The 228,673-nt window shown below is 60.2% G+C and carries 215 protein-coding genes, 3 tRNA genes, 1 other RNA gene, 10 pseudogenes and 1 other annotated feature (1 of these 230 only partly in view); of the genes and pseudogenes, 108 read left to right on the plus strand and 121 right to left on the minus strand.

Going from position 1 to position 228,673, the window contains the following annotated elements:
• Positions 1-52 precede the first annotated feature (52 nt).
• Positions 53-949, plus strand: a complete 897-nt coding sequence (locus GF111_RS00565; protein WP_060442334.1) for a PhzF family phenazine biosynthesis protein — start codon at positions 53-55, stop codon at positions 947-949.
• Between the two features lie 535 nt (positions 950-1,484).
• Here GF111_RS00565 and GF111_RS00570 read toward each other — a convergent pair.
• The 11 genes and pseudogenes from GF111_RS00570 to GF111_RS00620 form a co-directional block, all read right to left on the minus strand.
• Positions 1,485-1,790 carry a hypothetical protein gene (locus GF111_RS00570; protein WP_047727602.1) on the minus strand — a complete coding sequence of 102 codons (306 nt, stop codon included), beginning with the start codon at positions 1,788-1,790 and terminating at the stop codon, positions 1,485-1,487.
• Between the two features lie 107 nt (positions 1,791-1,897).
• The gene (locus GF111_RS00575) at positions 1,898-2,356 is read right to left on the minus strand and encodes a hypothetical protein (protein WP_047730727.1); all 459 of its coding nucleotides are present in this window, start codon (positions 2,354-2,356) and stop codon (positions 1,898-1,900) included.
• 141 nt (positions 2,357-2,497) lie between these two features.
• Positions 2,498-2,884, minus strand: coding sequence for a hypothetical protein (locus GF111_RS00580; RefSeq protein WP_047727603.1), 387 nt, complete (start codon positions 2,882-2,884; stop codon positions 2,498-2,500).
• Between the two features lie 198 nt (positions 2,885-3,082).
• Positions 3,083-3,412 (minus strand): hypothetical protein, encoded by a 330-nt coding sequence (locus GF111_RS00585; protein ID WP_224217802.1) that lies wholly within the window; start codon positions 3,410-3,412, stop codon positions 3,083-3,085.
• Positions 3,405-4,643 (minus strand): annotated as a pseudogene (locus GF111_RS00590) (RHS repeat domain-containing protein); the annotation flags it as partial. The gene GF111_RS00585 and the pseudogene GF111_RS00590, both read right to left, overlap by 8 nt.
• 212 nt (positions 4,644-4,855) lie before the next feature.
• A complete protein-coding gene (locus tag GF111_RS00595) occupies positions 4,856-5,326 on the minus strand; it encodes an immunity 26/phosphotriesterase HocA family protein (protein WP_047730728.1) in 471 nt (156 codons plus the stop codon).
• A gap of 397 nt (positions 5,327-5,723) precedes the next feature.
• On the minus strand, positions 5,724-6,077 hold the full coding sequence (locus GF111_RS00600) for a hypothetical protein (protein ID WP_224217803.1): 354 nt from the start codon (positions 6,075-6,077) through the stop codon (positions 5,724-5,726).
• Position 6,078: 1 nt separating this feature from the next.
• Positions 6,079-6,972 (minus strand): annotated as a pseudogene (locus GF111_RS26720) (RHS repeat-associated core domain-containing protein); the annotation flags it as partial.
• Between the two features lie 310 nt (positions 6,973-7,282).
• Positions 7,283-7,633, minus strand: coding sequence for a hypothetical protein (locus GF111_RS00610; protein ID WP_038874581.1), 351 nt, complete (start codon positions 7,631-7,633; stop codon positions 7,283-7,285).
• A pseudogene (locus GF111_RS00615) lies at positions 7,633-11,929 on the minus strand (RHS repeat-associated core domain-containing protein). Before GF111_RS00615 ends, GF111_RS00610 begins: the two are co-directional and overlap by 1 nt.
• A gap of 31 nt (positions 11,930-11,960) precedes the next feature.
• Entirely contained in the window at positions 11,961-12,392 is a 432-nt protein-coding gene (locus GF111_RS00620) for a DcrB-related protein (protein WP_047727608.1), read from the minus strand.
• 232 nt (positions 12,393-12,624) lie between these two features.
• On the opposite strand from GF111_RS00620, the gene GF111_RS00625 reads away from it, so the two are divergent.
• Both GF111_RS00625 and GF111_RS00630 read left to right on the plus strand, forming a co-directional pair.
• Positions 12,625-13,626, plus strand: a complete 1,002-nt coding sequence (locus tag GF111_RS00625) for an alpha/beta fold hydrolase (protein WP_147191491.1) — start codon at positions 12,625-12,627, stop codon at positions 13,624-13,626.
• Positions 13,627-13,695: 69 nt separating this feature from the next.
• Entirely contained in the window at positions 13,696-14,346 is a 651-nt protein-coding gene (locus GF111_RS00630; protein WP_047727610.1) for a dihydrofolate reductase family protein, read from the plus strand.
• A 43-nt stretch (positions 14,347-14,389) separates the two neighbouring features.
• Here the strand turns inward: GF111_RS00630 and GF111_RS26730 are convergent.
• Positions 14,390-15,607, minus strand: a pseudogene (locus tag GF111_RS26730) (M10 family metallopeptidase C-terminal domain-containing protein).
• Between the two features lie 411 nt (positions 15,608-16,018).
• Here GF111_RS26730 and GF111_RS00645 point away from each other — a divergent pair.
• Entirely contained in the window at positions 16,019-16,372 is a 354-nt protein-coding gene (locus tag GF111_RS00645; protein ID WP_038880671.1) for a protease inhibitor Inh/omp19 family protein, read from the plus strand.
• Between the two features lie 4 nt (positions 16,373-16,376).
• Here GF111_RS00645 and GF111_RS00650 read toward each other — a convergent pair whose 3' ends face one another.
• Together GF111_RS00650 and GF111_RS00655 are read right to left on the minus strand one after the other, a co-directional pair.
• Positions 16,377-16,898, minus strand: coding sequence for a chromate transporter (locus GF111_RS00650; protein WP_049278468.1), 522 nt, complete (start codon positions 16,896-16,898; stop codon positions 16,377-16,379).
• On the minus strand, positions 16,895-17,461 hold the full coding sequence (locus tag GF111_RS00655; RefSeq protein ID WP_060442328.1) for a chromate transporter: 567 nt from the start codon (positions 17,459-17,461) through the stop codon (positions 16,895-16,897). Before GF111_RS00655 ends, GF111_RS00650 begins: the two co-directional genes overlap by 4 nt.
• A 103-nt stretch (positions 17,462-17,564) precedes the next feature.
• Between GF111_RS00655 and GF111_RS00660 the strand changes: the two genes are divergently transcribed.
• Positions 17,565-18,476, plus strand: a complete 912-nt coding sequence (locus GF111_RS00660; protein ID WP_147191489.1) for a LysR family transcriptional regulator — start codon at positions 17,565-17,567, stop codon at positions 18,474-18,476.
• Between the two features lie 289 nt (positions 18,477-18,765).
• Complete coding sequence (locus GF111_RS00665; RefSeq protein WP_148940401.1) at positions 18,766-19,935, plus strand: cupin domain-containing protein; 1,170 nt, start codon at positions 18,766-18,768, stop codon at positions 19,933-19,935.
• A gap of 43 nt (positions 19,936-19,978) precedes the next feature.
• Here the strand turns inward: GF111_RS00665 and GF111_RS00670 are convergent, their stop codons facing one another.
• A complete protein-coding gene (locus GF111_RS00670; RefSeq protein WP_047727615.1) occupies positions 19,979-20,899 on the minus strand; it encodes an alpha/beta hydrolase in 921 nt (306 codons plus the stop codon).
• 151 nt (positions 20,900-21,050) lie between these two features.
• Between GF111_RS00670 and GF111_RS00675 the strand changes: the two genes are divergently transcribed.
• Positions 21,051-21,962 (plus strand): LysR family transcriptional regulator, encoded by a 912-nt coding sequence (locus GF111_RS00675; RefSeq protein ID WP_147191351.1) that lies wholly within the window; start codon positions 21,051-21,053, stop codon positions 21,960-21,962.
• A gap of 23 nt (positions 21,963-21,985) precedes the next feature.
• On the opposite strand, the gene GF111_RS00680 is transcribed toward GF111_RS00675, so the two are convergent.
• The 5 genes from GF111_RS00680 to GF111_RS00700 all read right to left on the minus strand — a co-directional run bounded on the left by GF111_RS00680 (position 21,986) and on the right by GF111_RS00700 (position 28,083).
• Positions 21,986-23,290: a cytochrome c gene (locus tag GF111_RS00680; protein ID WP_038880661.1), complete on the minus strand. Its 1,305-nt coding sequence runs from the start codon at positions 23,288-23,290 to the stop codon at positions 21,986-21,988.
• 11 nt (positions 23,291-23,301) lie between these two features.
• A complete protein-coding gene (locus GF111_RS00685; RefSeq protein ID WP_038880659.1) occupies positions 23,302-23,760 on the minus strand; it encodes a (2Fe-2S)-binding protein in 459 nt (152 codons plus the stop codon).
• Positions 23,760-25,982 (minus strand): molybdopterin cofactor-binding domain-containing protein, encoded by a 2,223-nt coding sequence (locus GF111_RS00690; protein ID WP_057523674.1) that lies wholly within the window; start codon positions 25,980-25,982, stop codon positions 23,760-23,762. The genes GF111_RS00685 and GF111_RS00690 overlap by 1 nt, the downstream gene beginning before the upstream one ends.
• Positions 25,983-26,183: 201 nt before the next feature.
• Positions 26,184-27,008, minus strand: coding sequence for a M55 family metallopeptidase (locus GF111_RS00695; protein ID WP_055315583.1), 825 nt, complete (start codon positions 27,006-27,008; stop codon positions 26,184-26,186).
• Positions 27,009-27,024: 16 nt separating this feature from the next.
• Positions 27,025-28,083 carry a P1 family peptidase gene (locus GF111_RS00700; RefSeq protein ID WP_038880653.1) on the minus strand — a complete coding sequence of 353 codons (1,059 nt, stop codon included), beginning with the start codon at positions 28,081-28,083 and terminating at the stop codon, positions 27,025-27,027.
• A 182-nt stretch (positions 28,084-28,265) separates the two neighbouring features.
• Between GF111_RS00700 and GF111_RS00705 the strand changes: the two genes are divergently transcribed.
• A complete protein-coding gene (locus tag GF111_RS00705; protein WP_162420034.1) occupies positions 28,266-28,409 on the plus strand; it encodes a hypothetical protein in 144 nt (47 codons plus the stop codon).
• Positions 28,410-28,554: 145 nt separating this feature from the next.
• On the opposite strand, the gene GF111_RS00710 is transcribed toward GF111_RS00705, so the two are convergent.
• From GF111_RS00710 to GF111_RS00735, 6 genes are all read right to left on the minus strand, one after another.
• Complete coding sequence (locus GF111_RS00710) at positions 28,555-30,654, minus strand: peptidase domain-containing ABC transporter (protein ID WP_147191353.1); 2,100 nt, start codon at positions 30,652-30,654, stop codon at positions 28,555-28,557.
• Positions 30,647-31,921: an HlyD family secretion protein gene (locus tag GF111_RS00715; RefSeq protein WP_038880647.1), complete on the minus strand. Its 1,275-nt coding sequence runs from the start codon at positions 31,919-31,921 to the stop codon at positions 30,647-30,649. The genes GF111_RS00710 and GF111_RS00715 overlap by 8 nt, the downstream gene beginning before the upstream one ends.
• Before the next feature lie 93 nt (positions 31,922-32,014).
• Positions 32,015-33,292, minus strand: a complete 1,278-nt coding sequence (locus tag GF111_RS00720) for a TcdA/TcdB catalytic glycosyltransferase domain-containing protein (protein WP_162420035.1) — start codon at positions 33,290-33,292, stop codon at positions 32,015-32,017.
• Positions 33,293-33,351: 59 nt separating this feature from the next.
• Positions 33,352-33,618, minus strand: a complete 267-nt coding sequence (locus tag GF111_RS00725; protein WP_038880676.1) for a hypothetical protein — start codon at positions 33,616-33,618, stop codon at positions 33,352-33,354.
• Between the two features lie 56 nt (positions 33,619-33,674).
• Positions 33,675-33,959 carry a hypothetical protein gene (locus GF111_RS00730; RefSeq protein WP_154235506.1) on the minus strand — a complete coding sequence of 95 codons (285 nt, stop codon included), beginning with the start codon at positions 33,957-33,959 and terminating at the stop codon, positions 33,675-33,677.
• A gap of 208 nt (positions 33,960-34,167) precedes the next feature.
• Positions 34,168-34,914 carry a sulfite exporter TauE/SafE family protein gene (locus GF111_RS00735; protein ID WP_038880641.1) on the minus strand — a complete coding sequence of 249 codons (747 nt, stop codon included), beginning with the start codon at positions 34,912-34,914 and terminating at the stop codon, positions 34,168-34,170.
• A 105-nt stretch (positions 34,915-35,019) separates the two neighbouring features.
• Here GF111_RS00735 and GF111_RS00740 point away from each other — a divergent pair, with 105 nt between their 5' ends.
• Positions 35,020-35,925 (plus strand): LysR family transcriptional regulator, encoded by a 906-nt coding sequence (locus GF111_RS00740; protein ID WP_038880638.1) that lies wholly within the window; start codon positions 35,020-35,022, stop codon positions 35,923-35,925.
• Here the strand turns inward: GF111_RS00740 and GF111_RS00745 are convergent.
• The 5 genes from GF111_RS00745 to GF111_RS00765 form a co-directional block, all read right to left on the minus strand.
• Positions 35,909-36,769, minus strand: coding sequence for an alpha/beta hydrolase (locus GF111_RS00745; RefSeq protein ID WP_047727621.1), 861 nt, complete (start codon positions 36,767-36,769; stop codon positions 35,909-35,911). The genes GF111_RS00740 and GF111_RS00745 overlap by 17 nt on opposite strands.
• A gap of 99 nt (positions 36,770-36,868) precedes the next feature.
• Positions 36,869-40,441 (minus strand): molybdopterin cofactor-binding domain-containing protein, encoded by a 3,573-nt coding sequence (locus tag GF111_RS00750; protein ID WP_110597367.1) that lies wholly within the window; start codon positions 40,439-40,441, stop codon positions 36,869-36,871.
• Complete coding sequence (locus GF111_RS00755) at positions 40,434-40,976, minus strand: (2Fe-2S)-binding protein (RefSeq protein WP_038873997.1); 543 nt, start codon at positions 40,974-40,976, stop codon at positions 40,434-40,436. Before GF111_RS00755 ends, GF111_RS00750 begins: the two co-directional genes overlap by 8 nt.
• Before the next feature lie 85 nt (positions 40,977-41,061).
• Positions 41,062-41,535, minus strand: coding sequence for a MarR family winged helix-turn-helix transcriptional regulator (locus GF111_RS00760; protein WP_033634451.1), 474 nt, complete (start codon positions 41,533-41,535; stop codon positions 41,062-41,064).
• A 66-nt stretch (positions 41,536-41,601) separates the two neighbouring features.
• Complete coding sequence (locus GF111_RS00765; RefSeq protein ID WP_110593038.1) at positions 41,602-42,660, minus strand: 2,5-dihydroxypyridine 5,6-dioxygenase; 1,059 nt, start codon at positions 42,658-42,660, stop codon at positions 41,602-41,604.
• 327 nt (positions 42,661-42,987) lie between these two features.
• Here GF111_RS00765 and GF111_RS00770 point away from each other — a divergent pair, with 327 nt between their 5' ends.
• The 5 genes from GF111_RS00770 (at position 42,988) to GF111_RS00790 (ending at position 47,790) form a co-directional block, all read left to right on the plus strand.
• The gene (locus GF111_RS00770; protein ID WP_033645813.1) at positions 42,988-44,139 is read left to right on the plus strand and encodes an FAD-dependent monooxygenase; all 1,152 of its coding nucleotides are present in this window, start codon (positions 42,988-42,990) and stop codon (positions 44,137-44,139) included.
• Positions 44,136-44,930 (plus strand): alpha/beta fold hydrolase, encoded by a 795-nt coding sequence (locus GF111_RS00775; RefSeq protein ID WP_038873990.1) that lies wholly within the window; start codon positions 44,136-44,138, stop codon positions 44,928-44,930. The genes GF111_RS00770 and GF111_RS00775 overlap by 4 nt, the downstream gene beginning before the upstream one ends.
• Positions 44,931-44,996: 66 nt before the next feature.
• Positions 44,997-45,698, plus strand: a complete 702-nt coding sequence (locus GF111_RS00780; protein ID WP_224217872.1) for an Asp/Glu racemase — start codon at positions 44,997-44,999, stop codon at positions 45,696-45,698.
• 9 nt (positions 45,699-45,707) lie between these two features.
• Entirely contained in the window at positions 45,708-46,337 is a 630-nt protein-coding gene (locus GF111_RS00785; RefSeq protein ID WP_110593039.1) for an N-carbamoylsarcosine amidohydrolase, read from the plus strand.
• A 142-nt stretch (positions 46,338-46,479) separates the two neighbouring features.
• Positions 46,480-47,790, plus strand: coding sequence for an MFS transporter (locus GF111_RS00790; protein WP_038873983.1), 1,311 nt, complete (start codon positions 46,480-46,482; stop codon positions 47,788-47,790).
• Positions 47,791-47,861: 71 nt separating this feature from the next.
• Here the strand turns inward: GF111_RS00790 and dcp are convergent, their stop codons facing one another.
• Positions 47,862-50,063 (minus strand): peptidyl-dipeptidase Dcp, encoded by a 2,202-nt coding sequence (gene dcp, locus GF111_RS00795; RefSeq protein WP_147191200.1) that lies wholly within the window; start codon positions 50,061-50,063, stop codon positions 47,862-47,864.
• A 106-nt stretch (positions 50,064-50,169) separates the two neighbouring features.
• Positions 50,170-51,082: pseudogene (locus GF111_RS00800) on the minus strand (LysR family transcriptional regulator).
• Positions 51,083-51,185: 103 nt separating this feature from the next.
• Here GF111_RS00800 and GF111_RS00805 point away from each other — a divergent pair.
• The gene (locus GF111_RS00805; RefSeq protein WP_147191198.1) at positions 51,186-52,349 is read left to right on the plus strand and encodes an MFS transporter; all 1,164 of its coding nucleotides are present in this window, start codon (positions 51,186-51,188) and stop codon (positions 52,347-52,349) included.
• Here GF111_RS00805 and guaD read toward each other — a convergent pair.
• Entirely contained in the window at positions 52,334-53,650 is a 1,317-nt protein-coding gene (gene guaD, locus GF111_RS00810) for a guanine deaminase (RefSeq protein WP_038873969.1), read from the minus strand. The two genes, GF111_RS00805 and guaD, sit on opposite strands and share 16 nt — an antisense overlap.
• A 427-nt stretch (positions 53,651-54,077) precedes the next feature.
• On the opposite strand from guaD, the gene fecI reads away from it, so the two are divergent.
• From fecI to ydfG, 5 genes are all read left to right on the plus strand, one after another.
• The gene (fecI, locus tag GF111_RS00815) at positions 54,078-54,602 is read left to right on the plus strand and encodes a ferric citrate uptake sigma factor FecI (protein WP_055312381.1); all 525 of its coding nucleotides are present in this window, start codon (positions 54,078-54,080) and stop codon (positions 54,600-54,602) included.
• Entirely contained in the window at positions 54,599-55,555 is a 957-nt protein-coding gene (gene fecR, locus GF111_RS00820; protein ID WP_147191152.1) for a ferric citrate uptake sigma factor regulator FecR, read from the plus strand. The genes fecI and fecR overlap by 4 nt, the downstream gene beginning before the upstream one ends.
• 115 nt (positions 55,556-55,670) lie before the next feature.
• Entirely contained in the window at positions 55,671-58,022 is a 2,352-nt protein-coding gene (fecA, locus tag GF111_RS00825; protein ID WP_147191154.1) for a TonB-dependent Fe(3+) dicitrate receptor FecA, read from the plus strand.
• 200 nt (positions 58,023-58,222) lie between these two features.
• Entirely contained in the window at positions 58,223-58,744 is a 522-nt protein-coding gene (locus tag GF111_RS00830) for a GNAT family N-acetyltransferase (protein ID WP_038873961.1), read from the plus strand.
• A 124-nt stretch (positions 58,745-58,868) separates the two neighbouring features.
• Positions 58,869-59,618, plus strand: a complete 750-nt coding sequence (gene ydfG / locus GF111_RS00835; protein WP_025302722.1) for a bifunctional NADP-dependent 3-hydroxy acid dehydrogenase/3-hydroxypropionate dehydrogenase YdfG — start codon at positions 58,869-58,871, stop codon at positions 59,616-59,618.
• 36 nt (positions 59,619-59,654) lie between these two features.
• On the opposite strand, the gene GF111_RS00840 is transcribed toward ydfG, so the two are convergent.
• Positions 59,655-59,981, minus strand: a complete 327-nt coding sequence (locus tag GF111_RS00840) for a YnfA family protein (protein ID WP_025302721.1) — start codon at positions 59,979-59,981, stop codon at positions 59,655-59,657.
• 148 nt (positions 59,982-60,129) lie between these two features.
• Between GF111_RS00840 and GF111_RS00845 the strand changes: the two genes are divergently transcribed.
• Together GF111_RS00845 and GF111_RS00850 are read left to right on the plus strand one after the other, a co-directional pair.
• A complete protein-coding gene (locus tag GF111_RS00845) occupies positions 60,130-60,498 on the plus strand; it encodes a DUF1283 family protein (RefSeq protein ID WP_038873959.1) in 369 nt (122 codons plus the stop codon).
• An 89-nt stretch (positions 60,499-60,587) separates the two neighbouring features.
• Positions 60,588-60,887 (plus strand): DUF1161 domain-containing protein, encoded by a 300-nt coding sequence (locus GF111_RS00850; RefSeq protein WP_038873956.1) that lies wholly within the window; start codon positions 60,588-60,590, stop codon positions 60,885-60,887.
• A 49-nt stretch (positions 60,888-60,936) separates the two neighbouring features.
• On the opposite strand, the gene GF111_RS00855 is transcribed toward GF111_RS00850, so the two are convergent.
• Positions 60,937-62,424: an MDR family MFS transporter gene (locus GF111_RS00855; RefSeq protein ID WP_055312384.1), complete on the minus strand. Its 1,488-nt coding sequence runs from the start codon at positions 62,422-62,424 to the stop codon at positions 60,937-60,939.
• 215 nt (positions 62,425-62,639) lie between these two features.
• Here GF111_RS00855 and GF111_RS00860 point away from each other — a divergent pair.
• The 3 genes and pseudogenes from GF111_RS00860 to clcB all read left to right on the plus strand — a co-directional run.
• Positions 62,640-62,741 (plus strand): annotated as a pseudogene (locus tag GF111_RS00860) (choline ABC transporter permease); the annotation flags it as partial.
• Positions 62,738-63,877: an osmoprotectant ABC transporter ATP-binding protein OsmV gene (gene osmV, locus GF111_RS00865; protein ID WP_038873951.1), complete on the plus strand. Its 1,140-nt coding sequence runs from the start codon at positions 62,738-62,740 to the stop codon at positions 63,875-63,877. The pseudogene GF111_RS00860 and the gene osmV, both read left to right, overlap by 4 nt.
• A gap of 125 nt (positions 63,878-64,002) precedes the next feature.
• Positions 64,003-65,304, plus strand: coding sequence for a voltage-gated ClC-type chloride channel ClcB (gene clcB / locus GF111_RS00870; RefSeq protein ID WP_147191158.1), 1,302 nt, complete (start codon positions 64,003-64,005; stop codon positions 65,302-65,304).
• On the opposite strand, the gene GF111_RS00875 is transcribed toward clcB, so the two are convergent.
• On the minus strand, positions 65,301-65,693 hold the full coding sequence (locus GF111_RS00875) for a helix-turn-helix domain-containing protein (protein ID WP_048233642.1): 393 nt from the start codon (positions 65,691-65,693) through the stop codon (positions 65,301-65,303). The genes clcB and GF111_RS00875 overlap by 4 nt on opposite strands.
• A 69-nt stretch (positions 65,694-65,762) precedes the next feature.
• On the opposite strand from GF111_RS00875, the gene GF111_RS00880 reads away from it, so the two are divergent.
• Positions 65,763-66,257 carry a DUF2938 family protein gene (locus tag GF111_RS00880; RefSeq protein ID WP_055312387.1) on the plus strand — a complete coding sequence of 165 codons (495 nt, stop codon included), beginning with the start codon at positions 65,763-65,765 and terminating at the stop codon, positions 66,255-66,257.
• 7 nt (positions 66,258-66,264) lie between these two features.
• On the opposite strand, the gene bioD is transcribed toward GF111_RS00880, so the two are convergent.
• The 3 genes from bioD to GF111_RS00895 all read right to left on the minus strand — a co-directional run bounded on the left by bioD (position 66,265) and on the right by GF111_RS00895 (position 69,342).
• Positions 66,265-66,930, minus strand: coding sequence for a dethiobiotin synthase (gene bioD / locus GF111_RS00885; protein WP_038873941.1), 666 nt, complete (start codon positions 66,928-66,930; stop codon positions 66,265-66,267).
• Positions 66,931-67,074: 144 nt separating this feature from the next.
• Entirely contained in the window at positions 67,075-68,292 is a 1,218-nt protein-coding gene (locus tag GF111_RS00890) for an ROK family transcriptional regulator (protein ID WP_004938526.1), read from the minus strand.
• 159 nt (positions 68,293-68,451) lie between these two features.
• Positions 68,452-69,342 carry a LysR substrate-binding domain-containing protein gene (locus GF111_RS00895; protein WP_048233639.1) on the minus strand — a complete coding sequence of 297 codons (891 nt, stop codon included), beginning with the start codon at positions 69,340-69,342 and terminating at the stop codon, positions 68,452-68,454.
• Between the two features lie 147 nt (positions 69,343-69,489).
• On the opposite strand from GF111_RS00895, the gene GF111_RS00900 reads away from it, so the two are divergent.
• On the plus strand, positions 69,490-70,758 hold the full coding sequence (locus GF111_RS00900) for an MFS transporter (RefSeq protein ID WP_186766897.1): 1,269 nt from the start codon (positions 69,490-69,492) through the stop codon (positions 70,756-70,758).
• Positions 70,759-70,809: 51 nt separating this feature from the next.
• On the opposite strand, the gene GF111_RS00905 is transcribed toward GF111_RS00900, so the two are convergent.
• Both GF111_RS00905 and GF111_RS00910 read right to left on the minus strand, forming a co-directional pair.
• The gene (locus tag GF111_RS00905; RefSeq protein WP_369916751.1) at positions 70,810-72,057 is read right to left on the minus strand and encodes a glycoside hydrolase family 10 protein; all 1,248 of its coding nucleotides are present in this window, start codon (positions 72,055-72,057) and stop codon (positions 70,810-70,812) included.
• Positions 72,058-72,225: 168 nt separating this feature from the next.
• Positions 72,226-74,022 carry a glycoside hydrolase family 3 protein gene (locus tag GF111_RS00910; RefSeq protein ID WP_147191093.1) on the minus strand — a complete coding sequence of 599 codons (1,797 nt, stop codon included), beginning with the start codon at positions 74,020-74,022 and terminating at the stop codon, positions 72,226-72,228.
• A 330-nt stretch (positions 74,023-74,352) separates the two neighbouring features.
• On the opposite strand from GF111_RS00910, the gene tus reads away from it, so the two are divergent.
• Positions 74,353-75,291 (plus strand): DNA replication terminus site-binding protein, encoded by a 939-nt coding sequence (tus, locus tag GF111_RS00915; RefSeq protein WP_147191095.1) that lies wholly within the window; start codon positions 74,353-74,355, stop codon positions 75,289-75,291.
• On the opposite strand, the gene GF111_RS00920 is transcribed toward tus, so the two are convergent.
• From GF111_RS00920 to GF111_RS00930, 3 genes are all read right to left on the minus strand, one after another.
• Positions 75,281-75,649, minus strand: a complete 369-nt coding sequence (locus GF111_RS00920) for a VOC family protein (protein ID WP_028128189.1) — start codon at positions 75,647-75,649, stop codon at positions 75,281-75,283. The genes tus and GF111_RS00920 overlap by 11 nt on opposite strands.
• A 90-nt stretch (positions 75,650-75,739) precedes the next feature.
• Entirely contained in the window at positions 75,740-76,429 is a 690-nt protein-coding gene (locus GF111_RS00925) for a YafY family protein (protein WP_055312389.1), read from the minus strand.
• Position 76,430: 1 nt separating this feature from the next.
• A complete protein-coding gene (locus GF111_RS00930) occupies positions 76,431-77,321 on the minus strand; it encodes a LysR family transcriptional regulator (protein WP_147191097.1) in 891 nt (296 codons plus the stop codon).
• A gap of 102 nt (positions 77,322-77,423) precedes the next feature.
• On the opposite strand from GF111_RS00930, the gene GF111_RS00935 reads away from it, so the two are divergent.
• On the plus strand, positions 77,424-78,089 hold the full coding sequence (locus tag GF111_RS00935) for a peroxiredoxin-like family protein (RefSeq protein ID WP_080490871.1): 666 nt from the start codon (positions 77,424-77,426) through the stop codon (positions 78,087-78,089).
• A 41-nt stretch (positions 78,090-78,130) separates the two neighbouring features.
• Here GF111_RS00935 and fumC read toward each other — a convergent pair whose 3' ends face one another.
• The 3 genes from fumC to GF111_RS00950 form a co-directional block, all read right to left on the minus strand.
• A complete protein-coding gene (gene fumC, locus GF111_RS00940; RefSeq protein WP_038873919.1) occupies positions 78,131-79,528 on the minus strand; it encodes a class II fumarate hydratase in 1,398 nt (465 codons plus the stop codon).
• Positions 79,529-79,757: 229 nt separating this feature from the next.
• Entirely contained in the window at positions 79,758-80,090 is a 333-nt protein-coding gene (locus GF111_RS00945) for a hypothetical protein (RefSeq protein ID WP_048233630.1), read from the minus strand.
• A 144-nt stretch (positions 80,091-80,234) separates the two neighbouring features.
• Positions 80,235-80,450, minus strand: coding sequence for a hypothetical protein (locus GF111_RS00950; RefSeq protein WP_038873918.1), 216 nt, complete (start codon positions 80,448-80,450; stop codon positions 80,235-80,237).
• Between the two features lie 117 nt (positions 80,451-80,567).
• Between GF111_RS00950 and manA the strand changes: the two genes are divergently transcribed.
• Positions 80,568-81,746 carry a mannose-6-phosphate isomerase gene (manA, locus tag GF111_RS00955; RefSeq protein WP_147191099.1) on the plus strand — a complete coding sequence of 393 codons (1,179 nt, stop codon included), beginning with the start codon at positions 80,568-80,570 and terminating at the stop codon, positions 81,744-81,746.
• Between the two features lie 140 nt (positions 81,747-81,886).
• Positions 81,887-83,419, plus strand: a complete 1,533-nt coding sequence (locus GF111_RS00960; protein ID WP_147191101.1) for a YdgA family protein — start codon at positions 81,887-81,889, stop codon at positions 83,417-83,419.
• 45 nt (positions 83,420-83,464) lie between these two features.
• On the opposite strand, the gene GF111_RS00965 is transcribed toward GF111_RS00960, so the two are convergent.
• On the minus strand, positions 83,465-84,619 hold the full coding sequence (locus GF111_RS00965; RefSeq protein WP_147191103.1) for a serine hydrolase: 1,155 nt from the start codon (positions 84,617-84,619) through the stop codon (positions 83,465-83,467).
• A gap of 102 nt (positions 84,620-84,721) precedes the next feature.
• Here GF111_RS00965 and GF111_RS00970 point away from each other — a divergent pair, with 102 nt between their 5' ends.
• Entirely contained in the window at positions 84,722-85,630 is a 909-nt protein-coding gene (locus GF111_RS00970; protein WP_038873910.1) for a LysR family transcriptional regulator, read from the plus strand.
• 26 nt (positions 85,631-85,656) lie between these two features.
• Here the strand turns inward: GF111_RS00970 and blaSRT are convergent, their stop codons facing one another.
• A complete protein-coding gene (blaSRT, locus tag GF111_RS00975) occupies positions 85,657-86,793 on the minus strand; it encodes an SRT/SST family class C beta-lactamase (protein ID WP_038873908.1) in 1,137 nt (378 codons plus the stop codon).
• Positions 86,794-87,027: 234 nt separating this feature from the next.
• Between blaSRT and GF111_RS00980 the strand changes: the two are divergent.
• Positions 87,028-87,883, plus strand: a pseudogene (locus GF111_RS00980) (LysR substrate-binding domain-containing protein).
• On the opposite strand, the gene GF111_RS00985 reads toward GF111_RS00980, so the two are convergent.
• Complete coding sequence (locus tag GF111_RS00985; protein ID WP_047727638.1) at positions 87,880-88,911, minus strand: Mal regulon transcriptional regulator MalI; 1,032 nt, start codon at positions 88,909-88,911, stop codon at positions 87,880-87,882. The pseudogene GF111_RS00980 and the gene GF111_RS00985 sit on opposite strands and share 4 nt — an antisense overlap.
• A 221-nt stretch (positions 88,912-89,132) precedes the next feature.
• Here GF111_RS00985 and malX point away from each other — a divergent pair, with 221 nt between their 5' ends.
• A complete protein-coding gene (gene malX, locus GF111_RS00990) occupies positions 89,133-90,752 on the plus strand; it encodes a maltose/glucose-specific PTS transporter subunit IIBC (protein WP_057523718.1) in 1,620 nt (539 codons plus the stop codon).
• On the plus strand, positions 90,745-91,926 hold the full coding sequence (locus tag GF111_RS00995; RefSeq protein ID WP_147191412.1) for a MalY/PatB family protein: 1,182 nt from the start codon (positions 90,745-90,747) through the stop codon (positions 91,924-91,926). Before malX ends, GF111_RS00995 begins: the two co-directional genes overlap by 8 nt.
• Positions 91,927-91,958: 32 nt before the next feature.
• Here GF111_RS00995 and GF111_RS01000 read toward each other — a convergent pair whose 3' ends face one another.
• Positions 91,959-92,327: a hypothetical protein gene (locus GF111_RS01000; RefSeq protein WP_038873897.1), complete on the minus strand. Its 369-nt coding sequence runs from the start codon at positions 92,325-92,327 to the stop codon at positions 91,959-91,961.
• Complete coding sequence (locus GF111_RS01005) at positions 92,324-92,920, minus strand: NUDIX domain-containing protein (RefSeq protein ID WP_038873894.1); 597 nt, start codon at positions 92,918-92,920, stop codon at positions 92,324-92,326. The genes GF111_RS01000 and GF111_RS01005 overlap by 4 nt, the downstream gene beginning before the upstream one ends.
• 97 nt (positions 92,921-93,017) lie before the next feature.
• Here GF111_RS01005 and GF111_RS01010 point away from each other — a divergent pair, with 97 nt between their 5' ends.
• Both GF111_RS01010 and add read left to right on the plus strand, forming a co-directional pair.
• A complete protein-coding gene (locus GF111_RS01010; protein WP_038873891.1) occupies positions 93,018-93,773 on the plus strand; it encodes a DeoR/GlpR family DNA-binding transcription regulator in 756 nt (251 codons plus the stop codon).
• 136 nt (positions 93,774-93,909) lie between these two features.
• Entirely contained in the window at positions 93,910-94,908 is a 999-nt protein-coding gene (add, locus tag GF111_RS01015) for an adenosine deaminase (RefSeq protein WP_019455941.1), read from the plus strand.
• Between the two features lie 35 nt (positions 94,909-94,943).
• Here the strand turns inward: add and GF111_RS01020 are convergent, their stop codons facing one another.
• Positions 94,944-95,948 carry a bile acid:sodium symporter family protein gene (locus GF111_RS01020; RefSeq protein WP_038873888.1) on the minus strand — a complete coding sequence of 335 codons (1,005 nt, stop codon included), beginning with the start codon at positions 95,946-95,948 and terminating at the stop codon, positions 94,944-94,946.
• A 74-nt stretch (positions 95,949-96,022) separates the two neighbouring features.
• Positions 96,023-97,063 (minus strand): oxidoreductase, encoded by a 1,041-nt coding sequence (locus GF111_RS01025; protein WP_038873884.1) that lies wholly within the window; start codon positions 97,061-97,063, stop codon positions 96,023-96,025.
• 232 nt (positions 97,064-97,295) lie between these two features.
• On the opposite strand from GF111_RS01025, the gene GF111_RS01030 reads away from it, so the two are divergent.
• The 4 genes from GF111_RS01030 (at position 97,296) to rsxC (ending at position 101,558) form a co-directional block, all read left to right on the plus strand.
• Positions 97,296-97,736 (plus strand): DUF2569 domain-containing protein, encoded by a 441-nt coding sequence (locus tag GF111_RS01030; RefSeq protein WP_038873882.1) that lies wholly within the window; start codon positions 97,296-97,298, stop codon positions 97,734-97,736.
• Positions 97,737-97,871: 135 nt separating this feature from the next.
• Positions 97,872-98,453 carry an electron transport complex subunit RsxA gene (gene rsxA, locus GF111_RS01035; RefSeq protein ID WP_004938443.1) on the plus strand — a complete coding sequence of 194 codons (582 nt, stop codon included), beginning with the start codon at positions 97,872-97,874 and terminating at the stop codon, positions 98,451-98,453.
• Positions 98,453-99,025, plus strand: coding sequence for an electron transport complex subunit RsxB (rsxB, locus tag GF111_RS01040; RefSeq protein ID WP_004938428.1), 573 nt, complete (start codon positions 98,453-98,455; stop codon positions 99,023-99,025). Before rsxA ends, rsxB begins: the two co-directional genes overlap by 1 nt.
• On the plus strand, positions 99,018-101,558 hold the full coding sequence (gene rsxC / locus GF111_RS01045) for an electron transport complex subunit RsxC (RefSeq protein ID WP_224217805.1): 2,541 nt from the start codon (positions 99,018-99,020) through the stop codon (positions 101,556-101,558). The genes rsxB and rsxC overlap by 8 nt, the downstream gene beginning before the upstream one ends.
• Before the next feature lie 34 nt (positions 101,559-101,592).
• Here rsxC and GF111_RS01050 read toward each other — a convergent pair whose 3' ends face one another.
• Positions 101,593-102,486: a helix-turn-helix domain-containing protein gene (locus tag GF111_RS01050; protein ID WP_038873091.1), complete on the minus strand. Its 894-nt coding sequence runs from the start codon at positions 102,484-102,486 to the stop codon at positions 101,593-101,595.
• Positions 102,487-102,849: 363 nt separating this feature from the next.
• Here GF111_RS01050 and rsxD point away from each other — a divergent pair, with 363 nt between their 5' ends.
• The 5 genes from rsxD (at position 102,850) to dtpA (ending at position 108,029) form a co-directional block, all read left to right on the plus strand.
• Positions 102,850-103,935: an electron transport complex subunit RsxD gene (gene rsxD, locus GF111_RS01055; protein WP_048233608.1), complete on the plus strand. Its 1,086-nt coding sequence runs from the start codon at positions 102,850-102,852 to the stop codon at positions 103,933-103,935.
• A gap of 9 nt (positions 103,936-103,944) precedes the next feature.
• Positions 103,945-104,574 (plus strand): electron transport complex subunit RsxG, encoded by a 630-nt coding sequence (gene rsxG, locus GF111_RS01060; protein WP_038873085.1) that lies wholly within the window; start codon positions 103,945-103,947, stop codon positions 104,572-104,574.
• On the plus strand, positions 104,571-105,269 hold the full coding sequence (locus tag GF111_RS01065; protein WP_038873082.1) for an electron transport complex subunit E: 699 nt from the start codon (positions 104,571-104,573) through the stop codon (positions 105,267-105,269). The genes rsxG and GF111_RS01065 overlap by 4 nt, the downstream gene beginning before the upstream one ends.
• Positions 105,269-105,910, plus strand: coding sequence for an endonuclease III (gene nth / locus GF111_RS01070; protein WP_019455952.1), 642 nt, complete (start codon positions 105,269-105,271; stop codon positions 105,908-105,910). Before GF111_RS01065 ends, nth begins: the two co-directional genes overlap by 1 nt.
• A 604-nt stretch (positions 105,911-106,514) precedes the next feature.
• Entirely contained in the window at positions 106,515-108,029 is a 1,515-nt protein-coding gene (gene dtpA, locus GF111_RS01075; protein WP_038873079.1) for a dipeptide/tripeptide permease DtpA, read from the plus strand.
• Between the two features lie 77 nt (positions 108,030-108,106).
• On the opposite strand, the gene GF111_RS01080 is transcribed toward dtpA, so the two are convergent.
• Together GF111_RS01080 and GF111_RS01085 are read right to left on the minus strand one after the other, a co-directional pair.
• Positions 108,107-110,200, minus strand: a complete 2,094-nt coding sequence (locus tag GF111_RS01080) for a prolyl oligopeptidase family protein (protein WP_038874868.1) — start codon at positions 110,198-110,200, stop codon at positions 108,107-108,109.
• Between the two features lie 194 nt (positions 110,201-110,394).
• Positions 110,395-110,958: a helix-turn-helix domain-containing protein gene (locus GF111_RS01085; RefSeq protein ID WP_038874865.1), complete on the minus strand. Its 564-nt coding sequence runs from the start codon at positions 110,956-110,958 to the stop codon at positions 110,395-110,397.
• Between the two features lie 115 nt (positions 110,959-111,073).
• On the opposite strand from GF111_RS01085, the gene GF111_RS01090 reads away from it, so the two are divergent.
• The 3 genes from GF111_RS01090 to GF111_RS01100 all read left to right on the plus strand — a co-directional run bounded on the left by GF111_RS01090 (position 111,074) and on the right by GF111_RS01100 (position 113,541).
• The gene (locus tag GF111_RS01090; RefSeq protein ID WP_055312399.1) at positions 111,074-112,261 is read left to right on the plus strand and encodes a benzoate/H(+) symporter BenE family transporter; all 1,188 of its coding nucleotides are present in this window, start codon (positions 111,074-111,076) and stop codon (positions 112,259-112,261) included.
• A gap of 86 nt (positions 112,262-112,347) precedes the next feature.
• Positions 112,348-113,013: an O-methyltransferase gene (locus GF111_RS01095; RefSeq protein ID WP_147191111.1), complete on the plus strand. Its 666-nt coding sequence runs from the start codon at positions 112,348-112,350 to the stop codon at positions 113,011-113,013.
• A 24-nt stretch (positions 113,014-113,037) separates the two neighbouring features.
• Positions 113,038-113,541 (plus strand): cupin domain-containing protein, encoded by a 504-nt coding sequence (locus GF111_RS01100; RefSeq protein WP_038874856.1) that lies wholly within the window; start codon positions 113,038-113,040, stop codon positions 113,539-113,541.
• Here the strand turns inward: GF111_RS01100 and GF111_RS01105 are convergent.
• Positions 113,506-114,360 (minus strand): aminoglycoside phosphotransferase family protein, encoded by an 855-nt coding sequence (locus GF111_RS01105; protein WP_038874853.1) that lies wholly within the window; start codon positions 114,358-114,360, stop codon positions 113,506-113,508. The two genes, GF111_RS01100 and GF111_RS01105, sit on opposite strands and share 36 nt — an antisense overlap.
• A gap of 182 nt (positions 114,361-114,542) precedes the next feature.
• On the opposite strand from GF111_RS01105, the gene GF111_RS01110 reads away from it, so the two are divergent.
• Positions 114,543-114,923 carry a RidA family protein gene (locus GF111_RS01110; RefSeq protein ID WP_038874872.1) on the plus strand — a complete coding sequence of 127 codons (381 nt, stop codon included), beginning with the start codon at positions 114,543-114,545 and terminating at the stop codon, positions 114,921-114,923.
• A gap of 7 nt (positions 114,924-114,930) precedes the next feature.
• On the opposite strand, the gene GF111_RS01115 is transcribed toward GF111_RS01110, so the two are convergent.
• On the minus strand, positions 114,931-115,311 hold the full coding sequence (locus tag GF111_RS01115) for a nuclear transport factor 2 family protein (protein ID WP_038874851.1): 381 nt from the start codon (positions 115,309-115,311) through the stop codon (positions 114,931-114,933).
• 276 nt (positions 115,312-115,587) lie between these two features.
• Between GF111_RS01115 and GF111_RS01120 the strand changes: the two genes are divergently transcribed.
• Positions 115,588-115,857, plus strand: a complete 270-nt coding sequence (locus GF111_RS01120; protein ID WP_038874848.1) for a hypothetical protein — start codon at positions 115,588-115,590, stop codon at positions 115,855-115,857.
• Here the strand turns inward: GF111_RS01120 and GF111_RS01125 are convergent.
• Positions 115,854-116,246, minus strand: coding sequence for a nuclear transport factor 2 family protein (locus tag GF111_RS01125; protein ID WP_004938379.1), 393 nt, complete (start codon positions 116,244-116,246; stop codon positions 115,854-115,856). The genes GF111_RS01120 and GF111_RS01125 overlap by 4 nt on opposite strands.
• A gap of 201 nt (positions 116,247-116,447) precedes the next feature.
• On the opposite strand from GF111_RS01125, the gene GF111_RS01130 reads away from it, so the two are divergent.
• The 4 genes from GF111_RS01130 to gstA all read left to right on the plus strand — a co-directional run bounded on the left by GF111_RS01130 (position 116,448) and on the right by gstA (position 119,446).
• On the plus strand, positions 116,448-117,143 hold the full coding sequence (locus GF111_RS01130; protein ID WP_147191109.1) for an HD domain-containing protein: 696 nt from the start codon (positions 116,448-116,450) through the stop codon (positions 117,141-117,143).
• A gap of 95 nt (positions 117,144-117,238) precedes the next feature.
• The gene (locus tag GF111_RS01135) at positions 117,239-117,502 is read left to right on the plus strand and encodes a DUF3811 domain-containing protein (RefSeq protein WP_033638398.1); all 264 of its coding nucleotides are present in this window, start codon (positions 117,239-117,241) and stop codon (positions 117,500-117,502) included.
• 361 nt (positions 117,503-117,863) lie between these two features.
• Entirely contained in the window at positions 117,864-118,748 is an 885-nt protein-coding gene (gene dapA / locus GF111_RS01140; RefSeq protein WP_147191107.1) for a 4-hydroxy-tetrahydrodipicolinate synthase, read from the plus strand.
• A 92-nt stretch (positions 118,749-118,840) separates the two neighbouring features.
• Positions 118,841-119,446, plus strand: coding sequence for a glutathione transferase GstA (gene gstA, locus GF111_RS01145; RefSeq protein WP_147191105.1), 606 nt, complete (start codon positions 118,841-118,843; stop codon positions 119,444-119,446).
• Positions 119,447-119,486: 40 nt separating this feature from the next.
• On the opposite strand, the gene pdxY is transcribed toward gstA, so the two are convergent.
• The 5 genes from pdxY to anmK all read right to left on the minus strand — a co-directional run bounded on the left by pdxY (position 119,487) and on the right by anmK (position 124,056).
• Entirely contained in the window at positions 119,487-120,347 is an 861-nt protein-coding gene (gene pdxY / locus GF111_RS01150) for a pyridoxal kinase PdxY (RefSeq protein WP_038874839.1), read from the minus strand.
• A gap of 83 nt (positions 120,348-120,430) precedes the next feature.
• Complete coding sequence (gene tyrS, locus GF111_RS01155) at positions 120,431-121,705, minus strand: tyrosine--tRNA ligase (protein WP_055312403.1); 1,275 nt, start codon at positions 121,703-121,705, stop codon at positions 120,431-120,433.
• A 139-nt stretch (positions 121,706-121,844) separates the two neighbouring features.
• The gene (gene pdxH / locus GF111_RS01160) at positions 121,845-122,498 is read right to left on the minus strand and encodes a pyridoxamine 5'-phosphate oxidase (protein WP_038874836.1); all 654 of its coding nucleotides are present in this window, start codon (positions 122,496-122,498) and stop codon (positions 121,845-121,847) included.
• Positions 122,499-122,586: 88 nt separating this feature from the next.
• A complete protein-coding gene (locus GF111_RS01165; protein ID WP_004931294.1) occupies positions 122,587-122,889 on the minus strand; it encodes an MliC family protein in 303 nt (100 codons plus the stop codon).
• 45 nt (positions 122,890-122,934) lie between these two features.
• Positions 122,935-124,056 (minus strand): anhydro-N-acetylmuramic acid kinase, encoded by a 1,122-nt coding sequence (anmK, locus tag GF111_RS01170; protein WP_038874833.1) that lies wholly within the window; start codon positions 124,054-124,056, stop codon positions 122,935-122,937.
• Between the two features lie 73 nt (positions 124,057-124,129).
• On the opposite strand from anmK, the gene GF111_RS01175 reads away from it, so the two are divergent.
• Positions 124,130-124,423, plus strand: coding sequence for a hypothetical protein (locus GF111_RS01175; protein ID WP_134266929.1), 294 nt, complete (start codon positions 124,130-124,132; stop codon positions 124,421-124,423).
• On the plus strand, positions 124,420-124,884 hold the full coding sequence (locus tag GF111_RS01180) for a glycine zipper 2TM domain-containing protein (RefSeq protein ID WP_025159710.1): 465 nt from the start codon (positions 124,420-124,422) through the stop codon (positions 124,882-124,884). The genes GF111_RS01175 and GF111_RS01180 overlap by 4 nt, the downstream gene beginning before the upstream one ends.
• Before the next feature lie 92 nt (positions 124,885-124,976).
• On the opposite strand, the gene slyA is transcribed toward GF111_RS01180, so the two are convergent.
• Entirely contained in the window at positions 124,977-125,408 is a 432-nt protein-coding gene (slyA, locus tag GF111_RS01185; RefSeq protein WP_038874827.1) for a transcriptional regulator SlyA, read from the minus strand.
• Between the two features lie 180 nt (positions 125,409-125,588).
• Here slyA and GF111_RS01190 point away from each other — a divergent pair, with 180 nt between their 5' ends.
• The 3 genes from GF111_RS01190 to GF111_RS01200 are packed head-to-tail and all read left to right on the plus strand — an operon-like array spanning position 125,589 to position 128,726.
• Positions 125,589-125,825, plus strand: coding sequence for a DUF1656 domain-containing protein (locus GF111_RS01190; RefSeq protein WP_048233582.1), 237 nt, complete (start codon positions 125,589-125,591; stop codon positions 125,823-125,825).
• Between the two features lie 3 nt (positions 125,826-125,828).
• Positions 125,829-126,692, plus strand: a complete 864-nt coding sequence (locus GF111_RS01195; RefSeq protein WP_038874824.1) for an HlyD family secretion protein — start codon at positions 125,829-125,831, stop codon at positions 126,690-126,692.
• Positions 126,693-126,695: 3 nt separating this feature from the next.
• Positions 126,696-128,726 carry an FUSC family protein gene (locus tag GF111_RS01200; RefSeq protein ID WP_047727647.1) on the plus strand — a complete coding sequence of 677 codons (2,031 nt, stop codon included), beginning with the start codon at positions 126,696-126,698 and terminating at the stop codon, positions 128,724-128,726.
• On the opposite strand, the gene sodC is transcribed toward GF111_RS01200, so the two are convergent.
• Positions 128,727-129,248, minus strand: a complete 522-nt coding sequence (gene sodC, locus GF111_RS01205) for a superoxide dismutase family protein (protein ID WP_038874818.1) — start codon at positions 129,246-129,248, stop codon at positions 128,727-128,729.
• A gap of 239 nt (positions 129,249-129,487) precedes the next feature.
• Between sodC and GF111_RS01210 the strand changes: the two genes are divergently transcribed.
• Positions 129,488-131,332, plus strand: coding sequence for a polyurethanase (locus GF111_RS01210; protein ID WP_038874815.1), 1,845 nt, complete (start codon positions 129,488-129,490; stop codon positions 131,330-131,332).
• A 62-nt stretch (positions 131,333-131,394) separates the two neighbouring features.
• On the opposite strand, the gene GF111_RS01215 is transcribed toward GF111_RS01210, so the two are convergent.
• The 3 genes from GF111_RS01215 to GF111_RS01225 all read right to left on the minus strand — a co-directional run bounded on the left by GF111_RS01215 (position 131,395) and on the right by GF111_RS01225 (position 133,581).
• Positions 131,395-132,291, minus strand: coding sequence for an aldo/keto reductase family oxidoreductase (locus tag GF111_RS01215; RefSeq protein WP_038874812.1), 897 nt, complete (start codon positions 132,289-132,291; stop codon positions 131,395-131,397).
• Between the two features lie 99 nt (positions 132,292-132,390).
• Positions 132,391-132,630 carry a DUF1289 domain-containing protein gene (locus GF111_RS01220; RefSeq protein ID WP_019455980.1) on the minus strand — a complete coding sequence of 80 codons (240 nt, stop codon included), beginning with the start codon at positions 132,628-132,630 and terminating at the stop codon, positions 132,391-132,393.
• 21 nt (positions 132,631-132,651) lie between these two features.
• Positions 132,652-133,581, minus strand: a complete 930-nt coding sequence (locus GF111_RS01225) for a LysR substrate-binding domain-containing protein (RefSeq protein WP_187135399.1) — start codon at positions 133,579-133,581, stop codon at positions 132,652-132,654.
• Positions 133,582-133,720: 139 nt separating this feature from the next.
• On the opposite strand from GF111_RS01225, the gene GF111_RS01230 reads away from it, so the two are divergent.
• The 6 genes from GF111_RS01230 (at position 133,721) to rnt (ending at position 139,564) form a co-directional block, all read left to right on the plus strand.
• A complete protein-coding gene (locus GF111_RS01230) occupies positions 133,721-134,362 on the plus strand; it encodes an NAD(P)-dependent oxidoreductase (RefSeq protein ID WP_047727649.1) in 642 nt (213 codons plus the stop codon).
• Positions 134,363-134,500: 138 nt separating this feature from the next.
• On the plus strand, positions 134,501-136,138 hold the full coding sequence (eptA, locus tag GF111_RS01235; RefSeq protein WP_147191266.1) for a phosphoethanolamine transferase EptA: 1,638 nt from the start codon (positions 134,501-134,503) through the stop codon (positions 136,136-136,138).
• 103 nt (positions 136,139-136,241) lie between these two features.
• Entirely contained in the window at positions 136,242-136,862 is a 621-nt protein-coding gene (locus GF111_RS01240) for a TetR/AcrR family transcriptional regulator (RefSeq protein WP_047727651.1), read from the plus strand.
• Positions 136,863-136,952: 90 nt separating this feature from the next.
• On the plus strand, positions 136,953-138,056 hold the full coding sequence (locus GF111_RS01245; RefSeq protein WP_047727652.1) for an alkene reductase: 1,104 nt from the start codon (positions 136,953-136,955) through the stop codon (positions 138,054-138,056).
• 338 nt (positions 138,057-138,394) lie between these two features.
• Positions 138,395-138,802 (plus strand): lactoylglutathione lyase, encoded by a 408-nt coding sequence (gene gloA / locus GF111_RS01250; RefSeq protein ID WP_004931325.1) that lies wholly within the window; start codon positions 138,395-138,397, stop codon positions 138,800-138,802.
• Between the two features lie 78 nt (positions 138,803-138,880).
• On the plus strand, positions 138,881-139,564 hold the full coding sequence (rnt, locus tag GF111_RS01255) for a ribonuclease T (RefSeq protein WP_038874795.1): 684 nt from the start codon (positions 138,881-138,883) through the stop codon (positions 139,562-139,564).
• Positions 139,565-139,632: 68 nt separating this feature from the next.
• On the opposite strand, the gene GF111_RS01260 is transcribed toward rnt, so the two are convergent.
• Positions 139,633-139,980 carry a Grx4 family monothiol glutaredoxin gene (locus GF111_RS01260; RefSeq protein ID WP_004931329.1) on the minus strand — a complete coding sequence of 116 codons (348 nt, stop codon included), beginning with the start codon at positions 139,978-139,980 and terminating at the stop codon, positions 139,633-139,635.
• Positions 139,981-140,395: 415 nt separating this feature from the next.
• Here GF111_RS01260 and GF111_RS01265 point away from each other — a divergent pair, with 415 nt between their 5' ends.
• A complete protein-coding gene (locus GF111_RS01265; RefSeq protein ID WP_038874793.1) occupies positions 140,396-141,214 on the plus strand; it encodes a C40 family peptidase in 819 nt (272 codons plus the stop codon).
• Positions 141,215-141,413: 199 nt separating this feature from the next.
• Positions 141,414-141,992 (plus strand): superoxide dismutase [Fe], encoded by a 579-nt coding sequence (gene sodB / locus GF111_RS01270; protein ID WP_004931333.1) that lies wholly within the window; start codon positions 141,414-141,416, stop codon positions 141,990-141,992.
• A 61-nt stretch (positions 141,993-142,053) separates the two neighbouring features.
• Here the strand turns inward: sodB and GF111_RS01275 are convergent, their stop codons facing one another.
• The gene (locus tag GF111_RS01275; protein ID WP_019455989.1) at positions 142,054-142,143 is read right to left on the minus strand and encodes a YnhF family membrane protein; all 90 of its coding nucleotides are present in this window, start codon (positions 142,141-142,143) and stop codon (positions 142,054-142,056) included.
• A 324-nt stretch (positions 142,144-142,467) separates the two neighbouring features.
• Here GF111_RS01275 and purR point away from each other — a divergent pair, with 324 nt between their 5' ends.
• Complete coding sequence (gene purR, locus GF111_RS01280; protein ID WP_033638375.1) at positions 142,468-143,493, plus strand: HTH-type transcriptional repressor PurR; 1,026 nt, start codon at positions 142,468-142,470, stop codon at positions 143,491-143,493.
• Here the strand turns inward: purR and punR are convergent.
• Positions 143,490-144,434: a DNA-binding transcriptional activator PunR gene (gene punR / locus GF111_RS01285; RefSeq protein WP_055313111.1), complete on the minus strand. Its 945-nt coding sequence runs from the start codon at positions 144,432-144,434 to the stop codon at positions 143,490-143,492. The two genes, purR and punR, sit on opposite strands and share 4 nt — an antisense overlap.
• A 123-nt stretch (positions 144,435-144,557) precedes the next feature.
• Here punR and punC point away from each other — a divergent pair, with 123 nt between their 5' ends.
• Both punC and cfa read left to right on the plus strand, forming a co-directional pair.
• The gene (gene punC, locus GF111_RS01290; RefSeq protein ID WP_055317077.1) at positions 144,558-145,769 is read left to right on the plus strand and encodes a purine nucleoside transporter PunC; all 1,212 of its coding nucleotides are present in this window, start codon (positions 144,558-144,560) and stop codon (positions 145,767-145,769) included.
• A gap of 344 nt (positions 145,770-146,113) precedes the next feature.
• A complete protein-coding gene (gene cfa, locus GF111_RS01295; RefSeq protein ID WP_047727654.1) occupies positions 146,114-147,265 on the plus strand; it encodes a cyclopropane fatty acyl phospholipid synthase in 1,152 nt (383 codons plus the stop codon).
• 63 nt (positions 147,266-147,328) lie between these two features.
• On the opposite strand, the gene GF111_RS01300 is transcribed toward cfa, so the two are convergent.
• Positions 147,329-147,622, minus strand: coding sequence for an I78 family peptidase inhibitor (locus tag GF111_RS01300; RefSeq protein ID WP_038874785.1), 294 nt, complete (start codon positions 147,620-147,622; stop codon positions 147,329-147,331).
• 54 nt (positions 147,623-147,676) lie between these two features.
• A complete protein-coding gene (locus GF111_RS01305; RefSeq protein ID WP_016927930.1) occupies positions 147,677-148,327 on the minus strand; it encodes a riboflavin synthase in 651 nt (216 codons plus the stop codon).
• Between the two features lie 233 nt (positions 148,328-148,560).
• Here GF111_RS01305 and GF111_RS01310 point away from each other — a divergent pair, with 233 nt between their 5' ends.
• From GF111_RS01310 to GF111_RS01340, 7 genes are all read left to right on the plus strand, one after another.
• A complete protein-coding gene (locus GF111_RS01310; RefSeq protein WP_038874783.1) occupies positions 148,561-149,937 on the plus strand; it encodes an MATE family efflux transporter in 1,377 nt (458 codons plus the stop codon).
• Positions 149,938-150,118: 181 nt separating this feature from the next.
• Positions 150,119-150,195: transfer RNA gene (locus GF111_RS01315), tRNA-Val, on the plus strand.
• Between the two features lie 20 nt (positions 150,196-150,215).
• Positions 150,216-150,292 (plus strand) — tRNA-Val (locus GF111_RS01320).
• A gap of 20 nt (positions 150,293-150,312) precedes the next feature.
• Positions 150,313-150,389 (plus strand) — tRNA-Val (locus GF111_RS01325).
• Positions 150,390-150,508: 119 nt separating this feature from the next.
• Complete coding sequence (locus GF111_RS01330) at positions 150,509-150,814, plus strand: cupin (RefSeq protein ID WP_047727656.1); 306 nt, start codon at positions 150,509-150,511, stop codon at positions 150,812-150,814.
• A 394-nt stretch (positions 150,815-151,208) separates the two neighbouring features.
• Positions 151,209-152,621, plus strand: a complete 1,413-nt coding sequence (pykF, locus tag GF111_RS01335) for a pyruvate kinase PykF (RefSeq protein WP_038870996.1) — start codon at positions 151,209-151,211, stop codon at positions 152,619-152,621.
• 308 nt (positions 152,622-152,929) lie between these two features.
• Positions 152,930-153,166 carry a major outer membrane lipoprotein gene (locus tag GF111_RS01340; protein WP_004931354.1) on the plus strand — a complete coding sequence of 79 codons (237 nt, stop codon included), beginning with the start codon at positions 152,930-152,932 and terminating at the stop codon, positions 153,164-153,166.
• 140 nt (positions 153,167-153,306) lie between these two features.
• Here the strand turns inward: GF111_RS01340 and GF111_RS01345 are convergent, their stop codons facing one another.
• The 7 genes from GF111_RS01345 to sufA all read right to left on the minus strand — a co-directional run bounded on the left by GF111_RS01345 (position 153,307) and on the right by sufA (position 160,226).
• Positions 153,307-154,320, minus strand: a complete 1,014-nt coding sequence (locus GF111_RS01345; RefSeq protein ID WP_038871000.1) for a L,D-transpeptidase family protein — start codon at positions 154,318-154,320, stop codon at positions 153,307-153,309.
• A gap of 296 nt (positions 154,321-154,616) precedes the next feature.
• Positions 154,617-155,033: a cysteine desulfuration protein SufE gene (gene sufE / locus GF111_RS01350; protein WP_038871003.1), complete on the minus strand. Its 417-nt coding sequence runs from the start codon at positions 155,031-155,033 to the stop codon at positions 154,617-154,619.
• A 36-nt stretch (positions 155,034-155,069) separates the two neighbouring features.
• A complete protein-coding gene (gene sufS, locus GF111_RS01355; RefSeq protein WP_048233564.1) occupies positions 155,070-156,296 on the minus strand; it encodes a cysteine desulfurase SufS in 1,227 nt (408 codons plus the stop codon).
• Positions 156,293-157,579, minus strand: coding sequence for a Fe-S cluster assembly protein SufD (sufD, locus tag GF111_RS01360; protein WP_055317084.1), 1,287 nt, complete (start codon positions 157,577-157,579; stop codon positions 156,293-156,295). Before sufD ends, sufS begins: the two co-directional genes overlap by 4 nt.
• Positions 157,554-158,300 carry a Fe-S cluster assembly ATPase SufC gene (gene sufC, locus GF111_RS01365; RefSeq protein ID WP_004931365.1) on the minus strand — a complete coding sequence of 249 codons (747 nt, stop codon included), beginning with the start codon at positions 158,298-158,300 and terminating at the stop codon, positions 157,554-157,556. Before sufC ends, sufD begins: the two co-directional genes overlap by 26 nt.
• Before the next feature lie 43 nt (positions 158,301-158,343).
• Positions 158,344-159,840 carry a Fe-S cluster assembly protein SufB gene (gene sufB, locus GF111_RS01370; protein ID WP_038871010.1) on the minus strand — a complete coding sequence of 499 codons (1,497 nt, stop codon included), beginning with the start codon at positions 159,838-159,840 and terminating at the stop codon, positions 158,344-158,346.
• A 14-nt stretch (positions 159,841-159,854) separates the two neighbouring features.
• Positions 159,855-160,226, minus strand: coding sequence for a Fe-S cluster assembly scaffold SufA (gene sufA, locus GF111_RS01375; protein ID WP_004931368.1), 372 nt, complete (start codon positions 160,224-160,226; stop codon positions 159,855-159,857).
• 527 nt (positions 160,227-160,753) lie between these two features.
• Here sufA and GF111_RS01380 point away from each other — a divergent pair.
• Positions 160,754-161,158 (plus strand): hypothetical protein, encoded by a 405-nt coding sequence (locus GF111_RS01380; RefSeq protein WP_047727659.1) that lies wholly within the window; start codon positions 160,754-160,756, stop codon positions 161,156-161,158.
• Positions 161,159-161,203: 45 nt separating this feature from the next.
• Here the strand turns inward: GF111_RS01380 and menI are convergent, their stop codons facing one another.
• Together menI and GF111_RS01390 are read right to left on the minus strand one after the other, a co-directional pair.
• Positions 161,204-161,620 carry a 1,4-dihydroxy-2-naphthoyl-CoA hydrolase gene (gene menI, locus GF111_RS01385; RefSeq protein WP_047727660.1) on the minus strand — a complete coding sequence of 139 codons (417 nt, stop codon included), beginning with the start codon at positions 161,618-161,620 and terminating at the stop codon, positions 161,204-161,206.
• Positions 161,617-164,673, minus strand: a complete 3,057-nt coding sequence (locus GF111_RS01390; RefSeq protein WP_147191008.1) for an FAD-binding and (Fe-S)-binding domain-containing protein — start codon at positions 164,671-164,673, stop codon at positions 161,617-161,619. The genes menI and GF111_RS01390 overlap by 4 nt, the downstream gene beginning before the upstream one ends.
• 244 nt (positions 164,674-164,917) lie before the next feature.
• Here GF111_RS01390 and ydiK point away from each other — a divergent pair, with 244 nt between their 5' ends.
• Together ydiK and rprA are read left to right on the plus strand one after the other, a co-directional pair.
• Complete coding sequence (ydiK, locus tag GF111_RS01395; RefSeq protein ID WP_147191006.1) at positions 164,918-166,018, plus strand: AI-2E family transporter YdiK; 1,101 nt, start codon at positions 164,918-164,920, stop codon at positions 166,016-166,018.
• Positions 166,019-166,274: 256 nt separating this feature from the next.
• Positions 166,275-166,384, plus strand: an RNA gene (gene rprA / locus GF111_RS01400) — antisense sRNA RprA.
• 109 nt (positions 166,385-166,493) lie between these two features.
• On the opposite strand, the gene ppsA is transcribed toward rprA, so the two are convergent.
• The gene (gene ppsA, locus GF111_RS01405) at positions 166,494-168,872 is read right to left on the minus strand and encodes a phosphoenolpyruvate synthase (RefSeq protein WP_048233560.1); all 2,379 of its coding nucleotides are present in this window, start codon (positions 168,870-168,872) and stop codon (positions 166,494-166,496) included.
• Between the two features lie 459 nt (positions 168,873-169,331).
• On the opposite strand from ppsA, the gene GF111_RS01410 reads away from it, so the two are divergent.
• The 9 genes from GF111_RS01410 to GF111_RS01450 all read left to right on the plus strand — a co-directional run bounded on the left by GF111_RS01410 (position 169,332) and on the right by GF111_RS01450 (position 178,270).
• Positions 169,332-170,192, plus strand: coding sequence for a pyruvate, water dikinase regulatory protein (locus GF111_RS01410; protein ID WP_162215433.1), 861 nt, complete (start codon positions 169,332-169,334; stop codon positions 170,190-170,192).
• A gap of 197 nt (positions 170,193-170,389) precedes the next feature.
• Complete coding sequence (locus GF111_RS01415; RefSeq protein ID WP_038871025.1) at positions 170,390-171,436, plus strand: 3-deoxy-7-phosphoheptulonate synthase; 1,047 nt, start codon at positions 170,390-170,392, stop codon at positions 171,434-171,436.
• A gap of 105 nt (positions 171,437-171,541) precedes the next feature.
• Positions 171,542-172,027, plus strand: coding sequence for a glutathione peroxidase (locus GF111_RS01420; RefSeq protein WP_038871031.1), 486 nt, complete (start codon positions 171,542-171,544; stop codon positions 172,025-172,027).
• A 171-nt stretch (positions 172,028-172,198) separates the two neighbouring features.
• Positions 172,199-172,381, plus strand: coding sequence for a hemin uptake protein HemP (gene hemP / locus GF111_RS01425; protein ID WP_016927944.1), 183 nt, complete (start codon positions 172,199-172,201; stop codon positions 172,379-172,381).
• A gap of 94 nt (positions 172,382-172,475) precedes the next feature.
• Complete coding sequence (locus GF111_RS01430; protein ID WP_147191004.1) at positions 172,476-174,557, plus strand: TonB-dependent hemoglobin/transferrin/lactoferrin family receptor; 2,082 nt, start codon at positions 172,476-172,478, stop codon at positions 174,555-174,557.
• A gap of 66 nt (positions 174,558-174,623) precedes the next feature.
• Positions 174,624-175,661 carry a hemin-degrading factor gene (locus GF111_RS01435; RefSeq protein ID WP_047727665.1) on the plus strand — a complete coding sequence of 346 codons (1,038 nt, stop codon included), beginning with the start codon at positions 174,624-174,626 and terminating at the stop codon, positions 175,659-175,661.
• A complete protein-coding gene (locus tag GF111_RS01440; protein ID WP_038871039.1) occupies positions 175,658-176,488 on the plus strand; it encodes a hemin ABC transporter substrate-binding protein in 831 nt (276 codons plus the stop codon). The genes GF111_RS01435 and GF111_RS01440 overlap by 4 nt, the downstream gene beginning before the upstream one ends.
• Complete coding sequence (locus GF111_RS01445) at positions 176,488-177,492, plus strand: iron ABC transporter permease (protein WP_048233553.1); 1,005 nt, start codon at positions 176,488-176,490, stop codon at positions 177,490-177,492. The genes GF111_RS01440 and GF111_RS01445 overlap by 1 nt, the downstream gene beginning before the upstream one ends.
• A complete protein-coding gene (locus GF111_RS01450) occupies positions 177,485-178,270 on the plus strand; it encodes a heme ABC transporter ATP-binding protein (RefSeq protein WP_162420046.1) in 786 nt (261 codons plus the stop codon). Before GF111_RS01445 ends, GF111_RS01450 begins: the two co-directional genes overlap by 8 nt.
• A 33-nt stretch (positions 178,271-178,303) precedes the next feature.
• Here GF111_RS01450 and GF111_RS01455 read toward each other — a convergent pair whose 3' ends face one another.
• From GF111_RS01455 to GF111_RS01525, 15 genes are all read right to left on the minus strand, one after another.
• Positions 178,304-179,746, minus strand: a complete 1,443-nt coding sequence (locus GF111_RS01455; RefSeq protein WP_147191002.1) for a YdiU family protein — start codon at positions 179,744-179,746, stop codon at positions 178,304-178,306.
• Between the two features lie 260 nt (positions 179,747-180,006).
• Positions 180,007-180,738 (minus strand): EAL domain-containing protein, encoded by a 732-nt coding sequence (locus tag GF111_RS01460; RefSeq protein WP_038871047.1) that lies wholly within the window; start codon positions 180,736-180,738, stop codon positions 180,007-180,009.
• Positions 180,739-181,250: 512 nt separating this feature from the next.
• Positions 181,251-182,264 carry a lipoate--protein ligase A gene (locus tag GF111_RS01465; RefSeq protein ID WP_162420048.1) on the minus strand — a complete coding sequence of 338 codons (1,014 nt, stop codon included), beginning with the start codon at positions 182,262-182,264 and terminating at the stop codon, positions 181,251-181,253.
• 59 nt (positions 182,265-182,323) lie between these two features.
• Positions 182,324-182,788, minus strand: a complete 465-nt coding sequence (locus GF111_RS01470) for an NlpC/P60 family protein (RefSeq protein ID WP_016927954.1) — start codon at positions 182,786-182,788, stop codon at positions 182,324-182,326.
• A gap of 174 nt (positions 182,789-182,962) precedes the next feature.
• A complete protein-coding gene (gene arnF / locus GF111_RS01475) occupies positions 182,963-183,355 on the minus strand; it encodes a 4-amino-4-deoxy-L-arabinose-phosphoundecaprenol flippase subunit ArnF (RefSeq protein WP_038871054.1) in 393 nt (130 codons plus the stop codon).
• Positions 183,352-183,696 carry a 4-amino-4-deoxy-L-arabinose-phosphoundecaprenol flippase subunit ArnE gene (arnE, locus tag GF111_RS01480; protein ID WP_033642887.1) on the minus strand — a complete coding sequence of 115 codons (345 nt, stop codon included), beginning with the start codon at positions 183,694-183,696 and terminating at the stop codon, positions 183,352-183,354. Before arnE ends, arnF begins: the two co-directional genes overlap by 4 nt.
• On the minus strand, positions 183,693-185,357 hold the full coding sequence (arnT, locus tag GF111_RS01485; RefSeq protein WP_060435074.1) for a lipid IV(A) 4-amino-4-deoxy-L-arabinosyltransferase: 1,665 nt from the start codon (positions 185,355-185,357) through the stop codon (positions 183,693-183,695). The genes arnE and arnT overlap by 4 nt, the downstream gene beginning before the upstream one ends.
• Entirely contained in the window at positions 185,354-186,259 is a 906-nt protein-coding gene (arnD, locus tag GF111_RS01490) for a 4-deoxy-4-formamido-L-arabinose-phosphoundecaprenol deformylase (protein WP_047727670.1), read from the minus strand. Before arnD ends, arnT begins: the two co-directional genes overlap by 4 nt.
• The gene (gene arnA / locus GF111_RS01495) at positions 186,256-188,238 is read right to left on the minus strand and encodes a bifunctional UDP-4-amino-4-deoxy-L-arabinose formyltransferase/UDP-glucuronic acid oxidase ArnA (RefSeq protein WP_047730733.1); all 1,983 of its coding nucleotides are present in this window, start codon (positions 188,236-188,238) and stop codon (positions 186,256-186,258) included. The genes arnD and arnA overlap by 4 nt, the downstream gene beginning before the upstream one ends.
• A complete protein-coding gene (arnC, locus tag GF111_RS01500) occupies positions 188,238-189,218 on the minus strand; it encodes an undecaprenyl-phosphate 4-deoxy-4-formamido-L-arabinose transferase (protein WP_047727671.1) in 981 nt (326 codons plus the stop codon). The genes arnA and arnC overlap by 1 nt, the downstream gene beginning before the upstream one ends.
• Positions 189,205-190,359, minus strand: coding sequence for a UDP-4-amino-4-deoxy-L-arabinose aminotransferase (gene arnB / locus GF111_RS01505; RefSeq protein ID WP_038871067.1), 1,155 nt, complete (start codon positions 190,357-190,359; stop codon positions 189,205-189,207). The genes arnC and arnB overlap by 14 nt, the downstream gene beginning before the upstream one ends.
• 401 nt (positions 190,360-190,760) lie before the next feature.
• Positions 190,761-191,516, minus strand: coding sequence for a vitamin B12 ABC transporter ATP-binding protein BtuD (btuD, locus tag GF111_RS01510; RefSeq protein ID WP_038871070.1), 756 nt, complete (start codon positions 191,514-191,516; stop codon positions 190,761-190,763).
• 5 nt (positions 191,517-191,521) lie between these two features.
• Positions 191,522-192,073 (minus strand): glutathione peroxidase, encoded by a 552-nt coding sequence (locus GF111_RS01515; RefSeq protein WP_038871073.1) that lies wholly within the window; start codon positions 192,071-192,073, stop codon positions 191,522-191,524.
• 50 nt (positions 192,074-192,123) lie between these two features.
• Positions 192,124-193,125, minus strand: a complete 1,002-nt coding sequence (gene btuC / locus GF111_RS01520) for a vitamin B12 ABC transporter permease BtuC (RefSeq protein WP_147191364.1) — start codon at positions 193,123-193,125, stop codon at positions 192,124-192,126.
• A 179-nt stretch (positions 193,126-193,304) separates the two neighbouring features.
• A complete protein-coding gene (locus GF111_RS01525) occupies positions 193,305-193,715 on the minus strand; it encodes a DUF2502 domain-containing protein (protein ID WP_038871079.1) in 411 nt (136 codons plus the stop codon).
• A gap of 232 nt (positions 193,716-193,947) precedes the next feature.
• On the opposite strand from GF111_RS01525, the gene GF111_RS26680 reads away from it, so the two are divergent.
• A complete protein-coding gene (locus GF111_RS26680; protein ID WP_038871082.1) occupies positions 193,948-194,079 on the plus strand; it encodes a hypothetical protein in 132 nt (43 codons plus the stop codon).
• Between the two features lie 188 nt (positions 194,080-194,267).
• Here GF111_RS26680 and ihfA read toward each other — a convergent pair whose 3' ends face one another.
• The 8 genes from ihfA to thrS all read right to left on the minus strand — a co-directional run bounded on the left by ihfA (position 194,268) and on the right by thrS (position 201,557).
• Positions 194,268-194,564: an integration host factor subunit alpha gene (gene ihfA, locus GF111_RS01530; protein WP_004931414.1), complete on the minus strand. Its 297-nt coding sequence runs from the start codon at positions 194,562-194,564 to the stop codon at positions 194,268-194,270.
• 4 nt (positions 194,565-194,568) lie between these two features.
• Positions 194,569-196,956, minus strand: a complete 2,388-nt coding sequence (pheT, locus tag GF111_RS01535) for a phenylalanine--tRNA ligase subunit beta (RefSeq protein WP_038871085.1) — start codon at positions 196,954-196,956, stop codon at positions 194,569-194,571.
• Positions 196,957-196,970: 14 nt separating this feature from the next.
• Positions 196,971-197,954: a phenylalanine--tRNA ligase subunit alpha gene (pheS, locus tag GF111_RS01540; RefSeq protein WP_004931416.1), complete on the minus strand. Its 984-nt coding sequence runs from the start codon at positions 197,952-197,954 to the stop codon at positions 196,971-196,973.
• Between the two features lie 187 nt (positions 197,955-198,141).
• Positions 198,142-198,264, minus strand: a sequence feature (Phe leader region).
• Entirely contained in the window at positions 198,216-198,260 is a 45-nt protein-coding gene (gene pheM / locus GF111_RS01545; RefSeq protein ID WP_121626058.1) for a pheST operon leader peptide PheM, read from the minus strand. Its footprint overlaps the feature before it by 45 nt.
• 113 nt (positions 198,265-198,377) lie before the next feature.
• A complete protein-coding gene (gene rplT, locus GF111_RS01550; RefSeq protein ID WP_004931417.1) occupies positions 198,378-198,734 on the minus strand; it encodes a 50S ribosomal protein L20 in 357 nt (118 codons plus the stop codon).
• Between the two features lie 43 nt (positions 198,735-198,777).
• On the minus strand, positions 198,778-198,975 hold the full coding sequence (rpmI, locus tag GF111_RS01555) for a 50S ribosomal protein L35 (protein WP_004931418.1): 198 nt from the start codon (positions 198,973-198,975) through the stop codon (positions 198,778-198,780).
• A gap of 98 nt (positions 198,976-199,073) precedes the next feature.
• Entirely contained in the window at positions 199,074-199,625 is a 552-nt protein-coding gene (gene infC, locus GF111_RS01560; RefSeq protein ID WP_048233542.1) for a translation initiation factor IF-3, read from the minus strand.
• 3 nt (positions 199,626-199,628) lie between these two features.
• Complete coding sequence (thrS, locus tag GF111_RS01565) at positions 199,629-201,557, minus strand: threonine--tRNA ligase (RefSeq protein ID WP_025159696.1); 1,929 nt, start codon at positions 201,555-201,557, stop codon at positions 199,629-199,631.
• Positions 201,558-201,932: 375 nt separating this feature from the next.
• Between thrS and GF111_RS01570 the strand changes: the two are divergent.
• Positions 201,933-203,041, plus strand: a pseudogene (locus GF111_RS01570) (IS3 family transposase).
• 8 nt (positions 203,042-203,049) lie between these two features.
• Here the strand turns inward: GF111_RS01570 and GF111_RS01575 are convergent.
• From GF111_RS01575 to GF111_RS01585, 3 genes and pseudogenes are all read right to left on the minus strand, one after another.
• Positions 203,050-203,217, minus strand: a pseudogene (locus tag GF111_RS01575) (lysozyme); the annotation flags it as partial.
• A pseudogene (locus GF111_RS01580) lies at positions 203,204-203,521 on the minus strand (phage holin family protein). The pseudogenes GF111_RS01575 and GF111_RS01580, both read right to left, overlap by 14 nt.
• A 706-nt stretch (positions 203,522-204,227) precedes the next feature.
• Positions 204,228-204,851 carry a hypothetical protein gene (locus tag GF111_RS01585; protein ID WP_055312561.1) on the minus strand — a complete coding sequence of 208 codons (624 nt, stop codon included), beginning with the start codon at positions 204,849-204,851 and terminating at the stop codon, positions 204,228-204,230.
• A gap of 257 nt (positions 204,852-205,108) precedes the next feature.
• On the opposite strand from GF111_RS01585, the gene GF111_RS01590 reads away from it, so the two are divergent.
• Both GF111_RS01590 and GF111_RS01595 read left to right on the plus strand, forming a co-directional pair.
• Entirely contained in the window at positions 205,109-205,297 is a 189-nt protein-coding gene (locus tag GF111_RS01590) for a hypothetical protein (RefSeq protein WP_047727675.1), read from the plus strand.
• Between the two features lie 102 nt (positions 205,298-205,399).
• Positions 205,400-206,086: a MarC family NAAT transporter gene (locus GF111_RS01595; RefSeq protein WP_038877591.1), complete on the plus strand. Its 687-nt coding sequence runs from the start codon at positions 205,400-205,402 to the stop codon at positions 206,084-206,086.
• 37 nt (positions 206,087-206,123) lie between these two features.
• Here the strand turns inward: GF111_RS01595 and GF111_RS01600 are convergent, their stop codons facing one another.
• The 6 genes from GF111_RS01600 to GF111_RS01625 form a co-directional block, all read right to left on the minus strand.
• A complete protein-coding gene (locus tag GF111_RS01600) occupies positions 206,124-207,257 on the minus strand; it encodes an ABC transporter substrate-binding protein (protein WP_048233540.1) in 1,134 nt (377 codons plus the stop codon).
• A 151-nt stretch (positions 207,258-207,408) separates the two neighbouring features.
• Entirely contained in the window at positions 207,409-208,692 is a 1,284-nt protein-coding gene (locus tag GF111_RS01605) for a serine/threonine protein kinase (RefSeq protein WP_033638320.1), read from the minus strand.
• Between the two features lie 257 nt (positions 208,693-208,949).
• Complete coding sequence (locus GF111_RS01610; RefSeq protein ID WP_102779897.1) at positions 208,950-210,287, minus strand: cytochrome c; 1,338 nt, start codon at positions 210,285-210,287, stop codon at positions 208,950-208,952.
• Between the two features lie 12 nt (positions 210,288-210,299).
• Positions 210,300-212,081: a GMC family oxidoreductase gene (locus GF111_RS01615; protein WP_025302609.1), complete on the minus strand. Its 1,782-nt coding sequence runs from the start codon at positions 212,079-212,081 to the stop codon at positions 210,300-210,302.
• Between the two features lie 2 nt (positions 212,082-212,083).
• Positions 212,084-212,809 carry a gluconate 2-dehydrogenase subunit 3 family protein gene (locus GF111_RS01620; RefSeq protein WP_038877597.1) on the minus strand — a complete coding sequence of 242 codons (726 nt, stop codon included), beginning with the start codon at positions 212,807-212,809 and terminating at the stop codon, positions 212,084-212,086.
• Positions 212,810-213,116: 307 nt separating this feature from the next.
• Positions 213,117-213,782, minus strand: coding sequence for a transglycosylase SLT domain-containing protein (locus GF111_RS01625; protein WP_025159924.1), 666 nt, complete (start codon positions 213,780-213,782; stop codon positions 213,117-213,119).
• Positions 213,783-213,891: 109 nt separating this feature from the next.
• Between GF111_RS01625 and ghoS the strand changes: the two genes are divergently transcribed.
• The 6 genes from ghoS (at position 213,892) to GF111_RS01655 (ending at position 218,975) form a co-directional block, all read left to right on the plus strand.
• Positions 213,892-214,191, plus strand: a complete 300-nt coding sequence (gene ghoS, locus GF111_RS01630; RefSeq protein ID WP_038877599.1) for a type V toxin-antitoxin system endoribonuclease antitoxin GhoS — start codon at positions 213,892-213,894, stop codon at positions 214,189-214,191.
• A 131-nt stretch (positions 214,192-214,322) separates the two neighbouring features.
• Positions 214,323-215,267: a metal ABC transporter substrate-binding protein gene (locus GF111_RS01635; RefSeq protein ID WP_147190476.1), complete on the plus strand. Its 945-nt coding sequence runs from the start codon at positions 214,323-214,325 to the stop codon at positions 215,265-215,267.
• Complete coding sequence (locus tag GF111_RS01640) at positions 215,264-216,154, plus strand: manganese/iron ABC transporter ATP-binding protein (RefSeq protein ID WP_047727680.1); 891 nt, start codon at positions 215,264-215,266, stop codon at positions 216,152-216,154. The genes GF111_RS01635 and GF111_RS01640 overlap by 4 nt, the downstream gene beginning before the upstream one ends.
• Entirely contained in the window at positions 216,154-217,014 is an 861-nt protein-coding gene (gene yfeC / locus GF111_RS01645) for an iron/manganese ABC transporter permease subunit YfeC (RefSeq protein WP_038877606.1), read from the plus strand. Before GF111_RS01640 ends, yfeC begins: the two co-directional genes overlap by 1 nt.
• The gene (locus tag GF111_RS01650; RefSeq protein WP_055312557.1) at positions 217,014-217,868 is read left to right on the plus strand and encodes a metal ABC transporter permease; all 855 of its coding nucleotides are present in this window, start codon (positions 217,014-217,016) and stop codon (positions 217,866-217,868) included. The genes yfeC and GF111_RS01650 overlap by 1 nt, the downstream gene beginning before the upstream one ends.
• Positions 217,869-218,105: 237 nt before the next feature.
• Complete coding sequence (locus GF111_RS01655; RefSeq protein ID WP_004931452.1) at positions 218,106-218,975, plus strand: fructosamine kinase family protein; 870 nt, start codon at positions 218,106-218,108, stop codon at positions 218,973-218,975.
• 35 nt (positions 218,976-219,010) lie between these two features.
• On the opposite strand, the gene GF111_RS01660 is transcribed toward GF111_RS01655, so the two are convergent.
• Entirely contained in the window at positions 219,011-219,571 is a 561-nt protein-coding gene (locus tag GF111_RS01660) for a YniB family protein (RefSeq protein ID WP_038877612.1), read from the minus strand.
• Positions 219,572-219,756: 185 nt separating this feature from the next.
• On the opposite strand from GF111_RS01660, the gene GF111_RS01665 reads away from it, so the two are divergent.
• The 4 genes from GF111_RS01665 (at position 219,757) to GF111_RS01680 (ending at position 224,313) form a co-directional block, all read left to right on the plus strand.
• Positions 219,757-221,037, plus strand: coding sequence for an HdeD family acid-resistance protein (locus GF111_RS01665; RefSeq protein WP_038877614.1), 1,281 nt, complete (start codon positions 219,757-219,759; stop codon positions 221,035-221,037).
• Between the two features lie 64 nt (positions 221,038-221,101).
• On the plus strand, positions 221,102-221,767 hold the full coding sequence (gene hxpB / locus GF111_RS01670) for a hexitol phosphatase HxpB (RefSeq protein ID WP_038877616.1): 666 nt from the start codon (positions 221,102-221,104) through the stop codon (positions 221,765-221,767).
• A 424-nt stretch (positions 221,768-222,191) separates the two neighbouring features.
• On the plus strand, positions 222,192-222,740 hold the full coding sequence (locus GF111_RS01675) for a metal-dependent hydrolase (RefSeq protein ID WP_048233530.1): 549 nt from the start codon (positions 222,192-222,194) through the stop codon (positions 222,738-222,740).
• A 181-nt stretch (positions 222,741-222,921) separates the two neighbouring features.
• The gene (locus GF111_RS01680; protein ID WP_047727684.1) at positions 222,922-224,313 is read left to right on the plus strand and encodes an L-cystine transporter; all 1,392 of its coding nucleotides are present in this window, start codon (positions 222,922-222,924) and stop codon (positions 224,311-224,313) included.
• A 65-nt stretch (positions 224,314-224,378) separates the two neighbouring features.
• On the opposite strand, the gene phnX is transcribed toward GF111_RS01680, so the two are convergent.
• Positions 224,379-225,188, minus strand: coding sequence for a phosphonoacetaldehyde hydrolase (gene phnX, locus GF111_RS01685; RefSeq protein WP_102779895.1), 810 nt, complete (start codon positions 225,186-225,188; stop codon positions 224,379-224,381).
• 9 nt (positions 225,189-225,197) lie between these two features.
• Positions 225,198-226,301 (minus strand): 2-aminoethylphosphonate--pyruvate transaminase, encoded by a 1,104-nt coding sequence (gene phnW / locus GF111_RS01690; protein ID WP_080490806.1) that lies wholly within the window; start codon positions 226,299-226,301, stop codon positions 225,198-225,200.
• A gap of 155 nt (positions 226,302-226,456) precedes the next feature.
• Here phnW and phnR point away from each other — a divergent pair, with 155 nt between their 5' ends.
• From phnR to phnT, 3 genes are all read left to right on the plus strand, one after another.
• Positions 226,457-227,176: a phosphonate utilization transcriptional regulator PhnR gene (gene phnR, locus GF111_RS01695; RefSeq protein WP_038877627.1), complete on the plus strand. Its 720-nt coding sequence runs from the start codon at positions 226,457-226,459 to the stop codon at positions 227,174-227,176.
• 174 nt (positions 227,177-227,350) lie between these two features.
• Complete coding sequence (locus GF111_RS01700) at positions 227,351-228,361, plus strand: 2-aminoethylphosphonate ABC transporter substrate-binding protein (RefSeq protein ID WP_047727686.1); 1,011 nt, start codon at positions 227,351-227,353, stop codon at positions 228,359-228,361.
• Positions 228,362-228,363: 2 nt separating this feature from the next.
• On the plus strand, positions 228,364-228,673 hold the 5' portion of the coding sequence (gene phnT / locus GF111_RS01705; protein ID WP_038877824.1) for a 2-aminoethylphosphonate ABC transport system ATP-binding subunit PhnT. Its footprint extends 821 nt past the window's final position; only the first 310 of its 1,131 coding nucleotides appear in the window; it begins with the start codon at positions 228,364-228,366; its stop codon lies off the right edge, out of view.

The following is a 228,673-nucleotide window of genomic DNA, read 5'->3' on the forward strand; positions in this document are numbered from 1 at the left end:
TCATTGGCGAATATCGTTATCATCAGGGTTTGTTGATAACGGATGATGGCCAATGCTCAGAAGCGATGATGTGACACCCCGCGCCTACAAACAGGTGGACGTTTTCACCGCCACGCCGCTGCTCGGCAATCCCGTGGCGGTGGTGCTGGAAGCCGAAGGGCTGAACGACGCGCAGATGCTGGCATTGGCCCGTTGGACCAACCTTTCGGAAACCACCTTTGTGCTTAAGCCGACGCACCCGGCGGCGGATTATAAGGTGCGCATTTTCACCACCGAAAAAGAGCTGCCCTTCGCCGGCCACCCGACGCTGGGCACCGCCCACGCCCTGCTGGAAGCCGGATTGGCGCCTAAACACCCCGGAACGGTGATGCAGGAATGCGGCGTCGGCCTGGTGGCGGTCAATATCCAGCCGGAAGGCACATTGGCGTTCGCCGCGCCCGAAGTTGAGTTCCGCCCAATGGCGGCTGAGGAAACAGAACGGTTGATGGCCGCTTTACAGCCGGCGGTGATTGAAGCCGATACCCCGCCGGTGATTGCCGAGATGGGCATCCGCTGGCTGATGGTGCGCCTGCCTGATGCACAATCCTGCCTGGCAGTGACGCCGGATCAGGCCACGATTAAACGGCTGCAAACGGCTTGCGATGTGGATGGCGTGGTGATCTATGGCACCTGTTCCGCGGCCGAACCGGCCGATTACGAAATGCGCGCGTTTATGGTGGAATGCGGCGCCTTGATTGAAGATCCGGTGACCGGCAGCGCCAACGCCTGCCTGGCGCGCTTATTGAAGGCCAATCGCTTTCCCGACGGCGGCCAGACCGCACAGGGCTACCAGGTGCGCCAGGGCACCCAACTGAATCGAGATGGCCGCGTGAGCGTGCGCTTTATTGACGGCGAACCCTGGATCGGCGGGCAGTGCTGCACCCTGATTAATGGGACATTGGGTATTTAGTTTGGGGGAATGTAGGATAAGGAGGGAGTTGGACATTTGGAAGGATGTTAGACCCTATCGAGTCGCGATTCATGAATTGCTAAAAACAAAGCTTTCCTCTGCTAAGTTATGTTCTTTCCTGTATTGCACATCCCAGTCAAAGTAGCCATCAGGCTGTTTGGATTCTACGCCTTTCAGCCAATACTGTTCACCATAAGCTATCAGCATTGCCCAATGATATTCAATTTCATGGCTCCTGAGACAGACAGCCATATAACTTCTAAATAATAGTCATTTTCATCATTATGGGATGTAAAACACTGATCAACACCATTGAAAACCCATGATAGCAAATTTAAAACATCCTTATCACATTCGTTTTCTTTTAAAAACGCCTCAGAATTATTTATTAAGTCACTTAATAGCTTTTCATCAAAGAACGACCTCTCAAAAAGCGAGTGGCAAAAAGTCCCTTCAATCAAGTCATTTTGTTATTCATAACATCAAGCTTTAATTCCTTGCTCACATTGAACTCCTAATCATTTCATGGTTTTTTCTATGAAATCAAAAAGCCAAAAAAACTCTTTGGCTCTAAATACAGTGAATTTTCATTGTCACCATCTTTATACCTGACGATGAACACTGAGAACGGTTCTTCACTATAATTCACTGCAATTATTTTAACTTCCCGTTCAGTTTTAAAAGCTTGTGAATAGATTGACATCATGGAAAATTGATCATCCACATCTACTTCAAACCACGGAGCGATGTTTTCAACCAAATGTAAATTAACAACCCCATCATCATCAATGTAAAATTTAAATATAGCCTCATCTGATATAAAGTAAACTCTGTCATACATCGGGTGAAAAATCGGTGGTGTATCCGAATCTATGTAGCCAGTAACAATTATATCACCACCCCATATTTAATTATATTCTCACTAAATTCACTGATATGTTCCATAAGCTAACGCCAGAATGAAAAATCAGATACGAAAATTTCGTTTATTATCACCCCACCAGGAATATCGTTTATCGAATCGGCAATCTCATCATATGGGCATGGGAGGATAAACGAAATACCAAAATCATCATTAATAACTATTGAACCATTGTATATTTTCTGTGATATCGTCAGCTTGATTATATCTGTTATTTCCATTCCGGGGAATATGATTCCATTGTAGCCCCCTTGATAATGAGCATTACATCCAAGTGACAAAATGATACCGTCTTTATCAGTTATGACGGATAAGGTATTATCGGCTGTATATGACTTTCGCTCACTCCCGTCAGGTAGGGAGTGGTTTTTAATCTTAACGCTAAATCTGGATTGCATCTCATTAATATATAATGAAATATTTTCATTTAGAACGACATTCCCTATAGAAACACCAGACACAATCCTAGCGTTAAAATCAATCATGTTAGACACCATAATATTAAGTGACTTATCAATGTGTACGGATGGATATTTAAAAACCATCAAGTCTGCTCTTTTAGATACGTTTCATTCTAAACATTTAGAACCGACTTAGAATTGCAGACTCTAACAATATCACTTGTTTTAATCATTAAAAACTAGCGTGTTTCTCTCAAGCTTGTGATCTTTTATATAACTATCCTCCCATTCAAAATAATCATTCGGTGCTGTACGAGGAAAACCCTTCTCAAAATATCTATCACCATGTGACATTACCATACCCCAATAATATTCATCCTCATGACCTAACATACAGGCCTCCATGAAATTCTTGGGTGGTGTTGTAAACATAGGTGTATTGTTAATTATATAACTTGCTTCCTCTTCACTTTTTCTTCTATAAAAAACAATCACCCCATAAATAATATGGACCCAAGAATAAAAATTCATAATGACACTTTCATTTTTATTAGATTCATTCAAAAATACCAGCTTGTCAATTAATCTATTATTTTCAAACATATTAATCATTACCCACCTAGATTATACACCGTGTCACTTACTTCCAATAACGCACTAATCCGATCAATGTAACACCAGAAAATATCCGCCAAACAGTCGCCGTTGTCACATCACTCCTGCGACAACCGACGGTGCTGCCACAGGAGGCTTATAAACCCTTCGAACTATGTGGTTAGTAAGAGAGTATTGCCCTCCTATTAAGATACTTTATCTTGGTTTAAATGGATGAAGACATTGTTTAAAGACTTCCCTCATAGTCTCGTCACTCATTTTATTTAAAGAATCATGTTGATATTTATTAATTTTGTTCATTACTGCAATCTCATTGTCCGGGTTTTGTATGTCATAAAATTTTCGCTCAAACTCTCCAAGATAATCAATAGCAATCAACTTATCAAAGAAGCTATTGATTGCATAACTACCAGCATACTCTAATGACTCAACATCATCACAAGAAAACTTAACATACATTATAAGCTTCTTCAGCGCACTAATTTCAGCCTGAGTAACAATCATTTTCTTTTTATTTTCATCCACCACAGTTCCCCCTTGCCTTAATCTGATTAAAGGTTAATTTACTTCTCGTTTCATAATTCATTTTAGATACTATGGAATAAGGGTTCCCCCCAGAGTAAAGGACATCTTTTAATTTCAGCCTTCCATTATGAATGTATTCAAGGGCGGATGACTGTTTTATGTTACTCATTTGCACAGGATCTGCTTTAAAGATAATAGCATAATCACCTCTTCCTACATGCTTAGGATCATTAATAAGAATGTCCCGCATGACATCGTTAGGTGACATAAGTATATCTGTTATATAAACCTTCCCCTTGGCGTTAGCCTCGAGAACTCCTGTTTTCATTATACTCTCAAAACCGCTTTTATCCGTATAATGTATAAAGACACTTTCGCCACTCAACCCAAACGGATCCACCCACATCAGCGGGTTCGGCGCATACTGATAAAGGTTCAACCCGCCGCGCAGCCCTATCGGATCCTGCGTGGTGAAACGCCCCACCTCGGGTTCGTAGTAGCGGAACAGGTTGTAGAGCAGGCCGCTTTCGTCGTCCTGGTATTGTCCGGCGTAGCGCAGCGGCTGCTGATACTGCACGCCCTGCCGCTTCGCCGCGCCGGCCACCGTCTGGCCCTGCAGCTTGCCGAAGGTGTCGTATTGCCCGGACCAGCACAGGTTGCCCGCCGCGTCGGTCACCTCCAGCGGCGCGCTGTTCAGATCGGTGTGATACCAGTAGATATCCGCCGAGCGGCTGTCGCCCGCCTGCTCCAGCGCCGCCAACGGGCTCCACGGGCTGGCCGGATCGTAGCTCCAGCTGCGGCGGCTGCCGTCGTCGCGCTGCTCCTGCAGCAACCGGTAACCCTGCCACAGGAAACGGGTCGTCTGTTCGGTTTTGCCCTTGTAGCGCACCGCCTTGCGGCTGCGGCGGCCCAGCGCGTCGTAATGGTACTGCGCCTCGAATTCGCCCTGCGGGCCGCGGCCGTGCGCCTGCACCAGCCGGTTGTCGGCGTCGTAGCGGTAATGCTGTTCGTACAGGCCGTTGCGCCGGCCGATCAGGTTGCCCCAGGCGTCGTAACGGTAAAACAGTTTTTGCCAGTGCGTCAGCCGGTTATCGGCGAGCGGCGCCAGCGGCAGGTGCGCGTCGATGTCGCTCTGCGGGCTGCGCTCGCCCAGCAGGTTATCCGCCAGATCGTACACCAGCCGCGCGCCCGGTTTGCCCTGATTGGGTTCGCGGTGTTGAAGCAGGCGGCCTGCCATATAATTTTAACTATTTGATTTTTTAATAATTTTTAAAGAGCTTAATATTACCTTTTCACGATTTATTTCACCGAAAATCAGCTGAGAATGGACCGATGTGAATTTCGCTGACACATCATCCAAATATTCCGTCACCCCATTCGAGCCACCCTTATACTTAGATGGCTCTCAATTGAATAATCTATTAGAACATCATCATTCGAAAATTAAATGGCTAGCAATTTTCTTACATGCATGTCATTGCTAGGCATATATGGTGGATAATGCTCCGAGTCTTTATCAGAAACATTTTCACTATTCCCATACATATCTACTTTCTTTCTATTCCCTAAAGCTCCATACACAAAATAGGTGTTTTCGAATTTTTTAACCTGCCCTTCCTGATGTCCTATAATTCTCCACTCACCAGAGATTTTTTTATCAAATAGACTATATGCATCCAAAATTATTGGGTGTGCCCCCACTTGGGCATTAGAGAAAAAATCATCTGGCACCTTCGGCTCTTTAGAGAATGCATCAAATATTTCTGCCGAGTGACCAATGCTAACCTTAGATATAATCCGCCCAAAACCATACTTTTCATCTGTTAGCTTAAAGCAGAATACATCACCCGGCTTAATAAATCTGAGCATTGTCCTTGATTTCTTTTCCCAACCCCAAAGCTCGGGTTTACTCATCAACATTCACCTCCTAACCTTTTCTTATTTACACAAGCATCTTTAAATGCTACTGCGCTAGGTTCTGTACGGCCATGAATGAATTGTATTTATTTCCTCTATTCACCGGAGATATTCCCTCACCTATAACACCAGTGCTTGTTTTATATTTTTCTATATAATACTGTTCATAACCACGGGCTTGGCCATACTTCACGGATTCGTAGTTTTAGCACGCTACCGCCCACGCCGTTATTGGTTTAACAGCTGATAGGTTACAGGTACCTACTCGATGGTGTTGAGACATCGAGTAGTCCTGCTTCGTGTGTTCTATCAATCCAAAGGTGTCGCGCAGCGACTGTTGTTGTTACTATGCCTCCTACCACTTCGATCTTTTTCTGCGACTCAAAACGCCCCGTTATTCATACAATATTTTAAAATTACCTGTAACATCGAAAACATGATCATAAGTACTTAACGCAACTCTTTTTTTTCCTGAACTGTATTCTTCCAGCAAATCAAAGCTTGACTCTGAATACCTCTCATAAGGGTAGTTATCAACTTTATAAATAGACATCCTTTCTATTTCACTAAAAAAGAACTCTATTTTCACATCTGCCTCATTCAAAACCTCTGGCTCGCATGCCGATAACGAAAGCAACGCTTTAACTTTAAATGTAAAAGGAGAAAAACTCATTTCATGTTCAGAAATGATCAAGGCATCTCGTCCTAGTATGATTCCATACTTAGTCTTTATTGGTTGTACATTCATTTTAAGCACATCCTCTAGTTCTAATTGACCTGCCTGAATTCTTAGTTGAAAAACGCCTATTAAGATTAATTTTCGACAATTCTTCCTGTGTTGCCCACCTAGAAGGGATTTTGGCTACACCAGCCTCTTTAGCTGCATAAAGACGCCGGTTATCAAGACTAAAGACAGAATCCTTATGTGCACCTTGGGAAATTAACCTTTCTTGTACATTTTCTGGTAAATTACGCATTCTTACTTTTCTAATAGGTTCTACTTGATTGATATATGACGGATCGTTTTTCAATCTATGAATTAACTCATTAACATTCCTGCCATCATCGAAGACAGGATTAATACTGTCTTGTGAGAAAAGAACAGTTTTTGGGCTTACTGGAGATAGCCCAAACGGATCCACCCACATCAGCGGGTTCGGCGCATACTGATAAAGGTTCAACCCGCCGCGCAGCCCTATCGGATCCTGCGTGGTGAAACGCCCCACCTCGGGTTCGTAGTAGCGGAACAGGTTGTAGTGCAGGCCGCTTTCGTCGTCCTGGTATTGCCCGGCGTAGCGCAGCGGCTGCTGATATTGCGCGCCCTGCCGCTTCGCCGCGCCGGCCACCGTCTGGCCCTGCAGCTTGCCGAAGGTGTCGTATTGCCCGGACCAGCACAGGTTGCCCGCCGCGTCGGTCACTTCCAGCGGCGCGCTGTTCAGATCGGTGTGATACCAGTAAATATCCGCCGAGCGGCTGTCGCCCGCCTGCTCCAGCGCCGCCAGCGGGCTCCACGGGCTGGCCGGATCGTAGCTCCAACTGCGGCGGCTGCCGTCGTCGCGCTGCTCCTGCAGCAACCGGTAGCCCTGCCACAGGAAACGGGTCGTCTGTGCGGTTTTGCCCTTGTAGCGCACCGCCTTGCGGCTTTCTGATATACCTCAGGATGTGAAATAGCAACGTCAAAATCACTAGATCCCAGAACTTATTGCTCTTTTTAACATGCTACCGCCCACTCCGTTACTGGCCTCACGGTATCACCCTTGGTTACAGTGGCCCAGTCGGCGGAACTGAGACATTAAGTGGTACAACTATCAATTAGCCATCGAGGCTATTGGACCTATCAACGTATTGGTTTTCATGGTGTGCACTCCTGCGTGGATAGAATCCACGCAGGAGTGCTATAGGACATTCAGAAATGCAGCAAAAATCTTTACTGGAGAGCGAAGGTTATTACACCTAGGAAAACGTGATGAAAGCATCATTCTCCAAGTAATAATTCAATGCTGATATAAGCTCATCCACAGTTGCACTTGGCTTTTGATTCAGTGCACTTCTGAGCACATCCATGAATTGATCTCCATAAAAGAATAGCTCCAACTCATTTTGTTCAACATAGTCAGGATAAACTTCTTCATCATCATCACTAACCTCTGGATAACGTTCGAGATAGCATGTCAGCTCAAGTGTCGCAATTGCCTCGTACTCTTTGGTATAAAGGCAGAAATTATCCTTTATATAGCCCTCTTGAACGATTTTAATAATTAGATCTTCTAGCCTGTAAGGCGTCATATACTCTAGTTCTTTCATTAGCATCCCCCTTTTGATCTTCTCCTGGCTCCGCTTGGCTTAGGATTACCCGTGGCGCCATCCAGCTTACCTCGTCTCCCTGGCTCTCCTCCACCCCACATTTCTCGTCCTCCTTTACCCGTAGGATGATAAAGAGCGTGATTGTCTGCATGATCTACACGATCAACCAACACCAAGCGACCAACATCTTCATGATGATGCCATGTTAATACTGGCGGGCTCGAAGCTTTATTCGGGTTTTTCATCCATTCTCCCAATTCCGGGTATCGGCCCAACATATCTCGCCGGAAAGAAGGATCGGCGTCCATCCGAGCAATAAACTCTGTGTTTGCACGATTAAATTGAACTGCATCACTGGAGTAAATATTCCCTGGAGCAATAGTATTCTCTTGGAATATATGGTATTTACCGTTATTTGGTCGGTTGGAAAGCCCCAGCGGGTCCACCCACATCAACGGGTTCGGCGCATACTGATACAGGTTCAGCCCGCCGCGCAGCCCTATCGGATCCTGCGTGGTGAAACGCCCCACCTCGGGTTCGTAGTAGCGGAACAGGTTGTAGTGCAGGCCGCTTTCGTCGTCCTGATATTGCCCGGCGTAGCGCAGCGGCTGCTGATACTGCGCGCCCTGCCGCTTCGCCGCGCCGGCCACCGTCTGGCCCTGCAGCTTGCCGAAGGTGTCGTATTGCCCGGACCAGCACAGGCTGCCCGCCGCGTCGGTCACCTCCAGCGGCGCGCTGTTCAGATCGGTGTGATACCAGTAAATATCCGCCGAGCGGCTGTCGCCCGCCTGCTCCAGCGCCGCCAGTGGGCTCCACGGGCTGGCCGGATCGTAGCTCCAGCTGCGGCGGCTGCCGTCGTCGCGCTGCTCCTGCAGCAACCGGTAGCCCTGCCACAGGAAACGGGTCGTCTGTTCGGTTTTGCCCTTATAGCGCACCGCCTTGCGGCTGCGGCGGCCCAGCGCATCGTAATGGTACTGTGCTTCGAATTCGCCCTGCGGGCCGCGGCCGTGCGCCTGCACCAGCCGGTTGTCGGCGTCGTAGCGGTAGTGCTGTTCGTACAGGCCGTTGCGCCGGCCGATCAGGTTGCCCCAGGCGTCGTAACGGTAAAACAGTTTTTGCCAGTGCGTCAGCCGGTTATCAGGCGATCGGCGCCAGCGGCAGGTGCGCGTCGATGTCGCTCTGCGGGCTGCGTTCGCCCAGCAGGTTATCCGCCAGATCGTACACCAGCCGCGCGCCCGGTTTGCCTTGGTTGGGTTCGCGGTGTTGCAGCAGGCGGCCTTCGGCGTCGTAACCGTAGTGCACTTCGCCGCGCAGCGCGTCGCTCACTCCGGCCAGCTCGCCGCGGCCGGTGTAGCGATAAGCGCGCCACAGCACGCCGTCTTCCGGCCGGGTCAATTTGTCGTGGCCGAAGGCGCAGCTCTGCCAGCTGCGGCGGCCCATGGCGTCGTAACGCCGCTGCTGCTGCAGCGCCCCCTGGCTGCGGGCGGTTTCCCGGTGCAGGCGATCGCGGGTGAATTCGCTCACCACCTGCTGGTTGAATTTAATGGCGCTGGCGTGGCCGGAGCCGTAATACAGCCACTGCAGGCGATCGCCCTGCGGCAGCGTCAGCGCCTGCAGGTTGGCCAACGCATCCCACTGGTATTGCAGCTCGCCGTTCACGCCCTGCTCGCCGAGCAGCCGCCCGGCGGCGTCATAGCGCATCTGTACGCTGTCCGGCTCGATGCCCAGCGCCGCGCCGCTCGCCGTCGGCAGGCGGTTCAGCTCGCGCAGCCGCCCCATGGCGTCGAAGCGGTAATGCCATTCCGCGCTGGCATTGCCGCGCCAGACCAGCTGCCCGGCCTCGTCGAAGCGGAAGCGCTGTTCGCGCTGCGTCAGCTCACCCGCGCTGCCCGGCAGGCCGACCTCGCGGTGCTCCTCCAGCAGCCCGGCCGCGCCGTAGCGATAATAGTGGCGGGTGTCGTCCGGGCGCTCTTCGGCCAGCACGCGGCCCACCGCATCGTAGCTGAAGCGGTATTCGCCGCCGTTGCCGTTCTCCAGCCGCGTCAGCCAGCCCTGCGGGCTGTAGTGATAGCGCCGGGTGCGGTTGATGCGGTCGGTGATGCTGACAGGCAACCCCAGGGCGTTGTACTGCCAGCGGGTCAGGCTGCCCAGCGCGTCCTGATGTTCGGCCAGCTGGCCGTGTGCATTCCAGTTAAAGCGCTCTTCGCTGCCGTCCGAGTGGATCAGGGTATGCAGGCGCCCGCCGTTATCCCATAGGTAGCGCGTCTGGTGGCCTTCAGCATCGGTCTGCGCCGTCAGTTGCCCCAGCGCATCGTAGGTATAAGCCGTGACGCTGCCGGAACAGTCGGTGTAGCGCGTCAGCTGGCCGCGGGCGTCCCACTCCAGCTTCACTTCCCCGCCCAGCGCGTCGATCACGCCGGCCGGCAGGCTCTCTTCGTCATCCGGATAGCGATACAGCGTGGCGTGGCCCAGCGCATCGACATAGCGCGTCGGGCGCCCCAGCGTGTCCCAGTGCTGCGCTTCGCTGCTGCCGTCCGGGTACGCGACGGCGAACAGTCGGCCGCTGTTGCGCGAATATTGATAACGCGTCACGCGGCCGAGCGGATCGGTCTCCGACAGCAGGCGGCCGTAAGGATCCCATTCGCTCTGGCGCTGCGCGCCGCCGGGCAGCAGCACGCTGCACAGCTCGCCGCGTTGGTAGATAAAACCGTAGCGGCGCTGGTCGAAATCGGTGTACTGCGCCACGTTGTCGTCGTCATCCAGCCGCCACTCCGCCCGCTTGCCGTCGCCACGCACCGCGCTGCGGCGCCCGCCGGCGAAGTCATAGCCGAACTCCAGCGACTCTCCGGCGCTGTTGCGGTAGGCCGTCACGCGCGGCAGGCCGTCGATCTCTTGCCATTGGTATTCGTTCAGCAGCCCGGCGGCGTCCTGGTGGCTGATCATCAGGCCGTCGCGCCAGCCGAAGCGGCGCGTTACCTCACCGGCGCGGTTGCTCACCGTCGTCAGTTGGCCCTGCTCATCGTAGCCGTAGCGCGCCAGCGTCCGTTCGCCTTCGGCGGTTTGCAGCGCCACTTCGCGCAGGCGGCCCTGCGCATAGCGGCACATCAGGCGCTGCCCGGCGCTGTCCACCAGTTCGCTCAGCAACCCCTCGTCGTCGTAAAACAGCGAGGTGGCGTTGCCGATGGCGTCGGTGATCATGCTGAGCCGGCTCGGCTGGTCGCCCGCCAGCGGCGGGTAGTGGAAAATCTGTTCGCCGACGTCAAACAGCTGCCAGCTGCCGTCGTCGTTGTGCATCAGCCAGCATTTTTCGGCTTCGCAGTAGGTTTTGTGGCCGCGCGGCACCATAGGGAAAGCGACGAAGTCGCCGGAAGGCGCGCGCCACACCAGGCCGTCCTGATACGGCTGCAGGCTGCTCTCCCAGAACAGGTTCCAGCCGCGGCCCAGCACGCCGTCGCCGGGGTTGCCGCTGCGCCAATAGCGCTGCCAGGCGACCGGCAGGCGCGATGGCAGCACGAAATCGAGATCGTCTTCGCCGTCGAGGAATTTCTGGCCGCTGACGATATCCACCGGCCGGGCGATAATGCCGACGGCGGCGGTGGCGGTCATCAGGGTGCCGGCGCGGCAGGCGATGCGCGCCAGCTTGTTGATGCCGGGCAGCTTGCCCAGCAGTTTGCCGAGCGCCCCCAGCTTGCCGGCGGCGCCCCCCACGCCGCCCACCAGGCCGGCGAACAGCAGCGTCAGGTCAGAGACCTTGTACAGCCAATCCGGCACTTCGGGCTTGATCGGCAAGGTGGTGACGGTGCCGCCGCCGATAAACACGTTGGGCGAGCCTTCCATCACCTGCGCGTCGCAGTTGGTTTTGTCCCCCACGCGCGAGGCGGGCTGACCGTTGATGCTGACCTTGTCGGAGCCCTGCGCCATCTGCATGCTCGGGCCGTCGTCGCTGCAGGCCACCTGGCTGTTGGTGGCGAGCGCGGCGGGTTTGCCGTTGATGAAGACGTTGGGGGAGCCGGTGACGATATTGCCTTTGGGGGTCAGGCTTCCGGCACCGGCGTCGGCAATGCCGTCGCGCGCCGCGGTGGCCGCCTCCCCGGTGAGATACCCCACCGCCAGGCTGGCGCCGATCAGCAACACGCCAACGCCGATACAGGAAGCCGCCAGGCCGGCGACGAACAGTGCACCCGCCGCCACCGCGCCTGCGGCGGCGATCAGGCCGCCGACAAGGGTGCCGGCAATCATGCCGGCCAGGGCATGGGAGTGCCCGATGGTATCGCCGACGCGGGCCGCTTCGGTCATCGTAAGTTCCTTTTACGTGAAGAGTTCATCGTTATGCCGCCCGGTAGCTGCTCAGCACCTGCAACAGCAGCGCGTCGTCCTGCGGCGTCAGCTTGCGCGCCATCGCCAGGGTGAACACCAGCACCCGGCCCTCCGCCAGCGCGAACACCGCCTGGTTTTGCCAGATGCGTTTGCCGTCGCGCAGGTAGCTGGCGCGCACCCATTCACCGGCGGTTAATCCATCGCCCAGCCTCGCCGGCTCGCGGCTTTTGAGCGCCCAGCCTTTCAGCCCCTGCGCCAGCGCATCGAGCTGGCGGGTGACGTAGCCTTCCAGGTTCTCCGCCGGCTGCAGCGCATCGCGGGAAATATTGATTGAGGGGGAAACATCATCGCCGGCCAACAGCACGTTGACGGTGCGATCGGCGTAGCCTTCCGGCAAAGCGACGCTGCCTTCGCTGAAAGCGCAGCGGGATAAAGCGGACATGCGAGGATCCTTTTGCATAAATAATGCTTAAGCATCGCATAACTTAGCCTTGAAATAAAACCATCAGGCACCGCCAATGTTGCGCGGCGTGACCGCGTTCACTGTGTATAAGGCCGTGGCCGGAACCTTGCCCGGGATCGGGCCGTAACATTACAGAATTATCTGAAACCGCCGGCGCGCCGACGCGCCGATTATGGCTATACTCGGCTATCGCCCTTTTCAGGAGATCAGGATGCTAAGATTCACCCGCAGCGCACTGCTGTGCGCCACGCTGGCCGCGTTCCCCGCCGCCGCCGAAACGCCGAAGTTCGGCCCGGAGCTGCAGGGTTTTCACTACCCTTACCCGTTGCAGCAGTTCAGCTTCACCTCGCAGGGGCAGATGTTAAAGATGGGGTATATGGACGTGCCGCCGGAAGGCGCCGCCAACGGCCGCACCGCGCTGCTGCTGCACGGTAAAAACTTCTGCGCCGCCACCTGGCAGGACACCATCAAGGCGCTGAGCAAAGCCGGCTACCGCGTGATCGCGCCCGACCAAGTCGGCTTTTGCTCCTCCACCAAGCCGGCGCATTACCAGTACAGCTTCCAGCAGCTGGCGCAAAATACCCACGGCCTGCTGCAGAACCTGAAAATCAGCCGGGCCATCGTCATCGGCCACTCCACCGGCGGCATGCTGGCCACGCGCTACAGCCTGATGTATCCGCAGGCGGTGGAGCAATTGGTCATGGTCAACCCGATCGGCCTCGAGGACTGGAAGGCGAAAGGCGTGCCGTGGCGCAGCGTCGATCAATGGTTCGAGCGCGAGCTGAACACCTCCGCTGACGGCATCCGCAACTATGAGCAGCGCACCTACTACGGCGGCCGCTGGAAGACGGAGTACGATCGCTGGGTGGATATGCTGGCCGGGCTGAACAACGGGCCGGGCCATCGCCTGGTGGCGTGGAACTCGGCGCTGATCTACGACATGATCTTCACCCAGCCGGTGTACTACGAGTTCAAGGATCTGCAACCCCCCTCCACGCTGATGATCGGCACCGCCGACACCACCGCCATCGGCAGCGATATCGCCCCGTCGGCGGTCAAGGCCAGGATCGGTCACTACGCGGAACTGGGCAAACAGGCGGCGAAGCTGATCCCGCACGCCACGCTGATCGAGTTCGCCGGGCTGGGCCATGCGCCGCAAATGGAGGAGCCGGAGCGTTTCCATCAGGCACTGCTCAAGGCTCTGCAGCCCTGAGCGGCCGGTTGGCGTAGCCGCCGCGCGGCGGCTAAACTTTCAGCTGGCACTCAACGGCAGGAGACAGCCATGCGACAGATTATTGCCAGCGCCTTCGTCAGCCTCGACGGCGTGATGCAGGCGCCGGGCGGGCAGGACGAAGATCGCAGCGGCGGCTTTCGCTTCGGCGGCTGGACCGCCCCCTACTGGGATGACGCCATTGCGGAAACGATGGGCGATCTTTTCTCGGCGCCGTTCGATCTGCTGCTGGGGCGGCGCACTTACGACATTTTCGCCGGCTACTGGCCGCAGATCACCGACGAGGCCGATCCGTTTTCCGCCGATATCGCCCGCGTATTCAATCAGGCCACCAAGTACGTCGCCACCCACCACGGCGAGACGCTGGCGTGGCAGAACAGCCAGTGGCTGGGGCGGGACATCATCGCCCGGCTGCGCGAGCTGAAGCGCACCCAGGGGCCGGTGCTGCTGGTGCAGGGCAGCAGCACGCTGATGCAACAGCTGCTGGCCAACGATCTGCTGGACGAACTGCGCCTGCTCACCTACCCGGTGCTGCTCGGCGGCGGCAAGCGGCTGTTTGATGACAACGCGGCGCCGGCGGCCTTCACGCTGGCCCAATCGGTGGTCTCGCCCGGCGGCGTGATCGTGGCCCACTACCGCCGCAGCGGCGCGGTGACGACCGGCTCCTTCGTGGCGGAAGGCGCGGCGGCGGCCCAGCCGTAAAAAAAGGGCCGTTCGGCCCTTTTCTCTTTCCCCTTCATCACCCTCAGGCAAACAGAATATCGCTCTGCTCCACCTGCCCGACCACGTGGATCTTGAAGTCGGCGGCGTAGCTGTTGCTTTGGGTGTTCATCAGCAGATCGGTGGTGCCGTTGAAGGCGTCGAAGTTGAGCTGGATCTCGCCCTTCTGGCCGCTGAAGGCGCTGCCGCTGTCGATAAAGCGCAGCTCGCTCAGGCTGTTGTTGAAGCGCAGGCCGGAGAGATCGATCTTATCGATACCATGCCCGAAGTCTTCAATCACGTCGAACGCCGCCACCGTGGACTGCGTGCCGCCGCCGACGCTGGAGAACGCGCCGTCGTTCAGGTTGATCATCTGCTGCTGGCTGTAGCCGGAGAAGTCCAGCGTGTCGTTGCCGCCGGCGTCCCACACCGCGAAGTTGACCGGTTTGCCGTTGTCCGCCGTGGCGGTCAGGAAATCGCGCCCGGTGTTGGAGTTGAAGCCGTAGACCGTGTCGCCGGTGCGGGTGCTCATATTGGCACCGTACAATTTTTGGATCGCGGCGATGTCATCCACCATCGGGCCATAGCCATACACCCCTTTGGTGTCGGCGCCGCTATAACCGGCGTTGAAATAGCTCATGATCGAGTATTGCAACGAATCCTGATAGTAAGCGGCATCGTTCTGATAGCTCGGGTTGCCCAACGACGCGTCATAAGATCCCGAGTGCGCCAGCCCCAGGGCATGCCCCAGCTCGTGGGTGAAGGTCTGGCTGCTGAAGTCGCCGCTAACCGGCGCCTGATGGGTGGCGAAGTTTTTGTTGAGTCACGTTCGCCACGTCGGCCCGCGCCTGCATCGATTTCAGCGCCTGAGCCTGCGCCGCCTGAGTCAGCGGCTGCAGCCCCTTGTCGCCGTCACCGGTCTGGCCGATGCAGTTCAGCGCGCTCTGCGTCAGGAAGGAATAGGTCAGCGCCACCGGCTGGTGATACACCTGGTCGCCGTTGTGCGTCAGGCCCGGCCGCGTCAGCTGATCGGCGGCGCGGTCGAAGCTGAAGTTATCGCGGATTTTACCCAAATTATTAATCGCCGCCCCGCCGCGCTGGTTGCTGTACAGGTTGGCGTTGTCCAGCGTAAACAGCGCGCCGTAGCCCAGGGCTGCCGGGCTGGTGATAGTAAAACTGATAGTTATGATCGTTGGGGGGATGTGGCAGACAGGCTGGTGAACTCATCGTCATCTTGCAAAATGTCGTTGTGGCGACTGCTCATTGCATTCTCCTTTTACACACTAGGAATCCACTCGATTTGTAAGACTATTCATCAGTCGTTCTAATCTAAGCCAAGGCTTCGGATTGACCAGTATAGTAATTAACCCCGACGGCGCGAGCCCACGCCGCCGCGCGTCTTCGCGCCGGGCGTTAAGACGGAAATAATCATAACGATTTGTATTAGCGCAGTATTAATGAGAGTGATAAGCGTATCGGTGGGCTAATGACTCGTCTTTTTGGGCACGTTATCGCCGGTTAGATCAGAATTATCGAGGATTAAAAAACCTAACCCTTCCCTCACCATCAGGATGGGTACATGCTAAAGTGTGAACGGACAGCCGAAAGGAGTGACCCGATGCCAGCCCATTACCTTACGCGCGCCTTGCGCCGCGCCAGCCTGACAGGAGTTGTTATGAGCGTATTGTGCAGCAGTGCCTTGGGCAGTTCACTGCCGTTGCTGGAACCCGCCGCGCTGAAGGGCGAGTGGCAGCTCGCCGCCATCGGCGACGGTAAAGCCGTCTGCAAGGTGCAACTGAGCGACGAAGCGGTAGCCAACACCAACGCCTTCCGCTTCAGCGCCTCCGCCGAGTGCCTGCAGCCGCTGGCGCTGCAAACGTTGCCGGTCGCCTGGCGGCCGACGCCGGACGGCATGACGCTGACCGACGCCGAAGGGAGCATGGTGGCGTTTCTGGCCCTGACCGCGCCGAAGCGCTATGAGTTGATCGATCGCGGCGGCCCTTCGCGCTTTGTGCTGATCCCGCGTTAATCTCTCAGGCGAACAGCAACCCGAGCAGCGCGCCGCCCGCCAGCACCCACAGCGGATGGAGGCGCTTGCTCATGCTCAATCCCGTCGCCAGCGCCACGATCGCCGCCAGCCGCCAATTGGGCGCGGAAGCCTCGGCGATCAAGATACCGCTGGCCGCCACCAGCCCCACGGTCAGCGGCACCAGCCCGGCCTGCACGATGCGGCGCCACGGGCGATCCTTAAAGCGCCGCCAGGCGCCCATCACCAGCAGCGTGACAATGGAAGACGGCCCGAACTTGGCGACCGAAGAAACCAGCAGCCCCGCCCAGCCGGCCACGTGCCAGCCGACCAGCGGCACGATCATCATGTTCGGCCCCGGCGCGGCCTGCGCCATGGCGAACAGCGCGCTGAACTCCTGGGCGCTCATCCATTGATGCACCTCCACCACCTGCCGCTGCATTTCCGGCAGAATGGTCATACCGCCACCAAACGCCAGCAGAGAGAGCTCGGTGAAGATCAGCGCCAGCGCAATCAGAACCCCGCTCATGACGGCCACCGCCACATCAGCAGAATGCTCAGCGGCGCCAGCACCAGCATGGTCGGCAACAGCGGCAGGCGCAGCCAGGCGATGGCGATCAATGCCAGCGCCACGATCGCCAGCGCCGGCCATTTACCGCGCAGCGGCAGCAGCATCTTGATCCCGGTCGAGAGCAGCAGCCCGGCGGCGGCGGCGGCCAGCCCGGCGAACACATGCTGCACGTGGGGATCGTTTTGGAAGCGGGCGTAGACCACGCCCAGCCCCACCACGATCGCCGTCGGCGCGCTAATGAGGCCCAGCAAGGCGCACAGTGCGCCGCGCAGCCCGCGAAACTCCATCCCTACCGCCACCGATAGGTTGATCACATTGCCGCCGGGCAGGAACTGGCACAGCCCGAGCAGCTCGGTGAACTGTTCACCGCTCAGCCAGCGCCGGCGCTCCACCAGCATGCTGCGCGCCAGCGGCAGCACGCCGCCGAAGCCGATCAGCCCCAACCACAGAAAGCCCACAAACAGCGCCGCGTTGCCCGGCGCTGCCGCCGGGTGCGGTTTTAGCGTCTTGATATCTGACATGACATTGCCATTCCACATCGCTTGTTTTGATATCTGGTATCATGCGCGCCGCCGTGCCATGATATCTAATGCATTCCGGAGCAACTAAAAATACCTTTGAGGTATGGCTATGATCGAACTGCGTCGCCTGCGGGCGTTCGTCACCGTGGTGGAAGAAGGCAACATCACCCGCGCCGCCGAGCGGCTGTTTATCCAGCAGCCGCCGCTCACCCGCCTGCTGCAGGGGCTGGAAGATGAACTGGGCGTCACCTTGTTGCAGCGCCTGCCGCGCGGCGTGCGCGTCACCGAAGCCGGCGGCGTGCTGTTCGAAGAGGCCCGCGCCCTGCTGGCGCGCGCCGAACGGCTGCGCGAAGCGGTGCAGCGCGCCGCTCGCGGCGAGCAGGGGCACATCGCCATCGGCTTCACCAGCTCCGCCGCGCTGCACCCGTTCGTGCCCAACCTGCTGCGCCGCTACCGCGACATCCTGCCGGGCATCACTACCCAGCTGGAAGAAGCCGGCAGCGGCGAACTGATGGAGGCGTTGCTGGAACAGCGCCTCGACGCCGCCTTCGTGCGCTCGCCGGCCAGCGGCATTCCCGGCCTGAGCGTGGAGCCGGTGCTCAGCGAACCGATGATCGTCGCCCTGCCGCTGGGCCACCGACTGGCGCAACAAACGCAGCAGCCGCTGCCGCTGGCCGAACTGGCGCACGAGGCGTTTATTCTCTATCGCCGCCCGGCCGGCCAGGGGCTGTACGACGCCATCCTGGCCGCCTGCCACCGCGCCGGCTTCAGCCCGCGCATCGTACAGGAAGCGCCGCGCCTGCCGGCCACCCTCAGCCTGGTCGGCGCCGGGCTGGGGTTGTCAGTGGTGCCCGGCTCGATGCGGCGGCTGGGCGGCGACGGCATCGTCTATCGCACCCTCACCGAAGAGGCACAGCTCAGCGCCCCGCTTTATCTGGCGCTGCGCCGCAGCCCGGCTTCGCCGATCGTCGAGCGGTTTCGTCAGCTGGTGCTGGAGACCGTGGGGGCGTCATAAAAAGCCCAAACGGCCAATAAAAAATGCCGTTCGTTTATTATTTATTTAAACCGGGCGGCGACTAAAATTAATTCCAATTAATGACTATTCAACTTCCGGGGAATTAATCAAACCCGCTCTCACTTAGTAACAAACGCAAACAAATAAGCGCCTACCCAATACATTCCAGCCACTAGGATTTAAGGGTCACAGCCTGTTCCCGCCGATGACAAAAATCATTTCAATGGCGCTCGCGCCTTCCCTGTCGCCTGCCTCTGCGGACGCACGGTTTTATGTTGGAGAAAACGCTATGCTATCGCGTCGTGATATATTGAAAGTCTCCGCCGTCAGCGCGGCCGCCGCCGGCATGATCGGCGGCATCGCTAAAAATGCCGCTGCCGACGACCATCGCAATATCGTGCCCCCCAGCAGCTATCAGCCGCCTGCTAATGCGCAGCATCTCTATAAGTACAAATTCACCGACAGCAAAAAACGCAGCCTGCCCAGCGGCTGGGCGCGCGAGGCCACCGTCGAGCAATTCCCGATCTCCGAAGGCGTAGCGGGCGTCGACATGACGCTGGAGCCGGGCGGCGTGCGTGAGCTGCACTGGCACGCCATCGCCGCCGAATGGGCGTTTATGCTGGAAGGCCATGCGCGCATCACCATCCTCGATCCCGAGGGCAAATGCGAAGTGGCGGATTTCGGGCCCGGCGACGTGTGGTATTTCCCAAAAGGCTACGGCCATTCCATTCAGGCGCTGGCGGACGGCGCGCATTTTATTCTGGCGTTCGATAACGGCCATTTCTCCGAATTCGGCACCTTCAGCATCACCGATTGGGTGGCGCATATGCCGAAAGAGGTATTGGAAAAAAGCGTCGACATGCCGGCGGCGGTATTTTCCAAGGCCAAACAGGGTGAAGCCTATATTGTTGGCGGCGCCGTTCCGCCCGCCTTACCATTGCCGAAAAACGACGGCGGATTAAATAACGCCCCGCTGACCCACCGCTATGAATTAATGAAGCAAAAGCCGTTCTTTGAAAATGACGCCGGCAGCGTACATTTGGTGTCATCGAAAGAATTTCCCATTTCCACCACCATGACCGGCATCATCGAGATCGTGAAACCCGGCGCGATCCGGGAATTGCACTGGCACCCCAATGCCAACGAATGGCAATACTATATTGCCGGTAAGGGCCGCATGACGGTGTTCAGCTCGCACGGCCACGCGCAGACGGAAGAGTACGCCCCTTCAGACGTCGGTTACGTGCCGCAGGGCTTCGGCCATTACATCGAGAACATCGGCGATGAGGATTTGAAGGTGCTGATCGTGATGGACAACGGCATTTATCAGGATATTTCGTTGTCCGACTGGCTGGCGAAAACCTCGGCCTACCTGCTGGCGGATAACTTCAACAATCAGGTTGAGGACTGGCGGGATCGGCCGAAAGACAAGCGGGTGATGTCGCGGCGCAGCCGCTGACGCCACGGCGAGGGAGAGACTCCCTCGCCCTCCGGCCTGCCGATTACAGCGTGGCTTTGAAGAACGGCACCAGCTTCTCCAGCGCCTGGGCTACCGGCTCCGGCTTGTCGTAGAGATCGTAATGCGACCAGCCATCCACCACCACCAGCTCTTTGTGCTGCGATTTGGCGCGACGCACGATCTCATAGCCGTCGCGCAACGCGCCGAACAGGCCGGGTTTGCTGCCGACGATCACCAGCAGCGGCTGGGTCAGCAGCACTTCCGCCAGGTGGAACGCGTCCCACCCCACGGCCACCGCGTTATGGGAATACAGCGTCTTGTTTACGCCGTTCGGCTTCTCGCCGCGCGCCGTCCGGTAGTATTCCGTCGCCTCACGCAGATCGATATCGGCGCCGTCTTGTTGCGCCGCCTCAACGCTCGGGTACAGGCCTACGTCCACGCGCAACGCCGCGCCGCGCGCTTCTGCGGTGCGCTGCCGGGCAATATCCTCCAGAAAAACCACAGGATCGCCATTGGCCAACACGCCCTCGCGCATCACCCGGCCATAGTTGGCGCCGGTGATGGTCGCCACCGCTTTGATGCGCCGCTCCGTCATCGAAGCGTTGATGGCGTAACCGCCGCCGCCGCAGATGCCGAGCACGCCGATACGCTGGTCATCAACGTAATCCAGCGTCACCAGATAATCGGTCACGACGCGAAAATCTTCCACGCGCTGAGCGGGATCTTCGATAAAACGCGGTTCGCCACCGCTCTCGCCCTGGAAGCTGGCGTCGAACGCGATGACCACAAAGCCGGCTTTCGCCAGCGCCGCGCCATAGACGTTGCCCGAGGTCTGCTCTTTGCAGCTGCCGATCGGGTGGGCGCTGATGATCGCCGGGTACTTTTTCCGCTCGTCGAAATCCGGTGGGAAATGGATATCCGCCGCGATGTCCCAATACTGACGCTTGATTTTGACCGTTTTCATCATGAGTTCCTCACAGGGTTGCTGGCTCGGGAAACGCGCTCGGCATCGCTTCCGCTGGGATAACGCTTACTTTAGATGCCGTATTGTTCTTTGAGAAGCACAGGGAATGGACTACAGTGTTAAGCTGTGGTTTACAATGCGGAGCATATCGATGGACCCTTCCCTGCTTCCCTCACTGGCGTGGTTCGCGCATATCGCGCAGCACCGCAGCTTTACCAAAGCGGCGGCTCACATGGGCGTTTCCCGCGCCGCGCTGTCGCAAAACCTGAAGGCGCTGGAAAAACAGCTGAACGTCAAGCTGCTCTACCGCACCACCCGCGATATGTCGCTCACGGAGGAAGGGCAACGCCTGCTCGAGGCCCTGGCCCCAGCCCTCAACGCGATCGAACACGCCGTCGGCTCGCTGGAAGAGAGTCGCCACGAGCCGGCGGGGCTGCTGCGGATAAATGCCTCGCGCACGGCCGCCAAGCACTTTATCGAACCGCATGTCGGCGAATTTCTGGCGCGTTATCCCAGGCTTAAACTTGAGCTGGTGATGGACGACGGCATGGCCAGCATCATTTCCGAAGGCTACGATGCCGGCGTGCGGCTGGGTGAAAGCCTCGCCGAGCATATGGTGGCGATCCCCATCACCCCGCAGGTGGAACTGGTGGCGGTGGCCACGCCGCAATACCTCAGCCGTTACGGCACGCCCGCCACGCCGGCGGATCTGGTCAACCACAACTGCATCGCTTTTCGCCACGCAACCAGCGGCGCCATTTATCAATGGGAGTTTTCCACTATCGAGCGGCACGCGCGCCATACCTTTTCCGTCGAGCCGCAAGGCAGCATGATCACCAACGACGACGACGGCATGATCCGCGCCGCGTTGCAGCATGTCGGCATTATTCAGCACTTTGATTTCGCCGTGAAGGCGCTGGTGGAACGCGGTGAACTGGTGCGGATCCTGCAGCCCTGGTCGCAGCCGTTTCCCGGCTTCTACCTGTATATCCCCTCCCGTGAGCACATGTCTTCCAAGGTCAGGGCGCTGCTGGACTTTCTGGTCGAGAAGCGCGCAGGCTAAGCCGGCCCGCGCGCCGTATCACGCTACTGCTTACGCTGCTCCGCCACCTGTTTGGCGGTGACTTTGCCCTGCTTATCGCCGAAGTGGCCGACCACAAAGTTGGCGACCGCCGCTACTTCCTCATCGGAATAGGCGCTGCCGAACGCCGGCATCATTTCATGCCGATCGCCGATGCTGATACTCGTCCCCTTCAGAATGGCCTGCACCACGCTGCGCCCCTGCGGATCGTTCACCGCCGTGCTGCCCACCAGCGACGCATACTCGCTCTGGCGGCCCGGCCCGTTCCACTGGTGGCAGCCGCTGCAGTCGTTAGCGAACACCCGCCGACCGAGCGAACTGTCTTGCCCACCCGGCAGGATCGGCGTGGAGGCCCCCGCGCCCTTCGGCTGCAGGTTCACCGCCGCCGCGCCGTCGCCGGCGATCGGTTCGATATCGCGCAGGTATTTCACCAGCGCCAGATTGTCTTCCGGCGTCAGGAACTGCAGGCTGTTTTCCACCGCTTCCGCCATCGGGCCGGCGGCGCTGCTGCGCCCCGGCGCATGGCCGGTGGCCAGATATTGCGACAGCTGTTGGTCGCTCCAGCCGCCAATGCCGGTCTGCTTATCCGGCGTGATGTTGGCGGCGAACCAGCCCTGCACCACTTCACCGCTCAGGTGCTTGCTCTGGTTGAGGCCGAACCCCAGATTGCGCGGCGTGTGGCACTCGCCGCAGTGGCCCAGCGCCGTCGCCAGATAGGCGCCGCGGTTCCACTGCTCGTCTTTGTTGAGATCCGGCGCAAAGCGCTGCTCATGGAAGAACGCCAGGTTCCAGAATTTCATGCCCCAACGCTGGTTGAACGGGAACGACAGATCGTTTTGCGGGTTGGCCTGCTTCACCGGTGGCAGGCTGAACAGATAATCTTTGATCGCCAGCACGTCGTCGCGGCTCAGTTCGGTATACGAGGTGTACGGCATCGCCGGATACAGGTTGCCCTGCGGGCCAATGCCCTCACGCACCGCGCGCACGAACTGATCGTCGCTCCAGTTGCCGATGCCGGTCTCCTTGTCGGCGGTGATGTTGGTGCCGTAAATGGTGCCGAACGGCAGTTTGAAGGCGAAGCCGCCCGCATACGGCGTGCCGCCCGGCGCGGTGTGGCACGCCACGCAGTCGGCGGCGCGCGCCAGGTACTCGCCGCGCGCCAGTTTATCGGTGATGCCGGCCGGCGCCCCGGCGATCGGCGCCGCAGGCTCCGCGCCGGTGGGCCGCAGCAGCGTGTACAGCGCGTATCCTCCCGCCAACACCACCACGGCGATAATCAGCCATAACAGCCCTTTCAAGGCGTTGCTCATCGCATCTCTCCCTAACCCAACGCCTTGGCGGCCTGGTGGATGGCGGCGCGAATGCGCACATAGGTGGCGCAGCGGCAGACGTTGCCGCCCATCGCCGCGTCGATGTCCGCATCGCTCGGATCCTTGCTTTGCGCCAGCAGCGCGCTGGCGCTCATGATCTGGCCGGACTGGCAGTAGCCGCACTGCACCACATCCAGATCAAGCCAGGCTTCCTGCACCGCCTTGCCTTCCGGCGTGGCGCCCACGGCTTCGATGGTGGTGATTTTTTTGCCGACGGCGGCGGAGACAGGCGTCATGCACGATCGCACCGGCACACCGTCCAGATGCACGGTACAGGCGCCGCACATGGCGATGCCGCAGCCGAACTTGGTGCCGGTCAGGCCGGCTTCGTCACGCAAAAACCACAACAGCGGCATGTGCGGATCGCCCTCGAAGGTCAGCGGCTGCTCGTTTACGGTTAATTGAATCATCAGGTTCTCTCCTTGTCAGACGCCGGGTTCGCGGTAGGATTATGCAGCGGCAGGCTCAGCGAGGTGCGCGGCCGCCCGAGCAGCGCCAGCGCGTTGCCGACCGCCGGGGCGATGGTCGGCACCCCCAGCTCGCCCACGCCGGTCGGTTTCTCGCTCGAGGGCACGATGATCACCTCGATCTCCGGCATCTCATCGATGCGCAGCGGCCGGAAGTTATTGAAGTTGGACTGTTCGACCACGCCGTCTTTCAGCGTGATATTGCCGTACAGCGCCATGCTCAGGCCGTAGCCGATGCCGCCCTCGATCTGCGCGCGGATCACGTCGGGGTTCACCGCCACGCCGCAGTCCACCGCGCACCACACCTTGTGCACTTTCGGGATGCCGCCTTCGCCGATCGAGACCTCGGCCACCTGCGCCACATAGGTATCGAACGCCTTGGCGACGCCCACGCCGCGCGCGCGTCCGCCCACCACTTTCGCGCCCTGCCAGTCAGCGGCTTTCGCTACCGCGCGCAGCACGCCCGCCGCACGCGGCGCATCGCCCATCAGCGCCAGCCGCCCTTCGACCGGATCCTGCCCGGTTTCCTGCAACAGCTGATCGATAAAGCTCTCCACCGCGTGGCCGGTGTGGGTGCTGGCCACCGACCGCAGCGAGGTGGTCGGCACCTTGCCCGGCACGATGTGCGCATCGCAGCGGAAGGCTTCGAAGGTGTATGACACCTCGCTGGCGCCCTCGACCATCATCTGATCGAGGCCGTTGACCACCAGCGCATCCATCGCGCTGTGGCGCGTCCAGGAGTGGCCGACCACGGTATCGGTCCAGCCCACCACCTTGCCGCCGCGGATGGCGCCGCGCAGGCGGTGCAGGATCATCGGGCGATACCAGCCGTTGCGGATGTCGTCCTCACGCGTCCATACCACCTTCACGCCGTGGCCGGGGCCGATGCCCTTGGCCGCCGCCGCCATGTCTGCCGCCAGATCCGGCCCCAGCGTCGGGTTGCCTAAATCGATGCGCCGGCCGAAGCTGCCGCCCGCCAGAATGGTTTCAATCTGCACCTTGTCCGGCGGCAACTCGAACAGATCGCACAGCTGCTTGTGATCGAGCGTTTGGATTTGGCAGCCGTAGCGCGCCTTGACGCTCTCGCCGTCCCAGAACAGATAGCCGTCCAGCGGCTCCATCGGCGCGTGGGCGACATAGGGGAAGGTGTATTCGGCCTCGATCACCTTGTCGGCCTTGTCGAACACCTCGTCCGGCTTACCGAGACTCTTCGCCACCACGCCGGTTTTCTGCGCCACCTGACGGAATTCGGCGTAGATCTCCTCGGTGTTGCGCCGTTCGGCCTGCGCGTCGTCCCACGTCACCTTCAGCCGCTCCCGCCCCTGGATCGCCGCCCAGGTGTTTTTGGCGTAAACCGCCACGCCGGTGGCGATTTGCTTCACCGCCACCACCCCCGGCACCGCCAGCGCCCGTTCGGCATCGAAGGTCGCCACCTTGCCGCCGAAGCGCGGCGGCTTCTTGATGGTGACGGTCAACATGTCCGGTTCGTGGATATCCTGCGAGAACTGCGCGCTGCCGTTGGTTTTCGCCAGCGAATCGACGCGGTGCAGGCCGCGCGTTTTGCCGATCAGGGTGAAATTGGCCGGATCCTTCAGCGTCAGGCTGGCGGGATCGGGCGGCGGCAGCGTGGCGGCCAGCGCGGCGAACTCGCCGAAGCCCGCCTCGCGCCCGCTGGCGGCATGGCGGATCTTGCCTGCCTGCACGGTAATTTCCTGCGCCGAGGTTTTCCAACTCTGTGCGGCGGCCTGCACCAGCAGCGCGCGCGCCATGGCGCCCATGCGCCGCATCTGCTCATAAGCATTGGCCACCGAGCTGGAACCGCCGGTGCCCTGGAATCCGAAGGTCAGGTTTTTGTAGATATTGGTGTCCACCGGCGCGGCGACGACCCGTACCTGCGCCCAGTCGGCATCGAGCTCTTCGGCGACCAGCGTCGCCATGCCGGTATAGACCCCCTGGCCCACTTCGGTGTGTTTACTGATCACGGTGACGACGCCGTCGGCGCCGATCTGAACGAAGGCGTTGGCGTCAAACGCCGCCGCGCCGGAGGCGGCCGGGGCAGCCGAACGCGCCAGCGCGCCGGTGGACGGCAGATAGGCGCCGATCACCAACGCCCCGGCGCCGACGATAAACCGCCGCCGCGAAAGCGGAACTTGGGATATGCTCATTGCTCATGACTCCAAAAAAGCCGAAGGCGTCACTGCCTTCGGCGAAACAAATCTTGTTATGGGAATGGCTTGGCGCGCCCGTCAGGTGATATAGCGCAACAGAGCAATAATTAGCGTAGCCTATTATCCAGTAGGCTTAATGTTGAAGAGGGATTTTCTATTGGAAAAACGTGCGATGCGGGCAGGAAACCCGCACCGGAGTCAGTTCTGCGTCGTCGCCAGATAGGAGAAGACGCTGAGCAGGTTGATTTGCGCCGCCATGTTGTCGCTGTCGAAGGCCACGGTCAGCGCGTCCTGGCGCTGCACGCCGGGCACCAGGCTGAACAGATCCGCCAGCACCGGTTTGGCCGCCATCAGCGTCAGCCGATAAGGCGGCATGAAGCGGCGTTCCACCGGCAGCTTCCCGCCCAGGCGCACCTGTTGCATCGCCCGTTCACGGATCTCGGCGCGCGCCCGCTGCGGGCTGAGCGATTCGGCGGCGGTTTGCGAGATGGCGCGCTTCACGCACACATAGCCAGACTGAGGATAACGTTCAGCAATCCAGCGTTGCAGCTCGTCGTCACCGCTCACCAGCCACAGCGGCACGTTCAATTCGGCCGCCGCAGCTGCATACAGATCGCTTTCGCCCACCGCTTCGCCGTTCAGGCTGACGCGGTAAAAGGCCCGGCCGTTGATGGTGTGCGCCAGCACGCCATGTTCACCGGCAGCGCTGTGGTAGCCGATAAACATCAGGCCGTCGTAGCGTTGGTGTTGCAGCCCTTCCACCATCGACAGCCCGCGCGGTTTGCCCTGCACCAGCCGCGCGCGCCCATCGATGCGATCGGCGCGCAGGTTCTGCATCATGGCGTGGCTGTCGGCCACCGTCACCTCGGTGGCCCCGCCGGCGAAAGCGCCGTCGATGGCGGCGTTGACCTCCTGTTCCATCAGTTCACGCGCCGCCGCATAGTCGGCGTGGGCCGGGTTGCACTGCTCCGGCCGCATCACGCCGGCAATACCTTCGATATCCGCAGAGATAAAGACCTTCACATCACACTCCCGTTATTTAATTTGCCGCCGCCAGCCGATCGAGCAGCGGGCCCAGCGCTGCACGCGCATGCTGCTGGAAGCCGCTGACGCCTTCGGCGCTCAGCAACGCATCCAGCACCGCGTATTCGGTGGCGTCCGCCGCCGCCGCAAAAAGCGGCTCCAGCCTTTCGTCCGGTAGCGTGGCTCCCAGCAACCGGGTGGAAAACGCCAGCGCGATATCGCCGGAGCCATGCCCCCAATGGCTACCCACCCGCCCCAGGCCCGCGCCCGCTCTGCGGGCGATGCGGTTCAGCTGGCGACTGTCCAGCGCCCGATCGCAGGCGATGATGATAATGACCGAGCCGGCGTCCACCTGCGGCGGCGGATCCGCCAACAGCTTGCCCAGCGCCGGGCCAACGCGCACGCCGCTCAGCGTCAGCGAGTCGAGGGTACCGAAGTTGGCCAGCACCAGCACGCCGAGCATGGTGCCTAATCCCGGGCAATAGCGCGAGGCGGTGCCAATGCCGCCCTTCAGGCCGAAGCTGCTCATGCCGCGCCCGGCGCCGACGCTGCCGCGCGCAAAGCGGGTGGAATGGTTATCCAGCGCGCTGAAGACGTGCTCCTCACGCACCGCCATCGCCTGAATATCGTTGAGGTAGCCGTCGTTGCACTCCAGTACCAACGGGTTGATGGTGGCGCTGCCGCGGCCGATCTGCGGGTAGCGCAGGCAGCTGCGCCGCACCATGGCGTTGAACAGCGTGCCGACGGCGAAGGTGTTGCTCAGCAGAATAGGCGTCTGCAACTCCCCCAGCTCATTCAATTGCACCAATCCCAGCGGCTTGGCGAAGCCGTTGAGCACCGCGCTGCCGCACGGCAGCGGCTGGTTGAACAGATCGCCCGGCGGCACGATGGCGGTGACGCCGGTCTGGCATTCGCCGTCGGCCAAAGTGTGGTGCCCGACGCTGACGCCCGGCACGTCGCACAGGCTGTCGGTCGGCCCGGCCGGATAGCGCGCGCCCGGCAGGCGGCGATGGCGCCGCCAATAGCTCAGCAGATTGTCGAGGCTTTGTTGTTCAAACACCTGGCTGTCTGTCATGGTTCCCTCATCTGCCGTTAGCCCATCAGAAAACCAGAATATCGCGCAATGCGCCGCGCCGTAAATTGAAAACCAAAGCGGGCAGAAAAAATAGCCTGGCCCCATCACCGTTCATTGCCTGCACGACTTTTTTGCCGCCTCTACGGCCAGGGCGACGCCGCTATCGAGTGAAACAACGGGGGTTGAAAACGTGCAAGCGCTGCGAACTCACGCACGGCAAAGGCAGGGGCATCGCCCACGGCGGGTATGAAGAACGGGAGAGCAAAATCGGCGAAGGCATCCTCTCCAACATACAGGAGACCATTTGGGTTGGCTCGCTGGCCTGAGCCTTATTGGGGGTTTAGCAGGCAGTCGTAACCGAAACGGTGTTAGCAGCCAGTGCCGCCGGTGATATCACGTCCCCTCATTGGGTTATCATATTTATAACCTGGCGAGGGCGCTGATTATCGCCACTCGTCATGTGCCTTATTTTTAATCAAAATAAATTACCCGATCTGCCGACGCAATGGTCGTTTCACGGTGGGCAATGATCACCTTCGTGATATTGAGCCTCTTGATTGCCTGATTCACGACCGCTTCGCTCTCCTTATCCAGCGCGCTGGTGGCCTCATCCAGGAACAAAATAGCCGGTTTTTTGTAGATTGCCCGGGCGATGAACAGGCGTTGCTTTTGCCCCCCGGACAATCCTTCCCCCAGTTCGCCGATCAAGGTTTCGTACCCCATCGGCATACGTATGAGTACGTCATGCAGATAGCAGGCCCGTGCGCACGCCTCCATCCAAGCATCGTCCACTTCGTGCGAAAAACCGCAGATATTATCCCGGATCGAGCCGGAGAACAGCTTGTCGTCCTGCATCACGCAGGCGATCATCTTGTGGTAGTTGTTGATACCAAGCTGCCGGATATCGACGCCGTTCACCTCAACCCGCCCTGAGTCCGGGGGAAACAGCCCGCACAACACTTTCATCAACGTGGTCTTGCCGGCGCCGGACGGGCCTACGATGGCCACGCTCTCGCCCGGCGCCACAGTGATGTCCAGGCCATCAAAGATGGCCGGTGACTGGCTGTCGTAACGATAACTCAGGGCATGGGTCGTCAATCCAACAGGTTGCAGGCCCGCCGTGTAAGGATGGTCGGGTTTACGCGCCTCCCGCGGATGCAGGGCGATATCGGCAATGCGCTCGTTATGCAGGCTCATCATGCGCAGCTGCAGCAAAAACTCTGTCAGCGACCCGATGCGGTCGGAAAACTGCCCGCGAAAGGCGCCGAACGCGACGAACATGCCAAGGGTCATCTGATTATCGATCACCAGACTGGCTCCCAGCCAAAGAATAACGACCTGATCGCAGGCGGCAATGAAGGTGTTGATCCCGCCAAACAGCATGTCCATTCTGGTGATCCGGATACCGGTATTGATGGTGTCAATTTCAAGGTTGAGCCAGTGAGCTATGCGACGTTCCGCCATGCCCTGCATCTTGACGGTGGCAATGCCGTACAGCGTTTCCATAAAATACGAGCCGGCCCGGGCCTCCCTGACCAGTGCTTCTTCGGAAAGCTGGCGGTAATGCCCATAGGTCAGCAGACGCATCAGCACGTAGAGTGCGGTGAACACGAGCACCACCCAAGTCAGCCAGCCGCCATAAAGCATCATCATCACCAGTACGCCAATCACCATGATGCCGTCCATGATGGCTCCAACGATACTGGTAGTGAAGGTGCTGCGCAGCGTATCCAGTGAGCCGAAACGCGACTGAATGTCACCCAGCTTACGTCGTTCAAAGTAGCCCAGCGGCAGGCGCAACAAGTGGGTAAACAATCCGGACTGCCACTGTACGTTGATGAGCGTCGACATGACCAGTCCGGACCATGCCCGCACCATGCCGATGGCAGCCCTCAATAAGATAAAGAGCATCAATCCGGCGCAGATAAGCGTCAGTAACCCGCGATCCCCGGCGGGAATAGCGTGATCCATCACTAATTGTGTGCCGACCGGCATCACCAGGTTGATGGTTTCGAACACCAGAGACAGGCAAAAGATCTTGCAGAGCGCCCCCTTGAGACCGTGCACGCTGCCGATCAGCGTACGAAGGCGAATTTGGTGGCGGATGCTGTCAGCAGTGAATTCGCTGCCGGGCCAGGCCTCGAGCGCCACCCCGGTGAAACTGTGCGACAACTCTGTCAGGCTGACGCTCCGGCGTCCGCGCGCCGGATCATGCAGCACTGCGTGGTTGCGTTTAACACTGACCAGCACCACGAAGTGGTTGAATTCCCAGTGCAGCAGACAGGGCATTTTCAGGGCGCTGAGTTCGTTTAGATCCAGCGATAAAGCGCGAGTGGCCAGCCCCAGTTGTTCGGCGATGCCGGTCAGTCCAACCAGCGTGACACCGCGTGTCGACAGGTTAAATTGCCGACGCAGCGCGATAAGGTCAATGTTTTTGCCGTAGTGGCCGCAAATCATCGCCAGGCAGGCCAGCCCGCACTCCGATGACTCGGCCTGGTGCACCATCGGGACCCGATGGCGCAGCCGAAAATCCAGCTGTCTAACCCGCTGTTTGAACGTGGGCTTACTCATCGACCGGCCCCGTCGCGCTGTGCTTCATGTCGTAGAACGGTGACAGCATCCACTGATAAATCGTCCTTTTTTCCAGAAACAAAGTACTTTGCGCTGTCATGCCGTTTTCCAGGCTCAGACGTTTACCGTCGTAGGCAATGGCCTGTTTCTCCGGCATGACAATCACCTTGTAGTACGGCACGGCGGCGGTCAGTGCCGCTTTTGGGGCCCCCTGATAGGTCCGCATTTCCTGCGGTGAGGCCGGGGCTTTGGAGATGACGGACACGGTGCCGGCGAACTGGCCAAATTTTTCCGCCGGAAAGGCGTCATAGCGCACATTGACCTTATCTCCGGCGGTAATGTAAGGGATGGCGTCGTTGGGCACCCAAAGCACCAGAGCATAGTGTTCGATATCTTGGGGGAGTAGCTGCAGCAGGCTGTCGCCAATGTTGACCATCTGACCGACCGTGACGCTCAGAGAGTCGACTCGACCGTCGGCCAGTGCGCGGATGACGATCGCCCCGCCGGCATCGATGTTCAGTAGCTCTTTTTGCAACTCGTAGCGCTGCAACTCCATCTGGTAAATTTGGTTGTCGAATTCGGCGGCCTGGGTTTGAATCCGGCTTTCCAGCGCGGTGATCTGCAGCGCATTCTGTTCGTTCTGGCCAGACAGACTCAGCAGATTGTTGTGTTGTTGGTAATACAATGCCACCTGGTTGGTGAGCTGATCCTTGTTGATCAGCCCCTTGGTCTGATAGTGCCGGTAGTTCTCCATGTTTTCCTTTGCGATACGTATCCCTTCCTGGGCGCGTTCGAGGATGACGGTGGAGCGGGAGAACGCGGCGGTATATTGCGCCTTTTGTTTTTCCAGCATGGTGAGCGTGGCCTGCTTGCTGCTTTCCAGTCGGCTGATAATTTGTGCAATGCGCGCCTGTTGGCTATTGATGTCCCGACGTTGGTTGTCGCTGACGACACCGCTATGAGTACTCTTGCTGACGTCGATCTGGTAAATGGGCGCGCCGGCGGTGATCACCTGCCCTTCGGTGACAAACTGTTTGACCACCACCCCCTGGACGGCGGAATAGACATTAGCGGCGCGCGGATAGGTGCTGATCTCTCCGGTCACGTTGACCCGTCGGGTATAGGTACCGGCGATCGCGAAAGTGAGAAAGGCAATGAAAAAAAACAGGCAGAGCCCTGCAGCGAGCCAAAAGGGAATGCCGGGCAACAGCAATGCCCGCCCACGCCATTTCATTTTCTGACTATCGATCGCTTCCTGGCGAAACATACTCAGCGTCCCTTAGTAAAGTATCATGAAAAAATTCACACGCGAGTAGATTGGCAATAACCCATCGAAACTTAAATCACCTTACATCCAAAGCTATTTTCGCCATGTGGAATAGGCGCCATCAGGTGTATCTATGTTGTGTTGGAATAATGCAATGCCAAAATCAGAATTTTGCATGTACTCTGCTATAATATGTGGCTCAACTGAACAGTCAATATTGAATACTTTATAAGCCAACCCCAATAAAACCTCGACAATTAATCCCGGACCGGTTAAGACCGGAGTCACACAATAGTCCCTTGTTATTAACTCGGTCCGCCATGTTAAAAGCCTGGTCAGGTAACACGTGGTCTTATCATCAACGTAATAATCAAATATGCAATTATTTTTTTCCAAAAAGCGATACCTTTTCTTCATAGTTCTAAGGATGATCCTTATCGCTTTTGATTTTTGATGAGAAGATATGAAATTATTAAAATAAACACCTTTAAATCTTCTGAGCGATCCTAGCGCCAACAAATTTTTATAAACGTATGTTTCCCCCAATGGCAATATCATATCCAGAGAAAAATCAGAGAGATCCTGTTCGATAAGCCGTTTTATTTTTTCAAATCCAACAGCATCTACTCCTAACTCATTTTCATCACAGCCAATCACTGCTTCAGACCATAGCTCTTCTGAATTTATCTTTTTTAAAAAACACAGGGTCTTAAATAACAGAAACGAGTCACTCTCGACAATGCCCTCTTCTTCTATATGCTTATTTACCGCATGATATATATTGTCAGTGTATGGGAGTGTGTCAACATCGACATAAGTTCCACCATATTGGTAGATAATTAAAAGCCTGATGATGTCGCTTGCACTGGCAAGATTACACCTTAATATAATCTCATAATAATAATACTTAATGAAATCGTCAGAAACGTTGTAAAAAAGTTCTGTTATACTCTTTTTTACAAAGCCCCTGCAATCAAACCATGCGTCTTCTATAGCCATTGGCTGCCTTTGATAAGGGATCTCATTTTTTATCAAAAAATCAATAACTAGCTCATCAAAAGAAAAGCCCTCGTTTATTCTTTGGTATATATAATTAAAAGCTGAGTTTTTTATTTTTAACTCAGCCCTTACTTTATCCCTGATTTTTTTCGCGTTGACAAAATCTTGTATGGCATTGTTTAGTAAATGACACAGTGAAGAGTCTTTGTCATACCAAAAGAATATCTGCTTATCTTTATTCGTTTTTCTCCATATGTCGATATAATGAGTATTTACTTCATTTAAGTCACCGATCCATACAAAATGCAGGATATTTGGAACGGATAACCTTTCTATCTTTGGCAAATCGACACCCAATACGCCATGATTCATTTAAATCACCATACAAAATATAGTATAAATAACTTGAATGACTCAATACTGATTATGGCTCAGCTAAATAAATAAACCATGACCATAACAATGACGCAAATAGAACAGAGCAATAAATCACCGGAAAAATTTTTCAGTGAATCTAAATAGTCATTGCTGTTCTTATTTAGTTTGTTAATGGCATCGTTCTCGTTCTCAGCGTCTACTTCAACATGATGCTTTCTGAACCCCTTCTGCTTCATATCTTTAATTATTGCTCGTGTCACCACTTCCTTTCTCAGCACCCTTGATTCATCGCTCTTTATAAAAACAACATATTTATTCATCATATACCCCATAAAAGCACAGAATTTCACTTCTGTGCTGGGATTGCAACTGTTAATTAACGTTTGGTTCCGGATTCTCTGGTCTCTCTCGGTCCAGTGCCATTGCCGCCATACCCATTTCCTGTAGAACTGCCATTCCCCCAGAAACCACTGGCGCCGGAACCGCTGCCATAAGGGCTGTTTTTTGACAAGAATGACTGAAGCCCGCGGTCACCGCCGTTATTTCCACCACGAGCTGAAGAACCAGAGCCTCCGTTATCAGACGATCTTTTTCCACTGCCATCGCGATCCTGCCATCCCCCCGACACCGCATCAAATTGGCTACTTAAAATTTCCTTCATAAATATTCTCCTATGGGTTTACTGGTTTTACAGTCATTGAAAATAGCTTTAGTGGCAAAAGTAAAACACACTAATAACAATCCATAACCATCCTGTATTTCAGGATTAAAAACAATAAGCCAAGTGCGTTCTAAATATTGCAACCCATCATATTAGAATAAAATGCAGAATAATATACCTGACCTAATTACACATAAATGCTATCGATTTAATTAATTGAACGCCAAACAATCTCAATTCCCAAGATTAATAACCCGATAAAGAAAAGGCGGCGAAAAATCAGCGGGCTGCTGTGACGACGCACGATCCCGCCCAGCCACATGCCGCCCAGCGCCGGCAGCAGCGCCAGCAGCGAACCGCCGAGCAGCGCGCCGGGCAGCGCCTGATGCCAGGCTAATCCGGCGGCCAGCGCCAGCGTCGAGACGGTGAACGACAGCCCCAGCGCCTGCACCAGATCGTCACGCGCCAGGCCCAATGCGTTCAGATAGGGCACCGCCGGTATGACGAATACGCCGGTGGCGCCGGTCAGCGCACCGGTCACCAGGCCGCACAGCGGCCCCAGCCAAGGCTCCGCCGTGGCGGAAACGCGCCAATCGAAACGGGTGAATCCCAACAGCGCATAGCCGATCAGACAAGCGCCCAGCGCCAGCGGCGCCAGGCGGCCGTCGGTAGCGGTGAGCGCGCCGGCGCTCAGCAACGTGCCCAGCGTGACGCACAGCATCATCGGCCAGAGCCGGCGGCACAGCGCCCCCAGCCGCGGCCCGCACAGCAACTGCCACAGATTGGTGATCAACGAGGGCAACAGCAGCAGCGCAGCGGCCTGCCCCGGTGGCATCATCAGGCTGAGCAGCCCCATCGACACCGTCGGCAATCCCAGGCCGATCGCCCCCTTGACCGTGCCGGCCAGCGTAAAAATGCCCGTCAGGGCGATAATCTCGAGTAACGTCAGCGGCATACGTCTATCCTTATGGCAATCAACGGCCCGATTGTGGCCGACGGCACGGCGCGGCACAATGCGGCAATGGCAGAGCCTGCCAGCGGCAAAAACAGAGGAAGACGCATGCATTTTGACTTTATCGATCTGCGACTGTTGGCGGCGGTGCTCGAGACCGGCAGCATCACCGCCGGCGCCGAGCGCGTCGGGCTATCGCTGGCCGCCGCCAGCGCACGCATGCGCGGGCTGGAGCAACAGGCCGGCGTGGCGTTGCTGACCCGCAATCCGCGCGGCGTCCAGGCGACGCCCGCCGGTGAACGCCTGTTGCAACACGCGCGCGTGCTGCTGCAACAGCGCGACCGGCTGCGGGGTGACATGGCCGAGTTCGCGCCAGGCCAGCGCAGCCAGCTGCGCATCGTCGCCAATACCGTCGCCGCCGACGCTTTTCTGCCGGAGCTGCTGGCGGATTTTCTGGTGCTGCACCCACACACCGACATCGCGCTGGAGGAGCTGCCCAGCCCGGTCATCGCGCAGGCGATCGCCGAACAGGCGGCGGATATCGGCATCGTGGCGGATCACGCCGATCTGCGCGGGCTGACAAGCTACCCTTTCCGGCAGGATCGTCTGGTGCTGGCGCTGCCGCCGGGGCATGCGCTCAGCGGCCGCCGCACGGTCAGCTTCGCGGACACCCTGTCTTTTGAGTTTATCGGCCTGCCGGAAGAAAGCGCGCTGCAACAGCATTTGGAGCAGCTGGCGATACGCAGCGGCGGCCCGATGCGGCTACGGGCGCGCGCCGCTAATTTCGACGCCATCTGCCGCATGGTGCGGCGCGGCGCCGGGCTGGCGGTGGTGCCGGAAGAGAGCGCCCAACGCCATCCGCAGATCCGACACGGCGCCCTGCCGCTGACGGACGATTGGGCGACCCGGCGCCTGTCGCTGGTGGTGCGCGAATGGGCGCAGCTGCCGCTGCCGACGCAGCGGCTCGTGGCGTTCCTGCGCCAGGGGGAAGGCGGAATTACAGGTGATCGTTGAACCAGGCGATCTGACGGCCGATGATGCCGGCGAAATGCGGGCCGGCGTACATGTCATAGTGCTTCGCATTCTGCTCGACATGCAGCGCCTTCTTCGCGCTGCCTACCGCCTCATACAGTGCGATGCCCTGCTCCGGCGGATTCACGGTATCGCCGCCCGCCACCACCACCAGTACCGGACATGTGACTCGCGCCGCATTGTCACGCGGCTGATAGCGCAGCGTTTCGCGCACGGTCAGGAACGGGATCTTGATGTCCATCGCCGGGTAACGCACCTTGTTCTCCTCGAAGAACGCCTTCGACTCGTCATCGCTCAACACCCGGGTGACGGCGACAAACATCTCTTTGCCGGTGGCCTGCTGCTTCTCCGCCATTTTGTCCAGCGTGGCGATGAACGTCTGTTTTTCGTCGGCGGCCATTTTCCCCGTCACGATGGTTTCCCCGTCGGCGAAGGCCAGCTGGCTAACGACGCATTTGATGGCCGGCTCGGCCGCGGCAGCGCCGAACACGTGGCAGCCGCCAAACGACGTGCCCCACAGGCCGATGCGCTCGCTGTCGATCTGCGGGTGCGTTTGCACCCACCGGCTCACCGCCAGGATATCCTCAATCTGCAGCGCCGGTACCAGCCGCCCGCGTTCACCCTCGCTGGCGCCGAAGCCGCGATAGTCAAACGTCACCGCCGCAAAACCGGCGTTGACGAAGGCCTCGGCAAAGGCCGGCAGCAACAGCTCCTGAATGCCGCAGAAGCCGTGGCACAGAATAATCGCCGGAACCTTGGCCGGGTTATCAGGTAAACGAACTGTTACGGCCAGGCCGTTTTCCATTTTATGCGTGGTTAATGCCATGTTAACTTACTGTTTTTTATAGGTAAGGTAAAAATCAGGCTAACATTAATCCCCGAATGAACGCCGCCAGTCAATAACCCAATGTAACAATTTACAATGTTAATGATTCCCCGGCTCCGCACGCAGCCGCGCCACCTGCGCCTCCACGTCGCGCCAGGCCGGTTTGTCGCCGGCATAGCGTTGGCGCAGATAATTCACCAGCGCCGTCACCTGCCGATCGGAAAAGCTGTCCTTAAAGCCCGGCATAAATCCCAATTCGGCGGTGGCCGGCTTGGGGATCCCTTGCAGGATCACCTTGATCAGGTTATCGGGGCGATCGCTGAAGATATTGGTGTTATTGGCCAGATCCGGGCTGACGCCGAACAGCTGCGGCCCGCCGGCGGCGGCACTGTGGCAGGCCTGGCAGGCGCCCTGAAACAACCGCTCGCCGGCCAGCTGCCCCGCCGCCGGCAAAGCACGGGCCGCCAACTGCGCCTGCGGTTCCACATTCAGCGTCGCCTTGGTGCTCAGCGACATCACATAGTTGGCCATCGCCCGCAGATCGCTCTGCGGCAACGTCGCCATTTCGCTGACCACCGACCCCATCGGCCCGGCCGCCACGCCGTGCTCGGCAGAATGCCCGCTGCGGAAGTACTGAAACAGCTGCTCCTCGGTCCAGGGCTTGTCCGCATTGGCCAATTGATTCAGCGCCGGCGCTTCCCATCCGTCCACCATCCCCCCCGCCAGGAAAGCCGCGCCGCCCTTTTCTGCCCCCAGCAGATTGCGCGGCGAATGGCAGGCGGCGCAGTGGCCGAGCCCGTTGACCAGATAGGCGCCGCGATTCCACTGCGCGCTTTGTTGCGGATCGGGTTGAAATTCCCCCTGGCGCAGGAACAGCGCGTTCCAGCCGGCCATCAGCGGCCGCAGGTTAAACGGGAAGCGCATCTGATTGGCCGGATTGCTCTGGCGCACCGCCGGTTGCGACATCAGATAAGCGTACAGCGCCTGCATGTCGCCGTCGGTCATTTTACTGAATGCGGTGTAAGGAAATGCCGGATACAGATGGCGGCCGTCGCGGGCGATGCCCTGGCGCATCGCCCGATCGAACGCGGTAAACGACCAGTTGCCGATGCCGGTTGCCACGTCCGGGGTAATGTTGGTGCTGTAAAGCGTGCCGAACGGCGTCGCCATCGCCAGCCCGCCGGCGTTGGTCGCCCCTTCCGATGCGGTATGGCAAACCGCGCAGTCTCCGGCGGCGGCCAACTGGCGGCCGCGCTCCAGCGTGGCGGCCGACCAGGTGCCGGCGCCGGGCGTCGCCACCGGCGCGATCTCCGCCCGCCACGGCAAGGCGCTGCCCGCGATGCCCAGCACCGCGCCGAACAGCCCCGCCGCACCGCCGAACCACCATTTGCCGCGCTTCTTTTTCTTGGGTGGGGCAGCCTGCCGCTCGGCGTCCGGCCCGTTCAGCGCCTCTCGCAGCTTATCCGAGGTGATCGGCAGCTCGCGAAAACGAATGCCGGTGGCGTCGAACACCGCGTTGGCGATGGCCGCCGCGCTGGGCACCGACGCCGACTCCCCGGCGCCCAGCGGCGGATCGTAAGGGCGCGGCATCATCACCACGTCCACCTCCGGCACCTCCGGGAAGGTCAGGATCGGGTAAGCCCCCCATTCTTTGGCGGAGACCGTCGATTCCTCAAAGGTCACACGTTCTTTCAACACCCGGCTGGTCGATTGCAACACGTTGCCGTGAATTTGGTGGCGCACGCCGTCCGGGTTGACCATCATGCCCGCATCGTGGCCGACCACGATGCGCGTCACCGCCACTTCGCCGCTGGCTTTGTCGATAGCCACGTCGGCCACCCAGGCGGCCCAGGCCGCGCCAAAGCCGGGAAACTTGCTGTGGATGTAACGGGCGTAGGCAAAGCCGCGCCCGCGCAGCACGCCGTCTTCCGCCGGGGTCTGCATCGGTTCGGTATGCGGCGTCCAGCCGGCGCGCTCTGCGGTGCTGCGCATCAGCTCACTGGCGCGTTCGTCATGGATATAGCGCAGCCGGTATTCCAGCGGATCGACGCCGGCGGCGTGGGCCAGCTCATCGATATAAGATTCGTGAGCGAAGGTGTTCGGCAAGGCGGAAACGCCGCGCATCCAGGAGGCGCGCACGATCGGCGCCATGTCCTCGATGCTGACGCGCAGCGCCGGATACTCATAAGGCGGCACCGAGGTACGGTCGCCCATTTCATAGGCCACCGGCAGCGGTTCGACCCGGCCGGTCAGCAGCAGCGCCAGCGTCGGCGCGCCGTTGGAAGGATAATAGGTGCGAAAGTCGTAGGCGACCGGGTGCCCGGCGGCGTCCAGCCCGCCGTCCACTTCCATCAGCTGCGCCGTGCCCTTCGGTTCCCACACATGTTCTTGTTCGCGGGTCAGCTGCACCCGCACCGGCCTGCCCACCGCGCGCGACAGCAGCGCCGCGTCGGCGCAGACGTCATCGGCGCAATTGCGGCCATAGCAACCGGCCGCCTCCATGCGAACGATCTCGATCTGCGCTTCCGGGTATTCCAGCAGCCAGGCCAGATCGGCGCGCAGCAGGTGTGGGTTCTGGCTGCCTGACCAGACCTGCAGGCGCTCCGGCCGGTAGTCCGCCAGCGCGCAGGAAGGGCCAATCGAGGCATGCAGCTGATACGGCCACAGGTAGCTGCGGGTGAAACGCCTGTCGGCCGCCGCCAGCGCCGCGTCCACATCGCCGGTATCGTGCACCACCCGGGTCGAATGCGGGTTGTCGCGCAGCGCCTGCGCCACGTCGGTCATCTGCGGCAAATTGCGCCGCCAGTCTTTCCAGCTGACCTGCAGCGCCTGCGCCGCCTTGAGCGCCTGCTCTTCGCGCTCGGCGACAATGCCGATGAAATCGCCGATCACCACCAGTTTGACGATGCCGGGAATATGCGCGATCGAGGTTTCGTCCACCGCCAGCAGGCTGGTGCCGACAAACTCGCCGCTGTCGTACCCGGCATAGGGCGGCCGCACCACCCGGCCGTGCAGCATGTTCGGCAGGCGCATATCGTGTACGTAGGTGGTTTCACCGGTCGCCTTGGCCGGAATATCGACGCGCGCGGCGCTGGTGCCCACCAGGCGATACTCCGCCTGCGGTTTCAGCGGCGCGTCGCCGGAAATCGACAGCTCGACATGACCGCCGGCCACCAGCTCGGCGTAGCTGAGCGCCTGCCCCTGCGGGCTGCGGATCACGCCCTCCTCCAGCGTCAGCTGTTCCACCGGCGCATCGAAGCGCTGCGCCGCCTGGCGCAACAGCCAACGGCGCGCTTCGGCGGCGGCGTTGCGCAGCGGCACGGCGGAGATCTGCAGCGTGGCGCTGGCGATGGTGGCGCCCTGATTCGGCGCGCGTTCGGTGTCGCCCAACACCATTCGCACCTGATCCATGCGCAGGTACAGCTCTTCGGCGACGATCTGCCCGAGCGCGGTGCGCACGCCGGTGCCGAGATCGACATGGCCGTTAAAGGCATAGATTTCGCCGCTGCCGCACAGGGCGATAAACAGCCCTTGCTCCTTGGGCTTCAGCACCGGCGTTTGCCCTTTGGGCACCGGCCCCGACGGCGGTTGCACGCTGTCGACGATCAGCAGCACGCCGTCGCGCTGCAGCAATTCGGCCTGGCTCGGCGATGAGGGACGGGAATCAGTCATGGGCGTGGGCGTCCTCATCGCGGCAGAGAATGATGGCGCGCTGAACCGCACGCAGGATTTCGAGATGGGTACCGCAGCGGCACAGGTTGCCGGACAGCGCCTGACGGATCTCCGCCTCGCTCGGGGCGGGATTGCGATCCAACAGGGCTTTGGTGGTCATGATCATGCCGTTGAGGCAGTAGCCGCATTGCGCCGCCTGCTCTTCGATAAAGGCACGCTGCACCGGGTGCGGGCGCTGGCGATCGCCAAGGCCTTCCAGGGTCACGATCGCCCGGCCGGACACGCCGAGCGCCGGGATCACGCAGGAGCGCGCCGCCACGCCGTCGATCAACACGGTACAGGCGCCGCATTCGCCCAGGCCGCAGCCGTATTTCGGGCCGTTGAGCGCCAGATCGTTGCGCAGTACCAGCAAGAGCGGCGTATCCGCCATCACCTGCGCATGCAGCTGTTCGCCGTTTACCGACAGCATCAGCGGATGCTCCGTCAGCGTGGTTTTCGCGCCTTCCCTGGGCGACTGCACTTCAGATATCGCCATTGTTCGCGTCTCCGCCTGCACTTGATGGTCTTATGGGCTGGCCTCTCGCCACCGACCACCAGGCAACCGACGTTGCGCGGGCGAATCAGCCGGTGGGCGGATCTTCCAGCATTTTATTCAGCAGGAATATCAGCGCTATCCGTTCGGCCGGGTTGAGCGTGCCGAACGTCAGCTCTGTAATTTTCGCCGCCTGCGGCACCGTTTCCGTCAGCAGCACGGCGCCGGCGTCGGTCAGGCCGACCACCACCTTGCGCCGATCCACCGGATCCGGCGTCACCGTGATCAGATCGCGCGCCTTCAGCCGCTCGACGATGCCGCGTATGGTGGCCTGATCCACCGCCGTCACCTGCACCAGCTCGGTCAGCGAGCTCGGCCCCATATCGCGCACCGCGCACAGGGTGATGAACTGCACCGCCGTCAGCTGCGAATCGCCGACGTTTTGCTGGAAAATCGCCAGGTGGCGCTGATAAACCTTGCGCAGCAGGTGCCCGACTTGCTCGGTAAAATGATAATTTTCGGGTTGGCCGCTCACGGCTGACGGGTATTCGGGGGGCGTCATTGCGTTACTCTCACCATCTATGGAATCCACGAGAATAGTACAAACCCCCGCCGTTGGCAGCAACGATTACGCCCGGCGCATGCGCGAGGCCTCCGGCGCCACCACTTCCCCGTCCGCCACCACCGTTTGCCCGTCGAGGCGGATGTCGCAGCGGCGCAGCGCGATGTCCATATGGCAAGGCGTTTTGCGCGTGCCGCCCACTTCGGTATTCGGCCCGGTGGAGAACAGGAAGTTACCGTAAAACGCGCGCGCGTCCATGCACATGCCGTCGTTCTTGTCGTGCAGGCCCATCGCCGTCCACTGGGCGCGCGGCTGCAGGCCCCAGCCGATGTGCGAGATGCCGTACACCTCCGGATCGTCAAAGTATTTCATGTATTCGCGCAGGTATTCCGCCTCGAAACCGCCGTGAATGCGGGTAACGAACCCTTGTTCGATCTCCAGCGTGATGCGTTCGCGCGCGTAGCTTTTAAACGGCAGCAAGATATCGCCGACCTCCAGCACCAGCACCCCTTCCGCCTGCTCCTCATTCGGCCAGGTGAACAGGAAGCCGCTCGGCCAGTGATCCCAGCGCCCCGGTTCATCGGCATAGCCGTACTCGGTCACCGTCGGGTATTGCCCGAGCGGCGCGCGGAAATCGCTGCCGGCGGCGGAGGTCACCTGCATCAGCTTCGCCTGCTCCAGCACGGCGGCGGCGGCCAGCACCCGCGCCTTGTCCTCCGCGTTGGGCAACAGGCGCGCCAGCACCTCCGGCGGCTCCACCGCCAGCAGGATGCGGGTGCCGGTTTTCAGGATTTGCTCCTGCTCCGGCGAATGCAGCAGCATCATGGTATCGACGATCAGGTCGGCGGCCTCCAGCGCACGCTGCGCCGCCAGGTTGCCGGTCAGCGCGGTATCGCCGCAATAGGCGGTCATGTCGTTGCCCATCGCCCGCGGATGGTTGAACGCCGGCAGCTCGACGGCATACACCCTGGCGCCCAGCCGCAGCGCCGCGTCGGTCGCGGCGCGCACCGTGCGCGCATCGGAATAATGGCTTTTCAAGATCGCCACGCTCTGCGAAGCATCGACCTTCGACAGCGTAAGCACCTGCTCGAACAGCTGTACCAACTGGGTTTCATTGACCGCCATGGCCTGTCTCCTGTCTCGTCAAGGGTGTCCGACGCCCGCAAGGCGGCGGTGATTTTTCAAACAATTTAAAGTGAACACACTCATTTTTATCTAAGTCAAAAAAGCAAAGGAAAGCAAGCTGCGACTATCCATCATAAGAAAGTCCTATTTCATCCCTCTACAATCCTGTGGTTAACATGAGTTTAACAGTAATGCGCCGTCAATTAGCGTGAGCAAGATCTGATTTAACACTTTTGCAACTTTGCGTTATCTAGCGCATACACTATAAATCGATCGTCCAGCCACGCGTTGGGCCTACGCTGAAAAAAGCCAACAGACAGGGGAAACATGATGAGCAAACAACCACGCATCGCCGTCGTCGGCGCCGGGCTGGGGGGCGCCGCCGCCGCCGGGCTGCTGCAAAAAGCCGGCTTTACCGTCGATCTGTATGAACAGAGCCCGGCGTTCTCGCGCCTCGGCGCCGGCATTCACATGGGGCCGAACGTCCTGAAGATTTTCCGCCGGCTCGGCATTGAGCAGCGGCTGGAGCAGATGGCGTCTCATCCCGATTTCTGGTTCAGCCGCGACGCCGAGAGCGGCGACTATTTGTCGCGCATCGAACTGGGCGCCTTCGCCCGCCGGGAGTACGGCGCTGCCTATGTGACAGTGCATCGCGGCGATTTGCAGGCGTTGCAGCTTTCCGCGTTGCAGCCCGGCACCCTGCACTTCGGCAAATGCCTGAGCAAGATTGAAGATCGCGGGGACGAGGTGGTGCTGAACTTCGTCGACGGCACCTCGGCCCATGCCGACATCGTGATCGGTGCCGACGGCATCAATTCGCGCATCCGCGAACATCTACTGGGGGCGGAAGCGCCGACCTACAGCGGCTGGGTAGCCCACCGCGCGCTGATCCGCGGCGAGAAGCTGGCGAAATACAACCTGACGTTCGAAGACTGCGTGAAGTGGTGGTCGGCGGATCGCCATCTGATGGTCTACTACACCACCCAACGGCGCGACGAGTATTACTACGTGAGCGGCGTGCCGCACCCGGCCTGGGATTTCCAGGGCAGCTTCATCGACAGCAGCCGCGAAGAGATGTTCGAGACCTTCGCCGGCTACCACCCGATCGTGCAGGCGCTGATCGAATCCAGCGAGCAGGTCACCAAATGGCCATTGCTGAACCGCAAACCGCTGCCGCTGTGGAGCGAAGGCCGCCTGGTGCTGCTCGGCGACGCCTGCCACCCGATGAAACCGCACATGGCGCAGGGCGCGGCGATGGCGATCGAAGACGCCGCCATGCTGACCCGCTGCCTGCAGGAAACCGGCCTCGGCGACTACCGCACCGCCTTCCAGCTGTATGAAGCCAACCGCAAGGAGCGCGCATCCAGGGTGCAGGCGGTGTCCAACGCCAACACCTTCCTGCGCACTCAGGAAGATCCGGCCTGGGTCTACGGCTATGACCTGTACGCGCAAGCGCTGAAATCGGAGAACGCCGCATGAGCACCTTCCTCTACGGCGCCCACGTTCACGCCAACGGCATTCGCCAACATTACCTGCGCTACGGCGGCCACGGCCCGGCGCTGATCCTGATCCCCGGTATCACCAGCCCGGCGATCACCTGGGGCTTCGTCGCCGAGCGGCTGGGAGAAAAATACGACGTCTACGTACTCGACGTGCGCGGCCGCGGTTTGTCGTCCAGCGGCCCGGAACTGGCTTATGACGCAGAGACCTGCGCGCAGGACGTCAACGCCTTCGCCGCCGCGCTGAACCTGGCCAGTTACGCCCTGCTCGGCCATTCGATGGGCGCCCGCTTCGCCCTGCGCGCCGCCGTTTTGCAGCCCGCCGGCGTGCGGCGGCTGGTGCTGGTCGATCCGCCGGTTTCCGGCCCCGGCCGCCGCGCCTATCCCGGCCAATGGCCGTGGTACGCCGACTCGATCCGGCAGTCGCTGCCGGGCATGAGCGCCGAGCAGATGCGCGCCTTCTGCCCGACCTGGAGCGAAGAGCAGCGCCGGCTGCGCGCCGAGTGGCTGCATACCTGCTACGAGCCGGCGATCCAACGCGCCTACGACGATTTTCATCAGGTGGACAGCCACCGTGACTACCCGCTGCTGACCCTGCCGACGCTGCTGATCGCCGCGGGCAAAGGCGGCGTCATTCAGCCCGAAGACCGGGCGGAGATCCGCGCGCTGCAGCCGGAGATCGCCATCGTCGAGGTCGAGAACGCCGGACACATGATCCCGTGGGACGATTTCGACGGCTTCTTCCGCGCCCTGGGCGATTTTCTGGATTAACTGAGGAACACCGACATGAGCAACCACTACCGCATCGGCCAGATCGTGCCCAGCTCCAACACCACGATGGAAACCGAGATCCCGGCGATGCTGGGCGCGCGCCAGCTGATACGCCCGGAGCGTTTCACCTTTCACTCCAGCCGCATGCGCATGAAACACGTCAATAAAGAAGAGCTGGCGGCGATGGACGCCGAGTCCGATCGCTGCGCGCTGGAGCTCTCCGACGCGCGGGTCGACGTGCTCGGCTACGCCTGCCTGGTGGCCATCATGGCAATGGGGCTGGGCTACCACCGCGAATCGCAGGCCCGGCTGGCGCAGGTGACGAAAGACAATCAGGCCGCCGCGCCGGTTATCAGCAGCGCCGGCGCGCTGGTCAACGGCCTGAAGGTGATCGGCGCCAAACGCATCGCGCTGGTGGCGCCCTATATGAAACCGCTGACCCAGCTGGTGGTGGACTACATCCAGCACGAAGGCATTGAGGTCAAGGGATGGCGCGCGCTGGAGATCCCGGACAACCTCGACGTCGGCCGGCACGATCCGGCCAGGTTGCCGGGGATCGTCGCCGAGATGGATTTACGCGAGGTCGATGCTATCGTGCTGTCCGCCTGCGTACAGATGCCTTCGCTGCCGGCCGTTCCGACGGTGGAAGCCCAAACCGGCAAACCGGTGATCACCGCCGCCATCGCCACCACTTACGCGATGCTGACCGCGCTGGAGCTGGAACCGATCGTCCCCGGCGCCGGCGCCCTGCTGTCCGGCGCCTATTGAGGAGGCAGAATGAACGACACCCTCAGCGACAACTATCGCGGCGTCTGGGGCCTGCGCCTCGGCTTCGGCCGGCGCCCGGCGCTGCTGGCGATCGACTTTATGCAGGCCTACACCACCGAAGGCGCGCCGCTGTTCGCGCCGGGCGTGGTGAGCGCGGTCGAGGAAAGCCGCGAGCTGCTGGCCTGTGCGCGCCGCACGGGAATTCCTGTGATCCACACCCACATCCGCTATCATGCAGGCCATTTTGCCGATGGCGGCCTGTGGGTCAAAAAAGCGCCGGTGATGAAGGACATGGTGGCGGGCAACCCGCTGGCGGCGTTCTGCCCGCCGGTGGCGCCGCTGGCCGATGAGGTGGTGCTGAGCAAGCAATACGCCAGCGCCTTCTTCGGTACCGCACTGGCGCCGCTGCTGGTGGCGCAAGGGATCGATACGCTGCTGATGATCGGCTGCTCCACCAGCGGCTGCATCCGCGCCAGCGCGGTGGACGCGGTGCAACACGGCTTTCGCGCCATGGTGGTGCGCGAGTGCGTCGGCGATCGTCACCCCGGCCCGCACGAAGCCAACCTGTTCGACATCGACAGCAAATACGGCGACGTGGTGCACAAACGGGAGGCGCTCGACTACCTGAACCGGTTATGAGTCAACGATTCACCTGCAACGACAATAACGAAGGCGCAGACAGCGCTTCACGCGACCGCCCGAAACAGGGCGGCGCCCATGCAACGCAAACACAACAGGCGCCTCCTGCGGAGGCCAACACGCACCACCTGGAGACAACATCATGGCCATTGTCGACACCCCGCTGGCGGGGAAAGCGGACGCAGAATCGCTGCTGCTGTACCGCAAAATCACCTGGAAACTGATCCCGTTTCTTTGCCTGTGTTACCTGGCGGCCTACCTCGATCGCATCAACGTCGGGCTGGCCAAGCTGCAGATGGCCGACGCGCTGCAGCTGAGCGAAGCGGCCTTCGGCCTGGGCGCCGGGCTGTTCTTCGTCGGCTATATTCTGTTCGAGGTGCCGAGCAACCTGATCCTGCAGCGCGTCGGCGCCAAAATGTGGATCGCCCGCATCATGATCACCTGGGGGCTGTTGTCCACCGCCACCATGTTCGTCACCACGCCGACCCAGTTCTACGTCATTCGCTTTCTGCTCGGCGTGGCGGAGGCCGGTTTTCTGCCCGGCGTGCTCTTTTACCTGACGCTGTGGTTCCCGACCTATCGCCGCGGCCGCATCATCGCGCTGTTCATGATCGGCCTGCCGCTGTCCAGCGTAATAGGCGGGCCGCTCTCCGGCTGGATCATGGGCCATTTCGACATGCGCCACGGGCTGCACGGCTGGCAGTGGCTGTTTTTGCTGGAGGGCATTCCCAGCGTGCTGTTGGGCGTGCTGACCTTCTGGCTGTTGCCTAACACTTATCAGCAGGCCAATTGGCTGACGCCCGAGGAGAAACAGCGCATCGCCGACGATTTGGCGCGTGACGACGCCGAGGCCGATCACGGCAAGCACAGCTTCCGCGACGGCTTCTTCAACCTGAAAGTGTGGATGCTCGGCGGCATCGACTTCGCCATTCTGCTCAGCGCCTACGCCATGGGCTTTTGGATGCCGACCTTCATCAAAACCGCCGGCGTCACCGACATCACCACCATCGGCTACCTGACGGCGATCCCCAGCGTCGCCGCCCTGCTCGGCATGCTGCTGATCGGCAGCAGTTCCGACCGACTGCGCGAACGGCGCTGGCATATCATCGTGCCGTTTATCGTCGGCGCGCTGGCAATGGCCGGCAGCACCTTCTTCACCCACAATGCGCTGGCCACGGTGCTGCTGTTCTCCATCGCCCAGGCGGCGATCATCGGTGCGGTGCCGGTATTCTTCAGCCTGCCGGCCACCTTCCTGCGCGGCACGGCGGCGGCGACCGGCTTCGCGCTGGCCTGTTCGCTGGCCAACATCGCCGGGCTGGTGAGCAATTCGCTGATGGGGCTGGCGCTGGATCTGACCGGCAAGAGCGGCGGCGCGCTTTGGGCCTTCGCCGGCTGCCTGCTGCTCAGCTCGCTGCTGGTGGTGGCCCTGCCGGCCAAGGTGGTGAACCGCTGAATGTCGGCCACGCCAAAAAGACGAAGGGCGCATAACGCGCCCTTTTGTTTGCTTACCGGGAATGGCCGAACTTACTCGTCCTTCAGCCCGCGGTTGATCAGCATCGGTTCGATGCTCGGCTCTTTGCCGCGCCAGTCGATGTACAGCTTCTCCAGATCCTGGCTGTTGCCGCGCGACAGGATCATGTCGCGGAAGCGCTGGCCGTTTTCGGCGGTCAAGCCACCGTGTTCGGTGAACCACTGGAAGGCGTCGTCCGCCAGCATTTCCGTCCACAGATAGGCGTAGTAGCCCGCGGCGTAGCCGTTACCCCAGATGTGCTGGAAATAGCTGGAACGGTAGCGCGGCGGCACGTAGCTGAGATCGACCTTGTCTTTTTGCAGCGATTCGGCCTCGAACTTGTCCACGTCCTGCTGCGGTTGGTCGGCGGTCAGCATGTGCCAGTGCATGTCCAACAGCGCGGCGGACAGCAGCTCGGTCATGCTGTAGCCCTTGTTGAACTTGTCGGCCTTCTTGATCTTGTCGACCAGTTCCTGCGGCATCGCCTCGCCGCTCTGGTAGTGCTTGGCGAAGTGGCTGAACACTTTCGGATCGCTGACCCAGTGCTCGTTGAACTGCGACGGGAACTCGACGAAGTCGCGCGCGGTGTTGGTGCCCGACAGGCTCGGGTATTCCTGATCGGCGAACATGCCGTGCAGCGCATGGCCGAACTCGTGGAACATCGTGATCACGTCGTCATACGACAGCAGCGCCGGCTGCCCCGGCGCCGGTTTGGTGAAGTTGGCGACGTTGTAGATCACCGGCTTGGTGCCGTTGAGCTTCGACTGATCGACGAAGTTGCTCATCCAGGCGCCGCCGCCCTTGTTGTCGCGCTTGAAGTAGTCGGTGTAGAACAGCGCCAGCGATTTGCCGTCCTTGTCGAACACTTCATACACCTTGACGTCCGGCTGGTAGACCGGGATGTCCTTGCGCTCTTTGAAGCTGATGCCGTACAGCAGGTTGGCGGCGTAGAACACGCCGTTGTTCAGCACGTTGTTCAGCTCGAAGTAAGGCTTGATCTGCGACTCGTCCAGATCGTACCTGGCCTTGCGCACCTGTTCGGCGTAGAACTGCCAGTCCCAGGCCTGCACCTTGAAATCGCCTTTCTGCTGGTCGATCACCGCCTGAATGTCTTTGGCTTCACGCTCGGCGCGCGCGGTGGCCGCCGGTACGATGTTGCGCATAAAGCTCAGCGCGGCATCCGGTGTCTTGGCCATCTGGTTTTGCAGTTTCCAGGCGGCGTAGTTCGGGTAGCCCAGCAGCTTGGCCTGTTCGGCGCGCACCTTGGCCAGACGGGAAATGGTCTGACGGGTATCGTTGCCGTCGCCCTTCTCCGCACGCGTCCAGGAGGCGTCGAACAGCGTTTGGCGGGTATCGCGATCTTTCAGGCTCTGCAGCAACGGCTGTTGCGTGGTGTTTTGCAGCACCAGCAGCCACTGTTTCTCCAGCTTGCGTTCGGCGGCCGCCTGGGCCGCCGCAGCCAGCTCGCCTTCCGACAGGCCGTCCAGCTTCGCCGGGTCGGTTATCGCCAGCGCGCCGTTTTTGCTCGCCGCCAGCAGTTTGTTGGTGAACTGGGTGCTCAACGTCGCCGCTTCCTGGTTCAGCGCCTTCAGCTTGGCCTTGTCGGCGTCCGACAGGTTGGCGCCCGCCAGCTCGAAGTTCTTGTAGGTCACTTCCACCAGCCGGCGCGATTCCGGATCCAGCTTCAGCGCATCGCGATCCTGATAGATGGCCTTGATGCGAGCGAACAGCTTGCCGTTGAGCATGATGTCGTCGTTCAATGCCGCCAGCTTCGGCGAGGTTTCTTCATCCAGTTTCTGCAGCGCGTCGCTGGTGTTGGCCGAGGTCATGGCGCCGAACACGTTCATCACCCGCGTCAGCAGCGAACCGGCCCGTTCCAGCGCCACGAAGGTATTCTTGAAATTAGGCTTGGCCGGGTTGTTGGCGATCTTCTCCACCTCTTCCCGCTTTTGCTTGATGCCCGCCTCGATCGCCGGCGCGTAGTCGCTCTCCTTGATCAGGTTGAACGGCGGCGCCTGGAACGGCAGACGGCTTTGATAGAAGAACGGATTCTGAGTCTTTTGCTTGTCGTGCTGATTGGCTTCACCGGTCACGGTAGCCTCCTTCGCCTGGCCGCTGGGCAGCGCGCTATGGTCGGCGTGAGGTTGGGTTTCTGCTGCCTGTGCCTGCGCGCCCAGCGCCATGCCGATCGCCAGCACCAATGTGGATAAACGCATCAAATCGAAACTCCTCCATGTTCACGGAATAAGGTCTCGGGGAATCACTCCCTCTGAGTCACCTCCTAGCTTAGGTGCAGTTGGCAGTTTGAGCAAAAACAAGTGATTAGAAGTTAGCCGCCGCGCCAACCTGCTGTATCAGGAACGTCAGCAACGCGCGCGTTTTGGCCGGCAGATAGCGGCGGCCGGGGTAAACGGCATACAGCTGCAACGGCGCCGGCGGCAGTGCCAGCGGCACCTCAACCAAACGGCCGTCGGCCAGAAACGGCCGGCAGCCGAGCTCGGAAAGCATGGCGAACCCCACGCCGGCCAAGGCCGCCCAGCGCCATCTCCCCGCTGTTGACGCGATAGCGCGTATTGACCGGGACGGTAACGAAGGTACCGTCCGGGCAGACGAACTGCCACGGCATCCCCTTCAGCGCATCCACCGTACTGATGCAGGGCAATTGCGTGAATTGTTCAATCGCCGACGACGGCGGCCACTGCGCCAGCAACGCCGGAGCGGCCACCACGATGCAGGGGAAAGACGCCAGCGGCTGCGCGACATAGTCGCTGTCGTCCAACATGCCCCGGCTGATCATCACCGCCAGGTCAACATCATCGAGCAGCGACGTCATACCCGCCAGGTTGGTCACGCAGCTGATTTCGATCTGCGGATGCTGCAGGGCGAACGCCGCCAGCGGTTCGCCCAACAGGTATGGCCCCACTTCATTGGGCACGCACAGGCGCAGCGGCCCGCGCAGCTGTTGCTGCCGCTCGCTGAGGGTTTGCGCGGTGTGTTCCAGCGACGCCAGCAGCGGCTGAGTGCGTTCATGCAACAGCAGGCCGTTCGGCGTCAACCGCATCGAACGGGTGCTACGTTCGAGCAATCGCTGCTCGAGCTGACGCTCCAGCTGAGAGATGTAGCGGCTGACGTTGGAAGTCGGCATCGCCAGCGCTCGCGCCGCCCCGACGAAGCTCCCCTGTTCCACCACCGCCACGAAAATGCGTAACAGATTTAAATCCAATTTGGCGCGCATGATTATCCCTAATTTGATAACAAACTATGCCATTTCTACCATCTAATCCCGACCAACGCCAAACGCTACACTGCCGGCCTGATTCTGCAACCGATGGATGCTTATGACACCCGCGAGAAAGCTGACGGCGATAGCGCTGGTCATCGCCTTTATTCAGTTCACCAATGCCCTGGAATACATGGTATTCAACCCAATATTCCTCTACATGGCCGCCGATTTTTCCGTGCCCGTCAGCTTCGCCGGCTATGTCAGCGCGGCCTATACGCTGGCTGCGGTGATTTCCGGCATCGGCGCATTTTTCTGGATCGGCGGCGTTGAGAAGCGGCGCTTTCTGCTGCTCAACGTCACGCTGCTGGGCGTGACCACCTTATTGATCGCTGCAACCCAGCAGTTTTACTGGCTGCTGGCACTGCGGCTGTTGGCCGGGCTGTTGGGCGGCACCACGATGGGCGTCGGGATCGGTCTGCTGCTCAACGCCGCACCGGCCGCGCTGCACGGCAGAATGTTGGCGACGGTGATCGCGTCCTTTTCGTTAGTGAGCATTGTCGGCATGCCGGGCATGCTGTACCTGTGCGAAGTGGCAAGCTGGCGCGCCGCGCTGGTGACTATCGGCGGGCTGTGTCTGCTGGCGGCCGTCTTGGTCGCGCTGTTCGTTCCCAGGGATGCGCCGCAGCCACGGGCTACCGCGCCCGTCGCGCTCGATCGCCGGTTGCTGCTGTTCGCCGCCGCCGCCGGCCTGACGCAGTTCAGCCCGATGCTGCTGATCCCGGTGCTGGCGCCGCTGCTCACCCAGCGGCTACAGGTGGCAGACGCGCATTTGCCCTGGCTGTTTCTCATCGGCGGCGTGGCCGGCTATCTGGCGACCGTTCTGGCGGGCCGCTGGCTGCAACGCTTTGGCGTCGTGACGCTGACGATGGGCGCCACGCTGTTGCTGCTGGGCAGCCTGTGGCTGGCGGCGCGCGGTGGCGATCGCGGCGAGCTGTTCATGGTCGCGTTTCTCGCGGCGGCCTATGCGCGACTGGTGGCGATCTCCTCCCTGAGCATGCGCTGGCCGGACGCTCGGCAGCGCGCCGCCTTTGGCGTACTGCAAACCGCCCTGATACACCTGAGCGCCACGGCGGCCTTCCTGCTCTCCTCCGCGTTGCTGAGCAGCGGCCTCACCCCGCTTAGCCTGCAACGCCTGTTATGGCTGTGCGCGCTGAGCGCGGTCGCCGTCGCGCCGCTCAGCGTTTGGCTGCAGGCGCGGCTGCGTCAGCGCGGCGCCTGATAAACCACCTTGCCGTCCACATAGGTGCGATAAATGTTGCGATCGTCCCCCAGCGTCATCAGCACGAACCCTTGTTCCGCCGACGTGGCGCTGTTGGCGTAGCGCAACTGCTGCAGCGGCGTGACCGCCGGATCGAGCACCACGAAATCCGCCTCTTTGCCGACGTTGAAGTTGCCGATTTTGTCGTCCAGCGCCAGCGCGCGGGCGCCGCCCAGGGTGGCGTGATAGAACGCTTCTACGGCGGAGAGCCGGTAATGCTGCAGCTGGCCGACTTTGTACGCCTCGCCCAGCGTACGCAGCATATTGAAGGTGGTGCCGGCCCCCACGTCGGTACCGATGCCGAGCTTCACCCGCTTGCGCCAGGCCTGCTGCAGATCGAACAGCCCGCTGCCGAGGAACAGGTTGGAGGTGGGGCAAAACGCGATTGCCGAGCGGGTCTCGCACAGGCAGTCCCACTCCTGCTCCTCCAGGTGCAGGCAGTGGGCGAACACGCTTTTGCCGCCGGTCATGCCATAGCGGTGGTAAACGTCCAGATAGCTTTGGCTCTGCGGGAACAGTGATTTTACCCAGGCCACTTCCTGCGGATTCTCGCTCAGGTGCGTCTGCAGCCAAACGTCGGGGAATTCTTCGCGCAGCCGCTGCACCTGCGCCAGCAGCGCCGGGGTACTGGTGGGCGCAAAGCGCGGCGTAATGGCGTAACCGAGGCGGCCTTTGCCGTGCCAGCGCTCGATCAGCGCACGCGTCTGGCGATAACTTTGCTCCGGCGTTTCCAGCAGCGCCTCCGGCGCATGGCGATCCATCATCACCTTACCGGCGATCAGGCGCATGTTCAGCGTTTGCGCCTGGGTGAACAGCGCATCGACCGACTGCGGATGCACGCTGCCGAACACCAGCGCGGTGGTGGTGCCGTTGCTCAGCAACTCCCGCAGAAAGAAGGCCGACATCTCGTCGGCGTGCTGCTCGCAACCGTAACGGCTTTCGGTCGGGAAGGTGTAATTGTTTAACCAGCCCAGCAGCTGGTCGCCATAGGCGCCAATCATTTCGGTTTGCGGGTAGTGGATGTGGGTATCGATAAACCCCGGCACGATCGGTTTATCGCGATACTCCGTGACCGCGAAACCCGGCGGCAACAGCGCCTCACCCTGCTGCCAGCTGCCGAACCAGACGATGGTGCCCTCGTTAAGCAGCAACAAACCGTCGGGAATGTGCCGCAGGCGTTCGTCAAGCTGTTGCGGTTCCTCCACGCAGGCGGTGATATCAAAAAAATTGCCACGAATAGCCGTAGTGAATTGCAGTGCCATTATTTTCTTCCTTGTGACGACCGGCCAGGCTCACCCGCGTAATAATCTTCGCTGATGAAACAATGCCTTTTATTATCCAAACTCAAAGACCGGGTTAAGCATAGCAAGCCGTGTGCCAATAGGCGGCCATAAATATATTTCCATTTAAAAACAGAGGTATATTAATTTAATCAAAGAAAACCAACCGATGAAAAAGAATAAAACGCGCGGCGGCCTTCAGCGGCAGACCAATAGCAACCGTTTGCTTGCCGGAATAACACCGTGCCGCTGCACCTTTACGGGGCAAGCGGATAATTTGCGGCCGTTGCGGTTATTTTAACGCGATACAAAGCGGTCAGACCCATTCCGCAGGCCACCCGACAAACTTGAAACGATAACCATTCTCAATTATCATCCGCGCATCTTTTTGACCAGCAATGCGAAAACCATGTCCGCCACCGCTTCCGCACCGCACACCGCGCTGTCGCGCCTTTACGCCACCCACCATGCCTGGTTGCAGGGATGGCTGCGCAGGCGGCTGGGCTGCGCTTTCGACGCGGACGACGTGGCGCAGGACACCTTCATGCGCCTGCTGAAAAGCGACGCCGCGGCGACCCTGCGCGAGCCGAAAGATTTTCTGGTCACCGTCGCCAAACGGGTGATGGTCGATCTGTTTCGCCGCAGAACGCTGGAGCGCGCCTATCTGGAGATGCTGGCGCTGATCCCGGATGGCTATGCCCCGTCGCCGGAGCAGCGCCAGAGCCTGCTGGAAAGCCTGCAGCAGATAGACGCCATGCTCGACGGCCTGGGGCCGAAGGTGAAACAGGCCTTCCTGCTGTCGCAGCTCGAAGGCCTGGGCTATGCGGACATCGCCGTGCGCCTCGGCGTGTCGATCAGCTCGGTTAAAAAATACATGGCCAAGGCCACCGAGCATTGCCTGCTGTTCAGCCTGGAAAACGACGTTTTCTCATGAGCAACGCCATCACCCCAGAGCAGCGCCAGGCGCTGAAGATGGCCGCACACTGGTATGCCCTGCTGTGCGATGAGCACGTCACCGACCGCCAGCGCCAACAGTGGCAAGCCTGGCATCAGCAGCATGACGATCACCGCTGGGCCTGGCAGCGCGTCGAAGCGTTGCAGAGCCAGCTGCAGGGCGTGCCGGGCAAGTTCAGCTACCGCGCGCTCGATCGCGCCGGCCGCCAATCGGCGATCGATCGCCGCACCCTGCTGAAGAGCCTGCTGCTGTTGCTCGGCGTGGGTGGCAGCGGCTTCCTTTACCAGTCGCCGCTCGGCCGGGAGCTGCGCGCCGACTACCGCACCGCCACCGGCGAGATCAAACCCATTGTGTTAAGCGACGGCACCCAGCTGGTGCTGAACACCGCCAGCGCGGTGGACGTGCATTACGACGATCGCCAACGGCTGATCCGCCTGCACGCCGGGGAAATCAGCCTGGTTACCGGACGCGACCCCCGGCCGCTGTGGGTGCAAAGCCCGCAGGGAGCGATGCGCGCGCTCGGCACCCGCTTTTTGGTGCGTGAGAGTGGCGGCGAGACTCGGCTGACGGTGCTGGAGCATGCGGTCGAAGCGCAGCTGGAGCAGGACGCGCGGCAAACGCGCCGGGTGGAGGCCGGAGAACAGATCGGCTTCAGCGCCACGGCCTTCAGCGAAAAGCAACCGGCTGCGGCGGAGGACGGCTGGCTGCGCGGCGTGCTGAGCGTCAGCCAGTGGCGGCTGGACCGGGTGATCGCCGAACTGGCGCGCTACCGACGCGGCCACCTGAGCTGCGATCCGGCCGTCGCCGGCCTGCGCGTCAGCGGCAGTTTCCCGCTCAGCGATACCGATCGCGCCCTCGCCCTGCTCCGCCAGACCCTGCCGGTGCGCCTGCAGAGCTTTACCCGCTATTGGCTGCAAATCGTCCCCGCCTGAATCCCTTTAAATGAAAATGATAAAAAATCGCATTCTTGATTATCCCTTTTGCTTTGCTCATCCGACTCCCAGGAAAACACTGCAGCAATAAATAAAAAATGATTCAGGAGAAGGTATGAACAACGCTTGGGGAAAGGGAGCGCCGGCTTCGCTTTGGGGAAAACGGGCCACGCCGCTGGCCGTGGCCATGGGTCTGGCCTTCGCCGCACCGCTGACGGCGAGCGCCGCCAGCGCCGCTGCAACCTACCACATTCCGGCCGGTGAGCTGGACGGCGCGCTGAACGCGTTCGCCGCGCGCGCCGGCATCGCGCTCTCGGTGGACGGCACGCTGACCGCCGGTAAACGTTCGCCGGGCCTGAGCGGCAGCTACGGCGTCGATGACGGCCTGAACGCCCTGCTGGCCGGCAGCGGCCTGCAGGCTAAGGCGCTCGGCAACCACGGTTACACGCTGGCCAAACTGCCGCAGCCGCAGAAAGAAGAAGACATCACCGTGGTCGGTGACTGGCTGGCGGAAGGCCGTCAGGTAGACGTGTTCGAACATCCCGGCGCGCGCGACGTAGTGCGCCGCGAAGAATTCGCCAAAACCGGCACCACCACCGTGCGCGAAGCGTTGAACCGTGTGCCGGGCGTGGTGGCGCCGGAGAACAACGGCACCGGCAGCCATGACATGGCGCTGAACTTCGGCATTCGCGGCCTCAACCCGCGCCTCGCCAGCCGCTCCACCGTGTTGATGGACGGCATCCCGGTGCCCTTCGCCCCTTACGGCCAGCCGCAGCTGTCGCTGGCGCCGGTCTCGCTCGGCAATATGGATGCAATTGACGTGGTGCGCGGCGGCGGCGCGGTGCGTTACGGGCCACAGAGCGTCGGCGGCGTCGTCAACTTCGTCACCCGTGCCATCCCGAAAACCTTCGGCATGGAGGCCGGTATGCAGGGGCAGCTCAGCTCGACCTCGCGCCAGGATCACCCGAAAGGCACCGGCAACCTGATGATCGGCGGCACCGCCGACAACGGCCTCGGCGCGGCGCTGCTCTACTCCGGCACCCGCGGCAGCGACTGGCGCGAACACAGCGCGACCAAGATCGACGACGTGATGCTGAAAAGCCGTTACGCTCCGAACGAGGTGCACACCTTCAACAGCCTGCTGCAATACTACGAAGGCGAAGCGGACATGCCGGGCGGCCTGAGCCGGGCGGACTACAACGCCAACCCGTTCCAGTCGACGCGACCGTACGACAAGTTCTGGGGCCGGCGCCAGCTGGCGAACTTCGGCTATCAGTATCAGCCGGATCAGCAGCACAAGTTCGACGTGCAGAGCTTCTACACCTACACCCTGCGCAGCGGCTATTTGGATCAGGGCAAAAACCTGACGCTGTCGCCGCGCGAATACTGGGTGCGCGGCGTGGAACCGCGCTACAGCCAGAGCTTCCGCTGGGGCGATTCGGCCCATGAGGTCGGCGTCGGCTACCGCTACGTCAGCGAATCCACCCACGAACTGCGCTACACCAGCAAGGCCGGCACCGGCCGGCTGCCGTCCACCGCCAGCCCGTACGATCGCGACACCCAGTCCGGCACCGAGGCGCACGCCTTCTATATCGACGATCGCATCGACATCGGCGACTGGACCATTACGCCGGGCATGCGCTACGAGTACATCAAGTCGTATCAGAACAACTACATCAAGAACAACCGCCTCGACGTCAGCTATAACGCGCCGCTGCCGGCGTTGAACGTGATGTATCACCTGAACGAATACTGGAACCTGTACGCCAACACCGAAGGCTCCTTCGGCACCGTACAGTACAGCCAGATGGGTAAAGCGGTCGACAGCGGCAAGATTGAACCCGAGAAGGCGCGCACCTGGGAGCTGGGCACCCGCTACGCCGGCGATGCGCTGACCGGTGAGATCGGGCTGTTCCTGATCAACTTCAACAACCAGTACGACTCCAACCAGGTGACCGACAGCGTGACCGCGCGCGGCAAAACCCGCCACGCCGGGCTGGAAGGCAGCCTGCGTTACGATCTGTCGCAGCTGACGCCGAAACTGGACGACCTGACCGCCTACGCCAGCTACGCCTACGTCAACGCCACCATCCGTGAAGACGGCGGCTACAAGGGCAATCAGGTGCCGTTCTCGCCGAAGCATAAAGGCACGCTGGGGCTGGACTACACGCCGGGCAACTGGGCGTTTAACCTTAACGGCGAGTTCCAATCCAGCCAGTTCGCCGACAACGCCAACACCGTGGCGGAAAGCGCCGACGGCAGCACCGGCCGCATTCCCGGCTATATGCTGTGGGGCGTGCGCGCCGCCTATGATTTCGGCCCGGAAATGGCCGGTCTGAATCTGGGCGTCGGCGTGAAAAACCTGTTCAACCACGAGTATTTCACCCGCGCCTATGACGACAATAACAAGGGTCTGTACATCGGCCAGCCGCGCACGATCTATCTGCAAGGCTCGGTGAAGTTCTGACACTCAGCGGCGGGCGCACCTCATCGCGCTCGCCGCCTCACTTATAGCGTGACATTGTCACCAAGCCCATTCTTTCCATCTTGCCCAAGCGACGAAAAATAAGTCGCTTCTGCCGCCAATGCGCGTAATATCGACGATCCGCCCTAATTTATAGGCGCGGATTTTTTGCCGTTCTGGCCTGAAAAGCGAGGGAAAATAAGATGAATCATAATGACCTTTCTCAGTGCCGCGTGGACACCGACCGTTTGTTGATTGCCCCCTTTACCGCAGCAGACGCCGACGATGTTTACCAGGCGATCACCCCCACTCTGACGCGCTTTATGACCTTTGAGCCGGAGGCGTCGCCGGAAGATTTCGCCAACGTCTGGCAAGGCTGGCTGCCGCTGATGCGCGAAGGTGAAGAAGTGATCTTCGTCGCCCGCCGGCGTGAAGACCGGCAGTTCGTCGGCGTCGGCGGCGCGCATAACCTGCGCAGCCACACCCCGGAGCTGGGCATCTGGGTGAAAGAGGGCCTGCACGGCCAGGGCTACGGCCGCGAAATCGTGCAGCGTATCGCGCGCTGGGCCACCGAGCGCTTTCAGCCGCCGCACCTTGTCTACCCGGTGGCCGAACAGAATACCGCCAGCCGCCGCCTGGCCGAGTCGCTGGGCGGCGTGCTGGCCGGCCGCTGCGAACGCGTCAAGTATGACGCCGTGGTCTACCACCTGCCGCCTCAACATTGATCCGCACCGTGCCACGGCCCGGCTTGGCCTTTTTTTCTCTGCGCCGCGATAACCGCTGCCACTGCCTGCGGGTTTGTGCTAATGATAGAGGCATGTAGGGTAAAAACAGTTGAGGAACAGCAACATGATTATTTTTGTTACCGGCGCCACCTCCGGTTTCGGCGAGGCCATTGCGCGCCGTTTTATCCGTGAGGGCCATCAGGTGATCGCCGCCGGGCGCCGCCTTGAGCGTCTCGAAGAGCTGCAGGACGAACTCGGGCAAGCGCTGCACATCGTGCGGCTCGACGTGCGCAACCGCGCCGCCATTCAACAGGCGATCGAAGCACTGCCGGCCGAGCTGCGCCAGATCGACGTGCTGGTGAACAACGCCGGGCTGGCGCTGGGGCTGGAGCCGGCGCACAAGGCCAACGCCGATGACTGGGAAACCATGATCGACACCAACGCCAAAGGGCTGGTGAACATGACACGTGCTCTGCTGCCGGCCATGGTCGAGCGCAACGTCGGCCATGTGATCAACATCGGCTCCACCGCCGCCAACTGGCCTTACGCCGGCGGCAACGTGTACGGCGCCACCAAGGCGTTCGTCAAACAGTTCAGCCTGGGCCTGCGCGCCGATCTGCACGGCACGCGCATCCGCGTGACCGATATCGAGCCGGGCCTGGTGGGCGGCACCGAATTCTCCAACGTGCGCTTCAAGGGCGATGACGGCAAGGTCAACAAAACCTACGAAGGCGCCGATGCGCTGACGCCGGAAGACATCGCCGAGTCGGTGTTCTGGGTCGCGACGCTGCCGGCGCGCGTCAACATCAACACGCTGGAAATGATGCCGGTCAGCCAGTCCTTCGCCGGGCTGAACATCCACCGCGGCGCCTGATCTCCAACGGCGGGAGGCGACTCCCGCCCTGTTTCCTCAGGCCGCACGCCAGCCGGAAACGATGATCAGCATGCCCACCAGCGCCACCCCGGCGCCCACCCAGTCCAGCGCGGACAGCTTCACCCCGTCCACCACCCGCAGCCACAGCAGCGCCGTCGCCACATACACGCCGCCATAGGCCGCGTAGACCCGCCCGCTGGCCGCCGGATGCAGCGTCAACAGCCAGACAAACAGCATCAGGCTCAATGCCGCCGGCAGCAATAGCCAGGCGCTGCCCTGCTTCTTGAGCCAGAGATAAGGCAGGAAACAGCCGATAATTTCGGCGAGCGCAGTGGCGAAAAACAACAGCGTGGTTTTTAACATCGGTCGCAGTTTTCTCTCGGTAAATTAAACGAATCGGCGCTTGGCTGGTGAATTCCAGGAACGCAGTGGTATATTTGTCACCACGCCTGCGGGCGAGGTAACGCCAGTGTCGCCATCATCAGGCGCACTCACTCATAAGGATGAAACGATGAAAACATTTTCGACCCAACGACTGCTACGCGGGATGCTGCCGGTCGCCATGCTGGCCGTCATGGGCGCCTGGCAGGCGCCGGCGCTGGCCGCCACCTGCACTCAGGGCAGCACCTGCGTCACCGTCGATGGCAAAGGCAGCGGCGCGATGAGCACCGAAGAAGCGCGCCAGAGCAAAGAGCAGTGGAATGATACCAAAACCCTGCGCCACAAGGTTAACACTCGCGTCGAGAAAGAGTTCGACAAGGCCGATCGCGCGGCGGATGACGAAGACCGCTGCAACGACAGCAACAACGTCAACGCGTACTGGGAGCCGGACACCCGTAAATGCCTGGATCGCCAGACCGGGCGTCGGATTATTCCTTAATCCGCCTGCGGCGGGCGGGCAAGCGTGAAACCCGGCCGCCGTTACTGCTATCCTGTTACAGGAAGTCCATTGTCTAAAAGGATGACGTGATGAAAAAAACGCTGATATTAACCGCTGTATTGCTGGCCGGCGCGCCGTTGGCAGCCCTGGCCTCCTGCGAAAGCGTGAAAGCGGACATTTCGCAAAAAATCATCAATAACGGCGTTCCGGAGTCCGGCTTCAAACTGGAGATCGTGCCTAACGATCAGGCCGATCAGGCCGGCGGCCAAGTGGTCGGCCACTGCGAAAACGACACCCAGAAGATCGTCTATACCCGCCTGAACAACGGCGACGATCGCGGTGACGCGGCGCAGACCGGCACCAGCCAGGACACCTCCAACGCGCAGTAAGCCGCTTCGGCTACCCAGGGCGCGCAACATCGCGCCCTTTCCTTTTCCCTTAAGCCTGCTCCGCCTCTTCCTCTTCGCCCTGCGGTCGACAACGCGCCGGGATCAGCATCGCCGCCGCCAGCGCCAGCAACGACACCAACGCCGACACCAGGAACACCCAATGCAGCGAAGCCGCCACCTGCTGGATAAGCTGCGCCAGCGCTTCGCTCCCCATGCTCTGCCGCACCGCCGGCTCCATCAGCCGCTGCACCGGATCGTCGATTTCCGGCAAACGCCACTGCAGGTTGAGGTTCAGCGTGGCGCCCAGAATGGCGGTGCCGATGGCCGAACCCACCATGCGGGTAAATACCGTACAGGCGGTGGCGATGCCGCGAATGCTGTAATGCGCCGCGTTCTGCACCGACACTAAAAACGTGGTGTTGCACAGCCCCATGCCGGCGCCGACCATAAACGCCGCCACCCGGCCCCACAGCAGGCCGCCGTTCGGCTGCAGCATCAGCAGGATCAGGCCGCCGGCCACCAACAGCAGCGCCCCCAGCAGCGCCGTCGCGCGATACGAAGTCATCAGCATCAAACGGCCGCTCAGCGTGCTGGCCAGCGGCCAACCGATCGACATCAGCGCCAGCGTGGTGCCCGCCTCCAGCGGCGAGCCGCCCATCACGCCCTGAATGAAGGTGGGCAGGAAGGCGCTGATGCCCATCATCGCCGCGCCGATCACCAGCCCGCCGATGTTACCGGCGACGATCACCCGGCTTTGCCACAGCGCCAGCGGGAACAGCGGTTCGACCGCGCGCCGCTCCTGGCGGACAAGCAGCGCCAGCGACGCCGCCGCCAGCGCGAGCAACGGCGCCACCCACCATCCCAGGCTTTCCATCTGCAACAGCGCCAGCAGCAGCGCCGAAACGAACAGCGTCAGCCAGGCGGTGCCCGCCAGATCCAGCGCGTGCCGCCGCAGCTGCTGATGCGCAGGCAGATAGCGCCAGAGGAAGAACATCGCCAGCAGGCCGATCGGCAGGTTGACCCAGAACACCAGCGCCCACGGCAGATGCTGGACGATAAACGCGCCCAGCAGCGGGCCGATGATCGCCGACACGCCCCACACGCTCGACAGGTAGCCCATCACCTTCGGCCGCTCGGTGGCGCTGTAGATGTCGCCGATGATGGTGGAGGCGATCGGCATGATGGCGCCGGCGCCCAACCCTTGCAGCAGACGGAAGCCGATCAGCCAATACATGTCGGGGGCGAAGCCGCACAGCACCGATCCCAGCAGGAACAGCGTAGCGCCGAAGAAGAACACCCGCTTGCGGCCGTAGAGATCCGCCAAGCGGCCGTAGATGGGGATGGTGATCGCCTGCGCCAGCAAATAGACCGCGAACACCCACCCCAGCAGCGAGAAGCCGCCGAGATCGCCGATGATGGTCGGCATGGCGGTGGCGACGATGGTGGCTTCGATCGCCGACATGAACATCGCCAGCATGCAGGCGATCAGAATCAACGGGCGGTGGGCGATGGGTGCGGGTGAAACGTTATTTGTCATGGCGTTATGCAGGTTTCCTGGCGTTTTTATTTTCCCTGAGTATATCAGCAAGCGCCTGCGCCAAGTCTATCCGCCCTCACATCCTGCCTTTGCCGGCGGCGAATCGCACCATTTGGACTGATTGTTACAGCGTAACGTTTTGCTGCGGTTTTTTTTCACTTTCCCCGCATCCCAGCGCTGACGCGGGCTGAGGCGCCGATCCGCGTAATCTCAATTTGATTACCGGCGCCGTGATGATCAGCCTGCTGGCGATCGTTCTCGATTGGTTATTGCACCGCTTGCAAATTGCGCTAACGCCCAAGGGGATCCGCTCATGATTAAATTGGAAAATCTGACCAAACAGTTCATGCAGAAGAACGGCACGCCGTTCAACGCCGTCGACAACATCAATCTGGACGTGCCGGAAGGCGAAATCTGCGTGCTGCTCGGCCCTTCCGGCTGCGGCAAAACCACCACGCTCAAGATGATCAACCGCCTGATCGAACCCACCGGCGGCACCATTCTGATCAACGGTGAAGACACCAGCGCGCTGGATACCGTCAGCCTGCGCCGCAAAATCGGCTACGTCATCCAGCAGATCGGTCTGTTCCCCAACATGACCATCGAGGAAAACATCACCGTGGTGCCGCGCATGCTGGGCTGGGACAAAAAACGCTGCCACGATCGCGCCGAGGAGCTGATGAGCATGGTGGCGCTGGATCCCAAGCGCTTTTTGCACCGCTACCCGAAAGAGATGTCCGGCGGGCAGCAGCAGCGCATCGGCGTGATCCGCGCACTGGCGGCCGATCCGCCGGTGCTGCTGATGGATGAACCCTTCGGCGCGGTGGATCCGATCAACCGCGAAACCATCCAGAACGAGTTTCTCGACATGCAGCGCCAGCTGAAAAAGACCGTGATGCTGGTGAGCCACGACATCGATGAAGCGCTGAAGCTCGGCGATCGCATCGCGGTGTTCCGCCAGGGTAAAATCGTACAGAACGCCAGCGCCGATGAGCTGCTGGCGCGGCCGGCGAACGAGTTCGTCGCCTCCTTTGTCGGCCAGGACCGCACGCTGAAGCGCCTGCTGCTGGTGCAGGCCGGCGACGTGGCCGATCAGCAACAAACGGTGACGGTGCGGCGGGAAACGCCGCTAGTGGAAGCGTTCGGGCTGATGGACGATATCGACGCTCGCTCGGTGACGGTGGTGGACGCCGACGGCAAGCCGCTGGGGTACGTCAAGCGCCGCGAGGCGCGCGGCGCGCCGGGCGTCTGCGCCGACAGTCTGCACCGTTTCCGCGTCACCGCCCGTGCGGAGGAGAACCTGCGCGTGGTGCTGTCGAAGCTGTACGAGCACAACACCTCCTGGATGCCGATCGTCGATGAAGACGGCCGCTACAGCGGCGAAATCTCGCAGGATTACATCGCCGACTACCTCAGCTCCGGCCGCACGCGCCGGGTGCTGACGCCGCAATAACTCACTCAGGGGCGCTCACCGCCCCGCCCACGCCGCAGTTTGCTAAAGATTCACTGGTCATCGGCCGGAGCGCCAAGCACAATGCGCTGATGACCCTTTGATTTTTCTCACGACGCCGCCCACGCATGAAAAGATTGGTCCACCTGCACCACTATCGCGCCCTGTTGCGCAGCCTGTTTATCGCCGTGTTCATCGGCGTCGCCGCCGCTCTGGCGGTGTGGCTGTTCCACCGTTCGATGATTGGCCTCGAGTGGCTGCTGCTCGGCAATGCCGACGGCAGCCTGGTGGCCGCCGCCGCCGCGCTGCCCGGCTGGCGGCGCGCCCTCACTCCGGCGCTGGGCGGCCTGGCGGCGGGCCTGCTGCTGTATATTCACCAGCGCTACCGCCACCAGCGCCCGGCGGCGCCCACCGACTATATGGAAGCGATCGAGACCGGCAACGGCAAGCTGGACACCGGTGCCAGCCTGGTGAAGTGCCTGGCCTCGCTGCTGGTGGTGTCGAGCGGCAGCGCCATCGGCCGTGAAGGTGCGATGATCCTGCTGGCGGCGCTGGTGGGCTCGCTGTTCGCTCAGCGCTTTACGCACGAGAAAGAGTGGAAACTGTGGGTGGCCTGCGCCGCCGCCGCCGGGATGGCCAGCGCCTATCATGCGCCGCTGGCGGGCAGCCTGTTTATCGCCGAGATCCTGTTCGGCACCCTGATGCTGGCCTCGCTCGGCCCGGTGGTGATCGCCGCGGTCAGCGCCCTGCTGATGACCAACCTGCTCAACGGCGGCCAGGCGCCGCTCTATCTGGTGACGCCGCTCGCCGCCCCCTTGCCGACGCAATACCTGCTGATGGCGCTGGTCGGCGTGGTGGCCGGCGCCGGCGGGCCGCTGTTTTTATGGCTGATGACCGCCACCGGCCATGCCTTCCGCTCGCTGCGGTTGAAGCCGCCGTTGCAGCTGGCGCTGGGCGGCCTGATCGTCGGGCTGCTTTCGCTGCTGTTCCCGCAGGTATGGGGCAACGGTTACAGCGTGGTGCAGGCGCTGCTGAGCGCGCCGCCGGGGGTGCTGCTGCTGGGGGCGATTCTGGTGTGCAAACTGTTGGCGATCCTGGCCAGCAGCGGGTCGGGCGCACCGGGCGGGGTCTTCACCCCGACGCTGTTCGTCGGCGCCGCGCTCGGTTCGATGATCGGTCAGCTGTTTGGCCTGTGGCCGGGCATGGATACGGCGGTGCCGCTGCTGCTGGCGCTGACCGGCATGGCTACCCTGCTGGCCGCCACCACCCATGCGCCGATCATGGCGGCGCTGATGGTGTTTGAAATGACCGGCGAGTACGCCCTGCTGCCCGGCATTCTGCTCTCGTGCGTGATCGCCACCACCGTGTCGCGCGGCCTGCGGCCGGTGTCGGTGTATCACTCGGCGCCGCCGCCCAAACGCGAGGCTTAGAACTCGCCCTGCTGCAGGATTTTCCTGAACTGCGGGCACTGCAGGTGCTCGGGTTCAGGGCAATCAACCAGGTGGTGCAGCCCGTCGCGTACCTGAATCAGGCGCTGGATATGGCGATCCAGCTCATCCGCCCGCGCCGCCAGCAGCCCGCGATCGAGCGCTATCTTGCCCCGTTCGTCAAACAAGGCGCTCATCTCGTCCAGCGTAAAGCCGGCCAGGCGCGCCAGCGCGATCAGCCGCAGTTGGTCAAGCACGCCGGCGGCGTATTGGCGACGCAAACCGTGGCGGCCCGTCGACGCGATCAGCCCTTTCTTCTCGTAATGCCGCAGCGCGGAAGGCGCGATCCCGCTCAGGCGCGCCACCGCGCCGATATCCAGTTCTTTTGCCATTGACTTGAAGCCGACTTTAAGTTGCACACTGTGCGCACATTATCACGTCACTGAGCCAAGGACACCCCTATGACCCCCGATCTGTTAGTGCGCATCCTGTTAACCGGCGCCGGCGCCACCCTCTGCATGGATCTGTGGGCGCTGCTGCTGAAGCGGCGCTTCGGCATCCCTTCTCTCGATTATGCGCTGGTGGGCCGCTGGTTTCTCGGCATGTTCGACGGCCGCTGGTTTCACGCCACCATCGTTACGGCGCCGCCGCGCCGGGGGGAGAGAACAATCGGCTGGATATTGCATTACGCCGTCGGCATCGCGTTTGCCTTTATCCCGATCGGTTTGGCGGGCATCGGGTGGTATACGGCACCGGAGCCGCTCATCGCGCTGTTGAGCGGCTGGCTGAGCCTGGCGGCGCCGTTTCTGGTGATGCAGCCCGCGCTGGGCTTTGGCGTGGCGGCGGCGAAAACCGCCTACCCACGAAAAGCGCGGCTCCTCAGCCTGCTCACCCACACGGTGTATGGGCTGGGCCTGCTGATCGCCGCCCGGCTGTTGGCGGCGCTGTGCGCCTAGAGCGGGCTTACAGCAGCGTGGAAATATCGAGGTAGTGCGCCAGCTCGCGCTGCTCCGCGCGTGGCAAATAGGGAATTTCACCCAGCAGCGGCGCGGGAATGCGCTGCTGCAGCGCCGCGATGGTTTCGGCATAGTGCGCCAACCCCGGGTTGATGCGGTTGGCCACCCAGCCCAGCAGCGGCAGGCCGTCGTTGATGATCGACTGCGCGGTCAGCAGCGCGTGGCTGACGCAGCCCAGCTTGATGCCCACCACCAGCACCACCGGCAGCTGTTCCTGCACCACCCACTCGGCGTAAGGCCGCAGATCGTTCATCAGCACCCGCCAACCGCCGCTGCCTTCCACCACCACCGTGTCGGCTTTGACGGAAAGATCCCGCAGACCGCTGCTCATCACGCCATAGTTGATGTCCTCGGTCGCATGCGCGTGAAACACCTCATCCAGGCAGGTGATGGGATTGATCTCCTCGTAGGACAGCGGCAGGGTTGAAGATGCCTGCAACACCAAAGCGTCTTTATTGCGGATACCCTCGCTGGTTTCCTGGCAGCGTGCGGCGATCGGCTTGTAGCCGGCCACCGAACGGCCCTCGGCGGCCAGCGCCTGCATCAACCCGCGGGAAACCACGGTTTTACCGACGTCGGTATCCGTGCCTGTCACAAATAAACGCTTCAACATGAATAAAATGCCCCAGAATGCCCCGTTAACAATGTGTCGCCGCACCGGCGGCGAAGAAGTCTTTCGGAAAAATTCTAGGGGATGCTGCCACGTAGGGGCTTGAGGTAGCTCAATCTTTTGCGGGATTATTAAGAAGTTCTGATGTTAGCCCTGCAGCAGCTGTACCAGCAATGAACCGTTGTACAGCGCCTCTTTCACCAGCGCCGCACCGGGCATGGTGCCCTGATTGAAGAACTGCGTGGATTCGACCTTGACCTGCTCGCTGTAGGCCGGCAGCGCCTGTTGGCGAATGCAGGAGGCGATGGCCGGGTGCAGGATCTCCGCCGCGCGGTTGAGCGGCGAGCCCACCAGGATCTTCTCCGGATTGAACAGGTTGACCATGATTGCCAGAATGCGCCCCACGCTGTGCCCAACGCCGAGAATGATGTCCCGCGCCAGCTGATCGCCCGCCAGCGCGGCGTCGCACAGTGATTCGACGGTCAGCGGCGCGCCGTGCAGGCTGGAGCTCATCGAGCCGCTCAGCCGCTGCTGGGCGATCTCCAGCATGTTCTCAATGCTGGCCACGGTTTCGAGACAGCCGTGGTTGCCGCAGTAACAGCGTTTGCCGTAGGGATCGACCTGGGTGTGGCCGATCTCCACCACGCTGTGGCTGCCGGCGTGCAGCACATGGCCGCCGGTGATCACCCCGGCGCCGACGTTGTGGTCGATCACCACCTGAATGACGTTCTGGCTGCCGCGCGAGGCGCCGTACAGCGCCTCGGCCATGGTCCAGGCGCTGATATCGTGCTGCAGGTAAACCGGCAGACCGGTGCGGGTTTCCAATGCCGGGCCGAGCGGCATCTCCAGCACGTCGTAAAACGGCATGCGGTGCACCACGCCGGACTGCACGTCGATCATGCCCGGCAGCGTGATGGCGATCGCCGTCAGCCGCTCCAGCTTGCTTTGGTGGCGGATAAAGAATTGGTCGACTTCGGTCAGGATGCGTTTCAGCAGCGGTTCGGGGTGTTCGGCCGCCAGCGGCAGCTGCTCCTCAACCACCAGTTTGCTGCTGAGATCGCGCAGCGCCAGCGTGATGCTGCCGCGGCTGATGCGGGCGGACAGGTAGTGCCAGGCCTCGGTGTCCAGCACCAGCCCCACCGCCGGGCGGCCCCGGCTGCCGATTTCCTGGTACTCGGTTTCCTTGACCAGATGGGCTTCCAGCAGTTCGCGCACGATCTTGGTGATGCTGGCGGGCGCCAGCTGTGCGCGTTTTGACAGTTCGATGCGCGAAATCGGGCCCAGTTGATCGATTAGCCGATAAACCGCCCCCGCATTGGTCTGCTTGATTTGATCGATATGCCCAGGCTGCCCAACCGCAATCACAAACCTGCTCCTACTATTTTTCGCGCTTCTAAATAAAGACTAGGGGTTATGGTGGGGCTTTTGTCATACAGCGTCAACTATTTGATTCGTTATGTGATTTGCTGCACAAATTCCTCGCAATTTCAGCGTGAATTGATTTTTATTTGCCCAAGCTCAACGTCATTTCAGCATCAACGCCATCAGCGCCTGCGCGGCGGCGGTCAGCGGCCGCCGGCGGTGATGCACCAGCCACACTTCGGTGGTGGCGTCGGGCTCCGCCAGCGGCAAATAGCGCACGCCGTCCACCCGCACCCGGGCAAATGAGGCCGGCAGAATCGACACCCCTAACCCGGCGGAGACCAGCCCGATGATGGTCATCGCTTCCCCCACTTCCTGGGTGATATACGGGGTAATGCCTGCCTTGCCGAGTAACAGCAGTATTTCGTCGTACAACGCGGTGCCCACTTCGCGCGAGAAGAACACGAACGGCTCCTGCGCCAGATGTTGGAAACGCAGCGCGCCGCCGGGCGTTTCCGCCAGCGGATGCCCTTCCGGCACCACCGCCACCAGCGGTTCCCGCAGCAGCAGCTGATAGTGCAGCACCTCCGGCAGCCGCGTATTGCGCATTACCCCCAGATCCAGCTCACCGTTCAACAACGGCTCGATCTGCTGTTTAGTGTTGATTTCGCGCATTTTGATATGCACCTGCGGGGAGTGCTGACGAAAGGCGCGCAGGCTGCGCGACACCACGCCGATAAAGGGCGCGGAAGAAGTAAAGCCGATGGTCATTTCCCCCAGCTCGCCGCGATCCAGACGCGCCGCCTTTTCCGCCGCGCGCCCGACCTGATCGAGCACCTGATAGGCTTCTTTGAGGAACATCTCCCCGGCCTGGGTCAAACTGACGTTGCGGTTGTTGCGCGCCAGCAGCCGCGCGCCGACCATCTCTTCCAACGCCTGGATTTGCTGGCTGAGCGGCGGCTGGGAGATCCGCAGCCGTTCGGCGGCGCGGCCAAAATGCAGCTCCTCCGCCACGGCGATAAAGTAACGCAGATGTCTCAATTCGATATTCATATTTAAAACGTCTTAATTTGAATTATTAATATATTAGACAAAAAATTCACCGCTCCCTATCATTTTGTTATCTGTAAAGTGTCTGTTTATCTCCCCGAAGTTCGGTAAGGAAACGCTGTGACAACCCCTGTGCGTTCTGCGGCCGCGATGCCGTCGACGCTGGCCGCCAACGATGACGCGGCCGCTGCGCCAAAAGTAAAACGCTCCACCCTCAACAACAAACTCCCCTATATCGAACGCGGCACGCCGCAGTTTATGCGCGTGACGCTGGCGCTGTTTTCCGCCGGGCTGGCGACCTTCGCGCTGCTCTACTGCGTGCAGCCGATCCTGCCGGTGCTGTCGCAAGATTTCGGCGTATCGCCGGCGGAAAGCAGCCTGTCGCTTTCGGTCTCCACCGGTCTGCTGGCGATCGGCCTGATGTTCACCGGGCCGCTGTCCGACGCCATCGGCCGCAAGTCGGTGATGGTGGTGGCGCTGCTGCTGGCGGCGGTCTGCACGCTGATCTGCGCCTTTATGACCAGCTGGCACGGCATCTTGCTGATGCGCGCGCTGATCGGCCTGTCGCTGAGCGGCGTGGCGGCGGTCGGCATGACCTACCTCAGCGAAGAGATCCACCCCAGCTTCGTCGCCTTCTCGATGGGGCTGTACATCAGCGGCAACTCGATCGGCGGCATGAGCGGCCGCCTGGTGACCGGGGTGTTGACCGACTTCTTCTCCTGGCGCGTATCGCTCGGGGTCATCGGCCTGTTCGCCCTCGCCGCCGCCTGCATGTTCTGGCGCATCCTGCCCGCCTCGCTGCATTTTCGCGCCAGCTCGCTGCGCCCGCGCACCCTGCTGATCAACTTCAAGCTGCATTGGCACGATAAGGGCCTGCCGCTGCTGTTTGCGGAAGGGTTCCTGCTGATGGGCAGCTTCGTCACCCTGTTCAACTACATCGGCTATCGCCTGCTGGCGGATCCTTACCACCTGAGTCAGGCGATTGTCGGCCTGCTGTCGGTGGTGTACCTCACCGGCTCCTACAGCTCGCCCAAAGCCGGTGCGCTCACCTCGCGCTTTGGGCGTGGCCCGGTGCTGCTGGCCTCGATCGTGATTATGTTGATCGGGATCCTGATTACCGCGCTGCCGCAGGTGCCGGCTATCTTTATTGGCATGATGCTGTTCACCGCCGGTTTCTTCGCCGCCCACTCGGTGGCCAGCAGCTGGATCGGCCGTCGTGCGCGCCGCGCCAAAGGCCAGGCGTCGTCGCTGTATCTGTTCTGCTATTACGTTGGATCCAGCGTGGCCGGCACCCTCGGCGGCGTGTTCTGGCACAGCTTCGGCTGGCATGGCGTGGCGGCGTTCATCAGCCTGATGCTGCTGCTGGCGCTGCTGGTGGTGCATTACCTGAAACGCCTGCCGGAAGCAGCCCGCCTCTGAAGAGAAAAAGCCGCGGTGGTTTGCCGCGGCTCGTCATGCCAGTGCCTGTGATTATTGGCCAGTTTTCCAACGGGTACGCAGGTACTCCACCGCCTTGTCCGTTTGCGGCTCAGTCAAATAACGCTGCCGGAACAGGATGGTTCCCCCCATCCCCGGCAGGCTCTCGTTGAGATCCAGCTGCCTCTTCAGCTCGGGGACGCCGCCATCGATGGTCCAGGCCGGCTCGCTGGCGGCAGGCGTACCCACTTTATACAGCGCCACCCCGGCATAGAGCCGGACCGGCGTGCCCTTCACCACCTCGGCCCACCAGTTGGCCAGCACGTCGTAGCGGACAATTTCACGATCAAAAGGCCAATACAGCTGCGGCGCGATGTAATCGAGCAACCCCAGTTTGACCCACTGACGCGTATCGGCATAGGCCGTATCGTACGATGGCGCGCCGGCCCGCGTCGCCGAGCCGTCAGGATCGTCCGCCTGGTTTCGCCAGACGCCCGCCGGGCTGACGCCAAACGCAACCGCGGGCTTCAATGCTCGGACGGTGGCTGAAACCTGTTTTATCAATTGCAGCGTGTTGTCCCTGCGCCAGGCGGCTTTGTCTGCAAATCCTTTGCCGTATGCGCGATACGTTCGTTCATCATCCAGCGGCGATTGCGGCGTTTCGTAATAGAAATAATCGTCAAACTGAATGCCGTCGACCTCATAGTTTTTGACAATTTCAGCCACCACGCCGGTGATCCAGTTGCGCACGTCGGGCAGACCGGGATCGAGCACGAAGCGCTCGTTGGCGGTACGAATCCAGTCGGGATGCAGCGCATAGACGCTGGCCGGCGGCGACTGCAGCGTATGATTGAGTGCGTCAATCGTTTGTGGACGGGTATTCATAGAAACCCGATAGGGATTCAGCCAGGCATGCACGTTGATGCCGCGCCGGTGCGCTTCTTGCAGCATAAAGGCCAGCGGATCGTAACCCGGATCCTGGCCCACGGTGCCGGTCAAGACTTCTGACCAGGGCAAGATATTTGAGCGCCACAGAGCCGTGCCGTCCGGTTTAACCTGAAAATACACCGCGTTAATCCCGGTTTTCACCATCTCGTCCAGCGCGTCCGTCAGCCCCTGTTTCTGCAGGCGAACCCGCTCTTGCGCGGTTTCCGCTTTCAGGGAGGCTGCCGGCGGCCAGTCCAGGCCAATGACCGTGGCCAGCCAGATGCCCCGCATCGGTGTTATCGGCGGCGTCGGTTGCGGGGGCTTCTCCGGTTCGGGCGGCTTGGCGCATCCGCTCACGCCCAGCATGGCGGCCATCAACAGCCATCCGCCTAATTTTGTTACGCCTGTCGGCATTCTGGTTCTCCTTCCGTGAGTGACGGTTATCCCATGTCGTTGCGTGCAGAGCAAGAAACTGCCCGCTTTCTCAACGCTATCAAGCTATCGGCGTCGCCCTGTTCAGACGACGCCGGTGTCCTTATCCCATTACCAGCTCAGCCCAGTTCCGCGCGGGAACGCCACCTTGCCCGTATTGGTTTCCACATCGTAGTCATGCCAGGTGTTGACCGGCAGTTTTCCGTGCGGTTTGATTTTACCCGTCAGCACCTGCGCCAAAGAGACCATTGAAGGGCCACGCCACACGCCGCTGTCATACCCGTAGTAGGAGTACGTGGCGACGGCCGCCTCCACCTCGGCGGCATAGTTCACAATATCGTAAGGGGCGCGCAGTGAGAGGTGAACGCGTTTTTTCCCCTGCTCGGCGGCGTATTTCAACCAGCTCGGATAAGGGCTGCTGTCATTACCCGCTCCGGTTGCGGAGGTAACGACCCCATCCTGTTCAGCCGGCGTAAAGCGGGTTGAGAGGGTTCCGAGCAAGAACACGTCGCAGCCGGCAATATGTTCCCTGACCTGGGCGTCGCTCAGCTCCGTTTCCTTCGCGGCAACGACGTTCTGATACCCCTCCTGCGCCATCACGCGCGCAATGCCGTTGGCCTGCTCGCCCCACGGCGTCAGAATAAAGTAGCGCAGCGCCTTGTCCTTTAACGGCAACAGGCTGTGGTGGTTGATAACCACGGTAATGGAACGATCGGCGATGCGTTTTTCCAGCTTGTGCGCTGAGGACGCAACGTCGCTGGAACAGGGTTTCTCGCTATGGCCCATCAGGTTATGGCGCAATTTGAGGCGCAAAATTCGCTCGACCGAGGCATCGATATCGGCCTCGCTGAGATGCCCCGTTTTCACCCTGTCCGCAAGGTACCGGATCAACTCAGGCAGCAGGCTCGCCTGGGCCGGCGAGGCGATGCTGACAGGCATCAGGGCAATATCCACCCCGGCGGCAAAGACATTTTCAGCCGCCGCTTGCTGGCTGAAATGCTCGGCAATCGCGCCCATATCCAGCGCATCTGAAATCGTTACGCCCGCATACCCCAATTCATTGCGCAGGATCTGGGTCTGAATTTCATGCGACATGGTGGCCGGCACCGTGATTTTTTCACCGCTGCGGGTATCTATCTGGCGGTTATCCAATGCCGGATATTGAATATGCGCGGTCATGACCATATCCGGCGCCGCGCAGCGATCGATGGCCTGCTTGTAAGGGGCGATATCGATGGCAAAAGCCTCTTCCCGCGAGCGATCGACGCGCGGCAAACCGGTATGCGAGTCGGTGGAGGTGCTGCCATGGCCGGGGAAGTGTTTATACGCGGTGATCAGCCCCTGGTGCTTCATGCCCGCCACCATTTTCTCTGCCAGACGAGAAACGGTATTCTTATCATCGCTGAAGGCGCGAACGTTAATCACCGGGTTGAACGGGTTGGTGTTGACATCCACGACCGGGGCAAAGTTGGTATTGATATGCAACGCGCGCATATCCTGGGCCATCAGCTTGCCCTGTTCAACGGCGAGCTGTTCATCCGCGCCCCCTTCAATCGCCGCCGCCAGCGCCATATTGCCGGGGAATGAGGCATAGTCGCCGCGCGGCAGCCGGAAAACGTTACCGCCTTCGTTATCCGTGCCAATAAACAAACGAATGCCCGCGTGGGTTTTCATCGCGGCATACCAGGCCGTCAACGTGTTGATCTGCTGCTTGTCTTTAAGATTATTGGCGAACAGGATCACCCCACCCACGTGGTTATCGGCGATCAGCTTGCCAATGGCTTCATCGGGGACGGTCATATCCTGATTGCTGCTACCGTTCCGATCCCAGTAGCGAAAATCCAGCATGATTTTTTGCCCGATTTTCTCTTCCAGCGTCATGTTTTTGACTTTCTGTTTAATATCCACAGTGAACCTCCGTTTAAAGCACCCGTTAATGACAGAAGAAAAGATAACCCCAAGGGCTCATAGCGTCCTGCCATTCTGTTTGTTCCAGCGTTTGGACAACGGCGATCGGAAAATGGATTAAACAAAACGCAAACGAACAGGAGAAAATCCATCAATGAATCAAAACACTACGCATACCGGGTGTATTACGTGCCCTGTCGTAGAGGCCGCTATGGCGCATTTCCGCTGGTAAGCCGGGTGGCCGGTGAAGCTGCCGCCGGCTCAGGGGCCGATGTTGCCCCCAGTCCGCCACTCTTCTATAGTATGTTGTAACTAATATAGGAGCGTGCGATGAGCAGATACGATGTGATTGGCCGGATGAACGCCTGCTTTACCGAGCTGGAGCAGGCGCTCGGCGCGCTGCAACAGCAGATCGCCCCGCTGCGGTTGCTGGCGGCGCGGGTGTTCAGCCTGCCGGAGGTTGAAAAAGGTCAGGAGCATCAGGCTATCTCGCATATCGCGGTCGAACAGCATGTGGGGCAAGCGGCGCGCGATCTGGCGCTGGAGCATTATCAGCGGCTGTTCATCCACCATAACCGGGAGAATGTCAGCAGCAAGGCGGCCGTGCGCCTGCCCGGCGTCATCTGCCTGGCGGTGGAACAGCCGGAGTATCAGGCGCTGCAAACGCAGCTGGCGCTCATCAACCGACTGAAGGGCGAACTGGAGCAGATTATCACCGTCGATTCCGGCCTGGCGCCGGAGCAGCGTTTCGAGTTCGTGCACACCCATCTGCACGGGCTGATTACCCTCAGCGCCTATCGCACCCTCACTGCCCTGACCAATCCCGACTCCGTGCGCTTCGGCTGGGCCAACAAGCACATCATCAAAAACGTCAAGCGGGACGACATCCTGGCGCAGCTGGAGAAAAGCCTGAAAGCCGGCCGTGCGGTACCGCCGCACAGCCGTGAACAGTGGGCTGCCCTGGTCAGCCGCGAGATAGACGACGTCAGCCGCCTGCCGCAGCACGCGACGCTGAAAATCAAGCGGCCGGTCAAAGTGCAGCCAATCGTCCGGGTGTGGTATCAGCAGCAGCAAAAACAGGTGCAACATCCCTGCCCGCTGCCGCTGATCGCCCTGTGTCAGGCAGAGAGCGGCGCCACAGTGCCGAAGATTGGCGAGCTGCTCAACTACGACGTCGACGCGGTGAAACACCGTTACAAACCCGACGCCCGGCCGCTGCGGCTGCTGGTGCCGCGCCTGCACCTGTATACCGACGACGCTACTCGCTGAGGGCATACACCCGCAGGCGATGGCCGTCCGGATCTCGCGCCACGAAAGTGTAACCGAACTCCATCTCGGTCGGCGTTTGCTCAATCGGCAGCCCGAGTTCGCGCCACTGGTTATAGCGCGCCTCGACCTCTTGCGGATCCTGGCACAAAAAGCCCAGTTCACCGCCGCCGCCGGTCAGGGTCGCCGCAGGTTTTACCCCCTGTTTGGCCCACATCCCCAGCTTGAAGCCGTTGTTGAGCACGAACAGGGCGAAGCCAGGGGAAAGCTCTACCGGCGCCTGTCCCAGTAAACGTTGATAAAAGGCGGCGCTGTTCAGCGGGTTGTCGACGTAAAGCAGGGTCATGCTGGGAAGGGTCATCGGTCTGTCCTCTGGGTGATGGGAACCGGCCGGCTCCCGATAGGTACAGACTAAGGGGCGCGACTGACAGTTTATGGCAGCAGCGTGCCGCTATTGCTCCGCAATGCCCTCGCTGAGGCGCCACTCTTTCAACAGCCGCCGCCGACCGCGCGGATAGCGCTGTTCCAAAGGCGTAGCGGCCTGAATGCGATCGAGGCGAAAATGGCGAAACGCTTGGCGCAGCTCGCACCAGGCGACCAGCATCTGGAACTGCTCGAAAAAACCCAGCGCAAAGGGCCACAGCAGGCGTTCGCTGCGCTGCCCCGCCAGATCGAGATAGTCGATATGCAGCTTGCGCTCGCGGCGGATGGTGTCACGGATCAACACCCGCATCGCATCCGCCACCGGCGGCGCCTGAACCGGCGCGATCAAGAGCGTGTTGGCCTCCAGTTCCTCCCGCAGCGCCGGCGGCAGCACGTCGGCGATCTTGGCCAGCGCCTGGCCCGCCGCGCTCGCCAGCTGGCTGTCGCCGCGGCGGCTGACCCAGCGCATCCCCAGCACCAGCGCTTCTGTCTCTGCCTGCGAGAACATCAGCGGCGGCAGCATAAAGCCGGGCCGCAGCACATAGCCGACGCCCGCCTCGCCGACGATCTCCGCCCCCTGCTGCTGCAGCGTAGCGATATCGCGGTACAGCGTGCGCATGCTGATGCCCAGCGTTTGCGCCAGCGCATGGCCCGCCACCGGATAACGGTGGCTGCGCAGCAGCTGCATCAGATCGAGTAAACGTTGTGCGCGCGACATATCACGGCTCACTGCATAACGCGGTTTGGACAAAGTCGGCAAAAGCCCGCGCCTTAGCCGAGACGAAATGACCGCCGGGGAACACCGCCCACAGCGCCAGCGGCGGCAGCTGCCAGTCCGCTAATGCCGCGATCGCCGCCCCGCTTTGCAGCTCGCTGCGGAACATGCCTTCGCTGGCGATAGTGGGTCCGAATCCCGCCAACACCAGTTCGCGCACGCACTCCGCCGCATTGACCCGCATGCGCCCCGGCAGCCGCAGCGCGCGCTGTTCTCCTTCGCGGCTGAAGCGCCAGTGCTCGCCGCCGCCACGGCGGTGGTAAATCACCATCTCGTGCTGCAACAGATCTTCCGGCCGCTGCGGCATGCCGGCGGTGGTAAAATAGCCGGGCGTGCCGATCACACATTGCTTTACCTCACCCAGTTTGCGGGCGGTAAAGCCGGAATCCTCCAGCTCGCCGATACACAGGGCAATATCGATGCCCTCTTCAATCAACGACAGGTTGCCGTCATCCAGCAGCAGATCGACGCTCAAACGCGGGTTGGCGCGCATAAACGCCGTCAAATCAGGCAAGGGAACGATGCGGGCGAACACCGCTGCCGAGGCGACCCGCAGCCGGCCGCTCAGCGTTTCGCCGGCGTTCTGCACCAGCGCTTCCGTCTCCGCCAGCGCGTTCAGGATACGTCGGGTGCGTTGATACAGCTGCTGCCCCGCATCCGTCGGCTGCAGGCCGTGGGTCGAGCGCAGCATCAGGCGTGTGCCGAGCTGCTGTTCCAGCCGCGCCACCGCTTTCGAGACCGCCGGCTGCCCCACGTGCAGCCGCCGCGCCGCTGCGGTAAAGGAACCGCTCTCGTAAACGCAGGCATAGGTTTCGTAATCGGCAAACTTGCCCATAGCATTCCTTAATGGAATAACGGTTAGCATTTATTGCAGTCTACACGCGCCATTCAGGAATGGGCAAGATGAGCGTAACCCTCATTCCCGTCAGGAGAACGCATGACACTGCAAGACAAACTCGATGCCTTCAAAGCGGAGTTCGAATCCGGCCAACTGCCGTTCACACTCACAGAACAAGAGCACGCGCTGATGCGTAAGGCGATCCAAACGCAGATCGCTGCCGGCATCGCCGAACGCGCCCTGAAGGTCGGCGACGCCGCGCCCGGCTTTACCCTGTCGGACTGCGAAAACCGGTCATGTTCTTCCACGGCGTTGTTGGCAAAGGGCCCGCTGGTCGTCAGTTTCTATCGCGGGATCTGGTGCCCCTACTGTACGCTCGATCTACAGGCCCTGCAGGCCACATTGCCCGCCATCACGCAGTACGGCGCGCAGCTCGTGGCCGTTTCGCCGCAGAGCGCGGTGCATAACCGCCAGGCCATGCGCGATCACGATCTCACCTTTGCGCTGCTCAGCGATGCCGGCAACCGTCTGGCGGCCCAATTCGGCCTGCGTTACCGCCTGCCGGACGCGCTGATCGCCCTGTATCAACAGCGGCTCGGCCTCGATCTGGCGCAGTTCAACCAGGATGATAGCTGGACGCTGCCGCTGCCGGCGCGGTTCATCATCGCCCGCGATGGCCGTATCGCCTATGCTGAAGCGCACGCCGATTACACCCGGCGGCCGGAGCCGCAGGCGCTGTTGTCGGTGCTGGAGAGATTGGCTTGAAAAGACGGGGCGCAAACGCGCCCCGTTTAAACATGACGTGATTATTTCTGCATGCTGCCGACCATCGCTTCCGGCCGCACCCACTCGTCGAACTGCGCTTCGGTCAGGTAGCCGAGCTTCAGCGCCGCGGCTTTCAGCGTCAGCCCCTCCTTGTGCGCTTTCTTGGCGATTTCCGCCGCCTTGTCGTAGCCGATGTGGGTATTGAGCGCCGTCACCAGCATCAGCGATTCGTTCAGCAGCTGGGTGATGCGATCGCGGTTCGGTTCGATGCCCACCGCGCAGTGCTCGTTGAAGCCCTGCATGCCGTCGGCCAGCAGGCGAATCGACTGCAGGTAGTTGTGGATCACCATCGGGCGGAACACGTTCAGCTCGAAGTTGCCGGAAGCGCCGCCGATGTTCACCGCCACGTCATTGCCCAGCACCTGGGCGCACAGCATGGTCATCGCCTCGCACTGGGTCGGGTTGACCTTGCCCGGCATGATGGAGCTGCCCGGTTCGTTCTCCGGGAGCGAAATCTCGCCGATGCCGCAGCGCGGGCCGGACGCCAGCCAGCGCACGTCGTTGGCGATCTTCATCAGCGAAGCCGCCAGCCCTTTCAGCGCGCCATGCCCTTGCACCAGCGCGTCGCAGGTCGCCAGCGCTTCGAACTTGTTCGGGGCGGTGACGAACGGCTGATGGGTCAACTCCGCCAGCGCTTTAGCCACGCGCACCGCGTACTCCGGATGGGTGTTCAGGCCGGTGCCGACCGCCGTGCCGCCCAGCGCCAGCTCGGCAATGTGCGGGATACTGTCTTCGATGTGCTTCAGGTTGTGCGCCAGCATCGCCGCCCAGCCGGAGATCTCCTGCCCCAGGGTCAGCGGCGTGGCGTCCTGCAGGTGGGTGCGGCCGATTTTGACGATATCGCGGTAGGCTTCGGCCTTGTCGCTCAGCGTCTTGTGCAGCACTTTCAGCTCGGGGATCAGGTGCTCGCGCAGCGCAATCACCGCCGCCACGTGCATCGCGGTGGGAAACACGTCGTTGGAGCTCTGGCTCTTATTGACGTCGTCGTTCGGGTGCACCTTGCGCTCTTCACCGCGCACGCCGCCCAGCAGCTCGCTGGCGCGGTTGGCCAACACTTCGTTCATGTTCATGTTGGTCTGGGTGCCGGAACCGGTTTGCCAGATGGACAGCGGGAACTGGTCGGCATGGCTGTCCGCGAGCACTTCGTCGGCGGCGTTGATGATGGCGGCGCCCCGCTCGGCCGGCAGCAGCCCCAGATCCACGTTCACCTGCGCAGCGGCGCGCTTGGTCAACGCCAGCGCGTGGATCAGCGCGGTCGGCATCTTTTCGGAGGAAATGCGGAAATGCGCCAACGAACGCTGGGTTTGCGCGCCCCACAGCTTGTCGGCCGGTACTTCGATGGGGCCCATAGAGTCTTTTTCGATACGAACGCCTGCCATCATTGTCTCCTTAGCATAATTCCTAAAATTGTAGGGTTAGGCCGACGCGCTACCCCCCGTCGGCATGCACTCCCAGTATAGTGACATAATAACTATTCGCATTAAGAGAGTTATCTCACAGCACGTTTCATCTCTTTTACTCCTTCATGACGCGGTTATTTGCCGCCGGTTAACCCGCGCCGAAATAAACGGCCGGGCATGCCCCGGAGAATAAAAGCGTGGGTAACGATTAACGCGGATGACGCGAATTAAAATTATTGATGCGCTGGGCCTGTAACTGATTAAGCTCATCGATACGCTGCTGCTGCAGATGATTGATTTCGTCGTAGGCGTCCTGCCGTTCATGATGGCGATAGGCCCCGGCCGCCGCCGCGCCGGCGGTGAGCGCCAGCGGATGGGCCACGGGCGCGATCGCGGCGGGAACCGCTACCGGCGCGGGTGCAACAACGATCGGCGCCGGCGCGATCACTACGGTGCGCGGCGCGGCGTAAGGATAGGTGACAATCACCGCCGCCTGGGCTGCGCCGGTGCAAAGCCCCAACAGCAACAACAATTTTTTCATGCAGCAGACCTCTGGTTTCGTTAAATCGACTCGTTAGCCGTTACGGTAAAGGGGTCTGGCGCGCCGGTTTAAGCTCGGCGTGTGAACGCCCAGCGCAGCGCGAAAATAATAATAAGGGAATGGCTCAGACGGTAAAAAATAAATTCAGCCGACATAGTTTGACATGCTGAAAAATAAATAATGAGGCAAAATGCCCGGGCTATCGGCAATAACCCCGCTGTACCAAAGAATAATCGATTGGCGGCTTTTGACGGCCGCCTTGAGGCCCTGTGCGCCATTTGAGGCGCCGATCGTTATCACGTTATACTTTGGCCCGTTGCCGGGCGCGACGTTATCCGGCGTTATTTTGATCGCGCCCATGATTTTTCCCGCCGACGCGGGCGTATGATGGTCGTCGGCATAGATTAAGTTAATCTTATAAAATCAGTGAGTTATTGCTATGTAGTGCGGCAATGACGCAGAAGGACGTTTATCGACATGCAAAAAATGACCAATGCGGTACAGAATTACGCCTGGGGCAGCCACGATGCGCTGACCCGTCTTTACGGTATCGCCAACCCCGATAATCAGCCGATGGCCGAACTGTGGATGGGCGCCCATCCCAAGAGCCCTTCCCGCGTGCCGGGCGCCGATGGCGCACTGCGTTCGCTGCGCGAGCTAATCGATGAAGACCTGCCAAAGCAACTGGGCGCCGACGTCGCCAGCCGCTTTGGCGAGTTGCCGTTCCTGTTTAAAGTGCTGTGCGCCGATCAACCGCTGTCGATCCAGGTCCACCCGAGCAAAGCGGCGGCCGAGATCGGCTTCGCGAAAGAGAACGCCGCCGGCATCCCGCTGAGCGCCGCCGAACGCAATTACAAAGACCCCAATCACAAGCCCGAACTGGTGTTCGCCCTGACGCCGTTCCTGGCGATGAACGGCTTTCGCGAACTGGCCGATATCGTTTCCCTGCTGCAACCGATCGCCGGCGCGCACCACGACATCGCCGCCTTCCTGCAGCAGCCGGACACCGCACATCTGTCCACCCTGTTCGCCAGCCTGTTGACCATGAGCGGCGAGCAAAAGTCGCTGGCGCTTGGCGTGTTGAAGGCCGCGCTCAACAATCAGCAGGGCGAGCCCTGGGATACCGTGCGTTTTATCGCCGGCTTTTATCCGGATGACAGCGGCCTGTTCTCACCGCTGCTGCTGAACGTGGTGCAGCTCGCGCCGGGCGAGGCGATGTTCCTGTACGCGGAAACGCCGCACGCCTACCTGAAAGGGGTGGCGCTGGAGGTGATGGCCAACTCGGATAACGTGCTGCGCGCGGGCCTGACGCCGAAATTCATCGACGTGCCTGAGCTGCTGGCCAACCTGCAGTTCCGCCCGCAGCCGGCGTCCGGCCAGCTAACCCAGCCGGAGCAACGCGGCAACGCGCTGTTCTTCCCGATCCCGGTGGAGGATTTCGCCTTCTCGCTGCACGATTTGACCGCCGCGCCGCAGGCGCTGGCGCAGCGAAGCGCGGCCATCGTGTTCTGCGTCGCCGGCGAAGCGACGCTGGAAAAATCAGGGCAGCGCCTGACGCTCAAGCCGGGCGAATCCTGCTTTATCGGGGCTTTCGAATCCCCGGTCAACGTCAGCGGCAGCGGCCGCATCGCCAGGGTTTATAACCAGCTGGCCTAACCGTTGATAAATTTCAGCAAATTGCTTGCTGAAAGCGAGAGCTACCCCCACAATTAAACGCCTGCGGGCGTTTTTTGTCGGCCCCTATTTGCCCCTCCCGCGCAACGGAGGGTGATAAGAAAAAAGGATGAAACAGAGCTATGAAAAAATCGTTAGTCGCTGTCAGCGTCATTGTGGTTCTTGGCGCAGCATGGACCGGGGCATCCTGGTACACCGGGAAACAGATCGAGCAGCACATGGGCGAAGTCGTCGACAACGCCAACGGCCAGCTGAAAACTTACCTGCCGAAAGCCGGCGTGAAGCTGAGCTATGAAAATTACCAGCGCGGCCTGTTCAGCAGTAAAGTGCGTTATGTGCTGCGTTCCGACGGCACGGATACCAGTGAAAACGCGGCGCTGAAAACCGGTGAAGAAGTGGCGTTCCTGGAAACCATCGATCACGGCCCGTTCCCCTTCGCCCAGCTGAAAAAATTCAATCTGCTGCCGAGCATGGCGTCGGTGCATACCGAGCTGGAAAATACCCCGGCGGTGAAAGGTCTGTTTGACACCACCAAAGGCAAATCGCTGTTTACCGCCGATTCGCGCATCTCTTACAGCGGGGACACCTCGTCTGCCATCGACATCATCCCGCTGGACTACCAAAAAGATAAGTCTTCGCTGAAATTCAGCGGCGCTACCATTAACGCCGACGTGTCCAGCGATCTGAAAAAATTCGTGCTGGATGCCAATAGCGACAATATCGTGTTCGCCAGCCCGAACGAATTCGGTCAAAACGAGCAAATCACCTTCCAGGGCTTCAACCTGGAAGGCAACAGCAACGAGAGCAAGTTCGGCGTGAAGCTCGGCGATCAGACGATGACGCTGAAGCAGTTCAAACTGACGATCGACGGTAAAGATACCGTGGCGTTGGACGGTTTCAACCTGGTGAGCAAGTTCGGCGAGCAAGGCAGCAGCAACATCGGCGGCCAGATCGACTACACCATGGACGCGCTCAAGGTGCAGGGCAACGACTTCGGCGCCGGCAAGCTGGCGCTGAAAATCGACAACGTCGACGGCAAAGCGCTGAAAGACTTCGCCGACAGCTACAACCGCCAGACCATGGCGCTGCTGCAACAGGGCGAGAACCTGGATCCGGCCGTGTATGAGCAGCAAAACGCCGAACTGCTGCAAAAGAACCTGCCGCTGCTGCTGAAAGGCAACCCGAGCCTCAGCATCGCACCGCTGAGCTGGAAAAACAGCAAGGGCGAGAGCACCTTCACGCTGGATCTGGCGCTGACCGATCCGAGCAAGGCCGCCTCCCCGGCACAATCGCCGGATCAGCTGATCGCGCAGGCGGTTAAAAAGCTGGATATCAACCTGACCATTCCGGAAGCGATGGCCACCGAATTGACCGCGAAAACCGCGCTGTTGCAGGGTTACAATGAGGAAGACGCGCAGAAACTGGCGCAGCAGCAAGTACAGGGCCTGGCGGCCATGGGCCAGATGTTCAAGCTGACCACCCAGAAAGACGGCGTGATCGCGAGCACGTTCCACTATGCCGACAACCAGGTTGACCTGAACGGCAACAAAATGTCGCTGCAGGAGTTCATCGGCCAGTTCGGCCTGCTGGGCGCCCCGGCGGAAGACGGTGAACCGGCGCAGGATGCACAGCCAGCTCCGGCACCGGCGCAGTAAGCGTTTGAAAGCCTGATCAAGGGCCCCCTGCGGGGCCCTTTTTATTTACGCCGCGTAAACCGCATCGCGAATCTGCTGTGGATAGCGGCCGCACATGCCCTCAAACGCGGTGTTGGTCAGTATCACCACGCTCAGCTGCGCCTGTGGATCAAAGAACCAGCTGTGGCCGTAAACCCCGCCCCAGGTCAGCGTGCCGGCCTGCTGCGGCGTCTGCGCCGCTTCTGCGTCCACCAGCAGCGCCCCGCCAAAACCGAATCCCCAGCCTGGCCCTTGCGTTTGCGCCTGCGCGCCCACGTGCGGGCTGCGCAGCAACGCCACCGTGTCCGGCTGCAAAATACCCTGCCCGCCGCTGCGTAATACCTCCACCAGCTTCAGCACGTCGTCGGCATCGCCGACCATGCCCGCGCCGCCGGAAGGATAGGCCCCGGCGTTGAGCGCCCGCATCGGTGAAAACAGCACTTCGCCCCCCGCCATCCCCTCCGGCAGCGCCACCCGCAGGCCTTCCGGCATGCGCTGCGGCCCTTGCGGGGTGTTGTAATACGGCGTCGCCAGGTTCGCGGCGTCCGTCGCATGGAACGCGGTATTGCCGAGCCCCAGCGGCCGCGCCACCCATTCGACAAACAGCTGCGGCAGCGGCATGCCCGTCACCCGTTCCAGCACCGCGCCAAGCACGTCGAGCGCCAGAGAATAATTGAAGCGTTCCCCCGGCGCCGACAGCAACGGCGCCTGCGCCAACAGCCGCAGGTTTTGCTCCAGCGTCAGCGTCGACAGCTCCACGCCGTCCTGGATCCCCAACTGGTGGTAAACGCCCGTCGGCGGCTGGTTCAGCCGATAGTCCAGCCCAGCGGTATGGCTCAGCAAATGACGAATCTTGATCGCCGGGCGCCGGCCGTCGGCGAGCGCCGGAGTAAACCACGGCATCCACTCGCTGACCGCGTCGTCCAGGCTCAGCTTGCCCTGTTCGATCAGGCGCAGCGCCGCCAGCGTGGTGTAGGGTTTGGAGACCGACGACAGCCGGAACTGCGTTTCTCGCCGCATCGGCCGCCGCACTTCACGATCGGCATAGCCGGCCGCCCCGGCGTAGCAAATCTCGCCCTGCCGCGCCACCAGCACCACGCTGCCCACGATGCGCCCTTCGGCCATCGCCTGTTGATCGATCGCCGCGATCCGTTCTGTTAACGCCCGTTGTTCTGCCGACATGATTTTCATCTCGCTGATGGAAAGTAAAATCAGTCTAAAACGTTCGTCATAAATTAAAATAAGGCATAATTTAATGAATCATTAAGCATAGGTTATTGATAGATGAGTTCACTCCTGCAGCTGCTGCCCTATTTCGAAGCCGTCGCACGCCTGGGCAACTTTACCCGCGCGGCCAGCCAGCTCGGCGTCACGCCGCCGGCGGTGTCACAAAACATTCAGGCGCTGGAGAATCAGCTGGGAGTGCGGCTATTTCACCGCACCAGCCGCTCGGTGCGCCTCAGCGATGAGGGCCGGTTGTTCTATCAGAAGGTGTCGCCGGCGATGAGCCAGATCGACGTGGCGGCGGACGACGTGCGCGCCCTGGGCGCACACCCGGCGGGCCTGCTGCGCATCACGCTGCCGCAGCTGGCCGCCTCGCTGCTGGTAATGCCGCACCTGGCGGAATTTCAACGGCGCTATCCCGACGTGCAGCTGGAACTGTTTACCGAAGACCGCTTTTCCGATCTGGTGCTGGGCAGTTTCGATGCCGGCATTCGCATGCACGCCATGCTGCAAAAAGACATGATCGCCGTGCCGATCGACAACGGCCAGCGCCGGGTGCTGGTCGCCTCGCCCGACTATCTGGCGCGTTGCGGCGTTCCGGCCACGCCGGACGATCTGCCTGCTCACCACTGCCTGCGCTACCGTTTCCCCGGCAGCGGCAAACTGGAACCCTGGTATTTTAGCCTGGGCGACGATGAACGCGCGCTGGACGTCAGCGGCAGTTTGATTTTTAACGAAGATCGGCTGATCAAAGATGCGGCGTTGGCGGGCCTGGGTATCGCACAGCGTTTTCAGGGCACGGTATTGCAGGAGCTGGCGCAGGGGCAACTGGTGGAAGTGCTGCCGGGTTACGCCAGCGAAGCGTCGGGCTTTTTCATCTACTTTCCCGCCGGCAAGCATCTGCCGCTCAAGCTGCGCGCCTTTATCGATTTCATGCGCGAGCGGCGTGAACGGCAGCACCGGTGGTAGGGGCCCCCCGCCGGCGCCCCTGACCGTCAGCGCTTCTCCAGCGCCTGGATGATGTGGTAAGCCGCTTCGACGCGATCGTCGTTCGGGAACCACTTGTTGGCCAGCATCACCACGGCGATATTCTTCGCCGGGATAAATACCGCGTAGGTGGAGAAACCGCCGGTGGAGCCGGTTTTGTTATACCAGCCGGCGCGCAATTCCGGCTGCGGCGGCGTGATGGCAGTGGCCGGCGTGCCGTTCATGATCATCCCGGCGTTGTTGCCTTCAATCAAACGCGACAGTTGCACCGGATACGGGTAGTTCTCCCACATCAGATCCTGCGTGAACGCGCCCGCCTTGTAATAACCGACGTGCGTCGCGGCCAGCGCGTCGCGCCACGGCTGCGCTACCTTCACCTGCTGCAGGTTGGCGTCCAGATAGCGAATCAGATCGCGGGCGTTGGACTTGATGCCGTAAGACTCGGCGTCCAGCGGGCCGGGGTTGACCCGCACCGGCTTATCGTCCTTGCTGTAACCCTGCGCATAGTTGGCCATCTGCGCCGCCGGCACCTGCACGTAGGTGTGGCTCATGCCCAACGCCGGCAGCATCCCCTGTTCCATCGCCTGGATAAACGGCTGGCCGAGGCTCTTGGCGGCGATCATGCCCAGCATGCCGATGCCGAGGTTGGAATAGACGCGGTAGCTGCCCGCCGGGTGTTTCGGCTGCCAGGCCCGGTAGTAGGCCATCAGTTGGGCGTTGTTGGTCACGTCGTCCGGCACGAACAGCGGCAGGCCGGAGGTATGCGTCGCCAGATTCAGCAGGCTGACGCCGTCGAAGGCGCTGCCGCGCAGCTCGGGCAGGTAGTGGCTGGCCGGGTCTTTAAACGACAGTTTGCCCTGCTGCTGCGCATAGACCGCCAGCGTCGCGGTGAAGGTCTTGCTCAGCGAGCCCACTTCAAACAGCGTCTGCTCGGTGATCGGTTTACCGGTCTGCTTCGAGGCGACGCCGTACGGGTAAATCTGCTGTTTGCCGTCGACCGACACGGCGATCGCCATGCCCGGCACGCCGTATTTTTTCATCAGCGGCTGAATAACGGCGTCGATATCCTGCTGCTGTGCGGCGTGCGCGGTCGGCAGGATCAGTGCGGCGATCAGCGCGGCCGCCAGGCGGTTCATTTTCGTCATGATAGAAGCTCTTAGGTTGCAGGGCATCGGCCGCGGCCAAAAGTTTTTATTGGCGTTATATACGGCGCTTTCCCTGATTGATGATGTCATTCCTTTACGGCTGCCGTGACACTCTGAGCAGCCGCGCCAAATATCGGATTTTGCCGCCGGGTTGACAAGCGATAATAATTTCAGCCAGCATAAAGAAAAACTTATGGCTATCGACAATGCGCAAATCGACTTCCCCTCAACGCCCTGCGGGCGTTCGAATCCTCCGCTCGTCACCTGAACTTCACCCGCGCCGGTCTGGAGCTGCGCGTCACCCAGGCCGCCGTCAGCCAGCAGGTGCGCATGCTGGAAGAACAGCTGGGCATTCAGCTGTTCCGCCGCCTGCCGCGCGGGCTGGATCTGACCGAAGAGGGCCAGGCGCTGCTGCCGGTGTTGAGCGACGCCTTCGACCGTATCGAGGCAGTGCTGCAGCAGTTCGAAGGCGGGCATTTCCACGAGGTGCTGACGGTGGCGGTGGTCGGCACCTTCGCCGTCGGCTGGCTGATGCCGCGGCTGGCGGCGTTCAGCACGGCGCATCCGTTTATCGATCTGCGGGTGCTCACCCACAACAACCTGGTCAATCTGTCGGCCGACGGCATGGATTTCGCCATCCGCTTCGGCGAAGGGCTCTGGCCCGCCACCTGCAATATCAAGCTGTTCGACGCGCCGCTGACGGTGCTCTGCCCGCCGGCGGTCGCCGCGCGCCTGCGCACGCCGCAGGATCTGCAGCACGAGCAGCTGATGCGCACCTACCGCAAGGATGAATGGGAGCAGTGGTTCGCGGCGGCACAGGTGACGCCGTGGCGGATCAACGGCCCGGTGTTCGACTCGTCAAGGCTGATGGTGGAAGGCGCGATCCAGTGCGACGGCGTGGCGCTGGCGCCGGTCAGCATGTTCCGCCGCGAACTGGCCGCCGGCGCGCTGCAGCGGCCGTTTGCCGCCGAGGCCGCGCTCGGCGCCTATTGGCTGACCCATTTGAAATCGCGGGATCTGACGCCGGCGATGAAAACCTTTATCGGCTGGAATCCGCCGGGAGGCGGAAGAGGAACAGCGGCAGGGCTAGGCGGAACCGCGCCGGATCAGCGTCGGCGGCAGAATGACGTTCTGCGCCGGCAGGTCGGCGTCACCGATGCGCTGCAGCAGGCGCGCGGCGGCGCTGCGCCCCACTTCCCGCGCCGAGCTGGAGACGAAGGTCAGCGGCGGCTCGGTCAGTTCGGCCTCCGGCACGTCGCCGAAGCCGATCAGCGCCACCTGCCGCCCGTAGTAGGCGTCTACCCCGTCCGACCCGATGCTGCGGCCGCTGCGCGCCAGGCCAAAATAGGCGCCGAGCGCCACCGACGCCTTGTGGCAGACGATGGCGGTAATGTTCGGGTAATGGCGCAGCAGTTGTTCCGCCGCTTCCGCCGCCTCGCGCTGCCGGCAATCGCACTCGACGATCCATTCGCTGCGAAACGGCAGGCCGTACTGCACCAGGGTGGCGCAAAAGCCGCCCAGCCGCTCGGCGCGTGTCAATGAGTCGCTCTGGCCGCCAAGGTAGGCGATTTGGCTGTGGCCGCGCTTGATCAGAAATTCGGTGGCCAGCTTGGCGGCCTGCATGTTGTCCGGCCGCACCACGTCCACGCCATCAAGGCCGCTGGAGCGCGCCACGCAGACCAGCGGTACGCCCTGCTCGGCCGCCTTTTCCTTCAGGCCCGCCGCCGCGCGAATACCGCCCGCCAGCACGATGCCGTCGACGCCCTGCGCCAGCAGCGCGTCAAACGCCCGCTGCAGGCCCTGGCCGTCGCGCCCGCTCTGCGTCAAAAACAGCAGCTTGTCGTGCGCCTCCAGCGCTTCGCTCAGCCCGGCGGTCATTTCGGCATAGAAGGGTTCGCAGATGTCGCGCAGAATAAGGCCAATCACCCCGGACTCCCCGCCGCGCAGCGTCGCCGCCTGGCGATTGCGTACATAGCCCAGCTGCTCTATCGCCTGATTGACCTTCTCGACGGTGGTCGGCGAAATGCGCCCCTTGCCGCTCAACACCAGGGAAACCGTGGTGACCGACACGCCCGCCTGCTGCGCCACATCGGTGATGGTGATTTTTTTGATGCTCATAGTCTCTGCGAACCCGTTCCTGGGCAACCCGCCGTAATGATCAAGGGTATACCGAATCCGTTAGCTCAGTAAAACGTTTTACTGCCTGCCGCATTGTCGCCAGAAACCGGGCGGCAGATTTGTGATTGGTGGCGCATTTTTGCTAGGTAAAACGTTTTATCTTCTTTTTACCTAATCAGAAGTCCCCTTTTTGCTCGTCTTTTCGCCAGGAGAAGTCGGTTATGTCAGCAGCCAACAAACCAAAAATCACCCTCTGGGAGTTCTTCCAGAGCCTGGGCAAAACCTTCATGTTGCCCGTCGCCTTGCTCTCTTTCTGTGGCATCATGCTGGGGATCGGCAGCTCGCTGAGCAGCCGCGACGTGATCACTCTGATGCCGTTTATCGGCCACCCGATTTTCCAGCTGATCTTTACCTGGATGAGCAAGGTAGGTTCCTTCGCCTTCAGCTTCCTGCCGGTGATGTTCGCCATCGCCATTCCGCTGGGCATGGCGCGCGAAAACAAGGGCGTCGCCGCCTTCTCCGGCTTCGTCGGCTTCGCCGTGCTGAATCTGGGCACCAATTTCTACCTGACCGCCGCCGGCGTGCTGCCCACCGGCGATCCGCTGGTGCTGAAAGCCAACAATATCCAGAACATTCTCGGGATTCAGTCGATCGATACCGGCATCCTCGGCGCGGTGATCGTCGGCATCATCGTCTATCGCCTGCATGAACGCTTCCACACCATCCGCCTGCCGGACGCGCTGGCGTTCTTCGGCGGCACGCGCTTCGTGCCGATCGTCACCACCGTGGTGCTGGGCCTGTGCGGCCTGGTGATCCCGCTGATCTGGCCGTGGTTCGCCGCCGGCATCACCGGGCTGGGCTGGGTGATCAACAGCGCCGGCGCCTTTGGCCCGATGCTGTTCGGCACCGGCGAACGCTTGCTGCTGCCGTTCGGCCTGCAGCACATTCTGGTGGCGCTGATCCGCTTTACCGAGGCGGGCGGCACCATGGAAGTGTGCGGCCACAGCGTCAGCGGCGCCCTGACCATCTTCCAGGCGCAGCTCTCCTGCCCGACCACTACCGGCTTCGCCGAAAGCGCTACCCGCTTCCTGTCGCAGGGTAAAATGCCGGCGTTCCTCGGCGGGCTGCCGGGCGCGGCGCTGGCGATGTATCACTGTGCCAAACCTGAGAACCGCCATAAAATCAAAGGGCTGTTGATTTCCGGCGTGGTGGCCTGCGTGGTTGGCGGCACCACCGAGCCGATCGAGTTCCTGTTCCTGTTCGTCGCGCCGTTCCTCTACCTGATCCACGCGCTGCTCACCGGGTTGGGCTTTACCGTGATGGCGCTGCTGGGCGTGACCATCGGCAACACCGACGGCAATATCATCGACTTCGTGGTGTTCGGCATTCTGCACGGCACCGCCACCAAGTGGTATCTGGTGCCGGTGGTGGCCGCCGTCTGGTTTGTCGGCTATTACGCCATTTTCCGCTTCGCCATCCAGCGCTTTAACATCAAAACGCCGGGCCGCGAAAGCGACAGCGCCGTCAGCCAGAGCGCGCCGGCCGGCGCGGTGGGCAAATCCGGCTACAACGTGCCGGCAATTTTGGCGGCGCTCGGCGGCCCGGACAACATCATCACGCTGGACAACTGCATCACCCGCCTGCGCCTGTCGGTCAATGACATGAACCGGGTGGACGACGCGGCGCTGAAGGCCAACCGCGCCATCGGTGTGGTGCATCTCAACGAGCATAACCTGCAGGTGGTGATCGGCCCACAGGTGCAATCGGTGAAGGATGAATTAGACTCACTGATAGCCACGGCGCAACCTGCCGCGGCGCTGCAGGGAGCCACCCATGTTTGATTTCGCCACCCCGATCGACCGCCACGGCACCTGGTGCACCCAGTGGGACTATATCGCCGATCGCTTCGGCAGCGCCGATCTGCTGCCGTTCACCATCTCCGATATGGATTTCGCCACCGCGCCGTGCATTCTCGAGGCGTTGCAGCAGCGCCTGCAGCACGGCGTGCTGGGCTACAGCCGCTGGCAGCACGAGGATTTTCTCGGCGCGCTGCGCCACTGGTATCAGCAACGTTTCAACGCCGCCATCGACACCGCAACGGCGGTGTACGGCCCTTCCGTTATCTACATGGCGGCGCAGCTGATCCGCCAATGGTCCGTACCGGGCGACTACGTGGTGACCCATACTCCGGCCTACGACGCCTTCTACAAAGTGATCCTCGCCAACCAGCGCCAGCTGTTGGCCTGCCCGCTGCACAAGGCCGGCGACGACTGGCGCTGCGACATGGCGCACCTTGAGGCCTTGCTGGCGCGGCCGCAGACCAAGATCCTGCTGCTGTGCAGCCCGCATAACCCCACCGGCAAAGTGTGGCGCCGCGACGAGCTGCAGCAGATGGCCGAACTGTGCGAGCGCCACGACGTGCGCGTCATCAGCGATGAGATCCACATGGACATGGTCTGGGGGGAACACCGCCATACGCCGTGGAGCCAGGTGGCGACCGGCGGCTGGGCCCTGCTGACCTCCGGCTCCAAGAGTTTCAATATCCCGGCGCTGACCGGTGCCTACGGCTTCATCAGCGACGACGCCAGCCGCGAAGCTTACTTCCAGCAGCTCAAAGCCCGCGACGGCCTCTCCTCGCCGGCGGTGCTGGCGGTCGCCGCGCACGTGGCCGCCTATCGCCACGGCGAACCCTGGTTGGATTCCCTGCGCGACTATCTGCAGGATAATCTGACCTACGTCGCCGAGCGGTTGGAACAGGCGTTTCCGGCGCTGGGCTGGCGCCCGCCGCAGGCCACCTACCTGGCCTGGATCGATCTGCGGCCGTTGGCCGTTGACGATCAGGCGCTGCAGCAGGCGCTGATCGAGCGCGAAAAGGTGGCGATCATGCCGGGCTTTACCTACGGCGAGGAAGGCCGCGGGTTCCTGCGCCTCAACGTCGGCTGCCCGCGCAGCAAGCTGGAGGCCGGCATGGACAAGCTGATCGCCGGATTGCGGTTGGTGCTGGGCGAGCAATAGCGCGAGGGGGCGAGCCTCCGCCCGCCCCTCGATTACCCCTGAACAGTCGGAATGTCCTCCAGGCGGCGATAGACCGTCAGGCCCCACTCGTTGGCCAGCCGCACGTCGTTATCGGCCCCCGCAGACGCCCCTTCGATGCGATACACCGCCTGACACTGCGCAATCAGCCGGTGGGCCACCGGGTAAAGAAACGTCTCGCTCACCGCATCGCCAACCTGAGTGGACCCCGCCGCCGCCGCCAAAGGCAGCGCCAGCCATTCGCCGATCACCGGCACGTGCCCTCGCAGGTAAACCGCCAGCGCCGCCTGTTCCAGGCGCGCCAGATTGGCGGCGATACGCTGCGGATCGCCATCGGTGCCGCTGCGATAGGGGCCGGCGATCAGGATTTGTTGGGCTTTCATCGTTCTTCCTCCAACGTCCGGTTCAAGGCGACAAACTGCAGCAGCATGATAGTCTTGGCGTCAACGATCGTGCCCTGGCGAATCGCCTGCAGGGCTTGCGCCAGCGGCAGCTCGAGCACTTCCAGATCTTCCCCCTCCGCCGCCACCCCGCCGCCCTCGTTGATGCGATCGCCCGCCTGATACTCGCCGACGAAAAAGTGCAGCTTCTCGGTGACCGAGCCTGGGCTCATGTAGGCTTCGAACACCTTTTCCACGTTCTGCACGAAATAGCCGGTTTCCTCTTCCGCTTCGGCGCGGATGCGCGCCTCCGGCGACGCGTTGTCCAGCAACCCGGCGGCAGCCTCAATCAACATGCCGTCATGGCCGTTGACGAACACCGGAAAACGGAACTGGCGCGTCAGGATCACCGTTTGCGCCTGCCGGTTGAACAGCAAAATCACCGCGCCGTCGCCGCGATCGTAGGTCTCACGGCTCTGTCGCTGCCAAACGCCGTCGCGCCGCAGAAAATCAAAGGTGGTTTTTTTCAGCAGGTACCAGTCATCGGACAACACCCGGGTTTCGACAATGCGAACCCTGTCTTTGGTGGCTATCATCGGTTTACTCCGCCAGAGGAAGGAAATTGATAATATCGTGCAGTTTCGTGTATTATCAAGGTATTTCGTGCAAAGCAAATTTGAGAGGAAAATGGCCATGTTGACCAGCCAGCGCAAGAAAATCATCCTGGAAAAACTGGCCGAGGATGGCCAGGTGTTGGCCAAGCAGCTCAGCGAAATGTTTGGGTTGTCGGAAGACACTGTCCGGCGCGATCTGCGCGAACTCGACGCCGAGGGGTTGCTGCAACGGGTACATGGCGGCGCCCTGCCGGTTTCCTCTGCCATTGCCAGCTTCGCCGAGCGCAATCAGTTGGAATCCGGCGCCAAACGCGCGATCGCCAAAGCCGCAGCGGCGCTGATCGCCCCCGGCCAGGTAGTGATTATCGACGGTGGCACCACCTCTGCAGAACTGGTCCGGCAGCTGCCGCTCAACCTGAACGCCACTATCGTCACCCACAGCCCCAGCGTCGCCGTGGGCCTGGTCGATCATCCCACGGTGGAGGTGATCCTGATCGGCGGCCGGCTGTACAAGCATTCGATCGTCAGCGTTGGCGCCGCCGCGGTGGAAGCGATGTCGCATATTCGCGCCGATATCTATTTTATGGGCGTGACCGGCGTGCACCCCACCGCGGGGCTGAGCACCGGCGATCTGGAAGAAGCCTACATCAAGCGGGCGCTCGCGGCCCGCGCGGCGGAAACCGTGGTGCTGGCCTCCGCCGCCAAGCTTAACGCCGCCTCGCAGTATGCGATCGGTGACATTACGCTGGCGCATACCATCATCGTTGAACGCGCCACCGACGACGCATTGATCGCGCCGTTGCAGCAGGCGGGCGTCAGCGTGTTGAAAGCCTGATTCACGACGATAATGCGATACACCTCGCATTATTTGTGATGCAAGTCACTTTTTTATGCAACGAGATGGCAAGTTTCATTCATTTGTTTTTATACTGTTCTGCACTTTACCTACGATAAATTAGCGAGTGCCCAGCATGATCGATCCCCGCCTACCGCTTACCGACATTCACCGCCATCTCGACGGCAATATCCGCGCGCAGACCATTCTCGACCTCGGTCGCCAGTTCAATCTCGCCCTGCCGGCCAACGATTTGGAGAGCCTGCGCCCGCACGTGCAGATCACCCACGCCGAACCGGATCTGGTCAGCTTCCTGCAAAAACTGGACTGGGGCGTGGCGGTGCTGGGCGATCTGGACGCCTGCCGCCGCGTGGCCTACGAAAACGTCGAAGACGCCGCCAACGCCGGCCTGCACTACGCCGAGCTGCGTTTTTCCCCTTACTACATGGCGATGAAGCACCAGCTGCCGGTCGCCGGCGTGGTGGAAGCAGTGATCGACGGGATCCGTTCGGGCTGCCGCGATCGCGACATCGACATTCGCCTGATCGGCATCATGAGCCGCACCTTTGGCGAGGCCGCCTGTCTGCAGGAATTGGAAGGGTTGCTGGCGCACCGCGACGGCATTACCGCGCTGGATTTGGCGGGCGATGAGCTGGGCTTCCCCGGCAGCCTGTTCCTCAACCACTTCAACCGCGCGCGCGACGCCGGCCTGCGCATCACCGTGCACGCGGGCGAAGCCGCCGGCCCGGAAAGCATCTGGCAGGCGATCCGCGAGCTGGGCGCCGAGCGTATCGGTCACGGGGTGAAAGCGGTCGAAGATCCGGCACTGATGGACTTCCTGGCGGAACACGGCATCGGCATCGAATCCTGCCTGACCTCCAACATCCAGACCAGCACCGTGCCTTCGCTGGCGCAGCATCCGCTGGCCACCTTCCTGCGCCACGGCGTGCTGGCATCGATCAACACCGACGATCCGGCGGTTCAGGGCATCGAGATCGAGCACGAATACCGCGTCGCCGCGCCGCAGGCCGGGCTGACGCCGGAGGAAATCCGCACCGCACAAGAAAACGGCCTGAAGCTGGCCTTCCTCAGCGAGCAGGAAAAACAGGCGCTGCGCGCCAAAGTTCAGGGTTAACTCTCTTTATTATGGGCGCGGTCACGCGCCCATCGTCATTTGGCCACCAGCGCCTCCGCCTCGGCCCGCTGTTTGGCGGTTTTACGCGCATAGCGCTGCGCCAGCACCGCGCACACCATCAGCTGCACCTGGTGGAAAATCATCAGCGGCAGCACCATGGCGCCCACCGCCGCAGCCGGGAACAGCACGTTGGCCATCGGGATGCCGTTCGCCAGGCTCTTTTTCGAGCCGCAGAAAACGATGGTGATCTCGTCGGCGGTATTGAAGCCCAGCCAGCGCGCCGCATAGGTGTTGATCACCAGCACCACCGTCAGCAGCACCAGCGACATCACCAGAATGGTCAGCAGCGACCAGCCGTCGATACGGTGCCAAATCCCTTCCACCACCGCCGCGCTGAACGCGGTGTACACCACCAGCAGGATCGACGAACGGTCGGTCAGGTTGATCAGCTTGCGATGACGATCGACCCACTTGCCGATCAGCGGCCGCGCCAGGTGACCGACTACGAACGGCACCATCAGCTGCAGAATGATTGAACCGATGGCGTGCAACACGTCGGTATTGCCGCCCTGGGTATGCATTAACGCCCCCACCAGCAGCGGCGACAGGAACACGCCGAGAATGCTCGACGCCGAGGCGCTGCAGATCGCCGCCGCCACGTTGCCGCCCGCCGCCGAGGTAAAGGCGATGGCCGATTGCACCGTGGCCGGCAGCGCGCACAGGTAGAGGAAGCCGAGATAGACCGTCGGCGTCATGATGCCCGGCACCAGCAGGTTCATCGCCAGCCCAAGCAGCGGGAACAGCGCAAAGGTGCTGAGGAACACCAGCAGATGCAGCTTCCAGTGGCTCATGCCGGCGACGATCGCCTCACGCGACAGCTTGGCGCCGTGCATAAAGAACAGCAGCGCGATGGCGGCGGTGGTCAGGTGCTCAAAGAAGGTTTTCCAGATGCCTTCGCAGGGGAACAGCGAGGCGACGATCACCACCAAAATCAGAACCAACAAAAATTTATCAATGCGCAAACGCTGCAACCAGGACATGAAACGGATTTCCTTGCACGTAAAGTCGTAAAAAGGCCCGACGCTGCGCCGGGCCACTGGAGAAACGGGCGGTATCAGGCCACCGGCAGCGCCTGCTGCAGCCGGGCCGACTCCAGCCCCAGTTCGATCAATGCCATCACCGCAATGGCGTCGGCGGCCGGCACCGGGTTTTCGCCGATGCCGGCGATCGCGTCGCGCACCGCGGCGTAATATGCCGGGTAGTTACCGGGAATGTTAAGCAGCGGTTGCTCCGCCAGCAGATCGCCACGTGACAGCGTCACCACCCCGTCGCGCATATCATAGCCCCAGTCGGCCTGCGGCAGGCGCTCGCCGGCCTTCAGCCGGTCTTCCTGCGGGTCCAGGCCGTATTTGACATAGCTGCCGCGGGTGCCGTGCACCACGTAGCGCGGGCTCTCCGCCGCCGCCAGCATGCTGGCGTGCAGCACCACGCGACGATTGCCATAGCTCAGCAGCGCGTGGAAATAGTCCACCGCCTGCGCGCCCGGCCGCAGCTCCCCCAAATCGACGAACAGCCGGTCGGGCTTGCCGAATAACTGCAGCGCCTGATCGAGCAAATGCGGTCCCAAATCGAACCAGATGCCGCTGCCGACGCCGCCTTGTTCGCGCCAGCGCTGGCGCACCTGCGGCCGGTAGCGATCGAAATGCGACTCGAAATAGACCACCTCGCCCAGCGCCCCCTCATTCAGCAGCGCTTTCAGGGTAAGGAAATCGCTGTCCCAGCGGCGGTTATGGAATACCGACAGCAGCAACCCGCTCTGCTGCGCCTGCTGTTGCAGCACCTGCGCTTGTGACAATGTCACGGTAAACGGTTTATCCACCACCACGTGCTTGCCGGCGGCCAGCGCCTGCTGCGCCAGCGGGAAATGGGTATCGTTGGGGGTAGGAATCACGATCAGATCGAGGGCCGGATCGGCGAACAGCGCCTGCGCATCACCCACCACCGCCATCGACGGCCAGTCGGCGTGCACTTTGCCGGCATCGCTGCTGGCGACGGCGGCCAGCTCGAGCCCCGGCGTACCGGCGATCAGCGGCGCATGAAAGGTTTTGCCGGCGTAGCCGTAACCGACCAGCCCGACACGAATTTTCTCAGCCATGGGATTTCCTCTTGCAGGCTCACGACAGACCTTTCGATTTGACACCATGCGGCCGGATGGAACAAGAAGTAAATGAGATGTTAATTTAAAGCGGGCTCGATAACGGCGTCGAGTAGCCAAACGTGCTGCCACGCGCCGCGATGCCGAGCTATCCGGTTGATTGAGATGACGAAGCCGGTATTACCCGCTAAGCTATGCCGCCTGTGATCCCCGTTTCAATCAGGAAGCCTTTATGTCTCAAGCTGAATACTCTCGTATCGGCGGTTGGTTGCTGGCCCCGCTGGCCTATCTGATCGTCACCCTGCTCAGCGCCAGTTTGATGCTGCTCCTGTACGCCATGGCGATCTTTATGCCCGAGTCGCGCGACTACCTGCTGACCAACGCCCAGGCGTTTACCCTGCAATGGTACTTTTCGGTGCTGACCACGCTCTTGATGTGGTGTTTTACCCTGTGGCTGGTGCTTTTGTTTTGCCGGCGGTCGCTGCGCTTCCCCAAGCTGTTCTTGCTGTGGCTGCTGATCACAGTGATCCTGGCGGTGAAAGCCTTTGCCTTCGCGCCGGTGCCGGATGAAGTGGCGGTGCGCAGCCTCGGCTGGCCGCTGCTGATGGCGGCGCTGCTGGTGCCTTACATCAAGCGTTCGCAGCGGGTCAAAGGCACCTTTACCGAACGTTAAAGGCGATTGCAGCACGTTTTATCGGGTGGTTTGTGTAAATTTTCACCAAAAAAGGCAATACCCCTGCGATTCATATGTTGTCGTCCGGCCGCCGATTCCCGATAATAGGCGGCTTTTATTTTTTTAGGCATCGCAATGACCGAATACCTGCTCCTGTTTGTCGGCACCGTACTGGTGAACAACTTCGTTCTGGTGAAGTTTCTTGGCCTGTGCCCGTTCCTCGGCGTTTCCAAGAAGCTGGAAAGCGCCATCGGCATGGGAATGGCCACTACCTTCGTCATGACGCTGGCCTCCGTCAGCGCCTGGGTGATCAACACCTTTATTCTGGTTCCGCTGGATCTGGTGTACCTGCGCACGCTCTCCTTCATTCTGGTGATCGCCGTCGTCGTGCAGTTCACCGAGATGGTGGTGCGCAAAACCAGCCCGGCGCTCTACCGCCTGCTGGGGATCTTCCTGCCGCTGATCACCACCAACTGCGCGGTACTTGGCGTAGCGTTGCTTAACGTCAACCTCGGCTACAACTTCCTGCAGTCCGCCGTTTACGGCTTCAGCGCCGCCGCCGGTTTCTCGCTGGTCATGGTGCTGTTCGCCGCCATTCGCGAACGCCTGGCGGTCGCCGACGTGCCGGCGCCGTTCCGCGGCTCCTCGATCGCGCTGATCACCGCCGGGCTGATGTCGCTGGCCTTTATGGGCTTTACCGGGCTGGTGAAATTCTAATGACTGCGTTGTGGATAGCTATCGCGGCTTTAAGCGCGCTCGGACTGCTGTTCGGACTGGTGCTGGGCTACGCCGCGCGCCGTTTTGAGGTGGAAGAGGATCCGGTTGCCGAGCAGGTCGACGCGATCCTGCCGCAGAGCCAGTGCGGCCAGTGCGGCTACCCCGGTTGCCGCCCCTACGCCGAGGCGGTGGCCAACGGCGAGATGATCAACAAATGCGCGCCGGGCGGCGAACAGGTGATGCTGAAGCTGGCGGAGCTGCTCAACGTCGAGCCGCAGCCGCTGGGCAGCGAAGCCGCCGCTGAGCCGGAGCGTAAGGTGGCCTATATCGACGAGGCCAACTGCATCGGCTGCACCAAGTGCATTCAGGCCTGTCCGGTGGACGCCATCGTCGGCGCCACCCGCGCCATGCACACCGTCATCACCGACCTCTGCACCGGCTGCGATCTGTGCGTCGCCCCTTGCCCTACCGACTGTATTGAAATGAGACCGGTCGCCACCACCACTGCCAACTGGAAGTGGGACATGAAGACGATCCCGGTGCAAGTGATCCATGTGGAGCAACATGCTTAATCTGTTCGCCGCCTTTAAAAAAGACCGGATCTGGGATTTCGACGGCGGGATCCATCCACCGGAAATGAAAACGCAGTCCAGCGGTGTGCCGCTGCGTGTCGCTCCCCTGCCCAAGACCTTTATCATTCCGCTGCAGCAACATCTGGGGCCCGAAGGCGAGCTGTGCGTCAACGCCGGCGATCGGGTGTTGAAAGGCCAGCCGCTGACCGTCGGCCGTGGCCGCACCGTGCCGGTACACGCCCCAACCTCGGGCACCGTCAGCACCATTACGCCGCATATCACCGCTCACCCTTCCGGGCTGACGGAACTGTGCGTGATTATCGAGGCGGACGGGGAAGACCGCTGGTGCGAGCGCGATCCGGTGGCGGACTACCGCCAGGCGCCCGCCGCGGAGCTGGTTCAACGTATTCATCAGGCCGGCATCGCCGGGCTGGGCGGCGCCGGTTTCCCGACCGCCAGCAAGCTGCAGGGCGGCATGAGCGGCGTGGAAACGCTGATCCTCAACGCCGCAGAGTGCGAGCCTTACATCACCGCCGACGATCGCCTGATGCAGGAACATGCCGATCAGATCATTGAAGGCACGCAGATCCTGCAACACATTCTGCAACCCAAGGTCACGCTGATCGGCATCGAAGACAACAAACCGGAAGCGATCGCGGCGCTGAAACAGGCGTTGCGTGGCCAGTCCGGCATTGGGCTGCGCGTTATTCCCACCAAATACCCGTCCGGCGGCGCCAAGCAGCTGACCAAGATCCTCACCGGCAAGGAAGTGCCGCACGGCAAGCACTCCTCTGCTATCGGCGTATTGATGCAAAACGTCGGCACCGCCTACGCCATCAAACGAGCGATCGTCGACGGCGAACCGCTGATTGAACGCGTAGTGACCCTGACCGGCGAGGCGATCGAGCGCCCGGGCAACCTGTGGGCGCGCATCGGCACGCCGGTGCAGCACCTGCTACACTTCGCCGGTTTCCGCCCGCAGGCGCAGCAGATGGTGGTCATGGGCGGCCCGCTGATGGGCTTTACCCTGCCCGCGTTGAACGTGCCGATCGTCAAGATCAGCAACTGCATTCTGGCGCCGACGGTCGATGAAATGACGCCGCAGGAACCGGAGCAGTCCTGTATCCGCTGCGGCCTGTGCGTAGACGCTTGCCCTGCCGGGCTGCTGCCGCAGCAGCTGTACTGGTTCAGCCGCGGACAAGAGCACGACAAGGCGCGCAACCATAACCTGTTCGACTGCATCGAATGCGGCGCCTGCGCGTTCGTCTGCCCCAGCAACATCCCGCTGGTGCAGTACTACCGTCAGGAAAAGGCCGAGATCAAGGCTATCGATCTGGAGGCGGCGCGTACCGCCGAGGCCAAGGCGCGTTACGAAGCCAAGCTCGCGCGCCTGGAGCGCGAGAAGCTGGCACGCGAAGAGCGGCATAAAAAGGCCGCCGTCAAACTGACCGACGACGATCAGAGTGCGGTGCAGGCCGCGCTGGCGCGCGTGCGCAGCAAAAATACCGAAGCGGCGGTGACGCCGGTCAACGGCCAGCAGCCGGATAACAGCGAGATGATCGCCGCCCGCGAAGCGCGTAAAGCGCAGGCGCGCGAACGCCGAGCCCAGTTGGCGGCCGAAGCAGAGCAAGCCTCACCGGCCGTTTCCGGCGACGACGCGCGCAAAGCCGCCGTGGCCGCGGCGCTGGCCCGTGTGAAAGCACGCAAAGAAGCGCCGGCCGCAGATGGCACTGCTCCTGCCGTAGCAGAGGACGATCCGCGTAAGGCGGCGGTCGCTGCCGCCCTGGCGCGCGTCAAAGCCAAAAAAGCAGAGCAGCAGGCGGACGCCCCTGTTCCAGCGGAAACGACGCCGGCAACCACTGAGGAAGATCCGCGCAAGGCCGCGGTGGCTGCCGCCCTGGCGCGTGTCAAAGCCAAGAAAGCGGCGCAGCAGGCGGACGCTCCTGCTCCAGCGGAAACGGCGCCGGCAACCGCCGAGGAAGACCCGCGTAAGGCGGCGGTGGCAGCGGCTATCGCACGCGTCAAAGCCAAGAAAGCGGCGCAGCAGGCGGACGCCCCTGCACCGGCGGAAACGGCGCCGGCAACCGCCGAGGAAGATCCGCGCAAGGCGGCGGTGGCAGCGGCTATCGCCCGCGCCAAAGCCAAGAAAGCGGCGCAGCAGGCGGACGCCCCTGCACCGGCGGAAACGGCGCCGGCAACCGCCGAGGAAGACCCGCGTAAGGCGGCGGTGGCAGCGGCTATCGCACGCGCCAAAGCCAAGAAAGCGGCGCAGCAGGCGGACGCTCCTGCTCCAGCGGAAACGGCGCCGGCAACCGCCGAGGAAGACCCACGTAAGGCGGCGGTGGCAGCGGCTATCGCCCGCGCCAAAGCCAAGAAAGCGGCGCAGCAGGCGGACGCCCCTGCACCGGAGGAAACGGCGCCGGCAACCGCCGAGGAAGATCCGCGCAAGGCGGCGGTGGCAGCGGCTATCGCCCGCGCCAAAGCCAAGAAAGCCTCCAGAGAATCGCTGGCGGCCGAAACGGAAGAAAAATGATCGATAGCGGCGCCGGGCCTTTGCCGGGCGCCGTTTAATCGATAGAAATCAGGTAGGTGTAATCCACTTCAATCTGGCGCAGTTTGGATTCCGGATTCCACTCTTTGGTTTGAATGATCTCCATTTCCATACTGCCGCGCACCTCATCCTTCAGTCCCGGCATCACATGCGACATCAGGTAGCCGAAAAACTGCACGCACTCTTTCGCTGAGCCTTTATGTTTGATGGAGATAAATTCGCGGCTCGGCAGATGAAAGGTGTCTATCTGATGGTTGGAAAGAATATCTTTTTTGTGTTCAGAATCGACCGCCATCACCAGCGTGGATGACAGCTCGTCGCCTTCCCCGGCATGGGGAGAGTAGATGCTGTAAATCCGCCGACAGTCGACGTGCAGCCCCTTGAAGAAGTCGTTGAAAATCTCGTCCTTCATCGCCATGCAGGAAGAGTACTCCAGCTCCTGCTCGGAGGCGAAATCCAGCCGGCGCGTGAAGCCGACCAACTGCATCTCGGGCAGCGTCAGTCGCTTCACCTCCGGATAATAACCGGCGCCGTAGCTGGCTTCGAAGTTAAAGCGCGGCATCAGGTTTTTCACGTCCCAGTGCTCCATCGCGCGGTAGCGATTGGGGGTGATGTTGAAGCGCTGCTTGAACATGCGGGTAAAGGTCTGCTGCGAGTCGAAGCCCAGCTCATCAGAAATGTCGATGATCGAGCGACGGGTGATGCGCAGCGCCACCGCGGCGCGCGTCAGGATGCGCGAACGGATATAGGTGGCGAGTTGAATGCCGGTAATACGCTTGAATTTACGCTGCAGATGCCACTTGGAATAGCCCGAAATACGCGCGACTTCATCCAGGTTTGGCCGTTTCTCCAGATGTATCTCCACCCACTCAATTAGCTCTTCAATAAAAAAAATGTCTTCATTTGTCATTATTATGGATTCACTAACTCAATAATGTCGCGATAGTAACCTATACAGATTATGTGAAAGTTGTTATTTTGTGCGAAAACTTGGAGAAAAATCATATCTCATTCATACGGTTACCCGGTTTTTTGCGGTCGATAACGGCACAAGTTCCACTGACAATTCCTTACGTTAGCCCATTTTTCGGCCAAAAAAAATCAAATTGCATTGCCCCGATCGCCGCGAATGCGAAAAGCTGAATACCCCTATTATTAAGGCGTATTACCCTCGCATCGAATCAGGTAGAATGCTCGGCTATCATTTTTGCCGCGCCTTCAGAACGGCGCATCGAAACTGCCGCAGGCGCGGCGCAGAAGGTATCGTTACTCTATGAAGTTCAGGCCGGTATCACCCACAGCCGCCAAAGGCTTACACATCGCCAGCTCGCCTTTCACCCACAACCAGCAAAGCACCAGTCGCATCATGCTGTGGGTTATGTTGGCGTGCATTCCCGGCATCGCGGCACAGATTTGGTTCTTCGGCTACGGCGTATTGATTCAGGTGGCGCTGGCGGCGATCGTCGCGCTGGCAGCGGAAGGCGCGATCCTCAAGCTGCGCAAGCTGCCGGTGCGCAGCCGGCTGGCGGATAACTCCGCCCTGCTGACCGCGCTGCTGCTCGGCATCAGCCTGCCGCCGCTGGCCCCCTGGTGGATGATCGTCATCGGTACTTTCTTCGCCATCGTCATCGCCAAGCAGCTGTACGGCGGCCTCGGGCAGAACCCGTTCAACCCGGCAATGGTCGGTTACGTGGTGTTGCTGATCTCCTTCCCGGTACAGATGACCAGCTGGCTGCCGCCGGATGAGCTGCGTGCCACCGCGCTGTCGCTCCACGACACGCTGCTGGCCATTTTCAGCGGCCATACCTCGCAAGGCGCGACGCTGCACGAACTGCAGATGGGCGTGGACGGCATCAGCCAGGCCACGCCGCTCGACGGCTTCAAAACCGGCCTGCGCAGCGGCCACAGCGTGGAACAGGTGCTGCAGCAGCCGCTGTTTGGCGGCGCCCTGGCCGGCATCGGCTGGCAGTGGGTCAACCTCGGCTTCCTGGCCGGCGGCCTGTTTATGCTGGCGCGCCGCCTGATCCATTGGCAGATCCCTTTCAGCATGTTGGCCGCCATCGCCTTCTGTTCCGGCCTGGCCTGGTGGATCGATCCGGCGCATCAGGCTTCGCCGCTGATCCACCTGTTCTCCGGCGCCAGCATGCTGGGCGCGTTCTTTATCGCCACCGATCCGGTCAGCGCCTCCACTACGCCGAAGGGCCGTTTGATCTACGGCGCGCTGATCGGCGTGCTGGTATGGCTGATCCGCGTCTATGGCGGCTACCCTGACGGCGTAGCCTTCGCCGTGCTGCTCGCCAACATCACCGTCCCGTTAATCGACCACTACACGCAGCCGCGCGTGTACGGCCATCGCTAAGGAGCCGCCATGCTGAATTCCATGAGAAAGCACGGCACCACGCTGGCGGTGTTCGCGGCGGTCACCACCGGCCTGACCGCCGTGGTCTACGCCCTGACGAAAACCACCATCGCCCATCAGGCGGCGCTGCAGCAAAAAGCGCTGCTCGATCAGGTGGTACCGCCGGAAAACTACGACAACGTCATGCAAAACGAATGCTTCCTGGTCAGCGATTCAGCGCTGGGCGACGGCGCACCGCACCGCTTGTACCTGGCGCGCAAAAACGGGCAACCGACCGCCGCCGCGCTGGAAACCACCGCGCCGGACGGCTACTCCGGGGCCATCAAGCTGCTGGTCGGCGCCGATTTCAACGGCACGGTGCTCGGCACCCGCGTGATTGAACACCACGAAACCCCGGGGCTGGGGGACAAAATCGAACTGCGCATTTCCGACTGGATTTCCTTCTTCAGCGGCAAGAAAATCGAAGGCCCGGACGATAAGCGCTGGGCGGTGAAGAAAGACGGCGGCATGTTCGACCAGTTCACCGGCGCCACCATCACCCCGCGAGCGGTGGTCAATGCGGTACGCCGCACGGCGTTGTATATGGAAACGCTGCCGCCTAAACTTGAAAGCTTACCTGCGTGTGGAGCCAGCGAATGAGTGAAGCCAAAGAATTGATCGTCCAGGGGCTGTGGAAAAACAACTCCGCCCTGGTGCAGCTGCTGGGCATGTGTCCGCTGCTGGCGGTGACCTCCACCGTCACCAATGCGCTCGGCCTGGGGCTGGCTACCACGCTGGTGCTGACGCTGACCAACGCCTCCATCTCCGCGGTGCGCCGCTGGGTGCCGAGCGAGGTGCGCATTCCTATCTACGTGATGATCATCGCCGCCGTGGTGAGCATCGTGCAGATGCTGATCAACGCCTATGCCTTCGGCCTGTATCAGTCGCTCGGCATCTTTATTCCGTTGATCGTGACCAACTGCATCGTGGTGGGCCGCGCCGAAGCGGTGGCCGCCAAGAAGCCGGTCGGCCTCTCGGCGCTGGACGGCATGGCCATCGGCCTCGGCGCTACCGGCGTGATGGTAACGCTGGGCTCGATGCGCGAACTGTTGGGCAACGGCACGCTGTTCGACGGCGCCGATCAGCTGCTGGGCGGCTGGGCCAAGTCGCTGCGCATCGAAGTGGTGCATTTCGACAGCCCCTTCCTGCTGGCGATGTTGCCGCCGGGCGCCTTTATCGGCCTGGGGCTGCTGCTGGCGGTCAAATATCTGATCGACGAAAAAATGAAGGCGCGCAAAGCCCGCGCCGTGGCGGTGGAACCGCTGCTGGAACAAGGACGTGCTGAGAAGGCCTGATGAACAAGCAGAAGCGACTGGAAATTCTGACCCGGCTGCGCGACAACAATCCGCACCCGACCACCGAGCTGGTGTATACCACGCCGTTTGAACTGCTGATTGCGGTGCTGCTGTCTGCGCAAGCCACCGACGTGAGCGTCAACAAAGCAACCGCCAAGCTTTATCCGGTCGCCAACACCCCCGCCGCCATGTTGGCGCTGGGGGTTGATGGCGTCAAGGAGTACATCAAGACCATCGGCCTGTTCAACAGCAAAGCCGAAAACGTGATCAAAACCTGCCGCATGCTGCTGGAGCTGCACGGCGGCGAAGTGCCGGAAGACCGTGCCGCGCTGGAAGCGTTGCCCGGCGTCGGCCGCAAGACCGCCAATGTGGTGCTCAATACCGCCTTCGGCTGGGCCACCATCGCCGTCGACACCCATATCTTCCGGGTGTGCAATCGCACCCACTTCGCGCCGGGCAAAAACGTCGATCAGGTGGAGGAGAAGCTGTTGAAGGTGGTGCCCGCCGAATTCAAGGTCGATTGCCACCACTGGCTGATCCTGCACGGCCGCTATACCTGCATCGCGCGCAAACCGCGCTGCGGCTCCTGCATTATCGAAGACCTGTGCGAGTATAAAGAAAAGGTTTATCCGGAGTCCTGAGTTTGTGGGGTGCGGCAAACCGTACCCCACCGCGCCCTTCCCCCCGCCAACGCCTCTTTTTTATCGGAAATGTGATATCGCGCAGCAGTAACCCCGGCGTTATCACGGTTTTCAGTGAAAAACTCAGTGCCGTGTTATTTTCAAGCGAAAAATTAGTCGAAAATTGCGGTGAACGTCACGCTTTCGGGATCACAAGGCGTTCACAAATGCCAGTCCCGTTTTCCTAAATTTCTATAATTTTACAAAACGCGCCATATACACAACATTCCAACGGATTAATAACCGTACATACACTGATGCGCTAAAAAATAGCAATTCAGCAGAATATATCCCTGCTTAAAATCCGTATAGCTTTTAATCAAAACAAAAAATCGGCAAACCATTAAAACCCGAAAGTTAATACTGCATAACATTTGCAACATCGAGGCATAATCCTGCGGGCGTTAAATGTAACCGAATATGACAAACTGCTTGCCACGTTGACAAAGATAGTGAACATTAACCGCCGTCCCCATCCTATAACAACGCAAAAGGATGCCGTTCCGCATCAACTTTTGTACTTTCCCGTCCTCCAAAGACGGGCTGCGAAAAAACAGAGGTACCAGTGTCAACAGCAAACAACCAACACCCGGAGAGCGTTAGCCTTAACGCGTTCAAACAACCGAAAGCGTTCTATCTGATCTTCTCGATCGAACTGTGGGAGCGTTTCGGCTATTACGGCCTGCAGGGCATCATGGCGGTTTATCTGGTCAAGATGCTCGGCATGAGCGAAGCCGACTCCATCACCCTGTTCTCTTCCTTCAGCGCCCTGGTATACGGCTTCGTCGCCATCGGCGGCTGGCTGGGCGACAAGGTGCTGGGCGCCAAACGCGTGATCGTGCTCGGCGCGCTGGTGCTGGCCGCCGGTTACGCCATGGTGGCTTACTCCGGCCACGACATCTTCTGGGTCTACATGGGGATGGCGACCATCGCCGTGGGCAGCGGCCTGTTCAAGGCCAACCCGTCCTCCCTGCTGTCCACCTGCTATGAGAAAGACGATCCGCGTATCGACGGCGCCTTCACCATGTACTACATGTCGGTGAACATCGGTTCCTTCTTCTCCATGCTGGCGACTCCGTGGCTGGCGGCAAAATACGGCTGGAGCGTGGCGTTCTCCCTGAGCGTGGTCGGCATGCTGATCACCCTGGTCAACTTTATGATGTGCCACAAGTGGGTGAAGGAAAACGGTTCCAAGCCTGACTTCAAGCCGCTGCATCTGCCGAAACTGCTGATGGTGCTGGTCGGCATCGTGGCGCTGATCGCCGTGTCCAGCTGGCTGCTGCACAACCAGGTGATTGCGCGCTGGGCGCTGGCCCTGGTTTCCGCCGGCATCGTATTGGTGTTCGCCAAGGAAACCTTCGCCCTGCACGGCGCCGCACGCCGCAAGATGATCGTCGCCTTCCTGCTGATGCTGGAAGCGGTGGTGTTCTTCGTGCTGTACAGCCAGATGCCAACCTCGCTGAACTTCTTCGCCATCCATAACGTGGAACACAGCATCTTCGGCGTCGCCTTCGAGCCGGAGCAGTATCAGGCGCTGAACCCGTTCTGGATCATGCTCGCCAGCCCGATTCTGGCCGCGCTGTATAACAAAATGGGCGATCGCCTGCCGATGCCGCACAAGTTCGCTTTCGGCATGATCCTCTGCTCCTGCGCCTTCCTGGTGCTGCCATGGGGCGCCAGCTTCGCCAACGAACAGGGCATCGTGTCGGTCAACTGGCTGATCCTGAGCTACGCGCTGCAGAGCATCGGCGAGCTGATGATTTCCGGCCTGGGTCTGGCGATGGTGGCACAGCTGGTGCCGCAGCGTCTGATGGGCTTCATCATGGGCTCCTGGTTCCTGACCACCGCCGCCGCCGCGCTGATCGCCGGTAAGGTTGCCGGTCTGACCGCCGTCCCGAGCGACATCAACGACGCGCACGCTTCGCTGGCCATCTACAGCCATGTGTTTATGCAGATCGGCATCGTCACCGCCGTCATCGCTATCCTGATGATGCTGACCGCGCCGAAGCTGTACCGCATGACGCTGGACACCACCGAAGACGCCAATCAGAAAGCGCAGGAAGCCACCGCGGCTCGCTGATCGCCGGCAGATTGAACGTAAATAAAAACACCGGGGTTAACGCCCCGGTGTTTTTTTTATGCCTGCAAGAAAAAGGCTTACGCTGACTTGGGTTTGCCGCTCAGGTTGGCCCACATGAATTCGCTTACCAGCGCGCTGTGGAACGCCGCCTGCTGCTTGTCGGCGGCGGCGCTGTGCCCGCCTTGCGTATTTTCATAGAAATAGGCCTGCTGATACCCCATCGCCTGCATGCGCGCGGCCATTTTGCGGGCGTGGGCCGGGTTGACCCGATCGTCGCTGGTCGCGGTATAGAACAGCACCGGCGGATAGGCCGTCTGCGCCTGAATGTTGTGGTACGGCGAGAAGGTCTTGATGTAGGCCCACTCCTCCGGCTTGCTCGGGTCACCGTATTCGGCGATCCACGACGCGCCGGCGGAAAGCCGGGTATAGCGCTGCATGTCCAGCAGCGGCACTTCGCAGACGATGCAGCCGAACAGCTGCGGATACAGCGTCAGCATATTGCCCACCAACAGGCCGCCGTTGCTGCCGCCGCGCGCCCCCAGATGCGGCGCCGAGGTCACCTTGCGTGTGATGAGATCTTCGGCCACGGCGGCAAAATCCTCGTAGGCACGATGGCGGTTCTGCTTGAGCGCCGCCTGGTGCCAGGCCGGGCCGTATTCGCCGCCACCGCGGATGTTGGCCACCACGTACACCCCGCCGCGCTCCAACCAGGCCGGCGCCTTGCCGCCGAGATAGCCCGGCAGCAGCGGCACTTCAAACCCGCCGTAGCCATACAGCAGCGTCGGCGTGCTGCCGTCCGGTTTGAGATCTTTGGCGGCAATCTGGAAATACGGCACGCGGGTGCCGTCCTTGGAACGCGCAAAATGCTGGCTCACCTGGTAGCCTGACGCGTCAAAATCCTGCGGCGCCTGTTTCAGCAGCGTCGCCTCACCGCCGTCGAGATTGCCCATGTACAGCGAAGTCGGCTGCAGGAACCCGCTGACGGTCAGGAAATAGGCGTTGCTCTCTTCGTCGATGCCGCCGGCGGAAATGGTGCTGATGGCGCCGGGGTTGCCCAGCGGGCGACGTTGCCAGCTGCCGCCCTGCGGCGTCAGCACTTCCAGCCGGTTGACCACGTTATCCATGATGCTGAGGATCAGATGATCGCGGGTGCCGCTGTAGCCGCTCAGCGCCTGCTCCGCCGTCGGGGTAAACAGCAGTTGCAGCTCGCGCTTGCCCGCCAGATAGTCATCGAAGTTGGCCGCCAGCAGCGCGCCGGACGGATAACGCTTGCCGCCCACCTCCCAGTCGCTGCTCGGTTTGATCAGTAGCCATTCCCGATGCGTGTCCAGCTCGGCGTCGGCCGGGATATCGATTTTTTTCTGCCGGCCGTCCTGCATCAGCAGGAAATAGTCGCGGCGATAGAAATCCAGGCTGCGGCCGACGAAATCGCGCTCAAAGCCCGGCGTGCGATCGTGATAGGCGAAGACCGCCATGTCCTCGGGCTGCGCTTCGTACAGCGTTTCGGCGGCGCTCAGCGGCGTGCCGCGCCGCCAGCGTTTGGCGATGCGCGCGTAACCGGATTGGGTCATCGATCCGGGGCCGAAATCGGTGGCGATGAACAGCGTGTCCCGATCGACCCAGGAGACCCGGCTTTTCGCCACCGGCACGTTGAAGCCGTCCTTGACGAAGCGTTTGGCCACCAGATCGAATTCGCGGATTTCGGTGGCGTCACCGCCGTCCGGCGACAGCTGCATCAGGCAATAGCGGTATTCCGGCGCCAGCGGTTGTGAGCCCTGATAGACCCAATCCTTGCCCTCCGCCTTACCCAACGCATCGATATCCAGCACCGTCTCCCAGGCCGGTTTGGCCTTGCGGTACTCGTCCAGCGTGGTGCGCCGCAGCAGGCCGCGCGGGTTGGCCTGATCCTGCCAGAAGTTGTAATAGTACTCGCCGCGCTTGCTCACCCACGGGATTTGGGTGTCTTTATTAAGGATATCCAACACCTCGCGCTCAATGCGCTGAAAGTCTTCGCCCTGACCGAAACGCGCCACGGTGCGTTGATTTTCCTGCTGCACCCATTGCAGCGCTTTTTTACCCTGCAGCTCTTCCAGCCACAGGAATTCATCGCCGGCGGCCGCGCCGCCTTCCGCCGCCATCGCCAGGCGGATACTGTTGGGTAATGAAGTCATCGCGAATACGGCTCCTGCGGTTTGCGCACTGAGTTTAATGAACTGACGTCGATTGGTGACCGGCAAAATCAAGCTCCTTTTGAGTCGACTGCAACGCCGCCCCGTCGTGGGCGACAGCCTGTGAAATAAGAGTCATTTTCAACAAGGTAGGCGTTTGGCGGCGCGGAGTCAAAGCCCACGGCCGCCGCGTTGAGTCAGGATTGAGGATAGTGGATCAGATCGTGGATACGCACCGTTTGTGAACTGGCGTTGCGGTAAGCGTGCGGCCGATCGGCCTGAAAGCGCATCGCCTCGCCGGCGGCCAGGCTGCGCCATTCGCCGTCTATCGCCAACTCCAACCGGCCGCTGATCACGATGACATGCTCGATCACGCCCGGCTCATGGGGCGACGACTCGCTGAGCGCGCCCGGCGCAAGATCGATGACGAACATATCGAAACCCAGCTGGCGATCGTAGGGAAACAGCGGCACCACGCGCATATCGGCGTTGTCCTGATCGTACACCGGCAGATCGCCGTAACGGTGCAGCGTCGCCTGCTGCTGCGCGGGGGAGGCCTCAAGAAAAGCGGAGAACGCCACGTTGAAACCGGTGGCGATCTTCCACAGCGTCGCCACCGTCGGGCTGGATTCGCCGCGTTCGATCTGCCCGAGCATCGCCTTGCTGACGCCGGTGTATTCCGCCGCCTGCGTCAGGCTCCAACCGCGCTGTGCGCGCAGCGTACGAAGGGTGTGTGCCAAATGGCCGGCAAGTTCCTGCATCCAGTTCTCCTCTGCGTGTCGAGCCCGATTATACCCGCTTGTGCGCTATAACGCACGGTGCTATGCTGATTTCTCAACGTGCGTTATAACGCACAATCACCGATTGGAGCCACTCATGCGCCCAGCCCTTTCCCTGCGCCATCTGACCCTGCCCGCCATCATGGCCGGCTTTGTCGCCGTTCTGGTGGGTTACACCAGCTCCGCCGCGATCATTTTCCAGGCCGCCGCCGCTGCGGGTGCCACGCCGGCGCAGATCGGCGGCTGGCTGAGCGCGCTGGGGATCGCGATGGGCGTCACCTCGCTCGGACTCTCGCTTTACTACCGTACCCCGATCCTCACCGCCTGGTCGACGCCCGGCGCGGCGCTGCTGGTCACCAGCCTGCCCGGCACCCCGATCAACGAGGCGATCGGCGTGTTTATCTTCGCTTCCGGTCTGATCTTGCTGTGCGGCGTCACCGGGCTGTTCGCCCGCCTGATGGACTACATTCCGCAGGCGATTTCCGCCGCGATGCTGGCGGGGATCTTGCTGCGTTTCGGTCTGGACGCCTTCGCTTCGCTGCAGCTCAATTTCCCTCTGAGCGCCGGCATGGGGCTGGCCTATCTGCTCAGCCGCCGTTATCAGCCGCGCTACGCCATCGTGCTGACGCTGGCGGCCGGGCTGGCGATCGCCGCGTTGCAGGGCAATATCCAGCTGACGCAGCATGTGCCGGCGTTCGCCATGCCGGAATTTACCGCGCCGCACTTCAGCTGGCCGACGCTGCTGGGCATCGGCGTACCCTTCTTCGTGGTGACCATGGCTTCGCAGAACGCTCCCGGCATCGCCACGCTGCAGGCGGCGGGCTACCGCGTGCCTACGTCACCGCTGATCGCCTGGACGGCGCTGACCGCGTTACTGCTGGCGCCGTTCGGCGGCTTCTCGGTGTGCATCGCCGCGATCACCGCCGCTATCTGCATGGGGCCGGACGTGCATCCCGATCCGCAGCGGCGCTATATGGGCGCGGTGGCCGCCGGCGGTTTCTACCTGCTGGCCGGGCTGTTCGGCGGCGCCATCGGTCTGCTGTTCAGCGCGTTGCCGGTCGCCCTGATCCACACCATCGCCGGGCTGGCGCTGCTCGGCACCATCGGCGGCAGCCTGCAGCGCGCGCTGCATGATGAGAAACAGCGCGACGCAGCGCTGATCGCCTTCCTCATCACCGCCTCCGGCGTCACATTACTGGGCATCGGTTCGGCCTTCTGGGGCATTGTCGGCGGCGCCATCGCCCATCTGCTGCTGTCGCTGCCGCGGCGAGGAACGGCAGCATGAGATGCCAAACGCACGCCGTGCATTGACAAGCTCGGCGGCGACGCCTTCACTTGGTGGGCACACTGCGTTTCCCGCACGAGGCCCGCATGAAAGAAAAGGAACAATGGTTCCAGGTCGATCGCTATATCGCAGACAGCCTGGTAGAACAAGATGATGCCCTGTTGCAGGCGCTGGCGACCAACGCCGCCGCCGGGCTGCCGGCGCATGATGTGGCGCCGAATCAGGGCAAACTGCTGCAGCTGTTCGCCCGCATGGTGAACACCAAACGCATTTTGGAAATCGGCACGTTGGGCGGCTACAGCACCATCTGGCTGGCGCGTGCGCTACCGGCGGGTGGCAAATTGATCACGCTGGAAGCGGATGAAAGCCACGCCGCCGTCGCCCGCCAGAATATCACTCGCGCCGGTCTCGACGGCCTGGTTGAGCTGCGCGTCGGCCCCGCCATGACTCACCTGCCGACGCTGCACACCCTGGCCCCCTTTGATCTCATCTTCATCGACGCCGACAAACCCAGCAACCCCGATTACCTGCGTTGGGCGCTTAAACTCGCGCGCCCAGGCACGGTGATTATCGGTGACAACGTGGTGCGCGATGGCGCAGTCACCGACGCCGCCAGTACGGACGCCCGTGTACAAGGCGTACGCGAGTTCTTCACGATGATGGCGCAGGAACCCCGCTTGACCGCCACCGCCTTGCAAACCGTGGGCAGCAAGGGCTGGGACGGATTTTCTCTGGCTATCGTCAATTTTTAAGTGACAATGTCACCAAGGAAGCCTATGACTGAGAAAGCCGCGCTGTTAGCTCAGCGCTTGATACGCAATGTCGAACGGGTAGATAAGCAACACGATCGGCGGCCGCCGCTGTATGACAGCGTCGGCGCTCGCCTCGGCACCGGCACCGCCGCCAACAAGCTGGGCGCCTCCTTCGATTGCGTGGCGCCGGGCATGCGTTCCTGCCCCTACCATTTTCACTACGCTCAGGAGGAAATGTTCATCATTCTGGAAGGCAGCGGTACGCTGCGGGTGGCCGGAGAAATGCTGCCGATCGTCAGCGGGGATGTCATCTTCATTCCGCCGGGCCCGGAATACCCGCACCAGATCATCAACACCTCCGATGCGCCGCTGAAGTACCTGTCCGTCAGCACGCGCGAGCAGCCGGAGCTGGTGATGTACCCGGATTCCGGCAAATACCAGGCGATGGCGCGCAGCGCAGACGGCGAGCAGGTACGCTACCTGCAGCGCCCTTCAACCTCGCTCGATTACTGGCAGGATGAACCCTGAATCGCCGTCCGGCAGCGGGAGATCCAATGCGCGCGCCGCCAGCTCGGCCACGCGGAAGTCGATATCCGCCGCCTGCCCGTCTTCCATAAACCAGGCGGCGGAGAGCCCCGACCAGGCCAGGATCCATTGCAGCAAGCGCCGGCGCTCCAGCCCGGCCAAGCGACAGACCTGTTCCACGCGCCGCTGGAAAATGGCCGGATCGGTGGCGATGCCGTAGTTGGGATTACAGAAGATATTGGCGTAATCGAAGCCCCGTTCGCCGTACAAACGCTTGGGATCGATCGCCAGCCAGCCGCGTTCGCCGAAGTCCAGCACGTTGTCATGGTGGATATCGCCGTGCAGCACGCTTTCTTCTCGCGGGCTGCTCAGCAGCTCCGCCGCCGCCGTGGCGCTGAGACGCAGCATGCCGCCGTGCGCCTGCGCCGCCGGCCACAGCGAGCTGAACCACGCCTGCAGCGGGATCAGCTCGGGCAACGGCGCGGCACGCGGCGCATGCAACGCGGCGATCGCCCGACAAAGGATCTGCGTGGCCTGCTCATCGTCGCCGTCACGCACCAGCTGCGCCAGCGAACCTTCACCCTGCGCGCGCTCCAGCAGAATACCGTCGTCGTGCCACGCCAGCACCTGCGCGGCGCCTTCCCCGCGCCACCAGCACATCAGCTGGCCGCCGAAGCGCTCTTCCTGTTCGCGGGCGATCTTCAACATAGCCGCCTCGCCCCGGTAACGCACAGGCATCAGCAAACTGCTGTGGGTTTCGAAGGCTTTGCCGTCCTGTTCCAGTTGCCAGCGTTGCAGGTAGGGAGTAAAAAGCGGGTTCATCGTCTCATGCGTCCTTGTGGCCGATCTGCGCCGCACTGTCACATTTGCGTGAGAGACGACGTATAAAATAAAGAGGGATGATACTCTCAAATATCATCGGTGTGCGGCGTCTGGCCGCCGTTTCCTCAGTATCCTAACCAAGTTTGTCGATTTTATTAACCGGTCTTGCGCGGGGTTTGATCATGACATCATTAAAACGCACGAATTATCCGCAGTTGCCCACGCCGGGCGGCCCCTATGTGCATGCGGTGCGCCACGGCGATCGCCTGTACGTGTCGGGATTGACGGCCTTCGCCACCGACGCGCAAGGCTTGAGCGCGCCAGAACAGACGCAGGAGATCCTCGAACAGCTGGCAACCATCGCCGCCAGCGAAGGCGTGAATCTCAAGGCATTGATTAAAATCAGCGTTTTCCTGACCGACATTGCCGATCTGGCGGGCGTGCGCCCGGTGCTGTTTGACTATTTCGATGGCGCGCTGCCGGCCTGTTCATTGGTGGCGGTCAGCGCGTTGTTCTCACCGCAGGTGTGCGTAGAGATAGAGGCGGTGATGGCGTTGCAATAATGCGCGGCTAGAGCGCGCCCTCATCCGGCACACAGGGGCCGATCTTGAACCAGGCTTTGGCGATCTGCCCCTGTTCCACTTCGTAGATGGCGATGACATCCATTTTGCCGCGCCCCTGCGGGAAGTTGCGCGTCACCACTTCCTGATCGACCACCATGTTCCCCACCGCCATGCGTTTTATCCGTTCGCCATACAGACTCGGCTCCTGGAAACGCACCAGATGCCGTTCGCGGATCGCCGCCTTGCCGCTGGCCAGCAGCGTGTCGGGATGCTCGTAATACTGCGCGTCGTCCGCCCAGCAGGCCATGAAGGCGTCGATGTCGCGGGCGTTATAGGCGTCAAGCTGTTGTTGAACCACATCCTGCGGGCGTGCCGTTTTATCGTTCATCACATCCTCCTGCCGAAGTTAACCGCCGCATGTATCGAACCCATCACGTTAACCGCCCAGTGCTGCAGCTTGATGACACGGCGAAAGTTGAATAAAAACCCAAAAATAGCGAATAAATAACCCACCACGCCCAATGAACAATTCAAGCACCCGCGCACAAATTTTCTGCGCCGCGCCAGGGGCGGTGAAAACCGCATGGCACCGCGCGTTAATCTTTGCGGCGGTGAGGGAAATTCTGCTAATTTAGCGTGAAAAGCCTGATGATAACGAAACGCTATGCAGCAAAAACAGGTGTTGGACGAAGCCAGACAGTTAAAGCGACTCAACGCCGCCACGCGGCGTCAATCCCATATGTATAAATGGATCGCGCTGATTGCGGCGCTGGATGCGCTGCTGGTATTTTGGTATGACCGGGATATGCGCAACGTCACCTTCTCGGGAGCGGTTGCGCTGGTGTGCGGCTATCTGTGGATCCGCGATCGCAACAAGGCCCGGGGTTACCGGCGCGAGTTCGACCGCAAATTCGGCAAGCGCAGCGGCGATTAAGGCTGCATCGCTTCCAACACTTTAGCGCTGTCGACAATCTGCACAAACTTCACGATTTTGCCGGCGCGCAGCGTATAAATATGCGCAAAAGAGGCGCTGAAGGATTTGCCGGTGGCCCGGTAGGTGCCGTGATAAAAACCTTGCGCGATCACATTGTCACCGGCGTCGTAAAAGTGGTCGACATCGGCGCGGTAGCCTTGCCATTCGCTGCCCAGGCGCTGATGCACATTCTTGATGATATTTTCCGGGCCGATATAGGTACCGGCGTAGGGGAAACCGGCGGCCTCGGTCCACTCGGCATCGGGGGCCAGCGCAGCCAGCAGATTACGGCCGTTTTCTTCGGAACTGCCTTCATAGGTTGCGCGCACTATCTCAAGAGGGGTTGGCATGTCTCTTCTCCAATGGCTGATGAGGGTATTCCGGCCATCCCCGCGGACACAGGCTCTCACCAAGCGGAGACGGCGGAATGCGGCTATTCTAGGTTGCTTGTTTCGCTGCAAAAACCGCAGTTATGACAATAGTGGGTTGCACTTTAGTAAACAATAGCCGTTTTACTGTCATTCTCCCGGCATCCGGCGCGGCTATGCTGATTGACCGATTTCCCCCAACAGGAGCTGAACGTGTCTTTACCCTCGCTGACGCAAGAGCTGTTACAACCTTTCTCCCCCTACCAGGCGCTGGCGCAAACGCTGCTGCCGCTGACCCTCGAGTCGGACGACGGTTCGCATGACGTCGCGCACCTGCACCGAGTCTGGAAGAACTGCCGCCGAATCAGCAAGCTGGAAGGCGGCGACCGCCGCATTCTCTGCGCGGCAGTGCTGCTGCACGACGCCGTCGCGGTGGAAAAAAACTCGCCGCAGCGTCATCTGGCCTCGCGCATGGCGGCGCAGCAGGCCACGCTGACGCTGACCCGACTGGAATGGGCGCCGGCGGATATCGCGGCGGTGGCCCATGCTATCGAAGCACACAGTTTTTCCGCCGGCATCCCCCCGCAAACGCTGGAGGCGAGGATCCTGCAGGACGCCGATCGTCTCGACGCCATTGGCCTGATCGGCGTGGCGCGCTGCTTCTATATCGGCGGCCGCATGCGCAGCGCGCTGTATGATGCCGCCGACCCGCGTGCCGAACATCGTCAATCCGACGACAAACGTTTCAGCCTGGATCACTTCGAAACCAAGCTGTTCAAACTGCAAGACAGCTTCCAGACCGCCGCCGGGCGGCACATGGCCGAGCTGCGCACCGAACGCATGCGACGCTTTGTCGACGATCTGCTGGAAGAGGTGTAACGTGGGCTTACCGGGCATTTTCGTTATGCCCATAACATTTTCGGTCACATAACACCGTTAAACTGAAAACCAACTTCACCGAACGGGCGGCACAGATGAAAAAGTTGACGTTGAAAGAGATGACGGAAAGCGAACAGCGGGAAGTTAAAACCGAACTGGACAAGGCACGCAAAAGTCACGGCAGGCCACTGACCAACGCCGAACAACACAAGGTCAAGGACGAGGTGGTGACGCGCATCATGGCCGCCAGAGCGAAACTCGCCAAGGCTGAGCGCGCGGAACGCAAGGCCAACCGCTACCGGCCGAGCGGCGACACCTTCAGTTGGTCCGCTACCATCGGCTCCCGCCCGCCGCGCTGAGCCGTCCAAACCCTCCCCGCCGCCGCGGGGATTTTTATTTATTAGCCAAACTCATCCTCGCTACCGAATCATGAATAACAATGTTATCAATCTGTTGTAAATTGACAGCCTGATGAAGACTATTCATTATCACCCCACTTCCCCTTTTCACGAGACTGCCATGGCCTACCCACGTAACGCTGACATGCTGATGACGCCCGCGTTGCCTATTGGCGGTTTGGCGGCGGTAAAATCGAAGAAACAGACGCTCATTTGACCGGGGCGAGCTGTCCCGTCAGATGAGCTGACTGGATGGCACGCAACGCCCCGCCTTCAATTTTCTCATCTGGCTTCTCTGTCGGTCACACAGAAGGAATATTTTATGGCCTCATTTTCGGGTATTTGGGTGGCGATGGTTACCCCTTTCAATCACGATGCCGTCGATCTGCCGGCGGTGAAACGCCTGGCGCGGCACCTGCTCGACGCCGGCATCGAGGGTCTGGTGGTCTGCGGCTCCACCGGTGAAGCCGCCGCGCTGAGCAAAGAAGAACAGCTGGCGGTGCTCGATGCCGTGCTGGAAGTGGCGCCCGACCATCAGGTGGTGATGGGCCTGTCCGGCAATAATATGGTCGCCACGCTGCAAATGCAGCAGGCCATTCAGCTGCGCGACATCGCCGGCGTGCTGATCCCGGCGCCTTACTACATCCGCCCTTCGCAATGCGGCCTGATCGACTATTTCACCCAGCTGGCCGACGCCTCAACCGTGCCGGTGATCCTGTACAACATTCCGCAGCGCACCGGCATCGCCATGGAGCTGGCCACGCTGCGCCGGCTCGCACGCCACCCGCGCATCGTCGCCATCAAGGACTGCGGCGGCAGCCCTGACGCCACCATGGCGCTGATCGCCGACGGCGAGATCGATGTGATGACCGGGGAAGACAATCTGATCCTCACCACGCTGTGCCTCGGCGGCACCGGTGCCATCTCCGCCGCGGCCCATGTTCACCCGGAACGCTTCGTTCAGCTGACGCAGCAGGTCGCCGCCGGCGATCTGGCCGCGGCGCGCAGCAACTTCTATGAGCTGCTGCCGATGATCCACCAGATGTTCAGCTTCCCCAATCCGGCGCCGGTCAAGACGGTGCTGGCCCAGCAGGGGCTGATCGCCAACGAGCTGCGCTCGCCGATGCAGGTGGCGCCGCAGGCGCTGCAGCAGCAGATCGCCGCAACGCTGGCGCAGCTGCAGCCCGCCGAGGCGATCATCGGTTAAATTTGTTAGCTAAGCCGCTGTAATTTTGGCGCTATGGGACTACGATGAGAGGTTAAGCATGCCCGTCATTCGTCATCAACAAGGAGCTTCCGATGAAACTGTTCTATAAAGCCGGCGCCTGTTCGCTGTCCCCGCATATCGTGCTGCGTGAGGCAGGGCTGGATTTTACGGCGGAGAAGGTCGACCTGGCGCAGAAGAAAACCGAGAGCGGCGCCGATTACCTCGCCATCAACCCCAAGGGACAGGTACCGGCGCTGCAGCTGGATGACGGCAGCCTGCTGACCGAGGGCGTGGCGATCGTGCAATACCTGGCGGACCGCGTGCCGGACCGCAACCTGATCCCGGCGGCGGGCACTCTGTCGCGCTACCACGCGATCGAATGGCTGAACTACATCGCCACCGAGCTGCACAAAGGATTCAGCCCGCTGTTCAATCCGAAAACGCCCGAGGAATATAAAACCATCGCGCGCGCCAAGCTGGAGCAGCAGTTCAGCTATCTGGATTCGGTGCTGGCGAAGCAGCACTTCCTGTTGGGAAGCCGTTTCAGCGTGGCTGACGCCTACCTGTTCACCGTGTTGCGTTGGGCGTTTGCCCTGCAGTTCGACGTGCGCAAGCACGCCCATCTGGCGGCCTGGTTCGATCGCGTTGCGGCGCGCCCGGCGGTAGATGCGGCGCTGAACGCCGAAGGATTGAAGTAAACATCGGGCCCCGGCGGCTGTCGCCGGGGCCGAATGCCACTTACAGTTTGACCGCTTTGAACTCGCTGCGCGGCTGCACGATCCGATCCTGCGCCGCCACCACCTGCAGTTCGTACTCGCCCATCTCCTGCGTGGTCAGCATCACCTCATACACGGCGGCGGTGACGTGCTCCAGCGCTTTATCCAGCGCCTCGCCCTTCAGCAGATCCACCAGCAGCAGACCGCTGGTCAAATCGCCGACGCCGACCGGCTGACGCGCGCCGAAGTCCACCAGCGGCCGGCTGATGTGCCAGGCCTCGTCCGCCGTCACCAGCAGCATTTCGAAACAGTCGGCGTGATAGCCGGCGCGGGCCAGATGCTTGACCAGCACCAGCCGCGGCCCTTTGGCGATCAGCGCGCGGGCGGCCTGCACCGCATCGGCCACGTCGGCGACGGCCATCTGGCTCAGCATCTCCAATTCCAGCAGGTTCGGCGCCATCATGTCGCTGCACGGCAGCGCCTGGCGGCAGTGAAACTCGGCCACGCCCGGTGCCACGATGCAGCCCTTTTCCGGATGCCCCATCACCGGATCGCAGAAATACCAGGCATTCGGGTTCGCCTGCTTAACCTGACGCACGATCTCCAGAATATGGTCGCCCTGCTCCGGCGAACCGATATAGCCACTCAACACCGCATCACAGCGTTTCAGCTGATCGATATTGGCGATGCCCTGCGCGATCTCGGTCAGGTGGCCGGCCGGCATGACGCAGCCGGTCCACTGACCGTATTGCGTATGGTTGGAGAACTGCACCGTGTTCAGCGGCCAGACGTTGACGCCCATGCGGCGCATCGGGAACTCCGCCGCACTGTTGCCAGCGTGACCAAACACCACGTGCGACTGGATAGAAAGAATGTTTTTCATCGACAGAACTCGTTCGGAATACGGCAGCCGGGCGGCTGCCCAAAAATAAAGGGGCCGCCAGGGCCCCTTACCGTCATTATTCGTTATTGCCAATCCACCAGGCAGTAGTGTTTCTTGCCGCGGCGCAGCAGCGTGTAGCGGCCGAACAGACGGTCTGAATCGCTGAAGCGGTATTCGGCATCGGACTGTTTCTCGCCGTTGATGGTCACCGCGTTGGAACCGATCATGGTGCGCGCCTGGCCGCGTGACGGCACCAGTTCGGCATTCACCAACGCCTGCTGCAGATCGGCGTCGCCATCCAGTTTGATGGTCGGCATGCCGTCCTGCGCCAGCTGGGCGAAGTCCGCTTCGGTCATGTCGTGCAGCGCGCCGGAGAACAGGCTCTGGGTGATGCGCTTCGCGGCCGCCAGGCCTTCCGCACCGTGCACCATGCCGGTCACTTCTTCCGCCAGCACGTACTGGGCGCGTGGCGCCTTGCCGCTGTTCTTGTCTTCTTCTTCCAGCGCGTTGATGTCTTCCAGGCTCATGAAGGTGAAGAACTTCAGGAAGCGGTAGACGTCGGCATCGGCGGTGTTGATCCAGAACTGGTAGAACTTGTACGGGCTGGTTTTTTCCGGCGCCAGCCAGACCGCGCCGCCTTCGGTTTTACCGAACTTGGTGCCGTCTGCTTTGGTAATCAACGGCACGGTCAGACCGAACACCTGCTTCTGGTGCTGGCGACGCGTCAGATCGATACCCGAAGTGATGTTGCCCCACTGATCGGAACCGCCGATCTGCAGCTCCACCTGGTGGCGGTTGTACAGCTCGGAGAAATCGAAGCCCTGCAGCAGGTTATAGGAAAACTCGGTGAAGGAGATGCCGGAGTCGTCGCGATTCAGGCGCTGCTTAACCGCTTCCTTATTGATCATCTGGTTGACGGAGAAGTGCTTGCCGATGTCACGCAGGAAGGTCAGCACGTTCATGCTGCCGAACCAGTCGTAGTTGTTGGCCGCGATAGCGCTGTTGCTGCCGCAGTCGAAATCGAGGAACGGAGAAACCTGTTTGCGGATTTTCTCAACCCACTCGTTCACCGTATCGGTGGTGTTCAGCTTGCGCTCCGCCGCTTTGAAGCTCGGATCGCCGATGAGGCCGGTGGCGCCGCCCACCAGCGCCACCGGCTTGTGGCCGGCCAGCTGGAAGCGCTTCAGGCACAACAGAGGAACCAGATGGCCCAAATGCAAGCTGTCAGCGGTCGGATCGAAACCGCAATACAGTGCAATTGGCCCTTGCGCCAGTCGCTCCGCTAACGCTTCCTCATCCGTAACCTGGGCAACGAGGCCCCGCTCTTGCAGTTGTTTAATCAAGTTGCTGCTTGCCATCAATGACTCCATGTATAAACGAATGCACCTTTGCCGGTACACGGCCTTTCGCCCAGTGGCGAAATAAAAAATTCAGGGTAGCGCATAGAATAAAGCGCCGGCGGCGTCAGCACCAGCGCTTAGAGGGGATTTTCCGTCTTCAGGGTGCCAGTCGGTCAATTTTCCAGTCATTCCCGTCCCGCTGATACAGGAAACGGTCATGCAGGCGATGGGCGCCGCCCTGCCAGAACTCGACGGAGTCGAATTTCACGCGGAATCCGCCCCAGAAACTCGGCAACGGCACCTCGCCCTGCTGGAACTTCTGCTTCAGCTCGAGGAATTTGCTTTCCAGCACGCCGCGCGCGGAAATGCGCGACGATTGCTGCGACACCCAGGCGCCGATCTGGCTGTCTTTCGGGCGACTGTTGAAATACTTCAGCACGTCGAGGGTCGACAGACGCTCCACCTGGCCGAGGAAAATCACCTGGCGATCGAGCATGTGCCAGGGGAACAGCAGGCTGATATGCGGGTTGTGCGCCAGCTGCTGCGCCTTGCGGCTACCGAGGTTGGTGTAGAACACCAGCCCCTGCTCATCGAAATGCTTGAGCAGCACAATGCGTTGATAAGGCTGGCCGTGTTCGTCGACGGTCGCGACGCACATGGCGGTAGGATCGGCCAGGCGGGCATCGCAGGCCTGTTTCAACCAACGCTCGAACAGTTCGAGCGGATTGGCGGTCAGATCGTGGCGGCGCAGGCCGCCTCGGGTGTATTCACGGCGCAGGTCCGCAACATCAAACTCATTCTTTTCAATCATCTGGGTTATCGACCAACTGAAAAATCCGTCGTTACATTCTGCGCCTGCGGCGCCAGGAACTCAATCGCTCCGACGCCGCCGCCGACCGTCACTCCGTCAACACGCAGTCGCTCATGACTACCTTGCCGTTACGCTCAAGATAGGCGTTACGGTCTTTCGACCAAAAAGTGTATTTGCCGTCGCTGTATTTGGCACCGGTCAGCGCCAGCACCTGCTTGAGATGCAGCTGCTCGCCATCCATCAGCAGGCTGACTTCGCTCGCCTTGCCGTCGAGCGCCACCGTCAGCGGCGTAGTGCCGCACTGGTAGTGCATCGTCTGGCTGCTTTGCGGCAGGATGTAGCTGCAGCCGGACAGCGCCAGCGCGCCGGCGACGAAAATGACTTTTTTCATGCTGTTGCTCCTTAGAAAAATCCTTCACAGGCTATCCTAACAGAGCTAACGGGCCCCCAATGGCAAAACCGGATAAATCCCACCCAACACCGTTTCACGGCTGGCGCCGGTCACCGAAGGCAGGTTGCCGGCCTGGCCGGACAGCGTGCGAAACGCCAGCCAGGCGAAAGCCAGCGCCTCCATGTCGTCGCCGCTGACGCCGAAATCGTCGGTCAGCCCGACCTCCGTCCCCGGCAGCAGCGCAGACAGGCGCGCCATCAGCAGCACGTTGCGCGCCCCGCCGCCGCACACCAGCAGACGCTCGCACCCGCCGGCCAGCAGCACCTGTTCGCTGATGCTGACGGCGGTCAGCTCCGTGAGCGTGGCCTGCACATCGACCGGCGCCATCGCCGGCAATCCGGCCAGCTGCCGCTCCAGCCAGGCGATATTAAAATACTCGCGGCCGGTGCTTTTCGGCGCCGGCAGCGCGAAGTACGGATCCGCCAGCATCTGCTGCAACAGCGGTAAACAAACCCGCCCCTGCATGGCCCAGCCGCCGTCCTGATCGTAAGGCTGCGCGCGGTGGCGCCACACCCAGGCGTCCATCAGCATGTTGCCCGGCCCGGTATCGAAACCGCGCACCGGCGTACCGGGCAACAGCAGAGAAAGATTGGCGATGCCGCCGACGTTCAGCACCATGCGCCGCTCGACGGGATCCCCCAGCAGCGCCTGATGAAACGCCGGCACCAGCGGCGCACCCTGCCCACCGTAGGCCATGTCGCGCCGGCGGAAATCGCCGACGGTGGTGATATTGGTCAGCGCGGCGATGCGGTTGTTATCGCCGAGCTGCATCGAGAAACGCGCGTCGCCTTCCGGTTCGTGCCACACCGTCTGGCCGTGGCAACCGATGGCGGTGATCTGCTCGGCGTCGATGCCGGTTTGCTTCAGCAAGCCGAGCACCGCCTCGCCGAACAGCGTGCCCAGTTGAGCGTCCAACCGGCCGACGGCCGCCAACGTGGTCTGCTGCCCCTGGCACATGCCCAGAATCTCTTTTTTCAGCGCCATCGGCATCGGATGGCTATAGCTGGCCTGCTGAGCCACCATGCGATCGTCGATCGCGGCCAATACCACATCGATTCCGTCCAGACTGGTGCCGGACATGACGCCTATATAGCGGCCTGACTTCATAGCAACATCCTCTAACCCGCGCGGTAAGCAAATTTTATCCTGACAAATAAACCAGAATTGCCGGATTAACGCCATGAATTATGATGCTTTTTTTACAGGCCGTGAGCCAAACACCACCTCCCGGCGCCGCTGTGGCACATGTTATGTGTTAAACCGTGCCATAACAGGCAACGGAATGTCGGCCAAGGCTGTCATAAAGGTAAACCGCGGTTTATTATTGGTTGAACAGAGAAAAGATAAGCTGCGTGCAGCGATGGAGCATGGCGGTGTGTCAACTTTCAGCCATACTTTGTCTATCATTTTCACTGAATCTTGCCTGGAGAGCATTGCCAGGTTATGGACTACTACCATCAGGAGTTTTGTATGATCAAGCGTCTTCTCGTCGTTGCCGTCGCCGCCGTTACGCTGGCCGGCTGTGCCAATGAATCCATGTCCGGCGATGTCTACTCGTCCTCGCAGGCCAAGCAGGTGCAGAACGTCACCTACGGGACGCTGGTTTCCGTGCGTCCGGTTAAAATCCAGGGCGGCGAAGGCTCCAACGCCTTGGGGATGATCGGCGGCGCGGTGATTGGCGGCCTGTTGGGTAACACCGTCGGCGGCGGCACCGGCCGTACGCTGGCTACCGCGGCGGGCGCCATCGCCGGCGGCGCGGCGGGCAACAGCATCGGTGAAGTGGCCGGCCGTACCTCAGGCTACGAGCTGGAAATCAAAACCGACCAGAAAGAGAACATCGTGGTGGTACAGAAAGCGGGCGACACCAAGTTCAGCCCAGGACAGCGCGTGCGCATGGCGCGCATGGGCGACACCATCACCGTCTCTCCGCTGTAAGTCAGTCGGCGACAAACGGCAAACCGGAGGCAATCGCCTCCGGTTTTATTTCTGATGCTGTGAAACTGTAATCGTAGAATATAAGAATATTATTATTTGTTCTGCAGTTCGGTGATATTTTGTTCTAACTTGCCAATCAGCCCTACCAACAGATGCACTTCGTCGGCGGTAATGCCGCTTAAAATCTCACTGCGTGTAGACGTGATCACACTGTCCACTTCCCTGATGATCGGATCGGCCGCGTCGGTCAGCTTGATGCGCTTCGCGCGGCGATCGTTGGCACAGGTGTGGCGCGTGATCAGTCCTTTCTCCTCCAGTTGGTCCAGCGTACGAACCAGTGACGGTTGCTCGATACCGATCGCCTTGGCCAGCTGGATTTGCGACTGCTCCGGCGGCAAACGATTGATATTGTGCAAAGTGACCCAGTGCGTTTGGGTCAGCTCCAACGGCTTGAGCCGATGATCGATGAGCGCGCGCCAAACACGAACTAATCGTGCTAAATCTGAACCTAATGTTGACTCCACTTCCCCCTCCTTATAATTAGCATGCTAACATTACCTCCCAGAGTTTAGACTATTTTGGGTAACTCACATTAAAAACACAAATGTATATAATGTATATTGTGGAAATATCCACTATTTTTAGCCGCTATTGTTTAATCGTTATGCAAATATTCAACATATTCACCCTTAGGGATTGTTAATGTGAATACATCATGGTTACACACCTCATCCCCCTTACCCGATTTGGTCCTGGGGGCATCGCTTTATTTTCCACCTATATTTAAAGCTTTTTTACTAGGACTGGTCTTATGGCTGCTGATTCATCAGCTGCTGAGAGACTGGATGTATTCCGGTGAACTCTGGCATCCCATGTTGATGGACCTGTCCATTTTCGTGCTGGCCGTCAGCGGTTCCTTATGGATTTTAGCGAGTTGGTAACCCATGCGGCATAAAACATTAAAATACTTTTCTACGGTGATCGTCTGCGCCATTGCCGTCTGCGCCGGTTGGTGGCTCTGGAATTATTATATGCAATCCCCATGGACCCGTGATGGAAAAGTGCGCGCCGAACTCGTCAATATCACCCCTGAAGTCTCTGGAAGATTAGAGAAAATAAGCGCGAATGACAATCAGTTCGTACCTGCGGGAAGTCTGATTTTTACCCTCGACCCGGTGCCCTACCAGATCGCGCTGGACAATGCCGAGGCCGCGGTGGCAAAAGCGCAATCCGATCTGGCCAAGGCAGACCACGAGGCCGCTCGCCGCCGCGGTTTGCCGCGTAACGTTATTTCCGCTGAAGATTTAGACGCGTCCAATTTAGCCGCTCAGGCAATGAAGGCCGCCTATAAAGCCGCCCTGGCCAACCTGGAACAGGCCAAATGGAATTTGAGCAAAACCAAAATTTACGCGCCAACCGACGGCTATATCACCAATCTGCAGGCGCGGGTCGGGAACTACGCCAACGCCGGTACGCCGCTGGTGGCGTTGGTGGATGTGCATTCGTTTTATGTACTCGGTTATTTCGAAGAAACCAAGCTGAAGCATATAAAAGAAGGCAATAAAGCGGACATCGTTTTATATAACGGCAACACGCCGCTGCAGGGGGAAGTAGAGAGCATCGGCCGCGCCATTTACGATCAGAGCGTCGACAGCAGCAACGATCTATTAATGGACGTTAAGCCTAATGTTCCTTGGGTGCGTTTGGCTCAGCGCGTGCCGGTACGGATAAAATTGCTCAACGTGCCCGCCGATTTGACGCTGGTCGCCGGCACCACCTGCACCATTTCGATTCATCAGCGGAACTAAAGTGTGAACCTGCCCTTTCTGGAGTGGAGCCGTACCCCCTGGGGTAAGGCGACCGGCGGCCAATGGCGCTATGCGCTGCGCAATTCGCTGGCGATGTGTCTCGCGCTGTGGGTGGCGTTCGTGCTCGAGCTCGACGAGCCCTCTTGGGCGCTCACCTCCGCAGCGGTGGTGAGTTTCCCCACCGTCGGCGGCGTGATCAGCAAAAGCATCGGCCGCATCTTCGGCAGCCTGATGGGTGCCGCCGCGTCGGTGGCGATCGCCGGCCACTGTCTGAACGATCCCTGGCTGTTTACGCTGTTCATCGCCGCCTGGATCGGGCTGTGCACCTATATCTCCAACCATTACCAAAACAACGTCTCTTACGCGTTCGCGCTGGCGGGCTATACCGCCGCCATCATCGCCTTCGGCACGGTCAACGTCACCGATACCCAGCAGATTTTCGATATCGCGCAGGCGCGGGTTTGCGAAGTGATCACCGGCATTCTGTGCGGCGGGTTGATGATGATGATCCTGCCCAGTACCTCCGACGGTGAAGCGCTGCTGACCTCGCTGCGGCGCATGCAGCTACGCCTGCTGGAGCACGCCGCCATGCTGTGGCAGCCGGAGATCACCGCCCAGATGCGCACCTCGCACGAAGGGGTCATCGGCCAGATCCTGACCATGAACCTGCTGCGTATTCAGGCGTTCTGGAGCCACTACCGGCTGCGGCGGCAAAATAACCTGCTCAACTATCTGCTGCACCAGCAGCTGCGCATTACCAGCGTTATCTCCAGCCTGCGCCGCATGCTGCTGAACTGGCCGGATCGCCCCGCCAATCTGATGCCGGTGATAACGCAACTGCTGGACGAGCTGCGCGATCCCGCCACCGACAAATACCGTTTGGCGCGCCTGCTTCAGCAGATCGCGCCGCAAGACCCTACGGACTACCGCCATCGCGCCTTCTGGCTGCGCCTGCGCCATTTCTGCTGGCTTTACCTGCGCTGCAACCGCTGGCTGCAGCGGCTGGAGAGCGCCACGGCGGTCAGCGAGCTCCAGCCGCCGCGCGTCACCTCGCTGGCGCGCCATACCGACAGCTACGAAGCCGCCTACAACGGTCTGCGCACCTTTTTGTGCATCGTGATCGGCTGCGCCTATTGGATCAACACGCAGTGGGACGCCGGCAGCGCGGCGCTGACGCTCACCGCCATCAGCTGCGTGCTCTACTCCTCGACGCCTTCGCCGATCAACAGCGTCAGCACCTTGCTCAAGGCGGTGCTGCTGCTCTCGGTCGTCTGCTTCGTGGTGAAATTCGGTTTGATGATCCAGATTGACGACTTCTGGGTGTTCTGCGCCTTCCTGTTTCCGATCCTGGTGACCATGCAGATGCTCAAGCTGCAGAACCCGCCTTATGCCGCGCTTTGGGGGCAGCTGATCGTCTTTATGGGGTCGTTCCTGACCGTCAGCAACCCGCCGAGCTATGACTACCAGTCTTTCATCAATGATAACATCGCTAAAGTCGTCGGCGTGCTGCTGGCCGGGCTGGCGTTTCAGATCCTGCGCCCCAGCTCGGACAAACGAAAAAGCCGCCGCATTATCCGCGCGCTGCGGCGCGATTTTATCGATCAGTTGAGCAAACGGCCGCAGCAGAGCGAAAGCCAGTTCGAATCGCTGATCTACCATCGCATTAGCCAGCTCAATCAAAGTCAGGATCAGGAAGCGCGCACCTGGCTGCTGCGCTGGGGCGTGGTGCTGCTCAACTGCAGCCATATCGTCTGGCAGCTGCGCGACTGGCAAACCCGCTCCGACCCGCTGTCGACGGTGCGCGATGTCTGCATCCACTGCCTGCGCGGTATCATGACGGAGAAAGGCGTGCAGCACAGTTCGCTGGACGCCACGCTGCAGGAGCTGCTGCGCATGAGCAACGCGCTGGCGCACCACCCGGAACAGGCGGCACGCGATTTGGCCGGCCTGATTTGGCGACTCTACTGCTCGCTGCAGCAGTTGCAGCAGGCGATGGGCCAGCCCACCACCGCGCCGGCCGTTAGCGGCGGGTGATCACTTGATCACCCCACAGGCGAAACGCTCACCGCCGCCGCCGAGCGGCAGTGGGTGATCCGAGTGGTTATCGCCGCCGGCGTGCACCATCAGCGCCTTGCCCTCAATGTCACTGATTTTTTTCAGCCGCGGCGCCAACACCGGATAGTTCGCCATGCCGTCGGCGGTCACATAGATGGCCGGCAAATCGCCCAGATGCCCGTCGGCATACGGCCCGAGGTGCTTCCCGGTCTTTTGCGGATCAAAATGCCCGCCGGCCGCCAGCGCCGCCACCGCTTTGCCGTCCTTCATACCCGGCTCGCAGCTGCCTTTTTCATGCACGTGGAAGCCATGTACCCCGGCCGGCAACGCTTTCAGGCTCGGCGTGAACAGCAAGCCGTACGGCGTTTCGCTGATGACCACCTTGCCGATATCCTGACCGATCCCCTGCCCGGTCACCAGGTGCATTTCGACGTCGGTTGTCGCCGCCTGAGCCGCGCCACACGCCATCAGGCCAAGTGCTGCATACCAATAACGTTTCATCAATCAGTCTCCTTAATGTCTCTGCTGAGCTTTCAGTATAGGAGAGCCGGCGCAGGCGCTGTTAACCAACGCACAATCTCGCCAATTTGATTCGCAAACCTAATATTTAGGGCTAATACTATTTCTACCGATGTTGGTCCTCTGACCAGCTGTCGTTCGGCTAACGTGTTTCCCTGTTTCCACCGCCGACGCATGAGAGTGCACTCCCGGCCAGGCGGCATAATTCATAAGGAACTGATATGGGCATCTTTAGCTATAAGGATTTGGACGAAAACGCGTCGAAAACGCTGTTTTCCGACGCCTTGGCCATCTCTACCTACGCTTACCACAATATCGATAACGGCTTCGACGAAGGCTACCACCAGACCGGCTTCGGGCTGGGCCTGCCGCTGACGCTGATCACCGCGCTCATCGGCAGCACCCAATCGCAGGGCGGCCTGCCCGGCCTTCCCTGGAACCCCGACTCAGAACAGGCCGCGCAGGAGGCGGTGAACAATGCCGGCTGGTCGGTCATCAGCGCCGCGCAGCTGGGTTACGCCGGCAAAACCGATGCACGCGGCACCTACTACGGCGAGACCGCCGGTTACACCACCGCTCAGGCCGAGGTGCTGGGCAAATATGACAGCGAAGGCAATCTCACCGCCATTGGCATCTCATTTCGCGGTACCAGCGGCCCACGCGAGTCGCTGATCGGCGATACCATCGGCGATGTGATTAACGATCTGCTGGCCGGTTTCGGGCCGAAAGGCTACGCTGACGGCTACACGTTGAACGCCTTCGGCAATCTGCTGGGCGACGTAGCGAAGTTCGCGCAGGCGCACGGGCTGAGCGGCGAGGACGTGGTGGTCAGCGGCCACAGCCTCGGCGGGCTGGCGGTCAACAGCATGGCGGCTCAGAGCGACGCCAACTGGGGCGGCTTCTACGCGCAGTCCAACTATGTTGCCTTCGCCTCGCCGACCCAGTACGAAGCCGGCGGCAAGGTGATCAACATCGGCTACGAAAACGATCCGGTGTTCCGTGCGCTCGACGGCACCTCGCTAACCCTGCCGTCACTGGGCGTACACGATGCGCCGCACGCCTCCGCCACCAACAATATCGTCAACTTCAACGACCATTACGCGTCGGACGCCTGGAACCTGCTGCCGTTTTCCATTCTCAACATTCCGGCCTGGCTGTCGCACCTGCCGTTCTTCTATCAGGACGGGCTGATGCGGGTGCTGAACTCCGAATTTTATTCGTTGACCGACAAGGACTCGACCATCATCGTCTCCAACTTGTCGAACGTGACGCGCGGCAATACCTGGGTGCAAGACCTGAACCGCAACGCGGAGACGCACAGCGGACCGACGTTTATCATCGGCAGCGACGGCAATGATTTGATCAAGGGCGGCAAAGGCAACGACTATCTCGAGGGCCGCGACGGCAACGATATCTTCCGCGACGCCGGCGGCTACAACCTGATTGCCGGCGGCAAAGGCCACAATATCTTCGATACCCAGCAGGCGCTGAAGAACACCGAGGTCGCCTACGATGGCAATACGCTTTACCTGCGCGACGCCAAAGGCGGCATTACGCTGGCGGACGACATCAGCACCCTGCGCAGCAAAGAAACCTCCTGGTTGATTTTCAACAAAGAGGTGGATCATCAGGTGACCGCGGCCGGATTGAAATCGGATTCGGGCCTCAAAGCCTATGCCGCTGCCACCACCGGCGGCGACGGCGATGACCTCTTGCAGGCTCGCAGCCACGACGCCTGGCTGTTCGGCAACGCCGGCAACGACACGCTGATCGGCCATGCCGGCGGCAACCTGACCTTCGTCGGCGGCAGCGGCGATGACATCCTGAAGGGCGTCGGCAACGGCAATACCTTCCTGTTCAGCGGCGATTTTGGCCGCGACCAGCTGTATGGCTTCAACGCCACCGATAAGCTGGTGTTTATTGGCACCGAAGGCGCCAGCGGGAATATCCGCGACTACGCCACGCAGCAAAACGACGATCTGGTGCTGGCCTTCGGCCACAGCCAGGTCACGCTGATCGGCGTTTCGCTCGATCACTTCAACACCGATCAGGTGGTGTTGGCCTAAGGAGCGGCGTAAAAAAAGCCGGGCGCTTCGCCGCCCGGCTTTCCTCTTTTTTTTGCTCCGCCTTAAGGCACGTCATACCCCAGCGCCGCCTTGCGAATGCGGAACCACTGCTGGCGATTCAGCACCAGCTTCTGCGCCTTCAGCGCCGAGCGCACCCGCTCAATCTTGCCGGAGCCGATAATCGGCAGCGGCGACGACGGCAGGCGCATCACCCAGGCGTACACCACCTGTTCAATGGTATCGGCGCCGATCTCTTGCGCCACCCGCTGTAGCTCGTCACGCAGCGGCTGGAACTCGGCGTCGTTGAACAGGCGCCCGCCCCCCAGGCAGGACCAGGCCATCGGCTTGATGCGCAGTTGCTGGCACTGGTCGAGCGTGCCGTCGAGAATGGCCGGCTGGTGAATCGGCGAGATCTCCACCTGGTTGGTCGCCAGCGTGAACGGCAGGCGCGACTGCAAGAGCTGGAACTGCGCGGGCGTAAAGTTGGAAACGCCGAAATGGCGCACCTTGCCGCTTTTATGCAGCGCGACGAAGGCTTCGGCCACGTCGTCGGCATCCATCAACGGATCCGGCCGGTGGATCAGCAGCAGATCGAGGTAGTCGGTATGCAGATGGCGCAGCGATTGTTCCGCGCTCTGTACGATATGGTCGCGGTCGGTGATGTAATGGCCGATCGGATTGCCGGGCTTGGCGGTGGTGGCGATGCCGCACTTGGTCACCAGCTCCAGCGACTGGCGCAGCGCCGGCTTCAGGCGCAGCGCGTCGCCGAACGCCTGTTCGCAGGCGTAACCCCCGTAGATATCCGCGTGGTCGGCGGTGGTGACGCCCAGTTCAACATGCTGTTCGATGAACGTCAGCAGCTGCTGCGGCGACATGCCCCATTCCATCAACCGCCAGTAACCGCAAATCATGCGGGAAAATTCAGGCCCCTGCGGCGCGAGACGTATACGTTCTACCATTGCGAAAACCTCATGACATTAGTTGTCAGCCAGCATACACAAGCCGGTGAGGCACAGGGAAGCGGTAAGCCACACGAACGTGCGGCAGATCAGGAAAGGTTAAAACAGCGACGGCTGTTCCGGCAGCGGCTCGTCGGGCGCTTTATTGGCGCGTTGCAGGCGCAGGAAGCGTTGACGGCAAAGGCGCAGCACCTCGCGCTTCTGCGCGTCGCTCATGCTCATCCAGCCGAAGCGTTCCTCGCGGCTGCGCAGGCAGCCACGGCAGAATCCGCGATCGTCGGCCTGGCAAATGCCACGACACGGGCTGGGGATGTCGAAAAATTCAAGCTGCTGCGCCACGGGGCCTCCTGCGTTCTCTTGCTAATTGAAGACGCCATCGCCGCCGCTGGCAAGTCCCTTTTCGCCATTGCGGCGAAAATAGTCGCGCAAATAACGCAGCGCCTGACGGCTTTTCTCCGGCACGTTACGCTCGAGCGTCAGCGCGTGCAGCCGCAGCGGCGCCGGCCGCCACTCCGGCAACAGCAACAACAGCTCGCCGCGCTGAAGCTCGTCGCCAATTTCATACAGCGGCTGAATGGAAATGCCCAGCCCGGCGCGGGTAAAGGCGCGCATCACGTTCATGCTCTCGCTGACGATCTGCCCTTCCGCCAGCCGCAGCTTAACCTGCTGGCCGGACTGGTGCAGCAGATCCAGATGGGCCCCGCTGTAGCCGCTGGAGATCCAGCGGTGCTGCACCAAATCCTGCGGTTTTTCCGGCACCCCATGCTGGCTGAGATAACGCGGTGCGGCGCACAGCACCATCGGCCACGCCGTGAGCGGGTGCGCGATCATATTGGCGTCCGCCAGCTGCCGGTTGGCCCGCAGCGCAATGTCGACCCGCTGCTCTATCATATCGACGATGCGATCGTCCGCCAGCACCCGCAGCGTCAGCTTGGGATGCGCCTGCAGCAGCGGCGCCAGCGCCTCCGCCAGCGATCGGCCGCCGATGCCGACCGGGGTGGCAATGCGCAGCTCGCCCACCAGCGTATCTCGTAGCTCCGCCAACCGCTGCTCCGCCTGCTGCGCCTGTTGCAGCATCGCCTCGCAGCCGGGGTAAAACGCCGCCCCCGCCTCGGTCAGCGCCAGACGACGGGTGGAGCGGTGCAGCAGCGGCACCCCGAGCGCTTTCTCCAGCGAGCGCATATGCTGGCTGACCGCCGACGGCGTCATGCCCAGCCGCCGCGCCGCGCCGGCCAGCGATCCCTCCGCCACCACGGTGGCGAATATCGCCATTCGATTGAGTTTATCCACGATTATGAAGTTTTACTTAATCAAGAAAGCATGAATATGGCACTAATCACGGCTATTGTTAAGGGCTAGAGTATAAACCACGCAGCAGGCATATCGGCCTGCTTCATGATACTGAACACATCCCCGAAGGAGCATACAGATGAAAGTAGCCATTATTGGAGCAACCGGTTTTGTTGGCCGCCGCGTGGTGGATGAAGCGCTGGCTCGCGGCATTCAGGTGACGGCGATCGCCCGCCAGAAAAAAGAGTTGCCGGAGCACGCCAATCTGACCGTCGCACTGGGCGACGTTGCCGATACCGCCTGGCTGGCGGGGCAATTGCGCGGTCAGGATGCGGTGATCAGCGCCTACAACCCCGGCTGGGGCGAAGACAACCTGTATGAAAAGACCGCTCGAGGCGCCCAACAGATCCTCACCGCGGTCGAACAGGCAGGCGTCAAGCGCCTGCTGGTGGTCGGCGGCGCCGGCAGCCTGGAAGTGGCGCCGGGCGTTGAACTGGTGGATACGCCGCAGTTCCCGGAAAATATCCGCCCCGGCGCGCAGGCGGTACGCGATCTGCGCAACAAGCTGCGCAATGAATCGGTGCTCGACTGGACCTATCTCTCGCCGGCCGCCCTGCTGGAACCGGGTAAACGTACCGGTCAGTTCCGCCTCGGCACCACCCAGCTGCTGATGAACGGCGAAGCGCCGGCCAGCATTTCGGTGGAAGACCTGGCGGTCGCCATCGTCGATGAGATTGAAAAACCACAGTTTATTCGCGCACAGTTCACCGCCGCCTACTAAACTGCCTCATTGCCAGGCCGCCCGGCCTGGCGTTTTCCCTGCGTTCACCCCCGCCAGTATTCTGAATTTCTAAGGTTTTCTTAAGTTTCATCCGGTAGATTTCAAGGCATTATCTCCTCTCAGGATCCAGATTTGGCAATGTGGTTACGTCAACGCTTACAGTGCAACAGCCTCGGTTTTATCCTCGCCACCGCCCTGTTCTTCACTCTGTTTCAAAACGCGTTATTCCTGCACCGCGCCTGGTCGTATATCACCTTCGATAGCGTCCACAGCGTCATTTTCGCCGCCAGCATGCCGGTGGTGATTTTCTGTGCGCTGAATATCATCTTTAGCGTGTTGACCGTGCCCTACCTGCGCAAGCCGCTGATCGTCTTTTTCTTGCTCGGCAGCGCCGCAGCCAACTATTTCATGTACAGCTATGGCGTGGTGATCGACGGCAACATGATGCAGAACGCCGTCGAAACCAATACCCAAGAAGCGACGGCGCTGCTGACGCCGCGCATGGGGTTGTGGCTGGCGCTGCTCGGCGTTTTGCCGGCGGTGGCGGTCTGCTTCACCCATATTCGCCAGACCCGCCCCTGGTGGTATATGGTCGGGCTGCGCGCCGCCAACGTCATGCTGTCGTTGGTGGTGATCCTGATCGTCGCCGCGCTGTTCTACAAAGACTACGCTTCGCTGATCCGCAACAATAAAAGCGTGGTGAAGATGTTGACGCCTTCCAACTTCGTCGCCGGCACGATCAAGTTTACCGAACAGCGCTATTTCACCCGCAATCTGCCGCTGGTAAAAATCGGTGAAGACGCGCGCAAAGGGCCGCTGATCGCCGGGCAGGCCAAGAAAACGCTGGTGATCCTGGTGGTGGGCGAAACCGCCCGCGCCGAAAACTTCTCCCTCGGCGGCTACGAGCGCGAAACCAACCCGCGCCTGAAGCAGGACGACGTGGTCTACTTCAAGAACGCCAGCTCTTGCGGCACCGAGACGGCGATCTCCGTCCCCTGCATGTTCTCCAACATGCCGCGCAGAGAGTACGACGCGACTCAGGCGGCGCACCAGGAGGGCATGCTCGACGTGCTGGCGCATGCCGGCGTCAACGTGCTGTGGCGCGATAACGACGGCGGCTGCAAAGGCGCCTGCGACCGGGTGCCGCACATCGACATGACCAAATTGAAACTGCCGCAGGACTGTGACGGCGAAGTTTGCATGGATAACGTGCTGCTGTACAAGCTGAACGACTACATCAATAGCCTGAAAGACGACGGCGTGATCGTACTGCACCAGATGGGTAGCCACGGCCCGGCTTACTACCGCCGCAGCACGCCAGAATTCCAGACGTTTTCGCCGACCTGCAACAGCAATCAGATCCAGGATTGCAGCCATGAACAGCTGGTGAACACCTACGACAACTCGATCTTGTATACCGACGCGATGCTCGATGCCACCATCAAGCTGCTGCAGCAGTATGACGACCGCTTCAATACCGCGCTGGTCTATTTGTCCGATCACGGCGAGTCGCTGGGGGAAAACGGCATGTACCTGCACGGCACGCCTTATGTCTTCGCGCCGAGCCAGCAAACGCACGTGCCTTTCCTGATGTGGATGTCGGCCGACTATCAGCGCAACTTCGGCGTCGATCGCCAGTGCCTGAACGCGCTGGCGGAAAAGGACGATGTGTCGCAGGACAACCTGTTCCATACCCTGCTGGGCATGCTGAACGTACAGAGTCGCGAATATCAATCCCGGCTGGATATCCTGCAACGTTGCCGCAACGCGGCGTAAGCGCTTAACTTCCTCGTGCCGCTGGGGCACAATAGTTCGCAGACAACCGGCGTTTTGTGCGCCGGTTTTTTTATTCCCATTGACCTAGACCAATCGGTCTATTATGCTCGGCACCATGATGACCAAATCAACGCATTGCAACGTGGACACACGTGAACATCTGCTCGCCACCGGCGAAACTCTCAGCCTGCGCCTGGGCTTTACCGGCATGGGGCTGAGCGAACTGCTGGCCACTGCGGGCGTGCCGAAAGGCTCGTTCTACCACTATTTCCGCTCGAAGGAAGCCTTCGGTGAAGCGATGCTGCAACGCTATTTCGCGCATTATGATGCAGAAATGCAGGCGTTGTTTGCCGATGAGCACGGCGATGCCCGCCACCAGCTGCTGGGCTATTACGCTCAGGCCATCAGCTACCACTGCCGCAGCGAATGCCATAACGCCTGCCTGGCGGTGAAGCTTTCCGCCGAGGTGAGCGATCTGTCAGAACCGATGCGCCATGCGCTGGAAACGGGCACCGCTCGCGTGATCGGCCACCTGCAGGAGGCCATCGAACGCGGTATCGCCGAGGGTTCGCTGTCGGTGGCCATGAGCCCGGCAGCGACCGCAGAGACGCTGTACTCACTGTGGCTCGGCGCTTCGCTGCGCGCCAAGATCCGCCACTCGCTGGCGCCGTTGACCAGCGCGCTGGAAAGCATCGAGTTGCTGCTGCGCCCGCCGCAACCGTAACGGTAACAATTTCTTTTTATTGAAAAATGCAGTTCGTGGTTTTTTATCGCCCATTACTAGACGACCGGTCTATTAAATACAGGATGCACTATGAAGACTGAAAAATTGCTCTCTCCGCTGAAGGTTGGCGCCATCACCCTGCCCAACCGCGTGTTTATGGCTCCGCTGACGCGTCTGCGCAGCATCGAGCCGGGCGACATTCCTACGCCGCTGATGGCGGAATATTACGCACAGCGCGCCGGCGCGGGCCTGATCGTGACCGAAGCGACGCAGGTTTCCTTCCAGGCGAAAGGCTACGCCGGTGCGCCGGGGTTGCATACGCCGGAGCAGATCGCCGCATGGAAAAACATCACGCAGGCAGTGCATGATAAAAACGGCCATATCGCCGTGCAGCTGTGGCACGTAGGCCGCATCTCCCACACCAGCCTGCAGCCGGGCGGACAAGCGCCGGTCGCCCCTTCGGCAATCAACGCCGAGACCCGCACCACCGTGCGTGATGAAACCGGCGCTTGGGTGCGCGTGCCGACCTCCACGCCGCGCGCGCTGGAAACCAGCGAGATCCCGGGCATCGTCAACGATTTCCGCCAGGCGACCGCCAACGCGCGGGAAGCCGGCTTCGACTTCATCGAACTGCATGCCGCCCACGGCTATCTGCTGCATCAGTTCATGTCGCCGGCCTCCAACCAACGTACCGATCAATACGGCGGCAGCATCGAGAATCGCACCCGCCTGACGCTGGAAGTGGTCGACGCGGCGGTCGCCGAATGGGGTTCCGAGCACATCGGCATCCGCATCTCGCCGCTGGGGCCGTTCAACGGGCTGGACAACGGTGAAGATCAGGAAGACGCGGCGCTGTATCTGGTGGAAGAGCTGAACAAGCGCAACATCGCCTACCTGCACATCTCCGAACCGGACTGGGCCGGCGGCAAGCCGTATTCCGACGCCTTCCGCGACTCGGTGCGCGCCCACTTTAAAGGGGTGATCGTCGGCGCCGGCGCCTACACCGCCGAAAAAGCCGAAGCCTTGATCGAAAAAGGTTTCATCGACGCGGTGGCCTTTGGCCGCAGCTACATCGCCAACCCGGATCTGGTGGAACGCTTCCGTCAGCACGCGCCGCTGAACGAACCTAAGCCGGAAAGCTTCTACGGCGGCGGCGCCGAAGGGTATACCGACTATCCGTTTCTGGCGAAGTAACCCGTCCTGATCCCAAACGGCCATGCGACTGCCTGGCCGTTTTTTTATGCGCCGCCCGCAAAAAAGCCCGCACGGGGCGGGCCGGTGTTCCCTGGTGTTGTGCTCTACTGCCGTTCAATTTTTACACGCTTGCCGTCGAAATAGATAATTGATTGTGCAGATCAATTAATCTGTATCGATCGGTACGCTCGATCAATATTTAGACATCACCGTCGCGAGACCCACAAGTGACATTGTCACTCATTCATCACGTTGAATTCCCTTGCGGGACAAGGCTATACTCGCTGGAGCTTCAATCCACCCGCCGTCTGCCACGACACAGTCAATTCAGAGGAATTATGCGCTTACTCCATACCATGATCCGCGTCGGTGACCTGCAACGCGCCATCGACTTCTACACCAAGGTATTAGGCATGCGCCTGCTGCGCACCAGCGAAAACCCAGAGTACAAATACTCGCTGGCTTTCGTCGGCTATACGGAAGAGAGCGAAGGCGCGGTTATCGAACTGACCTATAACTGGGGCACCGACAGCTATGACATGGGCACCGCCTTCGGCCACCTGGCGCTGGGCGTGGACGACGTTGCCGCCACCTGCGACAGCATCCGCCGCGCAGGCGGCAAGGTCACCCGCGAAGCCGGCCCGGTGAAAGGCGGTACCACGGTCATCGCCTTCGTTGAAGATCCGGACGGCTACAAAATCGAGCTGATCGAAAATAAACATGCCGGTCAGGGCCTCGGCCACTAAGCCTCCCCTTCAGGGCGCACTGCGCCCTGCTGATTCTCCGCGCGATAGCGCCTGCAACCGGGCGCAAAATTTGCCATAATGCGCGCTGCATTCGATGAAGATAAGAAACTGATGGCCGAGAAAAGTGATCTTAACGCCCTGAGTGGTCGTTTTCGTGGGTTTTATCCCGTAGTAATAGATGTTGAAACCGCCGGCTTCAACGCCAATACCGATGCGTTGCTGGAGATCGCCGCCGTCACGCTGAAAATGGATGAAGACGGCTGGCTGCAGCAGGACGAGACCCTGCACTTCCACGTGGAGCCTTTCGAGGGCGCCAACCTACAGCCGGAAGCGCTGGCGTTCAACGGCATCGATCCGCACAACCCGCTGCGCGGCGCGGTCAGCGAATATGACGCGCTGCACGCCATTTTCAAAGCGGTGCGCAAAGGGCTCAAGGATCGCGGTTGCAACCGGGCCATTATCGTGGCACACAACGCCAACTTCGATCACAGTTTCCTGATGGCCGCGGCCGAGCGCGCCGGCCTGAAGCGCAACCCGTTCCATCCGTTCGCCACCTTCGACACCGCCGCGCTGAGCGGCCTGGTGCTGGGCCAAACGGTGCTGGCGAAAGCCTGCATCGCCGCCGGCATGCCGTTCGACAGCAGCCAGGCGCACTCCGCCCTGTACGACACCGAACAAACCGCCCTGTTGTTTTGCGAGCTGGTTAACCGCTGGAAACGTCTCGGCGGCTGGCCGCTGCCCGCCGGCGACCTCGCCGAATAAGCCCAACAAAAAAGGCGGCCCAGTTTGCACTGGCGCCGCCCATTGCGCGATAACCGCAAGCCTGTCGATTAAGACTGTTGGTCTTCCTGCGCTTTATACTTTTCCGCAGTTTCTTTGATTAGCTGCTGCAATTCGCCGCGCTGATACATCTCGATGATGATATCGCAACCGCCGACCAGCTCACCGTCTACCCACAGCTGCGGGAACGTCGGCCAGTTGGCGTATTTTGGCAGCTCGGCGCGGATGTCCGGGTTTTGCAGAATATCCACGTAGGCGAAACGCTCGCCGCAGGCGGACAGCGCTTGCACAGCCTGTGCGGAGAAGCCGCAGCTCGGCAGCTTAGGCGAACCTTTCATGTACAGCAGAATCGGGTTTTCAGCGATCTGGTGCTGAATTTTTTCAAGTGTCGTCGTCATTTATTGCTTCCTCAAGCCACATTTCATGGCTACAACATGCATCACGCGGGCTATTGTAGCGGCTGGAACAGTCGCAAGAAAACGCCATCTTTTGCAAGGATATTCGCCCGCCGCCGATCGCGTTTCACCGGCCACGTCATTCCGGTCAAAACATACGTCGAGAATAACATTTTTAATCCGACCATTTCACTAATATATTGCGTCGCGATGACGGCGCGGATTAATTATATCCCCACCGCCAACTGGCGCTTTTTCATACACCAACAGGCTGATTTTGAAACAAAAAAAATGTCATTAACGTTTTCTCACAATATGGATTATTATTTATGAGTTCTTCGCTGTTTTATATGGCGAAATTCGGGAATACTGTAACTCTTTCGATATCCGTTTCGGGGCCAAGGTTGGTGACGTCGACATGCGTTTAATTCTTACGCTCTTTGCGCTGCTGTTTACGCAGCTCTTCTTCAATTTGGCGCACGCTGCGCCACAGGCGCGTGTTGCCGCCGAGCAGCGTAAAAGCCATGCTAATGAAGCGCGGCCCGATGACCGCAGAAAAAAGAAAGCGGACAAAGCCGCCAAAAAAGCCAAAGTGACGGCCCCCGAGAAAAAAACCAAGACCGCCAAGACGAAAAGCGAGAAAAGCGCGAAAAAGATCGTCAGCGCCAAACCCAAGGCCAAAGCGCAGAAAACCGCCAAGATTAAAGTCACCCCGCCGAAAAAGGGCTATAAAAAAGGCTATGGTCGCCACCGCGAAGCCGGTATGGCCACCGCCAAACTGGCGCGTGAAGAAAAGCCGTTGAAACTCAGCCCCGCGCACAAAAAACGCTACCAGCACGCCAAGCAGACCGCGATGGCCAAGCTGATGGGCCAGATGGGCAAACCTTACCGCTGGGGCGGCAGCTCGCCGCGCACCGGCTTCGATTGCAGCGGCCTTATCTATTACGCCTATAAAGACGTAGTGAAAATCAAGATGCCGCGCACCGCCAACGAGATGTATCACCTGCGCGATGCGGCGCCGATCAAGAAAAGCGAACTGGAAAGCGGCGATCTGGTGTTCTTCCGCATCAACAACCGCGGCGTGGCGGACCATGTCGGCGTCTACCTCGGCAACGGCAAATTCATCCAGTCGCCGCGCACCGGTGAAGAGATCCGCATCAGCCAGCTCGACAACGACTATTGGCAGAACCACTACATCGGCGCACGCCGCGTAGTGACGCCGAAAACCATTCGTTAATGCCCTGTTCTGCACGGTTGCGGCCCCGGTCGCAACCGCCTGCTCAAGCTATCGTCCATCGCACTTCCCCACGCGCATTTCTCGCTTTTCCTCCTGTTTTTTATGATGAAAATTGTTAATATTGAATGACCACAATAAAAAACGGCCCATATGGTTCTCGCCCCGGCGGGAAGCGAATGGCGCTGTAAAGGAGGAAGCAATGTCGTTTGAATTACCTGCATTACCGTATGAGAAAAACGCGCTCGAGCCGCACATCTCCGCCGAGACCCTGGAATACCACTACGGCAAACACCACAACACCTACGTGGTTAACCTGAACAACCTGGTGAAAGGCAGCGAGTTCGAGGGCAAATCGCTCGAAGAGATCATCAAGACCTCTAACGGCGGCGTATTCAACAACGCTGCGCAGGTGTGGAACCACACCTTCTACTGGCACTGCCTGTCGCCACAGGGCGGCGGTGAACCGCAGGGCGAACTGGCGGCAGCGATCGTCAAATCCTTCGGCTCTTTCGCTGCGTTCAAAGAGCAGTTCACCGATGCCGCAGTGAAAAACTTCGGTGCAGGCTGGACCTGGCTGGTGAAAAAACCGGACGGCGCGCTGGCGATCGTCAACACCTCCAACGCGGCCACCCCGCTGACCGGTGAAGACAAACCGCTGCTGACCGTTGACGTGTGGGAACACGCGTATTACATCGATTACCGCAATGCGCGTCCAAAATACCTGGAAAACTTCTGGGCGTTGGTCAACTGGACCTTCGCAGCGGAAAACCTGGCGTAAGCGCAGGTTCTGAGGTGATAAGGCGCAGCCAGGCTGCGCCTTTTTTATAACCGGGGGTAAATCAGTTCAACGCGGCAACGAAGCTGAAAGCGATAATGACCGCCAATGCGCAGACGGTGGTGAACAGCGACATCTTCAATTCGGTATCCATGACAACTCCTTTAAAATGGGCTTTCCTAAGGATAAAAGGCGCACAATTAGTACGTCAAATCATTTTCCCACAGTTCGCCGATAAAATCTTGTTATCATTTCCCGGTTTATAATCTCGATTACCTCTTCCACTTTTGTTCAATATGCGACAAAATTCGCAGTTCACAACTGCGTACCGGCATCCATGCCCCTCCTGATTAAGCGCTGAAGACTTCAACACACTAAAAACTCAGTTTTCGCTTCTCTGGAGAAGGATCTACGTAGGCAAACGATTAACATCACACTTACATGCTGTAAACATGTGAGTTCAGGAGTCATTCCTTACATGGCAACGATTAAAGATGTGGCCAAACGCGCGGGCGTTTCCACCACCACCGTTTCGCACGTCATCAATAAGACTCGTTTCGTCGCCGAAGAGACCAAAGCGGCCGTGTGGGCCGCCATTAAAGAGCTGCACTACTCGCCGAGCGCCGTAGCGCGCAGCCTGAAAGTCAATCACACCAAGTCGATCGGCCTGCTGGCCACCTCGAGCGAAGCGCCCTACTTTGCCGAAGTGATCGAGGCGGTGGAAAACAGCTGCTACAGCAAAGGCTACACCCTGATCCTGTGCAACTCGCACAACAATCTGGACAAGCAGCGCGCCTACCTGGCGATGCTGGCGCAAAAGCGCGTCGACGGCCTGCTGGTCATGTGCTCCGAGTACCCCGATCAGCTGCTGGGCATGCTGGAAGACTACCGCAACATCCCGATGGTGGTGATGGACTGGGGTGCCGCGCGCGGCGACTTCACCGACACCATCATCGATAACGCGTTCGAAGGCGGCTATCTGGCCGGCCGTTACCTGATCGAGCGCGGCCACCGCGATATCGGCGCCATTCCGGGCCAACTGTCGCGCAATACCGGCGGCGGCCGTCACCAGGGCTTTATGAAGGCACTGCAGGAAGCGCATATCGACATTCGCGAAGAGTGGATCGTCCAGGGTGACTTCGAGCCGGAGTCCGGCTACAAGGCGATGCACCAAATCCTGTCGCAAAAGCAGCGGCCGACCGCGGTATTCTGCGGCGGCGACATCATGGCGATGGGCGCCATCTGCGCCGCCGACGAGCTGGGGCTGCGGGTGCCGCAGGATATTTCCGTGATCGGCTACGACAACGTGCGCAACGCCCGCTACTTCACCCCGGCGCTGACTACCATTCACCAGCCGAAAGAACGCCTGGGCGAAATGGCCTTCACCATGCTGCTGGATCGCATCATCAGCAAACGCGAAGAGTCGCAGGTGATCGAGGTGCATCCGAAGCTGATTGAACGCCGCTCGGTCGCCGACGGCCCGTTCATCGACTACCGCCGCTAATCCCCCGCGCCGGAAGCCTGCACGGCTTCCGGTTCCGCCTCGCTCAGCCACTCCTGGTTCAGCGTCTCCCCATCGCCCAGATACGCCAGCAGCCAGCTCATCGCCGGTGAGGGTTTATCCTGCTGCCAGGTCAAGCAGCAAGGGCTGGCGGGAAACGGCTGCTGCAGCTGCAACGCCTTCAGCTCACCGCGCTGCACCCGCGGCAGTGCCCGATGTGCCGGCATCATGCCGACACATAACCCGGCGCACAAACAGTCGAGCGCCGAAGTCCAGTCCGGCACCACCAGCCGCCGCTGGTTATCCAGCGTCCAGGTGACGCGCTTGGGCAGATTGCGCGAGGTGTCCTCCAGGCAAAGTGAAGGGTACGGCCGCAGCAGCTCGTCATTCAGCGGCCCAGTCAGTTGCGCCAGCGGGTGCTGCGGGCTGACCACGCACAGCCAGTTCATATAACCCATGTCGCGGAAGGCGAAGCCGCCGCCGACCGGCACCGCACGGGTGGCGCCGATCGCCATGTCCGCCCTGCCGTCCACCAAGGCATCCCACACGCCGTTGAACACCTCGGGTTGTAGCATCAGTTCGACGTCGGGGAAATGACGGTAGAAATCCAGCACCAGTTGGCGGCTGCGCTGCGGTTTGACGATGATGTCCACCGCAATATTCAGCTGGCCGCGCCACCCGTTGGCCACCTGCTGACAGTGGCGGCGGGTGTCGAGCATTTTTTTGATAACAACTCGCGCATCCTTGATAAACAGCGCGCCGGCCGGCGTCAACTCCACATCGCGGTGACGCCGCTCGAACAGCGGCACCGCCAGCCATTGCTCCAGCTGCCGTACGGTATAGCTCACCGCCGACGGCACCCGGTGCAGCTCCTGCGCCGCCGCGCTGAAACTGCCGGTGCGCGCCACCGCGTCGACCACTTCAAGAGAATATTCAGACCACATCGCTTTGCCTTCAATTTTTTTAACAGCACTTTGCAAATATTACCGTTTCACAAGCAGAGATCCAGCCGGATACACTGGCCGGCGCTAAAAACCTGCGACATTAAAATATTAACGAGAAATACCATGCGAAATTCCTTTGGCTTTATGTTCTACCTCGCCGGCCTGAGCATGCTGGGTTATCTGGCGACCGACATGTACCTGCCCGCCTTCGGCGCCATGCGGGAAGAACTGCAAATTTCCGCCGGCGCGGTGAGCGCCAGCCTGAGTATCTTCCTGGCCGGCTTCGCCTTCGCGCAGCTGCTGTGGGGGCCGCTCTCCGACCGTCTGGGCCGCAAACCGGTCTTATTGATCGGCCTGACGCTGTTCGCCCTCGGCTGCCTGGGCATGCTGTGGGTGGAAAACGCCGTGCAGCTCTGGATCCTGCGCTTTATTCAGGCCGTCGGCGTCTGCTCCGCCACCGCCATCTGGCAAGCATTGGTGATCGACCGTTACCGCGAAGGCCAAGCCAACCGCGTATTCGCCACCATTATGCCGCTGGTGGCGCTGTCGCCGGCGCTGGCCCCGCTGCTGGGCGCCTGGTTGCTGAACCACGCCAGCTGGCGCGCGATCTTCGCCGCGCTGTTGGTGATCACCGCGCTGCTGCTGCTGCCGACGTTGATGCTCAAAGAGCGCGCCAAAACGCAACCCACCGCCGATGCGCCAAAAAACGGCGTCAGCTTCTGGCAACTGTTGAAATCCCCGGTGTTCAGCGGCAACGTCGCCATGTACGCCGCCTGCTCGGCCGGCTTCTTCGCCTGGCTGACCGGCTCGCCGTTCATCCTCGGTGACATGGGCTACAGCCCGAGCGACATCGGTCTGAGCTACGTGCCGCAAACGCTGGCCTTCCTGCTGGGTGGCTACGGCTGCCGCGCCGCGCTCAAGCGCATCAATGGCAAAACCCTGCTGCCGTGGCTGCTGGTAGCTTATGGTGTCAGCATGGTGGCGCTGTATCTGGTGGCGACCCTGACCGAGCCGACGCTCACCACGCTGCTGATCCCGTTCTGCGTGATGGCGCTGGTCAACGGCGCCGGCTACCCAATCATGGTGGCGAATGCGCTGATGCCGTTCCCGGAAAGCAGCGGCAAGGCCGCCGCGCTGCAAAATACGCTGCAGCTGGGGCTGTGCTTTGTGGCAAGCATGCTGGTGTCGGCGTTTATTGCCCAGCCGCTGTTGGCGACGGTGACGGTGATGGTATCGACGGTGATCCTGGCCGCGCTGGGGTATTTCCTGCAGCGGGGAAAAGCGGCCGATGCGCAGCGAAAGGCGCAGCGGGAACATGCTAACTCAGCGTCATAATTACCAAGTTTAATAATCACTTAAAGAATATGCGTGCCGAGTGCGATTTACAGTTGAGTCAACGCCTCGGCACGCCTATACTCAAAAACAACCTTGTAAAGTAACACCTTATAATCTCTATATCTCAATTAGCGCTTGTGTACGCGCTTTGCGTCACACTCTTTTTTTAAGGATGCATTTATCCCGCGCCGTTCGCGTCGGGTAGCTTCTTAAAATTTCCTCTGTTCATAGTCGGATATCAGACGCCGCGGGCCTATTTTCCGCCGGTAAACGTATGCACCCGCAGAAATTGTCTAAGCTGTTTCCTAACGGGTCATCAGTCAGAAGAAGGTGATGGAGAAGCTATGAGTTCATCGTGTATAGAAGATCTGAGTATCCAGGATAATCAGTGGTACCGTATCGCGCATGAAATGCTCGGCCTGGCCGGCATTGAAATCAACGGATCGCGCCCCTTCGATATTCAGGTTAAAAACCCCGATTTCTTTAAACGCGTTCTGCAACAAGGGTCGCTGGGGCTGGGCGAAAGCTATATGGACGGCTGGTGGGAATGCGAGCGGCTGGATATGTTCTTCCAGCGCGTGGTCAGCGCCGGGCTGGAGAAGAAACTTCCCCACCACCTGAAAGATACCCTGCGTATCGCCGCCGCGCGCCTGACCAATCTGCAATCGAAAAAGCGCGCCTGGATCGTCGGCAAAGAACATTACGATCTTGGCAACGATCTGTTTACCCTGATGCTCGATCCTTACATGCAATATTCCTGCGGCTACTGGAAAGACGCTACTACGCTGGAGGAAGCGCAGGAAGCCAAGCTGCGGATGATCTGCGAAAAACTGCAGCTGCAACCGGGCATGCGCCTGCTGGATATCGGCTGTGGCTGGGGCGGCCTCTCCGCCTATGCGGCGAAGCATTACGGCGTGTCGGTGGTCGGCGTGACCATTTCCGCCGAACAGCAGAAGCTGGCTCAGGCGCGCTGCGCCGGGCTGGATGTGCAGATCCTGCTGCAGGATTACCGCGATCTGCATCAGCAGTTCGATCGCATCGTGTCCGTCGGCATGTTCGAGCACGTCGGGCCGAAAAACTACCGCACCTACTTCAACGTGGTGGAACGCAATCTGGCGCCGCACGGTTTGTTCCTGCTGCACACCATCGGCTCCAACAAAACCGACATGAACGTCGATCCGTGGATCAACAAGTACATTTTCCCGAACGGCTGCCTGCCTTCAGTGAGCCATATCGCCCAAGCCAGCGAAGGCCATTTCGTGATGGAAGACTGGCACAACATCGGTGCCGACTACGATCGCACGCTGATGGCCTGGTTCGAACGCTTCAAACAGGCGTGGCCGCAGCTTGCCCCGCGCTATTCCGAACGCTTCGAGCGGATGTTCAGCTACTACCTGAACGCCTGCGCCGGCGCGTTCCGGGCGCGCGATCTGCAGCTGTGGCAGGTGGTGTTCAGCCCGAAAGGCGTTGAAGGCGGCATTCGCGTCGCGCGCTGAACCATAAAAAAGCCCCGGCAACATCATCGCCGGGGCTTTTTTTGCTCTCTCGGACCCTGCGGGTTAACCGCAATAAACGCGAATGATTTTATCGTTGCTATCGCCGAGGAAGTTCAGGCGGCGCAGGTTGAAATCCATGGTAACGGCAGAGTTGTACGGAATGGCGCGCACCTTGGCGTCGATCCGCACGCCTTCCAGCGAGGTCATCGGCTTACCGACGAAGTTTTGATACTGCGAAGCGCCGCAGGTATCGTCCGCATCGGCCATTTGCGCGCCGGCGCCCTGCTCAGGTGAGCTGCTGCAGGCGCTCAGCGCCAGCAACGCGGTTAACAACAACGTTTTCCCATAAAACTTCACGCGTTTCTCCTCTCTGCTTATGATTCGATACCGGCGGCAACGCCAGAATCGCTGTCAGTCTTTGTGCGCCGGCGCCATCGCCGCCGCCAGCGTCGCTTCCCGGTTGGCCAGCACGCGCTCGACGGTATCCACCACCGCCTGCGTTTGCGGATCGATTTCGATGTTCACCTTATCGCCCAGGCGTTTCTTACCCAGCGTGGTGCGATCCAGCGTTTCCGGGATCAGGTGCACACAGAAACGATTATTCACCACTTCGCCGATGGTCAGGCTAATGCCGTCGATGCCGATGAAACCTTTGTGCAGCACATATTTCATCAATTCCGCATTCGGCATGCGCAGCCATACCTGGCGGTTATTTTCTGACGTATAAATCTTGGCCACTTCCGCCGTGCAGATAATATGGCCGGACATCAAATGACCGCCAATTTCGTCATTGAATTTCGCCGCGCGCTCGATATTGACGATGTCGCCCAGCGCCAGATCGCCGAGGTTGGTCAGGCGCAGCGTTTCCTTGATCAAATCGAAGCTGACGCGGTTGCCTTCCACCGCGGTCACGGTCAGGCAGCAGCCGTTATGGGCCACCGACGCCCCCAGCTCCAGCCCCGGCAACAGCTCGGCAGGCATCTCGATCACGTGGGTGCGGAAATTGGGTTTCTCATCAATGGCGACCAGCGGCGCGGTGCCTTGTACGATACCGGTGAACATATGTGCCTCTTCTTACTAATAGGTTAAAACGCTCCCGGCAGTTTGCCCCAGTTGGCGCTGAAAACCAAATCCGCGTAGGCAAAAAATGCGGGCCTGCGCATTTAATAACTATTTATCTGCGGCGTTTGCTTAACGACGCCGAGCAGGTACAATATTTTTGACAAAATTCCGCTATTTTAATTGTTGTCCTCTCGCGGCAGCCCTCCCACATATATAAATAGAAAGGTGTATGCGTGCAGAAGTACTTAATTGAAGCGCGTAGTTTATTGGCTCTCGCTATCCCGGTCATCATCGCGCAAATATCGCAAACCGCCATGGGCGTGGTGGATACCATCATGGCCGGCGCCTACAGCGCCACCGACATGGCGGCGGTTGCGGTCGGCACTTCAATCTGGCTGCCGGCCATCCTGTTCGGCCACGGCCTGCTGCTGGCGCTGACCCCGGTTATCGCCCAGCTTAACGGCGCCGGGCGGCGCGATCGCATCGCTCATCAGGTGCGCCAGGGCTTTTGGCTGGCTTCCGGCGTGTCCGTGCTGCTGATCGTGGTGCTGTATAACTGCAAGTTCGTCATCGACATGATGCACAACATCGACCCGCAGCTGGCGGATAAAGCCGTCGGTTATCTGCACGCCATTATGTGGGGAGCGCCGGGTTACCTGTTCTTCCAAGTGATGCGCAACCAGTGCGAAGGCCTGTCCAAAACCAAGCCCGGCATGGTGATCGGCTTCCTCGGCCTGCTGGTGAATATCCCGATCAACTACATCTTCATCTACGGCAAGTTCGGCATGCCGGAGCTGGGCGGCGTCGGCTGTGGCGTCGCCACCGGCAGCGTCTACTGGATCATGTTCCTGATGATGCGCTGGTACGTGAAGCGCGCGCCCTCGCAGCGCGACATCAAACGCCAGGCAGGCGATCTCGGCGGCCCGGACTGGGCGGCGCTGAAGCGCCTGATCGGCATCGGCATGCCGGTGGCGCTGGCGCTGTTCTTCGAAGTCACGCTGTTCGCCGTGGTGGCGCTGCTGGTTTCGCCGCTGGGGATCGTTGCGGTTGCCGGCCACCAGATCGCGCTTAACTTCAGCGCGCTGATGTTCGTGCTGCCGCTGTCGCTGGGCGTCGGCGCCACCATCCGCGTCGGTTACCGTCTGGGGGAAGGTTCGGTTGAAGGCGCCCGTGTCGCCGCCTACTCCGCCATCGGCGTCGGCATCACCATGGCCGTCTGCACCGCGCTGTTTACCGCCACCTTCCGCGAACCGATCGCCCTGCTGTACAACGACAGCCCGGCGGTGGTGGCGATGGCGTCGCAGCTGATGCTGCTGGCGGCACTGTACCAAATCTCGGATTCTATCCAGGTGATCGGCAGCGGCGTGCTGCGTGGTTATAAAGACACCCGCGCGATCTTCTTCATCACCTTCATCGCTTATTGGGTGTTGGGCCTGCCGAGCGGCTATCTGCTGGCGTTAACCGATGTGGTAGTGCCGGCAATGGGGCCAAGCGGTTTCTGGATCGGCTTTATCATCGGCCTGACCTTCGCCGCCATCATGATGGCGCTGCGCATGCGCTGGCTGCAGAAACAGCCGACCGCCGTCATCCTGCAGCGATCCACGCGTTGAGCCCGCGCCCGGCCGGTTTCATCCCCGGCCGGGCTGCGGTTTGCGGAAAAAAGCGCCGGACTGCGCACAACCTCAGCAATCGCGTGAAATACCGAATAAAATTGCGCTTTTCCCCTTGCCAGCACGCGGGTAGCTCGTTAATATTCGTCCCCGCTGTCAGCCATGACAGACAGGAAAAGATGCGTCCGTAGCTCAGTTGGTTAGAGCACCACCTTGACATGGTGGGGGTCGGTGGTTCGAGTCCACTCGGACGCACCAAATTCCTGAAGCAGTACAGTGCGTCCGTAGCTCAGTTGGTTAGAGCACCACCTTGACATGGTGGGGGTCGGTGGTTCGAGTCCACTCGGACGCACCAAATTTCAGAAGCAGTGCAGTGCGTCCGTAGCTCAGTTGGTTAGAGCACCACCTTGACATGGTGGGGGTCGGTGGTTCGAGTCCACTCGGACGCACCATATTGCTGATTCATCTCTTCCCCTATCGCGTTATACTCCCGTTGTTTCGTCTCTGCCCGACCGCCTGACTTTTATGTCGATTGCGCCGTGCTACCGCCATCAGCCACCAGGAACACCACATGACCACCTTTACCGCCAAAACCGCCTTTTTACCGCTCGACAATGGCCTTGCCCGCCGTGAAGGCGTGATGAGCGACGGTTCACCGGCGGCAGAAGTGCGTTTCGAGGCCGGCGCCTTCGGCCAGCTGCAAAAGCCCCCGCACGCGCGGCAAACCCAGGTGATCTCCGGTGAATTCGAATTTACCCTCGGCGGCGACACCCGGGTGGTACGGGCCGGCGAGAGCCTGATATTGCCGGCCAACGTCGCCAGCGGCTGCTTCTGCCTGAGCGCCGGCGTGCTGCTGGAAATTCCCCAAACGCGTTAAACCTGTATTTACAGCATGGTTATTTGCGCAACAAGCGACCCGCAACGCGTTGCATTTGCGCCACATTTGCCCCCGTTTTGACATATCCGCCGCGCCGCCGCGGTTTTTTATTTTGTTTCCCACCGCTTAGCCTTTATAATGCGCAACGTCTATCAGTTGAATGGTTTCAGCCCTTGATCTGCGAAAACGCTATAACAACACGATCTGATCTTACCCCGTTGCGCAGCATCCCCGCGCCCCCGCGCGGGCTGAATTTTTCCGCCCCGCTTCAACTGTCGTCACCTATCCTTAACTATGTTTTTCACCACCAGGCACGGCCCAAATTCCCTACCGGCGTAAACCGCGCCGGTCAAATTCGTTTTTTTATCCATCACAACTTGTAGAAAACTCCGCCATGAAAAAGACCAAAATTGTTTGTACCATCGGTCCAAAAACCGAATCGGAAGAAATGCTGACCAACCTGCTCAATGCGGGCATGAACGTGATGCGTCTCAACTTCTCTCACGGCGACTATGAAGAGCACGGCAACCGCATCAAGAACATGCGCGCCGTGATGGCGAAAACCGGTATCAACGCCGGCATCCTGCTGGATACCAAAGGCCCGGAAATTCGCACCATGAAACTGGAAGGCGGCAAAGACGCCTCGCTGGTCGCCGGCCAAACCTTCACTTTCACCACCGACCAGAGCGTGATCGGCAACAGCGATCGCGTAGCGGTCACCTACGCCGGCTTCGCCGCCGACCTGAAGATCGGCAACACCGTGCTGGTTGACGACGGCCTGATCGGCATGGAAGTCACCAACGTGACCGAAAACGAAGTCATTTGTAAGGTGCTGAACAACGGCGATCTGGGCGAGAACAAGGGCGTCAACCTGCCGGGCGTTTCGATCCAGCTGCCTGCGCTGGCCGAAAAAGACAAGCGCGACCTGATCTTCGGCTGCGAACAAGGCGTCGACTTCGTGGCGGCATCCTTCATCCGCAAGCGCTCCGACGTGCTGGAGATCCGCGAACACCTGAAAGCCCACGGCGGCGAGCAGATCCAGATCATCTCCAAGATCGAAAACCAGGAAGGCCTGAACAACTTCGACGAGATCCTCGAAGCGTCCGACGGCATCATGGTTGCCCGTGGCGACTTGGGCGTCGAGATCCCGGTAGAAGAAGTGATCTTCGCCCAGAAGATGATGATCGAAAAATGCAACCGTGCGCGTAAAGTGGTGATCACCGCCACCCAGATGCTCGACTCCATGATCAAGAATCCGCGCCCTACCCGTGCGGAAGCCGGTGACGTCGCCAACGCCATTCTGGACGGCACCGATGCCGTCATGCTGTCCGGCGAAAGCGCCAAGGGCAAATACCCGCTGGAAGCGGTCAACATCATGGCGACCATCTGCGAACGCACCGATCGCGTGATGCCAAGCCGCATCGATACCCTGAACGATCGCCGCAAGCTGCGCATCACCGAAGCGGTATGCCGCGGTGCGGTTGAAACCGCCGAAAAACTGGACGCGCCGCTGATCGTCGTCGCCACCAGCGGCGGCAAGTCAGCGAAATCCGTGCGTAAATACTTCCCGAACGCGGTGATCCTGGCGCTGACCACCAACCAGACCACCGCGCATCAGCTGGTGCTGAGCAAGGGCGTTATCCCGCAGATGGTCAAAGAAATCGCCTCCACCGACGACTTCTACCGCATCGGTAAAGAAGCCGCGCTGGCCAGCGGCCTGGCGCAAAAAGGCGACGTCGTGGTGATGGTTTCCGGCGCGCTGGTGCCGAGCGGCACCACCAACACCGCCTCGGTACACGTGCTGTAATATAAAACGTGACATAATTATCTTGATCAAAACGCCGCTTTGCGGCGTTTTTTTTATCGGCAGTAAACTATTTTTCTCAAAACGCAACCGCGAACTGCTCATTATTTAGCTAATAACAAATCGGAGTAGTCCCATGGAAGCCGGCTGTTTTCCCTCGTTTTTTTAACTAATTTGTAAAACCAGATGCAAGTTTGAGCGAACGATCAAAATAAAGCACCTCAACACTAAAAAATTATTCTCTTTCGAAAAAAGTTTGTGTAATACTTGTAACGCTACATGGAGATTAACTCAATCTAGAGGGTGTTATAATGAATCGTACTAAACTGGTACTGGGCGCGGTAATCCTGGGTTCCACTCTGCTGGCTGGCTGCTCAAGCAACGCTAAAATCGATCAACTGTCTTCTGACGTTCAGACTCTGAACGCTAAAGTTGATCAGCTGAGCAACGACGTGAACGCAATGCGTTCTGACGTTCAAGCGGCTAAAGACGACGCAGCACGCGCTAACCAGCGTCTGGACAACCAAGCTCACGCTTACAAAAAGTAAGATAGCTTTGGTTATTGAAAACGGCGCACATTGTGCGCCGTTTTTTTTTGCCTGTTTGTCGCCTGGGCTTTCCAGCTCGGCAGGCAAAAAAAAGAGGTTCAGCACGCTGAACCCCTCTTCGACCGCTCAGTCCTGCAAACTTAGTTCACTGAACTGATTGGTGCTGCCTTAAATGGGCTCTTATTCGCCGCTGGCGCCGCTACAGGCGTTAAACGCACCTCAGACGGGTTCTCCCCCACGTTGACCAGCACCGGCATGCCAGAGCGGCGTACAACCGCGCTATCGAACACGGCGCGATCGGTTTGCCCATCTGCAGCGAAGGCTTTCTCCGCTTTAGACAACGCAATCGGCATGGTCTGCGGATCGTCGCTTTCTACCCGCGACAGCGGCTGGTGCACTTCCACATAGCGTTTGCCGTCCGGCTCAACCGAAATCTTCACCGGATCGTTGATCACCTGCACCCGCGTACCGCGTGGCACCTGGTTGAACAGCGCTTCGATGTCCGTCGGACGCAGACGAATACAGCCGGAGCTGACGCGCATGCCGATCCCGAAGTTGGCATTGGTGCCGTGAATCAGGTATTCACCGCGCCCCATCGCCAGACGCAGGGCGAACAGCCCCATCGGGTTCTCAGGCCCGGCCGGCACCACCGCAGGCAGCGTCACGCCCTGGGACTGATAGCGTTTGCGGATGTTGGCGGTAGGCGTCCAGGTCGGGTTGGGGATCTTCTGGCTGACGGAGGTCACTTCCAGCGGCGTGTGCATCCCGGTCTGGCCGATACCGATCGGATAGACGATCACTTTGTTCTCGCCTTTCGGATAGTAGTAAAGGCGCAGCTCGGCCAGGTTGACGATGATCCCTTCACGCTTGGTATCAGGCAGCAGCATTTGGGTCGGAATGGTCAGCACCGTACCCGGCTTAGGCAGGAACGGGTCGGTGCCGGGGTTGGCTTCCAGCATGCCCAGCAGGCCAATCTTGTAGTCGGCGGCGATCGCCTCCAGCGGACGGCCGTCGTTTGGCACGGTATAAGTGGTGTTTTCACCGATCAGACGGCTGTCCGGCGGCGGCAGCGGGTACTCGGTCGCACTGGCGGCCTGCGTGCCGGCCAATACGGTGGCGAAGACCATGCCCATTAAACTCAACGCACGTTTCATTATCATCCCTATATTTTTTATGACGGTTCGTCCCCAAGGCTAACGAGCGCCTGGCGGCGGGTAAATCAGACAATACCTGATTAATACTAGCAATGCTGGCATCAAAGGCAATAAGTTCTCTAAAAATCAACACGTTATAACGTAATCACCGCCGCTGATTGTCAACGAAACGTCAACGGATAAGCTGCTGAAATATCACTGAATTGGGGATGTTATCTGGGGGGAAAGCGTGGATTGTAAAGGCTCATTGACAAAGCGAATGTATCAATGAGCCCTCAAGGACGGGGCGTTCAGGCTCAGGCCAGCTGCGTGGCTTTACTGCGAATGGCGCGGATCATCGCCTCCAGCCCCTGTGAACGCGAAGGCGTCAGGTGTTGGCTGAGCGCCAGCTCGGCGAAAAACGGCCGCACGTCAAGCTCGACAATCTGCTGCGGCGTCAATTGGCGATACAGAATAAACACCACCGCCAGCAGGCCTTTGACGATCGCCGCGTCGCTGTCGCCGTAAAATTCGACCTGCCCCTGCTCATCGAGGCGCATCACAATCCACACCTGGCTCTGACAACCGGAGATCAGGTTGCCGGCCTGCCGCTCGGCCTCGTCCAGCGGCGGCAATTTGGCGCCGAGTTCAATCACGTACAGGTATTTCTCCTCCCAGTTCAAACAGCGGGAGAAATTTCGCACCAATTTATCTTTGTCCGGCAAATTCGCCATGGGGATCCTTTTGTACCGCCGGGGACGCGCCCCGGCCTAGCCTAATAGCTGATGAATGCGTTGCAGCCCGGCCACCAGCCGGTCCACCTCTTCGCGGGTATTATATAACGCCAGCGAAGCGCGGCACATGCTCGGCACCTGATAAAACGCCATCAGCGGCATTGCGCAGTGATGGCCGGTGCGAATGGCGATGCCGTACTGATCGAGGAAGCTGCCGACGTCATAGGCATGGTGTTCACCCAGATTGAAGGCGATCACCCCGGCGCGATGGGCCGGGCCATAGACTTTCAGCGTCGGCACCTGGCTGAGCGCCTTCAGCGCGTAGTGCATCAGCGACTGTTCGTAATCGTGGATCGCATTCAGGCCCAGGGCTTCGACGTAATCGAACGCCGCCCCCAGCCCCATGATGCCGGCGCTGTTCGGCGAACCGGCCTCGAAGCGCCACGGCGGATCGGCGAAGGTGGTGCCCGCCGTCAGGCTGACCTGGCGGATCATCGAGCCGCCCCCTTCCCACGGCGGCATCTGCTGCAGCAGCGCCTGGCGGCCATACAGCATGCCGATGCCGGAAGGACCGTACAGCTTGTGGCCGGAAAACACGTAAAAATCGCAGTCCAGCGCCTGAACATCGACGCACTGGTGCATCACCGCCTGCGCGCCGTCCACCAGCACCGTCAAATTCGGCGCCAGGGCTCTGGCGCCGGCGATGATGTCGCGCACCGGGTTGACGGTGCCCAGCACGTTGGAGACCTCGGTCAGCGCCAGCAGTTTACAGGACGCATCGACCAGCTCCGGCAACCGCGCCAAATCCAGCGTACCGTCCGGCTGTAGCGGCCACACCCGCAGCTGCAGCCCGCGCTCTTGCGCCAGCATCTGCCACGGCACGATGTTGGCGTGGTGCTCCATCTCGGTGATGAGAATCGCATCACCCGGCTGCAGCAGGTGGCGGCCAAAGCTGTTGGCCACCAGATTGATGCCTTCGGTGGTGCCCTTGACGAACACCATCTCTTCCGCCGAGGCGGCGTTGATAAAGCGCGCCGCCTGCTCCCGCACCGCTTCCATCTGCTGAGTCGCCTCGGCGCTCAGGGTGTGGATGCCGCGATGCACCGCCGCATAACCGTGGCGGTAGAACTCCAGCTCGCGGTCGATCACCGCCTGCGGTTTCTGCGCGCTGGCGGCGCTGTCGAGATAGGCCAGCGGTTGGCCGTTCACCTCACGCGCCAGCAGCGGAAAATCGCCGCGCACGCGTTCAATCGGATAACTCATGCAGCCTCCCCCGGCAGGCGCTGGGCGATGCGCGCCAGCACCCGTTCCCGGATGGTGTCGTTGGCGATGCCTTCGGTCAGCTCGGCGGCGAAGGCAAAGATGATCATCTGCTGCGCCGCGTGTTTGTCGATGCCGCGCGACTGCAGATAGAACAGCTGCTCTTCATCGATACGCCCCACGGTGGCGCCGTGGCTGCATTTGACGTCGTCGGCGTAGATCTCCAGCTGCGGCTTGGTATCCACTTCCGCCACCTTACCCAACAGCAGGTTATGGTTGGTCATCTGGCCGTCGGTTTTGATCGCATGCTTGGCCACTTTGATCATGCCGTTGAACACCGCCTTGCCGCGATCGCTGACCACGGTTTTATGCAGCTGGCGGCTTTCGCAATAGCCTTTGTTGTGCTCCAGATAGGTGCGGGTATCGCAGATCTCTTTGCCCACCGGCAGCACCAGGCTGTTGATCACCAGGTTTGCGCCTTCGCCGTTCAGCTGTGCGCTGGTGTTGTGCCGCGTCAGGCCGGCGCCCAGCAGGAAGCTGTCGCTTTTCACCCGCGCGTCGCGGCCGATAACCAGATCGTTATGGGCAAAGTGGTAGCTCGGCTGGCTCTCAAACGCCAGCTTGCAGTGCAACAGCCCGGCGTTGTCCGCCACGTTGGCGGTCAGGCGCGCGCCGGTGAAGTGCGCGGCCTCGCCCAGGCTGACATAGTGTTCAATCACTTCCGCCTCGGCCCCGCGCCCGATCTCCAGATGGTGACGATGATGCACGGTGTTCACTTCCCCGGTGGCGCCGCGTCCGCTGCTGATGTGCAGCAGGTACAGCGGGCGGGCCGGGGCCTTGCCGGCCGGCAAACGAATCAGGCTGGTTTCCTGCGCCAGGCTTTCGGTCAGGTGCAGGAAAATCTCCGGCTGGATCGGCTCCGGCAGCGCCTGCGGCGTGCCGTAGGCGGTCAATTCGAACTGGTAGTCGCCCAGATCGCCATCGCTGAGCGCGGCGCTGTAGCGGCCGTCAATAAACACCAGCCGACAGGCATCGATGCCGAGCGCCAGCGCCTCAAGCTGCTCTGCGCTCACCGGCGCGGGCTGCGGATCGAGGAACTGCTGCTCCAGCAGGCTCTCCAGCGGCGTGTACTTCCAGTTTTCATGTTTGCGCGTCGGCCAGCCGAGGCGCAGCGCCTGCTGCCAGTGCGCCAGCGCATGCGGCGAACGCTCGCCGCCGCGGCCTTCGAACAGGCGATACAGCTGCTGCAGCGCGTTTGAATTACTGTTGGTCGGTAAGCCAGCCATAGCCCTGCTCCTCCAACTGTTTCACCAGCGAGAAATCGCCGGATTTAACGATGCGCCCCTGGGAAAGCACGTGTACGTAATCCGGTTTGATGTAGTCCAGAATGCGCTGATAGTGGGTCACGATGATAAAGGCGCGCTTGCCGTCCCGCAGCGAGTTGACGCCGTTGGCGACGATCTTCAGCGCGTCGATGTCCAGGCCCGAGTCGGTTTCATCGAGAATGCACAGATCCGGCTCCAGCGCCGCCATCTGCAGAATATCGTTGCGTTTTTTCTCACCGCCGGAGAAGCCGACGTTGACCGAACGGGTCAACAGATCGGCCGGCATATCCAGCAGCGCGATTTTCTCTTCGATGAAATCGGCGAAGTCAAAGCGATCCAGCGGCTCCTGCTCGCGGTATTTGCGCACCGCGTTGACCGACGTCTGCAGAAAGAAATGGTTGCTGACGCCGGGGATCTCCACCGGGTACTGGAAGGCCAGGAACACGCCTTCGCCGGCGCGATCTTCCGGATCCAGCTCCAGCAGATCCTTGCCCTTGAAGGTGACTTCCCCTTCGGTCACTTCGTACTCTTCACGCCCGGCCAGCGTGGCGGACAGCGTGCTCTTGCCCGAGCCGTTCGGCCCCATGATGGCGTGCACTTCGCCCGGTTTGATCTCCAGATCCAATCCCTTGAGGATCTCGTTGCCTTCCACGCTGACTTTCAAATTCTTGATGCTTAACATGCTGTGTCCTCAGATAGCGCCGACGGCGCTAAAAATGCGGCGATTAACCCACGCTGTGTTCCAGGCTGATGGCCAGAAGTTTCTGTGCCTCGACGGCGAACTCCAGCGGCAGCTCGGAGAAAACGTCCTTGCAGAAACCGTTGACGATCATCGAAATGGCGTCATCCTCGCTGATGCCGCGCTGCAGGCAGTAGAACAGCTGGTCGTCGCCGATCTTCGAGGTGGTGGCTTCGTGCTCCAGCTGAGCGCTGTTGTTGCGCGCTTCAACGTAAGGGAACGTGTGGGCACCGCTGTCCGGCCCGATCAGCATCGAGTCGCACTGGGTAAAGTTACGGGCGTTTTCCGCCCCCGGCAGGATTTTCACCAGGCCGCGATAGGTGTTCTCGCTGTGACCTGCAGAGATACCTTTGGCGATGATGGTCGACTTGGTGTTTTTGCCGATGTGGATCATCTTGGTGCCGGTGTCCGCCTGCTGATGGCCGCTGGTCAGCGCCACCGAGAAGAATTCGCCGATCGAATTGTCGCCCTGCAGGATCACGCTCGGGTATTTCCAGGTGATGGCCGAGCCGGTTTCAGACTGGGTCCAGGACATTTTCGAGCCGGCACCTTCGCACAGCGCGCGCTTGGTGACGAAGTTGAGGATGCCGCCCTTGCTCTCGCCGCCGGAGAACCAGTTCTGCACCGTCGAGTATTTCACTTCGGCGTCTTTATGCAGGATCACTTCCACCACCGCCGCGTGCAGCTGGTAGCTGTCGCGCACCGGGGCGGAACAGCCTTCGATGTAGCTGACGTAGCTGCCTTCGTCGGCGATCAGGATGGTGCGCTCGAACTGGCCGGTTTTGGCGGCGTTGATACGGAAATAGGTCGACAGCTCCATCGGGCAGCGCACGCCTTTCGGCACATAGACGAAGGTGCCGTCGGAGGCCACCGCGGCGTTCAGCGCAGCGAAGAAGTTATCGTTGGACGGCACCACGCGGCCCAGGTACTGACGCACCAGGTCCGGGTATTCCTGGATAGCTTCGCCGAACGAGCAGAAGATCACCCCGCTCTCCGCCAGTTTTTCACGGTAAGTGGTAGCGACCGAGACCGAGTCAAAGATGGCGTCCACCGCCACCTCACTGCCCTCGCGCACCGGCACGCCGAGCTGATTGAACGCCAGCTCCACTTCGCTGGTCAGGTAATCTTTTTCCGTCGCCGCGCCCGGTTGCTGCTCGGCGCCGGGTTGCGAACCGCAGGCATCGTCGCAGCTGCCGCAGGACGGCGCCGAATAGTAACTGTAGTCCTGGTAGTTCAGGCGATCGTAATTGGCCTTCAGCCAGTGCGGCTCTTCCATCTGCAGCCAGGCACGGTAGGCCTCGAGGCGGAATTCCAGCATCCACTCGGGTTCGCTGCGCTTGGCCGAGATGGCGCGCACCACCTCTTCGTTGATGCCTTTGGCCAACTCATCGGTTGCCAGCTGGGTGAAGAAACCTTCTTTGTAGCGACCTTCGCTGACCCAAGCCTGCACTTCATTAGGCATTTCTACATTGCTTCGTGTCATGTTGATTGCATCGCTCAAACGCCAAAGCTCTCGCCGCACCCGCAGGCATGCTGAGCTTTAGGGTTGTTGAATTTGAATATCTGATTCAGCCCTTCGCGGACATAATCTACCGTGGTGCCGTCGATGAACGGCATAGCCTTCAGCGGCACATAGAGTTTGGCGCCGTCGCGCTCAAACAGCAGATCGTCATCAGCGGGTTCGCGGGTCAGATCCAGAACATAGGCAAAGCCGGCGCAGCCGGATTGTTTCACCCCTAGCTGCAGCCCTTTCACCTGCGGATCCTGCTGCATCAGTTTCGTTATTTGTCGTACGGCGCTGTCGCTGAGCGAAATGCCTTGCCAGACATTTTCATCCAGAGAAAAAGTGCCGACATTTTCCGTTTGCATAGGGTCTACCTCACACTCGTGTTTGGCCACAGCCAATCTGGGTTGCTTATATGTTAGTGATAACGATTATCACTTCAACCGTTTGTTTTGCGGGGGTATCCGCCGCGAGCGCGGTTTTTCGCTGCGGCGTGCGGCAAGCCAACGGGACACCCGTGGCGGCTTGCGGCGTCAGGCGGCAAGGTGTGCATGCTATCCCTATGAATTCGTTATCTATCCTGCATCACCGTACCGTGTTCCCCGGTGGCCCGTCAGCGTTACAGCGCTGCGGTGCGTTGCCGTTCTAAACATTCATAGAAAATACCTATTTCTGCATTCTGTCTGTCGTAAATGTGCGTTTATCGGCATTTCGTGGCGCGGCGCAAGCGCGTGGCCCTCAGGTTAAAGTTTAGTCGCTCAGGATTAAGTTGGGTCGGCGGCGGTCTTTTACTCTCCTGAGCAATAAAAAAACGCCGCGCCGGGATTGATCGGCAACGCGGCAGTTTATATGATAATGATTATCATTCAATTTGAATTTGAGCGCGAAGCCAATGACTCTTTCGATCAACGCATGGTTGCTGGGCAAGATTGATGAATACAAATTCAGCGTGCGCGACGCCACGGTGGACTTTTATATGGCCGAAGCGGCGCTGCGGCGCCCGGAATGCAATATCGACCATCTGAAGCGGTACAACAGCGTCAGCCTCACCATGGCCAATCTTTGTCTGGAGAACGGCGACGACGACAGCTACCTGCACGCGCTCAGCAAGCTGCACAACCGGCTGATCGTCGAGATCAACAACCCACAGCGCTGCCAGCTGTTTCGGGTGCAAAGCTACCACTTCGCCCGCCACACGCTGACGCTGATCTGCCAAAAATATGCAATGGAAGGCACCTGGGAGAAGGCGAACGCGTTTCAGAAGGACTTCGTCAAACGCGTGCCGTTTCAGCTGTAAGGCGAAAGGCTCCGCAGACCGATCGCCTGCGGAAACCGGCGGGGATCAGTCGATGACCGCCGTGGTCAGACGCGAGGTGCAGCACAGCCGATCGCGCGCGTCGAAGATCTCGATTTGCCACACCTGATGGCGACGGCCGACGTGCAGTGCGCGACACACCCCGCGCACCTGGCCATCGAACACCGCGCGCAGATGGTTGGCGTTGATCTCCAGCCCCACCACTTTCTGCTCGCCTTCGCTGCACAGGTAGCCGGCCATCGATCCCATCGACTCCGCCAGCACCACCGATGCCCCGCCGTGCAACAGCCCGAACGGCTGCCGGGTGCGGCCATCGACCGGCATGGTGGCCTCGAGGAAATCGTCGCCCAGCAGGGTAAACTCGATGCCCACATGGCTGACCATGCAGCCGTCGCCGGCGCGGTTCAGCTGCTCCAGCGATGTTTCACGTTTCCACAATTTCACTCAATCATCTCCAGAAGTGCCTGTAATGGGTGGCGCACGCCATTGCCCTCGATGCGTTTCACCTGGCTGCGGCAAGAATAGCCGGTCGCCAGGCAGCGCTGCCGCGGCAAACGCTGCAGCGTCGGATGCCATGATAGCTCATAAATGCCGAGCGAGTTTTGCAGGTTCTTGGCTTCATGGCCGTAAGTGCCCGCCATGCCGCAGCAGCCGACGCTGACGTTCTCCAGTTTGGCGCCGAAGCGGGCGAAGATCGCCGCCCACTGTTGGCCGCTGGCCGGCAGCGCGGTGGTTTCGGTGCAGTGGCCGAACAGATACCACGGCTCGCCGGTCGCCGGCTGTTCGGCGCGATCCGCTATCCGCTGCTGCAGCCATTCATGCACCAACTGCACCTGGAAATCGCCGCGTTCGGCGCCGAGGATCTCGCGGTATTCGTCGCGGTAGCACAGCACCAGCGCCGGATCGACGCCCACCAGCGGCATGCCGAGCTGCGCCACGCGGTTGAGGAAATCGGCGGTTTTGCGCGCGGTGCGGGCAAAGCGCGTCAGGAAACCTTTCACATGCTGCGCCTTGCCGTTCGGCGAGAACGGCAGCAGCACCGGTTTATAGCCGAGCTTCTCCACCAGCCGGACAAAGTCCGCCACCACTTTGGCGTCGTAATAGCTGGTGAACGGATCCTGGACGATCAGCACGTGTTCTGCGCGCTGCTCGGCGCTCAGCCCTTCCAGCTGCTCCAGCGTCAGCGTGGTCGCGCGATGGCCGGACAGCTGCTGACGCAGCGTCGGGCTGGACAGCAGCGGCAGATCGACCATGCCGATGGCGTTGCGGCTCATCTCCCGCAGCCACGGCTGGCGGAAGAAGAAGTTGAACACCTTCGGCGCGCGGGCCATCAACGGGGTATAGCTCTCCACGCCGGCGACCATGTAGTCGCTTACCGGGCGCAGATAGCGGGTGTGGTAGAGCTGCAGGAAGCGCGAACGGAATCCCGGCACGTCAATCTTGATCGGGCACTGGGTGGAGCAGGCCTTGCAGGCCAGGCAACCGGACATCGCCTCTTTCACTTCGTGCGAGAAATCATACTCGCCCTTGCCGGCATGCCAGCTGTTGCGGGTCTTTTCGATCAAACCGCGCAGGCTGACTCGCTGCTGCGGCAACTGTTTTTCCAGCGCCAAAGGATCGACGCCCTGCTCGGCCAACAGACGCAGCCACTCGCGCACCAGCGTCGCCCGCCCTTTCGGTGAATGAATGCGGTTGCCGCTGATCTTCATCGACGGGCACATCGGGCTGCGCACGTCGAAGTTGAAGCACAGGCCGTTGCCGTTACACTCCAGCGCGCCGCGGAATGAGGTGCGCACCTCGACCGGGATCTGGCGATCGAAGGTGCCGCGTTTGACCGCGTCCACCTGCATCATCGGCGCATCCACCGCCAGCGGCGAACAGATCTTGCCCGGGTTCAGGCGGTTATCGGGATCGAATGCCGCCTTGATGCGGCGCAGCTCTTCATACAACGCTTCGCCGAAGAACTCAGGGCTGTATTCCGCGCGGAACCCCTTGCCGTGCTCCCCCCACAGCAGGCCGCCGTATTTGGCGGTCAGCGCCACCACCCGATCGGAGATTTGCTTCATCAGCACCTCCTGCTGCGGGTCGCACATGTCCAGCGCCGGGCGCACGTGCAGCACCCCGGCGTCGACGTGGCCGAACATGCCGTAGCTCAGGTGGTGGTCGTCGAGCAGTTGACGAAATTCAACGATATAGTCCGCCAGGTGTTGCGGCGGCACGCAGGTGTCCTCGGCGAACGGAATCGGTTTGGCGCGCCCTTTGGCGTTGCCCAGCAGCCCGACCGCCTTCTTGCGCATGTTGTAAATGCGCTCGATGCCCGCCAGATCGCCGCAGATTTGGTAACCGATCACGCCGCCCTGCCGCTGCGCGATCAGTTCGTCCAGCCGTTGGCAAAGGGATTCCATCTGGCCGTCGATCAGCGCCCGATCGTCGCCGGCGAACTCGACGATGTTCAGCCCGAGCATCTCTTTATCCGGCACGTCGGCGATCAGTTCGTTCACCGAGTGCCAAACGATGTCTTCACGCGCCAGGTTCAGCACCTTGGAATCGATGGTTTCCACCGACAGCGCCTTGGCTTCGACCATAAAGGGCGCATTGCGCAGCGCCGAGTCGAAGGAGTCGTATTTTACGTTAACCAAACGGCGCACTTTCGGCAGCGGCGTGATGTCCAGCCGCGCCTCGGTGATAAACGCCAGCGTGCCTTCGGCGCCGGTCAGGATGCGCGTCAGATCGAAGGTTTGCAGATCGTCGCTCAGCACATGGCGCAGATCGTAACCGGTGAGGAAGCGGTTGAGCTTGGGGAATTTCTCCAGGATCAGCGCACGCTGCTCGCGGCAGCGGCTCAGCACCGTGCGGTAGATGCGTCCTTCAGCGGTCTCTTCCAGAGCAATCGTTTCCGCCAGCGCCGTCGGCATGGCGCGGGTATCGATCATCTCACCGCCCAGCAGCACCGCCCGCAGGCCCAATACGTGGTCGGAGGTTTTGCCGTACACCAGCGAGCCCTGGCCGGAGGCGTCGGTGTTGATCATGCCGCCCAGCGTGGCGCGGTTGCTGGTGGACAGTTCCGGCGAGAAGAAGTAGCCGAACGGCCGCAGATATTGATTCAGCTGATCCTTGATCACCCCGGCTTCGACTTTTACCCAGCCTTGTTCGACGTTGATCTCCAGAATGCGGTTCATATGGCGCGACATATCGACCACGATGCCGGTATTGAGCGACTGGCCGTTGGTGCCGGTGCCGCCGCCGCGCGGGCTGAAGGTCAGCGTCTTGAATCGCTCTTCCCCGGCCAGACGGGCGATCAGCGCCACGTCGGCGGTGGAACGGGGGAACACCACCGCATCGGGCAACAGCTGATAGATGCTGTTGTCGGTGGCCATCGTCAGCCGGTCAGCGTAGCTGGTGGCGGTGTCGCCGTTGAATCCGTTTTGCTTCAGTGCTTCCAAAAAGTCGAGCACCCGTTGAACGAGGCCGGGCGCCTGAGAAATCTGTGGGATCATTCGCTTTTTGACCCTGTCCGTCTATTTTTTATGCGCTGATGTACGCTGAATCGGGCCTTTAATTCAGACCCACCCTATTTTTTAGTGACACTAAAAACTAACATACTCGTTTAGTGAAGGCATTCACATTATTACCGCCCTGCGAGCGCCGCCACAGGCGGCCGCCCGGCGGTGAGAAACCGACCGACAGGCACCCCGATTCGCCGGTGCCAGGGATTTAATTGACCAGGATGAGAAGCCACTGATGCCACTCCCGCAATCGCGTTACGACTTACCGCGAATTATTTTCGGCGTGCTGTTTATCGCCATCATGATCGTCGCCTGTTTTTGGGTGATCCAACCGTTTATTCTCGGCTTCGCCTGGGCGGGCATGGTGGTGATCGCCACCTGGCCGCTGCTGCTCAAACTGCAAAAACTGCTGTGGGGCCGCCGTTCGCTGGCGGTGTTGGTCATGACCCTGCTGCTGATCCTGCTGTTCATTCTGCCAATCTCCCTGCTGATCAGCAGCGTGGTGGATAACAGCGCGCCGCTGATCGCCTGGGCCAGTTCACCGGGCAAGCTGCACATTCCCGACCTCGCCTGGCTGCAGTCCGTGCCGAGGATCGGCGACAGGCTCTACACCAGCTACCACACGCTGGTTAACGCCGGCGGCGCCGCGCTGCTGGCGAAGGTGCAGCCGTACTTCGGCCAGACCGCCACCTGGTTCGTGGCACAGGCGGCGCATATCGGCCGTCTGCTGCTGCACTGCGCGCTGATGTTGCTGTTCAGCGCATTGCTGTATGCGCGCGGCGAGCAGGTGGCACTGGGTATCCGCCACTTTGCGGTGCGCCTCGGTTCTGCGCGCGGCGATGCGGCGGTGCTGTTGGGCGGCCAGGCGATCCGCGCCGTTGCGCTGGGCGTGGTGGTGACGGCGCTGGTGCAGTCGGTGCTGGGTGGTATCGGTCTGGCGGTGAGCGGCATTCCGGCCGCCACCCTGTTGACGATGCTGATCTTTATCTGCTGCGTGGCGCAATTGGGGCCGCTGTTGGTGCTGGTGCCGGCCATCATCTGGCTGTACTGGCATGGCGATACCACCTGGGGCACCGTGCTGCTGGTCTGGAGCTGCGTGGTAGCCACGCTGGATAACGTGCTGCGCCCGGTGCTGATCCGCATGGGCGCCGATCTGCCGCTGCTGCTGATCCTGTCCGGCGTTATCGGCGGTTTGCTGGCCTTCGGTATGATTGGCCTGTTCATCGGCCCGGTGGTGTTGGCGGTATCTTATCGCCTGCTGACCGCCTGGATGAATGAAGCGCCGGAGCCGACCACCGCGCCGGGGCAAGTCATCGAAGATCTGGAAAAACGCTAATCCCCCCTTCCGCCCGCATCGTCGGGCGGAATATTTCGCCCCGTCATTATTCCTACCTCATTCGAGTAATATCTACGCCAAATATAATGCCGCCATATATTGATTGGGGCTCGGCGAATGAAAGGTGCAATGTAAATCCCTGTGTATTGCAAGCGGTAAAAAGAGATAACGCCCGCAAATAAAATGTGATGCCGCTATCGATTAGGATGATTCTTAATGACTAGTCGCGTTCAAAAATCTAGTATTATGGCCATCTATTGCTTCAAATCACTGATTTTAAAGCAACCTTTCTGAACTATGTAATGCCATACATGTGAATTGCTGTGTGTAGTCTTTGCCCATCTCCTACGGTGGGCTTTTTTTTATTCTTTTTTCGCCAAATTGATTATTTTACGCGCCGTTATTTACATTCAGAAATAAAAAGGCCGCAGCGTAAACTGCGGCCTGGCGTTAATGCCTTAGCGATGCCGAGACATTATTTCTTTTTCGACAAATTGATCCAGGTCTGCACCACGGTGTCCGGATTGAGCGACAGGCTGTCGATGCCCTGCTCCATCAGCCACTCGGCGAAGTCTTCGTGGTCGGACGGGCCCTGGCCGCAGATGCCGACGTATTTGCCGTGGCGCTTGGCCGCCTGAATCGCCATCGACAGCAGCGCTTTCACCGCCTCGTTGCGTTCGTCGAACAGCTCCGACACCACGCCGGAATCGCGATCCAGCCCCAGCGCCAGCTGGGTCATGTCGTTGGAACCGATAGAGAAGCCGTCGAAGTGCTCGAGGAACTGATCCGCCAACAGCGCATTGGACGGGATCTCGCACATCATGATCACTTTCAGCCCGTTTTCGCCGCGCTTCAGCCCCTGACGCGCCAGCTCGGCCACCACCGCTTCCGCCTGCGCCACGGTGCGCACGAACGGCACCATGATTTCGACGTTGGTCAGCCCCATTTCGTTACGCACGCGTTTCACCGCCTCGCACTCCAGCGCGAAGCAATCGCGGAAGCTGTCGGCCACGTAACGGCCGGCGCCACGGAAGCCCAGCATCGGGTTCTCTTCGTGCGGTTCATACTTGTCACCGCCCACCAGGTTGGCGTACTCGTTGGATTTGAAGTCGGACAGACGCACGATCACGCGCTTCGGCCAGAACGCGGCGCCCAGCGTCGCAATGCCTTCGGTCAGGCGGCCGACGTAGAACTCGACCGGATGATCGTAACCCTGCATCAGCGCGCGAATTTCGTTTTGCAGCGCCGGCGTCTGCTGGTCAAACTCCAGCAGCGCGCGTGGGTGCACGCCGATCATGCGGTTGATGATAAATTCCAGCCGCGCCAGGCCCACGCCTTCATTCGGCAAACGCGCGAAGTCGAAGGCGCGATCCGGGTTGCCGACGTTCATCATGATCTTCAGCGGCAGATCCGGCAGCTCGGTCACTTCGGAGCTCTGCACGCTAAAGTCCAGCATATCGCTGTAAACGAAGCCGGTGTCGCCTTCCGCGCAGGAGACGGTGACTTTCTGGCCGTCTTTCAGCACGTCGGTGGCGTGGCCACAGCCCACCACCGCCGGAATGCCCAGCTCACGGGCGATGATCGCCGCGTGACAGGTGCGCCCGCCGCGGTTGGTGACGATCGCGGCGGCTTTCTTCATGATCGGTTCCCAATCCGGGTCGGTCATGTCGGTGACCAACACGTCGCCCGGCTGGATGCGATCCATTTCGCTGATGTCGTGGATCACTTTCACCGGGCCGGCGCCGATGCGGTGGCCGATGGCGCGGCCTTCCACCAGCACCGGGCTGGAACCGTTCAGCTGGTAGCGCTCCATGGTCTGCTCGTTGGAGCGCACGGTCTCCGGGCGCGCCTGCACGATCAGCAGCTTGCCGGTATGGCCGTCTTTCGCCCACTCGATATCCATCGGGCGGCCGTAATGTTTTTCGATCAGGATCGCCTGCTGCGCCAGCGCCTGCACTTCGTCATCCGTCAGCGAGAAACGGCTGCGCTGCGCTTCCGGCACGTCTTCGATACGCACCTGCTTGCCGTGATCCTGCGACGGTGCGTACACCATGCGGATCTTTTTCGAGCCCAGGTTGCGGCGCACGATCGCCGGCTTGCCGTTTTGCAGCGTCGGTTTGTGCACGTAGAACTCATCCGGGTTCACCGCGCCCTGCACCACCATTTCGCCCAAACCGAAGGCGGAGGTGATGAACACCACCTGATCAAAGCCGGACTCGGTGTCGATGGTGAACATCACGCCCGAGGAGGCCAGATCGGAGCGCACCATGCGCTGTACGCCCGCCGACAGCGCCACGCCGCGGTGGTCATAGCCCTGATGCACGCGATACGAGATGGCGCGGTCGTTGAACAGCGACGCGAACACGTGCTTGATCGCCACCATCACGGCGTCGATGCCCTGCACGTTGAGGAAGGTTTCCTGCTGGCCGGCAAAGGACGCGTCCGGCATGTCTTCCGCCGTGGCGGAGGAGCGCACCGCAAAGGAGGCTTCCGGCTCGCCGTCGGCGAGCTGTTGGTAAGCCTGATGAATTTCACGTTCGAACTCGGCGTGGAACGGCGTGTCGATCACCCATTGGCGGATCTGGGCGCCGGCCTTGGCCAGTTGTACAACGTCGTCAACGTCGGTCTGATCCAGTAGCTGATAGATGCGCTGGTTAACACCGCTTTGTTCGAGGAAATCGTTAAACGCCTGTGCGGTGGTGGCAAAACCGTTTGGCACGGCCACGCCCAAATCGGAAAGATTGGTGATCATTTCACCGAGGGAGGCGTTTTTGCCGCCGACACGGTCAACGTCGTGCATGCCAAGCTGGTTGTACCAAAGCACATTACGCAAGTCTGGGCCATTGTTGGACATCGAGACAATCCTTATTGCTATCAGTAGGGTAAAGACGGATTTAATTCGCTTGCTTTACGGCGCCGCTAACACGGAACCGAATCAGACTAGCACACTGATCTGGGGAAAATGGAAAGGTGAATCGATCAACCCACTGAAGAAAGTGGTTTTTAAGAGAATGTCCTAACCGGCTGATTTGCCTGGGAACCGTTCCCAATCGCACGAAAAGCTTAGTTCTCAACAAATTACGTTCTTTTTAAACTTCTGTTTTAATGACCACGCAAACGCTACCGTTTTTGGTGAAAATAGCGGCAAACTTGCGTTTCGGATCGAAAAGCGTCGCTGCGCCACGATTTTTACCGTCGTCAAAGTGCGCTTTTCTTCACGCGCCGCCGCAAGGCGGTTTACCGCCCCGCCGTCACAATTTTTTCCCTCGCCCCTTTACCGGCGAATCGTCTGCGGCTAATGATATTGGCAGTGATGACAGCAGGAACACCGTTCTCAGGTAAGGAGCCTCGGGTGGAAAGAAGCGTTTTTTATATTTCGGATGGTACGGCGATCACCGCCGAAGTGCTGGGGCACGCGGTGCTGTCGCAGTTCCCGGTCACGGCAACCACGTACACCTTGCCGTTTGTCGAAACCGAGGCCCGCGCACGCGCAGTTCGCCAACAAATCGATGATATCTATAATGAAACCGGCGTGCGGCCGCTGGTGTTTTACTCCATCATCTCGCCGGAAGTGCGCGATGTGATCGTCCAGAGCCAGGGCTTCTGCCAGGATATCGTGCAGGCGCTGGTCGGCCCGCTGCAGGGCGAGCTGGACGTGGAACCGACGCCGGTGCCGAACCGCACCCATGGCCTGACCGCCAGCAACCTCGGCAAGTACGATGCCCGCATCGCCGCCATCGACTATACCCTGGCGCACGATGACGGCATTTCGCTGCGCAACCTCGATCAGGCGCAGGTGATCCTGCTCGGCGTGTCGCGCTGCGGCAAAACCCCCACCAGCCTTTATCTGGCGATGCAGTTCGGCATCCGCGCCGCCAACTATCCGTTTATCGCCGACGATATGGACAATTTGCACCTGCCGGCTTCGCTGAAACCGTTTCAGCATAAATTATTCGGCCTGACCATCGATCCGGAGCGCCTGGCGGCGATCCGCGAAGAGCGGCGCGAAAACAGCCGCTACGCCTCATTGCGCCAGTGCCGCATGGAGATCGCCGAGGTCGAGGCGCTGTTCCGCAAAAACCAGATCCGCTATCTCAATACCACCAACTATTCGGTCGAAGAGATCTCCACCAAAATCCTCGATATCCTCGGCATGAGCCGCCGCATGTTCTGATCTTTTCCTCGCGGGGCCGTCGCGCCCCGCCGCCTGCCGTTTATTTCAGCAGCAGCTGATTTTTTTGTGCTTTTTTTCGCGGCTTTGATCAACAGAACGCAATCTCTACGGTTGAATTCAGCGCTTTTTGCGTTATTGTGATCGCCATCACTTCCCGGCACTCCTGCCGCAGAGAAGAACAGTTTCCAGGGAACAACATGTACAAAACAGATGAACTGCGGACCGCGCGCATCGACAGCCTCGTCACGCCGCAAGCGTTGGCAGACAAGCTGCCGATCTCGGCGGCCGTCGCCGATAACGTGACAGCGTCACGAAAACGCATTGAAAAAATCCTCACCGGTGAAGACCGCCGCCTGTTGGTGGTGATCGGCCCCTGCTCCATCCACGATCTCGACGCCGCCGTCGATTACGCCGGCCGGCTGAACGCCCTGCGCGAGCGCTACCAGGATCGCCTGGAGATCGTGATGCGCACCTACTTCGAAAAACCGCGCACCGTCGTCGGCTGGAAAGGCCTGATCTCCGATCCGGCGCTGGACGGCACCTTCCAGGTCAACCGCGGCATCGAAATGGCGCGCCGCCTGCTGCTGGAAGTGAACCAGCTCGGCCTGCCGACCGCCACCGAATTCCTGGACATGGTGGTCGGCCAATACATCGCCGATCTGATCAGCTGGGGTGCCATCGGCGCGCGCACCACCGAAAGCCAGATCCACCGTGAAATGGCCTCGGCGCTCTCCTGCCCGGTCGGCTTCAAAAACGGCACCGACGGCAACACCCGCATCGCCATCGATGCCATTCGCGCGGCGCGCGCCGGGCACATGTTCCTGTCGCCGGACAAACATGGCCAGATGACCATCTACCAGACCAGCGGCAATCCGTATGGCCACATCATCATGCGCGGTGGCAAAACGCCGAACTACCACGCCAGCGACATCGCTACCGCCTGCGACAGCCTGCGCGAGTTCGATCTGCCGGAGCACCTGGTGATCGACTTCAGCCACGGCAACTGCCAGAAGATGCACCGCCGCCAGCTGGAAGTGGCCGACAACGTCTGCCAGCAGATCCGCGCCGGCTCCGCCGCCATCACCGGCGTGATGGCGGAAAGCTTCCTGGTGGAAGGCACGCAGAAAATCGTCGCCGGCCAGCCGCTGACCTATGGCCAGTCGATCACCGATCCTTGCCTGAGCTGGTCCGACAGCGAGCAGCTGCTGGCGATGCTGGCGGATGCGGTCGATAGCCGTTTCTGACGCAACCTAGGCCGGGGCTTCGCCCCGGCTTTATCCCTCCCACCCCGCTCATCTATACTGATTACAACCTCTTTGCACCCGCCGAAACGCACCTGGAGCCCCGGCATGATTCACTCTCTGTTATCCATCCCCTGCGTCACGCTGCAAGGCGAGCAAAAAACGCTGGGCGATTTCCCGGCGCGCGCTTATCTGGTAGTCAACACCGCCAGCAAGTGCGGCTTTACCCCGCAATACCGCGGGCTGGAAAATTTGTGGCAATACTATCGCGAACGCGGCCTGGTGGTGCTCGGCTTCCCCTGCAACCAGTTTGGTTCTCAGGAGCCGGGCAGCCCGCTGGAGATCGCCAACTTTTGCAGCCTCAACTACGGCGTCAGTTTCCCGCTGTTCAGCAAGATAGACGTTAACGGCCCCGGCGCACACCCGCTGTTCAATGAGCTGAAACGCCTGGCGCCCGGCATTTTGGGTAGCCGCCGCATCAAGTGGAATTTCACCAAGTTCCTGCTCACCGCCGACGGCCAGCGCGTCACACGCTTTGCACCGATCACCAAGCCCGAACGTCTGTTTGACCGCATCGAAACCCTGCTGAAATAACGCCCCTTTTTTACGGGCCGAGTGCGCTTGGCCCGCCGCCGGATGTCCATTCGACAAAAAGGTTCCATCGGTAAGAAAATTTTCCTTGATGTAACCTTTCCTTCACATGATAATGATTCTCAATTTGATATTAATTACCATTTAATGATCTGTTTTATAAGCACAATGATGATGGATACTGCCAACACGCCTACTCCCGCCGCCGCGGCCCCGACCGAGCACAGCGCAAACGCGCCGCCCAGCTACGACAGCGCACAGCTGCTCGGCGCCGACGGCATCGCGTTCATTACCCATCAGGGCCAGCGCTATCAGCTGCGGCAGACCAAAGCCGGGAAATTGATCCTGACCAAATAACCACAGCATCCTCAAACGCCAGCCACCCCGATCTTTTGATCCAGGCAGCCAGCAAATCTATTGATATGTTTTATTACATACGGAGAGTTGCACCATGCCTCTGACATTTTCCACCCGGCTGCGTTTTTCCGCTTTGAGTCTGGCGATTGCCTGCGCTCTGCCTACGGTGGCCTTGGCACAAAACACCAGCACAACATCCTCTTCCAACGCGGCAGCGGCCAAAAAAGCCAAAGCCGCCGACGAGACCATGACCGTGGTCGCCACCGGCAACCAACGCAGCAGCTTTGAAGCGCCGATGATGGTCACGGTGATCGAAGGCAACTCGCCGGAAAGCCAGACCGCCACCTCGGCCGCCGATATGCTGCGCCGCGTGCCGGGCATCACCGTCAACGGCACCGGGCGCAGCAACGGTCAGGACGTAACGATGCGCGGCTACGGCAAAAACGGCGTGCTGACGCTGGTCGACGGCATCCGCCAGGGTACCGATACCGGTCACATCGGCGGCACCTTCCTCGATCCGGCGCTGGTCAAGCGCATTGAAATCGTGCGTGGCCCCTCTGCGTTGCTGTACGGCAGCGGCGCACTGGGCGGCGTCATCGCCTACGAGACCGTCGATGCCGCCGATCTGCTGCTGCCGGGCCACGATACCGGGTTCCGCGTCTATGGGTCCGCCGGCACCGGCGATCACAGCCTGGGCATGGGCGCCAGCGCTTACGGCAAGACCGATAACCTCGACGGCCTGCTGTCGTTCGGCACCCGCGACGTCGGCAATCTGCGTCAGGGCAACGGCTTCGATGCGCCAAACGACGAAACCATCAGCAACGTGCTGGCCAAAGGCACCTGGAAAATCGACGACAATCAGTCATTGAGCGGCGCTCTGCGTTACTACAACAACAGCGCCCAGGAGCCGAAAAACCCGCAGACGCCGGGCATCTCGAGCAGCAACCCGGTGACCAACCGCTCCACCATCCAGCGCGATGCCGCTCTGAGCTATAAGCTCAAGCCGGTCGGCCAGGATTGGCTGGACGCCACCTTGAAACTGTATACCTCGGAAGTCAAAATCAATGCGCACAACGCCGGTGCGACCGACGAATTCCGCAAGCAGACCACCAACGGCGGCAAGTTGGAAAACCGCACGCGTCTGTTCGCCGACAGCTTTGCGTCACACCTGCTGACCTACGGCTCCGAGGTCTATGAACAGAAACAGCAGCCGGGCGGCGCCACCACCAGCTTCCCGCAGGCCAAGATCAACTTCGCCTCCGGCTGGCTGCAGGATGAAATTACGCTGCGCGATCTGCCCATCACGCTGCTCGCCGGCACCCGCTATGACAATTACAAAGGTTCAAGCGACGGTTATGCCGATGTCAATGCTGACAAGTGGTCGTCACGCGGCGCAGTCAGCATTACCCCCACCGATTGGTTGATGCTGTTCGGCTCCTACTCTCAGGCGTTCCGCGCGCCGACGATGGGTGAGATGTACAACGACTCCAAACACTTTTCGATACCCATGGGGCCTACCACCCTCACCAACTATTGGGTGCCTAACCCAAATTTGAAACCAGAAACCAACGAAACCCAAGAGTACGGATTTGGTCTGCGTTTCGATGATTTGATGCTGGCCGATGATAGCCTGCAGTTCAAAGCCAGCTACTTCGATACCAAGGCTAAGGATTACATCACTCCCGATTACACCATGGAGATAGGGCGTGGGCCACGCGGGCCTTACTGCATCAGCTGCACCACATTTTCAACCAACGTCGATCGCGCCAAGATCTGGGGATGGGACACGGCACTCAGTTATAAAACACCGTGGTTTGGCTGGGACTTGGCCTATAACCGCACCCGTGGCAAAAATGAAGCGACCGGTGAATGGCTGGCCGACATCAACCCGGATACCGTCACCAGCTCGCTGGACGTGCCACTGGGCGCAACCGGTCTGTCCGTCGGCTGGGTCGCCACCTTCGCCGAGCGCGCCAAGCGAGTGCCCACCACCTACTCGGAACAAGGCGGATACGGCGTCAACGACTTCTATCTGAGCTATAAGGGCCGCGATCGTCTGCAGGGCGTGACCACCACCGTAGTGCTGGGCAACGCCTTCGACAAAGAATATTACTCGCCGCCGGGCATCCCGCAGGATGGCCGCAACGCCAAACTGCTGGTCAGCTACCAGTGGTAATCATTTGACTATCTGGCGGACAACCCGGTTGTCCGCCGTTCGCATCACAGCGCAGGAGAATCCCGCATGAGCAACACCCTATACGAACGCTACCAACAGGCTAAAATCGATCACCCCGGCAAGTACGCCCGCGATCTGGCGGCGATCCTTGGCGTCAGCGAAGCGGAGCTGACGCACGCCCGCGTCGGCCACGACACTCGCCGCCTGCAGGCCGATGCGCGCACCCTGCTGACCGAGCTTGAGCAGGTCGGCGTCACCAAGTCCATCACCCGCAACAGCTATGCGGTGCATGAGCAGATGGGCCGCTACCGCAACCAGCACCTCAACGGCCACGCCGGGCTGATCCTCAACCCGCGCGAGCTGGATCTGCGCCTGTTCCTCAACCACTGGACCAGCGTTTTCGCCATGAGCGAAACCAACAAGCGCGGCGTGCGCCACAGCATCCAGTTCTTCGACCAACAGGGCGATGCACTGCACAAGGTCTACACCACCGAAGAGACCGATCTGCCGGCCTGGATGGCACTGGTGGAACGCCATCTGAGCGAAGAAAACCCGGCGCTGGCGCTGCAGCCCACCGAGGCGAGCACCGCGGATGAAACGACGCAGGATCATGCCAAAATCGACGGTGAATGGCGCGCGATGACCGACGTTCACCAGTTCTTCCAGCTGCTGAGCCGCAACAAACTGACGCGCCAGCAGGCGTTCCGCGCCGTCGGCGACGATCTGGCCTATCAGGTGGACAACAGCGCGCTGTCGCAGCTGCTGGAAGCGGCGCAGCAGCAGCAAAACGAGATCATGATCTTCGTCGGCAACCGCGGCTGCGTGCAGATCTTCACCGGCCAGATCGAACGTTTGATGCCGCAGGAAGGCTGGATCAACGTGTTCAACCGCCGCTTCACGCTGCATCTGATCGAAGACGCCATCGCCGAAAGCTGGATCACCCGCAAGCCGACCAAGGACGGCATCGTCACCAGCCTGGAGCTGTTCGCCGCCGACGGCACGCAGATTGCGCAGCTGTATGGCCAGCGTACCGAAGGGCAGCCGGAACAAACCCAGTGGCGCGAGCAGGTTGCCGCGCTCGCCGCCAAGGACATCGCCGCATGAAATCTTCCTTGATCCGCCGCCTGGCGTTGATGATGGCGCTGGCGCTGCCGCTCACCGCTGCGGCGGCGCAGCGCATCGTCTCGATCGGCGGCGACGTGACGGAAATCGCCTTCGCACTGGGCGCCGGCGACGAGGTGATCGCCCGCGACAGCACCAGTCTGCACCCGGAAGCGGTGAAAAAGCTGCCGGACGTCGGCTATATGCGCCAGCTGAATGCCGAAGGCATTTTGGCGCTGAAGCCGACGCTGGTGCTGACGACCGAGCTGGCACAGCCGGCGCTGGTGCTCAAACAGCTGGCGGACAGCGGCGTCAACGTGGTCAGCGTACCGGGTGACACCACCCTGCAGGCGGTGCCGCAGAAAATCGCTACGATTGCCGCCGCGCTGCAGCGCGTTGAGCAAGGCAAACAGCTGAGCGAGCGCTATCAACAACAGCTGGCGGCGGTCGACACCTCTCCGCTGCCGGTCAAGGTGCTGTTCGTGATGAGCCACGGCGGCATCACGCCGATGGCCGCCGGGCAACACACCGCCGCCGACGCGGTGATTGCCGCCGCCGGATTGAAAAACGCCATGCAGGGTTTTGACCGCTACCGTCCGCTGTCGCAGGAAGGCGTCATCGCCAGCGCGCCGGATCTGTTGCTGGTCACCACCGACGGCGTGCGCACCCTCGGCGGCGAACAGCAGCTGTGGACGCTGCCGGGCCTGGCGTTGACGCCGGCAGGCAAGCAGCGCCGCGTACTGATCGTCGATGACATGGCGCTGCTGGGCTTCGGTCTGGAAACGCCGGCGGCGCTGGCCAAACTGCGCCACGCGGCGGAGCAAAAGTAATGCGCTGTCGCACCTCGCCTCAGTTGGCCATCATCGGTCTGCTGGTGTTGCTGACGCTGCTGGCGCTGGTCGCCGCCAACCTGGGCGCGCTGACGCTGTCGTTTCGCACCCTGTGGCGCGAACCTTTCAGCGACGCCGCCTGGCACATCTGGTTGAACATCCGCCTGCCGCGCGTGCTGCTGGCGGTGGTGATCGGCTGCGCGCTGGCGGTATCCGGTGCGGTGATGCAGGGGCTGTTCCGCAACCCGCTGGCGGATCCGAGCCTGCTGGGCATCAGCAGCGGGGGCGCGCTGTTTGTCGCCCTGTTCATCGTGATGCCGCTGGCGTTGCCGGTGACGATCGCGCTGTACGGCCATATGCTGGCGGCGTTCCTCGGCAGCCTGCTGGTGTCGCTGTTGATCTACGGCATCAGCCGCAGCGGGCACGGCAATCTGTCGCGGCTGCTGCTGGCGGGCATCGCCATCAACGCCCTGTGCATGGCGGCCATCGGCGTGCTCTCTTACGTCAGCAGCGATCAACAGCTGCGCCAGTTCTCGCTGTGGATGATGGGCAGCCTCAGCCAGTCACAGTGGCCGACGCTGGCGGTTTCCGCCTCGCTGATCCTGCCAGCCGCGTTGCTGACGCTGCTGCAGGCGCGCCGGTTGAACCTGTTGCAGCTGGGGGACGAAGAGGCCCACTACCTCGGGGTGAACGTCCAGCGCGCCAAGCTGCAGTTGCTGTTGCTGAGCGCCTTGCTGATCGGCGCGGCGGTAGCGATGAGCGGCGTGATCGGCTTCGTCGGTTTGGTGGTGCCGCATCTGGTACGCATGCGCCTCGGCGGCGATCACCGCTGGCTGCTGCCCTGCTCCGCGCTGGGCGGCGCCTGCCTGCTTCTGGTCAGCGATACGCTGGCGCGCACGCTGGTGGCGCCGGCCGAAATGCCGGTAGGGTTGATGACCAGCCTGATCGGCGGTCCTTACTTCTTGTGGCTGGTGATGCGCCAGCGGGAGCGAACCGGTGGATAACGCCGCCTGCCTGACGGCCCGAGAGCTGCGCTACAGCCTCGGTGCGCGCCGCCTGATCAACGACGTATCGCTCAGCCTTGCCGGCGGTGAAATGGTAGCGATTATCGGCCCTAACGGCGCCGGAAAATCGACGCTGCTGCGCTTGCTGACCGGCTATTTGACGCCGGACTGCGGCGAATGTCGCCTGCTTGATCGCCCGCTGGAACAGTGGGCGCAGCAGCAGTTGGCCAAAGTCCGAGCCGTGATGCGCCAGTACAGCGATCTGGCGTTTCCGTTCAGCGTGGAGGAAGTGGTCAGCATGGGGCGGGCGCCGCACGGCAAACGCGACGAGCATCAGGCGATCCAACAGGTGATGGCGCAGACCGATTGCCTGGCGCTGGCGCAGCGCGACTACCGCCAACTGTCCGGTGGCGAACAACAGCGGGTGCAGCTGGCTCGGGTGTTGGCGCAGCTGTGGCAACCGCAGCCGTCTCCCGCCTGGCTATTTCTCGACGAGCCGACCTCGGCGCTGGATCTGTACCACCAGCAGCACAGCCTGCGCCTGCTGCGCTCGCTGACGCGCCAACAGCCGCTGGGCGTCTGCTGTGTGCTGCACGACCTCAACCTGGCAGCGCTGTACGCCGATAGGATCCTGCTGCTGCATCAGGGGCGTCTGGTGGCGAGCGGCACGCCGCAGGAGGTGTTGCAGACGGAGATCCTCACCCGCTGGTATCAGGCCGATCTCGGCGTGGTGCATCATCCCGAAGTGTCGCTGCCGCAGGTCTACCTGCGTCAATAACGTCAAGGGCGCCATTAAGCGCCCTTTTTCATCTCAGCTGGAGCAGGAAATCTCCAGATGTTTGCCCCAGTCCGGCGGCAGCACGGCGAGATCGTCGTATTCCGGCGCATCGTCGAACGGCCGCAGCAGGGCCTGATGCAACCGCTGCAAACGGCCCACGTTGTCTTGCTCCGCGTCTTCAATGGCCTGCTGCGCCAGATAGTTGCGCAGGATCAGGCGCGGGTTCACCGCCTTCATCGCCCGTTGCCGCTCCGCATCGCTCACCTGCTCCTGCTGCAAACGCTGACGATACTGCTGATACCAGGAATCGAACGCCGCGCGGTCGATAAACTCGTCGCGCAGTGGCGACTGCACCTGTTGCTGTTCAGTGTCGCTCAACAGGCGGAACGTGCGGGTATAGTCCCGCCCTTCCTGCGCCATCAGGCTCAACAAACCGGTGAGCACGTCATTGTCCTGCGCCGTCGGCGTGAAGAAGCCGAGTTTGGCGCGCATCTGTTCGCCGTAGGCGCGCATCAGCGCCGGTTCATACGCCGCCAGCGCCTGCTGCAGCTGTTCAGTGGTCATCAGCTCCGACAGGGTCTGCGCCAGGCGATGCAGGTTCCACAGCGCCACCGCCGGCTGATTGTCGAAGGCGTAACGCCCCTGATGGTCGGAGTGATTGCAGATATAACCGGGCTGATAGTCATCGAGGAAGCCGTAAGGGCCGTAGTCAATGGTGATGCCGAGAATCGACATGTTGTCGGTGTTCATCACGCCGTGAGCGAAACCGACGGTTTGCCAATGGGCGATCAGGCGCGCCGTCCGTTCCACCACGTCGGTAAACCACAGCAGGTAACGCTCAGCCTGATCCTGCAGCTGCGGCCAGTGACGGGCAATGACGAAATCCGCCAGCTGCCGCACCTGCTCCGGCTGTTTGCGGTAGTAAAAGTGCTCAAAGTGGCCAAAGCGCACGTGGCTTTCCGCCACCCGCATCAGCATGGCGCCGCGTTCCGGCTGCTCGCGGAACACCGGCTGCCGGCTGGTCACGATGGTCAACGCCCGGGTGGTCGGGATCCCCAGATGATGCAGCGCCTCGGAGGCCAGAAACTCGCGGATCACCGAGCGCAGCACCGCGCGGCCATCCCCCATACGCGAATAGGGCGTCAGCCCGGCGCCCTTCAGGTGCCAGTCGCGGTGGCTGCCGTCCGCCAGGACCTGTTCGCCCAGTAAAATGCCGCGGCCATCCCCCAGCTGCCCGGCCCATACGCCAAACTGGTGGCCACTGTACACCTGTGCCAACGGCTGCATGCCGGGCAGCAGCGTTTCTCCCGCCCAAATGGGGGTTTTATCCGGGCTAAACCAGCTTTCATCCAGCCCCAACTCGCGCGCCAGCGGCTCGCTGTGGTACAGCAGGCGCGCATCCTTGAGCGGCGTCGGGTGCAGGGCGGTGTAGAAACCGGGTAACTGTTGGTAGTAAGCGTTATCGAACTGCGGCATAGGCCCTCCGTTTCAGCGTAGTGTAGAGCCTGGACGGGCGGATTAACACCGAAGGAATGCAGGGAGAACGCATCCGCCTGTCGCCAGGACGGATGCGGGGAGTTTGGCGTTTCCACCTGACGGAGGAAACGCGGTTTAACGCGGGCTGACAAAACGGTGTCATCAGCCAAAAAACGATGGCGAATAACGGCGACGGAATCACGGCAAACATCACCCCGCGCATTATTTACCTCATTGTGTGTAGTTTTTTATATCACTTCTTAATTATTGAACTCGCTGGGCTTCGCCAGCAAAGTTTGCAGATTATCCACACCAACGCTGGGCCATAAAAAACCTTGCAGGCCTAAAACACCGGCGTATCTGAGTTTATTAAAGTACTCTTTTTTCTCTATTCCTCCGACGATCACGCCTTTACACAACAGGTTGATATTCTTTAACAACGAGTCGATGACCACGTCATACCCCTGGTGGGTAAACAGCTGCCAGTAAAAACGCTTGTCTATCTTTACATAGTCAAACAAACCATCATACAGCGCGGTCAAGGTGGCTTTACCGGAACCGAAATCATCGAGCCACAGCGTAAACATTTCGCTTAATCGCTGCACGTACGGGTTGTTCTTCCCGGCCGAAAGATTCGAAAAACTCTCACTCATTTCGAATGCAATAAAAGGATATTGCCTGATCCATTGGCACAATGCCGGATCGGAAAGAATAAGTTCGACGATGGTTTCTTCGATATTGATGGTCAACTGCACGCTGTTACCGGTAAACCAGTCCGCGTGCCGCTCCGCAAGTTTCAATTGCTCATTAAATAACTCAATCCTTTGTTCAGGCGCCAATAAATTAATCCCAATTTCGGCCGGCATGGCTAAATCACCGTCGAGACTGTTGAAACGGCTCAACATTTCCACCGCCAACAGCCTGCCCTCCATTGAGTAAACAGGTTGAAAAACATAGCTACTAATAAAGTCAGCTTCGAGTTGGATGTTCATTTTAATGCCACAGGATGAATGGCTAGCGTATCATCGTATATCAATATATTTTATCGATCAATCCTTCTGGGATTAATCGGAAATATCAATGCAAATACCCATGAAATATCATTTAATTGATAGATTAAAGCTATACGACAATCGCGAAAGGCGCAAAAGAAAAGCAGCTGAACTTATGCCCCCTTTCTCGCCCAATGCGTGATATGAAAAGGTATTTGGCTTAAGGGGATTGGATGACGGGCTAAATTTGACTTATCTCCGTTGTTTTATTTAAGAAAAATCTTAAATAAAGTAAAATAATCTTTCTGCTGTAACGCCGATTTTTCCTGCCGTTAACGATGACTGATTAAATTTAATAACGCATCAATTCCGCCCGTTATTCTCAGCATTGAAAACGTAAAAAAATGCCCACCTTGATTTTCAGAAAATCTGCGCTACACCCCTGCGAAGCGTCGATTTCAGCGATAAAAAAAGGGATGAGCACGCTCATCCCCTTCACCATCCCATACCGGCTAACGGATCGTTTCGCTCAGCCATTGCCGCAGTTCGGTCAATTCGGCCGCCTGTTGCGGATAATCCGCCATCAGCCGATCGCAGCAGGCGGCAACGGGCTCGCTGCGATACGCGCAGCCCACCAGCGCTTCCGCCAGCCGCTGCAGCGGGGCGGGATTCAGGCTGTCGGTGAACACCTGCGCGCGAGCAATCGTTCCCTTCTCCACGTCGAAGAACAGATCCACGCCGCCCCAGACGAAGCGCTCATTAAGCAGATGGCTGAATGCCGGCGCCTTGCCGAAATTCCATTCCCAACTGCTCTGTTTGGCGAACTGCGCGGCAAAATCGGGCAAATCGGGGAATACGTCCGGCGAAATGATCTCCGGCTCGGCCGTCTCGCCATAGTGGGCAAAAAAGGCCTGCACGATGGCTTCGCACACCTGCTCATGGCTGATACCCGGCAAAAACTCCGCCAAATTGGCGATGCGCGAACGCACCGAGGTGATGCCCTTGGCCTGCAGCTTTTTGGGATCCGGATTGAGGTAGTCCGCCAACCGCTCCAGATCGGCGTTCAGTAGCAGCGTGCCGTGGTGGAAACCACGGTCCTGGGTTTCTCGATAGGCCGAGCCGGATATTTTGCGCGGCCCGTCGGCGGTTTCCATCACCAGATCGTTGCGCCCCGACGCGCCGGCCGTGACGCCCAGCTGCCGCAGCGCTTGCAGAATGATGTCGGTCGAGACGCTTTTGTCGTAACCCGGTTTGCCGGCCATAAAGGTGAAACAGGTGTTGCCCAGGTCGTGAAATACCGCCCCGCCGCCGCTGCTGCGCCGCGCCAGCCGAATGCCGTCCTGCTCCATGCGCCGGGTGTTGCACTCTTTCCAGGGATTCTGCGACTGGCCGATCACGACCGTTTCGGCATTGCGCCACAGAAAGAGAATTTTTTGCGTGGTCATCTCGCGGAAGATGCATTCTTCCACCGCCAGGTTAAACCAGGGATCGTAGGAATCGGAGATCAGTAAACGCAGACTGTTCATGGCAGGCACCGTTCAAAACACGTGATGCCGCCATGATACACCAAATCAATAGGTTAAGGCTAAATGCGTCGCGCCTGCCAGTACACCCGCTTCCAGTAGACGTTATCGAGCGAGGAGCGGATCACTCCGCGGCTGGTCGAAGCGTGGATAAATTGGTCGTTGGTATCGTAAATGCCGACGTGCAGGCCGTTCTCACCGCCGCCGGTTTTGAAGAACACCAGGTCGCCCGGCATCAGCTCATCACGCGAAACCTTGGTGCCCAGCGAAGTTTGCTCTTCGGTCGAACGCGGCAACTGCATGTCGAAACGATCGCGGAACGTGCGGTAAACAAAGCCGGAACAATCTACGCCGCCGCGATCCAGGCCGCCGTAACGGTACGGCGTGCCGTACCACTGACGCAGTTGCTCGTTGAGCTGGGCCACCACCACGATAGAGTCCGCCAGGCGGCCGCTCGGCGGCGGCGCATGGCTGCTGCAGCCGGCGAGGATCAAACTGGCTAATAAAAACCACACACGCATCCGCATAATATTCCTTCATTGAACACGCTGCCGCATTATGCCAATCGGCACACCACCACCGCCTGCGAGGCGAAGCCGACACCACGTAAGGAGAGCGCTATTTGGCGTTAATTTATCTCCCGCACGGGGAAAAAGGCAAGCGCCATGAGGGAGATAATAGCAGGATCGCCGGTTTTGACCCTATTCCGGCGATTTTGTCTTGGGTTTGCTGTTAATCAGCCCGACGCCGAACAGAATAAACAGCGTGCCCAACGTTTTCAGCAGCGTAGCGGATTCGTTAAACCACGGCAGGATCACCGCCGCCAGATAGACCAGCGCGTAGCTGACGCTCAGCAGAGGATAAGCGCGGTTTAACGGCAGGTGGCGCAGCGCAAAGAACCAACACAGCATCGACAGCGCATAACCGAAGATGCCGCCGCCCACCGCCAGAAGCGGCAGCCAGTAGTCGCCGATCAACGCCAACGAGACGTCGGCGAACGACATCAGCGGGATCTGCACCATGCCCCACTTCATCAGCAACTGCGCCAGCGTCACCAGCAGTACGCTGGCAGCGCCCCAGGCATAGCCCTTCATGAATGCACGCTCATCAGCAGGATCCCCAGCATAATCGACGCCACGCCGCACCAGTGGCGAGCGGTCGTCGGCTCATGAAACAGCCAGCGCGCCGCCAGCGTCACCATCACGAAGTTCAGGCTGAGCATCGGGTAAGCCAGGCTGAGCGGCAGGCGTTGCAGCACATTGAGCCACACCGCCATGCCCAGCCCCAGCAGCAGCACCGCCAGCGCCAGCCAACGCAGCGTCTGCTTCAGCCGCGCTTCGTCCGCCCGCTCCCAACAGTGCGCCGCCTGCTTCTGGCACAGCTGCCCACCGCAGGTGAGCAGGCTGACCACTATCACTAACAGAAAACCGATCATGGTTGCTGTTTATACCACATCAGCACCAGGCGATTCATGCGATCCACCTTGTCTGCGGCAGGCAGTTCCTGCGGCAGCGCTTCGCCACGGGACAGCTGCAGCACCAGCGACACGTTCCCCTGCTTGCGCGCCTGCGCCAGCCACTGCGGGAAGTCGGCGTCGCTGATCAGGTGGCCTTTGGCGTCCGGATACTCCAGACCATAAGCTACCTCGCCTTTCTGGCTGTACATCAGCACGTCGCTACGCTTCAGTTCCCAGGCCAAACCGGCCGCTACCCCGACGCTGTCGGTCAGCACGTAACGGCTGTCGCCCAGCTCGGCCATGGTGGTGCGCGCGAAGTTCTGCGGCAGCTTGGAATCGGTCACCTGTTGCGGGATGGCGTAGCCGATCACCAGGCACAGCAATACCGGGCAGGCCGCCGCCCAGCGCCATTGACGGCCGTTATCGCGTGCGGAAACCAGCGCGAACAGCAGCCAACCGCCGAAGGCGATCAGGCCGAGCACCACCTTCGGCCACTCTTGCGCGGTAAACAGATGGGCTTTCGGCAGCAGGCCGGAACTCAACACCACCAGCGCCACGATGCCGATCAGCCCGAACAGGCCGTTCAGCCAGGCATTGGCCTTGAACAGTCTGGCGCGCAGGGTGGCGGCGTAGTCTTCCGCATAGGCGGTCATCAGCAGCGCCAGCGGCGCCATGCACGGCAGAATGTAGGTCGGCAGCTTGCCTTTGGCGATGCTGAAGAAGATCAGCGGCATCATCGCCCAGCTCAGCAGGAAGAACAGCTCCGGGCGCTGTACGCGTTCGCGCCAACCCTTGAGCAGCGCACCGGGCAGCAGCGCCAGCCACGGCAGCACCGCCGCCAGCAGGATCGGCAGGTAATACCAGAACGGCGCCTTGTGCTGGGCGTTATCTTCGGCGAAACGCTGAATATGTTCGACCCAGAAGAAGTAATTCCAGAAATCGGGTTCGCGTTGCGCGATCGCCAGCGCCCACGGCAGGCTGAGCAACGTAGCGGTCACGATCGCCACCGGGCCGTAGCACAGCAGATCCTTGATACGACGTTGCTGGATGACGATCGGGATCACCGCGATCACCGGCACCGCCAGCGCCAGGAAGCCCTTGGTCATAAAGCCCATGCCGCAGGCCAAGCCCAATAGCGCGTAGGCGCCCAGCTTGCCTTTGACCGAGGTGGCTTTCAGCGTCAGGTAGTAGCTGACCATCGCTGCCGCCAGCCACAGCGAGATCATCGGATCCAGCACGCTGTAGGTGCCGATGCTGAACACCAGCACCATCGACAGGAATATCAGCACCGCCAGGCTGGCGCGGCGCGCATTGCGCCACATCAGCATCGCCAGCGCGAACACCAACAGTGCGGTCATGCCGGTGCTGAACACCGAACCGAAGCGCACCGCAAAGTTGTTTTCGCCGAACAGCCACTGGCTGATGTTATTGAACCAGTAACCCGCCACCGGCTTTTCGAAGTAGCGCAGCCCCAACAGGTGCGGCACAACCCAATCGCCGCGCTGCAGCATTTCACGGCTGATCTCGGCATAACGCGTCTCGTCCGGCTGCCACAGCAGGCGGCCGTTAAGTGGGATCAGGTAAACCAGAGCAAAAAAAACGGCCAGCAGAATGGCCCAGGATCCTTTTAGCGCCTTCATGTAACGTCCTTCACATCGGTTTGACAGCCCAGCCAACCTTCGCGGCCGGGGAAAGGAGCACGCTTGATGCGGCCCAACGGCAGTGACGCCAAATCTTGTGGTAACAGCGCGCTAAGCGGACAGAATTCGATGCCCTGCTGCCGTGCGCGTTGCAATAACTGTTCGAACATCGCCGCTTGCGACATGCCTTCCACTTCGGTGTGAATGGTGTACACCGGCACGCCGCGATCGTTCTCGATGGCGCGCAGAATGTAGTCGTTGAAGTCGGCCATGCTGACTTCGCTGCCGATCACTTCGTCGAAGGTCGGCAACGTCACCGGGATCTGCACCGTGCCGTGACGCCCGTCGCTCAGCACCGGACGGAACGGATGGGTGCCGCGGCAATCGCTGTTGTAATGGAAGCCGAAGCGTTGCTTGACCTCCAGCACGCGCGTATCGGCACGCCAGCCCGCCACGGCGGAGCATTTCACCGGCTGGCCGGTGCTGGCGCTCAGGGCATCGACGCCCAGCTGCACCTGTTCGGTCAGCTGCGCCTCGCTCCACTTGCCGACCTTGGCCTGCCACCCCTGGTGATCCCAGGCGTGCAGCCCGACTTCATGGCCGGCTTCGGCGGTACGCTTCATCAGCGGCCCCAACGCGCGTGAAATGTTGCGCCCCGGCCAGGCGGTGCCGGCCAGCAGAATGTCCAGCCCGTACAGCGAGGCGGCGTTCGAACGCAGCATTTTCCACAGAAATTTCGGACGCAAAAGGCGCCAAAGATGGCGCCCCATGTTGTCCGGTCCCACGCTGAAGAAGAAGCTGGCCTGAATGTCGTACTTGTCGAACAGGTCCAGCAACTGCGGCACCCCTTCACGGGTGCCGCTGAAGGTATCTACATCAACCCGCAGACCGACTTTCTTCATGCACCGTTCCCTTCCTGAACGGTAGTGCGCAGGAAGTAGTCCAGCGTATCGGCGACGGTTTGCTTCATCTCGATGGTCGGCTGCCAGCCCAGCAGGCGGTGAGCGTTCTTGATGCTCGGCGTGCGGTGCTCAACGTCCTGGTAACCTTTACCGTAGTAGCTGCTGCTCTCAACGTCCTTGAAGCCGGCAAACGGCGGGAAGCGGTCGCGCAGCGGGTGGTTGTTGAAGCTTTCCAGCAGCATTTCCGCCAGCTCGCGGATGCTCGCTTCGTTGGTCGGGTTGCCGATGTTGACGATCTGGCCGTCGCACAGGCCGTCGCGGTTCTCGATGATGCGGAACAGCGCTTCGATGCCGTCGTTGATGTCGGTGAAGCAACGTTTCTGCGCGCCGCCGTCCATCAGTTTGATCGGCGAACCTTCCACCAGGTTGAGGATCAGCTGGGTGATGGCACGGGAAGAGCCGATACGCGCAGCGTCCAGATTATCCAGACGCGGCCCCATCCAGTTGAATGGACGGAACAGCGTGAACTTCAGACCTTCTTTAGCGCCGTAAGCCCAGATCACCCGATCCAGCAGCTGTTTGGAGACCGAGTAGATCCAGCGCTGTTTGTTGATTGGCCCGACGATCAGGCGCGAATGGTCTTCGTCGAACTCTTTGTCGTCGCACATGCCGTACACTTCTGAGGTGGACGGGAAGATGATGCGCTTGTTGTATTTCACGCAGTCGCGAACGATCTTCAGGTTCTCTTCGAAGTCCAGCTCGAACACGCGCAGCGGGTTACGGGTGTATTCGATCGGCGTCGCGATCGCCACCAGCGGCAGCACCACGTCGCATTTCTTGATGTGATACTCGATCCACTCGGAGTGGATGCTGATGTCGCCTTCCACGAAGTGGAAACGCGGGTTGTCGAGGAAACGGCTGATGGCGTCAGAACCGATATCCAGGCCGTAGATGTCGTAGCGATCGTCACGCAGCAGGCGCTCGGTCAGGTGGTTACCGATGAAGCCGTTAACCCCGAGGATCAGCACGCGAGTGCGGCGTTTCATTACGGCGTTCGGCTTGGCGGCCAGGCGCACGTCGGTGACGATGCCCATCTCCTGCGCCAGGCGGCTGCCCTGCACGTACAGGCCGCTGTCGTTCTGACCGGCAACGATCTCCAGCGCGCCTTCGCCACAGGCGATGACCAGCGGCGAGGTGCTCAGTACGGTGCCCGGCTGCTTGTCGTGTTGGGTATCCAACACGCGAGAGCGCCAGACGATCAGCTTGCGCTGGCCGAGGTAGCTGAAGGCACCCGGGTACGGTTCCGTGACGGCGCGTACCAGGTTGTTGATCTCTTTGGCGGACTTGTGCCACAGGATCTCGCCGTCCGCCGCGGTGCGACGGCCGAAGTAGCTGGCCTGAGACTCATCCTGCTTAGTGAAGGTGGCGGTGCCGTTCTTCAGCTTCGGCAACTGCTCTTTCAATACGGCCTGCGCGGCTTCCAGCACTTTTTTGTGCAGCGTCAGCGCGGTGTCGCTGTCGGCGATGGTCACTTTCTGCTGACCGACGATGTCGCCGGCATCCGGGCGTTTCACCATCTTGTGCAGCGTGGCGCCGGTTTCGGTTTCGCCGTTCACCAGCGCCCAGTTCACCGGGGCGCGGCCACGGTAATGCGGCAGCAGCGAACCGTGCAGGTTGAAGCCGCCCTGCGGTGCCAGCGAGAGGATCTCGTCGCTCAGCATGTGGCGGTAGTAGAACGAAAAGATCACGTCCGGCTGCAGATCGCGAATGCGGTCAACCCACAGCGGGTGGTTCACGTCTTCCGGCGCATAGACCGGCAGATCCAATTCGGCACCCAAACGGGCCACGGAGGAGAAGAAGTTGTTCTCACCAGGGTCGTCGGTGTGCGTGAATACGGCCTGCACGTCGTAACCCGCCTCAGTCAGCGCTTTCAGACCTGCGCAGCCAATATCATGGTAAGCAAATACAATAGCTTTCATCATTCTTCTTCCTGAGTATTGTGGTCCTGCTGTACGCCGACCACTTTCTGAACAAAATAGCGAGGACGTGCGCGCACGTCGGTATAGATGCGGCCGATGTATTCACCCAGTAGCCCCATGCCAACAAACTGGGCGCCGATAAAGGTGAACAGCACGGCGAAGAGGGTGAACACGCCGCCGGCGGCCCATTCAGGGCCGAGCAGCAGACGCAGCGCAATCAGCACCAGCGCCAACACAAACCCGGACAACGCCACGATGCTGCCGACCACGCTGAGCAAACGCAGCGGGGTGGTGGTCAGACAGGTGATCAGGTCGTACATCAGGTTGATCAGCTTCATCAGGCTGTACTTGGAATCGCCAAACTCGCGCTCGGCGTGACGCACGTCGATCTCGGTCGTGCGACGGGCGAAGGTGTTCGCCAGAATCGGGATAAAGGTGCTGCGCTCGTGGCAGTGCAGCATCGCCTCAACGATATGACGACGGTAGGCGCGCAGCATGCAGCCGTAGTCCCCCATCGACTTGCCGGTGGCGCGTTGAATCATCATGTTGATCACGCGCGAAGCGCTTTTGCGGAACCAGGAGTCTTGACGGTTGGCGCGCACGGTGCCCACCACGTCATAGCCCTCTTCCGCCACGCTGACCAGACGAGGGATCTCCTCCGGCGGGTTCTGCAGATCGGCATCCAGCGTAATCACCAGATCGCCGGTCACCTGGTTGAAACCGGCCATGATCGCCGAGTGCTGGCCATAGTTGCGGTTCAGCAAAACGGCGATGATGTGGCTGTCCGGCTTTTCCGCCGCCGCGGTCAGCATGTCCGCGGAGCTGTCGCTGCTGCCATCGTCGACGAGGATGATTTCATAAGGTTGAGATAACTGCTTGCAAGCGGCGGTAGTACGCTCCAGCAACGCCGGCAGACTTTCCTGCTCGTTGTATACCGGAATGACTATCGACACTTTTTTAATCGGTTCAACGCGAGACACGTAAAGACTCCACAACAGAAGACAAGGCATTGACCACGCGATCCACGTCGGCGTCGGTCATATCAGGGAATAGCGGTAAAGTGCACAGCCGCGCCGAGTTCCATTCGGTATTCGGCAAGGAAAGCTGCGGATAACGCTCACGGTAGAATTTCTGGGTATGCGCGGCGCGGAAATGCAGCCCGGTGCCGACGCCAACCTCTTTCAGGCGCTCCATCAACCGATCGCGATCGATGCCGCAACGCTCAGGATCGACACGGACCATAAACAGATGCCAGGCGTGATCATGCGGGTAATCCGGCACGCCCAACGGTTGGAACGGTGAGCCTTCCAGCGCACTCAGGTAGCGCTGTGCCAGCGCCTTACGGCGCGCGTTCAGCTCAGCGAAGCGCGACAGTTGCACCACGGCGATCGCCGCGTGAATGTCGGACAGGTTGTATTTGTAACCCGGTTCCACCACTTCGGCCTGCGGTTTGCGGCCAAGCTGCTGACGATCGAAGGCATCGACGGCCAGACCGTGGAACTTCAGGCAACGCAGGCGATCCGCCAGCGCATCGTCGTCGGTGGCGATCAGGCCGCCTTCGGCGCAGGTCACGTTTTTAATGGCGTGGAACGAGAAAATCGCCGTGCCGCGCGCACCGACCCATTCGCCGTTGTAGCGCGTGCCGACCGCATGGGCGGCGTCTTCGATCAAAGGCAGACCGTGGCGTTCGGCCACAGCGCGCAGCGCGTCCATCTGCAAAGGAGCGCCGGCGTAGTGCACCGGAACAATCGCTTTGGTTTTCGGGGTGATGGCAGCCTCAACATCGGCGGCGCTGACCATCAACGTATCACGGTCAACGTCGATCATGACCGGCATGGCGCCCAGCAGCTCGATCATGTTGAGGGTGGAAACCCAGGTTTGCGAAGGGGTGATGACTTCGTCGCCGGGGCCGATGCCCAGCGCCATCAGCGTGATGTGCATGCCCGCGGTGGCGGAGCTGACGGCGATCGCATGCTTACAGCCGAAGGTGGAACAGAAGTCGCTTTCCAGCTGCTGGTTTTGCGGCCCGGTGGTGATCCAACCGGAACGCAACACTTTCTCTACCGCGGCGATTTCTTCATCGCCGATGGCCGGACGAGAGAAAGGCAAAAATTGATCCATAGTTAACCCCAAACGTATCGAACTGCTTTTGATGACACTGTAAATCCCTTTCGTTTAACGGATATTAAACGCCAGAGAAGAATCGTTTCCGTGGATTAACTGCCAATGTAAGGCCGCAAGCTTAACTAAACCTTAAGACGAGACTTGTCATCAGTGGGTCAACTGATTGGTGGGTGTCGCCATCATCTATTTAAAATCATTATTAAAATCAGTTTCTTATATTTATTAATAATTATTTACGTATTTCATTTTTGCCGAATCAAGCGTAGCACGTCATCGACGTTTTTCAAGAAAATCGATAAGAAAATGAGAGGCAGCCCAATATTAACCGATGATTACCCGGCTATTTATATTCACTGCGTTTAGTTTTCGTTTACGTTACGCCCCGCCGCCGCCGCGACTCAAGCCGTGCGGGTCATGATCCAACGCTGGTCCCCCACCCATTGCAGGTGGAAGTCCACTTCATAGATCTGCGACAGCAGCGTTGGCGCCATCACCTCACGCGTGGCCCCCTGTGCCACCAGCCGCCCGGCGTGCAGCAACCAAACCCGATCGGCCTGCTGTAAGGTATGATTCAGATCGTGCGCGCACACCAGCGCGCTGCGCCCGCTCTGGCAAAATTCCCGCAGCAGGCGATCCAGCGCGACTTTCTGCGCCACGTCCAGGCTGTTGGTCGGCTCATCCAGCAACAACAGCCGGCTGTGCGGATTGACGCTGGGCCACACCTGCAGCAACACCGCCGCCAGCCGCACCCGCTGCCATTCGCCACCGGAGAGCTGCGTCAGCATGCGTGACAGCTTATCCACCAGCCTCAGCCGCTGGCACAAATAGAGAATGGCGTGTTCCACATCGGTTTGCGCCGCTGCCGCTGGCCGGTGCAAGGCCAAATACTGGAACATCGGCATCAGCGACACCGGCGGCTGTTGCTGGCTAAGATAGCCGCGCCGGCATGCCAGCGCGTTACCCGGATAATCGGCCAGCGCGCGCCCGTCCAGGCGAACCTCGCCCAGCCCCGGCAGCATGCCGGCTACCCGCGCCAGCAGGGTGCTCTTCCCGGCGCCGTTTGGGCCGATCAGATGAACCTGCAACCCGCCTTCAATCTGTGCCGAAAAAGGCGCCAGGCGCCCCGCCACCCCAACCTCGACGAGTTGCAGCATCCGTCTTATCCTGCCAGCGCTTGTTTTACCGCCGCCACCAGCGCCGGATCTTCCGGCGTGGTGTCAGGCGAGAAGCGTTGGATCACCGTGCCGTCGCGCGCAACGAGGAATTTCTCGAAGTTCCACAGAATATCGCCGGCGTGCTTCGGCGCCCGCCCTTTGCTGGTCATCCGCGCCAGGAACTCGCTGCCCTCCGGTGCGACAGCATCCGGCTGCGCGGCAATCAGCGCCTGGTACAGCGGATGCCGATGTTCGCCGTTCACCTCAATCTTGGCGAACATCGGGAATTGCACACCGAAGGTGCCGCGGCAAAACGCCAGGATCTCTTCGTTGCTGCCCGGCTCCTGGCCCAGGAATTCATTGGACGGGAACCCCAAAACTTCCAGCCCCCGATCGCGATAGGTTTCGTACAGCGCTTCCAGCCCTTCATATTGCTTGGTCAGGCCGCACTCTGAAGCCACGTTGACCACCAGCAGCACCTTGCCCTGGTAAGCGCCCAGCGTGGTCGCCTGATTTTCGATGGTGTGTAACGGCAGGTTGTAGATTGGCTTGCTCATCGGTTGTCATCCTTTGGTTTTTTAATGGCAGGTGAATGAAGAAAACTACCTTACGCCCTTTGTCGGGTCAGTAACCAGATAAATAGCGGCGCCCCCAGCGTGGCGGTCACCACGCCGATCGGCAGCTCGGCCGCCAGCAGCGCAACGCGGGCGATCACATCGGCCACCAGCAACACCCCGGCTCCCGCCAGCGCGCAGGCCGGCAGCAGATAGCGCTGGTCGGTCAGGCCGGTGAGCCGCAAAATATGCGGGATCACCAACCCAACAAAACCAATCACTCCGGCGAGCGCCACGCTGACGCCGACCAGCCAGCCGATCGCCAGCACCAGCAAATTACGCCACAGATGCAGCGACAGCCCAAGTTGCCGCGCCTGTACCTCGCCCAGCGCCATCAGGTTGAGCGCTCTGCCCTGGCCGCAAAGCCACAGCAGCACCGGCAGCAGCGCCAGCACCAGCCACTTTTGCCGCCAGTCGACGCCGCCAAAACCGCCCATCATCCAGTACATCAGCTGCCGCAGATCGAGGCTGGTGCTGAAATAGACCGCCCAGGTCATCAGCGCGCTGCACACGATGCCCAGCGCCACGCCAACCAGCAACAGCCGCGCATTGGTCAGGCGCCGACGCCGAGCGAAGCCCAGCAGCAAAAAGGTCATCGCCAGCGCACCGGCTATCGCGGCGGCGCTCATCAGCGCCACCGGCAACAAACCGTGCCCTAACAGCACCGTCAACACCAGCGCGACGCCGGCGCCGTTAGCCACCCCCAGCAGACCGGGCTCCGCCAGCGGGTTTTCAAACAGCGCCTGCATCACCGCGCCCGCCACCGCCAGGGCGGCGCCGACCAGCATCACCGCCAGCGCGCGCGGTAAACGCAGTTGCCAAACGAACAGCTGCGCCCGATCGCTGAACCACTCTGACGGCCATATCCATTGATCACCGGCGCAAAGGCTGAACAGCAACGCCACCGTCACGCCCAGCGCCAGCAGAGTGACCTGGCGTTTATCGCGGTAGCGCTGATGTTGCAACAGTAAGGTGAAAGTACGGCTGGTTGGCATGGCGCGGCGGTTCCCTGCCGGCCGCTGTCGTGGCCGGATAATTGACGTCTGAGTCGAATATTAGGGGGTTAACGCCGCAAGGGGAAGCCTTGCGTAGGCGATGGCGCAGGAAAGCAGCGGCTGGCCCTGCCCGTCATCACCATGATGATGGCAAAACCAGCCGCCGATAAACTCAGGGATTAACGATGTGGGCCGGCGTTGCCCGGCGGATAAGGCTGACCGCGGCCGTCATCGCGGCGATCATGGTCACCCCGATCGTCATGACGGCGGTCGCGATTATCGCGATCGCCGTGGAACGGATTGCCGCTGCGTTCCGGCTCGCGATGCTCATAGCCACGCGGCGGCGAAGGTTGCCAGCGTCCGCCGTCCCAATACAAACCGCGCGCATTGCGCTCACCCAGACCGCGGCCCTGGTGCGCATGCCACCACTGCGGTGGACGCCAGTCGTAGCCATCCCAGTAGTAGCCGCGACGGTCCTGATCCCCCAGATGCAGGGAAACGCCCGGCACGTTGATATCGACGGACACATCGGCCTGCGCCGCCAGCGGCAGCAACAGTGGGAAACACACCAGCAACAGGATCTTTTTCATTTTACCTTCTCACTCTATTTTTCTTGCTGCAGTGGTTATATCAGCGTGCTTATTTAACGACTATCTCATCGATGCCTATTTTCAGATCGTTTTCGACGGCCTTACACAATCTCTACACTGTTTGCCGCCGCCTTTAATTATCATAACCACTGACAAGGTTTAACGAATAACTGACGTCTCTCAAGCCGCAAGACAATTATAATTAAATGGATTCCCACCGGAGGATAATAAGATGATTAAACGTATAGGTATGTTGCTGGCCGTTGTGGCCCTGGCCCCAAGCCTCAGCGCCTGCTGCTGGGGCCCGCACTGGGGCGGCGGCCACCGCGGCGACGGCCCAGGCCATTATTATGGCCGTTATTGAAATGAAAAATAAGACCACCCATCACACAAAATAAGATATAAGAATATTCCGCAAATAAGATTAAATAAATTTTTGCCGTAGTGCTTTAATGAATAATTTTAATTCTTACATTGCCCATTAGGAATAAACTGAATTTTCCCAAAAAAAGAAAAAGGCCGCGCAAGCGGCCTTTTTTGATGTCACGTCACTCACCCTTTCGGGCTGGCGTTTTCTACCCGGCTTTTCAGCTTCTGCCCCGGACGGAAGGTCACCACGCGGCGCGCCGTAATCGGAATGTCTTCGCCGGTCTTCGGGTTACGCCCCGGACGTTGGTTCTTGTCACGCAGATCAAAGTTGCCAAAACCCGACAGTTTTACCTGTTCGCCATTCTCAAGGGCCCGACGGACCTCTTCAAAGAACAGTTCCACCAGGTCTTTGGCGTCCCGTTTGCTAAGCCCAAGCTTCTCAAACAGGTGTTCTGACATTTCAGCTTTAGTAAGCGCCATAGGTTCAATCCCTCAAGGATGCTTGGAATCGCTGTTTTAGAGCCTCTACGCATTTTGCAACGGTAGCGGCTATCTCCTCTTCTTCCAGTGTACGAGCGGTATCCTGCAATACCAGACTGATAGCCAGGCTCTTGTCACCTTCTGCCACGCCCTTGCCACGGTACACGTCAAACAAGTTTACGCCAACTACCTGATTTGCGCCAACTTTCTTACACTCGGCCAAAATATCTTCTGCAGGGACGTTTTCAGCCACCACAACGGCGATATCACGGCGGTTTGCCGGGAAGCGCGAAATCTCCCGCGCCTGAGGCACGGCGCGGCTCGCAAGCTTGTTCCACTCCAGTTCAAACACCACGGTGCGGCCGTTAAGATCCAGTTTACGTTCAAGTTCCGGGTGAACCACACCGATGAAACCTACGCGTTCGCCGTGCAAATAAATCGCCGCACTTTGCCCTGGATGCAGGGCCGGATTGGCTTCCGCCCGGAACTGAATTTCGGATAATTTACCGGTCAGCTCGAGAACAGACTCCAGATCCCCTTTTAAATCATAGAAGTCGACGGGCTTGCGCGCCAGATCCCAATGCTCATCGTGCGTATGGCCGGCGATCACGCCTGCCAGCATGACGTCCTGACGGATACCCAGATCTGCCGCACTATCAGGCACAAAGCGCAGGCCGCTTTCAAACAGGCGCAGGCGCGTCTGCTGGCGGTTCTGGTTATACACCACCGCAGACAGCAGGCCGGTCCACAGCGACAGACGCATCGCCGACATCTCGACCGAAATCGGGCTCGGCAGGATCAGCGCTTCTTCATTCGGATGCAGCAATGCCTGCACTTTCGGATCGACGAAGCTGTAGGTGATCGCTTCCTGGTAGCCGTTATCCACCAGCATGGTCTTCACGCGTTTGAGCGTCAGATCGGCTTCGCGATGCTGGGTCATCACCAGATCGGCACGAACCGGCACATCCGGGATGTTGTCGTAGCCGTAAACGCGCGCCACTTCTTCCACCAAATCCTCTTCGATCTCCATATCGAAACGCCAGCTCGGCGCGAGCGCTTGCCAGCTGTCGCCCTGTTCGGTTACCTGGCAACCCAGGCGGCGCAGAATGTCGCTAACCTGCTCGCTCGGCACCACGTGGCCGATCAGACGATCCAGCTTCTCGCGGCGCAGCGTGATGGTAGCGCGCTTCGGCAGTTCGTTTTCATCGGTCACGTCGATAACCGGGCCGGCCTGGCCGCCGCAGATGTCGAGCAGCAGGCGCGTGGCGCGCTCCATCGCTTTGTACTGCAGCGCCGGATCGACGCCACGCTCATAGCGGTGAGAAGCATCGGTGTGCAGGCCGTGACGGCGCGCGCGGCCGGTGATCGACAGCGGGCTGAAGAAGGCGCACTCCAGCAGCACGTCCTGAGTTTCTCCGTTGACGCCGGAATGCTCGCCGCCGAAGATGCCGCCCATCGCCAGCGCTTTTTGATGATCGGCGATCACTAAGGTGTCGGCGTTCAGTTTGGCTTCGTTGCCGTCCAGCAGCGTCAAGGTTTCCCCTTCTTCCGCCATGCGCACCACGATGCCGCCGTCGATGCGGCTCAGATCGAAGGCGTGCATCGGCTGGCCAAGCTCCAGCAGCACATAGTTGGTGACGTCAACCACGGCATCGATAGAACGGATACCGCAGCGACGCAGTTTTTCACGCATCCACAGCGGGGTTGGCGCCTTGACGTCGATGCCTTTCACTACGCGGCCCAGATAGCGTGGGCACGCCTGCGGCGCGTCAACGCGGATCGGCAGCGTGGCGTCGATGGCGGCGGCTACCGGGCTCATGTCCGGCTCGGTCAGCGCAACCTGGTTCAGTACGCCCACGTCGCGCGCAACGCCGATGATGCCCAGGCAGTCGGCGCGGTTCGGCGTGACGCTGATCTCGATGGTGTTGTCGTTCAGTTTCAGATAGTCGCGGATGTCGGTGCCGATCGGCGCATCCAGCGGCAGCTCAATGATACCGTCATGATCGTCGGAAATGCCCAGCTCGGAGAACGAGCACAGCATGCCTTCCGAAGGTTCACCACGCAGCTTGGCGGCCTTGATTTTGAAATCGCCCGGCAGCACCGCGCCCACGGTGGCGACCGCCACTTTCAGGCCGGTACGGCAGTTTGGCGCGCCGCAGACGATGTCGAGCAGGCGATCGCCGCCTACGTTAACCTTGGTGACGCGCAGTTTGTCGGCGTTCGGGTGCTGGCCGCACTCGACCACCTCGCCCACGACGACGCCGTTAAACGCGCCGGCAACCGGATCCACGCCGTCCACTTCCAGGCCGGCCATGGTGATTTGATCGGATAATGCTTCGCTGCTGATGGCCGGGTTTACCCACTCGCGCAACCAGAGTTCACTGAATTTCATGTGATATTCCCGCCTTACTTAAACTGTTTGAGGAAACGCAGATCGTTTTCGAAGAATGCGCGCAGGTCGGTGACGCCGTAACGCAGCATCGTCAGGCGCTCCATGCCCATGCCGAAGGCGAAGCCGGAGTAAACTTCCGGATCGATGCCCACGTTGCGCAGCACGTTCGGATGCACCATGCCGCAGCCCAGCACTTCCAGCCACTTGCCGTTCTTGCCCATCACGTCCACTTCAGCGGACGGCTCGGTGAACGGGAAGTAGGACGGACGGAAACGAACCTGCAGGTCTTCTTCAAAGAAGTTGTTCAGGAAATCGTGCAGCGTGCCCTTCAGGTTGGTGAAGCTGATGTCTTTATCGACGATCAGCCCTTCCATCTGGTGGAACATTGGGGTGTGCGTCTGATCGTAGTCGTTACGATAAACGCGGCCCGGCGCAATGATGCGGATCGGCGGCTGCTGGTTCTTCATGGTGCGGATCTGCACGCCGGACGTCTGGGTGCGCAGCAGACGCGTGGCGTCGAACCAGAAGGTGTCGTGGTCGGCGCGCGCCGGGTGATGCCCTGGAATGTTCAGCGCGTCGAAGTTATGGTAATCGTCTTCAATCTCCGGGCCGGTGGCAACGGAGAAGCCCAGCTCGCCAAAGAAGGTTTCGATACGGTCGATGGTGCGGGTCACCGGATGCAGGCCACCGTTCTCCATGCGACGGCCCGGCAGGGACACGTCGATGGTTTCAGCCGCCAGGCGCGCGTTGAGCGCGGCGCTTTCCAGCGCGTTCTTACGCGCGTTCAGCGCGTCTTGCACCTCTTGCTTGGCCTGGTTGATCACCGCGCCGGCCGCCGGACGGTCTTCCGCCGGTACGTCGCGCAGAGACTGCATCTGCAAGGTGAAATGACCTTTCTTGCCAAAATATTCGACGCGTACCAAATCTAACGCGGCAACATCCTGGGCATCTTCTACGGCTGCCTTGGCATTGGCAACCAGCTCTGCGAGATGTGGCATTGCTTTCCTCTTCCTCTGGCCGGGATGGCCCTAAGTAATTGTTATCTATTATTCGAACACGCCTTTGAGCAATCTTCAAAGACTTTTCAATACGTTGCCGGCCAGGCGACTCACCAGCGAGGCACAAGGCTCGCTCAACGCCTGCCGCTCTCACCGCAACGCTTTGCAAGGCGGGACGATGGCCAAAAACAAAAAAGCCTCCACGAGGGAGGCTTAGGCGCTACTTTTCGTTTCTTTTCTTACGCGCAAAGCCTCCTGAAGTCAGGCGCTAAAGTAAAAAAAGAAACGAAAAATAGCTGCGTGCATGATTACGGTACCTTGTCGATGATTGCCCACCAGTGATATAGCGGCAGCCAATAAAAGTCAATATTTGTCGCTGAAAACAAAGATTAAAAGAGGGAGCAAGCTCCCTCTTCTACTGACTTACGCCAGAGCTGCTTTCGCTTTCTCAACCAGTGCGCCGAAGGCCACTTTGTCGAAGACTGCGATGTCAGCCAGGATCTTACGGTCAATTTCGATCGACGCTTTTTTCAAGCCGTTGATGAACTTGCTGTAAGACAGACCGTTCTGACGAGCAGCTGCGTTGATACGTGCAATCCACAGCTGACGGAACTGACGCTTACGTTGACGACGGTCACGGTAAGCATACTGGCCTGCTTTGATTACTGCCTGGAAGGCAACACGATATACGCGCGAACGGGCACCGTAGTAACCTTTCGCCTGCTTCATAATTTTCTTGTGACGTGCGCGTGCAATTACACCACGTTTTACGCGAGCCATATGCTCTCTCCTAAAGTCTTATTCTAAATTCAAAAAAAATGGCTTATGCGTACGGCAGGCACGCGGTAACCAGGACCAGATCGTTTTTAGACACCATGCCTTTCGGACGCAGGTGACGTTTACGCTTGGTTGCTTTTTTGGTCAGAATATGACGCAGGTTGGCATGTTTACGCTTAAAACCACCGCTGCCGGTTTTTTTGAAGCGCTTGGCTGCACCACGTACAGTTTTAATCTTTGGCATTTTAATTAAATCCACTTCGCATTGTTAAACAACGAATCAGTTGGGCGAATAAAACCCACACGGCGCAAGCGTCGCGCGGGTTCCATTACTTGTAAGCCTTACTGTTTCTTCTTAGGAGCGAGCACCATAATCATCTGGCGGCCTTCGATCTTCGTAGGGAAGGATTCGACCACTGCCAGATCCATATCTTCACACAGATCTTTACGGACGCGGTTAAGCACTTCCATACCGATCTGCTGGTGCGCCATCTCACGCCCACGGAAACGCAGGGTGATTTTGGCTTTATCGCCATCTTCCAGAAAGCGAATCAGGTTGCGTAGTTTGACCTGATAGTCGCCATCATCGGTACCAGGACGGAATTTGATTTCCTTAACCTGGATAACTTTTTGCTTCTTCTTCTGTTCTTTCGTCGACTTGCTCTTCTCGTAGAGGAATTTGCCGTAATCCATGATTCGGCAAACTGGCGGTTCGGCATTTGGGCTGATTTCTACTAAATCAACGCCCGCTTCCTCAGCTTTTTCAAGAGCTTCATTCAGACTGACAATACCAATCTGCTCGCCATCGACGCCGGTTAGGCGAACTTCTTGCGCGCGAATTTCTCTGTTAATGCGATTAGGACGCGCCGGTTGAACTCGTTTTCCGCCTTTAATACTTTATTCCTCCAGTTGATGAAGACTACGGCTGCGAATCTCTTTCAGCAGCTTGTCTACGACTTCGTTTACGTCCAGGCTTCCCAAGTCTTTGCCACGGCGGGTACGAACGGCAACTTTGCCTGCTTCGACCTCTTTGTCGCCGCACACCAACATGTAAGGGACTCGACGTAAAGTATGTTCGCGAATTTTAAAGCCAATCTTCTCATTTCTCAAGTCCGCTTTCACGCGAATACCTGCATCCTGCAGTTTTTTGGTCAATTGCTGGACGTAATCAGACTGGCTGTCGGTGATATTCATCACCACCACCTGCACCGGGGCGATCCAGGTCGGGTAGAACCCAGCGTATTCTTCGGTCAGGATACCGATGAAGCGTTCCATGGAGCCCAAAATGGCGCGGTGAATCATTACCGGCACGACGCGATCGTTGTTTTCGCCAACGTACGAGGCGCCCAAACGGCCCGGCAAGAAGAAATCGAGCTGCACGGTACCACATTGCCATGCGCGATCCAAACAATCATGCAGGGTAAATTCAATTTTCGGTCCGTAGAAGGCCCCCTCACCCGGCTGATATTCAAACGGAATGCCGTTCTCGGTCAGCGCGGCGGCCAGGTCTTCTTCCGCACGGGTCCACATGTCGTCGGTGCCGATGCGTTTTTCCGGACGCGTAGACAGCTTGACGGCGATCTTGTCGAAGCCAAAAGTACCGTACACGTCATAGACCATGCGAATGCATTCGTTCACTTCGGCACGCACCTGCTCTTCGGTACAGAAGATGTGGGCGTCATCCTGCGTGAAGCCACGCACGCGCATCAGGCCGTGCAGGGAGCCCGATGGCTCGTTGCGGTGGCAGCTGCCGAACTCGCCCATGCGCAGCGGCAAATCGCGGTACGACTTCAGGCCCTGGTTGAAGATCTGCACGTGCCCCGGGCAGTTCATCGGCTTGATGCAGTATTCGCGGTTTTCCGACGCGGTGGTGAACATGGCGTCTTTGTAGTTTTCCCAGTGGCCGGTTTTTTCCCACAGCACGCGGTCCATCATGAACGGACCTTTCACTTCCTGGTACTGGTACTCTTTGAGCTTCATGCGCACGAAGGCTTCCAGCTCGCGGAAGATAGTCCAACCGTCGTTGTGCCAGAACACCATGCCCGGCGCTTCTTCCTGCATGTGATACAGGTCGAGCTGTTTGCCGATCTTGCGGTGATCGCGCTTGGCCGCTTCTTCCAGACGCTGCAGGTAGGCGTTCAGCTGCTTCTTGTCTGCCCAGGCGGTGCCGTAGATACGCTGCAGCATTTTGTTTTTGCTGTCGCCGCGCCAGTAAGCGCCGGAGGTTTTCTGCAGCTTGAAATGGTGGCAGAAACGCATGTTCGGCACGTGCGGGCCACGGCACATGTCGACGTATTCTTCGTGGTGATACAGGCCAGGACGATCGTCATGGCTGATGTTCTCATCCAGGATCGCCACTTTGTAGATTTCGCCGCGCTCAGCGAAGGTGTCGCGGGCTTCTTGCCAGCTGACCTTCTTCTTGATGACGTCGTAATCCTTATCGGCCAACTCGTGCATCCGCTTTTCCAGCAGATCCAGGTCTTCCTGCGTCAGGGTGCGGTCGATATCCACGTCATAATAGAAACCGTTGTCGATCACTGGACCGATCGCCATTTTGGTATCCGGCCACAGCTGCTTGATCGCATGACCCAGCAGGTGCGCGCAGGAGTGGCGCATGATTTCCAGACCGTCTTCATCTTTGATGGTGATGATGGCCAGCTGCGCATCTGATTCGATCAGATCGCCGGCATCAACCAGCTCGCCGTTGACGCGGCCGGCGATACAGGCTTTCGCCAGGCCAGGGCCGATATCGCGCGCGACATCCATCGGGGAAACGGGGTGGTCGAAATGACGCTGACTACCGTCAGGAAGAGTAATAACAGGCATTAATAATTCCTTATCTACAGTGGTGACCCACACGACAGATCACATGAAGAAATACAATATTGTTTAACTACATGATGTTATCGACGCTATCCAGCTTTACCCTGCCAGATATGTACACTCATATGTACACAATTTGAAATGTACTATGTTGTTACGCCATAACGGAAAGGTGATTGTATCACCATGATAAGTGAAACGGCTAGGAACGATGTAGGCTACCATCACTGCAACCCCACCAGCGGAGCAGTCAACACTCGCCGGCCGGCAGATCTTCATTCTCAACGAAAACGACAGATACCCCGAGTGTAGTGGCACAGTAAATTGGCCATCTGAACAGAGGTGATATGCTCACCTCAGAACATTACAGGTGCCTCAATGAAAAAAAGAAATTTCAGCGCAGAGTTTAAACGCGAATCCGCTCAACTGGTTCTTGATCAGAACTACACCGTTGCAGCTGCGGGATGAACGACAGGGCAAAATACCTAAAGCCTCCCCTATAACCCCGGTACAGATTGAAATACGTGAGCTGAAGAAAAAGCTACAACGCATTGAAATGGAAAACGACATATTAAAAAAGGCTACCGCGCTCTTGATGTCGGACTCCCTGAACAGTTCTCGTTAATCGTGAAACTCAGAGCGCAGTATCCTGTGGTCACACTTTGCCACGTGTTCGGGGTTCACCGCAGCAGCTACAAATACTGGGAAAAAAGCCCCAAAAAGCCAGACGGCAGGCGAGCTGTGTTACGCAGTCAGGTTCTGGAGCTGCATAACATCAGCCATGGCTCGCTGGTGCAAGAAGTATCGCGATTATGGCAACCCTGAGAGGTTTCAGAATGGGACGCTGGCTTGCCGGAAGGCTCATGAAAGAACTTGGACTGGTGAGTTGTCAGCAGCCTACCCACCGGTATAAACGTGGTGGTCATGAACACATCGTTATTCCAAATAGCCTTGAGCGACAGTTCGTAGTAACAGAACCTAATCAGGTGTGGTGCGGCGATGTGACGTATATCTGGACAGGCAAGCGTTGGGCTTACCTTGCTGTTGTTCTCGATCTGTTCGCAAGGAAACCGGTGGGTTGGGCAATGTCATTCTCACCGGACAGCAAGCTGACCATCAAAGCGCTGGAAATGGCGTGGGAAGCTCGCGGTAAACCAGCCGGAGTGATGTTCCACAGTGACAGTAGCTACTATACAAGCAGGCAGTTCCGGCAGTTACTGTGGCGTTGCCGGATCAGGCAGAGTATGAGCCGACGTGGAAACTGTTGGGACAACAGCCCGATGGAACGCTTCTTCCGGAGCCTGAAAAACGAGTGGGTGCCAGTGACAGGTTATATAAACTTTAGCGAAGCTGCTCATGCGATCACAGACTATATCGTCGGGTATTACAGCTCGCTAAGGCCGCATGACTATAACGGTGGGTTGCCCCCAAACGAATCGGAAAACCGATACTGGAAAAACTCTAAAGCGGTGGCCAGTTTTAGTTGACCACTACAATCGGCAGTAGCCTGATCAATCTGCATTCCTGGCCCGACTTTCTTACCGTCAACTGGCTGCGTCCATCCGTAACCAATCGTCCAGATGCCCACCGAATCCTGATAGGCTTTCAGGCGCAGACCTTCGAAGCGCTTAATCAGCTCAATGCCGCTTTTACTGATATTCATTGCTATCGCTCGCTTTATTCAGGAATCGACGCGCTAACGCCTTAATCAGCGAAGCGCCAGACCAGCCCGCCATTCCACAGACGCCACCCATCACTTCTGACGGCTAGTCGTAGTGCAGGGCGATCATCACCATGGTTAACCCGGCGAAGATAGAAACGAAGAGTTGCAGAAACAGCGTGCGCCAACTGAAGGCCTCGCCGTTCAGCACTTTGAATGAGTAACTGGCAATGGCTCCCAGCAAGGTCATGCCGAACGCAATCAGCATTGAGAGAATGTTGGGTTCGTTCTTCCAGGGCATTTTCATAACCTCCCCCTTCCGGGGCTCTTTCCCGGCTTCGGGTTATGGGTAGGGTTCTGCCACCAGCCGTAAACGATTTGGCGATACGGTGTGTGTCGGATGTTGGCTGGGGCTGAAATGCAAAAAGCCCCAGCGGTTTACTGGGGCTTACAGTCGTGGCCTTACTTAAACATGCATCTAAAAAACATTAATTAAATTAATGTCTCAATTGCCCTTGTCAGTACACGCCTACGCGTGAAATTCGGTTCATTGATGCGCTCCTCTGCTAGCTTAGCTAGTATGCCATTCAAGCAAACAACGTAGCCTTTACTGGAAAGACTGCGAACCGCTCGTCCGATTTCGGAATTAATGCTGTCTATATTTTCAATCCTACCCATAGTCACCTCCATTTTACTAACAGGAAGAAACAAATTAGATCGATTAAACAATAAGCGATATAGCAAAAATCTCAAACAATAGGTCATCGGATGAGACTGCAAGGGTTCCGATGCTGCCGACTCGACCGGACTGCCATCTTGTTCTTCATCACAACGGAAAGAACACTCCGCTCAACCGCAACGTTACCGCCCGTCTCGCCGCAAATGCTCTTACCTGTTGTGATCAAAAAGGCCACCCGAAGGCAGCCTTTGAAATTTTTGAATCCACCTTAACAATCAGACGGATTTCTAGTGTTAGAGTGAGAATATTGTTCCGGATAAATAAAGCGCCGCCCTCACGCTTTCGCGTCATCCGGCGCAAAAACGGTTTTCATGTAGCTCAGGGTGGCCAGCAGGCACAGGCCGTAGCCCAGCAGTTCACAGCCCTCTTCCACCATGTTTTTCACTACCCGGTTATAACCGTCCAACATCAGCGTTTGCCACAGCGCGCTCATGCCGAACAGGCGTGAAAACACCAGAATGCACAGCAGGCCCGCGCACATCATGCCGTAGCCGGGATGCGTTACGAAATCGGCCAGGCCGCGCAGCGTCGCCGCGATGTGCCTGGCGGCATACCACAGGCAAACCAAGGCGACCGCCAGCGCGAACCACACCCACGCACCGTGCCACAGCGCATCGAAGGCGAAGTCCATCTCGCGGATCAACATGCAGAGAAAGAAGCCGCCGACCAGCATCCAGGCGGAGCGGCGTTCAGCCTGTCGCCAGGCCGCGGCGAAAAAACCACCGGCGATGGCGAGCAGCAACAGTTCCTGCGCCACTTCGGTCAGCGAGGTTTCATGCACGAAGTTGTGCAGCCAGTGTACGTCGATAAACACCAGGCCGACCAAGGCCGCCAAAAAAGCGCCGGAAAGCGCGAATGCGCCGATTTTCCCCAGTAAAAGTTTCAACTCGTCTTGCATAATCAGTCTCATTATCGTTTTAAAGCGCGCCTATGGTAGGCAGCTGAGCCTGCAGGGTGTAGCAATTGATGCGAAACGCCGGCCTTTACCGGCCAACTGCAGCGAAAAAGGCCATAAAAAAAACAAAAATTGCGCACCTTTTCCGAACGCAGCGCATTTTGTCATCGCCGCTCGGCGATATATCTGCTCCACGTGGCGGTCTTCGCCGCCAGCCACTATCCTGAAACCAGTCAGCTCCCACCGAGGCCCATGCAAATATGAACCGGTTACTCGCAGTCCTCGTCGTGCTATGCGCGGTATTAGCGACGCTGTATGGGCTGGTGCATTTCGGCGCGCGTTCAGTGCCGCGAGCGATTGCGGTCAATGAAGCGCCGCTGGGCTGTGAGGATGAACCGGAGCTCGCCGGCGAGTGCAATGGCGAAGAGGAAACGCCGGCCGACGGTTAATTAACCTTCCGAGCTATCCCCATTGCCGCCAGGCACGCGGCAGGCTAGGCTGTTCAGCTCATGAGCCGCCTGGCGGCTTGAACGTTGCACAGGGAGTTTTTTATGACGGGTATTTTGCAGTTATTCCAGGCCATCGGACTGGGTTTGGTACTGCTGTTGCCGCTGGCCAACCCGCTGACCACGGTGGCGTTGCTGCTCGGGTTGTCCGGCAATATGACGCGCGAAGAGCGTAATCAGCAGTCGCTGATGGCCTCGGTTTATGTGTTCTGCATCATGACGGTGGCGTTTTACGCCGGGCAGGTGGTGATGAACACCTTCGGCATTTCGATCCCCGGCCTGCGCATCGCCGGCGGGCTGATCGTCGCCTTCATCGGTTTTCGCATGTTGTTCCCCCAGCAGAGCCCTGAAGAGGCACCGGAGGTGGAGAGCAAGTCACACGAGCTGCGCCATAAGACGTCGGCCAACATCGCCTTCGTGCCATTGGCCATGCCGAGCACCGCCGGGCCGGGTACCATCGCGATGATCATCAGCTCGGCGTCGAGCGTCAAAGCGAACACGCTGGGTTTTGAACCCTGGGTGCTGGCCGTGGCACCGGTCGCCATCTTTCTGACGGTCGCGGTGATCCTGTGGGGCTGCCTGCTCAGTTCCGGCGCCATCATGCGCTTGGTGGGGAAAAGCGGCATCGAGGCGATCTCGCGCCTGATGGGCTTCCTGCTGGTGTGCATGGGCGTGCAGTTCATCATCAACGGCGTACTGGAGATTATCTCCACCTATACGCCGGCCGCCTGACGATAAAAAACGGGCGCGATCGTCGCGCCCGTTGCCGTTATTTCCCCGCCGGCGCCTGCGCGCCCAAAATGCCCTTGCCTTCCGGCACTTCGGTAAAGCGGCTGAGGATCTCGCTGTAGGTCTTGGCCGGATCCAGATCCGGGAACTGCGCCGGATAGATAAACTTCGCCAGATACTCCAGCCCGACGATGTTGTACGGGTGGTTGTAGAAGTTATGGTAGATGCCGTAGAACCGCCCTTCCTTCACCGCCGACACCTGAGCGAACCCCGGGCGCTGCTTCATGCGGTTGAAAGCCTCATCCACCTGCTGCTGCGTCACGCCATAGCCAAACGGCACCGCAGCGTTGGTCTTGCTGGCCCACTGCGAACCGGAAACGATGTAGGCGTCCGGCTTCATGCTGATCACTTTCTCCAGCGCCACGTCGCCGGTGGCGCCCGGCAGCAGCGCAGAGCCGATATTGCGCGCGCCGACCGCCTCTACCAGCGCGCCCCAACCGACGTGAGCATGGGTGAAGCAGCAGGATTCCAGCCCATTGAGGCCGGCCTTGGCCTCAAAGAATACCAGCGGCTTGGGTTCCACCGCCTGCGTCTTGGCCAGAATGGCCTGATAATGCTGCTGATAATAATCGGTATATTGCTTGGCTTCGCTTTCGCGGTTGAGGGTTTCCCCCAGCAGCGTCACGCTTTTCGGCGTGTTTTCCACCGGCTTGAGCATGGTGTCGATAAACAGCACCGGCACGTTCAACGCCTTCAGCTTATCCAGCACGCCGGTTTGGTTCAGGGAAGGTTTGGAGCGCAGCTGGGCGATCATCAAATCGGGGCGTTTGGCGATCACGCTTTCCAGATTGACTTCGCCCTTGTCGCTGAACCCCATATCGATGATGTTTTTCGCTGCCGGCCATTTGCTTTGCAAGATGTCCCAGGTCGCCGCATCGCTTTTCTTCAGCAGGTTATTCCAGGCCACCAGCCGATCGAACGGGTTGGCGCGGTCGAGCAGCGCCAGCGTGAGAATATCGCGCCCGTCCTGCACCACGATGCGTTTTGGCTCTTGCTGGAGGGTGAGTGTCTGGCCGGAAGTGTCGGTCAGGGTCAGCGGATAAGTAGTGGCCATCGCCGGGGCGGAAAGCGCGGCGGCGCAAACCAGCGCCGACAGAGTGATTCGACGGTGCACGAAAAGCTCCTTGGTAAACAATTCAACCAGGGAATAGTAATGAGAATGGCTAGCATTATCAAAGGTCGCGCCGCGTTGCCGGGCGATTAATTGCAAAGGGATGTGTAACGCGGGATGAAGAGGCGCGCCGGAAAGCGGCGCGCCCTGAGGATCACACCAAGCCGTAGATCAGCGCCGACAGCGCAATCAGGCCCATCACCAGCACGAAGACGTTGCTCGCCGCGCGGTATTTACGCATTGCCGGCACCGCACGCACCGCGTACATCGGCAGAATGAACAGGATGGCGGCAATCAGCGGGCCGCTGATGGTTTCAATGATGTGCAGCGCGCTGGGGTTCCACACCGTCGCCGCCCAGGTGAGCAGGAACAGCGACACCGCCGAGATGCGGTGCGTCATACGCGAACTGAGCGGTTTGCCGACCGCGCGCGTGACGCCGTCGATCAGGCTGGTCGCCCCTTCCGTCACCCCCAGCGAGGTGCCGAGATAGGATTTGGCCATTGCCAGCATCGCCATCACCGGGCCGAGATAGGCGATCAGCGGGTTGGAGAACTTGTTGGCCAGCGTGGTCAGCACCGTGATGTTCTGGTCTTTCGCCTGCTGCATATCTTCATGGGACAGGCTCAGCACGCAGCTGAACACGAAGAACAGCACGGTGACGCAGATCAGCACATAGCTGTAGCGCATGATGCGCGCGCAGCGGCGTTCCGCCTTGTCGCCGTACAGGCTCTTCTGCGTCGAGGCGAAGGAAGAGATGATCGGCGCATGGCTGAAGGAGAACACCATCACCGGCACCGCCAGCCACAGCGAATGCCACAGTCCCGGCGTGTCGAAGCGGGTGGCGGCCAGGCCGTGAACGAAGTTGGCGGTATTCCAGCTCGGCATCAGGTACAGCGAAATGCCCATCAGGAACACCAGCAGCGGGAACACCAGCATGCCCATTGCCGCCACGATGCTGTCTTTGCCGCGCAGCAGCACCAGATTGAGCACCACCACCACCGCCAGGCTCAGCCAGATGCGCGGCAGCGGCGCCACGTGGAACTGATGGATCAGGAAGCTGTCCAGCGCGTTGGTGATCGAAATGCTGTACACCAGCACGATCGGGAAGAACGCCATCAGATACAGCATCATGATGATTTTGCCGGCCAGCACGCCGAAGTGTTCCACCACCACATCGTGAATATTGCCGTCGCGGCTGGAGCCGGACAGCACGAAGCGGCTGAGCGCGCGGTGCGGCAAATAGGTCAGCGGGAAAGCGAACAGCGCCATCAACAGCAGCACCAGCGGGCCGTTCAAACCGGCGTTGATCGGCAAGAACAGCGTGCCGGCACCCACCGCGGTGGCATAAAGACCGAACATCCAGACGGTGTCGGTTTTGTTCCATTTGGCTGGCTGAGCGGCCGTCAGCGTGCCTGAATCGGGAGAAATCGTACTCATGAGACAGTCTACCTTAATCTGCGGCGCCAACGATTGCGCCTAACGGGATATCCTTCTCCGCGAATTTTTTAATAGTAATCAGTGAATTAAAGCGATATTTCATACTTACGCCTGATGAAAGGACGGCAAAGGATAATGAAAAATCCGCTGCGGGTCTATGTTTTATCGGCCGAACGGACGATTTGCGAACAGGAAATGCTGAAAAAACCGGCATGCACAGAAAAAACTAAGGGCCCCTTGCGGAGCCCTTAAGCGGTTTACTTCTTCGCGTCAGGATGGTCCGGCACCTCGGCGCTGCCCATCGCCTTCTCGTCGCGGATCATCGAGCGGTCTTTACGCACGTCGGCCACGTCGGAGGCGCTCACCGGTTTGGCGCTGTTGCCCCAGCTGGTGCGGATGAAGTTCACCACGTCCGCCACCTGCTGATCGTTCAGACGCCAGCCGAACGGCGGCATGGTGATGTTGGACACCGCCCCCTGCACCGCCGGCGTAGTGTTGCCGGTCAGCACGATGTGGATCAGCGAGGTCGCGTCCTCGGTCTGCACCACCGGGTTGCCCTTCAGCGACGGGAAGGCGCGCTTGTAGCCCACGCCGTCGGTGCGGTGGCAGGCCGCGCAGTTATCGACATACAGCGCCGCGCCGGGCTTGCTGTCGTCACCGCGCCACAGATCCTTGGCCACGCTGTCTTCGACCGGAGCCGCCTGCTGCTTGCCGTCTTTCGGCGGCAGCGATTTCAGGTAGCGTGCGATGGCGGTCAGATCGTCGTCGCTCAGGTATTGCAGACTATGCTCCACCACGTCGCTCATGCCGCCAAACACGACCGCCTTGTCGTTACGGCCGGTTTTCAGGAACTCGGTCAGCTCGGCTTCGCTCCAGCTGCCCAGGCCATCCTTACGGTCGCTGCGCAGGCTGGAAGCCACCCAGCCGTCGATCGGCGCGTTGCTGCCGGACAGATAGTCGTCGCTTTCGCTGTTGCTCAGCGCTTTTTCCTGCATGGTGATGCTGCGCGGGGTATGGCAAGCGCCGCAGTGGCCCAGGCCTTCCACCAGATAACGGCCGCGCTCAATCACCGGATCGGCCTTGGCATCAGCCACGAAGTCCGCAGGCGACGGCGCAAACATGCCGCGCCAGATGCTCAGCGGCCAGCGCATCGACAGCGGCCACGGGATGTCGGAATCCTTGTTGGCCTGCTCCACCGGCTGCACGCCGTGCATGAAATAGGCATACATGGCGCGCATGTCTTCCTCTTTCACCAGCGCGAACGACGGGTACGGCATTGCCGGGTACAGGGTGCTGCCGTTTTTGGCTACGCCCTTACGCACCGCGTTGTCGAAATCTTCGAAGCTGTAATCACCGATGCCGGTTTTCTTGTCCGGCGTGATGTTGGTGGAATAGATGGTGCCGATCGGCGTTTCCATCGCCAGACCGCCGGCGAAGGTTTTGCCGCTCTTGCCGTCGGTGTGGCAGGCCACGCAGTCGCCGGCGCGCGCCAGGTATTCACCGCGCTTGATAAGCTCGCTGCTGACGGTGGCGTCCTGCGCCCAAACGGAAAAACTCACTGCACTGAGAACCAGTGCCGGTACAAATGCTTTCATCGTTCGCCGTCCTTATGCCTGCACCAATGGGCCTGGGTTTTTCAGATACTGCTCGCGAATAGCGCGGGCAGACCAGTAAGCCAGCGCCGCCACGGTGCCGGTCGGGTTGTAGCCCAGCCCCTGCGGGAAGGCCGAGGCGCCGATCGAGAACACGTTGTGCACGTCCCAGCTCTGCAGATAGCGGTTGACCGCGCTGGTCTTCGGATCTTCCCCCATTACCGCGCCGCCGTTCATGTGGGTGGTCTGGTAGCTGGTGGTGTCGAAGTGGCTGTTGGCGTTTTTCGGGCTGCCGGCGATCAGTTTCGGGTTCATCGCCTTGGCGATCGGCGCCATCTTGTCGTACATGAACTGCGCCATCTTGATGTCGTTTTCCTGCCAGTCGAACGTCATGCGCAGCAGCGGCTGGCCAAAGACGTTCTTGTAGTTGGGATCGAGATCCAGATAGTTGTTGCGGTACGACTGGTGCGCGCCGTGGGCGTCCATCGAAACGTGGTGGGTGTAGGCATCCGCCACCGCCGCTTTCCACTTGCTGCCCCAGGCCGGGGTGCCCGGAGGGGTCGGCAGGCCGGAGATCGGCTTGGTGCCCGCCTGGTTGACCCAGAATGGCGAACCGCCGACGAAGCCTTCTTTGGCGTGGTCGAAGTTATCGGCGTTGAAGTCGTCCACGCCCACGCCGTTGCCGCCGGCGCCGATGAACGGGTTGGTAAACACGTCTTTATCAAAGAACGCCTTGATGGTGGTCATGTTCTGGTAGGCGAAGTTGCGCCCGACCACGCCTTCGCCGGTCACCGGATCGTAAGGCTTGCCGATGCCGGACAGCAGCATCAGGTGCACGTTGTGGAACTGGAACGCGCCCAGGATCACCAGATCGGCCGGCTGTTCAATCTCGCGGCCCTGCGCATCGACGTAGTTCACGCCGGTGGCGCGGGACTTGTCGTCGGTCAGGTTGACCTTCAGCACGTTGGCGTTGGTGCGTAGCTCGAAGCGTTTTTCCATGCGCAGCGCCGGCAGAATGTTGACGTTCGGCGAAGCTTTGGAATACATGTAGCAGGCGTAGCCGCTGCAGAAACCGCAGAAGTTGCACGGGCCCATCTGCGCGCCGTACGGGTTGGTGTAAGAGTCCGAGGTATTGGCGGACGGCAGGTTGTATGGGTGATAACCCACCTCCAGCGCCGCTTTCTCGAACAGCTGGGCGGAGTAGGTATTTTTCTGCGCCGGCAGCGGGAAGTCGCTGGAGCGATCCGCCGCAAAGCGGTTGCCGCCCTTCTGCGCCACCTTCTGCCCTTTGATGGTCCAGGCGGTGCCGGAGGTGCCGAACACTTTCTCCGCTTTGTCGAAGAACGGTTCCAGCTCGTCGTAGGTCACGCCGAAGTCCTGGATGGTCATGTCCTTCGGAATAAAGTTTTTGCCGTAGCGCTCTTCATAGTGGCTGCGCATGCGCAGTTCGATCGGATCGACGCGGAAATGCACGCCCGACCAATGCAGGCCGGCGCCGCCGACGCCGGTGCCCGGCAGGAACGCCGCCAGCTGGCGGTAAGGCACCGCGGTCTGGCTGCTGTTGTGGCGAATGGTGACGGTGCTTTTCGACAGATCCTGGAACAGCTTGCGTCGAATGTTATAGGTCAGCTCGTCGATCACCTGCGGGTAAGACCCGTCCGGATAGGTATCGCGCATCGGGCCGCGCTCCAGCGCCACCACGTTGAGGCCGGCCTCGGTCAGCTCTTTGGCCATGATCGCGCCCACCCAGCCGAAGCCGACGATCACCGCGTCTACTTTTTTCATTACCGTTGCCATGATTAGCCCCTCTCCCCACGAATCGAGACCGGCGGGAAGGGATAACGCTCCCCTCGCTCAACCCAGTCCATAAAATCGGCGCGCGCGCCCGGAAAATTAATCAGCTTCCAGCCCACCATGTCTTTGTTGCCGCCATGGATAGGATCGCTGAAGAAACCTTCGCGGGTGTTTTGCAGCAGATAGGAGAAGAACAGTTTCGACGGCAGCTGCTGGAACTCCGCCTCGCCGGACTCAAACTTTTGCAGCATGGCGTCTTGCTGCGCGCCATCCAGTTCGGCGAAGGGTTTGCCGGCGGTTTTCTTGCTGTAGGCGTCGGCGTCACTGATGCCGAGGTTGTAGATTTGCTTGGGCACCAGCGGCAGCTGATAGCCCATCTCCTTCGGCACATCGGGGTTGAACGGCCCCTGCATGTACCAGATGGAGCCGGTGGCGTACGGGGTATTCATCTGGCGATCGATAAACTCCGGCACGCCGGCTTCCAGTGCGCCGGGGCCGCGTTCATCGGCCGGGATCAGGCGCGCGACGGCGGCCTTGATGAAGGCCCACTCTTCCGGGGTGAAGAAGGTCGGTTGGTAATCGTTCTGCGTTGTGGTGTTCGAGGCCGCGACCGCCGGTGTCGGTGCCGTCAGCGCGCCAACGCCGCTGCCACCAATTACCGCCGCAGGAATTAAGGTCATCGATTTCAACAAGAAATCGCGCCGCGAATTGTTGGTTTTATGGTTCGACATGTCACATTCCATCCAAAGATAGTCACAACTATTTAACCGCAACCTTGCGATCGATACGGGTTTTTAAAATAATTTGTTACTTATTTGTATATTTATTGAAGGTCACAATGCGCGCAAAAGCAAAAATGTTACCGGTAACTTATTGAATGAACGTAAAGATTTATCTACTACCGTAAATTTAACTTTTTGTGCGGTTTTTCTGATAAGCAGTGAGGAAATAACGAAAAATGAGAAGTAAGTCGCGCACTGGAACGGCGCCGGAAACAAAATCGGCCGCGTTCAGCGGCCAATTCGACAGGATGGAGGGTTACTGCGACATCGCCTGGTAGGCGGTGGTCACCTTCCACAAATAGCGCGGCGCCTGCGGTGCCGGGTGCTTTTTCTGGATGTGCTGATAAAACTCATCCGGGCTCATCTGATTGATGCGATTGACCGCCACGCGCTTGTCCGAGGAGAAGGTGCGCAACATGGCGCCCGCCCCGTTCACGTACGAAACGATGGTGGCATAACGCAAAGTCTGTGGGTTGTTGATCCCGGCTAGCTGCTGGCTTTGAAGAATATTGATATAGGCCGTTCCCAGATCAATATTGACCGCCGGATCCTTCAGCTCTCGCGAGCTGGGTTGCCCGCTTCGTCCTTTCATGCGATAGGCGTCGCGGCCGGCGGTAGAAGCCTTAAGCTGCATCAATCCCACTGCGTTCGAGGTGCTGACCACGTTCGGGTTAAACCCGGACTCCACCTGAATAATCGCTTTAATCAGCGTTTCGTCGACGCCATAGTTGCTGGCGGCCTGACGAATGTAATCGTTATAGACAACCGGCGTGCCTGTGCGGTTTACCGGTGCCTGCGGAGGGGGTTTTAACCAACCGCCGCGCGTTGTGCCACTGCCTGAAATATTGCTTGCCGTTTGCGGGTCTTTGGCGCACCCCGACAAAAGTAAAATTGCCGTAAGGCAACCTATTTTTGTTTTCACAGAATCCCTCACTCCTTTCAATGAGTTGCGTAGCATATACAACTTGTAAGGACACCTGCAGTAATTTTTTGGACTAATCTCAAGCTATCCATATACCAAGAGGTGATTTATGAGTCAATCTGCAACAAGCTGCTTTGTGGTGACTTTTCGCTATCAGGAAGAAGGATTGACCGACCTGGCGAAGCTGACCGGGCAATTGACGCGGGAGGGTTTTGTCACGTCGGTGACAGACGAGAATGGCGTTCACCACGAACTCGGCAGCAACAGTTTTGCGTTTATAACCGTGCTGGATCAAGAGGATGTACAGCGGCTGGCGCAGGGGTTTGGGCAGTTGGCCTTGGGAAAACAGCCGGAGGTGGCGATATGCAGCTGTAAGGACTACCTTCAGCGGTTACATACTGATACATAAAATGCTATAACTCCCCGGACGGTATTATTTTTTCAGTTGGAGAAATACCCCGCCGGCGGTGGGCAAGTGACGCTTGACTTCGCTTCAATTGATATTGATAATCATTTTCATTTGAACCAGGAGACGTCATCATGCCATTGATAAGTTGCACTTTTCGCCGCAGTCGCCTTCCCCGCGCTGCCGCACTGTTACGCCCTTTCACGCTCGCCTGCCTGCTGTTCGGCGGCGCCGTGGCCAGCCCACACGCGCTGGCGGAAAAGAAGCTGCGCGTGGTGACCACCTTTACCATCATTCAGGACATCGCCCAGAACGTGGCGGGTGACGCCGCCGTGGTAGAATCCATCACCAAACCGGGCGCCGAGATCCACGACTATCAACCTACCCCGCGCGACATCGTCAAGGCGCAGCACGCCGATCTGATCCTGTGGAACGGCATGAACCTGGAACGCTGGTTCCAGCGCTTCTTCGAGAACATCAAGCAGGTGCCGGCGGCGGTCGTGACCGAAGGCATCACCCCACTGCCGATCCGCGAAGGGCCGTATAACGGCAACCCGAACCCACATGCCTGGATGTCGCCGAGCAACGCGCTGGTGTACATAGAGAACATCCGTAAGGCGCTGGTAGAGCACGATCCGGCCCATGCGGAAACCTACAACCGCAACGCCAAGGCCTACGCAGAGAAGATCGGCGCGCTGGACGCCCCGCTGCGCGAACGCCTGGCGCGCATTCCTGCCGCACAGCGTTGGCTGGTGACCAGCGAAGGCGCCTTCAGCTATCTGGCGCAGGACTACCAGCTGGAAGAAGTTTATCTTTGGCCGATCAACGCCGATGAGCAAGGCTCGCCGCAGCAGGTGCGTCGGGTGATCGACGCGGTGCGCGCCCACCATATTCCGGTGGTGTTCAGCGAGAGCACCATTTCCGACAAGCCGGCCAAGCAGGTGGCGAAAGAGACCGGCGCCAAATACGGCGGCGTGCTGTACGTGGATTCGCTGTCCACCCGCGATGGCCCGGTGCCGACCTATATCGACCTGCTCAACACCACCGTGCAAACCATCGCCAAAGGATTCGATCAATGACCCATGAACCGTTTGTCCGCCCAGAATTGAACGTGGACGACGTCACCGTAACCTACAACAACGGGCACACCGCCATTCATAACGCCAGCTTTACCCTGAGCGGCGGTTCGATCTGCGCGCTGGTCGGCGTCAACGGCAGCGGCAAATCGACGTTGTTCAAAAGCATCATGGGCCTGGTCAGGCCCACTGCCGGCCAGGTGTCGCTGAGCGACAAACCGGTGGCGGACGCGCTGAAAAAGAACCTGATCGCCTACGTGCCGCAGACAGAAGACGTCGACTGGAACTTTCCGGTGCTGGTGGAAGACGTGGTGATGATGGGCCGTTACGGCAAGATGAACTTCCTGCGCATCCCGTCGCGCGAAGACCGGCTGCGGGTCGACAAGGCGCTGGAGCGCGTCGGCCTGAGCGAGCTGCGCAGCCGACAGATCGGCGAGCTGTCCGGCGGCCAGAAAAAACGCGTGTTTCTGGCGCGCGCGCTGGCGCAACAGGGCACGGTACTGCTGCTGGACGAGCCGTTCACCGGCGTGGATGTAAAAACCGAGAACGCCATTATCGAGCTGCTGCGCGCGCTGCGCGACGAGGGGCACCTGATCCTGGTCTCCACCCATAACCTCGGCAGCGTGCCGGAGTTTTGCGATCGGGTGATCCTCATCAACCGCACGGTGCTGGCCGCCGGCCCGACCGAGACCACTTTCACCCAGAGCAACCTGGAACAGGCGTTCGGCGGCGTGCTGCGCCATATCAACCTCTCCGGCCCGGATCTGCACGACGACAACGATCCGCGCACCGTTACGGTGTTGACCGACGATGAGCGCCCCGCGGTGTTCTACGGCCACACCAAGAGCGATCCGCCGGCCAACAGCCAGGCCAGGGAGAAACAATCCTGATGCTGGACCTTCTGCTGCAGCCTTTCAGTTATAACTACATGGTGAAAGCCATCTGGGTCAGCGCCATCGTCGGTGCCGCCTGCGCGTTCCTCTCCGCCTATCTGATGTTGAAAGGCTGGTCGCTGATGGGCGACGCGCTGTCGCACTCAGTGGTGCCCGGCGTAGCCGGCGCCTACGCCCTCGGCCTGCCCTATGCCGCCGGCGCCTTCTTCACCGGCATGCTGGCGGCGCTGGCGATGACGCTGGTGCGCCACATCACCCGGCTGCGCGAAGACGCCATCATCGGCTTTATCTTCTCCACCTTCTTCGCCGTCGGCCTGCTGATCGTGTCGCTCAACCCCACCGCGGTCAACGTACAGTCGATCATCTTCGGCAATATCCTCGGCATCGCCGATGAAGACGTGCTGCAGGTGGAAATCATCATCGGCGTTTCGCTGCTGATCCTGTGCCTGGTGTGGAAAGACCTGCTGGCGGTGTTCTTCGACGAAAGCCACGCGGTGTCGATCGGCCTGTCGCCGCTAAAGCTGAAGATCCTGTTCTTCACCCTGCTGAGCGCCTGCACCGTCGCCGCGCTGCAAACCGTCGGCGCCATTTTGGTGATCGCCATGGTGATCACGCCGGGCGCCACCGCCTACTTGCTGACCGATCGCTTCAGCCGGCTGGTGATCATCGCCATCATCATCGGTTCGCTGACCAGCGGCGTCGGCGCCTACCTGAGTTTCTTCCTCGACGGTGCCACCGGGGGCGTGATTGTCACCCTGCAAACGCTGGTGTTCCTGGCGGCGTTCTTCTTCGCGCCGAAACACGGCCTGCTGGCGTCCCGGCGCCGCGTGGCGCATTCGCAAACCGGAGGCCGCTGATGGACACCCTGTATCAACTGCTCAGCGAACCCTTCGCCTACCCGTTCATGCAGCGGGCGATCGTCGCCGCCATCGTCACCGGCGTAGTGTGCGCCGTGCTCTCCTGCTATCTGGTGCTCAAAGGCTGGTCGCTGATGGGCGACGCCATCTCGCACGCGGTGCTGCCCGGCATCGTGGTGGCGTTCGTGGTCGGCATCCCGCTGGCGATCGGCGCGTTCCTCTCCGGCATCTTTTGCGCGGTAGCCACCGGCTACCTGAAAGAGAACAGCCGGGTGAAAGAAGACACGGTGATGGGCATCGTCTTTTCCGGCATGTTCGCCTTCGGCCTGGTGCTGTTCTCGCGCATCGATACCGACCAGCACCTGAGCCACATTCTGTTCGGCAACATGCTGGGCATTACCGACGGCGAGCTGAAGCAAACCCTGCTGATCGCCGGCATCACCCTGGCGGTGGTGCTGCTCAAGCGTAAAGACTTCATGCTGTACTGCTTCGATCCGCATCATGCACGGGTGATTGGCCTGCCGGTCAAGCTGCTGCACTACGGGCTGCTGTGCCTGCTGGCGATGACCATCGTCGCCTCGCTGCAGGCCGTGGGGGTAATCCTGGTGATCGCCATGCTGATCGCCCCCGGCATCATCGCCTTTATGCTGTGCTGCCGCTTCGACCGCATGCTGATGGTGGCGACGATAGTATCGGTGTTCTCCTGTGTGCTCGGCACCCTGATCAGCTTCCACATCGACGGCGCCACCGGACCCTGCATCGTCATCGTACAGGCCGTGCTGTTCGTTATCGCCTTGTTGTACAGCAAGCTGCGTCCGTTACAGCGTAACCAAAGCGCTCTCACCGGCGGTTAACTCACCGATGCGGCGATGCCCTCTGCTCGCCGCATCGCCTCCCCCCGCTCATCGCGTCGTTGTCATCAAGTTGCAACCGGTATTGCGCTTAAATTAATCAATAGGGTATATACTTTGAGCTGGCGAGGCGCTGAAAAAATCGCCGCCTTTGACGCCGGCTGTGCGCCGCGTCGTGTTTTCACCACGGGAAAGACGCTAACCTAATGAATTATCAGGCAGCACAGAGGGGGAAATACCATGTGGCAAGCCGTTAGCCGTCTGTTAAGTGAACATCTTGGCAGCGCAGAGATACGCGAAAGGATTGAACTGCCCGGGGGCGACATTCACCCGGCGTGGCGCGTGAGTTACGGTGACAACGAGGTGTTCGTGAAATGCGACGCCCGTGAACAACTGCCGATATTCACCGCCGAGGCCGATCAGCTGGCGTTGCTGGCGCGCAGCAAAAGCGTGCGGGTGCCGGAAGTGTACGGCGTCGGCAGCGATCGCGACTACAGCTTCCTGCTGCTGGAGTATCAGCAGCTGAAACCCCTCGACGCCCACGGCGCCTACTGTCTGGGCCAGCAGCTGGCGCACCTGCACCAGTGGAGCGAGCAACCGCAGTTCGGCCTCGACTTCGACAGCGATCTGACCACCACCCCGCAACCCAACGCCTGGCAGCGCCGCTGGTCGGAATTCTTCGCCGAACAGCGCATCGGCTGGCAGCTGCAGCTGGCGGCCGAGAAAGGCATGACCTTTGGTGACATCGACGACATCGTCGATCGGGTGTATCTGCGCTTGCAGCACCACCAGCCGCAGCCTTCGCTGCTGCACGGCAACCTGTGGCCGGGCAACTGCGCGATGACCGCCCACGGGCCGATTCTGTTCGATCCGGCCAGCTACTGGGGCGACCGGGAGTGCGATTTGGCGATGCTGCCGCTGTACCCCGAGCTGCCGCCGCAGATCTACGACGGCTATCAGAGCGTATGGCCGCTGGGGGCCGGATTTATCGAGCGCCAGCCGCTGTATCAGCTGTACTACCTGCTCAACCGCAGCAACCTGTTCGGTGGCCAGCATCTGGTGGCGGCGCAACGCGCGGTGGAGGCGCTGTTGCAGCCCGAGGCGTCATAACGTTCCGGGGCGCCGCTCGGCGCCCCGTTCATGGTTCAGGCCGCGCCGGCCAGCTGCCCCAACAGGCGGATCACGAACCAGGCGATCACCGCAATCACGATCGGCAGGATATACAGCGGGAAGTACTGCAGGAAGATGGTGTGGTGCGGCAGCGTGATGCGCGCCTCCAGCTGCTGGCGCGTGTGCCCTTCGCTGCCCTTGGCCTGCTCCAGGATCATCTGGTCTTCCAACCCTTCGCGGATGAACTTGACCTGGCGCGACATGCGTGCGCCGGAAGCCTGCAGCGCCAGCCCGACGAAGATCAGTATGTAGATGATGATGAACATCAGATTAGCGCCGCTGAACAGGCTTTTATCCACGTCAGGCACCGGCGAGTTGTACCAGAAAAGGTTCAGGAACGGCGTATTGAAACGCACCATGTCCACCATCACGTGAACAAAATCCAGCATCACCGCGTTGATGCCCTTGGTTTTTTCACTGTGCTGATAGATGAAGCCCAGCACGGAAATCAGCGTCGACAGCAACGCCGGGATAAAAACCACCCATCCGAGAATGCGTTTCAAAATGGCGATACGCCCGGCCTGTTGATACGTCATGTGTTCCCCTTGTTAGCGACGTAACCGAATCGGCTAAGTCTACCTGCAGTTGGCGAAACTCGCCCACCGTTTTCTTCATTCCCGCTGTGCTACAAGCTTAGCCGAATTCGCCGAAATCAACTGCTTAACGACGTTCGCGCACTATCATTGAAGAGATAAGGTTACCCGTTTAACCAGAGGGCGTCATGATTCGACTGATTATCTTATTGCTGGGCGCGCAGGCGCTGCACGGCCAGCGCCGCCTGCTGGTGCTGTTCGGTTGGCTGTGGGTAGCCGCAGGGGCGCTGATGCTGTTCGACATCCTGCAGGATGGCCGGTCCGTGCTGGCGCTGGATGCGCTGGCGGTCATCCTGGCGCTGGAGGGGCTGGTGGCGATATCCGCCGCGCTGGTGATCGGCTCTTCGGCCAGCCGGCCGGTGCTGCTTAAGGGGCTGGGCTTCGTGTTTATGGCCTTTTTAATGTTGGACGTGCCCGCAGACGATAACATCGTCGCCACCGTGGTGTTTGGCAGCGCGCTGCTGCTTGACGGCGCCGTGCGCATCGCCTCCTCCACGGTGATTCAACACAGCCGATGGAAAGCCGTGGCGCTGGCGGGCGGCGGCGAAATCCTGCTTTCGTTGATGATTTTTGTCGGCTGGCCGGCGCCGCATCGGATGACGGTGCCCTTTTGCCTCGGCGTGATGATGGTGCTTTCCGGCTGGGCTTTATTGCGCATCGCCCGCAGACTGACAAGCTTTTCTCTGAATCAGCACCCAACCCGGCAGCCACCGCACCCGGCGGATGAGACTGCGCCGCTCACGGTGTATGTCTGGACACCGATTGGTGCGGCTAAAGATCCGCGCCGGCGTTACATCGTCGACCGATACATCGCGGCGGTCGACAACGGCGGCAATATCTCCACCGGTCATGCCGCCCTGGCGCTCGCGCCGGATGTGTATATCAGTCACTACCCGCTCAACGACATCAGCCATTCCGTTCAGGATTTCCGCCAGTTGTTGCATGCCGGCGAACAGAACAACGTCGACGGACGTTTCCTGTCCGACCTGTCGGGCGAGATCGCCGCCTGGTGCCCCCCGGACAAGAAAATTCAGTTCTATCGCTATAACCCGGCGGCGCTGCGCGCATTCTGGTTACGCTACCGACAGGATGCGACTTACAACCTGACCCGGCGTAACTGCTCCACCACGGTCATCGGCGCGCTCGACAGTGCGCTGGAGGGCGTGCTGGGCGATAAACATCTGTGGCGCCGTTTTCTGTTATTGGTGCTGGATCCCAATCTGTGGATGCTGGCGGTACTACGCAGCCGTGGCGAAAGCATGACCTGGACGCCGGGATTGGTGCTGGACTATGCGCGCATGTTGCAACAGGTTACCGAGCGCCAACACCAACGCTGGTGGCTAAAGTTGCGCGAGATGTGGAATATCCTTCGCTTTGGCAAAAGCCAAACGCGCAGGCAAAGATTTTAGTCTCGCCGTCGGCGATGATAGAGTGTCGGGCACATTCACCCGCGCCGGCAGGAGTTAACCGTTAATGGCTTATTCGCAACGCATTGAAACCGCAATTTTTGATATGGACGGCTTGTTGATCGACTCGGAACCGCTGTGGCTGCAGGCCGAGCTGGATGTCTTCGGCGCACTGGGTCTGGATCTGTCCGATCGCCACAAACTGCCGGACACCCTGGGGCTGCGCATCGATCTGGTGGTGAAAATGTGGTACCAGGCGATGCCGTGGCAAGGGGTTTCGCTCGATGAGGTGTCGGCACGGATTATCGAACGCGCCATCGAGCTGGTGCACGAGACGCGCCCGCTGCTGCCGGGCGTCCGGCAGGCGTTGGAACTGTGCCGCGAGCAGGGGCTGAACATCGGTCTCGCCTCCGCCTCGCCGCTGCATATGCAACAGCAGGTGCTGAAGATGTTCGATCTTGAGGCCTACTTCGATCAGCTGGTTTCCGCCGAATACCTGCCGTACAGCAAACCACACCCGGAGGTCTACCTGATCGCCGCCGAACGGCTGGGCAGCGATCCACTGCGCTGCATCACGCTGGAAGACTCCTTTAACGGCATGATCGCCACCAAGGCCGCGCGCATGCGCTCCATCGTGATCCCGGCCGCCGAATATCGCCACGATCCGCGCTGGGCCCTGGCGGACCACCAGCTGGAGACCCTGGAACAGCTCACCCCCGCCCATTTTGCCTGACCTGCGGCGCCGGCCACCGGCGCCCCGGCTTTCCGCTCAGCGCCATAAAAGGGATCCGTGCAGCAAAACAAACGAAACAGCGTTTCATTATTATTGAATCGACATGCTGTTGTTATTATGCTGGGCGACAGGGAAAGCGACGGTCCGCGGAACGTTGTCACTGCCACGCAGCGCTCTTCGCGGCCGCCGCTTCCTCCCGACGCTGCGTACTGAAAACCGCCCTTGTTTCTCTCCGTTCCGCACCGCCCATTGCCCGCTTTTTGTTCACGCCCGTCAAAAGCGATGATTTGTTACGCATTGCCGTAACAAGCCGTTGTAAAACCGGGAAAAATAAACAATTGGTTACAGGGTAACTGCTTCCACTACTGGGAATTTTCCCATATACTGGATAAATTAACAGTTTACCAGCCGGAATCGCAAAAGCATGACCGCGGAAGGACACCTTATATTCTCTGTCGCTTGCGCGATCTTCGCCAAGAAGGCGGAAGTGACGCCAGAGCTGGCTACCGGCGACTGGTGGCACATCATTCCCGCCGCGCTGCTGACCTCGCTGCTGCCGGACATCGATCACCCCAAGTCGGTACTGGGCCAGCGTCTGCGCTGGATTGCCCTGCCCATCGCCCGCGCCTTCGGCCACCGCGGCTTCACCCACAGCCTGCTGGCGATCGCCGGCGGCATGGCGCTGTTCCAGCTGGACGTGCCGCGCAGCTGGCCGATCCCGGCCGACGCGCTGCACGCCATGATCATCGGTTACTTCAGCCATCTGCTGGCCGATATGCTCACTCCCGCCGGCGTTCCGCTGCTGTGGCCATGCCGCTGGCGTTTTCGCCTGCCGCTGCTCAACTCGCAAAAAGGCAACCAGCTCGAGCGCGTGCTGTGTCTGTGCCTGGTGGCGTTTGCCATCTGTTGGCAAGGTGATTTCACCCTGCCGGTGCAATCCTATGTCGAACAAATCATAAATATCAGACTCTGATCACAAAAATCCGCTCAACTCATCACCTTCATGTATATAAAACGAACAAAAACACACAAAAAGCTATATCAAATTCCATTTGGATATAAGTAGGCCACTCGGCAAACTGTTACGATATTTACATCGCGACATACGTGATGCGTAGTCGTTTTTATAAGAAAGATTATTGGAGACATTGGGGATGAATCTTCCGCTCGTGATTAACGTGCTGGTGTTTGTCGCGCTCCTGTTGCTGTTGGCGCAAACCCGCCACAAGCAATGGAGCCTGGCGAAAAAAGTGCTGGTCGGCCTGGTGGTCGGCGTGGTGTTCGGCCTGGGCCTGCAGCTGGTGTACGGCTCCGACAACCCGGTGCTGAAAGAATCCATCAGCTGGTTCAACATCGTCGGCAACGGCTATGTGCAGCTGCTGCAAATGATCGTCATGCCGCTGGTGTTCGCCTCGATCCTGAGCGCGGTGGCCAAGCTGCACAACGCCTCTTCTCTGGGCAAAATCAGCGTCCTGACTATCGGTACGCTGCTGTTCACCACGCTGATCTCGGCGCTGGTGGGCGTGCTGGTCACCAACCTGTTCGGCTTGACCGCCGAAGGCCTGGTGCAGGGTGCGCAGGAAAGCGCGCGCCTGACGGCGATCCAGACCAACTACGTGGGTAAACTGGCCGACCTGACCGTGCCGCAGATGGTGCTGTCGTTCATCCCGAAAAACCCGTTCGCCGATCTGACCGGGGCCAGCCCGACGTCGATCATTAGCGTGGTGATTTTCGCCACCTTCCTCGGCGTGGCATCGCTGCAGCTGCTGAAAGACGACAAGCCGAAAGGCGAGCGCGCACTGGTGGCTATCGACACCCTGCAGGCCTGGGTGATGAAGCTGGTGCGTCTGGTCATGAAGCTGACGCCGTACGGCGTGCTGGCGCTGATGACCAAAGTGGTCGCCGGTTCCAACATTCACGACATCGTCAAGCTCGGCAGCTTTGTGGTGGCCTCGTACATCGGCCTGGCCATCATGTTCGTGGTGCACGCTGTGCTGCTGGCCTTCACCGGCGTTAACCCGATGAAGTTCTTCCGCAAGGTGTGGCCGGTGATCACTTTCGCCTTCACCAGCCGCTCGAGCGCCGCCAGCATTCCATTGAACGTGGAAGCGCAGACCCGCCGCCTGGGCGTGCCGGAATCCATCGCCAGCTTCTCGGCGTCGTTCGGTGCCACCATCGGCCAGAACGGCTGTGCGGGCCTCTACCCGGCAATGCTGGCGGTAATGGTCGCGCCGACCGTCGGCATCAACCCGCTGGATCCGGTGTGGATCGCCACCCTGGTCGGCATCGTCACCATCAGCTCCGCCGGCGTAGCGGGCGTGGGCGGCGGCGCCACCTTCGCCGCGCTGATCGTGCTGCCGGCGATGGGCCTGCCGGTGACGCTGGTCGCGCTGCTGATCTCGGTCGAACCGCTGATCGACATGGGCCGTACCGCGCTGAACGTCAACGGCTCCATGGCGGCAGGCACCATCACCAGCCAGCTGATGAAGCAAACCGACAAAGCCGTGATGGACAGCGAAGACGAAGTCGAATTGGCTCACCGTTAACGCCGTCTCAAAACGAAAAAAACCGGGGATTATCCCCGGTTTTTTTTATGCCCCGCGCTCGGTCGTTACGGCCGCTCGCCGTTCGCCAGCCGCCGGTTGATGTCGGCAATCACGCCCGGCAAGTGCGCCAGCGTGTCTATCACATAGTGCGCGCCCGCCGCGTACAGCTTATCGGCGGCCGCCGTACGGCGCTGCTCTATCTCACCTTCCGCCATTTGGCGGTACTCCTGCCAGGTCGCGCCAAACTCATTGCCGGACAGCGCCAATCCGACGCTCCACATCCCGGCGTTCACCCCTTCAGCAATGCCCGGCACCGCGTCGTCCACCTTCACGCAGTGCGCCACCGCATCGATGCCCAGCGCGATCGCGTTCTGCAACGCCATCCACGGCCCTGGCCGCCCGCCGGCCGCGAGATCGTCAGTGGCGACCCAGTAATCTGGCGCGTAGCCGCGCTGCGCGGCGGCAGGCACCAGCACCTCCATCACCGCACGCGGATAACCGGAGCAGGAGCCGATTTTAATGCCCTGTTCGCGCAGCCCGGCAATCACCTGCGGCACACCCTCGATGGGATCGGCGAAGTCGATCACTTTGGCGATTTGCAGCGGCATAAACGCCTGATACAGCGCGTCGATGTCCTGATGGCTCATCGAACGCCCCAGCTTCTGCCGCCAGCGCGCGTCGACCGCCGGCAGCTTGCCCAGCGCCTCGATGTGCTGCCATTTACCCAGCCCCATCGGAATGCGCGCCTCCGCCAGGCTGATGTCGATATCGAAGGTTTGTTTGAATGCCTCGACAAAAATCTGCGTTGGCGCAAAGGAGCCGAAGTCCACCGTGGTGCCGGCCCAGTCGAGGATCACTGCGTTGATCTGTTTCATGGTCAATCCTTATTGATTCCAGTACATCGCCTGCCCGACGGCCGCCAGCAAACGTTCGATATCTTGCGGATAAATTTCCCCGATGTTGCCGATGCGAAAGCAGTCGCTCTGCGACACTTTGCCGGGATAGATCACAAACCCTTGCTGCTTCAGGCGCTGATAAAATTCGGCGAAGCGGTAAGTGTCGGCCTTTGGCGAATAGAACGCGGTGATGATCGGCGAATGCAACGCATCATCAAGCAGAGTCTCAAAGCCCAGCTCGCGCATACCCGCCACCAGCCGCCGCTGATTGGTCTGATAGCGGCGGTGGCGCGCGGCAATGCCGCCCTCTTGTTCCAGTTCTTTCAGCGCCTGCGCAAAGGCCAACACGGTGTGGGTCGGCGACGTAAAGCGCCATTTGCCGGCCTGGTCTTCCATACAGCGCCACTGGGCATACAGATCCAGCGACAGCGAGCGCGAACGGCCGGCACATTTCTCCAGCTCGCTGCGGCGGGCGATGACGAAAGCGAACCCCGGCACCCCCTGAATGCATTTGTTGGCGGAGCTGATCAGAAAATCGATGCCCAGCGCGTCCACATCCAGCGGAATGCCACCGAAGCTGCTCATGGCGTCGACGATAAAGGTCTTGCCGTTGCGCGCCGCCAGGCCGGCGACCTTCTGCAGCGGGTTGAGCATGCCGGTGGTGGTTTCACAGTGCACCATGGCGATATGGCTGATGCGCGCATCGTTTTTCAGCACCGCCTCCATCGCCGCCACGTCCGGCTCATTGACCTCGCCGCAGTCGAAAGCGTGGTGGTCGATATCCATCAGCCGCGCCATTTCGATCATTCGCGCCCCGTAGGCGCCGTTGTTGACGATCAGCAGCTTGTCCTGCGGGCCGATGGCCGTGCCCAGCACGCCTTCCACCGCAAAACTGCCGCTGCCCTGCAGCAACACCGAGGTGTAACCGGCGGATGGCGTCGCCAGCGCCACCAACTGCTGGCGGATGCTTTGCACCACGCCCAGGTTGTAATCTTCATCCCAGGTGCAGCTGTCGAACAGCATCGCCTCTTTTACCGTTTTCGACGTGGTCAACGGGCCGGGGGTCAACAGCAGGTAGTTACGATCGGACATGTTATTCGCCTATTTGGTCTATACCAGATTACAGGCATTGTGGCGGCAAATTCCTTCCCCGGTCAAACGACAAAGCGCGGTGAAACAAAAAATTCATCTGGCTATGTATAATAAGCGCGTGCCGGAATGTCGGGCCGATGCCATAGCGAGATGAAATGAAAGAACATCAGGGCGATATGCCCCACTACCTGCAGATCAAGGATCAGCTTCAGGCGCGCATCACCCGCGGCGCGCTGCAGGCGGGCGACAAGCTGCCTTCGGAGCGCGAACTGTGCGCCATCTTCTCCACCACCCGCGTTACCATTCGCGAGAGCCTGGCGCAGCTGGAGGCCACCGGCGCCATCTACCGCGCCGATCGCCGCGGCTGGTTCGTCACGCCGGAACGGCTGTGGCTGGATCCGACGCAGAACACCAACTTCCACCGCCTCTGCCAGGAGCAGGGGCGAACGCCGCGCACCGCGCTGCTGTCCGGCGAGAAAACCACGGTGCCGCTCGACGTGATGCAGCCGCTGGCGCTCGAGCCGTTCGATCAGGTGTATCTGCTGCGCCGCGTGCGTTACGCCGACGGCCGCGCCATCTGCTATTGCGAAAACCACTGCCTGCCGCAGCGGGTGCCGGCACTGCTCAGCCACGATCTCAACGGCAGCCTGACCGAGGTCTATCAACAGCATTACGCGTTGATTTACAGCAACATGCATCTGTCGTTCTATCCGACGGCCCTGCCTTACCGCGCCGCCAACGCGCTCGGCGCCATGGTCGGCCTGCCCGCCTTGTTGCTGCGCCGGTTGAATTACGATCAGCACGGCCGCATTCTCGATTTCGATATCGAATACTGGCGCCACGACAGCCTGCGCATCGAAGTCGATACGCTTTAACCCCCAGCATGACGGGGCTGCGCCTGCCGCCCCCTTTTCTCTCCCACGCCCAATCTCCGTTGCCGGCAACTCTATTTTGCCGCTTTCATTTGTTTGTCATATTCGCCGATTAGCTTGGCCGCACATCTGGTGTATACCAGTTTCGCATTAACCCGCAACAGTGAGGCTGAAGCTATGAAACTTTCTCGTCTGGTCGTGATGACCGCCATCGCACTCGGCGCCGCGCCGGCCTGGGCCACCGACGCGGTGGTGACCGTCTACTCCGCCGATGGGCTGCACGACGGCGATCACAGCTGGTATCAAACCCAGTTCGACGCCTTCACTCAGGCAACCGGCATCAAGGTGCAGTACGTCGAAGGCGGTTCCGGCGCCATCGTCGAGCGGCTGTCGAAAGAGCGCAGCAACCCGCAGGCCGACGTGCTGGTGACGCTGCCGCCGTTCATCCAGCGCGCCGCCGCGGAAAAACTGCTGCAGGATTTCACCCCGCAGGATGCGGCGCAGATCGCCGACGCCCAGCCGCAGTTCGTGCCGCTGGTGAACAACTACCTGAGCTTCATCTATAACGCCAAGCTGTTGCCGCAGGCGCCCGCCAGCTATCAACAGCTGCTGGACGCGCAGTTCCGCAACAAGCTGCAGTACTCCACGCCGGGCCAGGCGGGTGACGGCACCGCGGTGATGCTGCAGGCGTTTCACAGCTTCGGCAGCAAAGACGCCGGTTTCGACTACCTCGGCAAGCTGCAAAGCAACAACGTCGGCCCTTCCGCTTCCACCGGCAAGCTGACCGCGCTGGTCAATAAAGGCGAACTGCTGGTGGCCAACGGCGATCTGCAGATGAACCTGGCGCAGATGCGCAGCAACCCGAACGTGAAGGTGTTCTGGCCGGCCGGGCCGGACGGCAAGCGCAGCACGCTGGTGCTGCCTTACTATGTCGGCCTGGTGCAAGGCGCGCCGCAAAGCGCCAACGGCAAAAAGCTGATCGACTTCCTGTTGAGCAAAGAAGCCCAGAGCAGCGTCAGCGCCATTTCCTACGGCATGCCGGTGCGTAAGGACGTCACCCCGACCGATGATAACTTCAGGCAGTCGCAGGCGGCGCTGAAAGGCGTGGACATCTGGGCGCCGGACTGGAATCAGGTGGTGAGCAGCCTGTCCGCCGATATCTCCCGCTGGCACAAGGTGACCGAATGACGCTGACGATGCCTTCTACCCTCTCTTCCCGCGCCGAGGCGCGGGATAACAGCCGGGACATCGCCGGGCCGTCGGGCATTCAGCTCGACCGCGTCAGCGTGTCGTATCGCGGCACCGAGGTGCTGAAACCCCTGACGCTCACCATCGCCCCCGGCGAAGTGCTGGCGCTGATCGGCCCCTCCGGTTCGGGCAAAACTACCGTGCTGCGGGCGATCGCCGGCTTCGTGCAGCCCTCCGCCGGGCGTATTGCCATCGGTGACGTCGATGTCACCGACGTGCCACCTTATGAGCGCGGCCTGGGCATGGTGGTAC

Source organism: Serratia sp. HRI (genome assembly GCF_010119335.3).
In the GTDB taxonomy this organism is placed as follows: Bacteria; Pseudomonadota; Gammaproteobacteria; order Enterobacterales; family Enterobacteriaceae; genus Serratia; species Serratia nevei.

Coding starts and splice junctions, on each gene's coding strand:
- GF111_RS01595 (WP_038877591.1), top strand. CDS start 205,400: ATGACGGGTATTTTGCAGTTATTCCAGGCCATCGGACTGGGTTTGGTA.
- purR (WP_033638375.1), top strand. CDS start 142,468: ATGGCAACGATTAAAGATGTGGCCAAACGCGCGGGCGTTTCCACCACC.
- GF111_RS01260 (WP_004931329.1), bottom strand. CDS start 139,980: ATGACGACGACACTTGAAAAAATTCAGCACCAGATCGCTGAAAACCCG.
- GF111_RS01100 (WP_038874856.1), top strand. CDS start 113,038: ATGACTGAGAAAGCCGCGCTGTTAGCTCAGCGCTTGATACGCAATGTC.
- fumC (WP_038873919.1), bottom strand. CDS start 79,528: ATGGCAGGCGTTCGTATCGAAAAAGACTCTATGGGCCCCATCGAAGTA.
- anmK (WP_038874833.1), bottom strand. CDS start 124,056: ATGAAGTCAGGCCGCTATATAGGCGTCATGTCCGGCACCAGTCTGGAC.
- GF111_RS00600 (WP_224217803.1), bottom strand. CDS start 6,077: ATGAATGTACAACCAATAAAGACTAAGTATGGAATCATACTAGGACGA.
- GF111_RS00985 (WP_047727638.1), bottom strand. CDS start 88,911: ATGAGCATCAAAAAAATCACCATCACCGATGTGGCGCAGCAGGCGGGC.
- GF111_RS01110 (WP_038874872.1), top strand. CDS start 114,543: ATGACATCATTAAAACGCACGAATTATCCGCAGTTGCCCACGCCGGGC.
- GF111_RS01410 (WP_162215433.1), top strand. CDS start 169,332: ATGACAGCAGGAACACCGTTCTCAGGTAAGGAGCCTCGGGTGGAAAGA.
- GF111_RS01240 (WP_047727651.1), top strand. CDS start 136,242: ATGCTCGGCACCATGATGACCAAATCAACGCATTGCAACGTGGACACA.
- GF111_RS26680 (WP_038871082.1), top strand. CDS start 193,948: ATGATTAAACGTATAGGTATGTTGCTGGCCGTTGTGGCCCTGGCCCCA.
- GF111_RS01615 (WP_025302609.1), bottom strand. CDS start 212,081: ATGGCAACGGTAATGAAAAAAGTAGACGCGGTGATCGTCGGCTTCGGC.
- cfa (WP_047727654.1), top strand. CDS start 146,114: ATGAGTTCATCGTGTATAGAAGATCTGAGTATCCAGGATAATCAGTGG.
- GF111_RS00965 (WP_147191103.1), bottom strand. CDS start 84,619: ATGTCGGCAGAACAACGGGCGTTAACAGAACGGATCGCGGCGATCGAT.
- GF111_RS01635 (WP_147190476.1), top strand. CDS start 214,323: ATGCCATTGATAAGTTGCACTTTTCGCCGCAGTCGCCTTCCCCGCGCT.
- GF111_RS00840 (WP_025302721.1), bottom strand. CDS start 59,981: ATGTTAAAAACCACGCTGTTGTTTTTCGCCACTGCGCTCGCCGAAATT.
- thrS (WP_025159696.1), bottom strand. CDS start 201,557: ATGCCTGTTATTACTCTTCCTGACGGTAGTCAGCGTCATTTCGACCAC.
- pheS (WP_004931416.1), bottom strand. CDS start 197,954: ATGCCACATCTCGCAGAGCTGGTTGCCAATGCCAAGGCAGCCGTAGAA.
- GF111_RS01455 (WP_147191002.1), bottom strand. CDS start 179,746: ATGCCGCAGTTCGATAACGCTTACTACCAACAGTTACCCGGTTTCTAC.
- tyrS (WP_055312403.1), bottom strand. CDS start 121,705: ATGGCAAGCAGCAACTTGATTAAACAACTGCAAGAGCGGGGCCTCGTT.
- GF111_RS01640 (WP_047727680.1), top strand. CDS start 215,264: ATGACCCATGAACCGTTTGTCCGCCCAGAATTGAACGTGGACGACGTC.
- GF111_RS01000 (WP_038873897.1), bottom strand. CDS start 92,327: ATGAAAGCCCAACAAATCCTGATCGCCGGCCCCTATCGCAGCGGCACC.
- GF111_RS01380 (WP_047727659.1), top strand. CDS start 160,754: ATGACTCTTTCGATCAACGCATGGTTGCTGGGCAAGATTGATGAATAC.
- GF111_RS00950 (WP_038873918.1), bottom strand. CDS start 80,450: ATGGGCGCGATCAAAATAACGCCGGATAACGTCGCGCCCGGCAACGGG.
- GF111_RS00755 (WP_038873997.1), bottom strand. CDS start 40,976: ATGGCGATATCTGAAGTGCAGTCGCCCAGGGAAGGCGCGAAAACCACG.
- dcp (WP_147191200.1), bottom strand. CDS start 50,063: ATGCGTTTATCCACATTGGTGCTGGCGATCGGCATGGCGCTGGGCGCG.
- GF111_RS01215 (WP_038874812.1), bottom strand. CDS start 132,291: ATGGTAGAACGTATACGTCTCGCGCCGCAGGGGCCTGAATTTTCCCGC.
- GF111_RS01430 (WP_147191004.1), top strand. CDS start 172,476: ATGCCTCTGACATTTTCCACCCGGCTGCGTTTTTCCGCTTTGAGTCTG.
- GF111_RS01345 (WP_038871000.1), bottom strand. CDS start 154,320: ATGAAACGTGCGTTGAGTTTAATGGGCATGGTCTTCGCCACCGTATTG.
- ppsA (WP_048233560.1), bottom strand. CDS start 168,872: ATGTCCAACAATGGCCCAGACTTGCGTAATGTGCTTTGGTACAACCAG.
- GF111_RS01080 (WP_038874868.1), bottom strand. CDS start 110,200: ATGACTTCATTACCCAACAGTATCCGCCTGGCGATGGCGGCGGAAGGC.
- rsxG (WP_038873085.1), top strand. CDS start 103,945: ATGCTGAATTCCATGAGAAAGCACGGCACCACGCTGGCGGTGTTCGCG.
- tus (WP_147191095.1), top strand. CDS start 74,353: ATGAGCAGATACGATGTGATTGGCCGGATGAACGCCTGCTTTACCGAG.
- GF111_RS01025 (WP_038873884.1), bottom strand. CDS start 97,063: ATGGCTGAGAAAATTCGTGTCGGGCTGGTCGGTTACGGCTACGCCGGC.
- GF111_RS01440 (WP_038871039.1), top strand. CDS start 175,658: ATGAAATCTTCCTTGATCCGCCGCCTGGCGTTGATGATGGCGCTGGCG.
- GF111_RS00895 (WP_048233639.1), bottom strand. CDS start 69,342: ATGAATATCGAATTGAGACATCTGCGTTACTTTATCGCCGTGGCGGAG.
- GF111_RS00995 (WP_147191412.1), top strand. CDS start 90,745: ATGTTTGATTTCGCCACCCCGATCGACCGCCACGGCACCTGGTGCACC.
- GF111_RS01010 (WP_038873891.1), top strand. CDS start 93,018: ATGTTGACCAGCCAGCGCAAGAAAATCATCCTGGAAAAACTGGCCGAG.
- arnT (WP_060435074.1), bottom strand. CDS start 185,357: ATGAAGGCGCTAAAAGGATCCTGGGCCATTCTGCTGGCCGTTTTTTTT.
- sufE (WP_038871003.1), bottom strand. CDS start 155,033: ATGGCGAATTTGCCGGACAAAGATAAATTGGTGCGAAATTTCTCCCGC.
- phnW (WP_080490806.1), bottom strand. CDS start 226,301: ATGTCCGATCGTAACTACCTGCTGTTGACCCCCGGCCCGTTGACCACG.
- GF111_RS00660 (WP_147191489.1), top strand. CDS start 17,565: ATGGCTATGATCGAACTGCGTCGCCTGCGGGCGTTCGTCACCGTGGTG.
- dapA (WP_147191107.1), top strand. CDS start 117,864: ATGGCCTCATTTTCGGGTATTTGGGTGGCGATGGTTACCCCTTTCAAT.
- GF111_RS01265 (WP_038874793.1), top strand. CDS start 140,396: ATGCGTTTAATTCTTACGCTCTTTGCGCTGCTGTTTACGCAGCTCTTC.
- GF111_RS00700 (WP_038880653.1), bottom strand. CDS start 28,083: ATGACAGACAGCCAGGTGTTTGAACAACAAAGCCTCGACAATCTGCTG.
- GF111_RS01090 (WP_055312399.1), top strand. CDS start 111,074: ATGCGCCCAGCCCTTTCCCTGCGCCATCTGACCCTGCCCGCCATCATG.
- GF111_RS01470 (WP_016927954.1), bottom strand. CDS start 182,788: ATGCGGATGCGTGTGTGGTTTTTATTAGCCAGTTTGATCCTCGCCGGC.
- GF111_RS01275 (WP_019455989.1), bottom strand. CDS start 142,143: ATGGATACCGAATTGAAGATGTCGCTGTTCACCACCGTCTGCGCATTG.
- fecR (WP_147191152.1), top strand. CDS start 54,599: ATGAGCAACGCCATCACCCCAGAGCAGCGCCAGGCGCTGAAGATGGCC.
- GF111_RS01590 (WP_047727675.1), top strand. CDS start 205,109: ATGAACCGGTTACTCGCAGTCCTCGTCGTGCTATGCGCGGTATTAGCG.
- malX (WP_057523718.1), top strand. CDS start 89,133: ATGTCAGCAGCCAACAAACCAAAAATCACCCTCTGGGAGTTCTTCCAG.
- ghoS (WP_038877599.1), top strand. CDS start 213,892: ATGAGTCAATCTGCAACAAGCTGCTTTGTGGTGACTTTTCGCTATCAG.
- GF111_RS01420 (WP_038871031.1), top strand. CDS start 171,542: ATGATTCACTCTCTGTTATCCATCCCCTGCGTCACGCTGCAAGGCGAG.
- GF111_RS00900 (WP_186766897.1), top strand. CDS start 69,490: ATGCCGTCGACGCTGGCCGCCAACGATGACGCGGCCGCTGCGCCAAAA.
- rplT (WP_004931417.1), bottom strand. CDS start 198,734: ATGGCTCGCGTAAAACGTGGTGTAATTGCACGCGCACGTCACAAGAAA.
- ihfA (WP_004931414.1), bottom strand. CDS start 194,564: ATGGCGCTTACTAAAGCTGAAATGTCAGAACACCTGTTTGAGAAGCTT.
- GF111_RS01210 (WP_038874815.1), top strand. CDS start 129,488: ATGGGCATCTTTAGCTATAAGGATTTGGACGAAAACGCGTCGAAAACG.
- GF111_RS01165 (WP_004931294.1), bottom strand. CDS start 122,889: ATGAAAAAAGTCATTTTCGTCGCCGGCGCGCTGGCGCTGTCCGGCTGC.
- GF111_RS01675 (WP_048233530.1), top strand. CDS start 222,192: ATGACCGCGGAAGGACACCTTATATTCTCTGTCGCTTGCGCGATCTTC.
- GF111_RS00685 (WP_038880659.1), bottom strand. CDS start 23,760: ATGATTCAATTAACCGTAAACGAGCAGCCGCTGACCTTCGAGGGCGAT.
- fecA (WP_147191154.1), top strand. CDS start 55,671: ATGAACAACGCTTGGGGAAAGGGAGCGCCGGCTTCGCTTTGGGGAAAA.
- GF111_RS01105 (WP_038874853.1), bottom strand. CDS start 114,360: ATGAACCCGCTTTTTACTCCCTACCTGCAACGCTGGCAACTGGAACAG.
- pheT (WP_038871085.1), bottom strand. CDS start 196,956: ATGAAATTCAGTGAACTCTGGTTGCGCGAGTGGGTAAACCCGGCCATC.
- nth (WP_019455952.1), top strand. CDS start 105,269: ATGAACAAGCAGAAGCGACTGGAAATTCTGACCCGGCTGCGCGACAAC.
- GF111_RS00610 (WP_038874581.1), bottom strand. CDS start 7,633: ATGAAAGAACTAGAGTATATGACGCCTTACAGGCTAGAAGATCTAATT.
- gloA (WP_004931325.1), top strand. CDS start 138,395: ATGCGCTTACTCCATACCATGATCCGCGTCGGTGACCTGCAACGCGCC.
- GF111_RS00645 (WP_038880671.1), top strand. CDS start 16,019: ATGAGCGTATTGTGCAGCAGTGCCTTGGGCAGTTCACTGCCGTTGCTG.
- GF111_RS00775 (WP_038873990.1), top strand. CDS start 44,136: ATGAGCACCTTCCTCTACGGCGCCCACGTTCACGCCAACGGCATTCGC.
- GF111_RS01650 (WP_055312557.1), top strand. CDS start 217,014: ATGGACACCCTGTATCAACTGCTCAGCGAACCCTTCGCCTACCCGTTC.
- punC (WP_055317077.1), top strand. CDS start 144,558: ATGCGAAATTCCTTTGGCTTTATGTTCTACCTCGCCGGCCTGAGCATG.
- GF111_RS01445 (WP_048233553.1), top strand. CDS start 176,488: ATGCGCTGTCGCACCTCGCCTCAGTTGGCCATCATCGGTCTGCTGGTG.
- GF111_RS00970 (WP_038873910.1), top strand. CDS start 84,722: ATGAGTTCACTCCTGCAGCTGCTGCCCTATTTCGAAGCCGTCGCACGC.
- GF111_RS01065 (WP_038873082.1), top strand. CDS start 104,571: ATGAGTGAAGCCAAAGAATTGATCGTCCAGGGGCTGTGGAAAAACAAC.
- GF111_RS00785 (WP_110593039.1), top strand. CDS start 45,708: ATGAACGACACCCTCAGCGACAACTATCGCGGCGTCTGGGGCCTGCGC.
- rsxB (WP_004938428.1), top strand. CDS start 98,453: ATGACTGCGTTGTGGATAGCTATCGCGGCTTTAAGCGCGCTCGGACTG.
- GF111_RS00595 (WP_047730728.1), bottom strand. CDS start 5,326: ATGAGTAAACCCGAGCTTTGGGGTTGGGAAAAGAAATCAAGGACAATG.
- GF111_RS00925 (WP_055312389.1), bottom strand. CDS start 76,429: ATGTCGCGCGCACAACGTTTACTCGATCTGATGCAGCTGCTGCGCAGC.
- GF111_RS00850 (WP_038873956.1), top strand. CDS start 60,588: ATGAAAAAAACGCTGATATTAACCGCTGTATTGCTGGCCGGCGCGCCG.
- GF111_RS00805 (WP_147191198.1), top strand. CDS start 51,186: ATGACACCCGCGAGAAAGCTGACGGCGATAGCGCTGGTCATCGCCTTT.
- rpmI (WP_004931418.1), bottom strand. CDS start 198,975: ATGCCAAAGATTAAAACTGTACGTGGTGCAGCCAAGCGCTTCAAAAAA.
- GF111_RS01680 (WP_047727684.1), top strand. CDS start 222,922: ATGAATCTTCCGCTCGTGATTAACGTGCTGGTGTTTGTCGCGCTCCTG.
- rnt (WP_038874795.1), top strand. CDS start 138,881: ATGCGCGCTGCATTCGATGAAGATAAGAAACTGATGGCCGAGAAAAGT.
- GF111_RS01120 (WP_038874848.1), top strand. CDS start 115,588: ATGCAGCAAAAACAGGTGTTGGACGAAGCCAGACAGTTAAAGCGACTC.
- bioD (WP_038873941.1), bottom strand. CDS start 66,930: ATGTTGAAGCGTTTATTTGTGACAGGCACGGATACCGACGTCGGTAAA.
- GF111_RS01665 (WP_038877614.1), top strand. CDS start 219,757: ATGATTCGACTGATTATCTTATTGCTGGGCGCGCAGGCGCTGCACGGC.
- arnA (WP_047730733.1), bottom strand. CDS start 188,238: ATGAAAGCTATTGTATTTGCTTACCATGATATTGGCTGCGCAGGTCTG.
- GF111_RS01305 (WP_016927930.1), bottom strand. CDS start 148,327: ATGTTCACCGGTATCGTACAAGGCACCGCGCCGCTGGTCGCCATTGAT.
- GF111_RS01655 (WP_004931452.1), top strand. CDS start 218,106: ATGTGGCAAGCCGTTAGCCGTCTGTTAAGTGAACATCTTGGCAGCGCA.
- GF111_RS00875 (WP_048233642.1), bottom strand. CDS start 65,693: ATGGCAAAAGAACTGGATATCGGCGCGGTGGCGCGCCTGAGCGGGATC.
- GF111_RS00830 (WP_038873961.1), top strand. CDS start 58,223: ATGAATCATAATGACCTTTCTCAGTGCCGCGTGGACACCGACCGTTTG.
- GF111_RS01585 (WP_055312561.1), bottom strand. CDS start 204,851: ATGCAAGACGAGTTGAAACTTTTACTGGGGAAAATCGGCGCATTCGCG.
- GF111_RS00745 (WP_047727621.1), bottom strand. CDS start 36,769: ATGGCATTAACCACGCATAAAATGGAAAACGGCCTGGCCGTAACAGTT.
- fecI (WP_055312381.1), top strand. CDS start 54,078: ATGTCCGCCACCGCTTCCGCACCGCACACCGCGCTGTCGCGCCTTTAC.
- GF111_RS00845 (WP_038873959.1), top strand. CDS start 60,130: ATGAAAACATTTTCGACCCAACGACTGCTACGCGGGATGCTGCCGGTC.
- GF111_RS01620 (WP_038877597.1), bottom strand. CDS start 212,809: ATGTCGAACCATAAAACCAACAATTCGCGGCGCGATTTCTTGTTGAAA.
- sufB (WP_038871010.1), bottom strand. CDS start 159,840: ATGACACGAAGCAATGTAGAAATGCCTAATGAAGTGCAGGCTTGGGTC.
- pdxH (WP_038874836.1), bottom strand. CDS start 122,498: ATGATTGAAAAGAATGAGTTTGATGTTGCGGACCTGCGCCGTGAATAC.
- GF111_RS01125 (WP_004938379.1), bottom strand. CDS start 116,246: ATGCCAACCCCTCTTGAGATAGTGCGCGCAACCTATGAAGGCAGTTCC.
- GF111_RS01415 (WP_038871025.1), top strand. CDS start 170,390: ATGTACAAAACAGATGAACTGCGGACCGCGCGCATCGACAGCCTCGTC.
- GF111_RS00630 (WP_047727610.1), top strand. CDS start 13,696: ATGCGACAGATTATTGCCAGCGCCTTCGTCAGCCTCGACGGCGTGATG.
- GF111_RS01605 (WP_033638320.1), bottom strand. CDS start 208,692: ATGAGTACGATTTCTCCCGATTCAGGCACGCTGACGGCCGCTCAGCCA.
- GF111_RS00580 (WP_047727603.1), bottom strand. CDS start 2,884: ATGATTAATATGTTTGAAAATAATAGATTAATTGACAAGCTGGTATTT.
- eptA (WP_147191266.1), top strand. CDS start 134,501: ATGTGGTTACGTCAACGCTTACAGTGCAACAGCCTCGGTTTTATCCTC.
- GF111_RS00565 (WP_060442334.1), top strand. CDS start 53: ATGCTCAGAAGCGATGATGTGACACCCCGCGCCTACAAACAGGTGGAC.
- GF111_RS00855 (WP_055312384.1), bottom strand. CDS start 62,424: ATGACAAATAACGTTTCACCCGCACCCATCGCCCACCGCCCGTTGATT.
- GF111_RS00750 (WP_110597367.1), bottom strand. CDS start 40,441: ATGACTGATTCCCGTCCCTCATCGCCGAGCCAGGCCGAATTGCTGCAG.
- clcB (WP_147191158.1), top strand. CDS start 64,003: ATGAAAAGATTGGTCCACCTGCACCACTATCGCGCCCTGTTGCGCAGC.
- hxpB (WP_038877616.1), top strand. CDS start 221,102: ATGGCTTATTCGCAACGCATTGAAACCGCAATTTTTGATATGGACGGC.
- GF111_RS00880 (WP_055312387.1), top strand. CDS start 65,763: ATGACCCCCGATCTGTTAGTGCGCATCCTGTTAACCGGCGCCGGCGCC.
- GF111_RS00650 (WP_049278468.1), bottom strand. CDS start 16,898: ATGAGCGGGGTTCTGATTGCGCTGGCGCTGATCTTCACCGAGCTCTCT.
- GF111_RS00770 (WP_033645813.1), top strand. CDS start 42,988: ATGATGAGCAAACAACCACGCATCGCCGTCGTCGGCGCCGGGCTGGGG.
- GF111_RS00655 (WP_060442328.1), bottom strand. CDS start 17,461: ATGTCAGATATCAAGACGCTAAAACCGCACCCGGCGGCAGCGCCGGGC.
- GF111_RS00720 (WP_162420035.1), bottom strand. CDS start 33,292: ATGAATCATGGCGTATTGGGTGTCGATTTGCCAAAGATAGAAAGGTTA.
- GF111_RS01390 (WP_147191008.1), bottom strand. CDS start 164,673: ATGATCCCACAGATTTCTCAGGCGCCCGGCCTCGTTCAACGGGTGCTC.
- GF111_RS01180 (WP_025159710.1), top strand. CDS start 124,420: ATGATCAAGCGTCTTCTCGTCGTTGCCGTCGCCGCCGTTACGCTGGCC.
- GF111_RS01610 (WP_102779897.1), bottom strand. CDS start 210,287: ATGAAAGCATTTGTACCGGCACTGGTTCTCAGTGCAGTGAGTTTTTCC.
- blaSRT (WP_038873908.1), bottom strand. CDS start 86,793: ATGACGAAAATGAACCGCCTGGCGGCCGCGCTGATCGCCGCACTGATC.
- GF111_RS00715 (WP_038880647.1), bottom strand. CDS start 31,921: ATGTTTCGCCAGGAAGCGATCGATAGTCAGAAAATGAAATGGCGTGGG.
- GF111_RS00670 (WP_047727615.1), bottom strand. CDS start 20,899: ATGAAAACGGTCAAAATCAAGCGTCAGTATTGGGACATCGCGGCGGAT.
- manA (WP_147191099.1), top strand. CDS start 80,568: ATGCAAAAAATGACCAATGCGGTACAGAATTACGCCTGGGGCAGCCAC.
- GF111_RS00930 (WP_147191097.1), bottom strand. CDS start 77,321: ATGGGCAAGTTTGCCGATTACGAAACCTATGCCTGCGTTTACGAGAGC.
- sufC (WP_004931365.1), bottom strand. CDS start 158,300: ATGTTAAGCATCAAGAATTTGAAAGTCAGCGTGGAAGGCAACGAGATC.
- GF111_RS01020 (WP_038873888.1), bottom strand. CDS start 95,948: ATGTCCTGGTTGCAGCGTTTGCGCATTGATAAATTTTTGTTGGTTCTG.
- GF111_RS00735 (WP_038880641.1), bottom strand. CDS start 34,914: ATGCCGCTGACGTTACTCGAGATTATCGCCCTGACGGGCATTTTTACG.
- sodC (WP_038874818.1), bottom strand. CDS start 129,248: ATGAAACGTTATTGGTATGCAGCACTTGGCCTGATGGCGTGTGGCGCG.
- btuC (WP_147191364.1), bottom strand. CDS start 193,125: ATGCCAACCAGCCGTACTTTCACCTTACTGTTGCAACATCAGCGCTAC.
- arnD (WP_047727670.1), bottom strand. CDS start 186,259: ATGAAGAAAGTCGGTCTGCGGGTTGATGTAGATACCTTCAGCGGCACC.
- GF111_RS01050 (WP_038873091.1), bottom strand. CDS start 102,486: ATGACAAATGAAGACATTTTTTTTATTGAAGAGCTAATTGAGTGGGTG.
- GF111_RS00765 (WP_110593038.1), bottom strand. CDS start 42,660: ATGGCGGTCAATGAAACCCAGTTGGTACAGCTGTTCGAGCAGGTGCTT.
- gstA (WP_147191105.1), top strand. CDS start 118,841: ATGAAACTGTTCTATAAAGCCGGCGCCTGTTCGCTGTCCCCGCATATC.
- sufA (WP_004931368.1), bottom strand. CDS start 160,226: ATGCAAACGGAAAATGTCGGCACTTTTTCTCTGGATGAAAATGTCTGG.
- GF111_RS00675 (WP_147191351.1), top strand. CDS start 21,051: ATGGACCCTTCCCTGCTTCCCTCACTGGCGTGGTTCGCGCATATCGCG.
- sodB (WP_004931333.1), top strand. CDS start 141,414: ATGTCGTTTGAATTACCTGCATTACCGTATGAGAAAAACGCGCTCGAG.
- arnF (WP_038871054.1), bottom strand. CDS start 183,355: ATGAAGGGCTATGCCTGGGGCGCTGCCAGCGTACTGCTGGTGACGCTG.
- osmV (WP_038873951.1), top strand. CDS start 62,738: ATGATTAAATTGGAAAATCTGACCAAACAGTTCATGCAGAAGAACGGC.
- phnR (WP_038877627.1), top strand. CDS start 226,457: ATGAAAGAACATCAGGGCGATATGCCCCACTACCTGCAGATCAAGGAT.
- GF111_RS00665 (WP_148940401.1), top strand. CDS start 18,766: ATGCTATCGCGTCGTGATATATTGAAAGTCTCCGCCGTCAGCGCGGCC.
- GF111_RS00710 (WP_147191353.1), bottom strand. CDS start 30,654: ATGAGTAAGCCCACGTTCAAACAGCGGGTTAGACAGCTGGATTTTCGG.
- GF111_RS00960 (WP_147191101.1), top strand. CDS start 81,887: ATGAAAAAATCGTTAGTCGCTGTCAGCGTCATTGTGGTTCTTGGCGCA.
- sufS (WP_048233564.1), bottom strand. CDS start 156,296: ATGAGTTATCCGATTGAACGCGTGCGCGGCGATTTTCCGCTGCTGGCG.
- GF111_RS00920 (WP_028128189.1), bottom strand. CDS start 75,649: ATGACCCTTCCCAGCATGACCCTGCTTTACGTCGACAACCCGCTGAAC.
- phnX (WP_102779895.1), bottom strand. CDS start 225,188: ATGAAACAGATCAACGCAGTGATCCTCGACTGGGCCGGCACCACGGTG.
- GF111_RS00570 (WP_047727602.1), bottom strand. CDS start 1,790: ATGTATGACAGAGTTTACTTTATATCAGATGAGGCTATATTTAAATTT.
- GF111_RS00725 (WP_038880676.1), bottom strand. CDS start 33,618: ATGAATAAATATGTTGTTTTTATAAAGAGCGATGAATCAAGGGTGCTG.
- pykF (WP_038870996.1), top strand. CDS start 151,209: ATGAAAAAGACCAAAATTGTTTGTACCATCGGTCCAAAAACCGAATCG.
- GF111_RS00690 (WP_057523674.1), bottom strand. CDS start 25,982: ATGAGCATATCCCAAGTTCCGCTTTCGCGGCGGCGGTTTATCGTCGGC.
- rsxA (WP_004938443.1), top strand. CDS start 97,872: ATGACCGAATACCTGCTCCTGTTTGTCGGCACCGTACTGGTGAACAAC.
- arnB (WP_038871067.1), bottom strand. CDS start 190,359: ATGGATCAATTTTTGCCTTTCTCTCGTCCGGCCATCGGCGATGAAGAA.
- GF111_RS00935 (WP_080490871.1), top strand. CDS start 77,424: ATGACACTGCAAGACAAACTCGATGCCTTCAAAGCGGAGTTCGAATCC.
- guaD (WP_038873969.1), bottom strand. CDS start 53,650: ATGGCACTGCAATTCACTACGGCTATTCGTGGCAATTTTTTTGATATC.
- GF111_RS01195 (WP_038874824.1), top strand. CDS start 125,829: ATGCGGCATAAAACATTAAAATACTTTTCTACGGTGATCGTCTGCGCC.
- GF111_RS01230 (WP_047727649.1), top strand. CDS start 133,721: ATGAAAGTAGCCATTATTGGAGCAACCGGTTTTGTTGGCCGCCGCGTG.
- GF111_RS01525 (WP_038871079.1), bottom strand. CDS start 193,715: ATGAAAAAGATCCTGTTGCTGGTGTGTTTCCCACTGTTGCTGCCGCTG.
- GF111_RS00575 (WP_047730727.1), bottom strand. CDS start 2,356: ATGATTGATTTTAACGCTAGGATTGTGTCTGGTGTTTCTATAGGGAAT.
- GF111_RS01435 (WP_047727665.1), top strand. CDS start 174,624: ATGAGCAACACCCTATACGAACGCTACCAACAGGCTAAAATCGATCAC.
- GF111_RS01340 (WP_004931354.1), top strand. CDS start 152,930: ATGAATCGTACTAAACTGGTACTGGGCGCGGTAATCCTGGGTTCCACT.
- GF111_RS01245 (WP_047727652.1), top strand. CDS start 136,953: ATGAAGACTGAAAAATTGCTCTCTCCGCTGAAGGTTGGCGCCATCACC.
- GF111_RS00905 (WP_369916751.1), bottom strand. CDS start 72,057: ATGGCCGCCATGCTGGGCGTGAGCGGATGCGCCAAGCCGCCCGAACCG.
- btuD (WP_038871070.1), bottom strand. CDS start 191,516: ATGCTGCAACTCGTCGAGGTTGGGGTGGCGGGGCGCCTGGCGCCTTTT.
- ydfG (WP_025302722.1), top strand. CDS start 58,869: ATGATTATTTTTGTTACCGGCGCCACCTCCGGTTTCGGCGAGGCCATT.
- rsxC (WP_224217805.1), top strand. CDS start 99,018: ATGCTTAATCTGTTCGCCGCCTTTAAAAAAGACCGGATCTGGGATTTC.
- GF111_RS00760 (WP_033634451.1), bottom strand. CDS start 41,535: ATGACGCCCCCCGAATACCCGTCAGCCGTGAGCGGCCAACCCGAAAAT.
- GF111_RS01465 (WP_162420048.1), bottom strand. CDS start 182,264: ATGAACAGTCTGCGTTTACTGATCTCCGATTCCTACGATCCCTGGTTT.
- yfeC (WP_038877606.1), top strand. CDS start 216,154: ATGCTGGACCTTCTGCTGCAGCCTTTCAGTTATAACTACATGGTGAAA.
- ydiK (WP_147191006.1), top strand. CDS start 164,918: ATGCCACTCCCGCAATCGCGTTACGACTTACCGCGAATTATTTTCGGC.
- GF111_RS00945 (WP_048233630.1), bottom strand. CDS start 80,090: ATGAAAAAATTGTTGTTGCTGTTGGGGCTTTGCACCGGCGCAGCCCAG.
- add (WP_019455941.1), top strand. CDS start 93,910: ATGATCGATCCCCGCCTACCGCTTACCGACATTCACCGCCATCTCGAC.
- sufD (WP_055317084.1), bottom strand. CDS start 157,579: ATGGCTGGCTTACCGACCAACAGTAATTCAAACGCGCTGCAGCAGCTG.
- GF111_RS01515 (WP_038871073.1), bottom strand. CDS start 192,073: ATGAGCAAGCCAATCTACAACCTGCCGTTACACACCATCGAAAATCAG.
- GF111_RS01085 (WP_038874865.1), bottom strand. CDS start 110,958: ATGCAGGAACTTGCCGGCCATTTGGCACACACCCTTCGTACGCTGCGC.
- GF111_RS00740 (WP_038880638.1), top strand. CDS start 35,020: ATGCATTTTGACTTTATCGATCTGCGACTGTTGGCGGCGGTGCTCGAG.
- arnE (WP_033642887.1), bottom strand. CDS start 183,696: ATGATCGGTTTTCTGTTAGTGATAGTGGTCAGCCTGCTCACCTGCGGT.
- GF111_RS00620 (WP_047727608.1), bottom strand. CDS start 12,392: ATGTCCGCTTTATCCCGCTGCGCTTTCAGCGAAGGCAGCGTCGCTTTG.
- GF111_RS01660 (WP_038877612.1), bottom strand. CDS start 219,571: ATGACGTATCAACAGGCCGGGCGTATCGCCATTTTGAAACGCATTCTC.
- GF111_RS01005 (WP_038873894.1), bottom strand. CDS start 92,920: ATGATAGCCACCAAAGACAGGGTTCGCATTGTCGAAACCCGGGTGTTG.
- hemP (WP_016927944.1), top strand. CDS start 172,199: ATGGATACTGCCAACACGCCTACTCCCGCCGCCGCGGCCCCGACCGAG.
- GF111_RS01135 (WP_033638398.1), top strand. CDS start 117,239: ATGAAAAAGTTGACGTTGAAAGAGATGACGGAAAGCGAACAGCGGGAA.
- GF111_RS00625 (WP_147191491.1), top strand. CDS start 12,625: ATGCTAAGATTCACCCGCAGCGCACTGCTGTGCGCCACGCTGGCCGCG.
- GF111_RS00780 (WP_224217872.1), top strand. CDS start 44,997: ATGGAAACCGAGATCCCGGCGATGCTGGGCGCGCGCCAGCTGATACGC.
- GF111_RS01030 (WP_038873882.1), top strand. CDS start 97,296: ATGTCTCAAGCTGAATACTCTCGTATCGGCGGTTGGTTGCTGGCCCCG.
- GF111_RS01175 (WP_134266929.1), top strand. CDS start 124,130: ATGAATTATGATGCTTTTTTTACAGGCCGTGAGCCAAACACCACCTCC.
- pdxY (WP_038874839.1), bottom strand. CDS start 120,347: ATGAAAAACATTCTTTCTATCCAGTCGCACGTGGTGTTTGGTCACGCT.
- GF111_RS00790 (WP_038873983.1), top strand. CDS start 46,480: ATGGCCATTGTCGACACCCCGCTGGCGGGGAAAGCGGACGCAGAATCG.
- GF111_RS01460 (WP_038871047.1), bottom strand. CDS start 180,738: ATGAACATCCAACTCGAAGCTGACTTTATTAGTAGCTATGTTTTTCAA.
- GF111_RS01115 (WP_038874851.1), bottom strand. CDS start 115,311: ATGAACGATAAAACGGCACGCCCGCAGGATGTGGTTCAACAACAGCTT.
- GF111_RS00680 (WP_038880661.1), bottom strand. CDS start 23,290: ATGAGCAACGCCTTGAAAGGGCTGTTATGGCTGATTATCGCCGTGGTG.
- GF111_RS01095 (WP_147191111.1), top strand. CDS start 112,348: ATGAAAGAAAAGGAACAATGGTTCCAGGTCGATCGCTATATCGCAGAC.
- rsxD (WP_048233608.1), top strand. CDS start 102,850: ATGAAGTTCAGGCCGGTATCACCCACAGCCGCCAAAGGCTTACACATC.
- GF111_RS00730 (WP_154235506.1), bottom strand. CDS start 33,959: ATGAAGGAAATTTTAAGTAGCCAATTTGATGCGGTGTCGGGGGGATGG.
- punR (WP_055313111.1), bottom strand. CDS start 144,434: ATGTGGTCTGAATATTCTCTTGAAGTGGTCGACGCGGTGGCGCGCACC.
- GF111_RS01330 (WP_047727656.1), top strand. CDS start 150,509: ATGACCACCTTTACCGCCAAAACCGCCTTTTTACCGCTCGACAATGGC.
- GF111_RS01700 (WP_047727686.1), top strand. CDS start 227,351: ATGAAACTTTCTCGTCTGGTCGTGATGACCGCCATCGCACTCGGCGCC.